This is a genomic window from Streptomyces sp. NPDC002793, assembly GCF_040295485.1.
GTDB lineage: Bacteria > Actinomycetota > Actinomycetes > Streptomycetales > Streptomycetaceae > Streptomyces.
Genome location: NZ_JBEOVL010000002.1, coordinates 113,713 through 338,008, shown reverse-complemented (window position 1 = coordinate 338,008; position 224,296 = coordinate 113,713). Strand labels below are relative to the sequence as shown.

The following is a 224,296-nucleotide window of genomic DNA, read 5'->3' as shown; positions in this document are numbered from 1 at the left end:
GCTCAGCCGAAGGCCGCCTGCGTGTACCGCAGTTACCAGCCCGAGTGATCAAGTACGACGGACCGTTCGGACCCCGAGGTTAAAGATCAAGCTAGTACGTCCCCACCTCGATATGCACGTGGTGGAGCCCGCTCTGCGAGCAAAACGCGTCCTCTGCTCATTCCCGAGGCGGCGTTGCGTAAGGAGGCAGTCCGCATGAAAGAAACGGTTCGGGCACCCGTAGCGGTAGTGGCAGCGGCTCTGGACGATGTGGCGGCCATCGGTAGCTTCTTCGCGCTGCGCGTCGGCGGCGCGAGCACCAGAATCCGAGGCGATCTGTGGTGTAGACCACAGTGGGTCGGGGGAACTAGTCTGCGCTCGCAGCCGACTTCTGGACCGGCTGGCCTTGGTCTGCCTGCACACCTTTACGCCCTTGAGGAGAGCAGCCTTGTCTGTCGAGCCAGCAGTCCGTGCCTCGGTCGAGGGGCGGGGAACCCCGGTAACTAGCGGATCCGGAGGGCCTGGTGCGTGGGCTTCCCTCCGGCCGCTGGTGATGAGGCTGCACTTCTACGCCGGTGTACTGATAGCCCCGTTCCTTCTGGTCGCGGCCGCAACGGGGTTCCTCTACGCCGCTTCGTACCAGGTCGAGAAGATCGTGTACGCGGACGAACTTCGGGTCCCCGTGGGGAAGAGCGAACTGCCGATCTCGCGGCAGGTGGCAGCAGCCCGACAGGCACATCCGGAAGGGAGCATCAGTGCGATCCGCCCGTCGCCCGAAGACGGTGCGACGACCCGTGTGCTTCTGTCAGGTGTGAAGGGCGTGGACGAAGGCCACACGCTCGCCGTGTTCGTGGATCCTTACACCGGAGAACTCGCCGGGGCACTGGAGCAGTACGGCTCGTCGGGCGCGCTGCCTCTGCGTACCTGGATCGACGAGTTCCACCGCGATCTGCATCTGGGCCAGACCGGCCGTCTCTACAGTGAGCTCGCCGCGAGCTGGCTGTGGGTGATAGCTGGCGGTGGCCTCGTCCTGTGGTTCGGACGGCGCAGGGCGCGCCGCAGGGTGCGCGGCGCGAGCGGGCGCAGGCGGACGCTCTCGCTGCACGGCACCGTGGGGGCTTGGGCGGCGGCCGGGCTCTTCTTCCTCTCCGCCACCGGTCTGACCTGGTCGACGTATGCCGGTGCGAGCGTCTCCGACTTGCGTGAGTCCCTCGGCCAGATCACGCCGACCGTCTCTGCCGGCCTCGCGTCCGGGGGCGCACACGCTGAGCACATGCCGTCGGGCGGATCCGCCGGCACGCCCGCCGAGGACGTCGGCTTGGACGCCGTACTGAACGCAGCCCGCAGCGAGCGTCTCTCGAACCCGGTGGAGATCGTCCCTCCGGCCGACGCATCGACCGCCTACGTCGTGCGCCAGATCCAGCGCAGTTGGCCCGAGAAGCAGGACGCGGCCGCCATCGACCCGGCCACGGGGGAGGTCACCGATGTGGTGCGGTTCGCCGATTTTCCGCTGCTCGCCAAGCTGTCCCGCTGGGGCATCGACGCACACACCGGCAGCCTGTTCGGTCTGGCCAATCAGCTCGTACTGGCCGCCCTCACCGCAGGTGTGATCGTGCTGATCCTGCTCGGCTACCGCATGTGGTGGCGACGTGGCCGCGGTTCGTCCTTCGGCCGTCCCATGCCGCGCGGTGCCTGGCAGAAGGTTCCGCCCCACGTACTCGTGCCGTTGATGGCGGGTGTCGCGGTTGTCGGGTACTTCGTGCCGCTCCTTGGCATACCGCTGGCAGTGTTCCTCGCCGTCGACATCCTCTGGGGGGAGATCGCTTACCGCCGTGGCAGGCGCTCGTACGCGCCGGTCGGCTGAGGGACAGGGTTTCTCATGCGGGCAACGGGGCAAGGGCGCTTCGACCAGTCGGTAGCCGTGCCGGTTCGAGCGGGGCGACCAGGTACTTTCTCTGCCGACTTCTCCTCAGCGGGCGCATGGACATGAGCGCGGGCCGGGAGGCGTCCGCCGCGCATGGGACGACCCCGGGAATGACGACTGCGCACGCGCTCGCAACGATGGGACCAGCTCTCTGTGTCGTCCGCGGGGAACGGCTCCTATGGCGACTGGCTGTCCTGATCCGTCCGGTACTGCAGTGGATTCGCAGTGGATTTCACCGCCTGCTCAACCGCATGCGCCGCCCCACACGCGAAGGCAGTGCAGCGCGCCTCGGAAGGGCACCCGAGCGGAGCGCCTGGCGACGCGTTCCGCCGCCGGTGCTCGTTCTGGGCATACTTCTCACGGTCCTACTGGGTCGGGCTCTTCCGCTGCTGGGCATCACGCTGCTTGCCCTCCTCGTCGGTGGCTTGGTCGCCGGTCTCGTGCGGCGGGGCCGAGCGAGGTAGTGGCTGGAGGGGAAGGAGTACGGAATGTGTTGCGGGTCCAGCCGATGAACGACCGCTCGGTGCGCGGTCCGCGCACCGAGCGGTCGTAGACCCGGCAGGTCCGGGCTCGGTCAGCAGGCCAGAGCAGGCTCCGCCTTGTCGTCGAGCATGGCGCACAGTGACGTACGCGCTCGCGAGACCCGGGATCTGATGGTTCCCACCGGGCACGCGACGGCACGAGCCGCGTCGTCGTACGGCATGTACAGGACCTGGGTCAGTACGAACGCCTCGCGGCGGGCATCCGGGAGCGAGTCGATGAGGGCCATGAGAGCGATGCCTTCATCGAATCCGGGCAGGTCACGCGGTTGGCTGCACTCCGCTACGTGCTGCCAGTCAGACGTGTCAGTCAGACGGGGCCGGGAAGCGGCACGCCGCAAGCTGTCGACGACAGTTCGGCGGGCGATGGTCAGTATCCAGGCTCGAGCCGAGCCCCGTCCTTGGAAGAGATGGACGGTGCTCACTGCGCGCAGGAAGGTCTCCTGCACCAGGTCGTCGGCCATCTGAAAGTCGTCGGCCAGAGCGGTGACATATCGACGTACGTCGTGGTGGAGGGCACGGAAGACGTGCTCGAAGGCATCGGCGTCGCCGGCCGCGGCACCGAGAGCCCAGGCGGTGACTTCGTCCTCCGTCACCGCGGGTTGTCTTTGGGCAGGAAGCATGGGAACTGCGGTTCCTTCCGGGTGTCCGGACAGGGCGCGGCCCACGGGCATGCGCCAATCCGGAAATTGGGAGAGCGCGTCCGTGCATCACCTGCACGGACGCACGTCGGCGGTGATGCAGCCGACGTGATCCAGCTGTCAGTGGACAGCGATCTCCCCCGGAGGTCCCCGGGTGACGAGCGTGTGGACGAGCAGTCGCGGGCGTGGAAGCGTGACGGAGCGGTCGACCGCGGACGCGGGGGGAGCGGGCGAGTGGGGCCGGAGGGCGTTGAGAAGTGCGAGGGGAAGGTGGAACCGGTCCGCCAGGGCTCGCAGAATCTGGAAGGCGGCCCGCTCACCGCGGGCAAGCCACACGCCGCACAGCAGCGCCGCCACCACGTGCGCCGCGAGCATCCCCCAGGAAGCGTCGCCGGTCATCGCTCCCATGTCGTGTATGGGCGGGGTCGCGTGGGCACCGTGAGCGGCGGTGTGCCCGAGCGCCGCTATGGCGGAGGAACCGCCTTCGAGCCGGGGCAGCGGCATGCTGTCGGTGAGACCGGCCTGCGCCGCGACGTCGTAGGCGCGCGCCGCTGCGCCCATGTCGCTGTGCGGGCCGCAGAGCAAGGCGTCCGCCCATCTCTCGGCGAGCCCGGAATCTCCTCCGGCTCCCGTGGCCGCCAGCGGCGCGGTCTGCACGAACGTGAACGCGCCGTGGAGCGCTGCCTGTACGGCGGCGGTGAGAGCGACGACAGTCACCTGGCCCCGTTCCCGTCCAGTGACGAGCCAGGCCAGTGTGCCGACTCCTCCTACGCACAGGAGCAGAAACCACCAGGGCAGTGCATCGTCCGACATGAGGACGTGGCCGCAGGCAGCGAGAGCCACGCACACGACCGCGAAGAACGCGGACCGTGCGGCGCGAAACCGCCATCCCACCGACATGGCATCCAATCCTGGCATTGTTCCCGCAGCGGCTCGCTGCCGGGTCCCGTGCGGCCTGTTGCGGACGACGCAGGACGCTTCGACGGCATGGCCGTCCACACGGTCGACACGTGAAAGGGGTCGTACAGCGGTACCTTCTGGTTCCCGCCACCTCGGGAGTTCCGGGAGCATCGGGTGCGCGCGGGCGGGGCCACTGTGCTTCCCCGCAGGACGACGGCCGAGCTTGCGGCCCGGCAGCCGGGGGCATTACCTCCGTATTCGTCTCCGGCTGTAGCCGGAGGCCATGAATGGAGGAGAGAGCGCGATGACCGGATCCCCGAGCCCCTGGCCACCTTCTGCGGGAACTGCAACTGCGGCTGCCCGCAGTTGTTCGTGGACGACAGTGCTCCCGCCGAACGCCGGATCGTGATCACCGACGACTTCGGACAGCGCGTGGAGATGAGTGCCGACCAGTTCGGGTCCCTGGTCGAGGAGGCCAAGGCCGGTCACCTCGACGCAGCTGTGACCGCATGACGGCCGTGCGGTTCCTGGAAACCTCGAGACCTGATCACTGACCATCTCCTTCGGTCAGCACCGTGGTGGTTCTTACGCCTTCCTGCCACACCTCACCTCACCCGGACGGGTGCTGTGACGCTGCTCACCCGTGCGGCGGGGAACTCCGGCCGGAGCGCCTTCGACTTCTGGACCGTCACGAGCCGTCGCAGCACGGCTCTCATCCAGAACGAGGAGCACTCCGTGGAGCAGACGGCAGGTCCCGAACCCGAAGCCAAATCCGGCCGAGGCGTCCCGCCACCGGCGCTGTGGGTGTTCCTGTTGCTGCTCGGGGTCCTGTTCGCGGGCGCCTACACGGTGGGGAATGCAGTGGGGCCCGTCGCGCCGGGGATGCACGGTCCGGGAGCGGCCGGCGACACGCCCGCCGACGACGGGGACATGCCCATGGAGCACGGGGGCGGTCACTGATGGCGGCTGAGGCGACGCCAACGGCGGCGATGACGGACATCAACGTCGGCGGTATGACCTGCGCGGCCTGTGTGCGACGAGTCGAGCGCAAGCTGGGCAAGCTGGACGGGGTCACGGCGGAGGTGAATCTCGCCACCGGCCGGGCCCGCGTGAGCCATCCAGCCGCAGTGACCGTCGACGAGCTGATGTCCGCCGTCGAGGCCGCGGGATACACGGCCCACGTCATTTTTCCCCCGGTCGAGGGGCAACCACAGCGGCGGGCGGAGGACACGGCCGAGGACGACGTCCGGCGGGAGCGCGAGCGGCTGACCATCACCGCGGCGCTTTCGCTGCCCGTCCTCGTCCTGTCGATGGCGCCGCCCTTGCAGTTCGACAACTGGCAGTGGCTGTGTTTCGTGCTCGCCGCTCCGGTCGCCGCCTGGGGAGCCTGGCCCTTCCACCACCGTGCCCTGAGCGGACTGCGCCACGCCGCCGCCACCATGGACACGCTGGTGTCGCTCGGCGTGCTCGCGTCGTTCCTCTGGTCGGCGTACGCGCTGTTCCTCGGGGGAGCGGGCATGCCCGGCATGCGGATGCCGTTCAGCCTGGTGCCCTCCGCCACCGCCGGAGTGGCGCACGTCTATCTCGAAGCGGTCGTGGGCGTACCGCTGTTCGTCCTGCTGGGTCGGTTCCTGGAAGGCAGGGCGAGGCGCGGGACCGGGGCGGCTTTGCGGTCGCTCGCCCAGCTCGCCGCGAAGGAGGTCACGGTACGCCGTAGCGGCGCGGACGTACGCCTGCCGATCGAACGGCTGCGAGTCGGTGAGGTGTTCGTGGTCCGTCCCGGTGAACGGGTGGCCACCGACGGGGAGGTTTCCGAGGGAAGCTCCGCCGTCGACCTGTCCCTGGTCACCGGCGAGTCCGAGCCCATCGAGGTCGGCCCGGGATGCTCCGTGACCGGAGGGTCGGTCAACGTGGGCGGCCTGTTGCTGGTGCGCGCGACCGCAGTAGGAGCGGACACGCAGCTCGCCCGCATCACCAAGCTCGTAACGGACGCCCAGGCGGGCAAGGCACGGGCCCAGCGGCTGGCTGACACGATTGCCGGCATCTTCGTCCCGGTCGTCCTGGCCCTCGCGGCCACGACGCTCGGATTCTGGCTCGGCGCCGGCGCCGACCCTGAGGCCGCGATCACCGCCGCTGTGGCGGTTCTCGTCGTGGCCTGCCCGTGCGCCCTGGGCCTCGCGACACCTACGGCGCTGATGGCTGCCACCGGGCGCGGAGCGCGGCTGGGCGTCCTGGTGAGCGGGCCGCAGGCACTGGAGGGGCTCAAACACGTCGACACGGTGGTGCTCGACAAGACCGGCACCCTGACCTCCGGGCACATGAGCGTCGGGCGGATCACCGCGACACCTGACGGACCGGACGCGGACGAGGTCGTCCGGCTCGCTGGTGCGGTCGAGGAAGGCTCGGAGCACCCGCTGGGCCGAGCGATCACAGCCCAGGCGCGCCGTGCGGGCGGAGACGAGCCGCTGCCTGCCGTGTCCGCATTCCGGGCCACCGCCGGGCACGGTGTGAGCGGACACGTGGACGGGCGGGCCGTGGAGGTGGCTGCACCTGACGGAGCGGAGCTGCCCGCCGCTCTGTCGGCGGCCCGCGAACGAGCGGACGAAGCGGCCCGTACGGCGGTACTGGTACGGGTGGACGGCGCTCCCGTCGCGATCATCGAGGTGGCCGACCTCGTGCGGCCCGGCAGCTACCGCGCCGTCGACCGGTTGCGCAGGCTCGGGGTCCGCCCCGTGCTGGCCACCGGCGACCGGGCCGCCGTCGCACGGGCGGTCGCGGAGGACCTCGGCATCGCGGAGGTCCACGCCCGCTGCACACCGCAGGACAAGGCTGAAGTGGTACGCAGACTGCGTGCCGAAGGCCGGCGGGTCGCTGTCGTCGGGGACGGCGTCAACGACGCCGCAGCGCTCGCCGGCGCGGACCTGGGCATCGCCATGGGCACCGGAACCGACGTGGCGATCGGCGCCGCCGACGTCACGCTCGTACGCAGCGACATCGAGGCGCTCGCAGACGCCGTCCGGCTGGCCCGGCACACCCTGGGCACCATCCGCACCAACCTGGCGTGGGCCTTTGGCTACAACGCCGTGACGATGCCGCTGGCCATGGTCGGGCTGCTGAATCCCATGGTCGCCGCAGTCGCGATGTCGCTCAGCTCCGTCCTCGTCGTGGCCAACAGCCTGCGTCTGCGCACCTGGCAGCCGTCCCGGGCCCGGCAGCGCCGTGGCCGTACCGCGCCCAGGAGCCTGGCGTGACCTACCAACCCAGCCTCGCTGGGTTCGTCTCGGCGAACCTCATATCCCTCTCCTCTCCGTAAGGGAGCGCGCGTTCATGAAGAGCATCCGTCCGCCGAGGTCCGGCCGGCTTCGCCGTGCCCGCCAGGCGGCCGCGACGGGCACGGCAGTGGCCGTCGCCTCCCTCGCAGCTGTCGGAGGACTTTCCGCCTGGACCACCGCAGGCTACGCGGGCAGCCCCGCGAACATCGAGGTACGGGAGGCCCGCCTGCTGCTGCCGGTGATGCCTGGGCGGAACACCAACGCCTACTTCCACATCGTCAACACCGGCGGCGCGCCGGACCGGCTCCGCTCGGTCTCCTCTACGGCTGCATCGGCCCCGGAGTTGACCACGCATCGTATGAACGCGGCGAACGGGGCCTACCGTGAGCGGTCCGGGACCGTGGAGATTCCGGCGAACGGGGAGGTGGCAATGTCCCCCCAAGGCTCGGCGGTGACCCTCCGCTCCGATCCCTCGTGGCGTCCCGGGAGCCGGGTCACGTTCACTCTCGACTTTCAACGGTCCGGGACGGTCACCGTGCAAGCCTTGGTCAGACCGGTCACTCTTGGCTCCACCCCCTGAAGCCGAGGCGGGTCTCGCACCTCCCCCCAGGACTTCGCCATCCCATCGGTGAACTTCGCCGAGGGTGGGAACTCGGCATCGTTTCCATCCGACTTATGGGGTGGTCCGTTAGCTGCTTCCTTCGATGGCGGCAGCGAATTTCCGGCTGCGGAGCGCTCTCGGAATCTTCGGCTCCCGGGTGGCCGGGCGTTCACGGACTGGGCGGAGAACCACATCGGATTCTTCCACTCGTGCGAAATTTCCGCCTTCTTCGTGCGTGCGCTGGACCGATTCACCGAGGAGATTTACGTGCAGGTAGCGATCGTGCTCTATCCCGGATACACCGCACTGGACGTCATAGGCCCCTACGAGGTCCTGGGGCGCCTGCCGGGGGCCCAGACCGTCTTCGTGGCCGAGAATCCCGGCCTCGTGACCAACGACCTGGGCAGCCTGTCGATCAATGTCGTAAAGAACTTGGACGAGGTGCCCGCTCCCGATGTGGTCCTGGTCGGCGGAGGCGCCGGGCAGGCGGACCAGATGACTGACGGCGCTCTGCACGACTGGTTGCGAACGGTCGACCGTTCCGCGACCTGGATGACATCGGTCTGCACGGGATCGCTGGTGCTGGCCGCCTCCGGAGTCCTGTCCGGCCGCCGGGCGACGACCCACTGGGGAGCGTTGGACCAGCTCACCGAGTTCGGGGTGACGCCCACGCCGGAGCGCGTGGTCATCGACGGCAAGTACGCGACCGGCGCCGGCGTCTCGGCCGGTATCGACATGGCCCTCGCGCTGGCCGGCCGGATCTCGGGCGACGACGTGGCGCAGGCCGTGCAGCTTCTCATCGAATACGCGCCGCAGCCGCCCTACAACGCGGGAAGCAGGGAGACGGCCTCGGACGAGGTCGTCGACACCCTATTCGCCGTCTTCGGCCCCGATACGTCTCATGAAAGTGACTGAGCCTCGTTTCCCCGTGGGGGTGCGATTCCGATTGATTTCTCGGTTACGGCGGGAACTCGACCGGACCACCATTCGACTATTAACACGAAGCGGCCACCAGTCCTCGATGAGGCCGCTGCTGCGAAGGTCGCGACGCAAGGACGAGACCTTCGCGGCACGGGCAGGGAAGGAATGAGCGATGCAGCCGACGTACGAGCAGTTCGCCGCGATACGTGAGGAATTCGGCTCCGACTCGCTGGCCCGGGTGGAGGAGATGATGGCCCCGGGAGGAAGGCCGAGACATCCCCTTCAGGCGGGCGCCAAATGGATCCTGCCAGGAATTTCACAGCAGCCCTGGCACGATCCGCGGAGCGATCCGGCCATCGCCTCGCTGGTCGACGCCTTGGAGAACGCACACGGAGCGATCCGCTCCGAGCACGAGCGCGCCTGGCAGACACGCCGTACGGCGTTCTCGGACTACGAGCACTACCTGACCCGTCAAGACGACTGGCAGTCCCTCTACATCTACCAGGACGGTCAACTCAGGACAGAATCAGTGGATTTGGCCCCCACTGCCTACAGCGTCATCAGAGATTTCGCCGTCGCCGACGGACTCATCTGTTCGCTCCTGGAAAGCCACTTCTCCACGTTGCTCCCAGGGTCCCGTATCGCTCCGCACAGCGACCTGTGGAACTTCAGCATCAACCTCCACTTCGCCGTCGACATCCCGGACGACTGCGACATCACAGTCGCCGGTGAGACGCGTATGTGGGAGGAGGGCCATTGCCTGCTCTTCGACTACTCCTTCGAGCACCATGCCGAGAACCGCGGCGAGCGCCCCCGGACCTGTCTCCTGGTCGACCTCTGGCACCCCGAGACGACTGCGCCCGAACGCAGGGCGCTGACTGTCCTGGTGACCGAGGTACGCAAGCTGCTCGCGGACATGTGAGATCCCGCGAGGCGTCCCGCATCGTCCGCCCACCGGCGTGCGACACGACACGCTCCCGCGCCCCGTGTCCGACGACGGGGCGACTTCCCGCAGGCCCGCCCGCACCAACCGCTCCTGCTCGGCCTGGACGCCAGGCCCACACTCAGAAAGGGACGTTCGTGTCCGCGACCGCAGCCGAGCCGACGGCCGGGCGCCAGCGCCTCGGCCTCCCCGTGGTCGTTCTGGCGCTCGCCCAGCTCGTCATCTCCCTCGACTACAGCATCGTCTACGTAGCGCTGCCGGAGATCGGCCTCGGCCTCGGGTTCTCCGACCACGACCTCCAATGGGTGGTCAGCGCGTACGTCGTCACCACTGGTGGCTTCCTGCTGCTCGGCGGTCGCGCGGCTGATCTCCTGGGCCGGCGCCGGATGTTCGTCCTCGCCACGGCGATCTACGCGGTCTCCTCCCTGATCGGCGGTCTCGCCCAGTCGCCCGGTGTGCTGCTCGCAGTCCGCGCGGCCCAGGGGGTAGGCGGCTCCCTGCTGTTCCCCGCCACGCTTTCGCTCATCAACACCACGTACGCCGAAGGACCGGTGCGCAACCGGGCGCTCGCGATCTGGGGCGCTGCCGGTGCGGGTGGCCTGTGCTTCGGCTCGCTGCTCGGCGGCGTCCTGGTCCACGGGTACGGCTGGCCTTCGGTGTTCCTGGTCAATGTCCCCGTGGCCCTGGCCCTGGCCGTGCTGGGACGGTTGCTCTTCCCGGCCGACGTGCCCCGGGACCGTACGCATCGCTTCGATGCGGCCGGGGCGCTGGCCGCCACCGGCGGGCTCACCTTGGTGGTCTTCGTGTTGGTGTACGCGCCCGCCTGGGGTTGGACGCGCCTTGCATCCCTCGCTGCGGCAGCGGTAGGGATCGTCTGCCTGTTGCTCTTCGCCGCCATCGAGCGCCGAGCTCCGGATCCGCTGGTCCCCGTCCGCCTCTTCCGGCACAGAGGGTTGGTCCTGGCCACGGCGGTGGCGGCTCTGTTCAGTGCGACGTTCAGTTCGCTGCCGTACTTCCTCACCCTTTACTTCCAAGCCGTGCGGGGTTACGACGCTTTTGTCACAGGGCTCTGCTTCCTGCTCCCGGCCGTCGTCGTCGCTGCGGGCACCCAGGCGGGGCCGCCCGCCGTCGCCCGTTTCGGGACGCGGCGGCTGCTGGTCGGGGGGCTGGCCGCCGGTGCCGTCGGCGTACTCGCCCTGGTGCCCGTAGTAGCAGCGGAGGGTTCCTACCTGTCGCTGGTGCCGGGAATCGTCCTCATCAGTCTGGGGCAGGGCTCAGCGTGGACCGCCCTGTGGATCGCCGCTGCCTCGGAGGTACCTCCGGGCGACCAGGGCATTGCCTCCGGGATCGCGTCCACCTCCCTTCAGATCGGCGGCGCCGTGGGCCTCGCCCTGCTCGTCGCCGCCGCCTCCGGCATCGGCCAGCAGTCCTCCGCCCCGGCGCTGGTTGACGGCATACGGACCGCCCTGCTCGCGATGTCCGGGGCTTTGGCGCTCGGCGCACTGGTCGCCCTCGCGCCCCGGAGGACGACCTCCCCGTGAATGCCCCCCACGTCTGCGACCACCCCACCCACCAGGAGAACCATGTCCGTGACTTCCGCCGGGCGACCCGACCGCGCCGCCGTGCTGTGCGGCGTCGGAGGACACCTGGCCCCGGCACAAGGTGGGCAACGACGAATTGGCGGCCCGGCTCGACACCGACGACGTCTGGATACGGACCCGGACCGGCATCCGGTTCCGGCACCTCGCAGGCCTGCAGGAGGCCACGTCCGACCTGGCCGTCGCAGCGGGCCGCCGAGCCTGGCGAACTCCGGCACAGCCAGGGCCGATGCCGTCGTGGTGGCCACCACCCCCGACCGGCCCTGTCCCGCCACGGCTCCGCCGGTCGCCGCACGATTCGGGCTGTCCGGGGCGGTGGCCTTCGACATCGGTGCGGTGTGCACCGGCTTCGTCTACGCCTCGGCCGCCGGAACGGGGCTGATCACCTCCGGTGTGGCGGACCGCATCCTGGTGATCGGTGCCGACGTGTACTCCCGCATCGTGGACCCGGCAGAACGCCGTCGTCTTCGGGGACGGGGCGGGGGCGTGTCCTGCTCACGGCCTTCGGAGGCGGCCTCACCTGGGGCTCCTGCCTCCTCATCTGGCCGGAACTGCCCCCGGCCGCCGCACCTGCCCACCACGAACAGGAATCCTCCCCGTGACCGCCACCTACGAGCAGCTGGTGTCCATCCTGACCCCTCTGCACGACGCCCCTGCCGACCACTTCCGGCCCGAGGCGACGTACGCCGACCTCGACATCGACTCGCTGACGATGGTCGAGATCAGCATCCACATCGAACGTCACCTCGGCGTCACCGTCGAGGACAGCGAACTCGTCCCGGACCTCACGCTCGGCGCGACCGCAGAGCTGATCGACGCCCGCCTGGCCGCCTGACGCGATCACGGCCCAACACCCACGCCACCGCATCACAAGGAGCACCAGCGTGCGCATCACCGGTCACACCGGCGCCATCGGCGCCTCCGTCGAGGACTTCGACCACACGTCGGCCTCGGAGAACGACATCGCAGCTCTCAAGGAGGCCGTCTACCGCCGAAAGATCGCCGTACTCAAGGGACAGCACCTCTCCCCGCAGGAGTTCTTGGAGCTGGGCCGGCGGCTCGGCCGTCCGGAGACGTACTACGAGCCGATGTACCAGCACCCCGAGGTCCCCGAGGTGTTCGTCTCCTCCAACGTCCCCGAGAACGGCAAGCAGATCGGCGTCCCCAAGACCGGCAAGTTCTGGCACGCCGACTACCAGTTCATGCCCGACCCGTTCGGCGTCACCCTGATCTACCCGCAGGTCATACCCGCCAAGAACCGCGGCACGTACTTCATCGACATGGGCGCGGCCTACGAGAGGCTGCCCGATGACCTCAAGGGCGAGATCGAGGGCACACGCTGCCTGCACTCCGTACGCAAGTACTTCAAGGTCCGTCCCCACGACGTCTACCGGCCGCTCTCGGAGATCATCCAGGAGGTCGAGGAGAAGACGCCCCCCGTCCGCCAGCCCACCGTCTTCACCCACCCCATGACCGGCGAGAAGGTGCTCTACCTCAGCGAGGGCTTCACCGTCGGCATCGAGAACGAGGACGGAAAGCCGCTCGACGAGGAACTTCTCCAGCGGCTCTTCGAGGCGACCGGACAGCTCGACCGCGACTTCGCGCACGAGAACATCCACCTCCAGAGCTTCGAGCAGGGCGACCTCCTGGTCTGGGACAACCGCAGCCTCATCCACTGCGCCCGGCACACCACCACGCCCGAGCCGACGGTCTCCTTCCGCGTCACCGTCCACGACGCGCGCAAGCTGCACGCCGGACTGGAGGCGGCATGACCGCCACCGGCACTGCCCCGACGCGCACCTTCGCCACCGACCAGGAACTGCTGCCCCGGGTGCTCACCCCGTACAAACACCACTGCCGCTACCTGCTCACCGCCGAGGTGTCCGCCCTGCCCGACGGACTCTCCCGGGTGCGCGCGACGTTCGCGATCCCGGAGTCCTGCTACATCGACGACACCGGCCACCTGAACGCGGTCGAGGTGAACATCGCCTACAACCAGATGATGTATTACCTCGTCGCCAAGTCGGTGAAGGAAAGGCTGCTGACCAGCTTCGAGAGCTGGACGCTGGAGGACTTCTGGCGCCATCAGCTGCCGGACATCCTCATCGCCCGCTTCGCCTCCCGCTTCCAACGGCCCGTCGACCCGCGGGACTTTCACGGCGAGATGGAGTTCCGCTCCGTCGAACGGCGCTCGCCCGGCGGCAAGCCACTTCTCATGGCCACCACCGCCTACCGCTACGGCGACGCCCAGAACGGACGGTGCGACGGCGACGCCACCCTCGCCTTCGTCAACATCACCTGACCTCCCCGCCCGCCAGCGCGGGACGGCACCGGACGGACCTCACACATGGAATCCCCTGACGGCCCACGACCGGGCGCCCGGCTGCATCAAAGGCTCACCACACTCATCGACACCGCACGCTTTCACGCCGAACACCAGCCTGACACCCCGGCGGTCATCTGCGGCGACACCACCCTCACCTACGCCGCGCTGCACCGTGAGAGCAACCGCACCGCGCAGGCGCTGCGAGCGGCAGGTCTCACTGCCGGCGACCGGGTCGCCTACCTCGGCAAGGAGTCCGAGCGCTACTACGAGATCCTCTTCGCCTGCGCCAAGACCGGAACCGTCCTCGTCCCGGTCAACTGGCGGCTGACGTCACCAGAGGTCAGCCACATCCTCCACGACTCCGGCACCCGACTCCTCCTCGTCGAGGAGGAGTTCCGGCCCGTCGTCGACGGTATGCCCGCCACACCGCCCGAACACATCGTCGTCCTCGACGCGGCCGAAGGCTACGCCACCTGGAAAGCCGCCGGCACCGGAGCCGCCGAGGCGTACGCGGCCACCCGCGACACCCCGGTAGCTCAGCTCTACACCAGCGGCACCACCGGGCTGCCCAAGGGCGTCGTCCTGGCCCACCGGAGCTTCTTCACCATCGCGGACGCCATGGCCGAAGCCGACGTCGACTGGATCGACTGGCGGGCAGGAGACATCGCGCTGATCGGCATTCCCGGCTTCCACATCGGCGGCCTGTGGTGGGCGACGCAGAACCTCAACGCCGGGACCACCGTCGTGGCGATGCCCGCCTTCGACGCGGCCGGGGCGGTCGAGCTGATCCACCGGCTCGGGATCACCACCGCCTGCGTGGTCCCGGCCATGCTGCGGATGATGCTGACCCGGCCCGGCGTCACCCCGGCCGACTTCGCCACCATCCGCAAGATCGTCTACGGCGGGTCTCCGATCACCGAGACTCTGCTGGAGCAGAGCATGGCCGTGTTCCGCTGCGAGTTCGCCCAGATCTACGGGCTCACGGAGACCGGCAACACCGCCGTCTGCCTGCCGCCCGCCGTCCACGAACCCGGATCGCCCCTCATGCAGGCGGCGGGCCGCCCCTACCCGGGCGTGCGGGTCCAGGTGATCGACGACCACGGCACGGTGCTGCCGCCCGGGGCCGTCGGCGAGGTCTGCCTGGCCACACCGGCGCAGATGCTGGAGTACTGGAACCTCCCCGACAAGACCGCTGAGACGCTCGTCGACGGCTGGATACGTACCGGGGACGCCGGCTTCGTCGACGAGGACGGATACGTCTTCATCCGCGACCGGATCAAGGACGCCATCCTTGTGGCCGGGGAGAACGTCTACCCGGCAGAGATCGAAAACGTCCTGGAGCACCACCCCGGCGTCGCCGACGCCGTGGTCGTCGGCGCGCCGGACGACCGGTGGGGCGAGTACGTCCACGCCTTCATCGTCCCCGCCGACCGGGGCGGCGAGCCCATCCGCGCCCGCGACCTCCACACCTTCCTCACCCCCCGGCTGGCCGCGTTCAAGCTGCCCGCGAAGTACGAGTTCATCGACCACGTCCCCCGTAACCCCAGCGGCAAGATCCTCCGCCGCGAACTGCGGAACCGGTTCTGGGACGGCTCCGACCGCAAGGTCAACTGACCCCCGCCCACCCGGAAACGCCCGCCACGCACAGCGAGGGGATCATCATGCCCGCAATCCTCACCCTCCAGCAGTTCCGTGCCGATCTCGCCGAACTGCTCTACCAGGAGCCCGGAGAGGTCGACCTCGACGACAACCCCGTCGGCGCGGGACTCGACTCCCTGCGCCTCGTCACGCTCCTTGAGCGCTGGCAGGAGTACGGCATCGACGTCTCCTTCATCGACCTGGCCGAACTGCCCTCCTTCCAGCACTGGTGGCAACTGCTTGACGAGCGACAGCGAGCACGACAGGAAGCAGGACACCATGGCGACATCTGAGAACGACCTGCGCCGCCACCCACTGCTCGGCGCCCAGGAGGGCATCTGGGCCGGGCACCAGCTCGACACCTCCAGTCCCGCCTACAACACCGCCGAGTACGTGGTGATCGAGGGCCCCGTCGACGTGGACCGCTTCGAAGCTGCCCTGCGCCGGGCGGTCGAGGAGACCGAGGCGCTGCACTGCGGCTTCACAGCAGACGAGGAGGGGCACCCGTGGCAGGTCGACACGGCCGTTCCCGAGTGGCATGTCCACACCGCCGACCACTCAGAGGCACCTGACCCGCACGCTGCGGTGCTCCGCTGGATCGAAGAGGACATCGCCCGACCCGTCGACCTCACCCACGGCCCGCTGTTCGGCCACGCCCTGTTCCGTCTGGCCCCCGACCGGCACCTCTGGTACCACCGGGTCCACCACATCGCGCTCGACGGCTTCGGCCTCTCCCTGGTCGCCCGCCGCGTCGCCGACCTCTACACCGGCCTCGTGACCGAAACCGAGCCGGGACCCAGCGGCTTCGGCACCCTCGCCTCCGTACGCGAGGAGGAGGCCGCCTACCGTACGTCCGAGCGGTACACCCGCGACCGGGACCACTGGAACGGCAGGTACGCCGACCGACCGGAGGTAGCCACCCCGGCAGGCCGCTCGGCGCTTCCGGGCGCCTCCTTCCTCCGGGACGCGGCGGATCTCGACGCCGGCACCACAGCGGCGCTCCGGACCACCGCCCGTGCCCTGAAGGTGTCCTGGTCGGAGATCCTGCTCGCGGTCACCGCCGCCCACCTCCACCGCGCCACGGGGGCACCCGAGATCGTGCTGAGCGTCCCAGCGATGGGCCGCTTCGGCTCGGTTTCCCTGCGCGTGCCCGCCATGGTCCGCAACGTCCTGCCGCTCCGGGTGACCGTGGCCCCGGACGACAGCCTGCGCACCCTGACCGCCGCAGTCTCCCAAGAGGTGCGCGCCGCCCTCCCGCACCAGCGCTACCGCTACGAGCAGATCCGCCGCGACCTGCGACTGGTGGGCGGCGGACGGCGCCTCTCCGGACCCGGGGTCAACATCATGCCCTTCGCCTACGACCTGCGCTTCGCCGGACACCGCAGCACCGTGCACAACGTGTCGGCCGGTCCCGTCGACGACCTCGCGTTCAACGTGTACGACCGCTCCGAAGGCACCGCCCTGCGCTTCGCCGTTGACGCCAACCCAGACCTCTACACCGCCGCCGAGGTCGCGGATCATCGCAGGGCCCTGTTCAGCCTCCTGGCGGAATCGGTTGCCGAGCCCGGCCGGCCGTTCACCGCTCTGCGCTCCGTACGGAGCGCACGCGGCATACCGCCGATTGACGTAATCGAAGGGGATCCGCTCCCCGCACCGCCGCGCCCCGTACTCTCGCTCATCGCCGATCATGCGACCCGCCGCGGCGGCGCGGTGGCCGTCGAGGAGGGTGACCGGAGCATCTCGTACGCCGACCTCTTCGGAGAGACCCTCCGCGTCGCCCGGCGGATCGCCGGGCGCGGGGTGAGCCGCGGTGACCTGGTGGCCGTGGCCCTGACCCGAAGCATCGACGCCGTCACCGTCCTGCTCGGCATCATGGCCGCGAGCGCCGTCTACTGCCCCCTCGACCCCAGCGCCCCGACGGACCGCACCGCCGCCCTGCTCACCTCCGCCCCGCCGGCCCTCGTCGTCACCGAGCAGCGGTATGCCCACCTCTTCCCGAACCGCGAGATCATGCTGATCGACGCACCGTCGGGCACCGAGCCCCACCAGCGCTCGCTCTCCACCCCGGGGCCCGACGACCTCGCCTACGTGCTCCATACCTCCGGTTCCACGGGGGAGCCCAAGGGCGTCGAGGTCGGGCACGGCGCGCTGACTCACTTCGTCGCGGCGGCGGGCCTCCGCTACGGGCCGCAACGCGCCGACCGTCTACTTCAGTTCGCCCCCCTCCACTTCGACACCAGCATCGAGGAGATCTTCCTGACCCTGTGCTCCGGAGCCACCCTGGTGCTCCGTGAGCCGGACATGACGGACTCGGTCCCGCACTTCCTCTCCGTATGCGAGCGTCTGGCCGTCAACGTGCTTGACCTGCCGACCGCGTACTGGCACGAGCTTGCCTATGCCCTGTCCACCGGGGCGGGAAATCTGCCGAGCACGGTGCACACCGTGATCATCGGCGGCGAGGCGGCCCTGCCCGAGCGAACGGCCCGCTGGCGTAAGGCCGTCGGCACGGACGTCCGCCTGGTCAACACCTACGGCCCGACCGAAGGAACAGTGGTGGCCACCGCCGCCGACCTGAACGACCCCGCCCTCGCCCCCGACGACACCCCCGTGGGCCGCCCCCTGCCCGGCAGCCGGGTCGCCCTCCGTGGCAAAGAGCTGTATCTGCTGGGTCCCGCCCTCGCCCGCGGCTACCGCAACCTGCCCAAGGAGACCGCCGAGCGGTTCGTCCGGCTGGAAGACCTGCCCGACGCTCCGCGCGCCTACCGCACCGGTGACCGAGTGCAGCTCGGGAAGGACGGCCTCCTGCGCTACCTCGGTCGCGTCGACGACGAGTTCAAGATCAGCGGCCACCGCGTCCAGCCGGCCGAGGTGGAGAGCGTCCTGCTCTCCCACCCCGGCATCAAGGACGCCGCCGTGGTGGGCCACGTACTGCCCGACGGAGCCCGCAGGCTCACCGCCCACCTGGTCGCCGCCGAGGGTCAGCCCCCGCTCTCCGCGGTGCGCGACCACCTCAAGGCCCGGCTGCCCGCAGCGATGATCCCCACCTCGCTCAGCTTCCTGGCCCGCCTGCCCCTTACGCTGTCCGGCAAGACGGACCGCGCCGCCCTGCTCGCCCAGCTCCCGTCGCCGGGGGGCACTGCCGGAACCTTCCAGGACCGCACGCTCACGAAGGCCGTGACCGACGTCTGGCGTGAGGTGCTGGCGGCCGGAGACCTCACCGAGCACGACGATGTCTTCGACCGCGGGGCCCAGTCCCTCCAGGCCATCCAGGCAGCCAACCGCCTGGCGGCCGAACTGGGCAGGGAAGTGAAGGTGGCCTGGCTCTTCCAGCACGCCACTTCCGCCGCTCTCGCCGCGTACCTCGCCACCGAGTCCGACTCCGACAACCTGACAAACGGGACCGTACTGCCCTCTACCCTGACTGCCGACACGATCCTCACTCCCGTTGTCCAACCGGGTGCGGACACGGCCGTCTGGCCGCCCCGGAGAGTCCTGCTGACTGGAGTTACGGGCTTCGTCGGCACCCACCTGCTCGCCGAACTGCTGCGCCGCACCGATGCCGAGGTGGTCTGCGCCGTACGGGCCATGAGCCCCGACACAGCCCTGGAACGCGTCCACTCCGCGCTGGCTGCGGCCGACCTGCCGCTGCCACCGGACCAGCACCACCGCGTGACTGCCCTTCCGGCCGACCTCGACCGACCCCTGCTGGGCCTGGGCGACGAGCAATGGGACGAACTCAGGGCCACTGTCGACGCCATCGTCCACAACGGCGCGGTGGTCAGCGTCGTCCGTGACTACACCGCGCTTCGCCCGGCCAACACAGACTCCACCCACGATCTGCTGCGGCTGGCCGCTCCGCGACGCATCCCGCTCCACTACGTCTCCACCCTTTCCGTCGGCCCGCCCCGCTCCCTGAGCGCGGAGTTCACGGAGTCGTTCCTCCCTGCCCACGAAGGGCTGCGTCACGGATACCAGCAGACCAAGTGGGCCTCCGAACGCCTCCTGGAACAAGCGGTTGAGCGTGGTCTGCCCGTCACCATCCACCGGCTCGGCCGCGTCGTCGGACCGATCGCTACGGGCAAAGTCAACCGCCAGGACTTCCTGTGGACCGTCCTGCGTGCCGGAGTACCGGTGGGCCTCGTGCCCGACCTTTTCACAGAGGAGTCCTGGACCCCCGCCGACCGGGTCGCCGCCGAGATCGTGGCGACCGGCCCCGGCACGCGGCACCCGGCGGCGCTGGTACACCACCACGCGGGGACCTCGGTGCGCCAGGAGGATCTGTACCGCTGGCTGCGCGAGTACGGATACACGGTCGAGGCCCTGGCCCTGGACGCCTGGCGGGAGCGGATATCTCAGGACGACGAAGACGCCGCAGCGATCCTGGCGTTCTTCGACTCCCTGCCCGATGCCCCGATCGGAGCGTACGGAGACCTCACCCTGGCGACCGTTCAGGCCGACCACGTGCGCGCAAGCCTCCTGGCAGCCGGAAGCCCCGTCCCGCCAGCTCACCCGGTGATCGACCGGGCGGCCTTCTTCCGGCAACTGGACCACTGCGTGGCCCAAGGCGACCTCCCGGCCCCCACTGCCCCCAGCTCGCAAAAGCCGGGAACTGGCTCCGAATCCCGTCCGACTCTTGAAACGAACCCCGGCCGTGAGCCGGCCTCTCACTAGGAGCACCCATGCCCACCAAGCGGATCGCCGCCCTCGGAGTGATAGCCGTCGTCGGCCTCGCGACCGCCGGATGCGGGGACTCGTCGGACGGGAAGACCGCAGCAGCCGAGAAACCCGCCGCCTCGTCCCCGGCCGAAGGCTTCCCCGTGACGCTGGAGAACTGCGGGGTTGAGCAGACCTTCACCAAGGCCCCCAGCAGAGTGGTCGTCATGAACGGCGCCTCGGTCGCCGAGGTCTCCACGCTGCTGGCCCTCGGACTCAAGGACCGCATCGCCGTCAACCAGCAGACCTACGGCATGTCCGAGGTTCCGGGCCGAGCCGACGAGATCAAGGCCCTGCCGAAGGGGGACATCAAGCTCAACGACGCCTTCGACATCCCCCGCGAGGCGATGCTCGCCCAGCGCCCCGACCTCGTCCTGTCCACCACCGCCTACGGGTTCGACGCCAAGAACGGCTTCGCCACCCGCGACCAGCTCAAGCAGGTCGGCGCCAACAGCTACATCTCCCCGCAGGGCTGCGACCAGGACACCTCCGGAATGACCATGGAGGACAGCCGCACCCTGCTGCGCGACATGGGCAAGGTCTTCGGCGTCAGCGACCGAGCCGAGAAGCTGATCGCCGAGTCCGCCAAGCGCACCGCTGAGATCGCGGAGAAGGTCAAGGGCGAGAAGAAGCCCAAGGTCATGGTCCTCTTCTCCAACATGACCATGGGCGGCAACGACTTCAGCTCCGTCGTCGCCAAGGGCATCTACAACGACATCCTCGCAAACGCCGGGGGCACCAACGCCTTCGAGAACGCCGCCAAGGGCTCCTTCGCCGACCTCAGCAAGGAGAAGGTCGCCGCCGCCGACGTGGACGCCCTCGTCGTCATCAGTTACAACGACCCCGATCCGACGGCCTACGCCAAGAAAATGCTCAAGGAGTTCCCCCAGTGGACGGCTGCGAAGAACGAGGCGTACGTGGTGCTGTCCGACTCGATCTACCTCGGCCCCAGCAACGACGTGGCCGTGGAGAAGATCGCCAGGACGCTCCACCCCGACGCGCTCTGACCGGACTTCGGCTCTCTCTCGGCGTCGCCGTCCTGCTCGCGGCGCTGATCGCCGCCATGATCACAGCGATCAGCATCGGCGCGGTGACCATACCGGTCGCCGACGTCTGGACCATCGTGGCCCACCACATCACGGGGCAGGGGGCCACGGACGACCCAGCACTGGACCAGATCGTGTGGAACTTCCGCACACCCCGCGTCCTGCTCGCGGCCCTCGCAGGAGCCGGACTGGCGGTGGCCGGTGCAGTCCTGCAGACCCTCGTCACCAACCCGCTGGCCGACCCGACCGTGCTCGGCTTCTCCTACGGGGCCTCCTTCGGGGCGGTCCTGGTCATCACCCTGGGCGGGATCGGCATCGGGGGCGTGGGGGTGGCGGGGGCGGCCTTCTTGGGCGCTCTCGCCACCGGGGCGGTGGTCTTCGCCCTCGGCCGCCGCCGAGGACGACTGGCACCCACCCGCCTCGTCCTCGCGGGCGTGGCGGTCGGCTACGTCCTGCTCTCCGCGACCAGCTTCGTCCAGCTCTGGGCCACCCCCACCGAGCTGCGCACCGTCATGTTCTGGATGCTCGGCAGCGTTGCCGGAGCCCAGTGGAACCAACTGCCCGTCGTCGCGACCATCGTCCTGACCTGCACCGCCCTGCTCGGGCTCTTCGGCCGGCAGCTCAACGCCGTCCTCGCGGGCGACGAATCCGCCACCGCACTCGGCGTGGACGTAAACCGCCTGCGCGCCGTCCTGCTCGTCATCACCGCGCTGCTCACCGGCTCGGTCATCGCGGTGGCCGGCGGCATCGGCTTCGTCGGCCTGATGATCCCCCACCTCGTGCGCCTCACCGTCGGCGCCGACCACCGCCGGCTCCTCCCGCTGACCGCGCTCCTCGGAGCCGTCTACCTCGTCCTCGTCGACCTCCTCTCCCGCACTCTCATCCGCCCCAACGAGCTGCCGCTGGGCATTCTCACCGCCCTGCTCGGCGCCCCCTTCTTCCTGTGGCTGCTGCGCCGCAACAAGGGCCTGGACTGAGCATGAAACTCACCGTGGACCACATCCACGTCACCCTGGACCACAACCCGATCCTGCGAGACGTGAGCCTCGAGGTCCGAAAGGGCGACATCGTCGGCCTCGTCGGCCCCAACGGCAGTGGCAAATCGACCCTCTTGCGGACGGTCTACCGTTCACTGCGCCCGGCGGGCGGGGTGGTGCGGGTGGGAGGGGACGACGTGTGGGAACTGTCCCCGCGCGCTGCGGCGCGTCGTACCGCCGCCGTCCTCCAGGACGGCGGCGGCAACGCCACCGGCCTGAGCATCACCGAGATCGTCGCCCTCGGCCGCGCCCCGCACCACGGGCTGCTCGGCCGCGACGGGCCCCAAGACCACGACGCCGTCTCCGACGCGATCGACCGTTGCGGCGTACGCCCCTTCGTGGGCCGCGACTACGCCTCGCTGTCGGGCGGCGAACGCCAGCGCGTCCTGCTGGCCCGGGCACTGGCCCAAAAGCCCCAGCTGCTCGTGCTGGACGAGCTCACCAACCACCTCGACATCAGGGCCCGGTTCGAACTCCTCGACCTGATCCGCGCGACAGGGGTCACCACTCTCGCCGTCCTGCACGACCTCGACCTCGCCGCTCGACTCAGCGACTACCTGGTCATCCTGAGCGAGGGAGCCGTGGCGGCGGCCGGGTCTGTGTTGGAGGTACTCACTCCGGACGTTCTCGCCGAAGTCTTCGGTGTCCGTGCCATCACCGAACGCCACGCGGACGGTGTCATCCGCATCACCTACGCCGCCCGGCCCCTCATGGGCGGCGGCAGACCGGCACCGGCTGGCGAGAGCACGAAGGACGACGACGCGCGCCTGGCCAGGACGGCCGAATACTGAGGAGCGGGCGATTGCCCGCCAGACGGCGGGAAGACCGGCTGCGGCGAACACGGGCACTGGCCCCAGCCGGGTGGACGAGCCGAGCGGCAACTTCGGGTCCATGTCGAGATCAGCGACTACACCGGTCTGGGGGGGGCAAAGCTGGGGGCCAGTGCGCCGTGCACGTAGTTGCCTCGGGCTGTCGGTGTTGCCGGAGAGCACGGTCTATGACGGAGCGGTGTCCTTGACCGGTTTTACGCGTCTCCGTTTCGGTGTCCGGGAGGGGTAGCGGTGTCTCGTGGCTCAGTGCTTCAAGGAGCAGAAAGTGGGGGAGCCGAGCTCGCGACTTGGTGTGGGCCGCCACAAGACTACGAACTGGTCTGGGGTCACCCTGATTACTCCATGGGCGGTCGAAGGAGGCGAGATCTCGGAGCGGCCTGAGACGCTCGCGCAGGGTTCGGCCGGACGAAGGGAAAGGGCCGAGTGGGGACCAGTTGGGGACCACACCCTACGCGCGGCGGTGCACGGCACATATTTCAACGCACAACTTTCGAACGGAAGTCCGTAAATCCTGAAAATGCCCTTGCTCCCTGCTCCTGGGGGTCGAGGGGTCGCAGGTTCAAATCCTGTCGTCCCGACTGGAGACAGCCGCAGGTCAGGGCCGGTTTCGGAGAAATCCGAAACCGGCCCTGAGCCGTTCTCGGGGACCAGCTTCCTTGACCGGGGTCAGCAGGCCACGACGATCGGACACGGCATGGAATGTGGTGCGGGAGCGTGCAGTGCCGGCTGCCGTGATCTTGTGTACGTCCGGGTGCACGTGGCGCTGTGTGCTCATCGGCGATCCGTGGCGGTCGATCCTCCGAAGGACGTGGATCGGGACCCCGGCATCGGCGAACCAGGTCAGCCCCGTGTGCCGTGAGTCGCGTCGCGCAGGACAGCGGTGGAGACGCCTGACCAGGGGCGGATCTTCTCGACGACGGAACCTCGCGGGCCCGCTTGCCTTTGGTGCCTTTGTCGGTTGGTGCCTTTGTCGGACGAGCCACCGGTGCGGGTGCTGGTAGGACAAGCTGAGCGAGGTCGTCGGCGGTTGAGCGTTTCGCCGCCCGTCCTCATGGCCATTCATATTCTGTGCCCGTGGTCTCGGTGAACTCGGTTGTGCGGGCGCAAGCCACTTGATATCGGGAGCAGAAGTCAAATGGGGGAGTGTGAAGGGTTGTTCGATCGGTGCTTTGCGTTTCCGGATGAATTACGTGTGGCAGGGCTGGCCCACCCCGCGCGTGTGGGAATTATCGGCGGCGGGCTGGCCGGGCTGGTTGCGGCCTACGAACTCCAGCGACGTGGGGTGGATGCCGTGGTCCACGAACGAGCCGACCGCCCTGGAGGGCGGGTGCGCACACATCGATTCTGGGACGGTACCTACGCCGAGCTGGGTGCGATACGCATTCCAGGAAATCACGACTGCGTGCTCCACTACGTTCAGGAGTTCGGGCTGCGGACTCGCCCCTTCATCAACCTGAATGAAGATGGGTACTATCATCTGCGCGGGCGCCGCGTGCGATTGAGTCAAGCGCACCAGATGTATCCGGATTACGGTCTCGATGTCACCGAAAAGGACGGACCGAGATCGTGGTTGGACCGTGTACTGCGTACGGCGTGGGATTCCCTCGGTCCTGCGCAGCAGATGAGCGTTCTGGAAGGCAAGGGCAACTGGCAGGACGCGGACCTGGACCAGTTGATGTCGACCTCGTTGTGGCAGTTCGCACGGCGACAGATGTCCGAGGACGCCTGGGAGCTGCTCGGACATGCCAGCGGACTGGTGCACTACGAGCAGGCCTCTCTTCTTGAGGTGCGTGTCGACTACTTCGGTCTCTTCCACGCCGCACCCCTCGAAATCGTCGGCGGGATGGACACGCTGGTCCGTGAGTTCGTGCGGCGACTGCGGCCGGGAACGCTCCGCCTGGAGACCCGCATCGACGCCGTGCATCTGTTGTCCGACGCGGCACGGATCCGCGGCCGGTGTGTGGGCCGGCCCGTCGACGAGTCGTACGACGCCGTGCTGGCCTGCGTCCCGCTGACCACACTCGACCGGATCTCCATCACTCCGGAGCTGCCTCACCGGCAAGCGCAGGCTGTCCGCGGCCTCACCTACGCGAGCAGCACCAAGACCCTTGTGCACCTCCGTCGGCGAAGCTGGGAACTCGATGACGGAATCTACGGCGGAGGGAGTTTCACCGATCTCCCCATTCAGCAGTGCTGGTACCCGTCGGACAACGCCCGCGTCGCCCTCGGTCCCGGCACGACGTCACCACAGCGGCTGACGGCCCGGAGCACCGAGCTCTCACACGAGCCAGGGGTACTCACGGGCGCCTACCTCTGGGGCCCGCACGCACGGCGGTTCACCACACTGGCGCCTGCGGACCGCGACCGGGTCGTGATGCGAAGTCTGGAACAACTGCATCCGGGCATCTGCGACGACATCGACGACATCCTGCACTGGGATTGGGACAACCAGCCGGGAATGAGCGGAGGGTCCTTCGCCTACCTCGCTCCAGGGGAGCACACGAGATACCTCGACGGTCTTGCGACGCCGCACCCGGCGGGCAATCCGCGTCTCTTCTTCGCGGGCGAACACCTTTCGATCGCCCATGCGTGGATGCAAGGCGCCGCCCAGTCCGCACTCCAAGCGGTCGGCCACGTGCTCGATCGTCTGTCCGCGACGGCGGAAGGGCTGGGCAAGCAGCCCACGCAACACGAAGCCGATGACCTCATCGGACAAGGGACGGCGCCATGAGTGCACAAGACAACGAGAGCAGTCGCAGCCGTCCTCCTCTGCGCATGTCGGACCTGCACGAAGCGTTTCTCGCTCCTCACGGCACACGCGAACGCATCGGTCTCGAAGTCGAGGCAGGCGTGCTCGACGAGACGACAGGTCTCGCCGCTCCTTACGTCGGGCCACATGGCCTGGCCGCCCTCTTGCACCAGGTGTCACGGGAGTGGGGCGGTTCACCGCAGTGGGCCGGAGACGTGCTGACAGGAGTTCACCTACCGGACGGGACGAAGGTGACGCTGGAGCACGGCGGTCAGCTGGAGTACTCCTCTCCCCCGCTGACGACCTTGTCACCCTGGTGACGGCCATGCGCGCCACCATGGAGGGCCTGGCCGCTCTGGCACAACAACACGGGCTGGCCATCGTCCCCGGGGGGAACCTCCCCTTCAACCGAGTCGACACCGCCACCTGGGTGCCCACCGTGCGCGGTGGCGTCATGCGAACGTACTTCGCCGGCCTCGGACCGGAAGGCGAGGGCGCACCGCACATCATGAAGCTGTCGACCTCGACCCAGACCACGCTGGACCACCTTTCCGAGGACGACCTGGCCTCGAAGCTGCGTGTTCAAGTCGCCGCCTCGCCCGTCGTCGCGGCGCTGCTCGTCAACTCACCGCTGTATGCCGGACACCTCGACGGCGTTCTTTCGCACCGCTGCCGCGACTGGCTCCGCATGGACCCCAGGCGCGGCGGCTCCCCGCGTCCCGCTCTGCGGACCCCACTCACGGCGAAGGTCCTCACCGACTGGGCACTGGACATGCCCATGATCTACCGCCGGGGCCCCAGCGGCTACTGCCTTGCCGGACCGCGGACCTTCGCGGATCATCTCCGGGACGGCTTCGACGACGGTACCGCCGCTCATTGGGACGACTGGCTTTCCCACCTGGACCAGATCTACACCACCGTCCGCGTACGCCGGACTCTGGAGGCCCGTGCGCCCGACGGCCCACCGTACCCACACATTCCCGCCGTGCCGGCGCTGTGGACCGGCCTGACGTATCACGCGTCTTCGCGTGCTGCTGCCTGGGAAGTCCTCCGGCACTACACGCCTGAGGAGAGCAATGCTGCCCAACAGGCCTTGCCCACGTCCGGACTGGCCACCCGTCTGGGTGGGGACAGCATTCGTGACCTGGCTCGTCACCTGCTCGGGCTGGCACGCGCGGGCCTGCAGGCCCGCATCCACACCGGGCTCGAGCAACCCGAAGTGCTCGCCTTCCTCGACCCGCTCGACGAGATCCTGGACACGAACGAGACCTTCGCAGAGCAGACCGCCCGTCGCTGGCAGACGACCCACCGCAACGACCCCGCCCGCTACGTCATGGCTCATCGGATTCCACCCGCCATCTGACGCAGATCTCGCTCGAAGGCGGACGGTCCACCGCCGCGGCTGCCTCGCCGCACATGGGCCGTCCGCGGCTTCGGCGGTTCACAAGCCGTTCTCGACGACGGGGTTGATGTGGGGGAGCTGGACGATGCTCATGGCCAGGACATGGTGTGCGGTAGGGGGCGGGGTTGTTGGGGGTCGGGCTTCTCGTTGTGACGGGCTGTCGGCGCCCGGCTGGACTGTGCCCGCGCTCACGTCATGGAGACGACGACTTTCCCAGCCTTCGCGCGGCCCTTCTCGACGTACTCCAGGGCCTGGAGGGTCTCGTCGAACGGGAAGACGCGGTCGACTACGGGACGGACCTTTCCGGCGTCGACGAGGGGGGAGAGTTCGCGCAACTGGTCGCCGCTGGCCTTCATGAACAGGAACGAATAGGTCACGCCGTGGCGCTTCGCGTCGCGTCGGGTCTTGAAGCTGAGGGCGGTCATGGCCAGGCGGAGGAGCGGGTTCAGGCCGAGTTCACGGGCGAAGGCCGGGTCGGGCGGGCCCGCGACGCTGATGGCCGTGCCACCGAGCTTGAGTACGCGCAGCGACTTGGCGAGGTTCTTACCGCCGAGACTGTCGAGGACGACGTCGTAGCCGTCGAGGACCTCTTCGAAGTCCTGGGTGCGGTAGTCGACGACGATGTCCGCGCCGAGGTCCTTGGCCAGGTCGACCTTGGCGGTGCTCACGGTGGTGGCCACATGCGCGCCCAGCGACCTTGGCGAGCTGGACGGCGATGGAGCCCAGGCCGCCGGCGCCCGCGTGGACGAGGACCTTCATCCCCGGCTGTACGTGGGCCCGCTCGACCAGTGCCTGCCATGCGGTCAGCGCGGCCAGGGGAAGGGAGGCGGCCTCGGCCATGGTGAGCGTGGCCGGCTTGGGTGCCAGGTCGTCCTGATGCACGGCGATGAGCTCGGCGAAGGTGCCGATCCGATCCTTGTCGGGCCGGGAGTAGACCTCGTCGCCCACCGCGAAGCGGGTGACGGACGGGCCGACCCGGACGACCGTCCCGGCGAGGTCGTTGCCCAGCACGAGCGGGAGACGATAGGGCAGGAACGCTTTGAAGTCCCCGTTGCGGATCCTGAGGTCCAGCGGGTTGACGCCCGCCGCGTGGATCTTGATCAGGACGTCATCGGCGCCCACCCGCGGATCGGGATGTTCTGCGGCACGCATCCCGGCTCGGTCGCCGTACTTCTCGACAATGAAGGCCCTCATCGTCGTCTCCGTTCCGTGTCCCGCCCGTGTGGGCGAGGGTTCCGTTCGGTCCGGGTCTATCCCAGTGCGAACTAGTCTGTGTTGTCTTTCTGGGTGCGGCGCGGGCGCACTGTGTCCTTGGCCCGTGTCCGGTGCAGGCCACCACGATCTGGGCCGGTGCGCTGTCGAGCTTTGTCCGGCTCGGCGCCCCGGCCGGTGCCGATCAGTCCGCGGTCGGCTGGGGTGCCGCGGCGAGGTTCTGCTTGACGTACCGGCTGGTCTCGTCGGCGAGGATCTCGGGCAGGCCGGTCTCGATGCCGTGAAGGGCCTGGGCCGCGACGTCGGCGGCGGCGACCGCCTGATCGGCGGGGACGCCGGCGGCCATGTCGGTGTCCATGTAGCCGACGTGCAACGCAGAGACGGTGATCCCGCGCGGTGCCAGCTCCTCACGCGTCGCGTCGCTCAGCGCCCAGGCGGCGGCCTTGGAGGCCGCGTAGGAGCCGAGTCCTGCCGGGTGGAACCACGACAGGGCGGACAGGACGTTGAGTACGGCGCCGCCGCCGTTGCCCTCGATGACGGGGGCGAAGGCTCGTGTGGCGGCGAGTGGGCCGAAGAAGTTGGTCTCCATCTCGCGACGTACCTCGTCCAGGTCGCCGCCGATCAGTGTCGCGCCGGTGGATATGCCGGCGTTGTTGATCAGCAGTGTCGCGTCGGAGGCGATGCGAGCGGCCTCCCATATCGACTCCTGGTCCGTGACGTCGAGGCGCAGCGGGGTGACGCCGGGCAGGTCGACCGTCTCGGGACGGCGGGCCGCCGCGTAGACCTTCGCGCCGCGCTCGACGAGCTGGGCTGCGAGGTGTCGCCCCAGCCCTCGGTTGGCGCCGGTGACGACCGCCACCGTGTTCTTCAGTTCCATGCTCGCTCCTGGTCCTGGCGGGAACCGTCGGAACCCGCAGCGAATTAGATTATGCATCCAATCTAAACATGGGTCTACGATAGATGCCAGTCGACAGCCAAACGGGAGGTGGCCATGGGCCGCGTATCGCAGGCGCAGGCGGAGGAGAACCGCAGGCGGGTGGTGGACACCGCCTCCCGGCTGTTCCGGGAGCAGGGCACGCAGGTCAGCGTCGCCGACCTGATGAATGCGGCCGGCCTGACCCACGGCGCCTTCTACAAGCAGTTCGCCTCCAAGGAGGCACTCGTCGACGAGGCCACCGCCCACGCCTTCGCCGAGTTCACGCAGCGCTACAGTGCCGGGCTCGAGCGCCACGACGGGCAGCGCGCCGTCGCCCAGCAGGCGCTGGTCGACGCCTATCTCTCCGTCGAGCACCGCGACGACCCGGCGGACGGGTGCCCGGTCGCCGCGCTCGCCACCGACATCGCGCGCGAGGGCGAGGGGCGAGGGGCTCGGCGCGTCTACACCGAGGGAGTGGCCGACTTCGCCGATTTCCTCGCCACCGACGACCAGGACGGCATCGCCCGCCTCTGCACCCTGTTCGGTGCGCTGGTCCTGTCCCGGGCCACCAAAGGCTCCCCGCTCTCCGGGGAGATCCTCGCCGCCGCTCGCGCAGCCTTGACGGAAGCGGGCTGAACAAGGCACGGTACGGGCGCTCATTGACCGCACTCGTGGCCGGCGAGGAACCGGTGGCCGGACGGCGGCGGGGGATGAACCGGTCTGCGGAAGCGCCGGTCCCATCCGTGGACGTGCGTCGGGCTGACCTCGGAGTTGGTCGATGGATCCCCGAACGCTCGGCCGCCGCTTCCGAGTCGACGTGGAGCTCCGCAGGCCCGGTGAGGTGCCGATCGGCAGGAGTGGGAGGGCGGGGAGGTGCCGGTCAGCCGAGCGGGTTGGTGGTGTCGCGCAGGGTGGTGAGGGCCGGGGCGTACATGTGGGCCTTGATGGTGCCGAGGGTGTCGCCGGCCTTGCTCACCTGTGCTTGGGCGAGTTCGATCGCGGTGGAGCGCACGGCGTCCTCGGTGACGGCCTGGTCGACGATGCCGACGGCCGCGGCGTCGGTGCCGCCGTAGCGATGGGCGGTGAGCATGGCCTCGTGCGCGGTCCGCGGGGCCAGCCGGGACTGGACGAGAGCAGCCATGCCGGGAGTGAAGGGGATGTTGATGTCGGCTTCGGGCAGGCACCAGTAGCCGCGGTCTGCGCGCATGACGCGGAAGTCGTGGGCGAGGGAGAACATCGCACCAGCGGCGAAGGTGTGCCCCTGCAGCGCGGCGACGGTGATGACCGGCAGCGACAGCATCCGTGCGAACAGGTCGTGGACGGATACGACGTAGTCCTGGTGCTGGTCGGCGTGGGCGAACAGCCAGTCCAGATCGAGTCCGTTGGAGTAGAACTTGCCGGTGGCGGCGGTGACCAGGGCGCGGGGGCCTTCCGCCTTCTCCACCTCGTCGAGCGCGGCGTCGACGGCGGTGAGCCAGTCGGGGTGGAAACGGTTCTCTCCGTCCCCGAGGTCGAGGACGAAGACGTTGTCGTGGCGGTCGAGCGAGGGCATGGTGACTCCTTCAATTACTGATCGGACGTGGATCGGAGGCTACGGGCCACGCCTTGGGGCGGGGCGCGGATTCGGTGCCCGGGCGGTCGCGCAGGGCGTAGACGAGCAGGTGGTGGACCTCGGCGGCGGCTGCCTCGATGGGGGCGGTGCTCTGTTCGGCGCGGCACATGATCACCGCGCCTTCGACCGCGGCGATGATGAAGGCCCCGAGCCGGCGGCTACGCTCCTCGGCCAGTCCGTGCCGGATGAGGAGGGCCGCGAGGGCTTCCTGCCAACGGGCGAAGACGGCGGCGGCGGAGCGGGCGAGCCGGGGTGCGTCGTCGTTGGTCTCGACGGCCACCGCCACGATCGGGCAGCCGGCCCTGAACTCGCTCTCCACGAGCCGGTCGCGCCACGACACGAAGAACGCGTCGACGGCCTCCACCGGATCGTCCGCCTGCTCGGCGGCATCGATCAGGCCCGCGACGAAGTCCGCCGCCAGCGCCACCGCCTCATCGATGAGCTGGGCTCTGCCGCCGGGGAAGTGGTGGTACACGGAGCCGCGCGGGGCTCCACTGTGGGCGAGAACCCGGTCGATACTGGTCGCGCTCGCCCCGTACTCCCGTAGCAGCGCGGCGGCACTCAGGATCATCCGCTCACGGCTATCGCTCCCGCGCTGACTCATGTACCCACCACCATCCGCATGTCAGGATTCCCCACCGACTGATCTACTCGTCAGTAACTTATGAGGTATGACATAGAACATGCAAGGGAGCTACGGTCATGGTCTCCCTCGGGCTCAAGGGCCAGCCTCCGCTACACCAGCGCAGTGGCCGAATCGGAAGCGGAGCAGGAACCGATCACCCGCTGATCTCGAGATCTACTCCGCAGGGAGCCGTCGCTGGCCCTCCGGCGTGAAGGTGAAGGTCTGGCGGAAGGGCCCTGTTCCGAAGCGCACTGCAAGCAGGAGGGGTTCCTCGTGCTCAGGTGGCCATGATTGCTCGGCTCCCGGAGCGCTGCCGTCACAGAGATCGAAGGACACCATCGGTTCCTCCGGGTTCGCCGTCAGGTAGCCGAGGGTCTTGCCGTAATAGGGGTTGTTGCCGCCGAACAGCATGGACGGCGTACCGAACCTGTCGACGACGTCCGACCACGCACGGTCCTCACCCGCCCACTGGCGGACCGAAACCCTGCTGGCTCCGGAGGCAGCCGCAGAGGGCCCCCTATCATCAGTGCTGAAGCCAATACGGCCGCTATCACAGCAGCCGATGCGAATGGCGTGTGCGTAGCAGGCCTTAGCGCTGGCGCGTAAGAATTACCTGCTTCGCAGGCCGTGTCCACGAAACTCGAGATGTTGTTGACCTTGGGCCGGAACGATCGTATGCACTGTGCCTGACGGGTGTTTGGATCGGTGCCCCGGTGGTGGGCATGAAGAGAGCTCCTGGCAGACGGGTTGGTCACGACCAGGGTCACCAATTCGCCAGGAGCTTCACGGTGCTTCTGAACCCGTCCGGCATAGATCTGTCCGGCCGCACGGCGATTACGCTCCTCGGGCGGGTCCAGGCCGAACGCGAGCAGGCGCAAGAGGCCGCCGAGCGGTCGGTTACGACTGAAACTCGCAGGACACAGATGACCAGAATCACGCTCCTGAGGCGCGGATTCCTTCCCTAGCATCGCAGCGATTGCCGTTGGGCATCGCATCCGAGCTGCGACGTATCAGAGAGGGAAGCATGAGATCTGCACGAACGCTCACGCGTGCTGCCTGTGTCTCCATGGCGCTGGGCGCCATCGCCTCGCTGGGAGCCGGGACCGCTTCCGCCTCGCCCGCTACCGCTACCGGGCCCGCCACCGCCGCTACCTGCGCCTACCCGTACGTCTGCTTCCAACGGTTGTCCGACGGGGCCATCGTCGGCCGCTTCCAGGACGTCACCTCGACCTGGCAGTCGCTGCCGTCCCGGCCGAGCAACGTAAAGATCATCAATACCCGTAACGACGATGTCGCCTACATCCGCTACGCCAGTGGATCCCAGGCCTGCGTCACTCCGAACAGCACCTTCACCATCACGGGTTATGTGCTGACAGGCATTCGTATCTCCTCGTCCGCGACCTGCGCCTGAGCCGCGCCGTCATCGACCGGAAACCGACCAGGCACCGACCAAGGAGAAGACATGAAGACATCTCGGCGAACCGCCAAGCGAGTTGGGTGGGCTGCGGCATTGGCCACCGGACTCCTTGCCACCTCTGTGGGGACAGCAGTCGCCGCCCCCTCTTCCGTCCACACGGCAGCAACTGCCCCGGCGCAGACCGCTGTAAACTGTGCATACCCCTACGTATGCCTGTTCAAGAATGGCAGCAGGATCGGCCAGTTCCAGGACGTCACCTCGGGTTTCCAGAGCCTTCCGTCCAGGCCCGTCGGGACATCCAGCTCGCCCATCGTCGTCACCAATACCCGTCACGACGATGTCGCCTACATCCGCTACGCCAGCGGCACCACCGTGTGCCTCCCCCCGGAGTACACCACCAGCCTGACGGGAACACTGACGGGCATCCGCATCTCCTCCTCCGCGACCTGCTGAGGCGGCCCGCAGAGTGAGCCGGACCGCGGTGGTCCGGAGCGCTTGCCTGGGCTCGTTCTCGACCTGGGCGACAATCACCCGGCCATTCGGACGCCGGAGGCGAGTGCGTGGCCGGGGCTGCCCTACCCTGATGGCCCCGAAGCCAGTTGACCGGGGCGCCGGCGGCAAGCCCAGCAGCCGGGGACTCAGCAACTACCACGCACTGAACCTTGTCCATCTCGATCAGCTGGCGAGTTCGAGGGCGACGACGGCTCGGACGACAGCGGTGATCCGGTGGTGCTGCAGCGGAGCTTTCGCAGGAGACCAACACTTGAGGGTCGCCATGGCGCGTTCACCGAGGCCGCGGATCTTTGCGTGGTTTCGGTTGTGAGGCTGGCGCCAGCCGCGCAGGATCTTGCCTCGGAATGGGACGTGGAAGCGCGGGCGAGGCCCACAGCAGGCGACCGAACGGGGCAGTGAGGACCTGGACGTTCATGCCGTGAGGTTTGTGCTTGCCCGTGCGGGGTGTCGGCTGCGATCCGGTCGATCGGCAGCAGGGTGCCGTCCAGGATCACGAACACCTTGGTCCGTGCGACGCGCATCGCCTCTGCCAGGGTGGGCGCGAGCGCGGCCAGCAGGTCGACGGCTTCGCGTATGTAGCGGTACGCGGTCGCGATGCCGATCCCGGCGGCAAGCTGGACGTAGGTGTCACCGCACCGCAGATGGGCCAGGGCGAGGAGAGCCTGACGGCCGGCGGCCAGGCGTCGCCACCGGGTCCCGGTCTTCCCTCGCCGCACAGCGAGTCGCCCGGTCAGGTACTACAGGGTGCGTCTGGACAGGCCGATCGACGGCGGGTGGACAAGCACGCGAAGCTCCTGGCAGACGGCGGATCTTGGTCGTGAACCCGTCTACCAGGAGTTTCGTCGTACCGTAGATCCGTCCAACACGCGGCCAGCGCCGTCAGGTTGGAAACGGCTCGCTCTTGGAGCCGTTCTGATCTCCCTGAGCACGGGCTGTTACCGCTCGGTCGATCCCGCCGAAGAGACCGGCGATGGACCCCGATCCCAGGACGCAGAAACGAGCTGACCAGCAGGCAGCGCCTTCCGTCCGCTATCCCGTCAGGGGAAGCAGCCGGGCGGGCCAACGACCTCTCCGTGTCGGCTTCGAGATTGCGTCGTTACCGTGGGCTCGCATGGTTGAGGCGCAGGTCAGGGCCGGTTTCGGAGGAATCCGAAACCGGCCCTGGGCCATTTCCAAGGCGCCCGCCTCGGCGGTTGCCGGACTTCAGCGCGGCACTGGGTCGGTGGCAGCCCCCGTCAGGTGAGGTTCCAGCGCTGGTTGCTGCCGTTCGAGCAGGAGTAGAGCTGGATCAGGGTTCCGTTGGCGGTGCCGTTGCCGACGGCGTCGAGGCAGAGGCCGGACTGGACGCCGACGACTGATCCGTCGGAGTTGATGCGCCATTTCTGGTTGTCGCCGCCCCAGCAGCTGTAGATCTGGACTTTGGCTCCGTTGCCGGTCCCGGCGGCGTCCAGGCACTTGTTGCCGTAGACCCGGAGCTCACCCGAGTCGGTGGCCGCCCACTGCTGGTTCGTGCTGCCGTTGCAGTCGTACAGCTGTACCTGCGTGCCGTCGGTGGTGCCGGCGCTCGGCACGTCCAGGCACCGGCCTGAACCGATGCCCTTGATCTCTCCGGAACCGGTCGGGGGTGTGGACGAGCCGCCGTTGAGTGCGTTGAGGACGGAGGTGTAGGCGGCTTTCTTGCTGCCGTCGTTGTTGAACAGCAGCGGCGTCTGCTCCGCTCGCCAGGAGTCGCTGTCGCGCACACCCCAGACGGTGATGCCGAGGCAGCGCGGGACGGCCAGGCAGTCGTTGGTCACGCTGGCGTAGGTCGAGGCCGGGGCGCCCTGGATGTCGAGTTCGGTGACGGCCACGTCGACGCCGAGGGCGGCGAAGTTCTGCAGAGTGGTGCGGAAGTTGCTGTTGTACGGGCTGCCGCTGTTGAAGTGAGACTGGAAGCCGACGCAGTCGATCGGTACGCCCCGCTGCTTGAAGTCCCGGACCATGGAGTACATGGCCTGGGTCTTGGCCCAGGTCCAGTCCTCGACGTTGTAGTCGTTGTAACAGAGCTTGGCCGCGGGGTCGGCGGCGCGTGCGGTGCGGAAGGCGACCTCGATCCAGTCGTTGCCGCTGCGCTGCAGGTTGGAGTCGCGTCGGGCACCTGAACTTCCGTCGGCGAAGGCCTCGTTCACGACGTCCCACTGGGCGATCTTGCCCTTGTAGTGGGCCATCACACCCTTGATGTGGTCGTTCATCGCCTGGCGCAGTGTGCTGCCGCTGAGGCTCTGCATCCAGCCGGGCTGCTGGGAGTGCCAGGCCAGGGTGTGGCCGCGCACCTGCTTGCCGTTCTGTACCGCCCAGTTGTAGACACGGTCGGCGGAGGTGAAGTTGAACTGGCCACGCTGTGGTTCGGTGGCGTCGATCTTCATCTCGTTCTCGGCCGTCACCGAGTTGAACTCACGGCCGGCGATCGTCGTGTACGCCGAGTCGCCCAGCTTGCCCGAGGCGATGGCGGTGCCGAAGTAGCGGCCGCTCTGCGCCGCCGCGGCGCCGAGCGTGCTCTCGGCGGCGTCTGCGGTCGGCGGGGCGACCAGTGTGGCCGCCGCACCGAGGACGCCGACGACCAGCGCCAACAGCAGGCTGCGGATCTTCCGGCCGACAGCGGGTCTGGGAAGGGCATACGAGCCCATGGCTGTGCCTCCAAGCTAGAAATCACGGAAGGGCTGAAGCGCGGGGTCACGTCGTCCGCGCCAGGTCGCCGGACACCGCGGTGATGGGGCGGGACGATCTTCGACAGATGAAACGGGTGTGGCAGGCGTTGTGGTGCTGCTTCGGCGCGCGGATCTGCTGTGCGGCACGTTGTGCCCAAGGCTGACGGGGTGGGAGTGTGTCGATCTGCGGCCGGTTTCCCAGACAGGATGATTGAGGCATTGACGATGCATCGTCAATACTCACGGCAAGAAAAGTTTCTATCCTGTGTTCGAAAGTTTCGAAGAAGTCTGTTCGTCGATCACCTGAATCGGTGCCGATAGGGCACCTTTGGTGATCGAATTACGCTGTGTCGCCACGCTCCGGCGTCACGCGTGGTGCGACTCGGCTATCGGTCGGCATGAAGGCCGGTAAATGTTTCGGCACGTGTGGCGATACATGCGAGAGGTGTTGACGCCTTTAGGTGGCTCCCTATCATGAGGGTGCTCGACACTTCGACCCTCGTTCGATATGACGAACGCGTCGTGTTGGGTAGATGTCATGCCCTCGTCAAATTGCATGCCGTGGTGCTCATGGACCGCTGCACACCGCACCGCACCGCACCGACAGTCCGGGCGACCTCTGACGAGGTCGGCCGGAACCGTCCACTCAAGGGTGAGGAAGTCCCCATGCACGGAGAGAAATTCAGCCGCAGACATCCGTCCGCGGTGCTCGCCGCCGTGGTCGCGGCCCTCGCCGCGCTGGCGGCGATGCTCGTCGCCACCCCGGCTCAGGCGGCTGCCAGTGGCGCCTTGCGCGGTGACGGTTCGGGGCGCTGCCTCGATGTACCGGGTGCCGTCCAGACCGATGGCGCGTCCCTGCAGATCTACGACTGCTGGAACGGAACCAACCAGCAGTGGACATGGACGGACGCCAATCAGCTGACCGTGTACGGCAACAAGTGCCTGGACGTTCCGGGCCACGCCACCACGGCCGGTACCCGCGTGCAGATCTGGAGCTGTTCCGGCGGCGCGAACCAGCAGTGGCGGGTGAACTCCGACGGCACCGTCGTCGGGGTGGAGTCCGGGCTGTGCCTGAACGTCACGGGCTCCGGTACGGCCAACGGCACGGCCGTGCAGCTGTCGACGTGCGACGGCGGCAGCAGCCAGACGTGGACCGGTCTGACCGGGACGCCGCCGACAGGTGGCGCGTGTTCGCTTCCGTCGACGTACCGCTGGACGTCGACGGGTGTGCTGGCGCAGCCGGCGAACGGGTGGGCCGCGGTGAAGGACTTCACCACCGTGACGCACAACGGCAAACACCTGGTCTACGCGTCGAACGTGTCGGGGTCGTCGTACGGCTCGATGATGTTCGGTCCCTTCACGAACTGGTCGGACATGGCGACGGCCGGCCAGAGCGGGATGAACCAGGCCGCGGTGGCGCCCACGCTGTTCTACTTCGCGCCCAAGAACATCTGGGTGCTGGCGTACCAGTGGGGTTCGTGGCCCTTCATCTACCGCACGTCGAGCAACCCCGCCGACCCCAATGGCTGGTCCTCCCCGCAGCCGTTGTTCACCGGGAGCATCTCCGGCTCGGACACCGGACCGATCGACCAGACGCTGATCGCCGACGGCCAGAACATGTACCTGTTCTTCGCCGGTGACAACGGCAAGATCTACCGGGCGAGCATGCCGATCGGGAACTTCCCGGGCAGCTTCGGATCGTCGTACACGACGATCATGAGCGACACGAAGGCCAACCTCTTCGAGGGTGTGCAGGTCTACAAGGTCCAGGACCAGAACCAGTACCTCATGATCGTCGAGGCGATGGGCGCGAACGGGCGTTACTTCCGTTCCTTCACGGCCTCCAGCCTGAACGGGTCGTGGACCCCGCAGGCCGCGAGTGAGGGCAGCCCCTTCGCGGGCAAGGCCAACAGCGGTGCCACCTGGACCAACGACATCAGTCACGGTGATCTCGTCCGGGACAACCCCGACCAGACCATGACCATCGACCCCTGCGACCTGCAGTTCCTCTATCAGGGCAAGGATCCCGCCGCAGGCGGCGAATACAACCGACTGCCCTGGCGGCCGGGCGTCCTCACCCTGCGGCGCTGACCGCGGCGCGGTCGACCGCCAGGCTCACGACGGCGAGGACGGCTCAGTCCCTCGGGGCCGCCTCGCCCTCGGAGCCGTCGGGTTCCTGGCCGCGCAGTCGTGCCTCCACGCGACCGCCGATGATCCGGGTCTCGAAGGACGGCTGCGCGGCGGTGGCCGGTCCCCGGACGTTCCAGCCGTCGGAGAGGCGGAAGACGCTGCCGTGCCACGGGCAGCGCACGCAGCCGTCGGTGACCTCGCCCGAGGACAGCGGGCCGCCCAGGTGGCTGCACATGTCGGCGAGCACGTGCACCTGCTCGCCGCTCTCGCGTACGACGGCGACGGGCACGTCGTCGATGGAGCGGCGGACGGCCCGGCCGACGGGGAAGTCGACGACGGTGCCGATCCCGTGCCACCCGGGCTTCACCAGGTCCTGCACCGCTTCTGCGTGGTTGGCCCCGGAGGCCTGCCGGTACGCCAGGTGACCGCCGATCGCGCCGCCGATCCCCACGGTCGAGAGCCCCGCGAACCCCAGTGTCCTGCCGAGGCGGGCGCGCCCCCGCACGCGGGCCGTGAGCGACGCGGCGTACAGCGCCACGGCGGTGATGTTGGCCGCCGCGTGCACGAAGCCGACGCGGCGGTGGCGTTGCTGCAGTTCCGCCCAGTCGACCCAGCCCGCCACCGCGGCCGGGCCGGCGGTGCCGAGGCCCACGCCGATGAGGACGCAGGCCGCGCGGCGTTGCCCGGGCAGGAGGTCGAGGACCGCCGCCGAGAGCCAGCTGCCGAGCGGGACCTGCACCAGCAAGGGGTGTGCGGGGTGACCCAGCGGGCGTCCGTGCAGCACGTCGCGCAGAGATCCCAGCGGGGCTGCCCGGATCTTGTCCCGGATCAGGTCGATGACGCCGTCGAGCGCCGTGGTGTGTTCCAGACGGTCCATGGCGCGGAGGATCCTGCCGGGCCCGAGTGGCGACGGCAGCAGGCGCTTCGCCGCTCGTGAGGCCTTGCCGCCGTCAGGGGTGTGACTGCCGACTCCAGACATTTCGTTCATAGGGGGCGGGTATCCGCTGTGGGTGCCAGGAAACGGCTGCGCGCCCCGTATCAGTCGACTGCCCGCCCGATGCCCCCCGACCGCCGGTCCCGCCCGCCACGGCTCCGGTCAGTGCTGGGCTCCGAGGGCCTTGTCGATCTCCTGTACGAACGGTTCCAGGTCGCCGGGGTCTCGGGAGGTGATCAGCGTCCAGCCGCCGGAAGCGTCGGTCACGACCGGTTCGTCGGTCCACTCGCCTCCCGCGTTGCGGATGTCGGTCCGCAGTGACGCGTAGGAGGTCAGCCGCTTGCTCGCGACGACGCCCGCCTCGACCAGCGCCCAGGGGCCATGGCAGATGGCCGCGACGGGACGCCCGGAGTCCGTGAACGCACGCACGATTCTGGTGGCCGCCTCCTGCAGGCGGAGCGAGTCCGCGTTCAGGGTGCCGCCCGGGACGAGCAAGAGGTCGTAGCCCTCGGGGTCGGCGTCGTTCAGGGTGAGGTCGGGCCGGACCTTCTTCCCCGGATCCTTGTCACCGACCAGGGTCATGATGTCGTCCGTCGACACGGCCGCGACGTCTACCCGGGCGCCCGCACCGCGTAGGTGGTCGAGGGGCACCACGAGTTCGTCCTGTTCCACGCCGTAGTTCGTGACCACGGCCAGCACCTTCCGCTGCTTCACACCGTTGTCGGTCATCGGTTGCCGCCTTTCCTCGTGGGAGCCCTCCCGGCCGGGATCAGGGACCGCGGACGTTCAGGCTCCGTCGTCCTCCTGGATGTGAACCGCTGCCTCCTCGGCGGAGGCGGCGCCTCCGTCGATGCCGACATCGCGGCCCAGCACCCTGTTGTTGCGCTCCTGCCCGGCCTCCTCGTCGGCAGTCGCGACGCGGCCGGCGCGGTCGTGCCCGGCGTCGTCCTCCTCCGGGCCGTTGTCCTCGGGTCCGTCGCCGGCCCCGTCCGCCCTCAGCGGGTCCTCCTCGGGCACCTCCTGGGCGAGGCGCTGGTCGAGGGACTCGCCCTCCCGCTGTTCCTCGCCGGTCGTGCCGTACTTCGACACACCCAGGGGCTTCTCCGGTGGGGAGTACCCCGTGTCCAGTGTGTCGTCGAGATCGGGCTCGCCGATCACGTTCTCCGGATCGAGGTCGTCCGAGGGCTGGTTGCCCGCGTCCGCACCGTCCGGCTGGTAGACGTCGTCACCGCGTCCTTCGTCCGGCATCGGACCGCTCCTTACCTTGAGTTCTGCCAGGTGCGCCGCATCCGCCGTCATTCGTACGAGGGCCGTGCGGCGTCGCCGCTCTTCTGCCCGCACTCGTCCATCTCAGTGACGCACTGTCCCGGGTGCGGGTAATTCGACTGCCGGGTGGGTCGGACGTGCTGGTCAGGGCTTCGTGAACACACACTGTCGGCCCCGGCAGCTTATGACCGATGCCCGGGGGAGGCGACCGGAACCATCCTGTAATAGGAACAATTGTTCTAATGCCGAGGTAGGCTTGCCCCATGTCCGTTCATCTTCAGGGTTCGCTCTTCGACCAGGCCGACGGCCCGCGCCTCGGCCGCCTCGCCGGGCTGCGGCGGACGGTCCTCGGGGACGGGGCGTGGATCGACCTGCTCCCCGGCTGGCTGAGCGGCGGGGACGAGCTCTTCGCCGAGCTCGCGGCCGGCGTCCCCTGGCGGGCGGAGCGGCGGCAGATGTACGAGCGGACGGTCGACGTGCCCCGGCTGCTCGCCTTCTACCGCTCCGTCGACCCCCTCCCGAGCCCCGTGCTCGACGAGGCCCGCGCCGTACTGTCCTCGCATTACGCGGAGGAACTCGGCGAGCCCTTCACCACGGCCGGCCTCTGCTACTACCGCGACGGACGCGACAGTGTCGCCTGGCACGGGGACCTGAACGGCCGAAGCTCGCACGAGGACACGATGGTGGCGATCCTCTCGCTCGGCGCCCCGCGCGATCTGCTCCTGCGCCCCTGCCGGGGAGGCGACACCGTGCGCCGTCCGCTGGGCCACGGCGACCTCATCGTCATGGGCGGCTCCTGCCAGCGCACCTGGCAGCACGCGATCCCCAAGACGGCCCACGCCCGCGGACCGCGGATCAGCATTCAGTTCCGCCCCCGCGGAGTGCGCTGACGGGGTAGGCACCCCTTCGCCTTCGGCCTCGACGAGGAGAACCCGCCACTTCCACCACCTGCTTCTCACGCGCCGGCGAGGGGCGTACGGTCACCGGATCGGCGCCCCTGGTGACGTGGCCGACGAGCCCAGGTGGACGACCTCGCCCCGCTGCGTCCAGTACGCCAGGTCGCCGGTGCGGTACATGCGCTGCGACGGCCGGCCGAAGGGGTCGGCGACGAAGCGGGACGCGGTCAGCTCGGGGCGGTTGAATCCGTCGTCGGCGAGCTGACGCCCCGCCAGGTAGAGCTCACCGGGTATTCCCGGCGGACAGGGTCTCAGCGCCGCGTCGAGCACGTACAGACGGGTGTTCCAGATAGGGCGGCCGATCGGCACCGGGCCGGAGGCGCCGGCCTCGCACGCGTGCGAGGCGACATCTGCGGCCGCCTTCGTGGAGCTGTACAGATGGTGCAGTTCGACGCCGGGCAGGACGCGTCCGAAGGTTTCGGCGGTCTCGCGGGGCAAGGTCTCACCACCGCAGAAGACCCTCCGCAGGCTGCCGCACGCTTCCACCCCTCCCGCACCCAGCTCCGAGAGGAACACCTTCAGCATCGACGGGACGAAATGGCAGGTGGTGACGGACTGTTCGCGGATCAGCCGGGCCAGGTGGGCCGGATCCCCGTGGCCGGTGGGTTCCGCGAGCACCAGCACCGCGCCCTGGCGCAGCGGCCAGAAGAACTCCCATAGGGAGACGTGGCAGGACGACGACGCCTTCTGGAGCACCCGGTCGTCCGGGGTCAGTCCGTAGGCACTCTGCATCCAGCGCAGCCGGTTGTCGATCGCACCGTGCGGGACCACGACGCCCTCGGGGCGGCCCGCCGACCCGGAGGTGTACATGACGTAGGCCGGGTGAGCCGGGGTGAGGGGGCGTGACGGGTTCACCCAGAGGTACTGCGAGACGTCGAGGCCGTCCAGGACGACCAGCGGCGTCCCGGTGTCCTCGGGGAGCCGCCCCGCCCGGTCGGTCACCGCGCACACCGGCGCCGCGTCCCGCAGCGTGTACGCGAGCCGTTGGTCCGGAAGGTCCGGGTCCAGCGGCAGACAGGCGGCACCCGCCTTCAGCACGGCGAGCAGGGACACGACGAGCTCCACCGAGCGGGGCACCGACACCGCCACCACCGCACCCGGCCGGGCGCCGAGCGTCCGCAGATGCCGGGCCAGCCGGTTGGCGCGGATGTTCAGCTCCTCGTAGGTGAGCGAGGTGTCTCCGTACACCAGGGCGGTCGCGGCGGGGGTGCGCGCGGCACGTGACTCGATCGGACCGATCAGCGTCGTGGGCGGGAGAACACGGCCGGTGTCGTTGAACGTGGAGACGACCAGCTCGAGTTCGGCCGCCGTCGCCATCGTGTGCGTGGCCGTCGGAACATGCGGATCGGCCTGGCCGATCCGCTCCACCAGATCCAGGAAGCGCTCCTGGTGCGCTGCCAGCTCCTCGCCTTCGTACAGTGCGGGATTGCCGTCGTGGTCGATGCGCAGGCCACGGCCGTCGGACCGGTCGTAGATGTTCACCGACAGGTCGTCCACCGGGCCGGTGGACAGATTCATGGCCCGCACCGTGGCGCCCGCGAAGTCGATGTCGTAATCGAAGGGCATGACGTTGACGAGGGGGCCGGCCACCCCGCGGTTCCCCCCGAGGAGCCGCACCTCTCGGCGGACGTCCTCGTAGCGGAACCGCTGGTGCCGGCGGACCTCCCGGATGCCGAGCACCACCTGGCGCACCAGCTCGGCGAAGGTGGCGTCGGGGGACACGTCGAGCCGCAGCGGAAGGATGTTCCTGACCATGCCCGGCACCCGCAGTGAGACGGACCCCATGCGGCCCATCATGGGCAGTTCGAGCACGACCTCCTGGTGACCGGTCGTCCGTGAGGTGTAGAGGGCCTGGGCGGCGATCAGCACGTCCGGCCAGGTGGCACGGAGACGGTCGGCCAGCTCCCGCACGCTCTCGGTGACCCCGGGGCCCAGGTGGGCCGTGCGGCGGAGGAACGTCCGCGAGGGCGGGGCCCCGCGGCCCGCCTGCCGGGGTGCCTCGGGGCGGTCGGCGAACGCCTCCGTCCAGTGCGCGCGGTCGGCGGTGAAGGCTTCCGAGGACCGGTAGGCGGCGTCCTCGGCGACGAGGTCGGCCAGCGCGCCGAAGGTACGGGGGCGGGGCTCCGTCCCCCGGACCAGCGCGGTGTAGACCTCGGCGGTGCGGCGCACCAGGAGCGAGTATCCGTAGCCGTCGATGACCAGGTGATGGATGCACTGGTACCACAGCCACCGCTCCTCGCCCACACGGAACAACGCGTGCCGGAACAGTGGGCCTGCCGCCAGGTCGAAGGGCTCGGTCAGGTCCGCGCGCATCCACTCCCCGGCCTGCCGGACGGCGTCGGACGAGTCCCGCAGATCACGCTCCGTGAGGGGCAGCCCGACCGAGGGGAGGACACGCTGACGCGGGCCGTCCGGGGAGTCCTCGACGGACACGCGCAGGGCCTCGGCCTCGGCTGTCACGCGGCGCAGCGCCGAAGTGAACAGCTCCGGGTCGAGCGGGCCCTCGATCTCCAGGCACTCCGCAGTGTTCTGCGCCGGGCTGAGCGGATCGAGCGACTGCGCGAACCACATGCCGGACTGGGCGGCGGTCAACGGCAGTACGACCGGCGGGCCGTCGGGGCCGGGGCCCGGCCGGGCCCCGGCGGTGCCGGTGAGCTGGACGGTCACGGGGCCTCCAGCAGCGACACCCACGTGGTGATGGAGGGGTCCTCGGCGAGGTCCGCGAAGTCCGCCTCGACACCGTGCTCGCGGCGCCAGCGCTCCAGCAGCGACATGATGCGCACCGAGTCGAGCCCGTGGTCCATGAGGTTCTCGTCGAGAGGTACGTCCGCGGGCTCCTGGCCGAGTGCGTCGGCGACCTGGTGACGGATCAGTTCGAGGGTGAGCGCCACGGTGTTCAGATCTCCTTCAGAAGGGCGTCGGTCGAGGTGACGACCGCGCAGCGGCCCGCGGCCCAGCGCAGCGCCATGTCGTGGTCCTCACGTGAGAAGTCCGCCACGGCGTCGGCGACCACGAAGGCCTGGATGTCGCGCATCCACGCGTCGCAGGCGCTCATGAGCACCCCGATGTGCGCGTACACGCCGGTGATCACCAGCTGGTCGCGGCCGGACCCGCGGATCAGCGACTCGAGCTCGGTCCGTACGAACGCGCTGTACTTCCACTTGGTCAGCACGGTGTCGCCCTGGGCGGGAGCGACGGGTCCGGGGATCGCCAGCGACTCCGGGGTGTCGGCCGCACCCGGCCCCCAGAAGTCGAGCTGGAGCCCGCGTTCCTGGGCGGTCTGGCCGCCGCGCTGCACCGAGTAGACGACCGGTACACCGAGGCGGCGGTACTCCTCGATCACACGGGCCGTGTTGTCGAGCATGCCGGTGAGCGGCTGCTGGCCGGGCGGGAAGGCACCGAGGAAGTGGTTCTGCAGGTCGTGGACCAGAAGGACGGCCCGCGCGGGGTCGACGGTCCAGTCCACCCGGTTCGGGGGCAGTTCGGCCTCGGTCGGCAGGGCGTAGGAGGCGATGGCGGGAAGGGCCATGAGGTGGAACCTTTCGGTGCCGCTCGGGGCGGAACTCGGTGCTGGTCTCAGTGGAGCGGGGTCTCGGCCCGGTCGGGAACCGCGTCGGAGCGGAGGCCCTTCTTGCTGACCTTGCCGATTCCGGTCTGCGGGAAGGCCTCGACGAATTCGACGAGGTCGGGAATCTTGCAGGCGGCGACACCGCGTTCCCGCACGAGGCGTTTGATCGCCACCGGTTTCAGCGGCTCGGCGTCCTCGCGCAGGATGACGTAGGCGAGGGTGCGTTCCCCCAGGTACTCGTCGGCCACTCCCACGACGGACACGTCGTGCACCGACGGATGGCCGAGGATGATGTTCTCGATCTCCTCCGGAGCGACCTTCTCGCCGCCCCGGTTGATCTGGTCCTTGGCGCGCCCCTCGACGACCAGGTGGCCCGTCGGGGTGCGGCGCACGATGTCGCCGGTGCGGTAGAAGCCGTCCTCGGTGAAGGCCCTCGCGTTGTGCTCGGGCGCTCGCCAGTACCCGCGGATCGTGTACGGGCCACGGGTCAGCAGGTGCCCGAAGCCGCCCTCGGGCACGTCCTCGTCCGCGTCGTCGACGACCCGGATCTCGTCGTCCTCGGAGATCGGCAGGCCCTGGGTGGTCACCACGGTCTCGTGGTCGTCGTCCAGACGTGTGTAGTTGACGAGGCCCTCGGCCATGCCGAAGACCTGCATGAGCCGGCACCCCAGCGCGGGCTCCAGCCGTCGGGCCGCCACCTCGCTGTACTTGGCGCCGCCGACGAGGACCAGTTCCAGGCTCGACAGGTTGTGCTCGGTGCCGGGGGCGGCCTGTGTCCACACCAGTGCGAGCGGCGGCACCATCCCGGTCATGGTGACGCGCTCGCGCTCCACGAGGGGGAACGCCGTCGCCGGGTCGGGGGCGGGGCACAGGACCACGGTGCCGCCCGCGTAGAGGGCTCCGAGCCAACCCGGGGAACTCATGGGGAAGTTGTGCGCCGCGGGTAGCACGACGAGGTAGCGGGTGTCACCGTCGACCCCGCAGATCTCGTTGGATCCGCGCAGCGAGTAGATGTAGTCGTCGTGCGTACGGGGGATGAGTTTGGGGACCCCCGTCGTGCCACCCGAGAGCTGGAGGAACGCCAGATCGTGCGGCTCCGGTTCGTGACCGGTTCCCGTGGGGTCGCACGGCACCTCGGAAAGGGCTGTGTGCCCGCCCGGCGAACCGACCACGAAGACGTGCTTCAGGGTCGGGGTGCGCTCCTTGACCTTCGACGCGAGCGCGAGGTGGTCGAAGCCGGCGTGCCGGTCAGGGATCACGTAGGCGACGGCCTCGGTGAACGAGCAGAAGTACTCGATCTCCGTGTCCCGGTGTGCGGGCAGCGCGTAGACGGGCAGCGCGCCGATGCGGAAGAGCGCGAAGACGACTTCGACGAACTCGGCGATGTTGGGGAGCTGTACGACGACCCGGTCGCCGGGGGAGATCCCACGGGCCGTGAACCCCGCGGCCAGGCGGGACGCCCGCTCGTCCAGTTCGCCGTAGGTCCACTCACGGCGTCCGGGGGCGGGATCGACGACGGCGACGCGGTCGGGGTGCGCGGCGGCGCGCTCGCGCAGCACACCGCCGAACGTCTCCCCGCGCCAGTGGCCCGCCGCGCGGTAGCGTGCGGCGAACTCGACCGGCCAGGTGGGGGCGTCGGATACCTGATGGGCGGTCACAGGGTGGCTCCTACGGCGTTCAGGAAGGTACGGAACTTGGCTCCGGTCTCCGCGGTCTCGGCGGCAGGCGAGGACTCCGCGACCACGCCCGCTCCGGCGAACAGCCGCAGGGTGCGGCCCTCGGCCTCGGCGCAGCGGATGGTGACGACCCAGTCGCCGTCGCCGTCCGCGTCCTGCCAGCCGACCATGCCGGTGTACGCGCCGCGTTCGAAGGGTTCGGACTCCGCGATGACCCGTCGGGCCACATCGGTCGGTGTACCGCAGACCGCCGGAGTGGGGTGCAGGGCCGATGCCAGGTCCAGGGCGGTGGGCGAGGGGTCGCGGAGTGCCCCGGTGACCGTGGTCGACAGGTGCCACATGGTGGCGGTCCGTACGAGGGTGGGGCGTTCGGGTACGTCCAGGCGTACGCAGAACGGTGCGAGCGCCTCGCGGATGGCGTCGACCACGACGGCGTGCTCGTGGAGGTCCTTCGGTGAGTCCAGGAGCGCGGCGGCCCTGCGGACGTCCTCCGCCAGATCGCTGCTGCGCGGCGCTGAACCCGCCAGCGGATTGGCGACCAGCTCGGCTCCCCGGCGGGCCACGAGGAGTTCGGGGCTCGCTCCCACGAGGGTGCGGCCCGGGCCGCTGGGAACGGCGAAGGTGTAGCCGTCCGGGTCACGGCGTGCCAGCCGGCTCAGCATGGCCGGCAGATCGAGGTCACGAGCCGAGCTCAGTTCGAGTGTGCGGGCGAGGACGACCTTGTCGAACTCGCCGGCGCGCATCCGCTCGACGGCGGCGGCGACGGCCGCGGAGTACGTGTCCGCCGCGGGCACCTCACGTATCCGCCACTCCTCGCTCCGGCCGGCGTCCGGTCCGCGCAGTGCGATCAGCGGGTCCGCGCGCAGGGCGGTCGCCCACCGGACGGTCTCCGGGACGGCGAGGGCAGCCACGCCGTCGGGCGCGAACGGCACGGTGCCCATGACGACAGGGGCGGGGCCGTTCGCGGTCCGGGCGTCGTCCAGGACCTCCCGCACCCGTTCGGTCAGCGGCCGTGCGTCGTGCGGTACCTCGGCCGTGGTCCCGGAGCCGAGCAGGGTGTGCCGGGGTGTGGCGAGGAAGCGGTCCGTGCCGGGCCGGTACGCCTCCAGGAGCGCGGTCGCGGCACCGGGTGCGTCGAGTGGGGGAGGGATGGCGGGGACGCGCAGAGATGCAGACATGGGTGGTCTCCAGTGGGACGGCTCGAACGTCGGCGGAGTGGACGGCAGGGCGGGCGGCAGGCCGGCTCTCAGGCCCGCAGGGTGGCTCCGCCGTCGACGTACAGGTCGTGCATGGTGATGTGCCGGGCGCGGTCCGACACCAGGAAGGCGACCGCGTCGGCTATGTCGGAGGGGTCCGCTATCCGGCCGAGGGGGATGCCGGTGCGGTACGTCGCCGGGTCGCCGTCGATGACGCGGCGGGCGGCGGCCTCCTCGTCCCCCGGCGTCCACAGACCGCGCTGCATGTCGGTCAGGGTCGAACCCGGGGAGACGGTGTTGCACCGCACCCCCAGGGGTGCCACCTCGAGGCCGAGGCACTTGGTGAACATCACGGCCGCGGCCTTGGAAGCGGCGTACGCAGCCATGTTCGTACGGGGGATGCCCGCGGCGTTGGAGGCCACGGTGACGATGCTGCCCGAACCCCGCTCGGTCATCCGTCGGGAGACGGCCCGTGACACATGGAACACACCATGGGTGTTCACCGCGAACGTGGCCTGCCACTCCTCGTCCGACAGCTCCGCGACCGGCGAACCACGAAGGATTCCGGCGACGTTGACCGCGATGTCCAGCGGGCCGATCGTGACCTCCGCGCCGGAGACGAGGTCTTCGACGGCCGTGGGGTCGGTGACGTCGAGCGTGCGCGCGGTCACCTGACCGCCGTACGTCTTCTCCAGTACGGCGATGCCTTCCGCGGCCAGGTCGGTGGCGAGGACGCGGGCACCGCGGCCGGCGAGGGCGTGTACGACCGCCTCGCCTATGCCGCGGCCCGCGCCCGTCACGAGGGCGATCCGGCCGTCGAGGTCCTGTTCGGTGCTCACCCGGCCACCGCCTCCCGGACGCCGTCGAGCGCCGGGACGGCTGTCTGCGCGCCGCCGAGGCTCGCCCGCCCGGTCCCGTCGATGACGGTCGCGTGCCCGTCGTCGAACGGCGTCGAGTGGTCCTCGCCCTTGTCGTACGGGTTGCCCGGCCGACCACCGGGGGACGCCGACATGACGGGTCGTGCGATTCCGCGGGGTGAGGGGGGCGAATGCGGCGCCATGGACAGGGATCTCCGTTTGCGTTCGGACGAATCCTGTTCCGGCGGGCGCTCTTCGAAGCCGGCGTCGAAGAGAGGTGGCACACGGTGCGCCACTTCTGGGCATGTGGGTGCACAGGACCCGCCGGAACCGGACGGGCTCTCTTAGGTTAGGCTACCCTTATGTCGATCGCGCAAGGGGGTCGGTCAAGATCAGCCGGATCCGCCCCTCCGGAAACCCCCCGCCCCGGGACCGCTCAACCCTCCGGATGCGCACGGGACTTCTGGTTCCCCGTCGCTCAGGAGGCGGACGCGACGGCATTCGGCTTCCGCGCGGCCGGCCGGAAAGGCCGGGTCCGGGGGCCGAACACGGCCAGGGCGACGGCTCCGACCATCCAGACCCCGGCGATGAAGTAGAAGACGCTCTGGTAGCCGGTGCGGTTGTAGAGCGCCGCGATGATCAGCGGGCCCGCGGCGTTCGACAGGCGGCCGATGCCGTAGGTGATGCCCGTGCCCAGGGAGCGGCTCCGGGTGTCGTAGAGCTCGGGGGAGTAGGCGTACGCAAGGGCGGTGTAGCCGCGCTCGAAGAGGTTGACCAGGAAGCCGAAGACCACGATGAGGATCGGGTCGAAGGTCAGCCCGTACAGCAGACCGCACGCGGCGATGACCGTGCCGAAGGCGACGAGGCACCACTTGCGCTCGAACCGGTCGGTGACCAGGGAGGCCAGATAGGAGCCCAAGGGCGCACCGACGGTGGTGAGGGCGATGTAGAAGACGGACTTCTCCACGCTGAAGCCCTCCTTGGAGAGCAGGGTGGGTGCGAAGCTGGAGTAGCCGAAGAAGCCGATGGTCTGGGTGACCCACAGGACGGTGAGCAGGAGCGTCGGTGCGAGGTACTTCTTCTGCAGCAGCAGACGTACCGGGGCCTTGACGGCCGGGGGCTCCTCGACGGGTTCCGCCGGTTCGGGCAGCGGCCCCTTCTCGGCGGTCACCGAGGCCTCGATCTCCCGCAGGACCGCGTCGGCCGCCGTGTGGTCGCCCTTGCTCTCGTGCCAGCGGGGGGACTCCTTGAGGTGCTTGGAGAACAGCACGAGCAGGACGCCGAGCGCACCCCACAGGTACACCAGCCGCCAGGACCAGTCGCTGAGCGGGACGACGAGACTGGCGATCAGGTTGGTGGCCGGTGTGCCGCAGATGCCGATGACCATGGCGTACGCCTGGTACTTGCCGCGGACGGCGGCCGGATACATCTCGTTGACGTAGATGACCGCCACGACGGTCATCGCGGACAGACCCGCCGAGGTGAGCACCCGGAAGACGCCCAGGGAGAAGACGTCCCACGAGAACACCGAGACGAACGAGAAGAAGCCGAAGAACAGCGTGGTGCGCAGCAGGGTCTTCTTGCGGCCCCACCGGTCGGCGACGGCTCCCGCGACGATGGAGCCGATGAACATGCCGACGAACGACAGCGAGGTGACGTAGGCGACCTGATTGACCGTCACGCCCCAGAGGTCGATGAGCTTGGGGGCGGTCGTCGCGAAGCTGTTGATGTCCGCGAACTCGAAGAAGTAGGCGAACGCGACGGCCAGCAGGGTGGTCTTGTGGAAGCGGGAGATCGGCAGCCGGTCCAGCCGGTTCGCCGCATTGGCGTGCTGCATGGGGACGGTCCCTGTCGGAGTGCGGGTGGGGAGGGAGTCAGATGCCTTCGCCGGGCCAGTACAGGCGCATCGGGTTGTCGACGAGGAGGCGGTGCTGCTCCTCGGGGGTGACGGCGACCTGCGGTACCTGGTCGACCAGGAGGCCGTCGTCGGGCATGTGAGCGGTGAGGTTGGGGTGCGGCCAGTCCGTGCCCCACAGGACCCGGTCCCCGAACTCCTGGACCACGCGACGGCCGAAGGGCACGACATCGGCGTAGGGGTGCTCCTCGCCGTCGAGGGCGGCGGGGCCGGTCACGCTGAGGCGCTCGGGGCAGGTCACCTTCACCCAGACGTCGTGGGAGTCGGTGAAGCGGAGGAAGCGGCTGAACTGCGGGCCGTCCACCGGCAGGGTCACGTCCGGCCGCCCCATGTGATCCACCACGAGGGGGGCGGGCAGGGAGCCGAAGAAGCCCTCCAGTTCGGGAAGATCAGCGCTCTCGAAGTAGAGCACGATGTGCCAGCCCAGCGGGGCGATCTTCTCGGCGATCCTGGTCAGGTCCTCCTTCGGGGAGGTGCTGACCAGGCGGCGGAGGAAGTTGAAACGGACCCCGCGCACCCCCGCCGCGTCCAGCTCACGCAGTTCGGCCTCCGAGATGTCCGGACGTACGGTCGCGATGCCGCGCGCCCGGCCCTCGGCCGCGCGGACGGCGTCGAGCATCGCGGTGTTGTCCGCGCCGTGACAGGTGGCCTGGACGACGACGGCACGGTCCACGCCCAGATGGCTGTGCAGAGCGGACAGCTGGCTCTTCCCCGCGTCGCAGGGGGTGTACTTGCGCTCGGGGGCGAAGGGGAAGGCGTCCTGCGGTCCGAACACATGGCAGTGGGTGTCGACGGTGCCCGCCGGAAGCCGGAACACCGGTACGGACGGGTTCTGGTGCCAGTCCAGCCAGCCCGGGGTCTTGGGGGAACGCACACGCATGAGATCTCCTCGCGGTTCATGAGGGAGGCCCGGGGGTGCACCCGGGTGGGCAAGCGGGTTCAGCGGCCCTGACGCTTCAGCAGGGCGTCCAGGCGTGGGTACACGGAGCGCGCGTTGTGCTCCCGGATGTCGGCCCATCCTTCCGGGGACAGCCCGGCGGCCTCGGCGTAACGGCGCGTGTCGTCGAAGTGATGGCCGGTCCGGGGGTCGATGTCACGGACGGCGCCGATCATCTCCGAGGCGAAGAGGATGTTGCGGGTGGGGACGACGTCGAACAGCAGGTCGGAGCCGGGCTGGTGGTAGACACAGGTGTCGAAGAAGACGTTGCCCAGGACGTGCTCCTCCAGCGGCGGCTTCCCGAGCGCCATCGCCAGTCCGCGGAACCTGCCCCAGTGGTAGGGGACCGCGCCGCCGCCGTGGGGGATGACCAGCCGGAGGGTGGGGAAGTCCCTGAACAGGTCGCCCTGTACGAGCTGCATGAACGCGGTGGTGTCGGCGTTGAGGTAGTGCGCCCCCGTCGTGTGGAACGCGGGGTTCACGCTGGTGCTGACGTGGATCATCGCCGGTACGTCGTACTCGGCCATCTTCTCGTACAGCGGGTACCACGAGCGGTCGGTGAGGGGTGGAGCGGTCCAGTGCCCCCCGGACGGGTCCGGATTGAGGTTCAGCGCGACGGCGCCGTACTCCTCCACACACCTGGTGAGTTCCGGTATGCAGGTGGCGGGATCGACGCCGGGTGACTGCGGAAGCATGGCGGCGGGGACGAAACGCTCCGGAAAGAGCCGGCTGACACGGAAGCACAGCTCGTTGCAGAGTGCCGCCCACTCGGCGGAGGTGCGGAAATCGCCCACGTGGTGGGCCATGAAGGACGCCCTGGGTGAGAAGACCGTCATGTCGATGCCGCGCTCGTCCATCAGCCGCAGCTGGTTCGACTCGACGCTTTCGCGCAGCTCGTCGTCGCTGATCGTCGGATCCGCCGGCCGCGGGGAGGCGGACGGGTCCGTGAGCCCGGCGATCTGCCGGTTCCGCCAGGCCTCCAGGGCGGGTGGGGCCGTCGTGTAGTGGCCGTGGCAGTCGATGATCATCGCGGTTCCTCTGTGAAGTGCCTGCGGGTGGCGTCGGCGCGCGATACCCGCGTGAACGAGCCGGAAGGCTGCTCGCCGATCCGTCTCGTCCGGTCGGCTGTTCACGCCACCGTAACCGTCGATGAAATTGTTGACAATATGCCTGACGAGAAAGTTTCGGGCATTATCACTGGTGTCGCCGCGTGGATTCACACGGCGGAGGAATGTCCCCACGATGTACGGAAGGCGGAGGGGTGACGTCGAATCAGGTCACCGGTCGGACGGGCCGGAGCGCGGTCTCCAGTGGTATCCGGGAGGCGCTCGCGGCGGGCGACATGGTGCCGGGGCAGCGCCTGGTCGAGCAGGAGCTGTCCGAGGTCTTCCGGGCCACGCGGAGCTCGGTGCGCGAGGCGCTGCAGGATCTGGCCGCCGAGGGGCTGGTGGAGCTGATTCCCCGGCGCGGAGCACGGGTTCGGGTGATCTCCGTCGAGGAGGCGATCCAGATCACCGAGTGCCGGGCCCTGCTGGAGGGCCTGTGCGCCAGGCGGGCGGCGGAGTACGCCACGGACGAGGTGCGCCAGGACCTGCGGGACATCGGGGCGGCCATGAGCCGGGCCGTCGCGGACGGCGACCCGGACGCCTACTCGGTGCTGAACCGCAGACTGCACGAGTGCCTCGGCGAGGTCAGCGACCAGAAGGTGGCACAGGCCCTGCTCGAGCGGATGAACGGCCAGATGGTGCGCTACCAGTTCCGTCTGGCGCTGCGCCCGGGCCGTCCGGCGCAGTCGCTTCCGCAGCACCTGGCGATCATCGAGGCGGTGGTCGCGGGTGACCCCGATGCCGCGGAGGCCGCCGCGCGGGCGCACGTCGAAAGTGTCATCGCGGCGCTGAGGGACACGCCCGTGCCGGTCCGCCTCGGCTGACGGGGGCGGGCGGCGAGCCCCGCCCGGTCAGGCGGCGAGCAGATCCAGGAACGCGGAGAGCTTGCCCCTGGTCCGCTCGATCTGCTGCTCGACGGTCAACGACTCCTCGAAGCGCCCGCCGGGCGCGGGGTCCTTCTTGCCGCGTACGTACAGGGAGCAGGCCAGATCGGTGCACAGGTAGATGCCCACCGAATTGCCGTCCCTGCCGGCCTGTCCCCGCTTCCGGGCGGTCATCAGCGAGACCCCGCTGCCCGGGTGTGTGGTCAGGCAGACCGAGCACATGCTGCGGTGCAGGAAGCCGCGCTGGTGGGACGGGAAGCGGAGCGTGACGCCGATGAGTTCGCCGTGCAGTTCGGTGACGATGTAGCTCCGGTCCGGTGCCGAGAGATCACGCCAGCCCAGGAAGTCCAGATCGTCCCAGCGGCGCTCCTCCAGGTCGCGGGGCATGGGCAGACGCTTCGCCTCCCCCTTGGAACAGTTGACGAACGACGCGCGGATGTCCTGCTCACTCACGGCTCTCATGGAGTCGACGCTAACTCTGCCTATGAGGCCTAGGCAAATGTTTAATTGCTCTAGGCCCCACCCTGGGTGCAGGCGTTCCGGGGCGGGATGTACGAAGGGGTGATGGCGGTCCTCGCGCGGGGTCACGCCACCAGGTTCAAGGTGGTGTCCGAGACCCCGAGCCGGATCGACTGCCCCCACGTCAGCTCCAGCGCGTCGGACTCCATCCCGTCGCCGAACACCACCATCCGGTCCGACTCGACGGTGAGTCTGAGACCGTCCCGGCGTCCCAGCTCTCCGGCGACCATCGACGTTCCGGTGGCCGGGGACGGCCAGGCCTCGCGCACGAACCAGACCAGCCGGGGATCGGAGGGAGCCGGCAGCGGCAGCGTGCTGCCGCGCTCGGTCCACAGGGAGCGCAGCCAGCCGGTGGAGCCCGTCCCGGTGCCGACCAGGACCCCCGACGAGGCCTGGGACTCGGCGGCGGCCGGGGACCCGTCCGGGCCGATGCGGTAGCGGGCGGTCTGATGGCCGGGCGACCCGAGGTAGATCTCGTTGAGGGCGAGCAGCCGCTGTGTGTCGTCCGCGACGGCCTCGGTCATGGTGAGGGCGTCCAGCGGCCCGCCGGGCGACACGGCGGCCCGGCACAGCGCCGCCGTGTCACGGGCCCGGTGGCGTACGAGCACCCCCGGGTTGCGGCCCGGGTCGGTGTCGATGCCCACCACCAGCTGGCCGGACAGGTACTTCGCGGCGTTGGCGACCAGCCCGTCCTGACCGACCACCACGACCACGTCCTCGGGTCCGAACAGGAAACGGTCGAGGTCCGCCCGCTCCACCCGGGACCGCCGCCACCGCAACGGCACGGCGGCCGCCACCTCGGTGAGTGCCCGCTCGTTGCGCCGGTGGCGCTCGGCCACCTCCTCGATGGACCGGCCGCGGCCGGCGAGCACGAACGCCGCCTGCCCGTGCGTGCCGTGCCGCGCCAGGAGTTCCTCGTACTCGGTCGTGCGGTGCACCAGCACCGCGCGCGGGGCCAGGCTCACGCCCGGGCCTCAGGTTCCGGCCTGGCGAGCCGGCCGAGCAGCCCCGTCAGGACGTCGGGGGACAGGGTGAGGCTGTCGATGCGCGGCAGGTTCTCGGCCAGTCGCGTCGCGGCCAGGGCGTGCAGCGTGCCGGGATCGGCGTCCGCGTGCGCCCGCAGCCAGGCAGCCTGTGCCTCGGCGCGCGCCGCGCCGACGTCTCGGGCGGCCTCCGCCTCCGCGCGGGCCAGCCGCACGGTGCGGGCGGCCTCGGCGGCCGTACGCACTTCGTCGGCCGCGGACTTCTCCTCGGCCTCCCTGCGGGCGTTGGTACCGTGCTGGTCGACCAGCTGCTCCTCGCGGCGGGCCAGCTCGATCTTGCTGGCGAGCTCGTTCTCGGCGATGGTGCGCTCACGCTCGACCGCGACCGCCCGGCGCTCGTACACCGAGCGGTCGGCCTCCTGCTGGATCTGTTCCCGGGCCGGGGTGCGGAGGGCCCGCTCGACCTCCGCCTCGGGGCGGATGGCGACTACGCGTACGGCGACCACGTCGATACCGGTGTCGGGCAGCCGGGGTTCGGCCGCGAGCCCGGAGGCGACCCGTTCCCGCACGGTGGCGACCCCGTCCACCAGCGCGGCGGCGAGCGGAGTGCGGGCCAGGACGTCCAGGGTGTGCTGCTGCGCGGTCTCGGTGAGCAGGGTGGCGATCTGCTCCAGCGGTGCGCCGCGCCAGACCCCGGTGTCAGGGTCCACCGAGAAGTCGAGCCGCGCGGCGGCCCCGGCCGGGTCGCTGATCCGGTAGGTGACCGTGGCCTGCACGGTGACGTCCTGGAAGTCCGCGGTACGGGCGTGGAACGCCATGGCCAGCTCCCGGTCGTCGACCGGGACCTCCGAGAGCGCCGCCGAGAGCGAGCGGTACCAGAAGCTCAGTCCGGTGCCGTCGTGGGCGAGCCTGCCGCGCTTGTGGTGGCGGATGTGGGTGGTGGGCGCGGAGCGCAGGTGGCGCCAGCCGAAGCGCCGGGTGATGTCGGCCATGTCGGGACCCCCTCTTTCTCGTCATGGAGACGATAATGCGTCCCGATGTATATCGTCAAGGGGACGAGAAGGGGTGGTGTGGGACGAAAAGGGGTCGGCCGGTGGTCTCCGAGGAGACCACCGGCCGACCCGGTGTGCGCCGACCCCGTCCCCACGGTGCGGCGCGCGGGTGGGCCGTCGTCATCCGCTCGGGCGACGGCCCACGTTCATCGGGTCCCGCCGCCCCGGGTGGCGGGTGGGGGGGAGGGGAGTCCGAGTGCGGGGAGCACGGCGCACTCGATGAAGCGGGTGAGGAAGGTGTCGTCGGCGTACCGCGAGTCCAGGAGGGGCCGGGCGCGCATGATGCCGAGCACCTGCGCGGCCACATAGTCCGCCGCGGGGTTGGAGGCCGCGATCTCACCGCGCCGGACGGCCCGCTCGACCATCGCGTCGATCGCGCCGATGGCCGGTGTGATCAGGGTGGAGCGCAGTGCGCAGTGCAGGTCCGGATTCTGCAGTGCGGCATGGCTGAGCGCGTGCATCAGTGCGGTGTCCTGCCCGGACGCGGCCTCCACCACCTGCGCCACCTCGTGCAGATCGCCGCTCAGGCTGCCGGTGTCGATGTCCGAGAACAGGGTCCTGCGGGTGCCGTGCAGTGCGGCGACGACCAGTTCGGGTTTGGAGCCCCACTGGCGGTACAGGGTCGACTTCCCGCACCGGGTGCGGGAAGCGACGCCCTCCATGGTCAGTGCGTCGTAACCGCTCTCCCGCAGCAGATCCAGCACGGCGGCGTAGAGCTCCTGGGCCCGCTCCGGTGTGATTTTCGACCGGCGTGACGCGAGTGCTGGCTCCTGTGCTGAACCGGGCGACGGCATCTGCTTCCCTCTCTGCGACTCTGCGGCGGGACCCTCGGTACGCAGTGTACCGATACGCCAGTGTACCGATACGTCTACGTATCGGTACACTGGCGTATCGATGAGGCATGGACAGGCCATGCCCACGTCGTCACAGCGCATCGTCAGCAAAGGGGCACGGGTGATGTACACCCGCAGTGAGCCTGCGGAGCGGGAGCCGGACACCTCAGCCCGACCGCCCCTCGTCCGTGAACTGCTACTGGTAGCCGGACTCTTCCTCGTCTACAAACTCGGCCGGCAGGCCGCGAACGGCCATGTCGAGGAGGCCTTCCACAACGCCGGACACGTCTGGAGCGTCGAGCGAGCCCTCGGCCTCCCCGGCGAGGGAGCCGTGCAGAGCGTTCTGCTGCACAGCACCACGCTCGTCCACACGGCGAACACCTACTACGCGGCCGTACACTTCCCGGCCACCCTGGCCTTCCTGGTCTGGCTGTACTGGCGCCGCCCACGCCACTACGTCTGGTCACGCCGCGTCCTGGCCGCGCTCACCGGCGCGGCGCTCGCCCTGCACCTGCTCTTCCCGCTCGCCCCGCCGCGGATGCTGCGCGCCGCCGGCCTCGTCGACACCGGGCAGGTCTACGGACCCACGGTCTACGGGGACGCCCCCGCGACCGACTCCATGGCGAACCAGTTCGCGGCCATGCCCTCCCTGCACTTCGGCTGGGCCCTGGCGGTCGCCGTCGGGCTGATCGTCGCCACGCGCTCCCGCCTGCGCCTGCTGTGGCTGCTGCACCCGCTGTTCACGCTGCTCGTCATCGTGGGCACCGCCAACCACTACTGGCTCGACGCGATCGTGGTCACCGCCCTGCTCGCCGTCGCCTACGCCGCGCTCCGGCTGCCGCGCACACCGGTCCGTACGCATCCGGCCTGGCCCGTGGTCGTCCCGCAGCGCTACGCGTCGCCCGCGTACGCGCGGTCCGGGGTGCGACGATGAACGCCACGCTCATAGCCGTCGCGCTCTCCCTCGTCTCCGCCGGCGCCTACGCGGCCGCCGCGGTGGCGCAGGCCCGGCTCGCCGGCCGGACCGACCCCTCCGCCGGAGCGCTCAGCCTGCTGGGCAGAGGAGCCTGGTGGTCGGCGGTCGGGCTGAACGCGGGCGGGGCGCTGCTGCACGTCGCCGCACTGAAGTACGGACCGCTCACCCTGGTCCAGCCGCTCGGCGCGCTCACCCTCGTCGCCGCCGTCCCGCTGGGAGCCCGCTCCGCCGGTCGCCGGGTCAGCCGTACGGAATGGCGCGGCACGCTGTTCACCCTCGTCGGCCTCGCCGCTCTGCTCCTCGCCGCGGGCGGTGCCGCGCCCCACGACACGCTGAGCCTCCCTCAGGCACTGGGCGTCGGGGGAGTCACCATGGCACTCGTCGCCGCTCTCAGCCGCCCGGGCGCCCGCCCCGGCCTCCGGCACGCCGCGGCGTCGGGCATCACGTCCGGGGTGGCGTCCGCGCTCACCCAGACCCTGACCGTCGCCGCGACCGACCACTCGGGCCCGTTGCTGAGCCCGCGGCTGATCGTCGTGGCCGTGCTCGTCTCGTTCTTCGCGTTGGGCGGCCTGATGCTCTCCCAGACCGCCTACCGGGGCGGCCTCGGCGCGCCGCTCGCCGTGGTCACCCTCGCCAACCCCGTCGCCGCCGCCGCGATCGGCCTCGTGCTGCTCGGCGAACGCATCCAGGGCGGCCTGCTGGGCCTGGTCCCCGCGCTCATCGGCGCCGGGGCCGCCGTGCGGGGGGTCATCCTGCTCAGCCGGGCACAGACGCGGAGCGCGTCCGGGGCCGTGCCCGCGCCCGCCGGCCCCGGGCGCCCTTCGAGGGTCGTCATCACCGGCCCTTCCGTCACCGGCCCCCGTGCCACCGAACCGCTGACGCCGCGCCCGCAACCGGTCGGCACCTCGGGCGGCGGCCCGGGCTAGGAGGGCCGCAGGCCGGGGGCGGCGGGGCCGAGCGCTCACAGCTCCGAGGCGAGCTCCGTGCCCTGGCGGATGGCGCGCTTGGCGTCCAGCTCCGCGGCCACGTCGGCGCCGCCGATGAGGTGCACCGGACGCCCCGCGGCCCGCAGCTCCTCGTACAGCTCACGGCGCGGTTCCTGGCCCGCGCACAGCACCACGGTGTCGACCGGCAACAGGTGCTGCTCACCGTCCACGGTGAGGTGCAGGCCCTCGTCGTCGATCAGGTCGTAGGAGGCCCCCGCGATCATCGTCACGCCGCGGTGACGCAGTTCGGTGCGGTGGATCCATCCGGTCGTCCTCCCGAGTCCGGCGCCCACCTTGCTCGCCCTGCGCTGGATCAGATGCACGGCGCGTGGCGGCTTCGGACGCTCCGGGGCCCGCAGCCCGCCCCGGTCCGCGTAGGCCGTGTCCACGCCCCACTGCCGGAAGAACACCTCCGGGTCCAGGCTCGCCGCGTCGCCCCCGTCGGTCAGGAACTCGGCGACGTCGAAGCCGATCCCACCCGCCCCGACGACCGCCACCCGGTCGCCGACCGTCGCGCCGTCGCGCAGGACGTCCAGATAGCTGACCACGCTGGGGTGCCCGACGCCGGGGATCGCGGGGGTACGCGGCTCGACACCGGTGGCGAGGACGATCTCGTCGAAGCCGTCCAGTGCGGCGGAGGTGGCACGCGTACCCAGCCGGAGCTCGACCCCCTCCTCCGCGAGCCGGGTACGGAAGTAGCGCAGCGTCTCGTCGAACTCCTCCTTGCCGGGGACCCGGCGCGCGACGTTCAGCTGACCGCCGATCTCGTCGGCCGCGTCGAACAGCGTCACCGCGTGCCCGCGCTCCGAGGCGGTGACCGCGCACGCCAGCCCCGCGGGCCCGGCGCCGACCACGGCGACGCGCTTGCGCACACGGGTCGGCGCGAGCACCAGCTCGGTCTCGTGGCAGGCACGCGGATTCACCAGGCACGAGGTGATCTGCCGGCTGAACACGTGGTCCAGGCAGGCCTGGTTGCAGCCGATGCAGGTGTTGATCGCGTCGGCGCGGCCCTCGGCGGCCTTGGCCACGAAGTCCGGGTCGGCGAGGAAGGGCCTCGCCATCGACACCATGTCGGCACGGCCCGAGGCGAGGATCTCCTCGGCCAGCTCGGGGGTGTTGATGCGGTTGCTGGTCACCAGAGGCACGGAGACCGCGCCCCGCACCTTCTCCGTGACCCAGGTGAACGCGCCGCGCGGCACGGAGGTCGCGATGGTCGGGATGCGGGCCTCGTGCCAGCCGATGCCCGTGTTGATGATGGTCGCGCCGGCCGCCTCCACCTCGCGTGCGAGACGGATGACCTCCTCCAGCGTGGAACCGCCGGGCACCAGGTCCAGCATGGACAGCCGGTAGATCAGGATGAAGTCGGGGCCGACCCGCTCGCGGACCCGGCGCACGATCTCGACGGGGAAGCGGATGCGGTTCTCGTACGAGCCGCCCCAGCGGTCCTCGCGGTGATTGGTCGCGGCGACGATGAACTCGTTGATCAGATAGCCCTCGGAGCCCATGATCTCGACACCGTCGTAGCCCGCGTGCCGCGCCAGCTCGGCGGCCCGGACGAAGTCCTCGATAGTCTCCTCGACCTCGTCGTCGTCGAGCGCGTGCGGGGTGAACCCGCTGATGGGGGCCTTGAGCGCGCTCGGTGCCACCAGGTCCGGATGATGGGCGTAACGCCCGAAGTGCAGGATCTGCATCGCTATCCGGCCGCCTTCGGCGTGCACGGCCGCCGTGACCTCGGAATGCTGCTCCGCCTCCGCCTCGGTGGTCATCATGGCGCCGCCCGGGAAGGAACACGCACGCTCGCTCGGCGCGATCCCCCCGGTGACCATGAGGCCCACCCCACCGCGTGCGCGCGCCGCGTAGAAGGCGGCCATCCGCTCGAAACCGCGCTCGGCCTCCTCCAGACCGATGTGCATCGAGCCCATCAGCACCCGGTTCGGGAGGGTGGTGAATCCGAGGTCGAGCGGGCTCAGCAGGGTGGGGTACGGACTCATCCGGGGCTCCTCGCAGGTGTCGTCGAGCCAGTTGTAGACCACCCGAGCGGAGTTATGCAACTAGTTGCACAATGGCGTACGTCGCAGTCCAGGCACGGGCGGCCCACGAATGGCGTAACACCATCGAACCCCGCCGCACGGCCAGGACGACAGTGGATCCGTACGGCTCACCGCCGCTGCTCCTCCTCGTCGACAGGAGACACCCATGACCTGCATCAACCGACGTGACCTCGGACTCCTCGTCCTCAGGGTCGGTACGGGAGCCGTCCTGGCGGCTCACGGCAGCCAGAAGCTGGGCGGATGCCTCGGCGGCGGGGGGATCGAGGGGACCACCGCGGCCATGGAGGCCATGGGTTTCCACCCGCCGAAGCACAGCGCCATGGCCGCCGGACTCGGTGAGGCGGGCGGCGGAGTCCTGCTGGCCCTCGGCCTCGCCACCCCCGCGGCGGGTGCCGCCGCGGCGGGCACGATGGCGGGTGCCGTCGCCGTGCACGCTCCCGCCGGCTTCTTCGCCACCGGCGGCGGCTACGAGTACCCGGCGTTCCTCGGCTTCGCGGCCGCCGCGATCGGGGTGACGGGCGCCGGCCGGTACTCCCTGGACCATGCCACCGGGCACGTCCTCGACCGTCCGTGGGTCGTCGCCCTGGCGTTCGCGGGCAGCGCCCTGGCAGCGGCGTCCGTCGTCGGGCGCCGTGCCAAGGGGCAGACGCCGGCCGGGAACGAACAGGACGACGAGGGAGCGTAGCCCTGGCATCGTTCGCCGTTTCAGGGGCACTCGGGAGTGCATGAATGCGAATGCACTGTCGATGAACGCACGTGGTCAGGCCAGAAGAGCCGCGCGCAGCCGTGCCATGGACGTGGGTGCCCGCGCCGGGTTCGTGGCACGGGGGGTGATCTACCTGCTGGTGGGTCTGCTCGCACTGCGCATCGCCTTCTCCGACGGTGGCGGGAAGCAGGCCGACCGGGGCGGAGCACTCTCCGAAGTGGCCGAGCAGCCCTTCGGCCACATCCTGCTGTGGGCACTCGGTGCCGCGCTGGCCGGCATGGCCCTGTGGCGCCTGTCCGAGGCGTTCTTCGGCCAGGCGGGTCCCGACGGCGGCAAGCCGGGCAAGCGGGCCATGGCCGCGGGACGCTTCCTCTTCTACGCTTTCGTGGCGTACTCCGTGCTCTCCTACGCCGCCGGCGACGGGGGCAGCGGCAGCGGATCGAGCGACCGGCAGACCGAGGACGTCACGGCGCGCGCGCTGCAGTGGACGGGCGGTCCGTGGATCGTCGGTGTCGCGGGCGCCGCCGTCATCGGTGCGGGGCTCTGGATGGCGTACCGGGCCGCCGCACGCAAGTACCGCAAGCACCTCAAGACGGGCGAGATGACGAGGAGGACCCGTCAGGCCGTCGACATCACCGGTGTCTTCGGCGGCACCGTCCGGGGCGCGGTCTTCGTCACGGCGGGCGGATTCGCCATCGCGGCGGCGGTCCGGCACGAACCGGGCCGCGCCAAGGGCATGGACGACACCCTGCGTTCCTTCACCGAGACGCCCGCCGGTCCCTGGCTGCTCGCCTTCGTCGCGGTCGGGCTGGCAGCCTTCGGCCTCTTCTCCTGGGCCAACGCCCGCTACCGCAGGATCTGAGCTCTCAGTCCAGTCCGCGCGCCTCCTTGAAGCGGGCCAGGCCTTCCGCAAGGCCCACGACCGGCTCCGGGTAGCCGCGGCGTGAGCGTTCCGCCTCCGGCAGCTTCCACGGCTCGTGCACGGCCGGCCCGGGGATCTTTGCGAGCTCGGGCACCCAGCGGCGGACGTACGCACCGTCGGGGTCGTACCGCTTGGCCTGTGTCACCGGATTGAGCACCCGGTTGGGCCGGCTGTCCGTGCCTGTCCCGGCCACCCATTGCCAGTTGAGCTGGTTGTTGGCGATGTCCCCGTCCACGAGCAGCTCCAGGAAATGGCGCGCTCCGGTGCGCCAGTCCACGTACAGCGTCTTGGCGAGGAAACTCGCCGTCAGAAGCCGGCCCCTGTTGTGCATCCAGCCCTCGTGGAGCAGTTGCCGCATCGCCGCGTCCACCACCGGGTAACCGGTGCGGCCCTCCTTCCAGGCCGCCGTGTCGTCCGACGCCGCCCGCCCGGTGCGCCAGCCGTCCTGCCGGGGGCGGTAGTCGGCGTGGGAGGCCACCGGGCGTGCGGCCAGGACCTGGCGGTGGAAGTCCCGCCAGCACAGCTGCCGTACGAACGCTTCCGCGCCGGGGCCGCCCACGGCGCGGGACCGGTCGACCAGCTCGGTGGGGGAGAGTGTCCCGAAGTGCAGGTGCGGGGAGAGCCGTGAGGTCGCGTCGCCCGCGAGGTCGTCGTGGCGTTCCTCGTACGACGCGAGTCCCTGCCGCCGCCACGTGGTGAACAGCCTCCGTCCCTCGGCCTCCCCGCCCTCGGCGAGGCCGGGGGAGAGGCCTGTGCCCGGCCGGGAAGGCAGCGCGGCGGAAGCCGGGCCCTCCGGCACGCGTACGGCGCGCGGCGCACGGAACGGGGCGCGGACGCCCTCCTCGGACCAGCGGCGGAAGTACGGGGTGAAGACGGAGAAGTGATTCCTGCCCGCACCCGACGGCACCACCGCACCGGGCGCGACCGCCGTGACCACGGCGTCGTGCACGCGCAGTCGGCAGCCCGCGGAGACGAGGGCCTCGCGGAGGCGTTCCTCGCGGCGCTGCGCGAACGCGCTGGCGTCCGACGCCATGTGCACCGCGTCCGCACCGGTCTCGGTGACGATCCGGCCCACCTCGTCGGCGATGTCGCCCTGCCGCAGGACCAGGCGTCCGCCGCGCTCGCGGAGACCCGAGTCCAGGTCCCGGAGGCAGTCGGCCAGGAACGCGCGCCGGTTGGGCGCGCCGAATCCGGCGGCCTCGACGGCGTCGTCCAGGACGAACAGCGGGACCACCTCGTCGGCCGACGCGAGGGCCGCGTGCAGCGGCGGGTGGTCGTGCAGCCGGAGATCGGCGGTGAACAGGACGATCGCGACGCTCATGACCGCCCCCTGGCCGATTCCCTGCCGGCGGCGCGTGCGATGTTGCGGGCCATCCCGCCGAAGACCACCGCGTGGAAGGGGGACACACTCCACCAGTACGCGTGGCCGGGCAGCCCGTAGGGATGGAAGACGGCCCGCTGCCGGTAGTGGGACCGGCCGTCCACGCCCTGCTCGGCGTGCATCTCCAGCCAGGCCAGGCCGGGCAGCCGCATCTCCGCGCGGAGCCGGAGCAGTCGGCCGGGCTCGATCTCCTCGACCCGCCAGAAGTCCAGCGAGTCGCCGACCCTCAGCCGTTGGGCGTCCCGTCTGCCCCGGCGCAGCCCCACCCCGCCGATCAGCCGGTCCAGCCATCCCCTGACCGCCCACGCCAGCGGGAACGAGTACCAGCCGTTGTCACCGCCGATCCCCTCGATGACCCGCCACAGGGCATCGGGTGAGGCGTCCACGTCGAGCTCGCGGACATCGGTGTACAGACTGCCGCCCGCCCAGTCGGGGTCCGTGGGCAGCGGATCGCTCGGGATGCCGGGGGTGGAGGCGGAGGACCACCGTGTCGTCACCCGCGCCTCGCGGATCCTCTGCAGGGCGAGGGAGAGCGCGGTGGCGAAGGAGAAGGGCTGCCCCGGGCCGTCGGGGACGTGGTCGGAGATGTCGTGCTCGTGGCACACGACCTCGTAGCGCAAGGACTCCGCGAGCGGGCGGGCGATCGACGCGGGCACGGGGGTGACCAGTCCGACCCAGTGGCTGGACAGCCCCGGCGAGAGCATGGGCACCGCCAGGATCAGCCGGTGGCGGAGCTTGGCGACCTGCGCGTACTCCTGCATCATCGCGCGGTACGTCATGACGTCCGGACCGCCGATGTCGAACGCGCGGCTCACGTCGGCGGGCATGCGGGCACTGCCCACGAGGTAGCGCAGGACGTCCCGGACCGCGACCGGCTGGATCCGGGTCGACACCCAGCTGGGGGTGATCATGACCGGGAGCCGCTCGGTGAGGTAGCGCAGCATCTCGAAGGACGCCGACCCCGAGCCGATGATCATCGCGGCGCGCAGCGCGGTCGTCGGCACCCCCGAGGCGAGCAGGATGCGTCCGACCTCCGCGCGGGAGCGCAGGTGGGGGGAGAGGTCCCGTTCGGGGACATCGGCAGGGGTGAGTCCCCCGAGGTACACGATGCGCCGGATCCCCGCGGCCCGCGCCTGCTCGCCGAAGATCCGGGCCGCGTCGCGGTCGGTCTTCTCGAAACCGGATCCGGTGGTCAGCGCGTGCACCAGGTAGTACGCCACATCGATGCCCGCCATCGCCGTGCGCACGGACTCCGGGTTCGTCACATCGCCCTTGACGATCTCGGCATCGCCCGCCCACGGGTAGTCCCGGAGCTTCTCCGGCGTACGCGCCAGACAGCGAACCCGGTGGCCGGCGTCCAGCAGGGCGGGGACGAGGCGGCCCCCGATGTATCCCGTCGCGCCCGTCACGAGACACCGCAGTCCGTCGTCGTCCTTGCTGTCCATGGCCCCTCGCTCCGGCTCGTGTGTCTTCGGACACGGTGTCACCCGTGCGGAGGATTCCGCTCGCCGACGGGGCCCTGACACGCCGAAGCCCACCCCACCGGGTGGCGGGGCGGGCGGGGGATCAGCGCTGTTCGGTCCTCCCGGTGACGGTGCCCTTGATGACATGAGGGTCCGCCGTGCCGGTCGCCGGGCCCGCAGGGTCGCCCGGCGCGCTGCCGTCCGTCTTCAGGGCTCGCGCCTCGCTCTTCAGGATCCGGGCCGACTTGCCCAGGGACCGGGCGAGTTCGGGGAGCTTCCTGGCGCCGAAGACCAGGGTGGCGAGGATGATGAAGATGGCGATCTCGCTGATTCCGAACATGGCGGCTGTCTCTCCCTGACGGTGTGGGCCGCTCTCACGGCGACCGCGAAGATGCCCTGAGCACCCGGGCGGGCCAAATCTACAACACTGTAGAAGCCCGCGGCAGGGCATCTCGCCGGCCGGGCGTCAGCCCTCGTCGCCTCCCTCTTCCTCCTCGTCGCCCTCGAAGAAGTCGCCCACCTCGTCGATGACTTCGGCGGCGACCATCCCGCCCACGACGCCGACGGCGAGACCTGCCGCCCCGACGGCCACCGCGGTGCCCAGGCCGGGGCCCGAGTGGTGATGCGCGGAGCCGTCACCGTGTCCGTGGGTGTCCGGGGCGCCGTACGACGAACGGGCCTCGGCCAGCGCCCGGATCCACCCGTCGATCTCGGCGGCCAGGTCGCGGCTCCGGATCTCGTGCGCGCCGACGGTGAAGCGGCTGATGCTGTCGCCGCCGCCGTGGAGGCCGCCGCGCTTGTCCGCCTCCAGGACGACCTCCACCGCGTCCGCTCCCGCGAGGAACGTCACCTCGACCTCGTTGACCCGGTCCGCGTACCGAGGTGCGGGTGAGAGCTCGATCTCCTGGTAGAAGGGCAGTCGCTGTCCGCTGCCGCGGATGTGCCCGAGCTCCAGGTCGGCGGATCGGAAGCCGAACCCGAGCTTCCCGAACGCCTCCAGCACGGCCTCCTGGGCGGGCAGGGGGCGCACGGTGAGCCGGTCGAGGTCGCCCTTGTCCCTGGAGCCCGAGACCGAGAGCTCCGTGCGTACGCCGAGAGTGATCCCGAGGTCCTGTCCGTAGAGTTCGGTGACCGGGGTTTCCCACGGGAGGGACACGGTGAACGGAATACTGTGCTCCGAGTCCGCCGCCAGGACGAACCCGCCGCTGACGGTGAAGCGCTCGAAGGCGACAGTGCCCTCGGACTCGCCGTCGTCCTGCTCGGCCTCGACGCGTGCGACGAGCTCCAGCGTGATGTGCTCGATCGTGAAATCGGCACTGCCGCCCTTCAGATGGACCCGGCCGCCGAGGCTGCCGCCGGGAGTGACGGCACCGGGATCCAGTACCGTGTCGACGGTGGGGCCGCCGACGCCGAGTGAGCCGAGCAGTTTCTTGAACACCATCGTGGCGTCCGCTCCTTCTTCCGTACGCGGAGAACGCGTTCAGCAGAGTTCTACACAACTGTAGAAGTATAGGGGCGCCCTAGTATGGGGCGGTGAACAGTGCGGACGACCCTCGTGACGGAGCGGGCCCCGGCCCCACCGGGCTGCCGGAGCTCCAGGCGCTCGCCGTGGAGTTGCGCCGGATGAACGGCGAGATCAACCGGCTGGTTCACGCGTTCGCGCATGCGCAGGGCCTCCATGCCACCGACGTGCAGGCGCTGGGTGCGATCCTCGACGCGGACGTGCCGCTGACCCCCGGCAGGCTGCGGGAGCACCTCGGCCTGACATCCGGTGCGGTCACCGCGTGTCTGGACCGGCTGGAGCGCGCCGGTCACATCCGGCGCGCGCGTGAGAGTGCCGACCGGCGTGTCGTGCATCTGTACTACGAATCAGGGGCCAGGTCGGCCGCCCGCTCCTTCTTCATGCCTCTCGCCGAGGCGGCGGCAGGGGCGCGCTCGGCGTCCGGGCCGCAGGAGCTGGAAGCCGCACTCCGTTTCCTCGGCCGGATGAACGGCGAACTCGCCCGAATGCAGATTCCCCGGCGCTGAACGGCCCCGTCGTCGCGGAGGTGTGCTTCGGGGCATGTAATCTCAATCATTGAGATACATCATGATCGAGAGATCATGGCCGACCCGGGAGCCCCATGTCCACCGCATCGAAGCCGGTCCGCCGGCTCTTCCTCGTCCCTGTATTCCTCGTCCTCGCCTGGCTCGCCGTCGGCGGCGCGTTCGGCTCGTACGCCGGGAAACTCGGTGAAGTAGCCACCAACGACCAGGCCTCGTTCCTGCCGCAGAGCGCCGAGTCCACCCAGGTCGTCGAGGCCCAGAAGGCGTTCAGCAAGCAGCAGACCGTCCCCGCCGTCGTGGTCTGGACGTCCGAGACGGAGGGCGCGAAGCTCGACGCGGAGCAGCAGGAGGCCGCGACGGCCGCGCTCGCCTCCGTCAAGGACGGACCGGGTGTCACCGGGCAGGTGAGCCCCGCGCTGCCGTCGAAGGACCGTCAGGCGCTCGAAGGGGTCGTCCAGTTGAGGCCCGACCTCGACGACGGCCTGCCCGACGTGCTCGCCGACATCCGCACCGCGGCGGAACGGGTGCCCGGAACGGTGGTCGGACTGGCCGGCCCCGCGGCCTCACAGGCCGATCTGTCCGACGCCTTCGCCGGCATCGACGGACTGCTTCTCGGTGTCGCCCTGGTGACCGTGCTCGTCATCCTGCTCCTGGTGTACCGGAGCGTGCTGCTGCCCCTGATCATCATCATCGGCGCGGTCCTCGCTCTCGGCGTCTCCTGTGCGATCGTCTACGTTCTGGCGGACCACGACATCGTCCGGGTCGACGGACAGGTGCAGGGCATCCTGTCGATCCTGGTGATCGGGGCCGCCACCGACTACGCCCTGCTGCTCACCGCGCGGTTCCGCGAGGAACTGGGCCGGCACGCCGACCGGTGGGCGGCGATGCGAGCCGCGCTCCGTGAGTCCGCGGGGCCGATCACGGCCAGCGCGGCCACCGTCGCGCTGGGGCTCCTCGCCCTCCTGCTCAGCGATCTGACCAACAACCGCGCCCTCGGGCCCGTGGGTGCCATCGGCATCGTGTGCTCCGTCCTCAGCACGCTCACCTTCCTGCCGGCCGTGCTGGTCCTGCTGGGCAGGGCCGCGTACTGGCCGGCCAAGCCGAAGAAGGGCGGCGTCGAGCCCGCGTCCGGTTCGACGGGAATCTGGTCGCGGATCGCCGGTTTGGTCGACCGCTCCCCGCGCAAGGTGTGGGCCGTCACGCTGATCGGCCTCCTCGCGTGCGCCGCCTTCATGCCGACGCTGAACTCCAAGGGCGTACCCCTGAAGGAAATCTTCGTCAACGACGCGCCGTCGGTCAGCGCGCAGGAGACCCTGGGGCGGCACTTCCCCGGCGGATCGGGCAACCCCGCCGTCGTGATCGCCGACGCGGACCGCACCCAGCAGGTGGTCACCGCGGCCCAGGACGTGTCCGGCGTCGCGAGCGTGTCCGTGGTGACGGCCTCCGGACGTCCGGGCGGCGGCGGGGAACCGCTCGTCGTGGACGGCCGGGTCCGCATCGACGCCACGCTGTCGGACACGGCCGACAGCGACGCCGCCAAGGAGACCGTCACGCGGCTCCGCGACGCGGTCCACGAGGTGTCCGGTGCCGAAGCGCTCGTCGGCGGCTACACCGCGCAGCAGTACGACACGCAGAAGACCGCCGAACACGACCGCAACATCATCGTCCCGGTGGTGCTGGTCATCATCCTCGTGATCCTGATCGGCCTGCTCCGTTCCCTGCTGATGCCGCTGCTGCTCGTGGCGACGGTGGCGCTGAACTTCCTCGCCACGCTGGGAATCGCCTCGCTCGTCTTCGAGCACGTCCTCGGTTTCAGCGGTACCGACTCCTCCGTCCCGCTGTACGGATTCGTCTTCCTGGTCGCGCTCGGGGTCGACTACAACATCTTCCTGATGTCCCGGGTCCGCGAGGAGTCCCTGGTCCACGGCACCCGGCAGGGCGTGCTCCGCGGGCTGACCACCACGGGCGGGGTCATCACCTCGGCCGGGGTCGTGCTGGCGGCCACCTTCGCGGCCCTGGGGGTCATCCCGCTGGCCTTCCTGGTCCAGATCGCGTTCATCGTGGCGTTCGGCGTCCTGCTGGACACCCTCGTCGTGCGGTCGCTCCTGGTGCCCGCCCTCGTCCGCGACATCGGGCCCACCGCCTGGTGGCCGGGCGTCCTCAGCCGGCGCGGAAAGGACACGCCGGAGGGCGGCACCTCCCTGCCGTAACCGGGCTCATGTCACAGGCGTGGTCTGCCGCACCATCCGGTGCGGCAGACCGCGCCTGTGACGGGGGTGCTCAGGAACGGCCGGGATGCCGTCCCGGGGGAGTCCGGGCCCGCAGGGCGGTGACCTCGTCCCGCAGCTCGGCCAGTTCCCGGTACAGGGCCTGGATGGCGACGACGGCCACCCCGTTGGCATCGGTGCAGCAGATCGTTCTGTCGTTCTCGCCGACTCCGAACGCCTTCCACCAATCCTGAGCCATGGGCCCCAAGTGACGTACGTGCGGCGGGTCCCAGTGGTACCGCCAGGTGGATACCGGAAGCCGCACCACTTGTTCGAGAACGCGGTAACCGTTGACCGGCTCACTCCCGCACACGGCTCCCGACACGGCCCCCGATGTCAGACCCGCCGGCCATGTGTCCTCCTGGCGGCGCTTCCGGAGCGCCGCCGGTCTCCAGACCCGTGTGAGGAGCCCCCGCCATCGTCGGCCCCTCATCGTTCCCAGACCACCGGGGAGACTCCGGTCTTCAGCGAACGGTCGGAGAAGAGCATGCTTCCGCCACCGCCGCGGTTCTGGGGGGTGTCCACGGGCAACTGGACGAAGCCGTTGCCCAGCCCGCTGCCGTGCGTGGTCCTGCCGGCCGCCGTGACCGCGTGGTTCATGTTGATCATCGTGGTATCGAAGCCGGGGTTGCCGACAGCCAGGACGTTCGTGCTTGCCACGGCTGGAGTGTTCAGGGTGCCGGTGCAGGCAGCCGCCGTGGCCGACAGGACCAGGAGACGGCGGGTAAGGGGTTTCTCGGGCATCAGGCGTCCTTCCGGCAGGGGTGCGGGGTACGTCCGCGGTACCCCTAACGGCCCTACGTGCCGAAAGGTGCGCAGGGAGCCTCGTGACCGGCCGGCCGTTGTTCCGAAGGCGGGAGTCCGTGACCGAATGTCCCGATGAGACAAAAGTCCCATCGGGACATTTCAAGGTGTACGATGCACCTATGAGCTCGACAGGGAACGACCCGGACAGGCGAGGCCGCAAGGCGCGCAGGACCCGGGACACGCTGGCTCAGCACGCGTTCGAGCTGGTGCTCGAGCGCGGTCTGCGGAGTGTGACGGTCGAGGAGATCGCGCAGGCGGCCGACGTCGACCGGCGCACCTTCAGCCGGTACTTCCCGAGCAAGGAGGCCGCCGTCCTCGACACAGTGCGGGGCGACGGCGACAGAATCAACCGGGCGCTCCGCGAGCGTCCCGCGGCCGAGCCACCGCTCACCGCCTATCGTCTGGCCGTCCTCGACTGGCTGGACGACACGGAGGCGAAGCCCTGGCACCTGCGGCCGCGCATCTTCGACCTGCTGGTCATGGCCGAGGAGGAGCCGACCCTGTACGCGGCGTACCACCACATCCGTGTGGACGCCCAGGAGGAGTCGGTCAGGATCATCGCGGAACGGATCGGTGCCGATCCACGACGGGATCTCCGTCCCGCCGTGGCCGTCGCCGCAGGGGCCGGAGCGCTCCTCGCGGCCCAGGCGGCGTGGGTACGGGGCGGCCGACCGGCAGCCCTGCCCGAGTTCGTCGTACAAGCCTTCGACGCCCTCTCCACGAACCTGCTGGACTCCCGGCAGGGCGGGCCGGCGCCCCACAGCAACACGCAAGGAAGCACAGCATGAGCACCAACCTCCCCACCGCCTACGAGACGGAATTCGCGGGCAAGGTCGCCCTCGTCACCGGTGGCGCGTCCGGCATCGGCCTGGCCCTCTCCCGGCGGCTCGCCGCGAGCGGCGCGGCCGTCGTGGTCGCCGACTACGACGAGGAGAGCGCCCGCAAGGCCGCCGACGAGCTGACGGCCACCGGCGCCCGCGCGGCGGCGGTGGCACTCGACGTCACCGACCCCGCCTCGGTCGAGGCAGGTGTCCAGTTCGCCGTCGACACGTTCGGCGCACTGCACCTCGCCGTGAACAACGCCGGCATCGGCGGTCCCGCGCAGCCCACCGGCGAGTACGGGATCGAGGCCTGGGACAAGGTCGTCGCCACCAACCTCAGCGGCGTCTTCTACTCGATGCGCTACGAGCTCCCGGCCATTCTCGCCGCGGGCGGCGGCGCCGTCGTCAACATGGCGTCGATCCTCGGCACCAACGGCTTCGCCGGCTCCCCGGCCTACGTGGCGGCCAAGCACGGCGTCGTCGGCCTCACCAAGACCGCCGCACTCGAGTACGCCGCCCGGAACGTACGCATCAACGCGGTCGGACCCGGCTTCATCGACACCCCGCTGCTCCGCGACACCGACTCCCCGGCCCGTGAACACCTGATCTCCCTGCACCCGGCCGGCCGCCTCGGCACGTCGGAAGAGGTCGCCGAGCTCACCGCCTTCCTGCTGTCCGACCGAGCCTCCTTCATCCACGGCAGCTACCACCTGGTGGACGGCGGCTACTCCGCCTCCTGACCCCCCGGGTGGCGCATCGCCACCACCAGGGTCACAAAGGACGTACGGAGAATCGAAGGAGAGACATGAAAGCCGTCCAGTACCGCACCGTCGGCGCCGCGCCCGAGGTCGTCGAGATACCCGAGCCCGTGGCAGGGCCCGGCCAGATCCTGCTGAAGGTCACCGCCGCGGGCGTCTGCCACTCGGACATCGCCGTGATGAGCTGGCCCGCGGAGGGATTCCCCTACGAGCTGCCGCTCACCCTCGGACACGAGGGCGTCGGCACGGTCGCCGCGCTGGGTGACGGTGCCGAGGGCTTCTCGGTGGGCGACTCGGTCGCCGTCTACGGCCCCTGGGGCTGCGGCACCTGCGTGAACTGCGCGGAGGGCCGGGAGAACTACTGCCTGCGCGCAGCCGACCTCGGCATCAACCCGCCCGGACTGGGCAACCCCGGTGCCATGGCCGAGTACATGATCGTCGACGACGCCCGTCACCTGACGCCCATCGGCGACCTGGACCCGGTCAAGACGGTCTCGCTGACCGATGCCGGCCTCACGCCCTACCACGCGATCAAGCGCTCGCTGCCGAAGCTGCTGCCCGGCGCCACTGCCGTGGTCATCGGCACCGGCGGCCTCGGCCACGTCGCCATCCAGCTGCTGCGCGCCATGACCGCCGTGCGGGTCATCGCGCTCGACGTCACCGAGGAGAAGCTCGCGCTGGCCCGGACCGTCGGCGCCCACGAGACGGTGCTCTCCGACGAGAACGCGGCAGCCAAGGTCCGCGAGCTCACCGGCGGCATCGGCGCCAAGGTCGTCTTCGACTTCGTCGGGGCCGAGCCGACGGTGAAGACGGCCGGGGCGATGGCCTCCGTCGACAGCGACGTCACCATCGTCGGCATCGGCGGCGGGCTGCTGCCCGTAGGATTCGGCGTCCTGCCGTTCTCCACGTCGGTCACCGCGCCGTACTGGGGCTCGCGCAAGGAACTGGCCGAAGTCATCGAGCTCGCCCATGCCGGCGCCGTCGACGTGCATGTCGAGACGTACTCCATCGACGAGGCCCCGCTCGCCTACGAGCGGCTGCACGCCGGCAAGGTCAACGGCCGCGCCGTGATCCTGCCCAACGGCTGACCACCGCGGACGGCTCGCCGGAACGCCCGCTGAAGGCGCCCGGCGAGCCCTCCGTCTTCTCAGGGGGCAGCCTCCACCACGTCCGTCCGGGTCAGCCGCACAGGCTCGGTCCCGGACGCGCTGTGCCGCTCCGCCCAGGTCTCCAGCGCCGTGCGGCAGGCGTGGTCCAGGTGGTGCAGGCCGGACAGGTCCAGCGAGACCGGACGGTCCCTGGGCAGTGCCTCCAGGCTGTCGAGTATCTTCGGCAGCCGCAGAAACGTCGCGTTGCCGGACAGGCGGGCCCGGACTCCGTCGGGACCGCTGCCGACGACCTCCAGCTTGATGTGCGACGCGTCCCAGGCGGCCTTGGCCACCGACAGGGCCAGCCCCGTCAGCACACCCTCGAACATGTTCACCGTCACGATCGCCACGGCGGTGACGACCAGGATCAGCGCCTCACCGCGGTGCTCACGCCACAGCTCCACGAGCGGGCGCAGCGGGATCAGCTTCCATCCCGCGTGGATGAGGATGCCCGCGAGGGCCGGCAGGGGGATGAGCCCCAGCGCGGACGGCAGCAGTGCCGCGAACAGCAGCAGCCACACGCCGTGCAGCACCCGGGAGGCCCGGGTGCGAGCCCCCGCCTGTACGTTGGCGGAGCTGCGCACGATGACCGCGGTCATCGGCAGCGCGCCGAGGAATCCGCACACGGTGTTGCCCGTGCCCTGGGCCATCAGCTCCTTGTCGTAATGCGTACGCGGGCCGTCGTGCAGCCGGTCGACCGCGGCGGCGCTGAACAGGCTCTCCGCGGAGGCGATCAGGGTGAAGGCGGCGATCGTCCCGAGCAGACTGAGGCTTGCGAGCCCGCCGAACTCGGACAGGGCGGGGAGCTGGACGGCGTCGAGCAGGCCCTCTACCCGCACCGTCTCGACCGGCAGGCCGAACGCCAGGGTCGCGAGAGTGGCAAACACGACCGCGGCGAGCGCGCCGGGAACGGCCCGTACCCGCTTCGGCATCCTGTTCCACCCCACCACGAGGGCGATGGTCGCGGCGCAGACCGCGACCGAGGCGAGCGCCGTGGTGCTCGTCACGACGTCGGCGGGCAGCCCCGGGATGCCGGCCATCTTCCCCGTACCGGAGAGCGGTGCCTCGACACCGGCGGCCGCGTAGAGCTGCCCCGCGATGAGGACGAGCCCGATTCCCGCGAGCATGCCCTCGACGACCGAGATCGAGATGGCCCGGAACCAGCGGCCCAGTCGGAGTGCGCCCATGGCGAGCTGCAACAGCCCGGAGGCGAGCACGATCACCCCGAGCGCGGGGAGCCCGAAGGCCTGGACGGCCTCGAGGACGAGCACGGTGAGACCTGCGGCAGGGCCCGACACCTGGAGACTGCTGCCGCGCATCAGACCGGTGACGAGACCGCCCACGATGCCGGTGATCAGGCCCAGTTCCGCCGGGACGCCGGACGCGACGGCGACGCCCACACACAGCGGCAGGGCGACGAGGAAGACGACGAGTGACGCGGCGAAATCCTGCCGCAGGTGGGGGAAGGTACCGAGACGGTCCATGGCGGCCCTCATCCCGTGCGGAAGGGGGCCGGGCGCACGTCGCCGGGCGGAGGCGCCCAGACGGGGTCGTCGCTGATCCATGGGAACTGTCCGGTGGGGCGGTCGTCGAGGGATGACACAGCAGTGGTACCTCCTGGCGCGCCTGAGGCCGGCGCGTCGCCATGCGTACGAGCGGTGGGGGGCGCGGGTGGGCGGCTCGGCACGGCCCCGGGCCGATGGGGTCCCGCAGGACCGCGGCAGGGGCAGGTGTCCGAGCGCCTCGGGTCAGCTCAGCAGCGGAACACCTGGAGCACGGGGGAGGAGTGGGCGTTCGACGCCCTGGAGGCGTGGTGCGCGTGGCCCGTCGCGACGACGGCCGCCGGAGCGAGTATGCCGACGACGTCACTCGCCATCACGGACCGCGACGGCGGTTCGGGAGCGTGAACGGTCGCGGAGCGATGCCGGTCACGAGGGCGCAGGAGGCCGTTCGACTCGCTTCCGCGTTCGGATGTCCCACAGGTGCCGTACCCGCCGTGTGCCGACGTGGCATTCCCCTCCGGAGAGTGTTCCGACTGAATGGCCCGGGCGTACGCGTGCGCGTCAGCCGACGGCGTGCCGGAGTGCGGGGCCAGGAGGAAGCCCATCAGGAACGCGAGCACGCACCGGACCGCCGTCGTTCGCACGCGTCACCTCCCGCTCGACTTCGCCGCTCCTCTTTCGGGACGCTAACAGGCCGGAGGACTTGTGGAGTTCGCCCTTCGCGAAGAGTCCGAAAGTCGATGCCCGTCGAGTCGAACAGTACGAGGAAGCCCTGTGGCCTGGGGATGTGCCTCATTATGGGTTCTCGGCATTCGAGATTCGTGACGCCTGTACGGCTCATGCATGTGCGAGCGGAATGGCGTCGGCCATATTCGTACATCGGTTCGGCATAAGCGGGTGTATCGAACTGCCGGAATACCGGTCGGTGTTTTATGCCGGAGCGTCAGATACCCGTCGGAGAGGAGTGGTCCGCCGAAAGTTGTTCCGCGGTGCGGGGGCCGGGCGCCGCGGGGTCCAGGAGACCGTGCGCCCGCAGAATCCGGGCGGCGGCTATGCCCCACGGCAGCCGCAGCCCCGCCTCCCGCAGAAGATCCGTGCGGGCCAGCATCGACGGCGCGGGGCCGGCGCGCACGCCGGAGGGGGTCAGGAGCGCGGCGTCGTCGGCCCAGCGCAGGGCGAGGTCGACGTCATGGGTGGCCATCATGACGGTGGTGCCGCCCTCACGCAGGGAACCGAGCGTGGCGAGCAGCCGTTCCTGGCCGTCCGGATCGAGCCCGGCGGTCGGCTCGTCGAGGATCAGCACGCGGGGCCGCATCGCGACCGCGCCCGCGATGGCCGTCCGCTTGCGCTGGCCGTAGGAGAGGAGGTGGGTGGGCCGGTCCGCCAGGGCCGTGATGTCGAGGGCGGTCAGCGCCTCGTCCACCCGTCCCCGCACCTCGGTGTCGGACAGTCCGAGGTTCAGCGGCCCGAACGACACGTCCTGGGAGACGGACGCGGCGAACAACTGGTCGTCCGGGTCCTGCACCACCAGCTGGACGGTGGTACGCAGCCGGGTCAGCCCCTTGCGGTCGTACGTGACCGGGCGCCCATCGACCGTCAACTGCCCGTCACGCGGGCGCAGTCCGCCGCTGAGGAGCCGCATCAGGGTGGTCTTCCCGCTGCCGTTCCGGCCGAGCAGGGCGAGCGCACGTCCCTCGTGCGCCTCGAAGTCGAGGCCGCTGAGCACGGCGGGGCCGTCCTCGTACGCGAAGGACGCGCCCCGCAGGGCGAGCAGCGCGGATCCGGTCATGACAGGGGCCTTTCCAGGGCGAGGGTCAGGACGGTGAGGGCGGCGAGCAGGGTGACGCTCGCGGCCACGAACCGGACGGATACGCGGACCTCGGGCACCAGGACGCGCAGGGTGCCGTCGTAGCCGCGCCCGGCAAGCCCCGCCTGGAGCCGGGCGGCGCGGTCGAAGGCCCTGACGAACGCGGTGGCCCCGAGTCCCGCCAGGGACCGCCAGGCCGCCGCCCGGGTGGTGTGTCCGAGCCGGGCCGCCTGGGCCTCCCTGATGCGGTGTACCGAGTCGAGGAGCAGGAAGCTCATGCGGTACGTCACCAGCGCGACATCCACCACCGGCGCGGGCACCCCCGCCCCTACCAGGCGGGGCAGCAGGTCGGACATCGGGGTGGTGAAGGCGAACAGCAGCACCCCGAGCGAGGCGGCCGAGGTGCGCAGCAGCAGCTCCCCGGCGCGGACCGGCCCTCCGCCGGCCAGGCCGACGGGTCCGTCCGGCCCGCCGACCTGCACGAGGAGCGTGGCGGCCCCGGTGACACAGAAACCCAGAGGCACCCGGTACGCCCGCCACAGATGACGGGCGGTCACCCCTGCGGGCCCCAGCAGCAACGCGAGGGAGACGGCGAGGACCAGGACCGCGCCAGGCCAGGGCGGCAGCGAGATCGCCAGGAGCGTGAGCCCCAGGCCGAGCACGGCTTTGTCCACGGGATGGCGGCGGCGCCAGCGGCTGCTGTGCGCCGCCGCGTCGATCGGCAGCACGGGTGCTCAGTTCCTCCGGCCCTCGGAGTCCCCGGCGGGGCTCCCTGTGCCACCGCTGTCCCGCTGGGCCGTCGCGCGCAGCTCGCCCTGACGGCGCCCGCGCCGCACCCCGAAGTAGTAGGCGAGGACGCCCGCTCCGAGTGCGGCCTGCAGGGCGAACAGCGCCGACTCGATCTCGCCGGACGCCGGTTCGTACAGCGGGGAGAACCAGGGTTCGTAGTCGGGATCGATCTCGGTGATCGCCGTCTCGGCCTGGGCGTCGGCGCCCGCGAACGGCTCCTTCTCGCCTTCACCGAGGCCGAGGACCAGGGGAAGGACGGCCAGCGCGGCCACGACGAGCAGCAGAAGGGCGTTGATCCGGGTGTTCCTGTTCATCGCGCCACCGCCTCGGTCCCGGCTGTGCCGGTCCTGGCCCGCCTGCCGGTGACGAACACGCCGAGCCGGGTCAGGTCCCCCCTGCTGGACTGCACGAGGAGACGCATCACCAGTACGGTCAGCAGCCCCTCGCTCACGGCGAGAGGGATCTGGGTGACCGCGAAGATCGAACCGAACGTGCCCAGCGCGCCCGCGAATCCGCTGCTCGGGTCGGGGAAGGCGAGTGCCAGCTGCACGCTGGTGACGCAGTAGGTGGACAGGTCTGCGGCGAACGCGCCGCAGAACACCGCCACCATCAGTGCCGCGCCGTACCTGCGCAGCAGCCTGTAGACGGCGTACCCCGCCCAGGGGCCGACGACCGCCATCGAGAAGACGTTGGCGCCGAGCGTGGTCAGGCCGCCGTGGGCGAGCAGCAGGGCCTGGAACAGCAGAGTGATGGTGCCCAGCACGGCCATGACCGGTGGGCGGAACAGGATGGCCCCCAGCCCCGTGCCGGTGGGATGCGAACAACTCCCCGTCACAGACGGGATCTTCAGGGCGGAGAGAACGAACGTGAAGGCCCCGGACGCCCCCAGGAGCAGCGTGCTCTCAGGGTGTTCCCTGACCTCACGCGTGAGCGACCGGACTCCGTGGACGACGAACGGCGCGGACGCGACACCCCAGGCGATCGCGTGCGCCGGAGGCAGAAAACCCTCGGCTATATGCATGACTCGGCAGACCCTCTCCAGCACCTCGTGGATGGTTGAAGTGCCTTGGCCGGTCTCCTGGCTTACGGGTACCACCGCCCGAGCTCCGCCTTCCCGGGTCACGAGGACCCAGTGGCTGCCCGTGAGGGCCGGAGCCGGACTTCCCGATCACAGTGGCGAGGGCCGCACCGGCATCACACCGGATTTCCCGTTCACCAAGGCGTGGCGACAGTAGTGCCGGGCGGGGGGTGAGGACAAGCGGGCAGGTGCGCCGTACGCCACGTCAGGAGAACCGTTCGACCTGCCGGGTGGGCGGGCCGTCGGCGATCGCTCCGGCCGTGACAGGAGGCGCCGACCAGTGTTGAATATGAATATCGTTATCAACTACTGTGTGCGTGGTGGCGGCACCGACGTCACCCGAAGAACGCAGGGGAGGAGTCCGCGTGAGCGCGACAGACCGGCCGTCCGAGCCGGAGCGGGTCCGTGCGGTACGGCACCTCTGCGTGGGGGCGGGGCAATGCGTGCTCGCCGCACCGGCCGTGTTCGACCAAGCGGTCGACGACGGGCTGGTGCTCGTGCTGGACGACTCGCCGCCGGCTTCCGAACTGGCCGCCGTAGGACAGGCCGTGTGGGCGTGCCCGTCGGGCGCCGTCACCCTGCGCCGGGGCACGGTCCGCTGAGCCGTCCGCCTCCCTCTCATCTCTGATCAGCACCTCGTCAAGGAGACGCATGTCCAGACCGTTCGACCGCCGTGCCTTCCTGCGCCGCAGCGCCACGGGAGCCGCGGCCCTGGCAGTGGGCCCCGGCCTGCTGGCGGCATGCTCGACCGACGACCCCGCCACCTCCGGGAAGCCGGGCGGTGGATCCTCACCCCGTACGGGCGGCACGCTGCGGGCGGCCTTCGTCGGGGGCGGTGCCTCCGAGACGCTCGACTTCTTCAACGGCCCCTCGTCGCTGGACCTGGTCCGGGCCCGTGCCTGGCACGGCACCCTCGGGAACCTCGACCCCTCCGCCCCCGACGGCGTCCGCTACGGCGTGCTCAAGGGGATCGACATATCCGCCGACCTGTCCACGTACACCCTGCACGTCCGGCCCGGTGTCCGCTTCACCGACGGATCGAAGCTGACCTCCGCCGACATCCTGCACTCCCTGTCCGCGCTCGCGGGCAGGAGCATGCTGCCCGTGTACAAGCTGGCCGCCATGAACTTCGACCTCGCCGCCGCCCGCGCGGACGGCGACCTCAAGGTCGTACTGCCCACGCTCCGGCCCATAGCCGACGGCCGCATGATCCTGTGCCAGGGCAACTTCCTGGTCGTCAAGGACGGCACACGGCGCTTCGCCCAGGGCATGCCCAGCTGCGGACCCTTCCGGCTCGGCGAGTTCACCCCCGGCCAGGGCTCCGCCTTCACGCGCTACGACGAGCACTACGGTCACGTGCCCCACCTCGACGGGCTGGAACTCCGGTCCATCGCGGACTCGACGGCCCGCGCCGGTGCGCTCACCAGCGGTGAGATCGACTTCGCCCATGACCTCGCGCCGGTCACCGCGCGCACCCTCGCGGACAACGGGAACATCGAGATCGCGCCCACGAGGAGTCCGTACCTGGTGGGGCTGTCGTTCCAGATGAACATGAGCGCCGCGCCCTTCGACGACCCGCGGGTGCGGGAGGCGTTCAAGCTGGCCGTGGACCGTGAGGCGATGGTGAGGACGGTGTTCCACGGGGACGCGGTGGTGGGGAACGACCTGCCGTCCATCGGATTCCCTGACTACGCGGAGAACGTGCCCCAGCGCGCCTACGACCCGGACAGGGCCCGGAAACTGCTCAAGGCGGCCGGGGCCGAAGGGGTGGAGGTCGTGCTGACCACGGGCCCCGAGACACCCGGGATGGTGGAGATGGCCACCCTGTACGTCGAGGACCTGAAGAAGGCGGGAGTCCGGGCGTCGGTCCGTGAACTGCCCGCCGGCCAGCTCTACGCGGACTTCGCGGCGTACAGCAAGCTGCCGCTCGCGGCCTCCTACCAGATGCCGATCCCCGCGCTGTCGACCTATCAGATGAGCACGGCGGGCGGGTCGCCGTCCGCCTTCGGCTGGAAGCAGGCCGAGGTCGACGCCCTGGTGTCGACGGCCCGCGCCCAGCCCGACGGGACCGAGGCCCGGAAGCTGGGCACCCGGGCGCAGCGCGAGCGCTGGGAGGAGGGGAACCAGGTGCTGCCCGTCTTCAAGCCGAACCTCAACGCACAGGCCAAGGGCGTCAGCGGGATCAGGGACGACCTCTTCGAGCAGTTCCCGGGCTTCTCCCAGGCGTCCTTGGCGTGAGTCTGCTCCTCTTCGCCGGCCGCCGGCTCGCGGGCGGGGCCGTCCTGCTGGTGCTGCTGTCGGCCGTGATCTTCGCGATCACGGCGGTGCTGCCGGGGGACGCGGTCAGCGCGGTGGCAGGGGTGGACGCCTCACCGGCGGAACGCGCCGAGGTCCGCGCGGCCCTCGGCCTGGACCGGTCCGTGGCCGAGCGGTACGCGTCTTGGGCGGTCGGCGCCCTCGGGGGAGACCTGGGGACCGGATTCGTCGGACACCGGCCGGTCGTCGACGTGCTCGCCACACGGCTGCCCAACAGCCTGCTGCTGGCCGGGCTGACCCTCGCCTGCACCGCGCCTCTCGCCGCGCTGCTCGGTCTCTGGACCGGGTTGCGGGGCGGGGTCGCGGACCGCTGGACCTCGAAGGCCATGCACGCGGTCGCGGGGATACCCGAGTTCGTGCTGGCGTCGCTGCTGATCGCGGTCCTCGCCGTCCAGCTCCAGATCCTGCCGCGGGTCTCCCTCATTCCCCTGGGCGGTACACCGCTCGATGTGCCACGCGCACTCGTCCTGCCCGTGCTGACCCTCGGTGCGGTCGGTCTGGCCGTCGCCACCAGGCTGTTCCGGGTGTCCGTCGCGGAGGTGGCGGCGACGCCCTACGGGGAGTCGGCCAGGCTGAACGGCGTCCGAGGGGCCAGGCTCGCGGTGCGCCACATCCTCCCCAACGCGGCCGGCCCCGCCGTGCAGGCACTCACCCTCACCACCGGGGCGCTGGTCGGTTCCGGTGTGGTCGTGGAGAGCGTCTTCGACTACCCGGGGATCGGACGGGAACTGCAACTGGCGGTGGCCGCACGGGACATACCGATGGTCCAGGGAATCGCCACCGCGCTCGCCGCGGTCATGCTGGTGATCCTCCTGCTGGGTGACATCTGCGCGCGGCTGCTCGGCGCACAAGGAAGGCGCGACGCATGACCTCAGTCACGGCACCGGGCCGACGAACGCCTGCCGGCCTCCGGGCTCGGAGGCGCCGGCCGCCCTACCTCACCGGTGGAGTGGCGCTGCTCGTCCTCGCGCTCGCGCTGCTGGGCCCACTGACGGCACCGTACGGACCGAACGAGCCCGTGGGTGCGCCCTTCCAACAGCCCGGAGGGGGATTCCTGCTCGGCACCGATCTGCTGGGCCGGGACGTCACCAGCCGGGTACTGAGCGGCGGGCGGACGATCGTGGTGGTCGCCGTGGCCGGAACCGTGCTCGCGGGTGCCGTCGGAGTGGCCGCGGGCGTCCTGGCCGCCATGGTCTCCCCCCGCTTCGGCGCCTTCGTGCTCCGTGCCGTCGACGCCCTGGCCGTGCTGCCGGCCCTCCTGCTGATCCTGGTGCTGGCCGCGGGCTTCCCCGGCAGCGACACCGCCGTGGTCGCGGCCGTCGCGCTCGCTACCGCGCCGTTCTCCGTCAGAGTCCTGCGCGCCGCGGCCGACTCCATCCTCACCAGCGGTTACGTGGAGGTCGCGCTGGCGCGCGGTGACAGCAAGGCGGCCGTACTGCGCCACGACGTACTGCCCAACATCGCCGGACCGGCCCTCCTGGACGCGGCCCTGCGGCTGATCGCCTCGCTGCACCTCACCGCCACCGCGGGGTTCCTCGGCCTCGGGCGGGGCGGGGCGGAGCCCAACTGGGGGCGCATGGTGAGCGAGAACCTTCCGGGAGCGACCCTCGCACTCGCCCCCTTCCTCGTACCCGCCCTGCTGCTCGTCCTGTTGTCCGTGTGCGTCGGCCTGCTGGCCGGCCGACTGGCCGACGCCGTGGGAAGGGGCGCCGCATGACGGGCTCCGGCGCGCTCGCCGAGATCGAGGGGCTGACCATCGGCCCGACGGCCGGGGGACCGCCCGTCCTGCTCGACGCCCGTCTGTCCGTCGAGCGTGGGCAGGTGCTCGGGGTGGTGGGCCGGTCGGGGTCAGGCAAGAGCAGCCTCGCCTACGGGCTGCTCGGCCATGTCCGCCCCGGCCTGGAGAAGCGCGGTGGCCAGGTCCGGGTGGCAGGTCTCGACCCGTTCACCCGGCAGGGCGCACGCCGCCTCCGGGGGCGCGTCGTCTCCTTCCTGGGCCAGGACCCCGCCTCCTCCCTCAACCCCGCCCTGCGCATCGGGAAGCAGATCACCGAGGCCGTGCGGCTGCGTGCCGGTGCCTCGGGAGCGGAGGAGGCCGCGGAGGAGACCGGGGCGCTGCTCCGGTCCGTACGGCTGCCCGACGACCGGGCGTTCCGGCGGCGGCTGCCGCACCAGCTCTCGGGCGGGCAGGCCCAGCGAGTGGCCCTGGCCCTCGCACTGGCGGGTTCTCCGGACCTGCTGGTGCTGGACGAACCCACCAGCAGCCTGGACACGGTGCTGGCCGCCCGGATGCGCCGTCTGCTGGCCGAGGTGCTGAGCGGGGGCGAGCGAGCCGCGGTGCTGGTCAGCCACGACCCGGCCTGGATCGCCTCCGTCGCGGACGACGTGATCCGGCTGGAGGGCGGCCTGATCGCCGCTCCCCGGACCGCACCGATCCCGGCGGCCACCCCCGTCCCGCTGGCCCGGACGGCCGGTGCTCCCTCCGGCCCTCCGGCCGGCGGTCTGCTCTCCGTCGAAGGGCTGTCGGCCGCCCACGGACGGGAGAGCGTGCTGCACGGCGTGTCCCTCACCGTCGAGGGCGGTGGTTGCACGGCCGTGGTCGGTCCCTCCGGCTCGGGGAAGACGACCCTGGCCCGCTGCCTCGTGGGTCTGCACCGCTACACGACGGGGAGCGTCGACTGGCGGGAGGACACCCGGCCGGAGGGCGGGGGCGCCGCCGTCCAACTGGTCGCCCAGGACGCGCGCGGCGCGCTCAACCCACGCGAATCCGTGCGCACGGCGATGACGCGACCGCTGACGAGGCACCGGGGGATACCGGCCGGGGACGCGGCGGCCGAGGCCGTCAGGCTGCTCGACCTGGTCGGCCTCGACCCCGGGACGCTGACGCGCCGGCCGGGCGAGCTGTCGGGTGGCCAACGCCAGCGGGTCGCTCTGGCCAGGGCGTTGGCCGCAGGACCGCGCGTCCTGGTGTGTGACGAGATCACCTCGGCACTCGATCCGGAGACGGGAGCCGGAGTGCTGGCCCTGCTCGGCACACTGCGGCGGACGCTCGGACTGACCGTCGTCCTGGTGACGCACGACCTGACGGCCGCCGCCCGCTTCGCCGACCGGGTCGTCGTCCTGGCCGGAGGCCGGGTGGTCGAGTCCGGGCCGGCGGACCGCGTCCTCGGGCGGCCGGAGCACGCCGTGACCCGCGAACTGGTCGGCTGCGGCGGGGAGCCGTACGACACGTAGGGCCACAGGAGCCGAGGAGGAGGGGGAGGGTGCGGGAGCCTCCCCCCCCACCCGTCACGCCCGGGTCAACCGCAGGGCCAGCGCCGCCTTGTCGATCTTCCCCACGGCGGTCAGGGGCATGTGCGGGACCTCGACCACCTCGTCCGGGGCCTTGTGGTCCGCCAGCCCGCGCTCCTTCAGGAAGGCGGCCAGCTCCCGGGCGCCCGGTGCGCTCCCCGAGCACACGACGAAGGCGACCGAGCGCTCACCCCAGCGCTCGTCGGGCACCCCGACCAGGGCGGCGGAGGTGACGGCGGGATGGATCAGCAACTGCTCCTCCACCTCCGTCGCCCCGATCTTCTCGCCCCCGCGGTTGATCTGGTCCTTGATCCGGCCTACGACGACGAGGTGCCCGGAGGGCAGGCGCCGCACGAGATCCCCGGTGCGGTAGAAGCCGTCCCCGGTGAACGCCGTCCGGTTGTGCTCCTCGGCCCGGTGGTAGCCGCGCAGTGTGTACGGGCCCCGGGTCAGCAGCTCGCCGGGGGAGCCGTCGGGCACCGGCTCGCCGGCCGGGTCCACGACGCGTACCTCGTCGTCGGGTGAGAGCGGGCGGCCCTGGGTGGAGCAGACGAGCTCCACGGGATCGTCGAGCCGCGTGAGGTTGATCAGACCTTCCGCCATGCCGAAGACCTGCTGCACCGTCACGCCGAGCGCGGGTCCCAGCCGGCGGGCGAGGTCGTCGGGCAGTCGCGCCCCGCCGACCTGGACCACGGCGAGGCTGCTGATGTCCGACAGACCCGTGGCCGCCTCGTCCATCCAGTACGGGACGAGCGGCGGGCTCAGCGAGGTGACGGTCACCCCCTCGCGCTCGATGAGCGCGAACGACGTCTGCGGACTCGGATCGGGCGAGATCACCACGGTCCCGCCGCCGAAGAGGGCCCCGAGTACGCCGGGACAGGCCAGCGTGAAGTTGAAGGCGACCGGCAGGACCGCCAGATACACCGTGCCGGGGCCGAACGCGCAGACCTCGGCGGCGGCGCGGGCGTTGTAGCCGTAGTCGTCGTGCGTCCGCGGAATGAGCTTGGGCAGCCCCGTGGTACCTCCGGAGAGCAGGAGCAGGGCGAGGTCACCGGGACCGGCGCCGCCGTCGTCGGGCAGGGGGTCCGTCCCGTCGCCGCTGCGCAAATCCTCGAACCGGACGAACTCCTCGTGCGGTCCCGGATCCCCGACCACGACGACATGGCGCAGGGAGCCCCCGCCCTCCTCGTCGGCGAGCACCTCCCGCATCAGCTCGCGATGGTCGAAGCGCGCGTGCCGGTCGGGTACGACGCAGGCCGCGGCCCGGGAGGCGCGCACGAGGTGGCCGATCTCCGTACGCCGGTGCCCGGGCATGGCGTGCACGGGGACCGCCCCCAGACGCTGGAGGCCGAACCAGATCAGCACGAACTCGGCGCAATTGGGCAGTTGGACCACCACCTTGTCCCCTCTGCCCAGGCCCAGTCCGCGCAGTCCGCGCGCGACACGGTCCGCTTCGGCGTCCAGCGCCGCGTAGGTCCAGCGCCGGTCCCCGTCGACCAGCGCGACGCTCTCGGGACGGGTGGCGGCCCAGTCGCGCAGGGCTGCGCCGAAGGTCACTCCCGCCCAGTACCCGGCGCTCCGGTAACGCTCCGATTCGGCTGCTGACCAGCCCGGTCGTGCCTCGGTCATGACTTCTGCCTCTCGTCACTGGGCGTCAGGTGCTGGCGCACAGAGGTTCGGATGGTTAAGATACGCGTTAGAAATGATAATCATTTCCATCTGGGTTGTCGGCCCTGGCCAGGAGATCGCCAGGAAGACCGGAACCACCTCTCCGTCTGGAAGGACCCCCATCAGTGAGCGACGAACCCGCCGAGGTGCGCGAGGCGGTGGCACGCGCGCTGCAGCTGGCTCCCCAGGAGCTGGACGGCGACCGTGACCTCTACGAACTCGGCCTGGACTCGCTGACGTTGATGGCCCTCGCCGGCGAGTGGCGCCGGGGAGGCAGCACCGTCACGTTCCAGGACCTCGCGAACGAGCCCACGCTGCGCGCCTGGGCCCGCCTGGTCGGGGAGAAGAACGGGAGCGGCGCACGGCCCGTGCCGGTCACGTCGCCCGCCGGCCCGCCCGCTGAGGAAGCGGGGCCGTTCCCGCTGGCGACGATGCAGCACGCCTACTGGATCGGCCGACAGGACGGTCAGCCGCTCGGCGGCGTCGCCGCCCACTTCTACGTCGAACTCGACGGCGGCGACGTCGATCCCGCCCGCCTGGACACCGCGCTGAAGGCGCTCGTACGCCGGCACGGGATGCTGCGGGCCGTTTTCGACGAGGAGGGCCACCAGAGCTACGGCGAGACGCACGCGGGGCTCACGGTCCACGATCTGCGGGCGCTGACCGCCGACGAGGCCGGAACCGAGCTGGAGCGGATGCGTGAACACAACACCCACGCCCGCGCGGACCTCGCCGAGGGCGACGTCTTCCGGGTCGCCCTGTGTCTGCTTCCGGGCGGGGAGACACGTCTGCAACTCGACCTCGACATGATGGCCGGGGACGCGCTGAGCCTGCGGGTCCTGCTGTCCGATCTCAGGGACCTCTACGAGTCCCCCGGGAGCCCGCCCGCCGAACTCGGCCTCGACTACCGCCACTACCTCACCGAGCGCGAACGCGGACGCGGAACCGAACGCGAGCAGGACGCGGCCTGGTGGCGGGAACGGCTGGGCGAACTGCCGGGCGCACCACGGCTGCCGACCACCGTCGATCCCCTCACTCCCGTACACACCGGTGACGACGCCCTCACCCACTCCCGGCGACTGCACCACCTGCTCGGCCCGGAGGCCAAGGCCGCCCTGGTCGGCCGTGCCCGCCACCACGGAGTGACCCCCGCCGCCGCCCTCGCCACCGCCTTCGCCGAAGTCATCGCCGCCTGGAGCGGCAGCCAGAGGTTCCTGCTGAACCTTCCGCTCTTCGACCGCGAGATGTACACGCCCGAGGTGGCCGGGCTGGTGGGCGACTTCAGCAGCTCGGTCCTGCTCGACGCGGACATGAGCGCCCCGCTGCCCTTCGTCCGTCAGGCGAGGCAACTCCAGGACGGACTCCGGGCCGGCATAGCCCACGGCTCCTACAGCGGTGTGGAGGTCCTGCGCGACCTCGCGCGCCTCCAAGGGGCCCCGGTGCTCGCGCCCGTCGTCTACACCAGCGCCATCGGACTCGGCGAGATCTTCGAGCAGGACGTCCAGAAGTCCTTCGGCCGGCCCGTCTGGATCATCTCCCAGGGTCCGCAGGTCTTCCTGGACGCCCAGGTCACCGAGCTCGACGGCGGCTTCCTCCTCAACTGGGACGTCCGCGACGGCCTGTTCGAACCCGGGGTCCCCGAAGCGGCCTTCGACGCCTACCGGCGACTGGTCACCGACCTCGTCACGGACCCCACCACCTGGACCCGGCCCGTGGGCGCCCTCCTCGGCCCCGACGTCCTGCCCCGGCGCGCGGTGGCGTCGCTGCCGCCGACCGCCCGGCCGGACCGCGCCCTGCACACCCGCTTCTTCCGCCACGCCGAGGACGCTCCGTCGCGGACCGCCGTCGTCCGCGAGGACGGCGACCGTGTGACGTACGGCCGACTCGCCCACCACGCACGCCAGGTGGCCGCTCTGCTGCGCCGCCACGGCGTGGGCGAGGGCGACACCGTCACGGTGACCCTGCCCAAGGGCGCCGACCAGATCACCGCCGTGCTCGGAGTGCTGGCCGCCGGTGCCGCGTACGCGCCCGTGGGAGTGGAACAGCCCGCAGTGCGGCGTGCACGCATCCACGCCGTCGCCGCCCCGGCCGCCGTACTCACCGACCGGGCCCACCGCCACCTGTGCGCGGACGTCCCGTCCGCACCCGTCCTCCTCATCGAGGACGCCCTGGCGGAGGCCCCCGGACAGGTCGCCCACCCGGATGCCGAGCTGCCCGCCTACGTACTCTTCACCTCCGGCTCGACGGGGCTGCCCAAGGGCGTCGAGGTCCCGCACCGTGCCGTCGTCAACACCGTCGAGGCGATGGAGGACCAGTTCGGGTTCGGGCCCGACGACCGCACACTCGCGATCTCCGCCCTGGACTTCGACCTCGCCACCTGGGACATCTTCACCCCCCTCTCCGTCGGCGGCCAGGTCGTCGCGGTCGGACAGGAGCACCGCAGGGACGCCCACCACTGGGCCCGGCTCGTACGCGACCACCGGGTGACCCTGGTGCAGTGCGTACCCGCCCTGCTGGACCTGCTGATGACGGCGGGGGAGGACACGGGCCTCGGGGACTCACCGCGCATGGTCCTGCTCGGCGGTGACTGGGTCGGCCTCGACCAGCCGGAGCGCCTGCGCTCCCTCGTCCCCGGCTGCCGCTTCGTGGCGCTCGGAGGCATGACGGAAGCGGCGGTGCACTCGACCGTCTTCGAGGTGGACACCCCCGAACCGGCGTGGAAGTCGGTTCCCTACGGTCTGCCGCTGCGCAACACGAAGGCCCGCGTGGTCGACGGCCGCGGACGTGACCGCCCAGACTTCGTGGCCGGGGAACTGTGGGTCGGCGGGCGGGGCGTGGCGGCCGGCTACCGGTCGGACCCCGAGCGCACCGCCGAACGCTTCGTCGAACACGACGGCGAGCGCTGGTATTGCAGCGGCGACCTCGCACGCTACCGGCCGGACGGCATCCTGGAGTTCCTCGGACGCGCCGACCACCAGGTCAAGATCGGCGGCCACCGCATCGAGCTGGGCGAGGTCGAGTCGGCCCTCGAGGACGACCCCACCGTCCGGCACGCGGTCGCCACGGTCCTGGAGACCCCCGTCCGGCGGCTCGCCGCCGCCGTCTCCGCGCGGACCACGGAACAGCCCACCGCCGACGCGGTCCGGGCACGGGCCGCCGAACGGCTGCCGGCCCACATGGTCCCGGACCCGGTCCTGGTCCTCCCCGACCTGCCGCTGACCGCCAACGGCAAGCTCGACCGCACCGCGGTGCGCCGGCTCCTGACCGACGCCGTGGGTGAGGACACCGTACGCACCCGCGCACCGCTCGGACCGGTGGAGACCACCGTCGCGGCCGAGTGGTCCACGCTCCTCGGCGTCGACGGCATCGGCCGGGACAGCAGCTTCTTCCGGCTGGGCGGTGACTCGCTCGTCGCCACCCGCATGATCGGCCGGCTGCGCGCCGCGGGACTCACCGGCGCGCGCGTCGCCGCCCTCTTCACCCACCCGGTGCTCCGCGACTTCTGCGCGACCCTGCGCCCCGCGACGGCGACCGACGAGCACGGCACGGCCGGCCAGGTCCTCCTGCCCGACCCCGCCCACGCCCACGAACCCTTCCCGCTGACCGACGTACAGGCCGCCTACCACACCGGCCGCGATCCGGGCTTCACCCTCGGCGGCGTCGGTACCTGGCACTACAGCGAGTTCGACGGCACGGACGTCGACCTCGACCGGATGGAACGGGCCTGGCGGACGCTCGTCGAACGGCACGGCATGCTGCGCGCCGTCGTCACCGACGGAACCCAGCGCGTCCTCCCCGACGTCCCGGCCCCGCGCATCCCCGCCGAGGACGTGGACCTCGAAGGAGCCCCCGAGGCCCTGGCCCGCCTGCGTGAACGTCTGGCGCAGCAGGTGCGTGACCCCGCGCGGTGGCCGCTGTTCGCGCTCGGGGCGGTCCGCTACCCGGACGCCACGGGCACGACCAGGACCCGTCTCGGCATCGGCCTCGACTACCTCGTCCTCGACGCGCTGTCCATCACCACGCTCTACGCCGAACTCAACGCGCTCTACGCCGACCCCGACACCCAACTCCCCCCGGTCGACGTGTCGTTCCGCGACTACCTCACCCAGCTCCCCGCCGACCCCGGTGCGGCCGGGCGGGCCCGCGCCCACTGGGAGGGCCGCCTCGCCGGACTGCCCCCGAGTCCCGCACTGCCCCTGGTGCGCGATCCGGCGACGCTCGGAGCCCCCTCCTTCACGCGGCGACGGCTGCGGCTGGATCCTGCGGACTGGCAGGCACTCAAGGCGGGCGCCGCCCGTCACGGCCTGACGCCCTCCACCGTCCTCCTCGCCCTGTACTGCGAGGTGCTGGCGGCCTGGAGCGGGACCGACGCCGTCACCGTCACACTCACCCTCTTCAACCGGCGAGACGTACACCCTCATATCCACCGGGTGCTGGGCGACTTCACCTCGCTCTCCCTGGCGGGGTACACCCGTGAGGAGCAGGGCTGGCCGGCTTCCGCACTCGCCCTCCAGCGACGCCAGGCCGAGGACCTCGACCACAGGGACGTGCCGGTCGACTGGCTGCTGCGGGAGTTCGGCCGACGCTCCGGGACCGTGGAATCCGCCGCACCCGTGGTGTTCACCAGCGCCGTGGGCGTGGGCGACGCGTCCCTCGCCGACCCCGGCAGCGGCTTCCCCGCGAAGATCTGGGGCATCTCCCAGTCCCCGCAGGTCTGCCTGGACAACCAGGTCACCGAGGAGTCCGGAGCGCTCGTCGTCACCTGGGACGCCGTCGAGGAACTGTTCACCGAAGGCACCCTCGACGCCATGTTCGCCGCCCACACCCGACTGCTGCGCCACCTGGTGACGCAGGACTGGGCGGACCCCCTGCCCGATCCGCTGCCCGCCGCGCAGCGGGAGCGGCGCGCGGCCGCCGCGCTGGAGGCACGCCGGGTCCAGCCGGCCCCCGCCCTCCTGCACGAAGCCTTCTTCGCACACGCCCGGACAGGCCCCGGCCGGACGGCCCTGGTCACCGTGGACGGCACGGCCACCGGCTACGGTCCGCTGGCCGAGCAGGCCCTGCGTACGGCTGCCGCCCTGGTGGCCGCCGGCGTGGGCGAGGGCGACCTGGTCGCCGTCACCCTGCCCAAGGGCCCGGAACAGACAGCCGCCGTCCTGGGGGTGGTCGCGGCCGGTGCCGCCTACGTGCCGCTCGGTCTCGAACAGCCCTCCGCCCGGCTGGAACGGGTACGCGCCACGGCCGGCTTCCGGCTCGTGCTCGGGGACTGGCCGGCCCCGCCCGGTCCCGGGGACCCGGCGGCCCCCCGTGTGCTGTCCTTCCAGGACACACAGGCGTACCCGCCGCTGCCGGCCCACCGGGACGTCGGCCCCGACGCACTCGCCTACGTCATCTTCACGTCGGGGTCGACCGGTGAGCCCAAGGGCGTCGAGATCACCCACGCCGCCGCCTGGAACACCGTCGCCGACATCGGGGCCCGCCACGGCATCGGCCCCGACGACCGGGTGTTCGCCCTCTCGGCACTCGACTTCGACCTGTCCGTCTACGACGTCTTCGGGCTGCTGTCGGTCGGCGGTTCCCTGCTCCTGCCCACCGAGGAACTGCGCCGCGAACCGGGGCGCTGGCCCGCCCTGGTGGCCCGCCACGACGTGACGGTGTGGAACACCGTGCCGGCCCTGCTCGACCTGCTGCTCGACGCCGACGAGCGGGCAGCGCCCGGCAGCGGGGGCATCCGGGGCCTGCGTACCGCACTGGTCTCCGGGGACTGGATCGGACTCGACCTCCCCGGCCGGCTGAAGGACCGGACCGCGCGCCCCTGCGAGTTCGTCGCCATGGGCGGTGCCACGGAGGCCTCCATCTGGTCGAACACCCTGACCGTCGACGAGGTCGACCCCGCCTGGGCCTCCATCCCGTACGGGAGGCCCCTGACCGGGCAGGACTACCGGGTCGTCGACCCGACGGGGCGGGACTGCCCCGACTGGACCCCCGGAGAGCTGTGGATCGGCGGCCTGGGACTGGCCCGCGGCTACCTGTCGGACCCGGACCGCACGGCGGAGAAGTTCGTCGTGCGCGACGGCCGGCGCTGGTACCGCACGGGTGACCTCGGGCGGTACCGGGACGACGGGACGCTGGAGTTCCTCGGCCGCATCGACAGCCAGCTGAAGATAGCGGGCCACCGCATCGAGGCAGGTGAGATCGAGGCCGCCCTCGAAGCGCACCCCGACGTGGCGCGCGCCGCGGTGGTCGCGGCCGGGAAGCGCACCGCCCGACGCCTGGTCGCCTTCGTCGTACCGCGCGGGGCCGAGGCCGCCGACGCCGTCACCGACTCCCTCCCCGCCTGGCTCGCCGAGCGTCTGGCCGCCTACGCCGTGCCCTCCCGGGTGCTGCCGCTGCCGGCCCTGCCGCTCACCGGCAACGGCAAGGTGGACCGGAACGCCCTGGCCCGCACGGCCGGGCAGGAGACCACCGTCACCGGCGCCGAACCGCCCCGGGGCGAGGTCGAGACGGTACTCGCGGAGCTGTGGCAGGAACACCTGCCCGGCCACGTACCGGACCGCGACGCCAACTTCTTCACGATCGGCGGGGACAGCCTCTCCGCACTCCGCCTGGTCGGCGCGGTCGAACGCCGGCTCGGGGTCGCCGTGCCGGCCCGGCGCCTGTACGCCGCCCCGACCATCGCCGCCCTCGGCGCGGACATCACCCGCACGCTCGCCGCCGACACGACCGTCTACGAAACAGGAGAACTGTGAATCCCGCTGAACTGCTGGCCCGCTGCGCCGACGAGGGCGTGCACCTGTGGGCTCAGGACGGACAACTCCGCTTCCGCGCACCGCAGGGCCGCCTCACGGACGGACTCCGGACCGCCCTGCGCACCCACAAGGAAGCGATCCTGCACCACCTGGAGGCGGATGACGCCGTCCTGCGGAGCGACGAGGCCGGCCGCCACGAACCCTTTCCGCTGACGGACATCCAGGCGGCCTACCTCATCGGCCGCACCGACGCCTACGCCTACGGAGGCATCGGCTGTCACGCCTACGTCGAGCTGGAGTACAGCGAACTCGACGTGGAACGCGTCGCCGCCGTATGGCACGGACTGGTCCAGCGGCACGACATGTTGCGCGCCGTCATCCACAGCGACGGCTACCAGCAGGTGCTGCCCGACGCTCCCGCACCGGACGTGACCGTCGATGACCTGCTCCACCTCCCCGACGGGGAGGCCGAAGCGGCCGTGGCGCGCACCAGGGCGCGGATGTCCGTACGCCGGAAGCCCACCGACCGCCTGCCGCTGTTCGACGTGCACGCGAGCCTGACCGGTACGCGCGCCGTGCTCCACCTGTCCTTCGACATGCTCGTCGTCGACCACGCCAGCCTGCGGATCCTCCTCGCCGAGTTCCAGACCTCCTACAGCGGCTCCGCACTGTCCGAGGCACCCCGCATCTCCTTCCGCGACTACGTCCTGGCGCGACGCGCCCTCACCGACGGCGCCGCGTACTCACGGGACCGCGCGTACTGGACGGACCGGCTCGACGCGCTCCCGCCCGCTCCCGAACTGCCCCTCGCGGAAGCCTGGGAACCGAAGGCGGAGCACACCCCGACCGGTGACGCCGTCAGCTTCACCAGGCTGGAGCACCTCCTCCCCTCCTCCGCCCGGGAACGCTTCACCGAACGGGCGGCACGACGCGGGCTCACCGTGTCGGCCGCCCTGCTCACCGCGTACGCCGAGACCGTCGGCCGCTGGTCGCGCACCACCCGGTTCACCCTCAACGTGCCGACGGTGGACCGTCCCGCCCTGCACGAGGACATCGGCCGGCTCGTCGGCGACTTCACCTCGCTCGAACTCCTGGCCGTGGACCTCGACGCACCGGCGTCCTTCGGTGACCGGGCCGCAACCCTCGGGGCCCAGCTCCTGGAAGACCTGAGCCACCCCCTCTACACCGGGTCCGAGGTGCTGGCCGAGCTCTCCCGCAGGGCCGGGGCGCCGGTCCTCATGCCGGTCGTCTTCACCAGCGCCCTCGGCTCCGGCGCCACCGCCGACGGTGTGCCCCCGGAAGTGACGTACGCCGCGACCCAGACGCCGCAGGTGTGGCTCGACTGCCAGGTCATGCGGCGGGGCGACGCCCTGAGCCTCTCCTGGGACGTACGTGACGGGGCGCTCAGCGGCGCGGTCGCCGAGGACATGTTCGCCGCCTACGCCGGCCTGGTGCGCCTGCTGTCGGGCGAAGGAGCCGCCGGTGAGGCGGCCTGGGACGAACCGGCCCGCGTCGAGCTCCCCGCGGTCCAGACCGCACGCAGGGCCGAGGTGAACGCCACCGCGGGGCCGCTGCCGGACACCCTGCTCCACGCACCCGTGCTCGCCCAGGCCGAGGCCACCCCGGACGCCATCGCGGTCCGGACACCGGAACTGGCCCTCTCCTACCGGCAGCTCGTCGCCCGGGCGAACGCCCTGGCCGGCGCGCTGGAGGAGTCCGGGCTGCGGCCGGGCGAGCCGGTGGCCATCTGGATGGACAAGGGGTGGGAACAGGCGGTCGCCGTGCTCGGCGTCCTCATCGCGGGCGGCGCGTACCTCCCCGTCGACACGGCCCAGCCGCCGGCCCGCCGGGACACGATCCTGGCGGACGCCGCCGTACGCACGGTCCTGACACAGTCCTGGCTCGCCGAGGCCGACGACCTCCCGCCGGACGTGTCCGCCCTCACCCTCGACCTGCTGCCGGAGGACGCCCCGGCCAGGACGCCCCACGCGACCCGCCACCCCGACGAACTCGCCTACGTCATCTACACGTCGGGCTCCACAGGCACGCCCAAGGGCGTGATGATCAGTCACCGCGCCGCCCTCAACACCGTCCAGGACATCAACCGCAGGTACGCCGTCACCGCCCAGGACCGCGTCCTCGGCATCGCGGGGCTGAGCTTCGACCTCTCCGTCTACGACCTGTTCGGCCCGCTGTCGGTGGGCGCCACACTCGTCCTGCCCCTGGCCGAGCGGCGCGGCGACCCCTCGCACTGGGCGGAACTCGTCCGGGACTTCGGCGTCACCGTGTGGAACTCCGTGCCCGGCCAGCTGCACATGCTGTGCGACTGGCTCCGCGCCGAACCCCCCTCCGACGAGGACAGCACACCCAGGCTGGCCCTCGTCTCCGGCGACTGGGTCCCGGTCACCCTCCCCGCCGAGGCCCGTGCCGTCCTCCCGGGCCTCCAGGTCATCTCCCTCGGCGGCGCGACCGAGGGGTCCATCTGGTCCATCGCGCACCCCGTCGGCGAGGTGGACACCGCCCGCCCGAGCATCCCCTACGGCAAGCCCCTGACGAACCAGGGATTCGCCGTGCTCGACCAGCAGTCGCGCCCACGGCCCGAATGGGTCCCGGGCGAGCTCTACATCTCCGGAGCGGGAGTGGCCATGGGCTACCTCGGCGACGAGGCACGCACCGCCGAGCGGTTCATCGAACACCCCGTCAGCGGTGAGCGGATCTACCGCACCGGCGACCTCGGGCGTTACCTCCCCGACGGAACCATCGAGTTCCTCGGCCGCGAGGACGCCCAGGTGAAGATCCGTGGCTACCGGGTCGAACTCGCCGAGGTCGAAGCGGCCGTGCAGGCCCACCCGGCCGTGGCCGCAGGCGCAGTCGTCGTCGACGACTCGGCCTCCGGCGGCCGACGCCTCGCCGCCTTCGTCGAGACGGCCCGCCGCGACGACGGCCGGCAGGCGCGGTCGGGCAGCACCGACGGCATCCACAAGGCGGCCGCCGAAGCCGTACGCGAAGCGTCCCGGGCCGTGGACCCCGCACAGCTGAAGGCCTTCCTCGACGCCCTGGACGACGTCGCGCTCGCGGAGATGACACGCGTGCTCCTGACGGCCGGGCTCTTCGGGAACGGCGCCGCGCACACGGCGGACGACGTCGGCACCGCCCTGCGTTCCACCCCCCGCCACCGCCACATCGTGCGGCGCTGGCTGCGCGCCCTGGCCGGACGCGGGCTGCTGACGCACCACGACGCCGACGACACCTACAGCGGACTCGCCGGCATCCCCGGGTCCGAGCTGGAACGGAGATGGCGGCGCGCCGGGGAACTGGAACAAGAGGTCGGGTGGAGCACCGAGCTGCTCACCGTCATGCGCACCTGCACCGGCCGCCTGCCCGAGCTGATCGCAGGGGACACCGGCATCAGGGAACTCCTCTTCCCCGGCGCCGCGTTGGACGCGGCGGACGCCGCCTACCGCGACAACCTCGCCATCCGGCACCTCAACCGCGCCGTCGTCGCCGCGCTCCGCGAGACCGCCGCCGCGCACACCGGTGAGGAACGGCTGCGGGTGCTGGAGGTGGGCGGAGGCGTCGGCGGCACCACGGGCGAACTGGTGCCCGTACTCGCCGAGTACGGGGTGGACTACCTCTTCACGGACGCCTCGGCCTTCTTCCTCAACGAGGCACGCGAACGCTTCGCGGACCACGGCTGGGTGCGCTACAGGCGCTTCGACGTGGACGAGGACCCACGCGAACAGGGCTTCCTCCCCAACACCTTCGACGTCGTGGTGTGCGCCAACACCCTGCACGCCGCCGCCGACGCGGACGCGGCGGTGGGACGGCTGCGTGAACTGCTGGTTCCCGGTGGGCAGCTGGTGTTCGTCGAGAACACCCGCGACGAGAACTGTCCGCTGCTGGTCTCCATGGAGTTCCTCGAGGTCGCCGGACACACCTGGACCGACGTACGCGCGCACACCGGCCAGTCCTTCCTCACCCACACGCAGTGGCGGGAACTCCTGGACCGGCACGGGGCGACGGACGTGGTGTCACTGCCGGATCCGGAGGACCCGCTGACCGCCACCGGACAGGAGGTGTTCCTCGCGACGATGAAGGACGACCGGCACCACGTGCCCGTGGGCGAGCTGGCACGCGGCGCGGCCACCCGCCTGCCCGACTACATGCTCCCCACCGTCTGGCAGGTCGTCGACACGCTGCCCCGCACCGCCAACGGCAAGACCGACCGGTCGCTGCTGCGGAGCTGGCTGCCCCGTGAGACGGAGAAGCCGGTGGTGGACGAGCGGCCGATGGACGGCCTGGAGAACAGCCTGGCCGGACTCTGGGCGGAGCTCCTGGCGGTCGAACACGTCACCAGGAACGACGACTTCTTCGCCCTGGGCGGGGACTCCCTGCTGGTCGCCCGCATGGTGGCCCAGCTGCGCGACCGCGTACCGCAGGCCGCGGAACTCGAATGGGAGGTCGTCCTGCGCCACATGCTCCGCCGCCCCACCGTGGCAGGTCTCGCCGGATTCCTGCGCGGACTGACCGGCGAGGAGGAGACACCCGGGGACGGGACCGCGATACGCACCGATCCCGTCATCCACCTGCACGGTGCCCGGGCCTCCGACGAACCGACGACCGTGCTCGTGCACGCCGGAACCGCCACGATCATGCCGTACCGGGCGCTGATCACCGAGATCAGGCGGCGCTCCCCGGGGCTCGCAGAGGTGGTCGGCGTGGAGGTCCCCGATCTGAACGGCTTCCTCGCCGCCCCGCCCGAGGGACTCATCGAGCAGCTCGCCGCCGACTACGCACGCGCCCTGACAGCGGGCGGCCGACGCCGCTTCCACGTCGTGGGCTACTGCCTGGGCGGACTGATCGCCACCGAAGTGGCCCGCAACCTCGCCGAGTCCGGGGCCGAGGTGGAGAGCCTCACCGTCATCAGCAGCCACAGCCCGCGCTTCCGCCTGGACGACGAGCTGCTCTCCGAGTACTCCTTCGCCGTCATGATGGGCATCGACCCCGCCGCGCTGGGCTTCCCCGGTGACCAGTACCGGGTGGCCGCGGCGGCCGACGCCGTCCTGGCCGGCAGTCCCGGGATCCTGCCCGACGGGGGCCTCGCCGCCCTCCCCGCCGAGTTCGCCGACGTGGCGGACCGCTTCCGGGCCCTGGCCGAGGTGCCCCGTGCCACCCGCATCGCGCGGATGTGCGAGGCGGTCCCCGCATCCGCGGGCACGTACGAACCCGAGCACATGACACGGCTGTTCCTCGCCTTCCGGCAGAGCGTCTTCGCCATCACCCGGTACGACGCCGAGCCGTACGCGGGCGACATCACCTTCCTTCGGCACGACGGGGCCTACCCGTTCCCCGGCAGCAAGGACGCAGTCACGGCCTACTGGCACGAACTGGCCCTGGGCGACCTGGACATCGTCGACATCGGGGGCGACCACTACAGCTGCCTCTCCGTCGAACACGCCCCCACCATCCTCAAGACGCTCGGTGAGCTGACCCAGGGAGCGATCACCCGATGACGAAGAGACCCCTCATCGGCGTCCTGGGCGCATCCGGAGCGGTGGGCCGGGCAGCGGTCCACGAGCTGCGGGCCCTCGGCCACACGGGGCTGCGGCTGGGCGGCCGTACCCCGTCGGCGCTCCGCGCGATCGCGGAGCAGAACCCCCACGGCCTCGACGAGATCGTGCGGGCGGACGCCGAGGCACCGGACGGCCTGCGTGCCTTCGCCGACGGATGCGACGTCGTCCTGAACTGCGTCGGCCCCACCTACCGGCTCCGGGCCACCGTCGCGTCGGCCGCGCTCGCCGCCGGAGCGCACTGCGTGGACGTCGCCGGGGACGACCCGGCCGCCGAGGACCTCCGTGAGGACGGCGATCCCGCCCGCGACGGACGGACCGTGGTCCTGTCGGCAGGGGCGCTGCCGGGCCTGTCCAGCCTGCTTCCGCGCTGGCTGTCCCGGCAGGGACTCGACCGGCCCACCGCCCTCACCGCGCACTGCGGCGGCCTGGAGACCTGCTCGCCCACCGTGGCGCAGGACCTCATGCTCTCGCTCACCTCCGGGGGCGCCGACGGCGCCGCCTACGGCGAGCCGCTCGCAGCCGTCCGGGACGGCCGGCGGGTGTCCCGCGCACTCCGTGCCGACGAGGACACCGAACGGCCCGGATTCCCCGGCCGGGTGGCCACGCAGCCCTACCTCAGCGGTGAGAGCGAACGCCTCGCCGACGACCTGGGTCTCGACCGGCTCGACTGGTACAACGTCCACCCGGGCGCCCAGGTGCGCTCCCTGCTCGGCCTCCTGCCCGGCCACCTCGCAGAGGGCGCCGACCCGGCGGACCTGGCCCGCCGGCTGATCCTCGCGGCCGAGCTCGACCTGGCCGGGCGCACGCCCTACTACGTCATGGACTTCGAGCTGGCCGGGACCGCTTCAGGACGGCCGGCGACGGCCGGAATGACCCTGCGCGCGGCGAGCAGCTACCGGCTCACGGCCGCCGTCGGGGCGCTCGCAGTGGACGCGGTCCTGGACGCCACGGTGCCTCCGGGCATCCACTTCGCGTGCGACGTGCTCGACCCCGGCACCGTGGTCCGCCACCTCCGCGCGGGCGGCGCAGGTGAGCTGCGGCTCACCGGCACCGCCGCACCGGCGGACACCGAGCCGGTCGAGGAGGGCGTCCTGTGACCGCCGCAGCCCCCTTCCGCGTCCTCGTCTGTGGCACCAACTTCGGGCGCTTCTACGCCGAATCCGTCCGGAGGCGGCCCGGATACGTCCTGGCCGGAATCCTCAGCCGTGGCTCCGCCGCCTCACGGGCGTACGCGGAGGAAGCCGGTGTGCCCCACCACACGGACCTCGACCGGCTGCCGGACGGCATCGACGCCGCGTGCGTGGCGGTCAGCTCCTCGATCTCCGGGGGAGAGGGCACGGCGCTGGCCAGGGCGCTCATGGACCGTGGCATCCACGTACTCCAGGAACACCCGGTACACCTGACGGAACTGACGGACAGCCTGAAACACGCGCGCCGCCGTGGAGTGCAGTACCGCCTCAACACCCACTATCCGCACGTCGCCCCCGTCCGTTCCTTCATCGAGGCGGCCCGCAGGCTCACCACCCTGCAGAAGCCGCTCTTCGTGGACGCGGCGACCCCCGTCCACCTGATGCACCCGATGGTGGACATCCTCGGCCAGGCCCTGGGGACGCTGCGTCCCTGGCGCTTCGCCGACCCGGCCGCGGTGCCCGCGGACATCGGGCCGCAGCCGTTCCGTACCCTCCAGGGTGTGATCGGCGGGGTCCCGGTCACCCTGCGGGTGCATCACGAGCTCGATCCGTCCGACCGGGACAACCACGCACTGCACTGGCACCGCGTCTCCATCGGCACCGAGGGCGGCGTCCTCACCCTGGCCGACACCCACGGGCCCGTCCTGTGGAGTCCCCGGCTGCACATCACCAGGGACCCAGGCCACCGGTTCGTCCTGGACGGTCCGGGCACCGGCGGCCTCGACCTCGGCACCACCGCGGTCGTCGGGACCACCGGGACGTTCCGGAACGTGTTCACCGACCTGTGGCCGCAGGCTATCGGCAGCGCGCTCGACGGCCTGCGCGACGCGGCGGCCCTGGGCGGCGACGCCCTCCGGGCGGGCCAGTACGACCTCGCCGTGTGCCGCATCTGGTCCGACCTCGCGGCCCGGCTGGGACCGCCCGAGATCGTCCGGCCGGCGACTCCGCGCCCCCTGTCGGCCGGCGACCTCTTCCCGGCCCCCGAGCCGGCAGCGGTCCCCGCCCGACGGGCCGCGCCGGCCGGTGACCCCGGGGAAGCGGCGCCCTACACCCCCTCGGCGGAGTTCTTCGACCTCGTCGCCGCACGGCACACCGCGACCGCGAGCGCCTCCGCCGTCGCCGGCCTCCTCGCCGACGCCGAACTGGGTGGCGGTCCGGTGCTCGACATCGGCGCCGGTACGGGGCTGGTGACGGAAGCCGTCGCACGCGCACGGCCCGACGTGGAGATCATCGCCGCCGAACCGGCCGTCGGGATGCGCGCCGTGCTGACCAGCCGCGTCTTCAGCGACCCGGACCTGCGCTCCCGGGTCACCGTCACCGCGGACTCCGCGCCCGACCTGGAACTCCCCGACCGCATCGGCGCCGTCCTCCTGTGCGGGGTGCTCGGACACCTCGACGCCGCCGAGCGCCACAGGCTCTGGGAGAGACTGCGACAGCGGCTGGTCCCCGGCGGTCTCGTCGTCGTCGAACTCATGGGCTTCGACGCGCCGCTGACCCTCCCGGAGACCAGGCTCGCCACGGCCCGCGCCGGACACCACCGCTACGAATGGTCGTTCTCCGGGGCGCCGGACGAGGAGGACGCATCGGTGATGCGCCTGCACACGACCTGGCGCGTCCACCGGGACGACGAACCCGTCGTGGTGCGCGAGGTGCGTGACTCCTACCGCTGGACCCCCTTCGGCCTCCGCGAGGTCGCCGCCGAGTCCGGGATGACCGTACGCACGCTGCCCACCCGGGCCGGCGCGCCGCCCCTGGCCGTCCTCACCCATGATCCCGCCCCGGCGTCCGCGGCCGGCACCCCGTCACCCGTCTCCCGCACCAACGACTGAGGACCACCGATGAACAGTTCCACCACCCCCGGCGCGAGTGTGCCGCCCGAAGGCGGGCCCCGTGACTTCCCGATCCGGCGAGGCTGTCCGTTCGCCGCACCCGAGGAGTACGACGCCCTGCGCACCGAGGACCCCGTGGCCCGCGTGACGCTGCCCACCCGCCGAGAGGCCTGGGTGGTGTCCCGCTACGACGACGTGCGCGCCCTGCTCTCCGACCCGCGTGTCAGCGCCGACATCCGCCGCCCGAACTTCCCCGCGCTCGGCGAGGGAGAGCAGGAGGCCGGGGCAAGGTTCCGCCCCTTCATCCGCACCGACGCCCCCGAGCACACCCGCTACCGCCGCATGCTCCTCCCGGAGTTCACCGTCCGGCGGGTACGCGCGATGCGGCCCGCCGTACAGGCCCGCGTCGACGAACTCGTGGACGACATGCTCGCCGCCGGGCAGCCGGTCGACTTCGTCTCCACGTACGCCAACGCCGTGTCCACCTCGGTCATCTGCGAACTGCTCGGCATCCCGCGCGAGAACCTCGAGTTCTTCCGGGACGTCACCCGGATCTCCGGATCCCGTACCAGCACCGCCGAGCAGGTGTCCGAAGCCCTCCAAGGCCTCTTCGGCCTCATCGCCGGCCTGGTGGCCGAACGGCAGAAGGAACCCGGTGACGACCTGCTCTCCAAACTCGTTACCGACCACCTGAACACCGGGAACGTCACCCTGAACGAGCTGCTCTCCGCCGTCGGCATCACCATCAACGCCGGCCGTGAGACCAGCACCAACATGATCACCCTGAGCACGCTGTTGCTCCTGGACCGGCCGGACCTCAAGGACGAACTGCTGGCCGACCCCGCACTCATGCCACGCGCCGTCGACGAACTCCTGCGCGTCATGTCGATCGCCGACTCCATTCCCCTGCGGGTGGCCGCCGAGGACATCGAGCTCTCCGGCCGGCTGATACCGGCGGACGACGGCGTCATCGGCCTCCTGGCCGGGGCCAACCACGACCCCGAGCGGTTCGAACACCCGGAGCAGGTCGACTTCCACCGGCCGGAGAACCACCACATCGCGTTCGGCTACGGCGTCCACCAGTGCATCGGGCAGCATCTCGCCCGGCTGGAACTGGAGATCGCCCTGGAGACCCTCCTCCGCCGGGTGCCGACCCTGCGCCTCGCGGGTGACCGCGAGGACGTCGCCTTCAAGCACGACTCGGCCACCTTCGGGCTCGAAGAGCTGATGGTGACCTGGTGAACCCGGTCCACAGCCCGTGGATCCGGCGCTGGAGCGGCGCGGCCGCTCCCCGGCTCCGCCTCGTCTGCCTCCCGCACGCCGGCGGCAGCGCGAGCTTCTACCGGCCCTGGGCCGCACTGCTGCCCCCCGAGGTCGAACTGCTCGGCGTCCAGTACCCCGGCCGCGAGGACCGCTTCGAGGACCCCGCCACCGACAGCATGGACGAGCTGGTCACCGCCCTCGCGGACGTCCTGCCGCCCCTGCTCGACCGGCCGTACGCCCTCTTCGGGCACAGCATGGGATCGGCCGTGGCCTGGGAACTCGCCCACGAGCTCGGCCGCCGGGGAGCGCCGGCGCCCCGCCGTCTCTTCGTCTCGGGCCGCGCCGCCCCCGGCACCGCCGTGGTCGGCGACGTGCACCGCCAGGACGACGACGTGCTCTGCGCCGAACTGCGACGGCTGGGCGGGACCAGCGGCGACGTGCTCGAAGACCCGGGCCTCCGCGCCCTGATCCTCGGCACCGTACGCAACGACTACCGGCTCATCGAGACGTACCGGCCCTCCGCCCGCCCCCCGCTGGACTGCCCGGTCCACGTACTGACCGGCAGCGAGGACCCGGAGCTCGACCAGGAGCGTCTCGGCGAGCGGGCCGGAGGCTGGGCGGATCTCACGACCGCCCGCACCGAGGTGCGGACCTTCCCCGGCGACCACTTCTACCTCACCCCCCGGCGCCGCGAGGTCGTCGCCACCGTCCTGCGGCGGATGGACCCCTCGCTGACCACGGGCGGGCACGTGTGGCCGAGCACCCCCTGAGCCGGCCGCCGCACCCCCGTCCGCCCTCCTGGAGAATCCCTTGATCGACTACTACTCGACCTCGGCCGAGTTCTACGAACTGGTCGCCACCCGGCACACAGCCAGCAGCGGGCCCCCGCTCAGCAGTGTGCTCCGGGGTGTCGACACCTCGCACGGTCCCGTGCTGGAGATCGGCGGCGGCACCGGACGCGTGACCGAGGTCATCGCGTCCGCACTGCCGCAGGCGGAGATCATCGTGGCGGAACCCTCCGCCACGATGCGCGCCATGCTCACCTCACGGGTCGCCCGCGATCCCGACCTGCGCCGCCGTGTCACCGTGACCGACGGCGCCGCCCAGGACCTGCCGCTGCCGGACACCCTCTCGGCCGTGGTCATGTTCGGCGTCGCCGGTCACCTCACCGCACCCGAGCGGGTGGCCCTCTGGAAGCGGCTCGCCGCCCGCCTGCCCGACGGGGCACCCATCGTCGTCGAACTGATGGGGGTCTCCTCACCACGCGTCATCCCGCCGGTGATGTCCCTCAGGGAGACCATCGGGCGCCAGACGTACGAGTGGTGGATCGGCGGCGAGCCCACCGAGGGCGACGCCATGCGCTTCACCACCACCTGGAAGGTCCTGCGGGAGGACGGCCGCACCGTCCGCGAAGTCAGCGACAGCTACGTCTGGCACACCTTCGACGTCGCCCGGCTCGCCGCGGAAGCGGGCATGACCAGCCGCCGCATCACCGAGGCGGGCGGCCGGGCCGTCCCCGAGATCGGAGTCCTCGTCAAGTGAAGCCGCACCCGTCCGGCCCTGGTCCGGACCCCGCACCCTCCGCCGCCCCACCGCCCGCGCTGCGCACCCTGCTGGGCGATGTCCGGGGACGCCTCGTCCTCGCTGTCGGCCTCCAGACGGTCGCCTCCCTCGCCGGGGTCGTCCCGTTCGTCGCCGTCTCCCTCATCGCCGGCCGTCTCACCGACGGCACCCGGGCCGGCGGCTCCCAGGCCGGCGGAGACGACCTCTGGCCGCTGGTCGTCCTCGCCTGCGCGTCGGGCCTGCTCGCCCTGGTGTGCGGTTCGGCGGCCGGCGCCGTCAGCCACCTGGCGGACAACGACCTCCAGCTCTCGCTCCGCCGGCGGCTCGCCCGGCACATCGGGCGACTGCCCCTGGGCCGGCTCACGGCCGAGGGATCCGGCCAGGTCAAGCAGGCGGTCCAGGACGACGTACGCGCCCTGCACACCCTGGTCGCCCACACCCTGCTCGACGTCGTCGGCGTCCTCACCGCCCCGGTGCTCGCTCTGGCCTACCTGTTCACCGTCGACCTGCCTCTGGCCCTGATCAGCGTCCTGCCGCTGGCGCTCGGCGTGTTCCTGTTCAGCCGGGCCATGTCCGGCGCGGGCGCGCAGATGGCCGAGTACGGAGCCGCGCTGAGCCGCATCTCCTCCGCGGCCGTCGAATTCGCCGGCGGCATCGCCGTCCTCAAGACCTTCGGGCGCGGACGCACGGCGTACGAGCGCTTCCTGGGCGCCACCGACGGATTCGCCGACTTCTTCTCCCGCTGGGTCCGCGCGACGCTCGCCACCTCCACCGCCGCGCTGCTCGTCGTCTCCCCGGCGGTGGTGCTCCTCCTGCTGGCCGTGGCGGGAGCGGTAGGCGTGACCAGCGGCTGGACGACCGGAGCCGAGATCGTCCCCTTCCTGCTGCTCGGCCCGGCCGTCGCCGCCCCCATGGGCGTGGTCGGCCCCCGGATCCAGCAGATCCGGGCCGGCCAGGCGGCGGCCGTCCGCATCTCCGCGCTGCTGGACACGCCTGCCCTGCCCGAACCCCGGACACCGACCGTGCCCCGGGGCCACGACGTCTCCCTGCGCGGCGTGACCTTCTCCTACGACGGCCGCACCGACGTGCTCGGCGACATCGACCTCGACCTCGCCCCAGGCACCGTCACCGCACTCGTCGGCCCCTCCGGATCCGGCAAGTCGACCCTGGCCGCACTGCTGCCCCGGTTCTACGACGTCACGGCGGGCACGGTCTCCATCGGCGGAGCCGACATCCGGGACATCCCCGCCGACGAGCTCTACCGCCGTGTCGGCTTCGTCCTCCAGGACGTACGGCTGCTCCGGGCGAGCGTCGCCGACAACATCCGCCTCGGCCGGCCCGACGCCTCCGACGAGGACGTCGAGCGGTGTGCCCGCGCCGCACACATCCACGACCGGATCATGGCCCTGCCCGACGGGTACGCCACCGAGGCCGGCACGGACGTCACCTTCTCCGGCGGAGAGGCCCAACGCCTGTCCATCGCACGGGCGCTGCTCGCCGACGCCCCGGTACTCGTCCTGGACGAGGCCACCGCCTACGCCGATCCGCACTCCGAGGCGCTGATCCAGGACGCGCTGTCCGAACTGGCCCGGGGCCGCACCCTGCTGGTCATCGCGCACCGCCTGGCGACGATCCGCACCGCCGACCGGATCGTGGTCCTGGCCGGCGGACGCATCACCGAGCAGGGCCGCCACGAGGACCTGCTGGCCCGGGGCGGCCGGTACGCCCGGCTGTGGGAAGCCCAGCGTGAGGAACCGCGGCCAGGCCCGGCATCCGCCCTCCCGTACGCGGACGACGCCCGGGACGACCTCCGAGAGGGAAGCTCACGATGATCCGTCAGCTGTACAAGGTCCTGGGGCGCGAGGGGGCCCGCCCGCTGAACGCGCTGCTCGCCCTCCTGGCCACCGCGGCCGTCCTCCAGGGCGTCGCCTTCGCCCTGCTGGTGCCCACACTGCGCGCCCTGCTCGGTGACCGACCGGGCGATGTGTGGCCCTGGCTGACCGCCCTCGTCGTCACCTCCCTCGGTTACGCGGTCCTGCAGGGCGCGGCCCTCCGCGGCGGGTTCACCGTCGGCTCGCAGCTCTCCCGGGTCCTGCACCGCAGGCTCGCGACGCGGGCGCTGGACCTGCCCCTCGGCTGGTTCACAGCGGGCCGGGCGGCCGAGTTCAGCCGGCTCGCCGGGCAGAACGTCATCCAGGTGATGAACATGCCCGCCCACCTGCTGCGGCCCTTCGTCGGTTCGGTGCTGACCCCGGTCACCCTGGTGACCGCGGCCTTCTTCCTCGACCGGCGGACGGCGCTCGTGCTCCTCGTCTGCGCCCCCGTGCTGCTGGCCGTGCACGCGGCGAGTACGGCCGTGATGCGCCGCCTCGACGCGGGCCGGGACGGCGCGATCGGTGAAGCCTCCGACCGCGTCCTGGAGTTCGCGCGGAACCAGCCCGTCCTGCGGGCCTTCGGCCGGACCGCCGAGGGCTACGGAGCGTTGGACGACGCCCTGGCGGCCGAGTCACGAGCCGACCGCCGGCTCATCGTCCGGGGTCTGCCCGGACTGGTCTCCTTCGCCTTCACCGCCCGGCTGGTGTTCGCCCTGCTGCTGGCACTGGGCGTGTCCTGGCACCTGGACGGCTCGATGACGGTCCCCACCCTGCTGGGCCTCCTCGTGCTGACGGTCCGACTGATCGACAGCCTCTCCGGGGCGGCCGACGTCGGCGCCGGGATGCGCATCGCCCGTAACAGCCTGGAAAGGCTCGGCGCCGTCCTCGACGAGGAGCCGTTCCCCCGGCCCGCCGAACCGCAGGTGCCCCGAAGCGCCGAAGTCGAGTTCGATGGGGTCGAGTTCCGTTACGCGGCGAAGGAGAAGCCGGGGGCGGACGGCCCGCGCCCCGTACTCGGCGACGTGAGCTTCCGCCTTCCGGAACGCAGCATGACGGCCCTCGTCGGACCCTCCGGGGCGGGCAAGACCACCGTCGCCAGGCTGCTCGCCCGCTTCTGGGACACCACGGGCGGCACCGTCCGTGTCGGGGGCGTCGACGTGCGCCACATCGCCCCCGAGGAGCTCGCAGCCCATGTCTCCCTGGTCTTCCAGGACGTCTATCTGTTCGAGGGCACGATCGAGGAGAACGTCCGGATCGGCTCCCCGGACGCCGGCCACGATCAACTGGCCAGGGCCTCCGCGCTCGCCGGACTCGACCGGGTGATCGAGGAACTGCCCGACGGATGGGCGACCCGGGTGGGCGAGGGCGGTGTCGCGCTCTCCGGCGGTCAGCGCCAGCGTGTGTCCATCGCCCGCGCGCTGCTCCGGGACACCCCGATCCTCGTCCTCGACGAGGCGACCGCCGCGCTGGACCAGGAGAACGAGGCCCTGCTCGCCGGGACGGTCCGCGCCCTGGCCGCCGAGAAGACCCTGCTGGTCATCGCGCACCGGCTCAGCACCGTCGTCGGAGCCGATCAGATCCTCGTCCTGGAGGACGGCGGGATCACCGAGCGCGGCACCCACGACGAGCTGGTCACGGCGGGTGGCACCTACGCCTCCTTCTGGGAACAGCGCGCCCGGGCCCACGGCTGGCGTCTGGAGACGACGGCATGACCACCACCCCCGTCCTGCGTAAGGACGCGGAACACCAGAGGAAAGGCACACCGGCATGACGACGGACTCCCCGCACGACTGGAAGGACTGGGGGAGGTCGGTCCCCGCGCTCCGGGCGGCCGACACCATGGACACCCCCTACGACGACCCGGCGGCCGCCGCCGTGCACCTCTCGAAGGCAGGGGTGGCCGACCAGTACGCCGTGTACGAGCAGGACGGCTGCTGGTACTTCGCGGCCGGCTCCTCGGTGACGCTCACCGCGGATGCCGCCCGTGTCACCGCCCGGGCGGACGGACGGACCTGGACCGCCCCGTCGGGAACCCGGCCGCTGGAGGTGTTCGCCGCGGCGCTCGACGCCCTGGCCGGAGCGGGCCACCCGGACCGCCGCTTCTACGGCTGGTCCGCCTTCGAACTGGCGCACCTCCTGCACGGTGACCCGGCCGCGGCGGGCACCGCGCCCCTGCTGTACGCGCTCGTTCCCTGCGTGGAGGTGTCCCTCACACCCGGCCGGGCCCGGATACGGGCCGTCGACGAGGCATGGGCCCGGAAGACCGGAGCGCTGCTGACCGAGGCCCCCGCCAGGGGCACCTCCGCCGCGGCCGTCCCGGACCGGGCCGAACAGCTCGTCACCGACGGCACCGCGGCGTACGGCGAGGCGGTCGCCCGGACGGTCGCGGACATCCGGGCGGGCCTGCTGGAGAAGGCCGTCGTCTCGCGCGCCGTCGAGCTGCCGGCGGGCCCGGCCGTCGACTTCGCCGCGACCTATCTCGCGGGCCGGAGGGCCAACACCCCCGCGCGCTCATTCCTCATCGACCTCGGTGGACGCAGGGCGGCGGGATTCAGCCCGGAAACGGTCCTGGAGGTCGGGCAGGACGGCCGGGTCAGCACGCAGCCGCTCGCGGGCACCCGAGCCCTCGGGACCGATCCGGTGGCGAACGGCCGCAGGCGGGAGGAACTGCTCACGGACCCGAAGGAGATCCACGAGCACGCCGTCTCCGTACGCCTCGCCTGCGACGAGATGGAGGCCGTCTGCGGTCAGGGAAGCGTGGTCGTCGAGGAGTTCATGGCGGTCAAGCCACGCGGTTCGGTTCAGCACCTCGCCTCGCGGGTCACGGGACGGCTCAGGCCCGGTGCCGGCCCGTGGGCGGCCTTCGCCTCGCTCTTCCCCGCGATCACCGCCACGGGCTCGCCGAAGAGGGCTTCCCTGAAGGCGCTGACGCGGTACGAGGAGGGGCCCAGGGGCCTCTACGGCGGAGCGGTGTTCCGGGGGAGCACCGACGGTTCGCTGGACGCGGCCCTGGTCCTGCGCACCCTGCTGGGCGAGGGGCAGAGGACCTGGCTCCGCGCGGGCGCCGGCGTCACCGGCCAGTCCGAACCCGCCCGGGAGACCGAGGAGACGTGCGAGAAGCTGCGCAGCGTCGCACCCCATCTCAGGTATCACCGGAGCTGACGGCCGTGAGGGCAGGGGCCGCGTGACCCCTGCCCTCCGCGGCCCTACTGCCGGATGGCGACGAGGACGTAGCTGTTGCCCACCTGCCAGACCGGGCTGGCATGGCCGAAACCGGCCTCGGCCAGCAGCTCGACGTGCCGGCCGAGTGTGACGGCACAGTCGGTGTGGACGGAGCCCGGCTTACGCCGCTCGGCGCACAGGTCCGTCAGCTCGGGCTCGTTCTCGACGGCGGACCACCACGCCTCCCAGTCCTCGTGGTCGAAGGCGTGCCGTCGCTCGGCCCTGCGCACCCCGACGAACTCGGCGATCTCGGCGAACCCGGCGCCGTCCTGCGACAGATGGTCCGCGTTGATCAGTACGCCTCCGGGCCGCAGCAGCGCGGTCAGCTCCGCGTAGGTGCTCCGCAGCACCCCTTCGGGGAGGTAGTGGAGCGCCGTGGTGGAGACGACCGCGTCGACCGGCCCCCGGAGACCCAGGGAGCCCGTCCAGCCCTCCTCACCGATCACCGCCTGGACGTACCGGGCGGCGTCCGGATGGCGCGCGCGGGCGAGCGCCAGCAGCAGCGGGTCCATGTCGACGGCGACGATCTCGGCCCGCGGCAGGCGCTCGATCAGCCGTGCGGGCAGCGAACCGGGCCCGCACCCCAGATCCAGCACGCGAGGGGTCGCGTGACCGGCCGTCACGTGCTCCACCACATCCGCCACGACGGTGAAACGTTCTTCCCGGTCGATCGCGTACCGCTGCTGCTGCTGCTCCCAGCGGTCCACCCACAACTGGGCCGTCGACATGCTCACGCTCATCTTGCTGTACCACCTCTACGTAATCGGTTCCGCTGTGTGACCCCGAATCTACAGGTGAAAACGATTGTCATCGGCACTAGCTCAGCTCGGCGAGGACCTCCAGCAACCGGTCTACCTCGTGCCGGCTGTTGTAGGCGTGCAGACTGACCCGTACGGAGCTGCGGTTCTCGCCCGCCCGGCCCTGGCAGAGGCCGTCCGCCCGCACCATGAAACCGTGGCTGAAGAGGATGAATCCCAGGTCGGCCGCATCGATGTCCCGATGCCTGAACGTCACGATGCCGTGCCGCTGCTGCACCGGGGAGCCCTCTGCCAGGCTCAGTTGGCACCCCACCACCTCGTACGGCGCCAGCGTGCGCAGCCCGTCCGTCAGCCGGGCGGCCAGCTCCACGGTCCATCGGCCGATCCGCGCCGGACCGGCCCGGTCGAGCCAGTCCAGAGCGGCGCCCAGACTGGCGATGCCCACGGTGTTCGGCGTGCCGCTCCAGCCGCGCGGCGCGAACGGAGCCCCGCGCACGCCACGGGACCAGACCGCCCCCGAGCCGGGCAGCGCCAGTGCCTTGTGCCCGGAGAAGACGGCGAAGTCGACGTCCAGCGCCTCCAGGGACACCGGCAGATGACCGACGCTCTGGGCGGCGTCCATGCAGATCACCGCGTCGGGCCCCACCGCCCTCCGGATCCGGTGCACGTTCATGTCGCCGCCGTAGACGTGGTGGACATGAGTGACCGCGACGAACCGCGTACGGGCCGAGACGAGGCCGGCGAGGCGGTCGGCGTCGTAGTCGCCGGAGGAGAGCTGGTACGGCATCTCCCGGACCGTGACACGGGTGCCCCGCCGGTCCAGCGCGGCGACCGCCTCCAGCCAGGGGGAGACGTTCGCCTCGTGATCCGCGAACGGGACGACGATCTCGTCCCCGTCGCGGAGTTCATGGGTGAGCCAGTCCAGGGCCACCAGGCGCAGCCCTTCCGTCGTGCCGCTGACGAAGTGCACGGACGAGGCGTCCGGATCCGGGTCGCCGAGGAACGCCTTGACCCGCCCCCTCGTCTCCTCGATCAGATTCGTCGTCCTGTTGGCCCACGGGTAGGTACCGCGCCCCGCGTTCGCGTTGGAGGTCGTCAGGTACTCCTGCACCGCTTCCAGGACCGCCCGCGGCTTCTGCGCGGTCGCGGCGCTGTCCAGGTACGCCAGACCGGGGTGACCGGTCACGATCGGGAACTCCGCGCGCAGGGCGCTGCTCCAGGCGGCCAGGTCCTCCTCCGCCACGGGCCCCGCGTCCGCCGGCCCGCTCGGCACGGGGATCACTCCCGCACCAGCGGTGCGCCCGCATCACGCCAGGCGATGATGCCTCCGGTGAGGCTACGCACGTCCGGATGGCCCATCCGGGTCAGGAGGGCCGCGTACCGCAGGGACTTCTCGCCGACGGGACACGCGAGCAGCACCGGCCGGGACTTGCTGAACGGCAGTCCGCCGCGGACCAGATCCTCGAACAGTTCGTCCACGATGTTGATCGACCCCTCGATGTGCAGGGCCGCGTAGGCGTACGGGCTGCGCATGTCCACGACGAGGGGCCCCTCCTCGGCCATCCACTTCCGCGCCTCCGTGACACCCACGGCGGCGGTTCCGCTCAGCTCCTCGGCGGTCACGGACGCGGGCGAGTCGTTCCGCGGCCGCTGCCCCAGGAGTTCGGGGCGGCGCTTCCTGATGTAACTCAGATAGCTCTCGACGCGGTCGCACACGATGAAGACGGCTGTCGCGCGCTCGGTGAGCTGGGGCCCGATGTCCCGCAGGTGCCGGACCGCTCCGAAGTACGCGGCTCCGCCCGTCGGCCCGGCGAGGATCCCGCACCGCCGGACGAGTGTCACCATTCCGTCGATCGCCTCGGAGGAGGTGACCTTCTCGATGGTGTCGTAGGTGAGGGGATCGAAGATCCCGACCTCCTGCACCTCGTCGATGTTCCTGATCCCGGGGATGAAGTCCGACTTGTCCGCGACGAGTCCGACCACGCCGACCTTCGGATTGCGGTCCCGCAACGCGCGCGCCACACCGGTGGAGGAACCGGCGGTGCCGACACCGGAGATGAACCAGTCCGGTGCCCGGCCGTCGAGGTCCGCCACGATCTCCGGCCCGGTGCCGGACTCGTGGGCCTCCGGGTTGCGTGCGTTGTAGTACTGGTCGGTGTGGAGGTACGTGCTTCCGGGTTCGTTGAGGCTGCGGTGGAACTGGGTCAGGGGGTCTTCCGCGTTCGTGGGATCGAGGCACTCGGTCTGCCCCGGCAGTTCCTCGATCTCCGCGCCCAGCAGCAGGAGCATCTCCTTGATCTCCGGAATCTTCATCCGGTTGGTGACGCTCTTGAAGCCGATCCCGTGCATCCCCGCTATGGCGGCGAGCGCCTTGGCGGTGTTACCGCTGGACAACTCGACTATCTGGCTGCCCTGTTCGACTGCCGAGGAGAGGCCGGGCCGGACCATGTTCCACGCCGCCCGGTCCTTCAACGAACCGAAGGGATTGCAGAACTCGAGCTTCGCGTAGAGGTCGATGTTCTGCAGGCCGTGGACGCTCGGGTCGATACGCACCAAGGGGGTGTCGCCGACTGTCTCGATGATGCTGTCATACCGCATGTGCGTCCCCTGTGGAATGTATGGGCCAGTACTGATCGTCGAGACGCCACCGCCAGCCGTCGGATCCCCGGAATGCCGCGACCTTGTGGGCGAGTGGGCGTTGCTGCGCGTGATGGGCGTTGAAATCCATGCAGTATCCGGCTGTGTTGGGAAACGCCAGGAGGTCACCCCGGGCCGGCAGAGCGCGGAGGTGGACCAGTCTGCGCGTGATGAGATCGGACTCGAGGCACAGGTTTCCGTGGAGATGGACCCCGAAGGACTCCGAGCCCTCCGCAGCCTCCCGCGGTCCGTCGCGGTGGAGGACGATCGGATCCATGAGGATGCCGTGCTCCTCGAGCGCGCAGTCGTCGGCGTTCATCGCCAGCCGTATCGAGTGCGTACCGTCCGCCTCGGGACGTGTCTCCAGCACCCGGGCCAAGGTCAGCCCGCACTGGTCCAGCAGGGCTCTGCCCGGCTCGACGCACAGGTCGTACAGGTTTTCCAGCAGCAGGGTGGCCAGCGGCCGGCCGAGGGTGGGGGCGGGACTGCGCAGCAGCTCGTCCAGGTACGCGGCCCCGGCGACCGGCCGGTGAGAGGGGTAGAGCTCCAGGCTTCCGCGGAGGGTGCCCCCGTCGCTGCTCAGCCCGTACGTGTGGTTGCGCCAGGCCAGGGCTTCGCGACGGCCCATCGCCGCCAGGGTCAGCTGGCTGGTGTACTGCTCCCACTGCGCCCCGTCGGCGAGGTAGCTCACACCGAATCCGCCGCCGATGTCGATCACCCGGGGACGCATTCCCCGGGCCCGGCACTCGTCCATGGCCCGTACGCAGCCCTCCAGTGCGAGGGCCTTCTCGTCGAGGCTGGTGGTGTCGAGGTGGTAGGAGACGCCGATGACCTCCACCGCCTCGCGGTGCCGCTCGCAGGCGTCCAGCAGGCCGGTCAACTCCGATGTGGGCAGGCCGAATCGGCTGCGGCGGCTCAGGACCTTCACCGCGGTGCCGGAGAAGTCCGACAGCCTCAGCAGGATCCGCACCCGTGGCAGCTCGTGGCGGCGCACCAGCGCGGCGAGTGATTCCAGCTCGGCGTGGCCCTCTATGTTCACCGTCACACCGGTGCGGGCGGCCAGCCACAGGAACTCCGGTTCCTTCGGTCCTGTCGCCCCGATGCGCGCGGGGGTGAAGCCGCACGCCAGTGCGTGTTGCAGTTCGCCGAGCGAGGCCACGTCCATGGCCGCGTCGGTGGTCGCCAGTCGGCGTACCAGCGCACTCGACCTGTTGGCCTTGTGGGCGAAGGAGATCTCCCCCTCCAGATGGTGGCGGCGGTACACGGACCGGAACCGCGAGACGTTCTCGGCGATCCGTTCCGGAAGCACCACGTTGAGCGGCGACCCCAGCCCGTCCACGAGGCCGTGGAGGAAGTGGGAGGACGCCAGTAAGGAGGTGAGGGGTGGTTCGAGCTTCGGGTCCAGGAACAAGGGGGCGGGCAACAGTGGCACTCGATTCTCAGTGGGGCAGCGACAGCTCGACTGCCGTAGGCACCGGTCGGCGCGCCGCCACAGGATGGGTCAGCTCAGTGGGATGATTGTCGTATCCATGATGTCCAGGCCGGACGGCCTCTATGCCTGCTCCACACGTGAACGTGGACGCCGACAGGCGCCGGTGCGGAGTCCGCACCGGCGCCTGTCATATGCGCGCATGTCGCCCGGCCGTCCAGCGGACGGGCGTCCCCTGCCCGAGACCGATCAGTGGTCGTCCCAGTGCCCGTCGTGCGAGGCGTGCCGATGGCCGTCATGGACGTAGTCGACATGGTCGTCGTGCGGCACGGCGACATGACCACAGTCCTGTCCGTGCCGGTGTTCGTGCCCGTCGTGCACCGAGTGCGCCGGGTTCTCGCACTCGTCCACATGGTCCTCGTGGGCGCGGTGCAGGTGCTTGTCGTGCGCGTAGTCGATGTGGTCGTTGTGCGGGATCGCCACGTGGCCGCACCCCGGGGCGTGCTGGTGCGCGTGCGAGGGGTGGGGGTGGTGCGCCGTGGTCGTGGACATCTCGCTGACTCCTTCGTGGGGTGGCCGTCCGGGGGAGGCCGGGTCCGTCCGCCGGAGAGGAATGGCGGACGAGTCCGGCATATCTCGCAGCGTAGGCGTGTCCGGGCGCGGACACCTCCGGAGGCCTTGCCGGAGTCCTGCGGATCACCTGCTGGAGCTGGTGTACGGCAGCAGCGCCATCTCGCGTGCGTTCTTGATCGCTGCGGCCACCTGCCGCTGCTGCTGGGCGCTGATCCGGGTGACCCTGCGGCTGCGGATCTTGCCCCGGTCGGAGATGAACTTCCGCAGCAGGTCGGTGTCCTTGTAGTCGATGAAGGTGATCTTCGCCGCGTCGAGCGGGTTCGGGCGGTCCTTGGCGGGCTTACGGGGTTCCTGGCGTCGGGCCATGGTGTCTCTTCCTTCCGGGCTGGGGCGAGCAGGTGTGCGTGGTGGTCAGTGCACCGGGTCGAGGAGTGCGTCGAAGGCGGCCGGAAGGTTCTTCCAGGCCTCACGGCCCGCCGTGTACTCGGCGTCGGTCAGCAGGCAGGAGTCGAGGAGCGCGGTCAGTCCCTCCCTGTCGAGGCCGGGGGAGATGAAGACCAGGTGCTGGCAGCAGTCGCCGTGCTCGGGGTGCCAGTCGAGGGCGGCGGCCGCCCGCCGGACCGGCGGGACCATGTCCCAGGCGGCGTCCGGCAGGGACGCGAGCCAGGGGCCGTTGTCCTCGACGCAGAGCGCGCCGCCCGCCGCGTCCCAGGACAGCAGGGTGTCCGGGCGGTCGGCCAGCCAGAACCGGCCCCGGCTGCGGGCCGCCGCGCAGCTCAGCTCCTCCAGCGCCTCATACAGCCGCTCCGGATGGAACGGGCGGTGCTTGCGCCACACCAGTGTGCTGACACCGGCCTCCTCCGCCTCCTGGGGCAGCAGGGCGCAGGCCGGATGCTGACCGGCGCCGGCCGCTTCGACGTCGAACCCCGCGAGGGCCAGCCTCGTCAGCTCCGGCGAGCCGGCCGCCCCCTGAGGGGCCGTCGGGTGCAACTGGCCGATCAGGGCCCGGTCCTCCTCGTCCGCCCCGCCCTCGTCGACGAGGGCGATCGCCGACGCGTACTCCAGCTGCCGGGCCCAGGTGTCGCCCACGGTCCGCTGATCGGTGGCGGCTGCTGCCAGACCCGCCTCGGCGAGGTCGTCGCCGTTGGCGAGGTACGGCAGCACGAGGGCGGGGTCGACTGCGGTGATCACGCCGGTCACCACGACCCGGCCTTCGCCGTGCGCGGCGATGACCTCGGCCATCGCCCTGGGCTCGACGGAGTCCCACAGTTCGACGACGGCGGTCCTGGTCACCCCGTCGGCCGCCAGGCGCTCCAGCTCCGGCATCAGGTCCTCGCGCAGGGCGCAGCAGGCGCAGTCGTTCACCAGGGGGGCCTCGCCGCTGGAGAGCATTCCGGAGGCGTCGCGAACGGTCCGGTACACCGTGCCCTTCGCGGCCGTGGCCAGGTCGTGGTGCAGGGCGACGCTGTGGGGGACCTCCCTCAGCAGCCCTTCCACGGCCTCGTGCCGTGCGTCCGAGTGCAGCCCGCAGACGATGACGACGGGGAGGGTGTGCCTGTTCTCCATCACCGGTCCTCACGGCGGCCGTAGCGGCGCTCGAAGCGCTCGACGCGTCCCGCGGTGTCCAGGACGCGTGCGGTCCCGGTGTAGAAGGGGTGGCTCGCGGAGGAGATCTCCACGTCGACGACCGGGTAGGTGTGGCCGTCCTCCCATTCGACGGTCCGGTCGCTGGTCAGGGTGGAACGGGTCAGGAAGGCGAAGTCGGCTGCCTTGTCACGGAAGACGACGGGTCGGTAGGCGGGGTGGATTCCGGGCTTCATGGCGGTTTCCTCGGTGTCGGTGGGTGACGGGCGGGGAGCGGTGGTCGTCAGCGCTCTTCGCGGAAGTCGACGTGGCGGCGGACGAGCGGGTCGAACTTCCGCAGCACCATTCGGTCGGGGTCGTTCCGTCGGTTCTTGCGGGTGACGTAGGTGTAGCCCGTTCCCGCGGTGGAGCGGAGCTTGATGATCGGGCGTACTTCGTTGCGAGCCATGCCGCTACTATATGGCAATGGTTTCCATTTTCAATATGGGACCACTTCGATGAGAGGCAGGTAACTCCATGTCCGCCCATTGCCAACTGACCGGCGCCCAGCCGGGCTTCGGCAACACGATCTCCCACTCGCACCGGCGCACGTCGCGCCGGTTCGACCCCAACATCCAGCGCAAGCGCTACTGGCTCCCCAGCGAGGGGCGGTATGTGCGCCTGGTGCTGAGCGCCAGGGCGATCAAGGCGATCGACACCATCGGCATCGAGGCCGCGGTGGCCCGCATCCGGGCGAGGGGAGTGAAGGTCTGATGGCCAAGCAGAGCAAGATCGCGCAGAACGAGAAGCGCAAGGCGACCGTCGAGCGGTACGCCGCACGGCGTGCGGAGCTGAAGCAGATCATCCGCAGGCCCGGCACCACGGAGGTCGAGCGGGTCGCGGCCGTCGAGGAGCTGCGCCGACAGCCGCGCGACGCCAGCGCGACCCGGGTGCGTAACCGGGACAGCGTGGACGGCCGTCCCCGTGGTCACCTGCGGAAGTTCGGGCTGTCCCGGGTCCGGATGCGTGAACAGGCGCACGCCGGCTTCCTCCCCGGAGTGACCAAGTCCTCCTGGTGACGCATGACATGACGTGACGGCACGGTGCAGATGGCGGGTGGTGGTGCGGCCGGCGGGCCGTGGCACCACCCGTCGCCGTTTCCCCGCGGGTGGGCCGGGGAGAACGCGAGGAGCGCGCTCCCGCCCGGCGGGAACGCGCTCCTCGTGCTGTGGGAAGAGTGGTCAGTGCTGTCCGACGACACCGCTCAGCTCGTTGGGGGTCTCCGGCAGCTCCGTCGAGGCCAGCTGCTTGCCCGACTCGATGTCGATGGCGAGCAGCTTCTTGTTCGACGGGTCGGAGACGTAGGCCGTGTGGTCGCGGACGAACAGTGCCGGCCGGGGCTGCTGCCAGTCCAGCGGCTCTTGCCACGAACCGAGGGCGGAGATCTTCCTGGTCACCTTGCCCGTGGCGGGATCGATGACATGGATGCTGCCGTCGGTGCCGAGGACGAGTGCCTCACCGTGCGGTCCGCGTGCCAGCGAACGGAAGGTGTAGCTCGTGCCGAGGTCGACGAGCCGGATCGTGCCCTTCTCCGTGTCGATGAGCGAGACCTGTTCCGGGCGTTCCAGCTCGGCGTCCTTGTCCTTCTTGTAGTCGCCGAGCACGACGGGCGACTGCTCGGAACCGGCCTGGTTTCCGATCCGGCCGTACTCCGTGGGGCTCTTCAGCTTCTTGATGGCACCGTCCTTGTAGACCAGGACGCCGTCCTGGCAGCCGATGACGACGGCCTCACCCTGCGCCGCCGCCTCCCCGTGGACGCCGGGGCACTCCTCGCTGCGGGTGATCTCCTTGCGGTTCTTGTCCAGTACGGCGATGCCGACACCCGCCTCCTCCGTGCCGAGGGTGGTCACCAGCGTGCCGTCGGCGAGCTGGATGGCGACCCCGTGGTGCGGGGCGGCGGAGGTGTACGTCTCGTTCTTCGGCTTGGTGTCACCGAGGTCCTTCGGGTCGAAGACCGTGACGACTCCGGTGCCGTCGGCGAAGAGGATGGTCTTCCCCGCGTGACGCACGACGTGGCCCGGCTTGCTGCCCTCGAACTCGACACCGGTGAGCTCGCGCCCCGCCGCGTCGAGCACCTGGAAACCGGTCGAGGTGGAGACCATCACATGACGGTCGCTGCCCGCGGGGTTGACCCGGTTGAACCCGGCCAGCGGTATGTCCTCGGCCAGCTTCAGCGTCTTCCCGTCCAGTACGTACAGGCCTCCGTCATAGGTGGTGACGATCGGGTCGGCGACCTCGGCGGCCGGTGAGCCGGACGCCTTCTCCGCCGGCTTGGCGGCGGACGACTCGTTGTCGCCCCCGCACGCGGTGAGCGCGACGGATGCCGCGAGCAGGGCGGCGACGGCGGCCGCGGTCCTCGGACGTGCTACATGCTTCATTGCGGTGTGTGTTCCTTTCCAAGGCTGTCGCCCATGACCGGCGACAACGTGGTCATTCGGTGCCCAGCCCCGTGGATATGGACCGGGTGTTGGCGCGCATCATTTCCAGGTAGGTGGCCGCTCCCTCTCCCTTCGCGGTGAGGGATTCGGAGAACAGCGGCACGACGGCGACCTCGATGTCGCTCTCGCGTTTCAGTACCTGGGCCAGCCGGTCGGGCTGCGAGGAGTCCGCGAAGATCGCCTTCACACCAGCCGTCTCGATCGCGGAGGCCAGGGACGTGAGGTCCGAGGCGCTCGGCGAGGCGAGGGTGGTACCGCTCGGGATCACGGCGCCCACGATCCGGAACCCGAAGCGCTGGGCGAGATACCCGAAGACGTGATGGTTGGTCACCAGCCGGCGCTGCTCGGCGGGAATGCCGTCGAACTGCTGCCGCATCCACGTGGCCAGTTCGGTGATCTGCGCTTCGTAGGCGGACGCGTTCTTCCCGATGACGGCCTCGTCGACGTCCGGAACCTGCTCGGTGACCTGCTCCGCGATGATCCCGACGGCTGTGCGGACCCGCTCGGGATCGGTCCAGAAGTGGGGGTCGGGTTCGTCGGCGGAATCGCCCGTGGTGTAGGTGATCGGATCGACCGCGTCCCCGACCGCAAGGGTGGACACCCCGGCCTCCTCGGCGGCCTCCACATGACGCAGGACGTTCTCCTCCAGACCGAGGCCGTTGTAGACGACCAGATCGGCCTGTTCGATGGAGGCCGCCTGCGGTGCCGAGATGCCGAAGGAGTGCGGGTCGGCGCCGGCCTGCATCAGCACGGTCACCTCGGCCTCGTCGCCGACGATGTTGCGGGTGATGTCGCCGAGGACGTTGGTGGTGACGACGACCGAGGGACGGTCCTCCTCATCATCACTTCCCGCGCACCCGCTCGCTCCGAGGAGCACCACGCCTGCGAGGGAGGCGAGGAGGAGGCGCGTGGAGGTCCGACGGCTGCGGCCGGGCATGGGAACGGTGGTCATCGGCCGGTCTCCACCATGTGCGTCGGTGCGAAGTCGAGCGGGAAGGTCCTGGCGAGCCGGAGTCGGTCGTTGTAGTCGATCTCGTAGACCTTCCGCCCCGCGGCGTCGTTGACGTACGCGCGAGTGGTGTCCACCTCGATGGCCGCGGACCCGGCGTCCTTCGTGAGGAGCTCCTTGCGGGCGACGCTCTTCCCGGTGGTGATGTCGTAGGCGGTGAGCGCACCGTCCTTGCCGAGCGCGAGCAGCGGGGAACCCTCCCCGGCCGTGTTGGCGGACACGACCGGGCCGGTGTCGACGCGCGTCCAGGCACGTTCGGTGACGTCGAGGACCCAGACGCCGTCGTCGCCGGACCTGGCCGCGAGCGTCGTGCTGCCCGCCCGGTGGCGGAAGTCGACGGCCCGCTCCGAGGCCTTCACCGCGGAGCCGTACGGGATCTTCTCGGCGACGAACGTGCCCTTGTCCTCGCTGACGAGCAGCGCGCCGTCGGCGCATCCGAGGACCACGCCACGACGGGTGACGGCCTCGCCGCGCACCTGGGCGCACGGCTCCGCCAGCGTACTGACCAGCTCACCCTCGCGGTCCCGGACCTCGACGGTGTCCTTCCCGTCTCCCGTCCCCGGGGCCAGCAGATGTTCCGCGTAGGGGACGACGGGCCCGCTTCCGGCGCCGGTCAGCGCGCTGCCCCGGGGGACGGTGCCGTCCTCCAGTTCCTTGCGGTCGAGCAGGCGGGTGCCGCCCTTCGCGGAGGACACGGCGGTGACGGCCTGGTCGCTGTGCACGCGGGCGGCGTCCGTACCCGTGAGGGGCCCCACGTCGCGTATGGCGGCGCGGTAGTAGTGGACGTGGTCGCCGTGTTCCACCGTCCAGGCGCCGGCGTCGACGACATGCGCGCCCCCGGCGGTCCTCAGGTAGGCGAACCGCCCGTCGGTGCTCAGGTCCTGTACGCCGTCGACGGCCTTGAGGGGGGTGATGTCCTCGGTGATCAGGTCGAGGACCTTGACCGTCCCCGTGTCCGCGTCGGCGAGCACGAGCCGGGACTGCTGCTCGGCGGCCTCCTCGGCTCCTTCGACGTACCCGTGGGGTTTCGCCGCCGAGGCCGAGGTCTTCGAGGGCGCCTTCGCGTCGCCGCCGCTCTGGCAGCCGGTGAGCAGCCCGGCGGTGGCGAGGGCGGCGCAGGAGAGGCCTGTGGCGGTTCGGATCTTTCTGAGTGTCATGACGGATGTCCGTATTCCATGTGCGGGCTGTCGGGCGCGGAAGTGTGGAGGGTGGGTGTGGGGGGAACGGCCCGTGCCCATCGGTTGCGGAGGCCGGACACGGCGGTGGAGAGCAGGAACTGGACGACAGCCGTCGCCGCGATGCTCGCCCCGGCCGCGGTGTGGAGGTGCCACGAGAGCAGCAGGCCGATGAACGTCGCGCTCGCTCCCAGACCGGCGGCGCCGATCATGATCACGGGGATGCGCCGGGCCCACGGCAGCACGGCCGCGGGCGGTGCGATCAGCAGGCCGAAGACCAGCAGGGTCCCCACCACGTGGAACGACGCGACGATGGCCAGGGTCAGCAGGGCGAGCAGAGCCGCGTGTGCGAGGCGCGGCCGGAGGCCGAGGGTGTGTGCCTTGCGCTCGTCGAAGGCCAGAGCGACGAACGGCCGGTAGCCGAGTACGGAGATCGCCAGCGCGATGACCAGCGCGCCCCCGAGGTAGGCGAGGTCGGCCGAACGCACGGCGAGCACATCACCGAAGAGGAAGCCGGTCAGGTCGACCGCGAACGACTGCGAACGCGAAACGATGATCACGCCGAGCGAGAGCATCCCCACGAAGAGCAGACCGATGCTGGTGTCCTGGGACAGCCGGGGTGACCTGCCGACGACGCTGACGCCGAGTGCCATGACGGCCGCGCTCACCGCGGCGCCGATCAGCAGATTGCCTCCCAGCAGCGAGGCGAGCGCGATCCCGGGGAGCATGCCGTGCGACATCGCGTCCCCGAAGAACGCCATGCCGCGCAGAACGACCCAGGTGCCGGCCAGGGCGCAGATCAGCGACACGAGCACTCCGCCCCACAGGGCCCGTTGGACAAAGGTCACCTCGAAGGGGCCCATCAACCATTCCATGAGGCAGGACACTACAATGAAAATGATTATCACTACAACGAGGTACAGCGGGAAGAGGTCCGGAGATGCAGCGGCAGGTAGGGCTCGACGGCGTGTCGGCCGGTTATGCGAACCGTGCGGTTCTGAATCAACTCACTCTGCGGATACCGGCGTTCACCACCACTGCCGTGGTCGGGCCGAACGGCTCGGGCAAGTCCACGCTGCTCGGGGTGATCGCCGGTGTGATCCGGGTGACGGCGGGGGAGGTGGAGCACCGGACCGGCAGGCGTGCGGCGTTCGTGACGCAGCGCAGCAGGGCGGCCGACGTGCTGCCGCTGACGGTGCGGGACACCGTCGCGATGGGGAGGTGGGGGCATCGCGGGCTGTGGCGCCGTCTGTCGGCGCGGGACCGCGACGTCGTGGAGGCGAGCATGAGCCGGCTCGGTATCGCTTCCCTCGCCGACCGCCAGCTGGGGGAGCTGTCGGGTGGCCAGCGCCAGCGTGCCCTCGTCGCGCAGGGGCTGGCGCAGGAGGCGGATCTGCTCGTGCTCGACGAGCCCACCACCGGCCTCGACGCGACGGCTCAGCGGATCGTCGCCGACGTGCTGGCCGAGGTGACGAAGGAGGGGGTGACCGTCGTGCAGGCGACTCATGACCTCGGGGTGGCCAGGGCCGCTGGGCACCTCCTGCTGCTCCAGGAGGGGCGGCTGCGGGGGGAGGGCGATCCTCGGGAGGTGCTGACCGACGATGCGATCGACGAGATCTGGCAACTGCCCCGGCGGGTGTGAGTCCCCGCTGTCGCGTCACCGCCGACTGGGGATCCGGACCGCATTTGATGCTGACTATCATTTTCATATAGCGTGCGTCATCAACGCCGACCCAGGAGGTCTCCATGGCAGTCCCGAAGCGGAAGATGTCCCGCAGCAACACCCGCCACCGCCGTGCCCAGTGGAAGGCCACCACCGCCCAGCTCGTACCCGTCACGGTCGACGGCACCGTCCATCAGGTGCCGCAGCGCCTGGTGAAGGCCTACGAGCGCGGCCTCCTGCACCCCGAGAACTGATCACACGCAGGGGCGTTGACGCCCCGCCCCGAGCTCCGGGCCGGACGGTGGTCGCAGCCACGGCATCGTCCGGTCCGGCCCTTTCGGTGAGTGGAGGTTCCCGGGAATCCGGTGAAGTCAGCCGAGAGGGGCGAAAGGCCCCGGGACCGCACCCGTCCAGCGGTGCAGACGAATCTCGCCTTCCTGCACCACGGCGCTGTCCCTCTCCACGGCCCGGCCCTCCGCCACGTAGTACCGTCCGTCGCCCAACGCGTCGAAACCGTAGCTGCCGTGGAACTCCCAGCCGCGGATGCCGGTCGCCCCGTCGCGCAGGCCGGCCTCGCGGAGACTGAGGAGTTCACCGGTCTCCGGCGAGGGCTGCCCCGAGATCTCCCCGCGCACCGGGCGGGCGGAGCCGTCGACGGTGAAGAAGGAGTAGTTGGGGAAGCCCTCCTTCCTGCCCTTGTAGACCGCCATGATCCAGTTCCTGGTGTACGGGTCGTACTGGAGGTTCTGCACGCCGAAGGTGGTGTTGCCGGTGCGCACGAAGAACTTGCCGTCGTGGTGTTCGGGGCCGCTGTGGTGCGGGGCGTCCTGGGAGAGCGGTCGCGCGTACCTGTCCCAGGCCCTGATGTCGTACTCCAGGATCACCTGGTGGTCGTTGTCGGTCCGGCCGGTGTGCGAGTAGATGCCGTACGCGACCTTCAGCGTCCGCTTGCCGCCCCGCTCGCCGAACGCCGGGCCGAACGACACGCCGTCGATGCCGCTGCATCCGTAGCGGTGGTCGAGGGTGTCCGCGGTGTCACCGTCGAAGACGCCGTTGCCGTCCATGTCCGCGGTGAAGTCCTCGGCGACCTCGTCGAGATGGACCGCGGTCATCACCCCGTCCCGCTCGGCGTCCATCCCGGCACGGTCGATCCCGGGACCGTCGAGGACGGCGACGTAGAACGATGCGGCCGCCTTGTACTCGAGCGATCCGTAGACCCTGCCGTCGCGTTCGTCGACGTCGATGTCACCGAGGTGGCCGGTGAGGCCCTCGACGGTCCCGACGACCTTGCCGCCGAGGTCGGTCTTGACCAGCCTCTGGGTGAACGACCAGTAGACGAACCCGCGTGTGCGGTCCACGGTCACCCCCTGCAGATGGCTGGTCGGCCAGGCGCCGCCGTAGACGTAGGAGGGCGGCTCCGACCACCGGCCGCCGGGGTCGCTCTCGGCGGCGACGCCGGGAGGAGGGGCGGCGAGGAGGAGGGCCGGGGCGCTGAGCCCGGCGACGAGAACGGTTCGCAACGTCCGGAGCTTGCCGCGCACGCGGATTTCCTTCCATGAGATCGGGTGTCGGTTCAGGGCCGGGACCGCAGCACCTCCGGGTTCGCGCAGTGGGCCGGGTCGCGGCCGGCCAGGAACCGGGCGACCTCGTCGGCCACGAGACCGGCCGCGTTGTGTGCGGTCCTCCTACCGGCCCCCGCCAGATGTGGGGTCATGACGATGCCGGGGGTACGCCGCAACCGGGAGGCGTCCGGGAGCGGTTCCTCGGGGAAGACGTCGAAGGCGGCACCGAAGAGCCGGCCCTCGTCCAGGGCGTCGCAGACGGCGTCGTAGTCGAGCAGTGAACCCCGCGCGCAGTTGACCAGTACTCCGCCGGGAGGCATGAGCCCGATCAGCTCGCGGGAGAGCAGCCCCTCGGTCTGCGCAGTGGCTCGGGCGTGCACGGTGACGAACGAGGAACGGCGCATCAGTTCGGGTAGCTCGACCCGTTCCACCGGGGCCGGGCCCGACTCGTCGACGTAGGGGTCGGCGACCAGGACGTGGGCGCCGAATCCGCGGACGATGCGGGCCACCCTGGAGCCGATGGCGCCGTATCCCACGATGCCGACCGTGCTGCCCTCCAGTTCGGGGCCCACGCTGTCGTAGCGGTAGTAGTCGCCCCGCCAGATGCCCGCGGCGAGGTCCTGGTGGGTGGCGGGGACGCGGCGGGTGGCCGCCAGCAACAGGGCGACCGTGTGCTCGGCGGTGGCGGTGGCGTTACGGCCGGGTGCGAAGGTGACCGCGACACCGTGCCGGGTGGCCGCCGCGAGATTGGCGTTGACCGGGCCGCCCCGGCCGACGCAGAAGAGGCGGAGCCCGGGGCTGGCGTCGAGGATCCGTTCCGTCAGCGGTGCCATCTGGGTGACGCAGATGTCCGCGCCGTCGAGGGCCTCGATGAGCTGCTCCTCGGTACCGGAGGCCTCTTTCACCTCCGCCACCGCGCCGAAGGGCTCGACGGGCCAGGGCAGGGTGAGTTCCCGGAACGTGGCTTCGGGCGCGATCGGCCGGAGGAGTTCGGTGAACAGGGAGTTGCGGACGAAGTGGTCGCCGGCCGCGAGGATGGTGGTCACTCAGGAACTCCTGGGGTCGCGTACTGGTTCAGTGACAGCAGCGAGGGCGTGCCGTCACGGAGGACGATCTCGTTCAACGCGCAGTTGGCCAGATAGGGAAAGACCCGGCGGTAGTCCCGCAGCGGCACCCCGAGCAGCCGGCAGAGGGTGAGCCGGATCGCGGTGGAGTGGGCCACGACGAGAAAGCGCCCCTCCCGGTGACCGGACCGCAGGCCGGCGAGGAAGTCGGCACAGCGTTCGCCGACTGTGACGGGGTCCTCCCCCTCCGGGAAGTGGCTGCCGACCGGGTCGGCCTCGAACGCCTTGAGCGCGTCGGGCAGGCGCTCCCGGATCTCGGCTCGGGTCATGCCCTCGGCGATGCCGAAGTCCAGTTCACGCAACCGTGGTTCGACAAGCAGCGGCAGACCGGCGCGGGCCGCGCTCTCCTCCGCGGTCTGCCGGCAGCGTCTCATCGGGGAGGACCACACCGCCGTGAGGTCCGCGTCCGCCGCCCAGTCGGCGAGCCGGGCGGCCTGCGCGCGGCCGTGCTCGGTGAGATCGATGTCGGAGACCCCGGCATAGCGGTTCTCGGCGTGCCAGACGCTCTCGCCGTGCCGGACGAGGAAGACATGGAGGCTCAAGGCGCGGTCCTTTCTCGTGCGTGGGCCGCCACGGTCCCGGGCAGCCAGCCACGTCGGACCAGGAGATCGAGCAGCCGGACGTAGCCCTCGTCATGGGCGGATCGGTGCGTGGCCCGTGGCTCCAGGACCCGGTCCGGCCGCACCATCGCGGCGGCGGCACGGTCGAGACCGCCCGGACCCCCACAGGAGGAGGCGGCGAGTACGGCCATACCGAGCGCGGGCTGGGCATGCCGGGGCAGCGCAACCGGCCGCCGCAGCACATCGGCGCGCAACTGGTTCCACACCGGGTTGCGGGTCGCGCCGCCGGTGAGGACGACGGCACCGTCGGTGGGGGCGCCGAGCATGTTTAGGTAGTCGAAGCAGAGGCGTTCGACGTATGCGACGCCCTGCATGAGGGCGGCGAAGTCCTCGGCGCGGTCCGACGGTCCCCGGCTGCGGAACGCGACGGCGTCCGGGGCGACGAAGGGGAAGCGCTCCCCGGACGAGACCAGTGGGTAGCGCAGCAGTCCGGTCGGCAGCAGGGGCGCCGCCTCCTCGGTCAGCCGGTCCAGGCCGGCCTCGGCGAACTCCCGGGCCACCAGTCCCGCACCGGTGCTGGAGGCTCCGCCGGGCAGCCAGTGACCGGACGGCGAACGGTGGGAGTAGACGACTCCGTTCGGGTCGTGCAGCAGGTCCTCGGTGACGCCCTTCAGGACGAGCGTGGTGCCCAGGGCCGAATTCCAGCTGCCGACCGAGGTCGCCCCGGAGCCCAGCTGCGCAGCACAGCCGTCGGTCATCCCGGCGACCACGGGAATGCCCGGGACGAGCCCGCACTCCGCCGCAGCACCGGTACACACCTCGCCGATGACGGTGCCGGGCAGCACCAGGCCCGGCAGCACGGAGGCGGGGACGTCCAGCGCCGCGAAGACCTGTTCGGGCCAGGTGACCGTCGCGGCATCGGCCCCGGACTTGAGGGCGTTGCTGGTGTCGGTGGGTACGTCGTGCCCGACGAGCCTGCGGTTGATCACGTCGTTCTGGTGGGCGAGGCGCCAGCCTTCCGCCACCGCGTGCGGATACCGGTCGAGCAGCCAGCGCAGCTTGGGCAGCCCCCAGGAACGCTGCATCCGCCGGTAGCCGGCCTCGGCCCACCGCTGTTCGCCGAGCGCGTTGACCTGCTCCGCCTCCACGCCGGCCCTTCCGTCGTCGTACATCAGGCCAGGAGCCACGCACCGGCCGTACCGGTCGGTCAGGGTGACGGTGCCCGATGTCGCGTCGACGGCCACGGCCCGGACACGACGGGGATCGGCGCCCGACGCGCAGGCCTGCCCCACGGCCGAGCAGACCGCACGCCACCATTGGTCCGGGTCCTGCTCGTGGCGTTCGCCCCTCCGGTTGCTGGTCAGCGGCGCCGCCCCCGAGCCCAGCAACAGACCGTCCGAAGTCACGGCGACCGCGCGGACCCCCTGCGTGCCCAGGTCGACGCCCAGCCACACGTCCGGGCCGTCGCCGGTCACGAGTCGGCTCCGCCGACGAGGCCGGCGCCCTCACGGCCGAGCGCCCAGATCGGCCGGTGCAGCTCCCGCAGCCGGAGGAACTCCGCGTAACGGTCGCTCACGGCCCGGCCCTTGGCCGGGTCGGGCTCGCAGGTCGCGGAGATCCGCACGTGCCGCGCCGCCGCTGTGGCGAAGTCCGGCTCCCGTCCGGTCGCGACCATGCCGGTCAGCCAGGCGCCGCGGGCCCCCGTCTCCGTATCGGCGGGGATCGCCACCGGCAGGCCGACGACATCCGCGATCAGCCGTGTCCAGTACGCGCTCCGGGCGCCGCCTCCGCTGAGGGTCAGCAGCTCCGGGGCGGCCGTGGACGCGGCGAGGCAGTCACGGATGGCCATGGTGACACCCTCCACCACCGCGCGCGCCACGTCCTCCCGGCCGCTGTCCAGGGACAGACCGGACAGGGAACCGCGGGCCCCCGGATCGAAGAACGGGGCGCGCTCCCCGGCCGAGGAGACGTAGGGCAGGAAGCGGACTCCCGCCGTGTTCTCGGCGCCCCGCTCGGCCAGGGCCATCAGGTCGGTGGCCGAGGCCAGCCCGAGGAGCCGGGCGCCCCAGTGCAGCATGTCTCCGCCGCTCATGGTGGGAAAGGCGCGCAGATAGTGCCCGGGGACGCCCAGGGTGACAGTGATGCCCACCGGTGCGTCGGTGAGCACGCAGTCGGCGGAATCGGTGACGATCTCGGTGGACAGCGTGGTACCGAGCACGGTGCAGGCCCGCCCGGTGCTGACCGCCCCGGAACCGATGGCGGTGGCGCAGATGTCGTAGGGCGCCAGCACCACCGGGATGCCCGCGGGCAGGCCCGTCCCGGCGGTGGCGGTGGCGCTGAGCGCGGTCACCCGGTGGTCGTCGTCCCGGAGCGGGGGCAGCAGGTCACGCGCCCACTCCACTCCGTACAGCTCGAAGAGCCGCTCGGACCACGTACGTCGGCCGAGGTCCAGGAAGGGCGCCGACGCCTCGGACTCGTCCACGGCCGCTTCACCGGTGAGCTTCAGGAAGAGCCAGCCCCCGCAGGTGAGCAGGTGGCGGGCGTCGCGCGTCCGGTCCGGGGCGTGCTCCCGCATCCAGGCCAGGACGGCGTTGGGCATGCCGGTGGACAGCCGGGAACCGCAGATCCTGAAGGCCTCCTCCAGGGTGCCGTCGCGCTCCCAGCCGGTGACCAGGCCGGCGGCCCGGCCGTCGTTCCACAGCACGGCCGGCCCGGTCGGGCGGCCCCGGCCGTCGACGAGCCACGCACCGTCGCCCTGCCCCGTCACGGCGACCAGTTCGGGCGGCTCGGGCAGAGCGGCCACGACCTCGCGCGTGGCGGAGGCGACCGCCTCCCAGACGTGGTCCATGTCCTGTTCCGCATGGCCCGGGCGGGGCCGCAGCACCCGCGTCGGACGGTGACTGACCGTCAGTTCCGCTCCGTCCGAGTCGTATCCGACGACCTTGACCGTGGTGGTGCCGGCGTCGATGGCCAGCGATGTCATGCGCTCAGCCCCTTCCGTGTGCCTGTCGGGAACGGCGGGCGGCGGAGTCCAGGGCCACGGCGACCAGCAGCACGCAGCCCGTGATGATGAAGCGGTACGAGGAATCGAGATCGAGCAGGGTGAGCCCGCTGGAGATCGACTGGATCACGACGACGCCGAGGAGGGCGGCGAAGGCGGAACCGCGACCGCCGAAGAGGCTCGTCCCACCGATCACCGCGGCGGCGATGGCGTTGAGGTTCACGTCCGCGGTGCCGGTGCTCTGATTCGCCGCCGCGAGCCGGGCGGCGGCCAGCACCCCACCGGTGGCGGCGAGGGTGGAACACATGACGAACGCCGCGGTGTACACGGCGCGTACGTCGATACCGGCCCTGCGCGCCGCCTCGGCGTTGCCGCCCACCGCGTACAGGGACCGGCCGAAGCCGGTCCTGGTGAGGACGTAGTGCAGGATCAGGACCAGGGCGACGAAGAGCATGAACATCCACGGCACACCGCGGGTGCGGTTCAGGTAGTACACCGCGAACAGCAGCGCCGCCGCCAGAGCGAGGGACTGCGCCGCCAGCCACCGTGGCGAGGCGGACGACAGCCCGGCGCGGCGGCGGCCGCGGCTGCGGACCAGGCCGACGGCGAGGTAACCCCCGGCCGCCAGGAGCATGAACGCGTAGGCGAGTGCCTCGGGGACGAACCACACCTGGGCGAACTTCACCAGGCCGGAGTCGTACGGCAGGTTGATGGCGTTCTGGCCGCGCAGGAGCCAGAGCTGGGTGCCCAGGAACGCCAGAAGCCCGCCCAGGGTGACGACGAAGCTGGGCACTCCGAACCGGTTGAGCGCCTGTCCGTAGACCCAGCCGATCAGCGCGCCGACACCGGCCGCGAGCAGGATCGCCAGCCACACCGACTGTTCGTGGCGGACCATCACCACGCCCGTCGTCGCGGCGGCGACACCGCTCACGGATCCGACCGACAGGTCGATCTGACCGACCAGCAGGACGCACACGATGCCGAGCGCGATCACGCCCAGGGCCACCATGTCGAAGGCGAGGTTCACCAGGTTGGTGCTGGAGAGGAAGGTCCGGTTCAGCGACTGGAAGATCGTCCAGATCACCACGACACCGGCGACGACCGGCAGCATGCCCAGGTCGCCTCCTCGGGCCCGGCGGACCGTGCCGCGGACACCGTCGCGGAAACCGTGTCGTGCCGCCGGAGGTTCGTCCTTGCGGTCCGTGGCCGACGCCACCTCAGAGTCAGGAGAGGTCATGACCGTCCCTCCTCTTCCCGGGGAGGTGCCGCGCGGCGCGCGGCACGTTGCGAAACGGCGTTGTCGGTGGCGCCGGTGATCGCGGCGACGACCTCCTCGGAGGAGACCTTCCGCGCGTCGAACACACCGTTGTTGCGGCCGAGCCGGAGCACGGCCACCCGGTCGGCTACCGCCCGGACGTCCTCCATGTTGTGGCTGATCATGACGACGCCGAGCCCGCTGCCCTTCAACCGTTCGATGAGGTTGAGCACCTCGGCGGTCTGCGCCACCCCGAGTGCCGCCGTCGGTTCGTCGAGCAGGACGATCTCCGGGCGGCCGAGCAGGGCCCGGGCGATGGCCACCGTCTGGCGCTGGCCGCCGGAGAGAGCGGCCACCGGGACGTCGAGCGTGGGAATCCTGGCCCGCAGTTCACGCAGCAGTTCCCAGGACCGCTTCTCCATGGCGATGTCGTCCAGCATCCAGGGCCGGAGCTCCTGGCCCAGGAACAGGTTCGCCTTGACGTCGAGGTTCTCGCACAGCGCCAGGTCCTGGTAGACCGTCGCTATGCCAAGCGCGTGCGCGGCACCGGGGGAGTCGAACGAGACCTCCTCGCCGTGGAAGGCGACCGTTCCCGCGTCGGGTGCGTACACCCCCGAGAGGATCTTCACGAGGGTGGACTTCCCGGCGCCGTTGTCCCCGACCACGGCGACCACCTCACCGGCCGCGACATCGAGATCGATCCCGCTGAGCGCGGCGACGGCGCCGAACTGTTTGCTCACGCCCCTCAGCGACAGCACACCGGTTGCCGGACCCGTGCCCGGAGGCGCACCGACGGCCGTCCCGGGGATCGGAGAGTTCTTCATGGGCACCCTCTCTCGCTCTGGCACAGGACGCCGTCACTCGATGCCCAGGCGCCTGCAGTCGTCGGCGTAGACGCGTGTGCAGACGTCCTCGGCCTCGAGCACCCCGTCCGGGCCGAAGATGACATCCTTGAGGTTCTCCCGCGTCACCACGGTTGGTTCGAACAGCTGTGAAGGCGTGTCGAAGAGCGTCGAGTCGGCCTCCGGCGTCCTGCCCTCCATCAGCTGATGAGCGGCCTCCGCGGCCGCTTCGGCGACCGTCTTGATGGGCTTGGAGATGGTGTTGTACTGGTCGTCAGAGATGATGCGCTGGACCGCGGCGAGCTCGGCGTCGTTGCCGGTGACCGGCGGTACCTTCACCTCGGCACCCTTGAAGGCCGCGATCGTCCCGCCGCCGGTCCCGTCGTTGGCGGCCACCACACCGGCGATCCGGCCCGGATACTGCGCGATCTGCCCGCTCACCCACTGCTGGGCCTTCTCCGGTGACCAGTCCGGGGTGTCGTACTCGGCGAGCAGTTCGAAATCGCTGTCGTCGATCGCCTTGTGGATTCCCTTCTTGATCAGTCCGGCGGCGGCGTCGGTCGGAGAACCGTTGACCTGGAGAAGACCGCCCTTCGCGCCCGACTTCTCGAGATGGCCGATCAGCGAGGCGCCGATGGATTCACCGATCGCCTCGTTGTCGAACGAGACGTAGAAATCCGCAGGCTTCTTCGTCACCGGTCGGTCGTAGGCGATCACCTTGACGCCCTGGGAATGTGCTGTCTGCACAATGGTGGACGCCGAGTCGGAGTCGACCGGGTCCAGCACGATGACCTCGGCGCCCTGCGCCATGGCGGAGTTGGCCTGCTGCTGCTGCAACGACGCGTCGCTGTCGGCGTTCCGGTAGATGACCTCGCACTCCTCGCAGAGCGCGCCCATGCGCTTCTCGAAGAGCGGGGCGTCGTACCTCTCGTACCGGGTGGAGGCGAGGTCAGGCATCAGGAACGCGACCTTGCCCGCACCGTCGCCGCCGGAACCGTTCGCTCCGGGTTCCTCCGCGCACGATACGAGAGCGCCCATGGCCAGGACGGCGGTGAGAGCGAGACGTGCCGGTCTTCTCATGTTCCACTCCCTGCTCATGGGCGCTGAGGGCAAGTTCAGGAAACTCAGATGTTTCATTTGTGTCAACGGACCGCAGTAATTGAACAATTGCCGTGCCGCTTTCCCGGCATTCGATGTTCGCTCGGCGTGCGCGACACCGGATGCCGGGAGGCGGAGTCCGGCCGGCATCGATCGTTCCGGTGCACAGCCGGCCTCTCCGGAGGGAGCGGCGAACGAGGCGAGCGAGGGCAGGACCGGAAATGTTCACTTCACAGAAATTGAACAGGAGCTTTTGTGGGAGCAGAGGACCGGCAGCCGGCCGACATGAGCAGCAGGAAACCCCGTGAACGGCGGGAGCGGATCAAGGGCCGCGTCGTGGAGAGGGGCTTCGTCCGGATCGAGCAGTTGGCCGACGAGCTGGGCGTGACCGCCATGACCATCCGCCGGGACCTCGACTTCCTGCAGGACCGGGGCTGGCTGCGGAAGGTCCGCGGCGGCGCGACCGCTCAGCCGTCGCCCGCCTTCCACGGTGACGTCCGCCACCGTGCCCGCGCCATGACGACGGCGAAGGACGCCATCGCCCGCGCCGCCCTGCCCCTGGTCAAGCCCGGGCAGGCGGTCGTCATCGACGACAGCACGACGGCTCTGGCGCTCACCCGTCTCCTGGACCGGCACGCACCTCTGACCGTCATCACCAACTTCGGCCCGGTCACCCAGACCCTGGCCGGCAGTCCGGGCATCGAGCTCATCTCCCTGGGCGGCACCTACTACCCCGCCTACGACGCCTATCTGGGCCTGCGCACCGTGGACGCGGTGACCAGTCTCAGCGCCGACACGCTCTTCGCCTCCACGACAGCCATCACCCGTGGCCACTGCTACCACCAGTCGCAGGAGACGGTGGCGGTCAAGCGAGCCCTGATGGACGCCTGCGCGCGGAAGGTCCTTCTGGTCGACCACACGAAGTTCCGCCGCCGCGGCCTCTACCAGCTGGCCCCGGTGACCGCCTTCGATCTCGTCGTCGTCGACTCCGGCATCCCGGCCTTCGACCTGGAAGCCCTTCAGGCCGACGGCGTCGAGGTCCTCGTGGCCCGCCCGGAACAGCCACGTCCGTAGGTAGGTGGCCCGAAGTCGACCAGCCGATCCACTGCACGGCCCTCATCGCCCCTGCGAGGGGCCGCGACAACCCGCACCCCACCTCCACGGTCGCCGGGGAACCCGCGCCCGAGGGGCCGTGTCCACTGGTAGCCACCTGGGCGGCAACGCGTATCCGCGCCGGGGTTCACCAACTGCCACGGGGGCGGTCGGCACCGAGCTGGACCTCGCGCCGGGGCCCTGGACAGTCCGGGGCGCCCGGACCTCCCGAAAAAGCTACGCCGACCGCCCTTCGGGCTACGTCAGCCCTCCGAGGTGCCCATCATCTCGAAGGTTTCGCACATCAACCGGTCGATGGTTCCTGGTCTGTCGGCCAGTGAATCGAAGAGGTCCGCCAGCAGCCACAGCACGAAGCCGTGGACCATGGCCTCCTTCGGTTCGATCGTCCCGAACCGGTCGCGCCAGGCAACAGTGTCCATGCCCATGGCGGCGGCCATAAGGACTCCGGTCACCATCGGCACCTGCTCCGGGTCGGCCATCTCGAAGGAGGGCAGCCGGCGGATCACGGCAGGGATGAGGTCGTTGAGCGGATCAAGCTGCTCACCACTCCCGGGCGGCTCAGCGATCAGATACCCGGTCAGCACCCCCACCAGGAACACTGTGCCCCGCGAGACCTCCTCACGCCCGACGGAGCCCACCACGTCCTTCACCCGCTGCTGCGCCTCCTGCCGCTCCTTGGCGGGCGTCCGCTTCTCCAGGACCCGGTAGGTGTCCCATGCCGCACGGACCGCCTCATCCACCACTACGCCGTCGCTGCTCATGAAGCGACCGTAGACGAGAGGACTTGATCCGCGAAGACATCACGGTGGCCGAGATCCCTCCACCTGCGAGACCTGCAAGACGTCTCTGGCCGGGCCCCGGCGTGTTGACGCCAACACGCTCGACAGCCTCGACGACAACACGCGTCAGGTACTTCGCCCCGCCCTGCCCATCGTTGTCGCGCAGACTGCAGATACGCCTCCCCCTGACACGCGGCCCGGAAGTCGCTCCGTGGTGCTCCTCGTCGGTGCCACCGTCCGCCCGTCCGCATCCGGGGCCACGGCGCACGCCGTAACCGGCTCGACACCGACAGCGCCGGTCGGCACGTGCTCGTCCTCTGGGTATCCGCGTCACCGCCGGGCAGGCTGGTGCTCCATCCTGCTCTGGGCCCGGTGCTGAGCAGGTCGCAGGACCCTGACCTCGGATCGTCAGTTGCTGAGTGCCAGCCTGATACCGAAGACGCCGATGACGGTGCCGGTGATGCGGTCGAGCAGGCGGCGAGCCTGGGGCTTGCGGAGCCATCCCTGCAGGACGCGAGCGAAGCCGATGAGGACGGCGGACCAGAGCAGACCGATCAAGATGTGCACCGTGGTGAGCAGGAGGCCCATGGTGAAGTGGCCGGTCCCTAGGGGGATGAACTGAGGCAGGACGGCGACGTAGAAGGCGCCCATCTTCGGGTTCAGGAGGTTGGTGAGCGTCCCCTGCCGCCAACCTCCGCCGGCCGAGTCCGCGCCGGCAGCCGGAACAGAGTCGTCCGTGTCTGCCGAAGGCAGCCCCCGGAAGGTGTCCCGGAGCATGCGGAACCCCATCCAGATCAGGTAAGTGGCGCCGATCCAGCGCAACGCGGTGTAAGCGAGATGGGAGGCCGTGAGAAGCGCGGTCACTCCGATGGAGGTGAACACACCCCATACCAGGGTGCCGGTCTGGATTCCGAGGACGACGCCCCAGGCTCTTCTGCGCCGGCCGAGGGCCGACGTGCGCAAGATCAGCGCCGTGTCGAGTCCGGGAGTCAGAGTGAGGAGCCCCACAACCAGGGCGAAGGACCACAGAGCAGAACTTATTGCCATGGGATGCCAGCTTACCCCGCCAGCTCGCCTGCCTTTTCAGTAGGATCGGTGGATCTTGAGCTGGTCTGCGTCTACTCCCAAAACACGCTTCACCCCGGCCCCTCAAGGGAGGTCCAACTCGTGGGGTGCCTGTGGCCACCGGTCCGCGCCCAACCGAGGAGCCCGCTTTCGCGAGTTGACCGGAGCCGAATGCCGGCGCAGATTCCGGGAGTCGCGCACACGTGGGAAACATGGGCAGAGCGCAGAGGCTGGCCCGATCAGTTGGCGGACATGTTCCGTGTCATCTCGGCTGCCTCGGTGATGGCGCGTTGTCTGAGATCGCCGAACAACTGCATCGTGACGGCGGCCAGGACGTCGTCCCCACTGACAGTCCGCCCGTCCCCGCGACGGGTGGACAGGGCGAGGAGGGGGGCCTCGAGCATCGGGGCCGGGGCTGACTCGCCCGGCACCACCAGACTGACCCTCCCGAACCGCTTGACCCCGCCCTCGCGGACGACCGTGGCCGCGTCCCGGGCCAGGGACGTCAGGAACACGCTCGCGATTCCGTCAAGGTCGCGGACCATCGCCGGGACCGCCCTCACCCCCCGGCTCCCCAACAGCCTTCTCACCCCGGCCTCGAACCGGTGGGCGCCAGCCACACCACTCGGTGTACGCATCCCGCGGCGCTCACGAAGAGACACGAGCGCACCATCGGCGTTGCGTACCTCGCCGATCAGGCCATGGAAGGTCGGGCTGTGCACATACCATGCCGATCCCACTTGCACCTCGACGTTCCGATCGATCGCCGAGATGAGGTCCTTGGGGATCAGCCTCTTCCTGGCCTCCTCGGCCCCCGCGCTTCTCGCGCCCTCGATGATCTCCGTCAGCACGGTCCGCGTCACGGACGCGGCGGCCCGCGCGGCCGACCGAGAGATGTGCAACGAGGTCACGTCCCTGAACACCGCTTTGACGAGCTGAGGCTTGAACGGTAGGTCGGCCACGACGGAAGCGGTCTGCGGACCGTTGCGCTCGGTGGGTGGGAGTTGTGTGTTCATCGGAGAAGGCGCTTTCTGCTGTCGGGGGTGTCAGTGGCCCATGCCGCACCGAGCGGGCTCTCTGCGGAGAGCGCCGTGTCGAACACAGGGCATACCGGGCGGGGCCACCGGCACACAGAGCTGCAGGGGGCCCCGCCCGAATGGTCGGCGTTCCGGCGACCGGGGGGGGTGAGGCAGGGGATGCCACCCGGACGTCGCGCTGTGGTGCGGCGCCGTGTCGGTCAGGCGACCTGGTACCTGCCGACTTCCAGGAAGTGGCGCAGTGCCTCGGGTGTGTTGTCGTCCAGGGCGGCGTTGGCTGCCGCGCGCAGGGCCGGGCTGATGGACGAATCGGCGAGGATGCGGGCGATGGCGACGCGGTCGTCCTCGGCCTGGGCGATGCGGTATCCGGTCTCCAGCCAGGCGCGCATCGCGTCGGGGTCGTTGGCGTCCAGGAGGGCGTTGACCTCGGCGATGACGCGCCGGCCGCTGTCGGGGTCGGCGAGCAGACGAGTGATGGCGACGCGGTCGTCCTCGGCCTGGGCGATGCGGTAGCCGGTCTCCAGCCAGGCGCGCATCGCCTCGGGGTCGTTGGCGTCCAGGAGGGCGTTGGCTTCTCGTGTCACACGCCGGCCGCTGTCAGGGTCGGCGAGGATCCGGACTATGGCCACCCTCAGGTCGTCGGCGTCCAGCTCGCCCGCGGACGAGGGTATCGAGGGCACCGCCAACGCGGTCGGTGCCGCCGTGGCGGCGAAGGAGGGGGTGGCGAGCAGGAGGGCCGGGGCAAGGATGCCCGCGGCGATGCCGGGCGCTACGCGATGCAGTCGCAAGGGGAATGCTCCTCTTCGTTCGGACGGAGGTGGGTCGAGGACGCCTCACGGCGTGCACTTCGGTGATGCTGTCACCTGGGTCTGACACTGATACACGTAGCGCATTCCGGGGGCGTGGCTCGGGGTCTGACTGACGCTCTGCTGGGCAGTCCTACTGCTGTTCCGCCCGGCCTCTGGGACCCGTTCTCGGGCCAGGACGGCAGCGCACAGGATGACGGTGACGATCACGCCCGCCAGCGAGCTGGACGCAGTGATCGGCGAAGCGGACTCTCACGCGGGCACGACCCACGTTGCTGTCATCACCGATCGGGGCCTCCACACCGCAGGCCGACCCCTGGTCACCATCGGAAGGAACCTCGACCGACTGCGCACCGAGGCATCCTTCGCGGCCCTCTGCGGCGTCGCACCCGTCCCAGTCTCCGGTGGCCGGTACTGGCTCACGCCGCTTCACATGCGTCGTCCATAGCGCTTCCGGCGCCCTCGCTGCCCGATGTCGCCGTGCCCTGGAGTCGTCGCATGCGACGAAGGACAGGACTGGCGATAGCTGGGGCTGTGGCCCTGACCTGGGGCGAGTGGCTGAACTGGCGCTGGTCCCGAACCCTCGTGGGGAGCAGCGGAGGCGCGTCCGAAGCTGTGGTCGTGTTGGGCTACCGGAACCCCCAACCGACGGCGAACTTCATCAACCGCCGGCGAGTCCGTGCTGGAGTTCGCTCTGCTGCCGCTGACAAGGCGCGAGACACACGTGTGATCTTTAGTGGTGGTGCGACCAGCGGCAACGCTGCGGAAGCCCAGCTGTTGGCTGACTACGCGAAGTCGGTACGGGAGTTCGACGGCACCGTTCTCCTCGAGGATCAAAGTGCAACGACGTGGGAGAACATCACGTACGTGATCCCATTGCTCGAGGACGTCGAGCGCATCAAGATCGTCTCCCAGCCGGCTCACGCGCTCAAGGCCCGCGCCTACTTGCGGCGGCAGCGCCCTGATCTGGCCGAGAGGCTCGTGCGGGCGGATGACTACCGACCTGGCGAGTGGATGGTCGCCAAACCCCTGCTGGCTCTGTACGGACTCTGGACACTCCGCGGGCTCAAGACCGATGAACGGAAAATCTCGCTGTGAACAGCCACTGGCGCACCGGTGTCACAATCGCTGGTTCTTGAGCGGGCGCCAGCAGATGAGTGGGCGTCCGAGGGTAAGGAAGGCTTGGTGGATGTCGTCGCGGGTCTCCCAGGGGATCCGTGAGCGGCGGAGCCGGTGCAGGTGCGCGAACGCACGCTCCACGGCGCGGCGTTGGGTGCCGAGCTCGGAGCCATGTTCGGTGCCGCGGCGGAGCGATCAGCGGCTTCGTGCGGTGACTGCGTGCCCGCGCTCGTCGAGTAGCTCCTGAGCAGCTCGGCCGGTCTTTCGCCGGACACCGTCACCCGCCCCACTGCCCAGTGGCAGGCCGACCACAAGGCCTTCGGCGAGCGCGACCCGGCCGGCAGCGACTGCAGAATGCCCGGGCCGCGATCGAGACGGCGGGCGGGTTCGAGGCCCAGCCGGCGGAGCAGGAGTGCGGGAGGAGGACTACTTTTGCGTCTTCTGCGAGGTGGTGGCAGGAGAGGTAGTGCCGGATGACCACCTCATGGGTGAAGCCGGACGGACGAGCAATCCCGGCTCGGTCCAGGGCGTCCGCGACAGCAGACCACGACCGTACGTCCGGGCAACAGCCGGTCGATTGATCGCAGGCTCCTTCCGCACCCACCGTCCGGACTGCACGCGGGAGCTCATCTCGCCGGCCCCGAGCGCCGACTCGCCGGTAAGTGGAGGCGCCTTGGGATCAGACAGGAGGGCGAACGAGCGGAAGCATGCCCGTCAGTGACGTCAGCCGCGCCTCACGTCACGGGTGGCGACCCTGGCCTCAGCAGTCCCGGCTCGGTCTGCTCTCCAGAGGTCCGCCAGATACCCGGGACGGGATGGAACGCTCTTCGGACACGTGTTTCCGAGCTGTGCCCGTCAGATCTGCTCTTCGTGGCATGCAAAGTCGATGTCGCACTGCTCCGGAGTCGTGTCAGACTTCCGCGCATGTCGGTTCGATATCCGCGCCCCCTGCGTCCTGGTAGCCGCATCGGCGTCACCTCTCCTTCGAGTGGGGTCCCGAAAGAGCTACGCAGACGCCTTGACGTGGCGATCCGCGATGTAGAGGCCCGGGGGTACGAGGTAGTTGTTGGCCGCTGCATGGACGGTGCAGGCCATCTCAGCGCCCCTGCGGCCGATCGCGCTAGTGAGCTGATGTCGATGCTGACAGATCCCGACATCAGAGCGGTGGTGCCGCCGTGGGGCGGGGAGACGGCGATCGACCTGCTGCCGCTGCTGGACTGGGACCGGCTGCGTGATGCCGAGCCGACCTGGCTCGTCGGATTCTCCGACATGTCGACCATCATCACGCCGCTGACCCTCCTCACCGGGATGGCGACAGTGCACGGCTACAACCTCATGGACACGCCTTACCGGGCGCCGGAAGGGCTGTTGTCATGGCTCGATATTGTCGCTGCCCCGCAGGGGCATCGGTACACGCAGACCCCGCCGAACCGCTACCGAGCCACGGGCTGGGACGACTACCGTGCCCACCCGGAGGTGCGGGAGTACACGCTTGACACGCCCGGCAGGTGGACCCGGCTGGACGGCGAGGGGGACGTGGAAGTCGAGGGGCGTCTGATCGGGGGCTGTATCGAGATGCTGTGCAACCTCACGGGAACGACCTACCTCGATGTCTCAGCCTTTGCACGGGCCGAGTGTCCGGAAGGTCTCCTCGTGTACGTCGAGGCAGGAGGCGACGACGCCTTCGCCATCTGCAGGAACTTGCACGGGATGAGGCTGGCCGGCTTCTTCGACACGGCGAACGCGATCCTCGTCGCCCGGACGTCGGCACCCGGCGCCGACTCGCTCACCCAGCACCAAGCCGTGCTCGACGTACTCGGCCCCTTGCGCGTTCCGATCATCGCTGATGTCGAATGCGGCCATGTCCCGCCGTACCTGCCCATCGTCAACGGAGCACGCGGCCGGGTTGTACACACCTCAACGCGCAGCGAGTTGACCCAGACACTGGACTGATGTCTCATGCCGGCCCGTAGACGACAGGGCTGACTCACGCTCCCGTTGAGGGCATGCACGACGTCGCCTTGGAGCTGCGCGGCTTCCTGGAGGTGGATCCGCCGGAATGGTCCGAGTGACCGACCGCTCGCTCAACCGTGTACAGCCCTGCTCACCAATACCTCGATGACACAGCCAGGTTGGGCATAGTTTATCTTTTCGGGCATGGATCATCAGGGTAGGTTTCGTCGGGCAGCGCTTGAGTTGGGCATCCCGGATGACGAGATCAGCAGATTTGGGCAGCACCTTCGTCTGTCGATCGGATTGTCAGTGGGCGGTGGTTCTGCGGTCGGGCGGTTAGGCGGGTCGCCCCGGCTGCCGGTGGGCATGGAGTGGCCGTCCGCAGGGGACGTACCGTTGCCGTTGCTCCTTTCCGTCGATTGCGGGGCGCTGCCGAGAGTCGACGGATTCGACCTGCCGGCGGACGGGACGCTGTTCTTCTTCGTGCACCAGGAGATGGACCATGCGGACAGTTCCGGGAGGTACGCGCGAGTCGTGTATGTGCCGGACGGTACGGAAACCGCGGCCGCGGAAGCCCCCAGCTCCGAGTGTGTCCGCGAGCAGTTCGACGTCAGCGCCCAGCTCAGGGCCGAACTGCCCCTCTGGCTCCAGGAAGGCGAGGACGAGGACTGGCACGAGTTCTGGGAGGACCTTGACTGGGATGACATGTCGCCCTTCCAGCAGGAGCTGGCCCGGTACATGGAGTCCGACCTGCCGCACCTGGACGAGCTTCGGGCTCTGGCTCACCGTCTCTGGCCGTCTGGAGCCTACGTCGTCATCGGCGGGTATGCCGATGACGAGGTGATCAGCAGCATTGCGGAGCAGACCCTCGCGGGACGCGAGAAGACAGGCGAGATCCCAGTTGTCCCGATCGCGAAATGGTATTCCCACCTGGAAAAGGAAAAGCACCGGCTGGCGGGTGAATGGATATCGCTCGCCAGTGAAGCCCGGGTTTATGAGGAGTACTGCACGAGCTTTGTGATCCGTCACGACGACTTGGCCGCCGCTCGGGTGGACAAGGCGCTAGCCGTGACCAGTTTCGAAACCCCGTGACCGTGTGCAATGCACCTCTTGCCCTGGAGAGCCGGCGGAAGGCTGCTCACAGAGACTGTCCAGGTGTCCGCGCCGATGGCCACGATCGGCCCGGCGAGGTTCTTGCTGTCGCGGACGGGAACGGTGGGACAGCGTCGCTCTGGGCCACCTCGGCTCCAGGGACCTGCGTCAAGGCCCCCGTGGGTCGCCCATGTTCCTGACCGCCGTCCGGATTGCCGGAGTGACGGTGATCACGGGCAGTCTTCGGTGGGAGCTGCGTAGGCTTGTGCGGTCGCCGCGGTGGGGTCGGGAGGGTGAGCCAAGCTCTCTTGTGGCTGCCTGACGAGCCGTCAGGGAAATGGGCAAAGTGATGAGCATGAGTCCTGAAAGGCATGGGGAACGCTGCCCGAGCGCGCGACTGGTTGTAAAGTAGGGAAACAGCACTTGACCTGCAAAAACGCAGGCAGGGAGCCTAGCCCGGGAGTATTTCCATGATGCGTACCATGTTCAAGTCCAAGATTCACCGAGCCACCGTCACCCAAGCCGACCTGCACTATGTCGGCTCGGTGACGGTCGACGCCGACCTGATGGACGCCGCGGATCTGCTGCCCGGTGAGCTCGTGCACATAGTCGACATCGACAACGGCGCCAGGCTCGAGACGTACGTCATCGAGGGGGAGCGCGGCTCCGGTGTCATCGGGATCAACGGCGCCGCCGCCCACCTGGTCCACCCCGGCGACCTGGTCATTCTCATCAGCTACGCACAGGTCGACGACGCGGAGGCGCGTGCGCTCGTGCCCAGTGTGGTGCACGTCGACGCCGGGAACCGCATCGTGGAGCTGGGCACCGACCCCTCGGCGCCCGTGCCGGGTACGCGCACCGAGCGCAGCCCGCAGGCGGTGTCTGCCCGGAGCTGATCCGACCACGCCGTCCACCGTACGAGGAGCACCCGCCATGGCGCCGGAGAACACCGCAGTGGAGATCCAGGACGACCGTGAGAGCGGCAGGCTGGTGGCGTACGAGGACGGCGCCGCGGTGGGGTACATCGCGTACTTCGCGATGTACCCCGAGCCCGGCGCGCTCGTCGCCGTGCACACCGTCGTCGAGCCGCAGCACGAGGGCAGGGGCGTCGCCGGCGCCCTCGCACGGGCCCTCTACGCCATGGCGGCCCGCCAAGGGGTCCCCGTCGTTCCTCTCTGCCCGTACGTCGTCAGGTGGGCCCGGCGCCATCCGGAGGAGGCGCCGGAGGCCCCTGAGGAGCTGGTACGCGGGGCCGAGCGGCAGCTCGGGTCACACCCCGAGCTGTTCTGAGGGCGGTCGGGGAGTGCCCGAGGGGCCCGGGACCGGAGTCCCGGCGCGTACGTGTGGACTCGGCAGGCGCGGGCAGCCGCTCGGGGAGACGGTGGAGATGAGATCCACTCGTTCTGTCCGTCTTCGTTGGAGGACCGAGATGACCCACCCGAATCCCACCCCCGTGCCGCCCGCGCCGACGCCCCCGCCCGTGCCGGGGCCGCCGACGCCGGTACCCTCCCCGCCGCCGGTGCCGCCGGTGCCGCCGGGCCCGGTGCCGCCCGGCCCCGCGCCCGACCCGATCCCGCAGCCGCCGAACCCGAACCCCGAACCGGTACCCGAGCCGGAGCCCGCGCCCCAGCCGGCGGGGTGATCCGGAAGTGTCAGGGGGTCCCGTGGAGCCCTGTCAGCGCATCGGCGTGGTGCAGCCCGCTCTCCGCCGCCACCGAGTCCAGTGACTGCGCCTCGCGCACCGGGGCGAAGCGCAGTCCGCCGGCCGCCCCCGCGAAGCCGTACACCGGGGGCCTGGGCAGACTGTTGTAGGCCCACGGCGTGGAGAAGTAGTACGCCCCTGTGTCGTAGAGCGCCACGAAGTCTCCCTCCCGCAGTTCGGGCAGTTCCCGGGCATGGGCCACGATGTCCCCGGCGAAGCAGCATGGCCCGGCGATGTCCTGCACCATCAGCGGGCCGCTCCGGGGATTTCCCTGGCCGTCGAACGCGCCGACCCGGAGCGGCCAGGCATCGGGCATGAGGACGGTTCGCGTCGCGATCTGTGCACCCGCGTGGGTGAGCGCGATACGGCGCCCGCCCGCATCCTTCGTGTATTCGACCCGCGCCCCGATGAAGCCGTTCTTGGCGAGCAGTGATCTGCCGAATTCGGTGACCAGTTCGTAGCGCCCGTCGAAGATCCCGGGAGCGGCCTCCATGAGCGCCGCGACGTATGCCGCGAAGGTGGGCCGGGTCTCGTCGTCGGCGAAGTTGACCGGCAGCCCGCCCCCGATGTCGAGCCCAACGACCCGGCGCGTCCCGAGCGAATCGTTGATCTTTTCGGCGAGCCGGTACGTCTCCGCGATGCCCGCGGCGATCAGTTCCAGGGAACAGCCCTGCGAGCCGACGTGGGCGTGCAGCCGGGTCAGCCAGGGGCGCTCGGTGAAGGCCTGGACGACCCGCTCACGGGCACCGGGGTCACGCAGGGCCACACCGAATTTCGAGGTGGCCGTCGCCGTGCTCATGGCCGCGATGGAACCTCCCCCCACCTGCGGGTTCACCCGCAGACCCAGGACGGACGCCGAGCCGGGGGAGCGGAGCTCCTCGATGCGGCGGAGCTCTCCGAAACTGTCCGCGTTCACCGCGACACCGAGCGCCAGTGCCAGCCGGAGTTCGTCGCGGGTCTTGGCCGGTGAGTCCAGGACGATCCGTGCGGGCGGGAAGCCGGCCTCGACCGCGAGCCTCAGTTCGCCTGGCCCGGCCACCTCGCACCCCATGCCGCAATCGGCGAGCAGCCGCAGCACCGGGATCAGCGAGGCCGCCTTCGCGGCGAAGGTGTGCAACACCCGTACACCCGGCTCAGCGGCGAAGGCGTCCCGCAGAGCGTCGACGGAGTCGCGTATCCCGTCCGCGTCCAGGAACCCTGCGAGGGGGCGTTCCTCGCCGAGCAGCCCTCCCGCCACCGCGAGGCGGAGCGCCTCGGCGAAGCGGTCCGAGCGCGAAGCGGGTGGAGGGCCCCCGGCTGCGGCGGAGTTCGACGTCGGCATGGAACGGTTGTCGTCGATGGGAGCCTCCCGGATCTGCGCGTTCAGGCGATGAGTGGGACCACGGCCTCGGGCGTCAGCATCCGGAAGGTGAACGCCTGGTGGAAGTAGAGCCGGATGCTCGTCGCGTCGTGGTCCAGATATCCGATGGACAGATCCTGGCCCAGGCACAGCTCGAAGTCACCCCCACGGGTCGACAGCAGGACACCTCCGGCGACGGCGGGCGCCCACAGGATGGGGTCGTCGAGCTGCCGGGCCAGATGGGTGGCCACCGGATAGCCGTGGTCGGAGGTCTCGGTGGCCTCGGTGAACGCGTCGGCGCCGAGCAGCAGCCGGTACGGACCGTCGACCCCCGCCAGCCGCAGCCGCGTCAGGGCTTGCCCCACCGCCGCCGGATAGTCGCGGGCATCGGCGGGCAGCGGAACCGGGGCGTGCGAGGAACCGTCGCGCAGGCCCGTGATGCCGGCGGCCGTGTACCCGTCGATGACGGCCATGTCCTCGGCGAACGCACAGGTGCGGGCCGCGTCCTTGACCGGCTGCCAGTCGCTGTCCGCCGAACCGCGTTCCACGTCGTCGACGGCCGCTCTGGTCACGGTGAACGGCACCCGCCACTCGATGACCGGTACCGCCGTGCGGGCACGGGCGATCACATCCGGGGTCGGCGGGTCGATGTCACGCAGGTGCCCGTCGCCGACCGCCGACAGCTCCGGTCCCTGCGGGGCACTGACGTCCACCACCCGGCGGCCGGCCACATGACGGGCGAAGGTGCGTCTGGCCTCCTCCTCGATCTGCTCCCAGGCTGAACCGGTGACGGGGGCGAGCTCGCGGTGCAGATTGTTCATCGTGGGGCGCTTTCTCGCAGGCTGCCGATGTGCAGCGAACCGTCGCGGTCCATCGCCGGGTCCGGGGCGAGCCGTTCCGGGGGCTGCGGCTCCGGGGCGGCGACGGATCCGGTGGGGGAGGGCGACGGGGGAGGGGCGTCGAGGAAGTCGGCGCTCGGGGCGTGGAACAGCGTGCCGGTGACCGCCGTGGAGAAGTCGAGAATGCGGTCATGGGTTCCGGGCGGGCTGCCCAGGAACATGTTGCGGAGCATCTGCTCGGTGACCCCGGGGTCGGCCGCGTACCCGATGAAGTACGTGCCGAACTCGCCCCGCTCGAAGCTGCCGAAGGGCATGTTGGCGCGCAGGATGTCGCGTTCTGTTCCGTCGTCCTCGGTGACGGTGTTCAGGGCGACGTGCGAGTCCGGCGGCTTGACGTCGTCGGAGAGCTCGATGTCGGAGAACTTCGTACGCCCGATGATCCGTTCCTGCGCCTCGGTGCTGAGCCCGTTCCAGCCGGCCAGGTCGTGCAGGTACTTCTGTACGACGACGTAACTGCCACCCTGGAACACCGGGTCCTCCGGACCGACGACGGCCGCCGCCCTGGCGTCGTCCCCCACCGGGTTCTCCGTGCCGTCGACGAAGCCGAGCAGATCCCGGTGGTCGAAGTAGCGGAAGCCGTGTGCCTCGTCGACGACCTTCACGGCGCCGCCGAGCCGTCCCAGGAGCTGGGAGACCCACTCGTAGCAGACGTCCATCTGTTCGGCGCGTACGTGGAACAGCAGATCGCCCGGTGTGGCCGGGGCGCGGTGAAGCGGTCCCCGAAGCTCCTGGAACGGGTGGAGGCGGGCCGGTCTGGGGCCGGCGAACAGACGGTCCCAGGCGTCCGACCCGAAGCCCGTCACGCACGCGAGTCCGGCGCTCGGTACCCGGAAACCGATCGATCGCGCGTACGCGGAGAGATCGGGCAGCACGTCGTGCACGGCGGATTCGCCGCCCGGCTCGATCGTCGCGACCAGGACCACCGCGGCGCTGGTCAGCGGCGACACGACGGGCTGGACCACAACGGGTTCCGGTACGGCGTCGGCCATGCGCGCACTCCGTGGATGGTGGACAGGATTCCCCTGCCACTTATCCACACCGGGCCCCCGGCCGCACCCCGGCCCGGCCCGGCCGGGGTACGCGCGCCGGCCCGGCCGGCCGTGGTCTCCGATCATGGCGATGCCGTCCAGCGGTGCGCCGCCCGAACACACCCCCACACCAGGGTGCCGGTCCGGATTCCGAGGACGACGGCCCAGGCACTTCTGCGCCGGCCGAGAGCCGACGTGCGCAAGATCAGCGCCGTGTCGAGTCCGAGAGCCGGGGGGCAGACGAGGCGGCGGCCCGGGTCGAGGGCCTGCTCAACGCTCCGGATCTGATCGTGGAACGGTTCGGGCCTCCTTCATGCTCAGGATCAAGGGGACCGCGTCCTCCGAGCGGGTTCCGGGTGTCAGGACTTCCTGCAGGAGGAGGCCGCGGATCGCGGCAACGGTGACGCCGGCCACAGCCCGCGCTTCCTCGGCGCCGAGCCCTTCGCGTTCCGCGAGTGAGGACAGCGTCACGGTCAGGTCGCCGATCGACTCCACGAACTCGCGGAAGTCCCCGGGGTCGTGCGCGGCCAGTCCGACGACGTAGAAGAAGCCGCGGGTACGCGACAGCTGCTCCGGTCGGGTGTAGGCGCGCCAGATCGCGGCAACGAAATCGTTGAAGCTGCCCTGCTGAGCGGCCTCCAGAAGTGCCTCGTTGTCTCGGGACCGCTGCGCCGTGAGCATTGCGGCCAGGACGCCCGGGAGCGACCCGAAGTGGTAGCGCAGCAACGCGTGACTGGTCTCGATCCGGGCGGCGATCTCACGGAGCGACATCTCCGGCGGTGGGAGGGCCTCGCCGAAGGCGTCGAGAAGCCGTGCCAGGAGTCGCTCGCGCGCGCTGCCCTTGCGTTCCGAGGTTGACAGGATCATTCCCACAGTTTATCCATTGGAAAAGACAGTTCGGTGGTTCCGTGTTGCTCCGCACATGGTCGCAGCCGGCTCGCGACGACGGAGGATCGATCATGGGACCGCTCATGTGGTCGGCTCGGCGGTCATCGACGGATCGGGGCGCGACCCCAGCGACCTCGACGTCACCATCGGGAACGACCGCATCACCCGACTCGGCTCCTCCGGCGTGCACGGTGAGCGAGTCGACGCCGAGGGACCGGCGATGACGCCCGGCCCGATCGACGCTCACGTCTCCGACCCCAACAACGCCGGCCTCGTCATCCTGGCCGGCCACATCGCGAAGGACCTCAGATGAGCACCATATGGCAAGGCTGCCTGCCCCACACCGAGTACTTCGAGATGCGCTCCAGCGGTGGGCACGACTACGGCATCTGGGTCACCACGCCACCGGCCTACGACCCCGCCGTGGCCCAGGCGCCTGTCGTGTACGTCCTCGACGGCAACTGGGCCGTGGGCATGACTGCCCCCCTCACCGTCACGCAACTCGACCCCATGCAGCCGATCCAGCCCTACGTCCAAGTCAGCGTGGGCTACGCGGGCGACGAAGCGGAGCAGTGGGAGCGGCTCCGCAACCGCGACCTCGTGCCCCCCGGCGAACCCATCGCGAAGGAGTACGTCGATGCGGTGGAGATGGGCGTCGAGACAGGCACGATGACTCGCGAGCAAGCCGACTCCTACCTCGCCGAACTGAGCGACAGCCGCGGGGACATGTTCCTGGACTTCATCACCGACGACCTGCACCCGCGGATCGAACGCGACTACGGCACAGCCCCGAGCGGTCACGGCCTCTTCGGATACTCCTACGGCGGACTCTTCAGCCTCTACGCCTGGCTCACCAGGAGCGACTTCTTCGAGAGCATCGGCGCGGGCAGCCCCGGCATCGTCGGTGCGGACAGCCAGATATTCGCTCGTCTGCAAGCGATGGGTGACACCCTGCCCGCTACCAAACTTCACGTGACCTTCAACGACCGAGAGATCCTCGGTGACCTGCCGGTCTACCAGAATCTCGCGAAGAACGCGGCCACGTTCCTTCACCACCTCACCTCACGCGGCGGATCCGTCACCAGCGCACTCATGCACGAAACGCACGTGACGGGGCTGCAGGCATCGTTCCTCAGCTACCTCAGGACCTGCCGCGCCCAGTGAGCCCGGACGCCGCGGCACCGCCGCGCTGGGCGGCGGTGCTCCTGGCCCGCGCCGCCGCCCCGTGAGCCCGGCACCGATCGCCGTACCCGACCGGCCTGTCGAGCCCTAGCCGTTCACGCCGGGAAGCGGCGCCACCAGGGGAGAAACGGAACGGAGCAAGAGGCGCGCCGATGACTTCCACCGGTCTCTCGGAGGCACCGCGATCACGGTGTCCGGCGGATACCTGGCGTGTACCCACTGCCCCCATGACTGGGCCGACCTCAAGAGCGCCGGATCGGTCCTGCGTCCGGCCTGCCCCAACTGTGATCAGCGAAGGCTCCCGGGGTGACATCCTGGGGACTCTCACGTCTGTCGCAGACGCTTTTCGGGGTCGTTCAACCAGGTACGCAGGTAAGGGCCCTGGCAGTGCCGAAAAAGGCCTCCGAGGAGATTCCCTTCCGGTGCTGGAGCTTTCGCCGGGCGTCGGTCAGCTCTGGACTTCGGTCCTGTCACCGCCCCAGAGGGTGTGGAAGGTGCCCTTGCGGTCGGTGCGGTGGTAGGTGTGTGCGCCGAAGTAGTCGCGTTGGCCCTGGGTGAGGGCAGCGGGGAGGCGTTCGGCGCGCAAGGAGTCGTAGTAGGCGAGGGCGGCGGCGAAGGCGGGGGTGGGGACGCCCTGGGTGACGGCGGTGGCGATCACGGTGCGCCAGTCGTCCTGGGCGGCGGCGATCTCCTCTGCGAAGCTCTTGTCGGAGAGGAGGCTGGGCATGTGGGGCTGGGATTCGTAGGCGTTGGTGATCCTGTCGAGGAACGCGGCCCGGATGATGCATCCGCCGCGCCAGATGGAGGCGACCTTGCCGAGGTCGATGTTCCAGTCGTACTGCTTGCTGCCGGCGGAGATCTCGTGGAAGCCCTGGGTGTAGGCAACAATCTTCGAGGCGTACAGGGCCTGCTCGACCTGGTCGGCGAAGGCCGCCGCCTCGTCCGTGCCGAGTGTGCGGGCGGTCGGTCCTGCGAGGTCGCGTGAGGCGTCGCGGAGGTCGGCGTGGCCGGAGACGGAGCGGGCGAAGACGGCCTCGGCGATGCCGGAGACGGGAACGCCCAGGTCGAGGGCGATCTGTACGGTCCAGCGGCCGGTGCCCTTCTGCTCCGCCTGGTCGAGCACGACATCCACGAAGGGGTTGCCGGTCGCCACATCGACATGCGAGAGCACCTCTGCGGTGATCTCGATGAGGTAGGAGTCCAGACGCCCGGTGTTCCAGGTACGGAAGATGTCCGCGATCTGCGCGGGGGAGTAGCCGGCCACGTCCCGGAGCAGGTGGTACGCCTCGGCGATGAGCTGCATGTCCGCGTACTCGATGCCGTTATGGGTCATCTTCACGAAGTGCCCGGCGCCGTCCGCCCCGATGTGTGTGACGCACGGGGCGCCGTCCTTGGCCTTTGCGGAGATCTTCTCCAGCATCGGCCCGAGCGAGTCGTACGACTCCTTGCTGCCGCCCGGCATGATGCTCGGTCCGTCGAGCGCGCCCTCCTCGCCGCCCGAGATGCCGGTGCCGACGAAGTGGATGCTCTGCGCGCGCAACTCGTGCTCCCGGCGGCGCGTGTCGGCGAAGTGTGCGTTGCCTCCGTCGATGATCACGTCGCCGGGTTCGAGGAGAGGCGCGAACTCCGCGATCACCGCGTCCGTGGGATCTCCGGCCTTCACCATGATGACCAGGCGCCGTGGCCTTTCCAGGGCCGCCACGAACTCCTCGGCACTCTCGGTCGCGATGAAGTCACCTTCGTCGCCGAACTGTTCGACGAGCTCCTGGGTGCGGGCGGCCGTGCGGTTGTGGAGGGCGACGGTGTACCCGTTGCGTGCGAAGTTCCGGGCCAGGTTGCGCCCCATGACGGCAAGCCCCGTGACACCGATCTGCGCTGTGCTGCTCATTGTGGCTCTTGCCTGCTTCCGGTCTCGTGGTCTTCGGCAGTTCGGCCGACCGCCGGGATGGAACGCGCTGCGCTTCCGAGCTTACGAGGTGCGGACGACCACGGACGGGGAGGCGGCTGTGGTGTCGCCGATGTTCCCCGGATGGTTGTCGACGAACTGTTGCATCGCCGCTCGGTCCCTTGCGGAGCGCGGTCTGTGGGCGGCGTCACGACTGGGCCTGGTTCGGATGCACTCGGTGCCTCTCGCCGGTGGCGGTGTCGACGAGGAAGCCACCGGACTGGTGGTGCCAGAGCTTGGCGTAGGCGCCGTCGGTGTGCAGGAGCTCGTGATGCGTACCCTGCTCCGCGATGCGGCCGTGGTCGAGCACGATGAGCCGGTCCATGGCCGCGACCGTACTCAGGCGGTGCGCGACGACCAGCGCGGTCCGACCCTCCATCAACCGCCACAGCGCCTGTTGGACGAGGGTCTCGCTCTCGGAGTCCAGCGCGCTGGTGGCCTCGTCGAGCAGCAGGACCGGCGCGTCGCGCAGGATCGCCCGGGCGAGGGCGACCCGCTGGCGCTGCCCGCCGGAGAGCTTGACGCCGCGCTCCCCGACCATCGTGTCGAAGCCGGACGGCAGTTGGTCCGCGAACTCCGTGACATGGGCCGCTTCGGCGGCGGCGCGGATCTCCGCGTCCGTGGCGTCCGGGCGGGCGAACCGGATGTTCTCGCGCAGGGTGCGGTGGAACATGGCCGGTTCCTGCGGGACGTACGCGATCAGGCTCCGCAGGTCGGACTGGCGTAACCGGCTGATGTCCTGACCGCCGATCAGGATGCGGCCGGATCGGACGTCGGCCATCCGCAGGAGCAGCCGGGTGAGCGTGGTCTTGCCGCCGCCCGACCGCCCGACGAGACCGATCCTGGCCCCGCTCGGTACGTCGAGCTCCAGCCCCTCGAAGATGGGGTCGCCCCCGTCGTGGGCGAAGGTGACCTGCTCGAAGCGGACGCCCGCGGCCTGCGGGTTCAGTGGCTCCGGAGCTACGGGGTCGAGCACGCCGGGTTCGACGAGGAGCAGCTCGGTGAACTGGGCGGCCTCGGTCATCGAGCTCTCGAGGCGACGGTAGATCTGATTGAACTCGAACATGATGCGGGTCGAACCGGTGTAGTAGGTGAAGGCGACCACGATCGCCTCGACGCTGCCGCCGCCTGCGCCGATCCCGACGGCGAGGAGCAGGCCCATGGCGTTGGTGAGCACCGACATCGGTGCGACGAGCGTGTCGATGCGCAGATTGCCGTAGTCCCACGAGCGCATCGTCAGCCGTCGGGACTCCGCGACCCGCGCCCGGTGCTCGGCGGCCTCGCGTTCCTCGGCGGCGAAGGCGCGCACGGTGTCCATGTTCATCAGTACGTCGGACACATGGCCCGACACCCGGGCGATCGCCTCCTCGCGCCGGTCGACCAGTTTCTGCCGGCGTCGGATGAGAGGCGCGGCGCACACCGCGGTCACGGCGATCATCGTCAGCAGGCCGGCCACCAGCAGGGGGTCGTAGGTCCACAGGATCACCGTGCCGAACAGCAGCGGGGCCAGACTCCCGACGACGTTGAACGTGAGGGTGTCGATGAAATCCTCGAAGCGTGAGGCGAAACTCAGCACCCTCTTGGTCAGTGATCCGGCGAAGTTGTCCTGGTAGAACGAGGCGTCCTTGGCGAACAGCTCGTCCATACCGGTGACATACAGGTTCTCGATGCCTCGGGCGTCGACGCGGTTGAGGCAGTGCAGTCCCAGCCGCCACATGGTTTCCGCCAGGAGCAGCACTCCGGCGAACACACCGACGTAGGGCAGTGCCTCACGGAGGCCCAGGGTTCCGTCCTCGGCGATCCGGCCGACGAGTTTGGCGACGACCAGCGGCGCGATGTAGGTGATTCCGATGTTGCCGAGCGCCGGGAGTATGAGCCCGGGGACGGAAAGTCTGCGTTGGCGGGAGAGTTCCCGCAGGTAGTGACGGAGTGCGAGCCGGACCGGGCCCTTGCCCGGTCCGTTGCCGTGAGACTGCTGCGATCCCATGCCGACCTCATGTCGTTTCGCGGGCAGTTGCTCCGGGCTCCGCCGTGGGGGAGGCCAGTGTGCCGAGAAGGCACCGAGCCGCGGCCTGCGGAAGGCCGCGCGTCCATGGCAGGAGGTCCGGGGAGAGGGAGTCTTGCGCGGCCGGGTGGTCGGCGTCCAAGCGTTTTCATCGGCGCGGGCACCGCACCAGTGCGTTTCGGCCGGGTAGGTCCGTGCTCCCTGGCCCCGGGGGCCCCGTGGGCCGCGTCCGACGGCGCTGCCTCAGAGCACCGGCTCGTCCCCGAAGAGGTCCCGCTCCTCGGGGATCAGGTGCATCGCCGCTTCCTCGGCGGACGCCGCCGCGCCGTCGATGCCGACGTCCTGCGCGGTGAGGGTGGAGGGCACATGCCCGTCGCCCTCCTGCGTGAGCCTGCCCGCGAGCTCCGGCCCCGCTCCCTCCACGTCGTAGAGCTCCCCGTCGCCGTCCACCGGATCGCCGGGGACGTCGGGGACAGGATCGGCGCTCTCGGGGACCTCCCTGGTGAGACGGCTGTCGAGGGACTCGCCCGTGTGCTGCTCCGAGGCGGTGGTGCCCTCGTCGTCGACCGCCCAGGGCCGGTCGGGCGGGGAGTAGCCCTCGTCCAGGGCGTCGGTGATCCCGGACGTGTCCAGGGTGTCCTCCGGATCCAGCAGGTCAGCGGGGTCGGAGGCCTCCGGCTCCTGCGGCTGGTAGACGTCGTCCCCCCGGTCGCTGTCGCTCATGGCGTGTCCCTTTCTCCGGGTCCCCCTGTACGCAATTCCACTCCGGTCCGGCGAGCGGCGCAACGGAAGCGGGTTCCGGGGCTTCGCGGCACCGCCACGATCGCCACCGCCGTCGGGGCCGACCGTCGAGCTCGGCGACCGGCATGACCGAGTCCAGGCACGCGTCGACGCGCTTCGCGCTCGACGCGTCACGAGGGTGGGGAGCAGCCGTACACCGATGAAGCGGAATCCGGGGCACCCGTCCGGCGTACACTCGGCACATGGGTCGCGCCGTGGTCATAGGGAAGTGCCTGCACCAGGCCGCCCTCGGTGTGCCCCCGAGCTGCCGTAACGCCCTGCACGGGCACGGCTAGCGACCTTCAGGCGGTCACCGCCCCCCGGGCGACGCCCCGCCCCGCTCCTCCGCGTCACCTCCGCGCCCGATCCGAGCGCGCGGCACGGGCTCCACTTCACCACCGCTGCTTCGGCGCACCGCCGTCGCGGCATTCCGGCAACGGCCGCACCAGGCTCTAGCCACCCCTCGAAGGGACCATCTTGAAGCTGAGCGAGCTGCTGGCCGGACAGGCCCACCACGTCCTGCAGGGCGACCCGGAGAGGACGTACATCACCGCCGGGACGGCCTTCGACGCGGACCGGGTGGCGCCGGGATCGCTGTTCATCGCCGTGCCCGGACACGTGGAAGGCGGCCCCGGCGCGGTCGCCCCGGCCCTCGCCCGGGGCGCGGCGGCGGTCGTCGTGGAGGACGGCTTCGAGCTGCCCGCGTCCATGGTGGACGTGTGTGTCGTACAGGTGCCGGAGACCCGGAGCATGGCCGCAGTCGCGGCCTCCCGCTACTACGGCGAACCCGGCCGCCGGATGGACATGGTGGCGATCACCGGCACCAACGGGAAGACCTCCGTGTCGTACATGGTCGAGTCCGTGCTGCGGATCTCCGAGGGCGCGAAAGCCGGAGTCATCGGCACGGCGGGCAGCCGCATCGGCGACGAGCTGATCCCGATGCCCCGGTCGGTGCTGACCACCCCGGAATCCCCCGACCTGCAGTACCTGCTCGGCTGCATGCGCGATCGCGGGGTGGGGACCGTGGTGCTGGAGGCCACGTCCATGGGCCTGCTCACGCACCGCGTCGACCGCACGTTCGTCGACGTGGGGGTCTTCACCAACCTGAGCCAGGACCACCTGGACGACCACGGCACCATGGAGAACTACCGGGACGCCAAACTCCGGCTCTTCCAAGGGCTGTGCAAGCACGCCGTGGTCAATGCCGACGACCCGGTGGGCGCCCTCGTCGCTGCGATGATGCCCGGTGCGGTGACCACGTACGCCCTGGACACCGAGGCCGACTACCGGGCCACCGACCTGGTCGTCGACGCCTCGGGCACCCGCTTCACGCTGCACCACGACGGCCGCAAGTATCCCGCCGCGATCCCCGCGCCCGGCAGGTTCTCCGTGTCCAACGCGCTGGCCACGGTGGCGGCCTGCCACACCCTGGGCCACGCCCTGCCGGGCCTGGTCGCCGCGCTGGAACGGATGCCGCAGATCCCGGGCCGGTTCGAACGTTTCACCACCACGGACGACATCTCGGTGATCGTGGACTACGCGCACTCCCCGGACTCCCTGAACAAGGTGCTGAGCACCATCCGGGGCTTCGCCCGGTCCAAGGTCATCACCGTGTTCGGCTGCGGCGGGGACAGGGACACCACCAAGCGCGCCGAGATGGGGGAGATCGCGGGCACCCACTCCGATCTCTGCGTGCTCACCTCGGACAACCCGCGCGGCGAGGACCCCGAGAGGATCCTGGACCAGGTCGCACCCGGCATCGAGTCCACCGGAACCCGCTACGAACGCTTCGCGGACCGGCGCAGGGCCATCGATTTCGCCCTGGCGGAAGCCGGTCCGGGGGACGTCGTCCTGATCGCGGGCAAGGGCAGCGAGCCCTACCAGATCGTCGGTGACGAGTTGCTGCCCTTCAGTGACATGGCCACCGTGCGGGAACTCGTCGGGAGCTGACCCCGGCGGACGTCAGGACGTACGCACCTGTGACCGGGACCGCGGCCGGGACTGTCACCGCGTCCACGTGGGGCGGGCGCCGCGGAGCGGTGTCACTCGGGCCACGGCGAGTCCAGAACCGTACGGACGAAGTCCCCGCGTTCGAAGCCGGGGACATAGTGCTGGAGCACATCGGCCTTCACGTTGCCGAAGGCCGTCTCGGGCTTCGAGCGGATCCCGTCGGTGAACGCGGCAAGGATCCGCCGCTTGAAGTCCGGCCGTGGATGGAGTGCGACGATCGAGGCCCGGTCCGCGTCGGACACGTCCTCGTAGCCGATGCCGAGCACGTCGTACTCCACACCGGCCGTCACCAGTGCCACCTCGGGTTCCATGAAGGCGGGGATGCCCGGTGTGGTGTGCAGGGCGATGGCCGTCCACACCCGACGGACGCTGTCCTCCGGCACTCCGTGCGACCGCAGGAACCGGCGTGCCTCGTCCGCACCGTCCACCTCGAAGCGCCGGCCGCCGGAGCGGAAGCGCTCGCCGAGCCCGAGGTCGTGGAACATGGCCCCGACGTAGAGCAGTTCCGGGTCCCAGGAGAGATCGCGCCCACGGCCGCACGCGGCGCCGAAGAAGAAGACCCGGCGTGAGTGGTGGTAGATGAGATCGTCGGTCACGTCACGTACCAGTGCGGTCGCCTCTGCCGCGAGCCTCGTGTCCGGTACCCGCACACCCGCCGTCGGTGAGGAGTCGGTCGTCATGGTGGTCACCTCGCTTGCCAGGTCGGGCCCGACGCGTCACCGGTCCCTGTCGCTCCAGGATCCGTGCCGAGCGGGCATGCCGCCACGGGCATAGGGCCGTGCATCCCACATGCGGGGACAGGAGCCGCTCAGCAGCGGACGAGCGTGGTCCGGGCACGATTCACATCGCAACCGCGTCAATCGACGCGATTCCGGTGTTGGCCCGGGACGCCCGCCCACTGCCAGGCTGATCGCCGTGCCCGTCCGGCAGACGGCGGGGCGACGACGGCAGGGGAGCGCGGATGAGGGTGTTCAGGACACGGAGCGGGCCGGTCGCGGGATCCACGTCCCCGCACGCGCCCGAAGTGACCGTGCTGCGCGGGATCCCGTACGCCGCACCGCCGTTCGGAGCCGGCCGGTTCCGGGCCCCGCGCCCGGCCGCGTCCTGGGACGGGATCAGGGACTGTGCCGCCTTCGGGCCCGTGGCACCGCAGTCGGCGCGGTTGCCGGGAGCACCCGCATGGTCTCCCGGCGACGAGGACGTCCTCAGCCTCAACATCTGGACGCCGGGGAACGACGGCGACGCGCTGCCCGTGCTCGTCTGGATCCACGGCGGTGCCTACGTCTTCGGCTCCTCGGCGCAGCCTGACTTCGACGGCACCGTCCTGGCCGGCCACGGGCTCGTGGTCGTCACGTGCAACTACCGGCTGGGCTTCGAGGGGTTCGGTCATGTCCCACCTGCCGCCGGGACGGACCCCTGCCCGGACAACCGGGGGCTGCTCGACCAGATCGCCGCGCTCGAGTGGGTCCGGGACGACATCGCCGCGTTCGGCGGCGACCCCGGCCGCGTCACCGTGGCGGGGCAGTCCTCCGGGGCGTCCTCGGTCGCCTGCCTGATGGCGATGGACGGCGCGCGTGGACTGTTCGGGCGCGCCGTCGCCCACAGTGCCGTGAACGCCTGCGCCTCGCTCAGGTCCGCCGCCCGGACCACGACCGAGGTGGCCGCGGCGGCCGGAGTGTCCGCCACGTACGAGGGGCTGGTGTCCGCCTCCCCGAAGGCGCTGGTCGATGCCTCCGACCGGGTGACTGACGGATACCGACGCGACCCGGGCTCCGGAGCACGCCATTACGACCCGGCGATCTACGGTCCGGTGGCAGGGGGTGACGGCCTGCCCCGCGATCCACTCACGGCGTTCGCCGACGGCGCCGGCCGCGAGGTCGACCTGCTGGTGTGTCACACCGCCGAGGAGTACCGGCTGCTGGACGAGGTGGGCAGCTGTGCGAAGGTCACCGGGGAGGACCGACTCGCCTCCTTCGCGGCGGACTTCCGGATTCCGGAAGCCGTGATGGACGCCTATCGCGGACTCGCGCCGGGGGCCTCCGTGCACGACCTTTACCTGGCCGTGTACGGGGACATGATGTTCGGCGAGTACAGCTCCCGACTGGCCGAGGCGCATACCCGGGGAGGTGGCCGGACCCGCCTCTCGCGGTTCGTCCGGCAGCGTGACGGCCGGGGGAGGCCGGTCAGGGCCTGGCACTGCGCGGACATCCCGTTCGCCTTCGGCACCGTGGACGACGCGAACGTCCACTTCCTCATCGGAGGACCCCCGGGCCCCGCCGACCACGCCCTCGCCGCGCGCATGACGGGCGCGTGGGCGGAGTTCGCGGCCACCGGCGACCCCGGCTGGCCACCGCTCACCGCAACGGGCGGGCCTGTGCGGATCTGGGACACCCTCCCGAACCCCGTCGGCCGGTGGGACGCGTTCCGTGCGCCATGGCGGGCCGCCGGGCTGCCGCTCCTCACGCCCTGATCTCCGGCGGCGGAAGGCGGATCCGTACGACGTCATTGGCATGGACCTGCCCGGCGAACTGGACTACAGTCCGTGGCGACACCTCTGAGAGCGCTCTCAGAAGGCTCTCGGATGCTTCCTGTTCCACCCCCACGATGCTGGAACAACAGAAGGGGCACTCCCTTGAGACATACGACGATGGTGCGGACCGGACTCTCCGCACTGCTCATCATCGGCACCTGGGCGACCGCCGGACTGACCCAGGCCTCCGCATCCTCCGGCTCCCCCTCCTCGGCCGAACCCCAGGCTTCGGCGGGGATCGTCACGGCCATGCAGCGTGACCTCGGGCTGACGAAAAGCCAGGCGGAAGCGCGGCTCACCGCGGAGAAGGCGGCCACAGCACTCCAGGGAAAGGCGCGTAGTGCTGCCGGGGCGTCGTTCGGCGGTACCTGGTTCGACGCGGCCACCGGCAAGCTGACGGTGGCCGTCACGGACAGGGCCAAGGCCGGCGCCGTCCGCGCGACCGGCGCGGAGACCCGTGTGGTCGCTCACACGGCGCGTGAGCTCGACGCAGTCAAGGCCGAGCTGGACGCGCTCTCCGCCCCCGGTGGGGTCAGCAGCTGGCACGTCGATCCCCGGGCGAACACCGTGGTGGTGAACGTCGTCGCATCCGAGCGAGGTGACAACGATGTCCGTGCCTTCGTCGCGAAGGCACGCAAGGCCGGCCCCGTCACAGTGAAGCAGACCGCCGAGGCCCCGCAGACCTTCGCAGCCGGAACGGTGGGCGGCGACCCGTACTACACCGGAAACGTCCGGTGCTCCATAGGCTTCTCGGTGCACGGCGGCTTCGTGACCGCGGGTCACTGCGGCCAGGCCGGCGGAGCGGTCAGGGGCTGGGACGGCTCGGCCATCGGCACCTTCCAGGGTTCGTCCTTCCCCGAGAACGACTACGCCTGGGTGAACGTGGGCAGCGGCTGGTGGACCGTCCCGGTCGTCCTGGGCTGGGGCGCCGTGTCCGACCAACTGGTCCGCGGTTCCAACGAGGCCCCGATCGGCGCCTCGGTCTGCCGTTCCGGTTCCACCACTCACTGGCACTGCGGCAATGTCCTGGCCAAGAACGAGACGGTGAACTACCAGCAGGGCGCCGTCCGGCAGATGACCAAGACCAGCGTCTGTGCCGAACCGGGTGACTCCGGCGGCTCGTTCATCAGCGGCGACCAGGCGCAAGGCGTCACGTCGGGCGGCTGGGGCAACTGCAGCGGTGGCGGGGAGACCTGGCACCAGCCCATCAACGAGATCCTCAACCGCTACGGACTGACGCTCCACACGGCCTGACCGGCGGTTCCGCGGGCCCCGGTGGCCCCGCACCCGTGAGCGGGTCGGCCGCGACAGGGGGGTGGCCCCCTGTCGCGGCAGACCTCGGCCCTGATCCCACCAAGGCTCTCGGCCGCGCGCCGTCCGTTCGGCGGTTCCCCGCCCGTCGCGGCGCAACTGTTCTTCCCGCACCCGGAACGTGCCGGGGGGCTTCGTGCCCCCTGGGTCCACGCAGGTGCGGATGCCCGACCCGGTGCGTCCTGGGTCTGCCCGCCACGATGGCGGAAGGGGCGCCGGCCCCGGCCTCGCGTGGCCGACCGTGCGGGCGGCGCCGGCCCGGTTCCCGTAAAGGCTCATCGCTCAACACCCGTTATGCCGGACCGCGTTCACCCAGCCTTGACATGTTCTCGGCGGCGGCGCAACACTGACAGCGCTCGGGAGAGCGCTCTCCCACAGTTGCCGCGCTTCCCGTGCGACGAGGCACCGCCCAGCTCAACTCCCCCCACCGCGCACCGGATGTGCGCGGTCGCAGAGCGGCATGGAGGTCCGCATGACCGAAAGATCCAGCAGAGGCACCCTGGTGTCCGCCCTCGTCGTCGCCACCGCCCTGGCCCTGGTGATCATGGGGCTCACAGCGATCACCCGCGCCGGTGTCCCGTCGGCAGGGGCGGCGGTCCCGCAGCCCGCAGACGGGCCGGCCGCGGCGTCACACGTCATGCGGGGGCACACCGCCCCCGCGGGCGACCCCGTCCCGTCGGGCGACGATCCCGACGGTGACGGCTACATACCTGCGAACCCGCCGATCACCGGGGTGGAGCCGTCCGCCGAGATTCCGCCCCACCGGTACTTCCACGAGTTCCAGGCGAACTGCTCGGTCAGCCACACCGGATCCGTCGACCCGATCGTCTATCCCGGCCAGGCCGGTAAATCCCACAACCACACGTTCATGGGCAACGACACCACGGACGAGAACAGCACCACGGCCTCGCTCGGCGCGGGCCGCACCACCTGCAAGGCGCCCGGCGACCTGTCCGCCTACTGGATGCCCACCCTCTACGACGGCGACCAGGAGGTGCGTCCGGTCGGTCCGCAGACGATCTACTACAAGGCGGGTGTCACGGACTACCGGACCGTACGGCCGTTCCCCGCAGGGCTGCGCTTCGTCGTCGGCAGCCCGACTCAGACGGCTGAGCAGTTCCGTGACCATGCCGGCACGGTCGAGGGGTACGAATGCGGCGAGAGCTACCACAACCACGAGTTCCCGGCCGTGTGCCCGACCAGCCGGGACACGCAGCTCAACCTCCGTATGCAGGCGCCCAGCTGCTGGGACGGCAAGCACCTGGACACCCCGGATCACCAGGCCCACATGGCCTATCCGATCGTCACGGGCGCGAACCAGGACGTCTGCCCGACCGGTCACCCCGTCGCCCTGCCGATGATCGAGTTCAAGATGGCCTGGCCGGTCAACGGTGACATGTCGCGGGTGAGGCTGGCCAGCGGCACGGGCCATTCCTTCCACTACGACTTCTTCAACGCCTGGGACGAGGCCACGCTGGATGCCATGGTCGCCCACTGCATCGTGGGCGGTCTCCAGTGCGACGCCCGGGGGTACGACCAGAACAACCCCGGTGAAGGCGCCGCTCTGGACGAGAACTACGAACTTCCCTGACCGCCTCCGGCTCTTCCTCGAGGGCGCACCGCGGCCATGAGGGAGAGCGCTCTCCTGGTGCGAGTCCCACGCGGAGTCATGTTCCCCGCGAGGGCTCGGACGGCAGGGCGGCGGGCCCGCGGCCAGGCGCGCCGAGCAACACGTGCTGCGGCCCGCTCGCCCTGCGGGCGCGGGTCAGGCGCCCTCGGGCCCCTCGTCCCCCGAGCTCAGCTCCTCGGCCCGCAGTGCCAGGTCCTGCAGCACGTCGGCGGAGGTCACGTCCCCCTGCCCGGAGTCGTGGATCTGCGCGAGCGCGATGAAGGCCAGGGTGAACGCTCCCACGAGCTGTTCCACGGCGCCGCCGACCTCGCGCCCCACCAGGGCGGCCATCTCCTCGACGGTGGCGTCCGAAGGGATGGCGATGTGCGGCATCGTCTCGTTGAGGAGGGTCGTCACCATGCTGCCGCCGGCGTCCGGGTCGCCGTCCATGTCCTCCTCGGCGTGGCGCTGCATCTCTCCCGCTTCCGTGAGGATGCCGATCACTCGCTTGAGGACTTCGCTCTGCTCCATACGGCGAGCATAAGCGCCGGACCTCCCCCGTTCGATCGGCCTCCCGAGGTGTGCCGAACAGGGGATGCCCCTCGGCCACCCGCCGCTGTGGACCAGGCCGTGGCACCGGTCATGGCCGTATGCCCGACTGCCCCTGCCTGTGCGCCGCTTGACGGATCCCGCTGTGAGGCAGCCCGGCGGGATCGCCCGGCGGCACCTGGCCCGAGCCGAAGTCCTGTCGCGCCCGTCTCCCGTCCTACGCGGAGTCCCTGACGACCAGCACAGGCTCGAAGATCACCGAGGTCGCCGGGGTGTCCGGCGCGGAGAGCCGGGCCAGCAGCAGACCGGTCATCTCCGCGGCCATGTCCTCCACCGGTTGTCGCACCGTGGTGAGCGGCGGCCGACAGGCCGAGGCGGCGCCGCTGTCGTCGAAGCCGACCACGGCCACGTCCTCGGGCACCCGTCTGCCGTGTTCACGCAGCACATGGCACGCGCCCGTCGCCATGAGGTCGTTCCCGGCGAACACCCCGTCCAGGCCGGGGTGTTCGGCCAGCAGAAGCTCCATCGCCCGCTCCCCGCTCTCCTGGGTGAACCGCCCCTCGGCGACCGGGACGTCACCACGGCCGTGCCGTGCCATCGTCTCCTGGAATCCCGCGAGCCTCTCCTGCGCCGCCGGTATGTCCAGCGGTCCGCTGATGGTGGCGATCCGACGGGATCCGCGCGCCAGCAGATGCTCGGCGGCCAGCCGGGCACCGTCCCGGTGGGCCAGATCGACGTAGCTGATCCCTGCGGGCCCAGCGGGGCGCGCGTACAGGACCGCGGGCAGTCCGGCGGCCGTGATCAGGTCCGGCAGGGGGTCCAGTGCGTGGGTCGAGACGATCAGGGCGCCGTCGGCGCTGCCCTGTCGCAGATACGCCACCACGTCGTCCCTGTCCCGTGAGGTCTCGGCGAACATCAGCACCGGATGCATTCCTCGCGGCCGCAGGTGGTTGACGACACCCGTCACCACCCTGCCGAAGAAGGGATCGGCGGAGACCCGGGCGGTGAAGGAGCTCTCCCCGGCGGACCCTGCACCGTCCGGCTCGGCACCCGCGCCCGACACCACCAACGCGATGGCGTCCGCGCGCCGGGTGACCAGGGAGCGCGCCGCGCGGTTGGGTCTGTAGCCGGTGACCGAAACCGCCTGCCTGACCGCTTCCTGGATCGCCGGGTCGACGTTGCGCACTCCGTTGACGACCCTGGAGACCGTCGCGCGCGAGACGCCGGCGGCCCGTGCCACGTCTTCCAGTGTGGGCGCCGCACCGGGCGGCCGCAGAGCATCCGTCATGGGCGCATTTATACAGGAGGGAAGAGGCGGGATAGAGCGCTCTCCCACCTGCTTCCCGGGGCGGCCCCAGAGGCCCTCAGCAGGGCGTGCGCTCGGTTCTCGAGGTGGTGCGCAGGGGCGCACGGGAGGCAAGCGACAAGTGTTCACTTGTCACCACGCTTCGTATGACTATAAGTTGGCCGCTTGCGACGTGTCCTACAGCCAGTGGGGGGAACCTGATCATGGCCGCGACCGGACGGCACCGCAGATATCAGCCCAGTCGGATCAACCGTGTCTCGCTCACGGTGACGGCGGGAGGTGCGGGCATCGCGCTTCCGCTCCTCACCGCTGCCTCGGCAGGCGCTGCCACGACAGATGTGTGGGAGAAGGTCGCCGCTTGCGAGTCGACCGGAAACTGGCACATCAACACGGGCAACGGCCATTACGGGGGCCTGCAGTTCACCGGATCGACCTGGGCCGCCTACGGTGGCACGGCCTACGCCGCACGGGCCGACCTGGCGACCAAGGACCAGCAGATAGCCGTTGCCGAGAAGGTCCTCGACGGGCAGGGGCCCGGAGCCTGGCCCACGTGTTCCGTACGGGCCGGCCTGGAGAAGGGCGGCGACGCGCCCGACGCCGTCCCGCAGTCGGAACGCCGGGCGACCGCCGAGACGGGCCGGGACAAGGCTTCGGAGTCCGGCCCCGAGACGAAGCGGACCGCGCGTGACACCGAGGAAACCAAGGCGTCACCGGCCTCGGTGCCCGGACAGCAGGAGTCGTACACCGTCGCGCGGGGCGACTCCCTCTCCGGCATCGCGTCCGCCGAGCGGGTCCAGGGCGGCTGGCAGCGGCTGTACGCGGCCAACCGCACCGTGGTGGGCACCGACCCCGACCTCATAATCCCGGGACAGCGGCTGACGCTCGACGTGGCCGCGGCACCGCCGACGGCTCCGAAGCAGAAGGCCGTTCCGAAGCCCGCCACTCCGAGGACCGCGGAGAAGGCAGCACCCAAGGCCACCGAGAAGGCCACGGAGAAGGCCGCGGCCAAGCCCGCCGCTCCCAAGGCCACGGAGAAGCCCAGGGCCACGGAGAAGCCCAGGACCGCCGCGGCCCCCAAGAAGACATCGAAACCGCCCCAGCCCCAGAAGCAGGTCTCCAAGCAGCGGTCCGGCCTCACCGCCCCGGTGTCGGCCCGTACCGGCACGCCGTACCACCAGGCCGGGTCATGGTCGAGCGGCTACCACACGGGCGTCGACTTCCCGGTCCCCACCGGCACCTCGGTCAAGGCGGTGGCGTCCGGAAAGGTCGTCTCGGCCGGCTGGGCGGGCGCGTACGGCTACGAGATCGTCATCCGCCACAGCGACGGCAAGTACAGCCAGTACGCCCACCTCTCCTCGCTCCACGTGCGCGAGGGGCAGCAGGTCGGCAGCGGCCAGCGGATCGCACGCTCGGGATCCACCGGCAACAGCACCGGCCCGCACCTGCACTTCGAGATCCGCACAGGCCCCGGCTACGGGTCCGACATCGACCCGGTGGCCTACCTCAGGGCCGGTGGCGCCAGCGTCTGAACGGCCCCTTCCCGGGACTCCGAGTCACCCCGACGGCCTTTGACGGCGGCAGGCCGGCCATCGCCGAACTCCAGGCGACCGCCGCCGTGGTCCGACGGCAGGGTCAACGGGAGGGAGAGCGCCGTGGGTGCCGGGAAAGGGTCCGGCAGCACCGCCGTCCCCTGGGGTACGGCGGGCTTCGACTGCTCGGGCAACACCACCGCGTGCGGGCCGCCCGTCCCCGCGGCCGGGGCGTCGGCATCCGCGGCCGGCGTCCGCTCCGGTGCACGCCGCTCCGCCCCCACCCGTTCCGTGGTCAGCAGCACCAGACCGGCCGCCGCGAGCGCACCGCAGCCCAGGGCGAGCAGGGTGCCCGCCATGCCGTGGCGGAACTGCTCCCCGAACATCGTGAGGCCCACGGCGGCCGCCACGACCGGGTTGACCACGGTGACCGTCGCCAGCGGCGCCGTGAGCCCGGCGCCCCGGTACGCGGCCTGGGAGAGCAGCAGCCCCGCGGCGGCGAGCCCCGCGATCACCAGGAGCGTCGGCAGCCCGGAGGTCACCGATCCGGAGGTCCACTCCATCGCCACGGTCTTCGTGAAGACCGACGCCATACCGAAGGCGACACCGGCACCGGTGGCCAGCACCACACTGCGCAGCATCGGCCGGTGGAGCCCCTTGGCGAGCACCATCAGGACCACCACGGCACAGAACGTCCCCGCCGCCAGCGTCAACTGCTCAGGGCCGGCCAGTGTGTGGGACCCGGCGCTCCCCGTGAGCGCCAGCAGTCCGGCCAGGCCGACCGTGGCCATCAGGGCACCGCGCCAGGCGGTCCGCCCCGCCCGGCGCCGGACGAAGAGCGCCGCCATGGGGAGCGCGAAGACGATCGTGAGGGCTCCGAGCGGCTGTACGAGACTGAGCGGCCCGTACGCCAGCGCCACGACGTGCAGCACCGCTCCCACACCGTTGAGCGCCACCGCGACCCACCAGGTGCCGTTGCGCAGCGGTGCGTACGGGCGGCTGTCGCCGGCCGCGGCCACGCGCTCCTGGACTATCGCACCGGCCGCGTAGGCGACCGCGGAGACCAGGGACAGCAGCACGGAAAGCGCGAGGGAACTCATGTACACCACGATGTCCCGTCGGAGCCGCCGAGTCGTCAGCCCTGAGGCGGCGATTCGACGTACTGCTCCAGTAGTACGTCCATCACTCCAGGGTCCTCCTCCCGACGGTAGTCCTCCTCGCCCGAAGGCTCAGAACTTCACCGTGGAGGCTGACGCGTTGCCACCGCGCGATCGCTCCCCGTGCGTGCTGGACGCGACACCGTGCCGGGCCGGGACGTCCCTCAGGTGCTGAGCGTGAACTCGGCGCGGATGCGCTTGCCGACGGGCACCCGCTCGGCCGTGAGCCGGTCGCAGAGCGCGACCACGATCTCCATGCCGTGCCCCCCGAGCCGGGCCGGGTCGGGGGAGTAGAGCACCGGAAGCGCGGTGCTGCTGTCGTACACCGTGACGCTGATGCGACGGGCGTCGCCCTCCAGCTCCAGCAGGTAGGGGCCGTGGCTGTAGCGATCGGCATTCGTGACGAGCTCGCTGACGGCCAGCATCAGATCGCTGCGGGTGTGCTCACCGAGGACGGCGAGCCACTCCGCCACGAGCCGTGCCAGGAAACGGTCGGCGAGCGCACGGGCCTGCGCTATGCATCCGGGCTCGCCGTCGAACACCTCAGCGGTGAGCAGAACCTCCGTGGACGGGGACCCGTGGAAGGGGTCGTCCGACCGTGAGGTGGCCTGTTCGTTCATGTGCTCCAGCCAAGGCGCCGCAGGGGAGGTCTCGGACCTCTTCTCGCCGTTCGTCTACCCGCGTCGAGAGATCCCACTCCGGGGGATCCCTGCAGATCTTACGCACGCGGAGGCAGCCGGACCACGCTCACGAAGAAGTCGTCGATCTGTCGTACCGCCCCGATGAACTGCTCCAGGTCGACCGGCTTGGTGACGTACGCGTTGGCGTGCAGTTTGTAGCTGCGGAGGATGTCCTCCTCGGCCGACGACGTCGTGAGGACCACGACCGGGATCAGGGCCAGTTCCGGGTCGGTCTTGATCCGCTCCAGCACCTGCCGGCCGTCGTACTTGGGCAGGTTCAGGTCGAGCAGTACCAGGTCCGGGCGCGGAGCGTCGCCGTACTCACCCTGGCGGTAGAGGAAGTCCAGTGCCTCCTGCCCGTCGCGCACCACGTGCAGGGTGTTGCGGATCTTGTTGTCCTCGAACGCCTCACGGGTCATCAGTTCGTCGCCGGGATCGTCCTCGACGAGCAGGACCTCGATGGGTTTGACGGCGTCGTTCACGGAGTGTCTCCCGACCGGGGGGTGAGCGGGGCGGGCGCGAGCAGCTCCGCCGTGGTGTGCGTGGGTGCCTCAGGGAGGACGGGCAGGGTGAAGTGGACCAGTGTGCCCTCGGCCGGTTCCGGGTCCAGCCAGATCCGGCCACCGTGGAATTCGATGATCTTGCGGCAGAGGGAGAGGCCGATCCCGGTCCCCTCGTACTCGTCACGGGCGTGCAGGCGCTGGAAGATCACGAACACCTTGTCGGCGAACTCCGGCGCGATACCGATGCCGTTGTCGGCGACCGTCAGATGCCAGTCCTCGCCCTCCCGGACACATCCGACGGTGATCCGGCACGGCACATCGGGCCGGCGGAACTTGACCGCGTTCCCGACGAGGTTCTGCCACACCATGGTGAGCGACGTCGATTCACCGAGCAGTTCCGGCAGCGGATCCTCGCGCACGAGGACGGCTCCGGACTCCTCCACGGCCAGGGTGAGATTGGACAGGGCCCGGTCCAGGGCCACATCCAGATCGACGGGCTTCCAGCTCTGCCGTACCCGGCCCACCCGGGAGAAGGTCAGCAGGTCGTTGATGAGGACCTGCATCCGCTTGGCGCCGTCGACCGCGAAGTCGATGTACTGCCGACCGCGTTCGTCCAGCTCCGAGCCGTACCGCTTGTCCAGCAACTGGCAGAACGAGGCGACCTTCCGCAGCGGCTCCTGGAGGTCGTGGGAGGCCACGTAGGCGAACTGCTCCAGTTCGGAATTGGACCGGCGAAGCTCCGTGGTCTGCTCGGACAGCAGCGTCTCCCGCTCCTGGGACTCGGCCAGCTCCGCGACCAGACGCCGGCGCATGTCCTCGGCGGCCGCTGCCACGGCCCTGACGTCCGACGGGCCCCGGACCACGATCCTGCTGGTGAAGGCGCCCGCTCTCACCTTGTCCGACGCCACGGTCAGCGCATACAGCGGCCGGCCCACCATGCGCCGCAGCAGCAGGCTGAGCGACACGACGGCCAGCACGAAACCGATCAGCAGGGCGACCAGCACCCGGTCACGCGTGGTGCGCGCGTCATCGAGTTCGGCGCGGGCGTGGTCCCGGGCGTCGTCCAGGTGGCTCTGCTGGAGGCCGTACAGCACGCGCAGCGCGTCGAACTCCTCCTTGCTCCGCAGGATCGGGGCCGATGAGGCACCGGTGGGCCCGTTCGCCCGCACCGTGGCGATCAGCGGCTCGGCCCGCAGGGTCCGCCAGCGCTGGGACGCCTTCTCGATCCGCCGCAGATCGTCGACGTACGGCTGCTCGGCGCCGATCAGTGAGCGCACCTGGGCCAGCCGCTCCCGTTCGGTCCGCATGCCCGACTCGTAGGGCTCCAGGAACGAGGTGTCGCCGGTCAGCGCGAAACCGCGCACCCCGGTCTCCTGGTCGACGAGCGAGTTCTGCAGCTGGAACGAGGTGGAGCGGGCGGGCTGGATGCGGTCCACCAGGTCCGTGGTCCGGTCGGAGATCCGGGAGAGGACGACCCCGCCCACGACGAGGCATCCGCAGACCACCAGCACGAAGCCGGCCAGGATCAGATGGACCCAGTTCTGCACCGTCAGCCGGGATATCCGGCCCGTCCGTCCGTCCGCGGGCTGCTCCGTGCTCACGAGCCTGCCTTCCAGCCCAGATGGAGGACGGCGACGTCATCGGCCAGTCCGCCGTACGGAGAGGCGCTCTCGGTGGCCTCGGCGACCAGTGCGTCGACGAACGCGCGGGGTGCGAGCGCGCCGAACCTGCCGGCCATGGCCAGGAGACCGTCCTCGCCGAGGCGGGAACGTGGACCCGTGCGTCCCTCGAACAGTCCGTCGGTGAACAGGACGAGTTCGCTGTCGGAGAAGAGCTCCAGCTCCGTGAGCGTCCAGCGACCCGCGCCGGGCAGGAGCCCGAGGGCCATACCCGCGTCCGGTTCCACCCAGTCGACACCCGTGCCCCGCCGCAGCAGCAGCCCGGGGTGACCGGCCCGCGCGACGAGCACCTTGTCCCTGCTCGGCGGGAATACGAGCGTGGTCACCGTCGCGAACACATGGGGATCCGAACGCTCGGCGACGAGTATCGCCTCCAGGAGACCGATCTTCTCGAGCTGCGAGACACCGGTCAGTACGGCCGTACGCCAGGCGACCCGCAGGCAGACACCCAGGGCGGCCTCGGCGGCACCGTGCCCCGACACGTCGCCGATCACCGCGTGCACCGCGCCGTCGGCGGTCTGCACCACATCGTAGAAGTCGCCGCTCAGCAGCCCGTGGGCGCGCCCGGCCTCATACCGCGCGGCCACCTGGAAGCTGTCGTCGAGCAGCAGCGGGATCGGCAGCAGGGCGCGTTCCAGACGGGCGTTCTCCTGGGCGATCAGACGGCTGGTCCGCATCGCGGACGCCGATCGCTCGGCGTGCTTGCGCTGGAGGGCGTAGCGGACCGCACGGCCCAGCACCTCGGGATCGATCCGGCCCTTGACGAGGTAGTCCTGGGCGCCCTGAGCCACCGCGGACAGTCCGGTCTCCGACTCGTCCAGGCCCGTCAGCACGATGACCGCCGCGTCAGGGGCGGACTCGACGAGCTGACGGACCGCGTCGAGGCCGTTCACGTCCGGCAGGTGCAGATCCAGCAGGACACAGACGGATGTGTCGCAGTCCAGCAGGAACCGCCGTGCCTCGGCCAGCGTCTTGCACCAGGTGAGCGGGGCGTCCAGTTCGCTGTCGGTGAGCAGCTCCTCGACCAGGAGCGCGTCCCCGGAATCGTCCTCGACCAGGAGCAGCACCGCGTCGACGTCCCAGACGGACGCGTCAGCGGCGGGCAGCACCCTCTGCTGTTCCGGAATCAGGCTGAGCCGGCGCACACGCGCAGAGGTGTCCAACGGCGACTCGGTCACACTCCACCCCCTCCGACGGACGGCACGGGACACCCACGGCCGTATCGGCGTGAAGCATATGTGACTGAGGCCCGGCACCCCGGCCGGGCCTCACTCGTCGACCGTGCGAGCCGTCGATCAGGCCTCGACGCTCATACCCGCGCGCAGACGCTGGACGATCCTGCCGAGCAGACGCGACACGTGCATCTGGGAGACGCCCAGCTCCGCACCGATCTGTGCCTGGGTCATCTCCTGGCCGAAGCGCATGCGGACGATCTTCCGTTCCCGCTCGTCCAGCTGCCGCAGCAGCGGAGCCAGGGTGTGGAGATTCTCGACACTCGCCATCCCCGGGTCGTCCTCGCCCAGGAGATCGGCGTACGCACGCTGTTCGCTGCCGGACTCACTGTCGGCACTCGGGCTGTCCAACGAGCCGGCCGAGTAGCCGTTGGCTGCGACGAGCCCCTCGATGATCTCCTCCTCGGAGAGATCGAGATGCGTCGCGAGCTCCGCGACCGTCGGATCGCGGTCGAGCTTCGCCGACAGCTGCTCCTTGGCCTTGGCCAGCTCGACCCGCAGCTCCTGGAGCCGTCGCGGCACGTGCACGGACCAGGTCGTGTCACGGAAGAAACGCTTGATCTCACCGACGATGTACGGCACCGCGAACGTCGCGAACTCGACCTCACGCGACAGGTCGAACCGGTCGATGGCCTTGATCAGACCGATCGTCCCGACCTGGATGATGTCCTCGACATCGTCACCGCCCCGGTTGCGGAACCGGGAGGCGGCGAAGCGCACCAGCGAGAGATTCATCTCGATCAGCGTGTTGCGCGCGTACTGGTACTCGTGGGTCCCCTCCTCGAGGACCTGAAGACGGTCGAAGAAGAGCTTCGACATGGCCCGGGCATCCTGCGGGGCCACCTTGCCCGCGTCCTCGATCCATGGCAGCACCGCCGCGTCGGAAACCGACCCCGCCTCGTCGCGCAGCGTCGCCGCTGCGCCGATCGCCTCGGTGGTTCGCACTGACATGGCCGTCATGGTGTCGCCCTCCCTGGATTCCGCTGCAGTGACGGGCGCATGCCCGGTCGCGCGGAAGTAATGCCTCCGGCGCCCAAGATTGTTGCGAAAAGGTGCGTCCGGGCCGGCCGGACCGAGCGGATGTGTCCGTGAGTGACCGAGTGGACGGTTTCCGCTACCTCTTTCGCCGAGGTGTCGGCCTCCCTTCGTCCAAGGCGCCTGGGACGCCGCCGGACGCGGAGGAGGGCGATCCGGAGGGTGGCCCCGGGTGTGCGGTGACGGACGACGACGGCCGAGCGGAGCAACGTCCGACTCGTGGCAAACTTGACCGGGGCATCCGGCCCGTGCGCGCCTGCCCTCGCCGGCTCCCGGCCGGATCACTCCCCACCGAAGCCCGGACAGCGGCATGAGTGACGAGTGACAGAGGAACGGCAATGACGGTGACAGAGGACAGCCAGGAGCTCGCTCCCGGTATCGACGAGTTCGGTCCCGGTATCGACCCGGAGCGGCTGGCCGTCTGCCTGAGCGTGCTCGACGAGCTCGACACGATCGAGGTCGACCACCCGGACGCCGTCGCCGTACGCCGGGCCACCGCCGGTGTCTACCGCACCGTGAAGCAGCGCCGCCGCCAGGAGCGCCGCGCCGCCAAGACCGCGCACGACAAGGCAGTGACCGAGGCCACGGCGACCGGCTCCGCCGAACGCATCGACGACGAGACGCAGGGCGTCCTCCCGTCCTCCACGGCCGGTTCCGAGATCGCCGGGATACTCCAGCGCCCCAGGTCCTGTTACATCTGCAAGACCCGGTACGTCGAGGTGGACGCCTTCTACCACCAGCTCTGCCAGGAGTGCGCCAAGGAGAACCGGGGCCGGCGCGACGCCCGCACCGATCTCACCGGGCGCCGGGCCCTGCTCACCGGGGGCCGCGCCAAGATCGGCATGTACATCGCGCTGCGACTGCTGCGCGACGGCGCGCACACCACCATCACCACCCGCTTCCCCAACGACGCCATCCGCCGCTTCAAGGCGATGCCGGACAGCGACGAGTGGATCCACCGTCTCAAGATCGTCGGCATCGACCTGCGTGACCCCGCCCAGGTCGTCGCCCTCGCCGACTCGGTCGCCGCCGAGGGGCCGCTGGACATCCTGATCAACAACGCCGCGCAGACGGTCCGTCGTTCCCCGCAGGCCTACAGCGAGCTGCTCGGTGCCGAGTCCGCGCCGCTGCCCGCGGGCGAGCTGCCCGCCGCCCAGGTGATCGGCACGTTCGGCAGCGGTGCGGTCGACCGCGTCGCCGCGCTGCCCGGTGCCCGTCAGGGGGGCCAGGGTCTGAGCGCCCAGGACGTCACCGATCTCGCCCTGGTGACCGGGTCCGCCTCGCCGGCCCGCATCGCCGCGGGTACCGCGATCGACGCCGGGGGACTGGTCCCCGACCTCCACGACACGAACAGCTGGATCCAGACCGTCGAGGAGGTCGAGCCGATCGAGCTTCTCGAGGTCCAGCTCTGCAACTCCACGGCCCCCTTCATCCTGATCAGCCGGCTCCGCCCGGCGATGGCCAGGACGGCGTCGAAGCGTGCCTATGTCGTGAACGTCTCCGCGATGGAGGGCGTCTTCAGCCGTGGCTACAAGGGCGCGGGGCACCCTCACACGAACATGGCCAAGGCCGCGCTGAACATGCTGACCCGCACCAGCGCCCAGGAGATGTTCGAGAAGGACCGCATCCTCATGACGGCGGTCGACACCGGTTGGATCACGGACGAGCGGCCGCATCCCGACAAGATCCGCCTCGCGGAGGAGGGTTTTCACGCCCCGCTCGACCTCGTCGACGGGGCCGCCCGTGTCTACGACCCGATCGTGCGCGGTGAACAGGGTGAGGAGCTGTACGGCTGCTTCCTGAAGGATTACGCCCCTGCGGGCTGGTGAGTACGGGCGGCTCCGCGCTGCCACTCCTCCGTCCGTAACCCTTGTCCCACCCGCCACCTGAGACGTCAGGCGGCACGTCGGCGGCCCCGTGTTGTGCGGGGCCGCCGTCCTGTTGCTGGCTGAAAGTGACCCAGGCCACACGTTCCGTCGAGCGGGGCGGCGCTCATTTGGTTAGTCTGGGGTGAACGGACGCCACCAAGGGATCCACGAAACTTCCTCGGCCGTCCTGGGACAGGTCTGTAAGCAGTCCGCCGTCCCACCCCGTACCGGCGCCACCGCGACCGAACTGTTTCTGCCCCTGCCCCGCAGAGGGCGGTCGACACGGTTCCCACAGCCGCAGCGTCGCCACCGCCCCGGGGTTACGCGACACAAAGGAGTCCGCGGTGACACCTGACATGACGAAGACCGAGGCGAGCCCGGCCGAGCCGGCCGCAACACAGGCCCGTCGGCCCGAGAAGCTCCGGAACATCGAGGTCTGGGCCAGGTCGGCACCGATCAGGCTGGCCGGCTACGAGGACGATCTGGCCGAGCCGCACATCCTGCCCGGGATCGACTGAGCACCTCGCGCCTCTTCGAGCGGCGCCTCAGCTCCCTGCCCCCGTCCCGGACGGGGGCAGGGAGCGTTTCGTGGGCCGCATGAAGTCGCGTACGTACGTCCGGTCCCACCAGCGTCCGGTGGCCCGCAGCTCACTCCACTCCGTGAACCGGTAGTGGAAGACCCTGGCCCGGACATGGGTGGGCGGGCCGCCCGGGAACGGGTTGTGGCCGAGCAGCCGCAGGGTGTCCCGGTCGCCCCGCAGGAGCCGCTCCGCGAACGGTCCGAACCAGGACCGGGCGTACGCGGGGGAGAGCGCCGCGAACCACATCATCCAGTCCAGCCGCAGGTGGTACGGCGCGAACTGGCGCGGCATCCGGCGCGGATCACCCGGTTTCCCGCGGAAGCCGTACTCCAGCCAGCGCGTCCCCTCGTGGATCACGGTCTCCTCGGTGCCCTCCACCACCACCTCCAGACGCATCCTGCTGATACTCCCGAAGGCGCCGTAGGTGTTCACCAGGTGCAGCGGGTCGAAGGACCGGTTCATGACCTGGCGACGGGAGAGCAGATTGCGCGCCGGGCGGTAGCTGAGGGCCAGGACGAGGGCGGTGACCGAGAGGACGACCATCTCGTACCAGAGGGGTGAGGCCGGTTGCGCCGGCGGCGGCCCGGCGATCGGTGACCAGTCGACCGCTGTCAGGGCGATGGCGACGGTCAGCCAGTTCAGCCAGGCGAAATTCCCCGACAGCACAAGCCAGAGCTGGGTGACGACCACCAGCCCGGCCGCGACGCTCGCCACCGGCTGAGGGGTGAACAGCAGGAACGGCACCACGAGTTGGGTGACATGGTTGGCAGCGGCCTCCACCCGGTGCGCGCGCCTCGGGAGCCGGTGGAAGAACCAGCTCAGTGGTCCCGGCATCGGCTGCGTCTCGTGGTGGAACTCCAGACAGGTCAGCCGCCGCCAGCACTCGTCCCCCCGGATCTTGATGAGGCCGGCGCCGAATTCCACCCGGAAGAGCAGCCAGCGCAGCAGCCACAACACCGGCACGGGTGCCGCCGTTTCGTGGTTTCCGAGGAACACGGCGAGGAAGCCCGTCTCCAGCAGGAGCGACTCCCAGCCGAAGCCGTACCAGACCTGGCCGACCTGGACGATCGACAGGTAGAGCACCCACGGCACCGCCCACAGAGCCATCGCCGCCCCCAGCGGCAGGTACCCGTCGAGTCCGGCCAGGAGGGCGAGTGACACCGCCGCGCCAGTCCAGGAGACGAGCGCGAAGGAGCGGTCGGAGTAGTGCAGCCTGAACAGCCCGGGCGCGGCCCTCCATGAGGTGTGCCGCAGGAGGTCGGGCACGGGAAGCATGCCCCGTGAGCCGATCAGCGCCCGGAACTGGAGTGCCGCGCCGACGAACGCGACCAGGTAGACGACGGCGAGCGCCCGCTGGAAGATCAGCCTGCTCAGCCAGTAGCCATCTGCGGTGAACCACTCCATCCCCCTCAGTATCCGGCGTGTCCCGCCCGTCGGACAGCCGGCACGATCCGGCGCAGCGAGGCGCCGAGCCGACGGGCGTACCAGTGCTGGACCACCGGGACGAGGGGCCCGGCCAGGCGGGTGTACCAGGAGGCGGGCCGTGAGAACGCCATGACGGTGAACCACACCCTTCCGTCGTCCGCCAGTTCCACCACGAAGCTCTCCTCCCCGCGCTCCGGATGCCCCGGCAGGGTGCCGTAAGCGAAGCCGGTGCGGTCCTTCTCGTACGCGGTCCAGACGATCTCGCAGGGGGCGGAGAGGCGGAGCGGCCCGAGACCGATCGACACCTCGACAGTGGTCCCGGTGTCGGCCCGTGCGGCGGAGGCGTTCACCCGGGCCCCCGAGGCGCGGTGCATGCGCCACTCCGTGACCGCGGTGCCCGCGGCCTCGAAGTCCGCCCTGCCCCTGCCGACCACGGCGCGGTGGTGCAGGTGGTGGTAGCCGTCCGGGAGCGGTCCGAGCCGGGTGGTGCCGACCTCGGGGTACGTCAGGGTGCTCATGCGGTTCTGCCTTCCGGGTGGTGGTGGTCCTGGAGTCCGCGCCGGGCGAGCAGCGCGCAGAGCGCGAAGCCCAGCGCGTTGCCGAGCCCGTGTGTGGCAGCCATCCAGGTCAGCGTGGGATGCGGTAGTCCGGTCGCCTCTCCGAGCGCCCAGCTCAGTGCGAGCACCATGGTCACCGCGAGCACGCCGGCCGATACGGTGAGAAGTGCGCGGGTGACACGGTCCGGCCCGTTGGCGCCGGCGGTGCGCCAGGTCAGGAGGGCGACCGTCCACATTCCCGCGGTGAGCACGACCGCCCCGGCCAGTTCCGTCCAGTCCCCGGTGAAGTAACCGATGAGGACGAGCAGGGTGCCGAGCGGCACGCTCAGGGCCGCGAACCGGCTCCCCGGGCCGTCCTCGGCCCGGCAGACGAGACCGGCGACGAGGGCCGCGGCGAAGCCGGCGTAGTGGAAGTGGGGCACGGTCAGCGCCAGGATGCCGAGCCCGAAGCCGAACAGTTCGTGGCCGGAGCGCTCGGCGACGAGGGCGAGTGCGGCGACCGCCGGAGCGATCAGCGCGGTGAGCAGTGCGGTTTCCGACGGGCGGGCGCTGCGTGTGCGGGCGAGGCGTCGCGGCGCGTGGGCGGCGAGAAGCAGGGTGCCCAGCGCGTAACAGAGGGCGAGGGCGGTGGCGACGCCTCCGCGCGGCAGCCACAGGGACACGGCGCCGGGCAACGCGAACAGCGGCCACAGGTGCCGTATCCGGTCGAGCGCGGGGTCGCCGACGAGGCCCAGTCCCAACGGGACGATCACCAGCATGCCCAGCACCACGATCAGCCCGACCAGTACGGACATCGTGCCCACCCCTTGTCCACACGTACGAGCAACGTCGAATTGAACATGTTCAATTTGCGAGACCGAGCATAGAGGCTGCCTTGAATGCGTTCAAGGTGTCGATTCGATGGAGGAATCGGACAAATGATGGCAGAGTGGCCCACATGGATGATCGGGTAGCGGGTGCCCTGTCACTCCCGGACGACTGGCCCGCCCACCCGGACCTCAGTCTCGCCCTGAACCGAATGGGCAGCTTCGACTGGGATCTGGACAGCGGTCTCATGCACATGGACGAGCCCGCCCTCGAGGTGTTCGATCTGCGTCCCGGGGAGTACGACGGCCATCCCGCGGCCCTCGCGCAGCGCGTACCCGCCGACGAGGCGAACCGGCTCGACGACATGGTCACGCGAGCCATCAAGGGCGGAAGCAGCAATTACGGCGCGTACTTCCGCCGGAGACAGCGCGACGGCTCGTTGTGCTGGACCCACACGCAGGGGTTCATCCGCCGCGACGGCACCGGGCGGCCCCGACGCATCATCGGGATCATCCGCGACGCCACCCAGGAACTGGCCGAATCCACCGCCCGGAGGACCGTCGACGACGAACGGCGCCGACGTACCAGCCTGGTCGAGGGAACCACCGCGGCGCTGGCGCACGCCCGGACCGTCGAGGACGTCACCGACGTGCTGAGGAGTTCCCAGGTCCTGGCCAACCTCGGTGCCGCCAGCCTCGTCATGGGTCTGCTCGAGTCCGGGCGCATCCACCTGGTGGCGGACGGTCCCGAAGGGGCGTACGTGCAGGGCACCCGCTACACCCGGACCGACGAGCCGTACCCGATGAGTGAAGTGATCCGCACGCTCACGCCCCGTTTCATCGAGACGCCCGAGGACTTCGCCGCCTCGTACCCCGTCCTGTGGCCGCACATCAGCCATCTCGGCATCACCGCCGCCGCCTATCTGCCCCTCGTCGCCCAGGCCCGCCCGATCGGTGCGCTCGGGCTCCTCTACGGCAACAAGGCCGGCTTCGCCGGTGACGAGAGAAACCTGCTGGTGGCCCTCGGGAGTTCGATCGCCCAGAGCCTCCAGCGGGCGATGCTGTACGAGCAGGAGCACGATCTCGCCGAAGGGCTCCAGCAGGCGATGCTGCCGCGGCGGATCCCCGACGTGCCAGGCGCCCGGGTCGCCGTCCGCTACCGATCGGCGCGGCTCGGCAGGGACATCGGGGGCGACTGGTACGACATCATCGCGCTGCCCGGCGGCCGGGTCGGCGCCGTCATCGGAGACGTCCAGGGGCACGACACGCACGCGGCCGCCGTCATGGGGCAGCTCCGCATCGTGCTGCGCGCCTACGCGGCCGAGGGGCACAGCCCGGCCACGGTCATGGCGCGGGCGTCCGTCTTCCTCCACGAACTCGACACCGACCGCTTCGCGACCTGCACCTACGCCGAGGCCGACCTGACCACCGGAGTGGTGCAGATGGTCAGGGCGGGGCACGTCGATCCGGCTCTGCGACACGTCGACGGGAGCTGCCGCAGGCTGCCGGTCGACGGAGGGCTGCCGCTGGGACTCTCCGCGGAATTCGGGCAGCTCGAATACCCCGTCAGCACCATCGACCTGGACCCGGGGCAGACGATGATCCTGTACACCGACGGCATGGTGGAGCTGCCCGGAACCGACCTCGACGAAGGCATGGCGCTGTTGGTCTCGACGGTGCGCGACGGTCCGCAGGACGTCCAGGAGCTCGCCGACCGGCTCTGCGCAGTCGTCGACGAGCGGGGCGGCGGCGACGACATGGCGTTGCTGCTGCTGCGTCGTGACGCGGCCCACGCCCCCCACCCGGGTGCCCGGCTCCAGCAGCACGTCGCGCAGAACGACCCGGAGGCTCTGACCTCGGCCCGTCACATGATCCGGGCGGCGGTGCGCGCCTGGGGGGCGAAGGGCCGGACGGACGAGGTCGAGCTCGCGGCGGACGAGCTCATCACCAACGCGCTGATGCACACCGACAGCGGTGCCATCGTCACCATCCGGGTGCTCACCGGACCCGAACGCCGGCTCCGGGTCGACGTCGAGGACCGCTCCAGCGCCCGGCCCCGCCGCAGGGACGCGGGGGAGTCCGGAGTCTCGGGCCGCGGGCTCATGCTCGTCGACCGGCTTGCCGACATGTGGGGAGTGGAGTCCCGGGGCAACGGCAAGAGCGTGTGGTGCGAGTTCCTCATTCCGGAGCAGCGGTAGCGCCGCCGCCTCGACTCGTAGAGGCTGCAACGGTACGTAACATTTCAGTACTTGTACGTAATTGACCCGGAAGGATCGACCGCGATCGTCGTTCCGTCGTCCCGTCGAAGACGCGAGGCCCCGTTGAGTACCGAGCTCCTGGCACCTCTTGACCTGGCTTTCTGGCACCTCGAATCCGACGCCCATCCGATGCACCTCGGCGCCCTCGCCGTCTTCGACCCGGTGCCGGGAGTGGCCCCGCGGGGCCTGCTGGAGCTGCTCGGCGCCCGCGCGGCCGCCATCCCCCGGCTGCGGATGCGGGTGCGGGACGTCCTGCTGCCCGTCGGCGGCGCCGCCTGGTTCACCGACCGGGACTTCGACGTGCACCGCCACGTCCGGCGGGTCGTGCTTCCCGCCGGCGACTTCATGGCGGAGACGACCCGGCTCGCCGGTGAGCTCATGGAGGGGCCGCTCGGGCGGGGCCTGCCGCCCTGGGAGATGTACCTCCTCGACAGCCCGGGTGACGGCCCCTTCGCCGTACTCGTCAAGCTGCACCACGCGCTCGCCGACGGGATGCGCGCAGTCGCCATCGGAGCGGGAATCTTCGACCAGATCGCCCCCGCCGGTGCCCGCCGGCGCGCGCCCGGCCGCCGGACACCCGTACCGCCCCGCTCCTGGCTGCCCGGCCCGTCCGAGGCGGCCGGCCTGGCGATCGGCCGCATCGGGGACGTCGGCCGGGCGCTGGGGGTCGGCGCGTCCGTCGTACGTGCCAGCCGCCTCGACCTGCGCGCCACCTCGGCCCTGACCGCGCGCTCCAGCGGCACACGCCGCCTGGCCACCACCGAACTCGACGCCGAAACGGTACAGCGCGTCCGGCGCACCGAGGGTGGTACGGCCAACGACGTCCTGATCGCCGTGGTCGCCGGTGCGCTGCGCCGCTGGATGGTCGAGCGCGGCGAGCCGCTGCCGGGCGCGGACCCCCGCGCCCTGGTCCCCGTCTCCCGGCGCCGGCCCGGCGGAGCGGCCACCGGCAACAGGCTCTCCGCCTACCTCCTCGCGCTGCCCGTCGGCGAACCCGACGCGCGGGAACGGCTGCGCCTCGTGCGCACGGGCATGGACCGCAACAAGGCCGCCGGGCCGTCGCGCGGCGCGGGCGCCGTCGCCGTACTGGCCGACCAGTTGCCCGCGCTGGCCCACAGGTTCGGAGCACCGCTGGCCGGGAACGCGGCCCGGATGCTCTTCGACATCCTGGTCACCAGCGTGCCCCTGCCCCGCTCGGCCCTCTCGTTCGGCGGTTGTCCGCTGCGCGCCGTCTATCCCATGGCGCCGCTGGCCCGCGGCCAGTCGCTGGCCGTCGCCCTGTCGACGTACGGCGGACGGGTCCAGGTCGGACTGGTCGCCGACGGGAAGGCGCTGCCCGATCTGCACCGGCTGGCCGCCGCGGTGCACGAGGAGCTGCACGACCTGCACGCACTCGTGCCCACGGTGCCCGCTCCGGCTTGAGGGCCCGATCCGCCGGATCCTGTTGACGAGGCCGATTGATCCGATGAATAGTCCCTGTACGGACCATCAGGGATCACCGGCGGGGGCGGCAGAAGCATGCGGCGCATCAGGCTCGGACACAGCGCGGTCGAGATCACCGAACTCGCCTTCGGGGCGGCAGCCATCGGCAACCTCTTCACCGAGGTCGATCCGGCGCAGGCAGCCGCCGCCGTCGACGCGGCGTGGGACGAGGGCATCCGCTACTTCGACACCGCACCGCACTACGGCCTCGGTCTCTCCGAACGCCGCCTCGGCGAGGCGCTGCGTGACCGGCCGCGGGACGCCTACGCGGTGTCCACGAAGGCAGGCCGCCTGCTCGACCCGGTGACCCCCGCCGAGGCCGCGGCACGCCACGGCCTCTCCGACGGGTACGCCGTACCGCACACCCACCGGCGCCGCTGGGACTTCAGCGCCGACGGCATCAGGCGCAGCATCGAGGAGAGCCTCGGACGCCTCGGTCTCGACCGCGTCGACATCGTCTATCTGCACGACCCCGACGACCACGGCGAGCAAGCCTTCCGCGAGGGCTACCCCGCTCTGGAGCGACTGCGGGCCGAGGGCGTGGTCGGTGCCATCGGCGCCGGCATGAACCAGACCGCGATGCTCACCCGCTTCCTGCGGGAGACGGACGTCGACGCCGTCCTCTGCGCCGGCCGTCTCACCCTCCTCGACCGGAGCGCCCTCGACGCACTGCTGCCGGAGGCGGCCGCCCGGGGCCGCAGCGTCGTCATCGGAGGTGTGTTCAACTCCGGGCTGCTCGCCGACCCGCGGCCCGGCGCGACGTACGACTACGCGGTGGCCCCCGCGTCCCTCCTGCAACGGGCCCTGCATCTCCGAGCCGTCGCCGAACGGCACGGCGTTCCGCTGCGCGCCGCGGCCCTGAACTACCCCCTGGGCCACCCGGCCGTCGCCGGGGTGCTCGTCGGCACCCGCTCCCCGGACGAGGTGCGGGACGCGGCGGCCCAGCTCCGCACACCGGTCCCGGACGCGCTCTGGGACGACCTGCGTGCGGAAGGGCTGCTGTGATGACGCCCTCGCCGGTCATCGACGCCCACCACCACGTGTGGGACCTCGCGGTGCGCGACCAGGACTGGATCACCGGCGAGGAACTCGCCCCCATCCGACGGACCTTCACCCTCGCCGACCTGGAGCCCGACGCCCGCGCCGCCGGAGTGGTCGCGACCGTCCTCGTCCAGACGGTAACCGTCGCCGAGGAGACCCCCGAATTCCTCGCGCTCGCCGAAGGCCACGCACTCGTCGCAGGCGTCGTCGGCTGGACCGACCTCACCGCGCCGGACATCGCCGACACCCTCGCGGCGCTCCGCTCCCTGCCGGGCGGCAGCCGGCTCGTCGGGATACGCCACCAGGTCCAGGGCGAACCCGACCCGGAGTGGCTGCTGCGCCCCGACGTCCTGCGCGGGCTGCGAGCCGTCGCGGCCGCAGGACTCGTCTACGACCTGATCGTCCAGCCCCATCAACTGCCCGCCGCCGCCCGTGCCGTCGCCCTGCTGCCACAGCTCACCTTCGTACTCGATCACGCCGGCAAACCGCCGGTGGCGCTGCGGGCCACGCACCCCTGGGCCGGCCACCTGCGCATGCTCGCCGCACTGCCCAACACCTTCTGCAAACTCTCGGGCCTCGTCACCCAGGCGGACCCCCGGACCTGGACGATCCAGGACCTGCGCCCCTACGCGGACACCGTCATCGAGGCGTTCGGCCCCGACCGGATGATGTTCGGCTCCGACTGGCCCGTGTGCCGGCTCGCCACCGGATACACCGATGTCCTCGACGCGGCCCGCGAGCTGACCTGCGGACTGGGGGAGGACGGACGCCGGGCGGTCTTCGCAGGCACCGCGCAGCGCGTCTACGGGCTGCGGGAACCCGCCGTCTGAGCGGGAACCGTACGTCCGGCGGGCACCTGCCGGGCCGGTGCGGCAGGCTGGAGCCATGCCCGAACTGCCGGAAGTCGAAGCCCTGCGGGACTTCCTCGACGACCATCTGGTCGGCAAGGAGATCGCCCGTGTCCAACCGCTCGCGATCAGCGTCCTCAAGACGTACGACCCACCGCCCACCGACCTGCACGGCGCCACCGTGACCTCCGTGGCCCGGCGCGGCAAGTTCCTCGACATCACGGCCGGACCGCTCCATCTGCTCATCCACCTCGCACGGGCCGGCTGGCTCCAGTGGAAGGACAGCTTCCCCGCCACCCCGCCGCGGCCGGGCAAGGGACCCCTCGCCCTGCGGACGGTCCTCACCGGCGGCGACGGCTTCGACCTGACGGAGATGGGGACCACCAAGCGCCTCGCCGTCCACCTGGTGCGTGATCCGGCGGACGTGCCGGGAGTGGCGCGCCTCGGACCCGACCCGCTCGCCGACTCCTTCGACCGGGACGCGTTCGCGACGGTCCTCGGCGGAGCGCGCCGACAGGTCAAAGGAGCGCTGCGCGACCAGTCGCTGATCGCGGGCATCGGCAACGCCTACAGCGACGAGATCCTGCACGTCGCGAAGATGTCACCCTTCAAGCTCACCACCGGCCTCGGTGACGACGACATCACCCATCTGTACAACGCGATGCGTACGACGCTCCTGGACGCGGTCGAACGCTCCCGGGGCGTCGCGGCAGGCCGGCTCAAGGCCGAGAAGAAGAGCAGCATGCGGGTCCACGGCCGCGCCGGACAGCCCTGCCCCGTCTGCGGCGACACCGTGCTGGAGGTCTCGTTCAGCGACTCGTCGCTGCAGTACTGTCCCACCTGCCAGACCGGTGGCAAGCCTCTCGCCGACCGGCGGCTGTCCCGCCTGCTCAAGTAGCGGCAGCCGCCACGCCGGGCGGTCTAAACTCCGGCCTCATGCTGCGCGTACTCGCCGTCGACGACGAAGAACCCGCCCTGGAGGAACTCCTCTACCTCCTGCGCGCCGATCCCCGCATCCGGAGCGCCGAGGGCGCCTCCGGAGCCACCGAGGCGCTGCGCCGCATCGGGAGTGCCGTCGACGCCGGACCCGACGACCCCTCGGCGATCGACGTCGTGTTCCTCGACATCCACATGGCAGGGCTGACGGGACTCGACGTCGCCCAGCTCCTGGCCGGGTTCGCCGCACCGCCGCTCATCGTGTTCGTCACCGCCCACGAAGGCTTCGCCGTGCACGCCTTCGACCTCAAGGCCGTCGACTACGTGCTCAAGCCCGTCCGCCGCGAGCGGCTGGCCGAGGCCGTCCGCCGGGTCGCCGAGCAGGTCGGTGAACGCTCCGCGCCCGTCCACGACGCGGCTGCCGACCAGGTCGCGGTCGAGCTGGGCGGGGTCATCCGTTTCGTACCGGTCGACGACATCGCCTACGCCGAGGCGCAGGGCGACTACGCCCGGCTGCACACCGCGACCGGCAGCCATCTGGTGCGGATCGCGCTCACCACCCTGGAGGAGCGCTGGCGCTCCCGGGGCTTCGTCCGCATCCACCGCCGCCATCTCGTGGCGCTGAACCGGATCGACGAGCTCCGGCTCGACGCCGGCAGCATGAGCGTCCGCATAGGGGAGGCGGAACTCGCGGTCAGCCGCAGGCACACCCGTGCCCTGCGCGATCTCCTGATGCGGCAGACCGGCCGCTGACCTGGCCCTACCGGGACGTCCCCCTTCCCAGGCGGGCCCCGCGCGCCTAAACTCCGGCCCCATGTCCGCAGAGAGCACGCCCCGGCGCGAAGTGGTCATGGGTGAGCCCCGGCGGGTACGTCCGCTGCCCCGTTACCGCGCCCAGTCGGAGATCGACGAGCAGACCGCCCTCGGCGGCGCCTACGTCCGCTCGCTGATGCGCAGCCAGCTCCGGGCCGGCCTCACCGTCTTCGCCGTGCTCGCCCTCGTCGCCGGCACCCTGCCCCTGGTCTTCGAGGCGCTGCACAGCAACGCCCTCGTCTGGGCGGTGCTCGGCTTCGCCACCTGCCCGCCGCTCACCCTCGCCGCCTGGTGGTACGTCCGCCGGGCCGAGCGCAACGAGCGCGACTTCGCCCGGCTCGTGGAAGGCCGCCCCGCACCGTGAGTGTCCCCGGCCACCCGGCAGCGGTCGTGGCGATCGCCCTGGTCTTCCTGGCCACCGTCCTCGTCGGCGGTTTCGGGCTGCGGATCTCCCGTACCACCTCCGACTTCTACGTCGCGTCGCGCACCGTGCGGCCGAGGCTCAACGCCGCCGCGATCAGCGGCGAGTACCTGTCCGCCGCCTCGTTCCTCGGCATAGCGGGCCTGGTGCTGGTGCACGGCCCCGACATGCTCTGGTACCCGGTCGGCTACACCGCCGGATTCCTCGTGCTGCTGGTGTTCGTCGCCGCGCCGCTGCGCCGCTCGGGGGCGTACACCCTTCCCGACTTCGCCGAGGGACGGCTCGAGTCACGGCAGGTGCGCCGACTGGTCAGCGTGTTCGTCGTCGGCGCCGGCTGGGTGTACCTCGTCCCGCAGCTCCAGGGCGCCGGACTCACCCTGAAGATCCTCACCGGTGCTCCGGGCTGGCTCGGCGATGTGCTCGTCGCCTCCGTCGTGGTCGTCGCCGTCGCGGCGGGAGGCATGCGCTCGATCACCTTCGTGCAGGTGTTCCAGTACTGGCTGAAGCTCACCGCACTGCTGGTGCCCGCCCTCTTCCTCGTGCTGGCCTGGCAGGGCGACGGAAGCCCTCGGGTCAGCTTCGACGACCAGATCTCCGTCTTCCGCGCCGATCATCCGCTCTACGCGACGTACGGACTGATCATGGCGACCTTCCTCGGGACCATGGGCCTGCCGCACGTGGTGGTCCGCTTCTACACCAGTCCCAACGGCCGGGACGCCCGCCGCACGACGGTCGCCGTCCTCGCCCTGGTCGGCGTGTTCTACCTGCTGCCCCCGGTGTACGGGGCCCTGGGCCGCCTGTACGCGCCCGAACTCATGCGTGGCGGGGACGCCGACGCCGCCGTGCTGCTGCTGCCCGCGCGGGTGATCGGCGGTCTCGGCGGGGATCTGCTCGGGGCCCTCCTCGCCGGCGGTGCGTTCGCCGCGTTCCTGTCCACCGCGTCCGGACTCACCATGGCCGTGGCCGGAGTGATCACCCAGGACGTCCTGCCCTCGCGGGGCGTACGGCACTTCCGGCTGGCCACCGTCCTGGCCATCGCCGTACCGCTGGGCGGCTCGCTGCTCGTCAGCCGGGTGCCGGTGGCCGACGCCGTCGGGATGGCCTTCGCGGTCTCCGCCTCGTCCTTCTGCCCGCTCCTCGTCCTCGGCATCTGGTGGCGCCGGCTCACCCCGCCGGGCGCGATCGCCGGGCTGCTGCTCGGCGGCGGCTCCGCGCTGCTGTCCGTCGCCATCACCGTCAGCGGCGCGGTGCGCCCGCCGGGCTGGCCGCACGCCCTGCTGGCCTGGCCGGCCGTCTGGTCCGTACCGGTCGGCTTCCTCGCGATGATCCTGGTCTCCCTGGCCACCCCGGGACGGATTCCCCCGGGCACCAACGCCGCCATGACCCGCTTCCACCTGCCGGAGTCGCTGACCTCGGGACGCCTGCGGTGACCGGGGCCGGGGTCGCGGTCATCGCCGTGCTCGTCCTGCTGCTGTTCGGCACGGGCTTCCTCCTGGGCCGCACCGCCCGCCCCGTACGCACCAGCGATGTGGGCACACCCGTCGAACACGCCACCTTCGAGACCCTGCACACGGCCTCACTCGCGGCGCCCCCGCTGCGCGCGGGACTCACCGAGGAGAGCGCGCGCAGATCGGCGCGCCGGCTGCGCTCGCTGCTCGGCACCGACGCCCTGTGCCTCACCGACCGCGACCGGGTTCTGGTATGGGACGGCGAGGGCGAGCACCACAGCACGGACGTGATGCACCAGGTGCGAGGGCTCCTCGCCAGCGGCAGGGACACCGCGTTCGACAGTGGCTGCGACGACCTCGACTGCCCGCTGCGCTGGGCCGTCGCCGTGCCGCTGACGGTCGACCACCGGGTGCTCGGCACACTCGTCGCCTACGCCCCCCGCGAATCGGCGGTGCTGGCCAGGGCGGCGGGGGAGGTGGCCCGCTGGGTCTGCGTCCAGCTGGAACTCGCCGAGCTCGACCGTTCCCGTACGCAGCTCATCGAGGCCGAGATCAAGGCGCTGCGGGCCCAGATCAGCCCCCACTTCATCTTCAACTCGCTGGCCGCCATCGCCTCGTTCGTCAGGACCGACCCCGAGCGTGCGCGTGAGCTGCTGCTGGAATTCGCCGACTTCACGCGCTACTCGTTCCGCAGGCACGGGGAGTTCACCACCCTCGCCGACGAACTGCACTCCATCGACCAGTATCTGGCCCTCGTGCGGGCCCGTTTCGGCGACCGGCTCTCGGTGACGCTCCAGGTCGCCCCGGAGGTGCTTCCCGTCTCGCTCCCGTTCCTCTGCCTCCAGCCCCTGGTCGAGAACGCCGTCAAGCACGGACTGGAAGGCGCCGCCACCCTGTCCCGTCCGGGCGGCAACGTCCGGGCGGCCGACGCCCCGATCCACATCACGATCAGCGCGCTGGACGCGGGCGCGGAGGCCGAGGTCGTCATCGAGGACGACGGCGCGGGGATGGAGCCCGAGCGCCTCCGGCAGATCCTGCGCGGCGAGGGCGGCAGCTCGTCCGGCATCGGTCTCCTCAATGTGGACGAGCGGCTCCGCCAGGTGTACGGGGACGACTACGGGCTCGTCATCGAGACGGGAGCGGGAGCCGGTATGAAGATCACCCTGAGACTGCCCAAGTACCGTGCGGGCGTGCACGGCTCGTAGTCTCCCTCTGCGGCCCCGCCCGGTTCTCCGGCTCAGTACAGATGGACGGCCAGATGGCCCAGAGGCAGTCCCAGCTGCCACGCCGGAGTCCACACCTGCGTCTCGGCTTCCTCGTCCTCCTCGCCGTCGGTGTCCACCCCGTCCCACGGCGGCGGGCCGATCGCGTCGAGGTCCGCGGCCGGCAGTTCGGTCTCCTCCAGCCACCGCCAGGCGGCCCGCGCCAGGCCGAGGTCGGGGTCCGCAGGCCCGGCCGGCCGCTCCAGGGCTTTCAGCCGCGAACAGACCCAGCGCCTCCATCCGGCGCCGTAGGCCGTGAGCAGCCGCAGCTCGTCCACGCGCGCCACGCAGAGCTCATCGGCGACCGCCCGGTCGGAGAGGAAGATGGTCAGGGCGAGCGCGTCGCGTCCCGCCCGGTACTCCAGGGTCGTCGGCTCCATCAGTTCGCCGGTCGCCAGTACTTCGTCGGCGATGTACTCGGAGTACATCCACGCCATCGGGACCAGCGGCCCGCCCCCACCGGTTCCCTCGTGTTCTTCGGGACGCATCCCGTCTCGCCTCTTTCGTTCGACTCGGCACCGGGCCACACAGCATTGAACCGGGGGCACGTGCCCCGCGTGGGCAGAAGGGCAGGATCCGTCGGGAGATTCGAGGTGCGATGACCGCCGAGCGTGGCGACGGCCCGCATGTACGGCAGATGCTGGGCGCCTATGTGCTCGATGCTCTGGAAGAGGACGAGACCGCCTCGGTCGCCCGGCATCTCCAGCGGTGCGGGGCATGCGCCGCGGCCTATGTGGAGGTCGTGGACGCCGTCTCCCTCCTCGCGATGCTCAGCGCGGAGGACCTGCTGGAGTAGCCGGGCAGATTGCGGCTCAGCAGCCGCAGCGCGTAGTAGGACCGGGACTTGACGGTGCCAGCGGGTATGCCGAGGGCCTCCGCGGTCTCGCCCACGCTGAGCCCCCGGAAGTAGATCTCCACGAGCACCGCCCGGTGCTCGGGGCTCAGGGTCCGTACGGCCTCGCGCACATCGAGGGCGTGGACGGCCGAGTCAGCGGTGTCCTCCCGGGCGGGGGCGCCCTCCAGAACCACGTCGCTGACCTCCGTCGGCCTGGCCTGCCGGGACCTGCGGGCGTCGATGGCCAGCCGGCGGGCGACGGTGAAGAGCCAGGGCCGCATCGAGTCGTACTCGGTGTCGAACGCCTCCGGGTGCAGCCAGGCCCGTACCAGCGTCTCCTGCAGCAGGTCCTCCGCCCGCTGCCGGTCGCCGAAGGTCAGCCCCAGCAGGAAGTGGAACAACGCGGGCCCGTGGTCCCGTTGCAGCTCCGCGAGGGCCCGCTCATCGGTTGTCGCAGTGGTCATCGTGAACGTCCTTTCCCGAAGAGGCCCTGACGCCTCGGTCCCGCCTGGCGTATACGAACGCATCGGGGCGCGGGGGGACAGGCGACGCACCGAGGCGTGCGCCGAGCGGTCGCACGGAGCGGCGAGTGGTGCGGTGAACGGTCGTCGCGCGGGGATACGGCCGATTCAGGTACTTGGTCGTCTTTGTCCTTGACTCACCAGTATGGATATATGTGTATTCAGGTGGCCGGAATCATCCGAACTGGGAGTCGTGCAGATGACGAAGCGCATCCGACAGGGCGCGGCGATCGCCGTCGCCGGACTGCTCGCCACTACGGCCTGTACCGGCCAGTCGTCCTCGCCCCCCGGCTTCGCCGGGCGGCACCTCTCCGCCGAACGCGGTGCGAACGGGTCGGGCTCCGGGGGAGCGGAGGGCGCGCGCGCCTTCACGCTGCTGGCCTCGGGCGACATCCTGCCGCACTCCGCGATCATCGACCGGGCCGCCGCCGACGCGGGTGGTGGCGGATACGACTTCCGTCCGATGCTCAAGGGTGCCTCCTCGGCGGTCTCGGGCGCGGATCTGGCCATCTGCCACATGGAGACGGTGTACGGCCAGGCCGGTGGCCCCTACACCGGCTATCCGTCCTTCAAGTCGCCGCCCGAGGTGGCGACGGCCCTGCGCGCCACCGGCTTCGACTCCTGCTCCACCGCCTCCAACCACACCCTGGACGACGGCGCCCAGGGAATCGGGCGCACACTCGACGCACTGGACCGTGCGGGCGTCGCCCACGCGGGATCCGCGCGTTCGGCGAAGGAGGCGTCGCGGCCCACCCTCCTCAGGGCGGGCAAGGGCGGGAACGCCGCGAAGGTCGCACACCTCGCGTACACCTACGGAACCAACGACATCCCCCTGCCCGCCGGGCAGCCCTGGGCCGTCGACCTGATCGACAAGGACAGGATCGTCTCGGACGCGAAGGCGGCACGCAAGGCCGGCGCCGACGTGGTCGTCGTCTCGCTGCACTGGGGCACCGAGTGGCAGGACGCCCCCGACGACGTACAGCTCGGACTCGGCCGCGAACTCACGGCCTCCGGGGCCGGTGACCGCCCCGACATCGACCTGATCCTCGGTACCCACGCCCATGTCCCGCAGGCCTACGAGAAGGTCAACGGAACCTGGATCGTGTACGGAATGGGCAACCAGGTCGCCGGGCCCATGGTCAACCACGAAGGCGTCCAGGACCGGCGCGCCCACGAGAGCTCGATGGGCCGCTTCACCTTCGAGCCGCCCGTGAAACCCGGGCAGCGATGGGCTGTCAAGAAGGCTGAGTTCATTCCGCAGTGGTTCGATTCCGAGGCCGGGCGCGTCATGGACCTCGGTTCCGAGGCCCCGGCAGGCGGATCCGGCGACCGGCTGCGCGAGATCCGCGACCGGATCCAGGGAATCGTCCTCAGCCGCGGAGGGGCCCAGGACGGCCTCGTCATGGGGAAGTGACGCCCGGGACCCGCCGGTACGTCACGGGACGACCGTGACCGGCCAGCGCCCGGCCTTCACGAGCCGCACCGCCACCGAACCGATGAAACGGTGCCCGGCGGACTCCGACGCGCCCACGACCACGGCGTCCGCCTTCAGGTCGTCGGCCGCCGTCACCAGCCCGTTGTACGGATCCCCGTGGAACGTGTGGAACTCCCAGCGGACGTTCCATATGTCCTTGAGCCGTTCGGTCGAGTCCCTGATCTCGTTCACCAGACCCTCGGCGACCTCTCCGGTCGTCTCGGCGACCGGGGCTCCCAAGGCTGCGCCGGCCGACATCACCGGCTGGACGTAGACGAGGGCGAGCATCGCGTTCTGCCGTCGGGCGAGACCCGCCGCATACGCCGCGGCCCGCATCGAGGAATCGGACCCGTCGATGCCCGCGACGATCACCTTGGGGCCGTCCGTGCCACGCTCGAACCGGTGCTGTTGCTGGTCAGTCACGGCCCCGAGGGTAGTCGCTCCCGATCGCCGTCCCCCGGGCGCCTCCGCAGAGCCCGGATTCTCCCCGCCGGACAGTGAGAGGACACTCCATCCATCGGGTGCAAATCACCACATAATCGGTGTCGGCTGCGGAGGCCGGCGGCACTCCGTGCGAGCAGTTGGTCATGAAGCATGATCAGATTTCAGCGGAACGCCGCACCGTGCTGCGCCTCGCACTCGCGCTGGGTGCCGCCACCGCCGTGCACATGGTCGCCGCGGATCCGGCGGGGACGCCCGCACGCCCCGGCGGTGAGCCGCCTGCCCCGGCCGCCGGGCCTCCGGCGAGAGCACAGGCAGGCCCCGGGGCCTACCGGCTCCGGCCCATGACCTCGAACGCGCCACCCCGCTTCCGGCCCGTCGCGCCGCCCGTCCGTACCCGGCCGTTCGAGGAACTGCCCGAGCTGGGGAGCGATGCCATGGTGCTGAGCTTCGACGACGGCCCCGACCCGCGGTACACCCCGGACATCCTGGCCACGCTGCGCAGGTACGGCGCCCGGGCGATGTTCTTCGTCTGCGGCGAGATGGTGGCCGACAACAGGGACCTGCTCCGTGAGATGGCCGACGACGGGCACGTGGTCGGCAATCACTCCTGGTCGCACCCACTGATCCCGAAACTCTCCCGAGGCGGTATCCGTGACGAACTGGGCAGCACCAGCGAGGTGATCGAGAAGACGCTCGGCGCTCCGCCGCTCTGGTACCGGGCCCCGTACGGTGCCTGGAACCGCAACTCCTTCGAGATCGGTGCCGCGATGGGCATGGAACCGATGGCCTGGACCGTCGACACGCTGGACTGGACGACGCCGGGCACCGGCACCATCGTGCGCCGGGTGGAGAAGGGTGCGGCACCCGGTGCGGTGGTCCTGTCGCACGACGCGGGGGGTGACCGGTCCCAGAGCGTGGCCGCCCTCGGGCGGTACCTGCCCGCGCTCATCGAGAGAGGCTTCCGCCCTACCGTGCCGCACCGAGGCTGACGGTCGCGCGAACGAAGCGTCCCGGCTAGCGAGTCTCGACCAGCCGGGCGAAGACGACCACGTTCGCCTCGTAGCCGTCGGCCTTCGAGTAGGCCCCACCGCAGGTGATGACCCGCAGTTCGGCGTGTCCGGTGTCGCCGTACACCCGGGGGCCGGGGAAGTCGTACTTGGAGTAGACCTCGACGCCGTAGATCTCGAACACCGCGACCCGGCCGTCGTAGCGGGAGACCTCGACCTGCCGGCCCTTGCTGAGGGAGCCCAGTCCGTAGAAGACCGCCGGACCGGCGAGGTTGTCGACGTGACCGACCATGACGGCGGTCCCGCGCTGGCCCGGGGCGATGCCGTTCTGGTACCAGCCCGCGAGGTTCGCGTCCTGGGCGGGTGGAGCCTCGATCCAGCCGGCCGGGTCGAGGTTCACATCGACGACGGGCGCGTCGACCTGGATCGACGGAATCTGGATGCGTGCCGCGGGGGCGTAGGCGAGCGGCGGCACCGGCTCGACTTCGGCCGGTGCGGACACCCCGGTTTCCCGGGAGCCCGCCACCGAGGCCGCGGCGGCGGGCTGAGGCGGACCGGGGGACGTCTCCACGCCGTTGCGCATGAGAGCGAGCCCGGTGAGCATCACCAGGGCGATCGCGCCCCACGGTGTGCGTCTGCTCCGCTCGGCGACCCACTGGTCCCGGCCCATGGTTCTCCCTTCGTCGCGACATCGCCACGCTAGGAGGGGGGCGGTGCCGCGGCGATCAGGGAAGGGCGAACGGGTGGTGGCCGACCGGGCATGATCCGAGGCGTCTTCTCTTCGGAGTAATGAGCCGATAAAAGTTCTGACGGTCCGTGACCTGCGACTCCGTCAGATCGCTGACTCCCCCTGCGGCGTGTCGGATCACCGGGGTGGAGCAGTTCCGAAGTGCGACATGCGCGGTATCTGGTGAGGGTTCGTCATGGGATGCGTTCTCGTCGACCGAACCCGGAGAACAAGACTCCGGGGCGCTTCCCGCTGGAGGTTCAGAAGATGCGTGCTTCACGCGCTCTCGCGGTGACCGCGACCGCATTCGCGGCGGTCGGGCTGGCTGCCCCACTGGCCGCCGCCGGCGGCGGCCCGGGCAGCAACCCGAGCAACTTCCCCACCAACGTCACCGTCAACCCGTCCTCGGTTCACCAGGGCGCCACGATGCAGGTCAGCGCAGAGGGCTGCGGTCGCTCCGGCGGCAAGGTGTGGTCGAACGCGTTCCCGACGGTGAACCTCTCGCCGGGCCGGGTCGGCTACGCCACGGCGCACATCCGGAACAACGCGACGCCCGGTCAGTACAGCCTGTCCGTGAAGTGCAACGACAGCGGGAACAACTTCGGCGGCAAGGGAGGCGACGGCGGCCAGGGCGGAGGCAACGGCGGCCAGGGTGGCAACGAAGGTGAGCGCGGCCAGGGTGGCAACGGTGGTCAGGGCGGAGGCGACGGCGGTCAGGGCGGCAACGGTGGCGATCCGGTCGCCACGGCCCGCTTCACCGTGCTTCCCTCGCGGGGTGCGCAGGGCGGCCTCGGCGGCTCGATGGGACCGAGCTCCGTCGAGATGCAGGTCGGTGGCGGGCTGGTCGCGGCGGCAGCCGTCGGCGGAGCCGTCTTCCTCGTGCGTCGCCGGATGAGCGATGCGGCGATCTGACGCGTCGAACCTACCGCCCGGCCCGATACGTCCGTCGCCCCGAGTCCTGGATCAGGACCCGGGGCGACTGTCGTGTATCCGTATGCGATGCCCGGCCGTCAGTGCTGACGGCCGGTGCGGCGCTTGCGCAGGACGTAGAGGGCGCCGGCCGAGGCCACCGCCACCAGTGCGGAACCGGCGGCGATCTCCGCGGGGTCCATCGTGTCGACGCTGCCGCCGAGGCCACCCAGCACGCCGCTGGGTGAGGCGGTGGAGCTGGTCGTGGGGGCCGTGGTCGGCCTGGTCGTCGGGGAGCTCGTGGCGCCGCTCGTGATGGTCAGGTCGGCCGACCGTGTGGTGGTGCCGCAGCGGAAGGTCACCTCGTAGACCGCGCCCCGCTTGGCGTCCCAGTCGACCGTGGCGGTGGCCGACCTCCCACTAGGGATGGTGGTCGTGTCGAACACGCCCGAGAACGCGGTCGCGTTGGTGGTGCACCCCATGGCGCCGAGGGTGACCCTGCCTCCCGGCGCGACCGTCGACGGCGTGATGGTCGGCGTGAACGAGGTGGACGTGCCGCCGTTGAGCACATCGGCCGAAGCGGCCGGTGCCGTCAGAAGGAAGGCGGCGGCGCCCAGCAGGGCGACGGGTGCGACACGTATCGCGCGCATGGTGAATCCTCCGGGTCCCGAGGAGCAGCCGCGGAACGGATTTCCGCGAGGCATGAGAAATGCACCTCGATCACCGAAACGGTAGAAGTGCCGCATACCACCCGCGATCGGGGTCAGGCGAATGGGGCAGCGGTGTCCCCCGGCCGGCGGACCGGTCTGCGGCCGGAGCGGGGGACATGGCGGCGCGGGCGCGCTCCTATCTGCCTGCGGCGTTCGGGAAGAGATCGACGAAGGGGGCGGTGGTCGCCGAGATGCCGCGGCCGAAGGGGGCGTCGAAGTCCCAGATCAGGAACAGCAGGAACGCGATCAGGACGCTGAAGAGGCCCGCCAGCAGCAGTTCGCGGAAGGTTCTCCGGATCTGGAGCGTGAAGATCAGGCCGACCGTGACCACGGCCCCGGTGATCAGGCCGAACCAGACGACTCCCGGCATCGTCGCGCCGGCGTTCTGACCCCGGGCCCCCCGTGCGTCGTCCGCGGCTGCCACCTGGTCCACCAGGGGCTGGTACGCCTGCCCCTCGTGGTCCGTCCTCGGTTCGTACTCCGTCACGTCGGCGCGCACCCGGTCGAGGAGCCTGGTGCCCTCGTCGGTGAGGCTGCCGTGGTCCGTCATCGACCTCCACTCGTCCCCGATGACGTGAGCCACGTACGCGTCGACGTCGGCGCGGATGCGTTCGCGGACCTCGACGGGGTAGACGACCGACCGCGCGCTCACCTCATGCAGCGCCTGTGCCTCCAGGCGTACCGACTCCTGGGCGGCGCTGCGGCCCTCCCAGACGCCCGCGATGGCCAGGCCGAGAACGATCGCGTACACCACGCCGATCATCATCGTCATGTACTCGATGACGTCGGGCGTCTCGGACGGATCGTCGTCGTCCGCGAGGCGACGGTTGCTGAGGATCGCGATGGTCAGGACGACAGCGCATGCCGACGCCATCGCGATGGTCAGAACAAGCCATTCCGACATGAGTTCCCTTCTTCGGTCAGCGGGACGAGCGGGGCCGCAGCACTGCTACGGCGAATACGGCGGGTGCGGTGATCAGAAGGGTGAGCGAGACCAGTGACGGCCCCGTCCGTGGTGTCTTGCGCGGCGGCTTCCTGTAGGCGGGGAGTGCGACGGGTGACGGGGCCACCGGCTGGGGGCGCACGGTGGGCCGCGATGGCGAGGGCTCCGGATCCGGGGGTGCGGGGTCGGTCGGAGGGGGTGGCGGAGGTGAGGGCTGGGGCGGCGGGGGCGGCGGGGGAGAGGAGGGAGACGGTGACGGAGATGGCGGAGGTGACGGAGGTGGTGCGGGTGGTGCGGGTTCGGGTTCCGGTTCCGGTTCGGGTTCCGGTTCGGTGATGACCGCGCCGCACCGCCCCTCGCCCGCCACCGCCACGGATGAACTGCCGTCCTCCTGGCCGATGGAGGCGACCGCGCAGCTGTCACCGGCCGCCGGCATCGGGACGGCGAGCACCAGGAGCAGGGTGGCGGCTGTCAGCCGCCATATGCGTGATCCGTACACGCGGGGGAGCATGTTCTCCCTGGTCGCGGGACACGCCGAGTACGGGGTTGATTCGCCTGATGGAGGGGATATCGGGCCATTCGGGTTTGAGTACGTCGAGGGGATTTCGGGCCCGTATCGAACACCAGGACGCCTGCCGTCCGGCCACGCCCACGCGGCCCGTGGCGTCGATCCGGAACCGTGAACGCGGACGCACCTGCCGGCCGTGGGCAGAGCGGCCGCCGGACTTTCGCCCGAGAGGATCCGGAACGGGGAGACATCGCGGCGAGAGGTGCGGCATGGCGGTTTATCACTTCAAGAAGGACTCGGCGTGGTCCATGAAGTCCGTGTGCACGGCGAGCGCCTCAAGAAATGCCTGATCGTCGGTTCCGTGGCGGAAATGACGTCACAGGCGTCGCCTCGATGGCAAGGGAATCGTTACCTCCGGCCGCCCGGACGGCATCCGGCGGTAGTCGCTCAGCCGCGGGCGCCTTCTCCGGGGCGGTGGAGCAGGGAGGTGCCAACGACCGCCGTGTCGGGGGAACATGGTGTGCGGCCGGTCCGACGCGTGGTTGCCGGCGCCCTCGAACGGCTTCGAGACGCGCCCGATCGGTGCTCAAGTGACGCCCGGAAAAAGCTTCTTGCCTCCGGTCCGTCGTCGAATGCGCACACGCAGCGACGGGGCGGCGCACATGCCTCCGGTGTGTGACCAATAACGGATCTCTAATTTCCGTTTCCACTCGCTCTCTTGGCGGGCGATCAGTAGCCTCTGGTCAACACTGACCATGAACATGGCCGGACCGCCGTGGCGACTTGTTGGAGACATCGATGGAGCGTCCCGCCTGGGCACCGCAAGGCATTGACATCTCAGTGCCGAGCGTGTCTCGTATGTACGACTTCTACCTGGGCGGTTCGCACAATTTCGAGGTGGACAGGGAAGCGGCCCGCAGGGCCATGGAGTTCATGCCTGGCCTGCCCAAGGTCATGCAGGCGAATCGTGCCTTCATGCGGCGGGCCGTGCACTACGCCACCGGGTCGGGCGTCAACCAGTTCCTGGACATAGGCTCCGGCATACCGACCTTCGGCAACGTGCACGAAGTCGCCCAGGCGGCCGACCCCGAGGCCCGGATCGCCTACGTCGACCACGACTCGGTCGCGGTCGCGCACAGTCGGGCGGTACTCGATGGCAACGAGCGGGCCGTCATCGCCGCGGCGGATCTGCGCAAGCCCCAGGAGATCCTGGCGCACCCGGAGATCAGCGGACTCCTCGACCTGGACCGGCCGGTGGCACTCCTCCTGGTGGCGGTGCTGCACTTCGTCGAGGACGCCGACGACCCGTACGTGGCGGTCGCCGAACTGCGCGACGCACTGGTCCCCGGCAGCCTCCTGATCCTGACGCACGCCTCGTACGAGCGGATTCCGCTCAGCCAGGAGGAGGCGGGCCGGACGGTCGGTGTCTACCGCGACATCCGCAATCCCCTGATCATGCGTTCGAAAACGGAGATCAGCCGCTTCTTCGAGGGATACGAGATGGTCGAGCCCGGGCTCGTAGCCATGCCCGAGTGGCGTCCCGAGTCCCCGGGCACGCTCGCGCAGGAAGATCCGTTCGCCTTCTCGGGCTTCGCCGGGGTCGGGCGCAAGGCGTGAGCATTCCCGCCCAGTCGTCCGGCACGCCGGACGCCGAACCCGACGGCCCCGAGGGCCGGCTCCGGAGATTCGCCACCATCTGGAGCCGGGCCATCTTCCCGTCCACGGCCACCTCCCTGACCCGCCCGGAGTTCGAGGAGCATCTGCTGCCGCTGGCCCGGGAGCTCAGCGCCATCCTGCACACCCGGGTGTTCGACGCGACGCCCGCGCACGGCGTCGGAGCCGCGCTGGTCGCGGCCCACTGCACCGATCCCGACGCCCTGAGCTCCACCCTGGGTGTCGTCGACTCCTATCTGGTGCTCTACTGCGGCGGCAACGGGCCCGTGGAGCTGTCGACGGAGGACAGCCGGGCCCGCTGCGCCCGCATCCAGCACGCGCTCGCCGGAGGGTTCACCCAGGCACTGCGTGAGCGGACCCTCGCCGAGCAGGAGGCGATCGCCCGCTCGACGCTCACCGCACGCTCGGACGCCGAGCAGGCGCTGCACGCCACCGAGGCACGCTTCCGTGCCGTGTTCAGGGACGCGGCCATCGGGATCGGCATCGCCGACCTCGAGGGCAACATCCTGGAGATCAACGACACCCTGACCCGGATGTTCGGCGGCCTGGAGAACCACGTCCGCAGTCACAAGGTGCACGAGTGGGTGCACCCCGAGGACTCTCCGTACGTGTGGAAGTACTACGACGAGCTGGTGCGCGGCGAGCGCGAGCACTACAGCGTCGAGAAGCCCTACTACCGCAACGACGGCACCGTCCTGTGGACCAACCTCACCGTCTCGCTGCTGCGGGACTCGGAGGGGCGTCCGGAGTACCAGCTGGCCCTCATGGAGGACACCACCGAGCGGCGGCTGCTCAATCTGCGGCTGCGCTACGAGGCGACCCATGACGCGCTGACCGGGCTGCCCAACCGGACGCTGTTCTTCGAACGTCTGGAGAAGGCCCTCGCGCCCAGGGAAGGCATGCGTTTCGGGCTCTGCTACCTCGACCTGGACGGCTTCAAGGCGATCAACGACAGCCTGGGGCACGCCGCGGGGGACCGGCTCCTGGTCGAGGTCGCCGATCGCCTGCAGAGCTGTGCGACCGCCCCCGGCGAAATGGTCGCGCGGCTCGGCGGCGACGAGTTCGTGGCCCTCACGACCGGGCCACGCACCCAGGACGAGGTCCACGAGCTGGCCGGGCGCATCCTCCTGGCGCTCGCCACACCGGTCCGTCTCGACGGCCGGGAGCTGACCGTACGCGGGTCCGTCGGGGTCGTCGAAGGTCCGTCGGGCGAGCGCACCGCCGCGGAGGTGCTGCGCAGTGCCGACATCACGATGTACCGGGCCAAGGCGGCGGGCGGGAACCGTTTCGCGCTCGCCGACGCCGAGGCGGACGCCCGCGCCATCACCCGCCACGGGCTGACGACGGCGCTGCCCACGGCGCTGGACCGCGGTGAGTTCTTCATCGAGTACCAGCCGCTGGTGCACCTCGGGGACGGCAGCGTCCATGGCGCGGAGGCGCTGGTGCGCTGGTGTCATCCGCAGCACGGAGTGCTCGGCCCCGACCGGTTCATCCCGCTCGCCGAGCACACCGGACTGATCGTGCCGCTCGGCCGCTGGGTCCTGGAGGAGTCCGTCCGCCAGGCGAACTTCTGGCAGGAACGTCACACCGACGGCGGCCCCCTGCGGATCAACGTCAACCTCTCGCCGACCCAGTTGCACCATCCGGGGCTGGTCGCCGAGACGGTCGACGTGCTGGAGCGCTCCGGCCTCGAGCCCGGCGCGCTCTGTCTGGAGGTCACCGAGTCCGCGCTGATCGGCGCGGACGACGGCCTTCTCAAGCCGCTCCGCCAGTTGGCGGAGATGGGCGTCGACATCGCGCTGGACGACTTCGGCACCGGCTACTCGAACCTGGCGAACCTGCGCCGGCTGCCGGTGAGCGTGCTCAAACTGGACCGTTCCTTCACCCAGGGCATGCAGCACCACCCTGCCGACCCGGTCGACCTGAAGATAGTCGAGGGCATCGTCTCGCTCGCCCACAGCCTGGACCTCGCGGTCACGGTGGAAGGTGTGGAGACCGGAGCCCAGGCCGAGCAGCTGCGCCGGATCGGCTGCGACACCGCGCAGGGCTGGTACTACGCGCGTCCGGGCGCCCCGGACCGGATCCATTCGCTGCTTCTGGCGGACGCGGTCTGAACGAGTCCCCCTCAGCCGTCGGCCGGTCCCGGCCGGCCGACGGCCGGGGGCACGTCGGCCGGGCCCGCCCCCAGAAGCATCCGCTGCAGCTCCCGGGCCGCACGCGGCGGCTCGACGTCGCTGCGGTGCGCCAGCGCGATCGTGCGCCGCAGGCCCGGGGAGGCCAGCGCCGTCGTCCGCAGGTCCTGGCCGGCCCGCACGGCGACCATGCGGGGCACGACCGCGATCCCGAGCCCCGCCCGTACGAAGCCGAGCACCGCGTCCATCTCGCCGCCCTCCACCGTGAACGACGGCTCGAACCCCTCCGCCCGGCAGGCGGCGACGGTCAGCTCCCGCAGGTCGTAACCGTGCCGGAACATCACCAGCGGTTCGTTCTCCAGATCGGCGATGCGCACGGAGCCCTTCCGCCCGGGGGCCGGCCGGGAGGCCGACGACACCACCACGAGGTCCTCGTGCAGCAGCTCCACCGTCGTGAGCGCCGGCGACGCGGCGGGCAGCGGCAGCACGAGCAGCGCGAGATCCAGCGCGCCCCGGGCCAGCTGCCGTACGAGGTCGTGGGAGCCGCCCTCCTCGATGAGGAGCTGGATCCCGGGGTGCGCGCCGTGGAAGGCGCGCAGCACATCGGGCAGCAGACCGGTGCAGACGCTCGGGGTGGCGCCGAGCCGGATCCGCCCTCGGCGCAGCTGTACCAGCTCCTGCACCTCGTGCCGCGCGGTGTCGGCGTCCGCCAGGATCCTCCGGGCGAGCGGCAGCAGCGCCTCACCCGCGTCGGTCAGTGCGATGTTGCCGCGTGCCCGGCTGAACAGCTCGGCGCCCAGTTCGTTCTCCAGCGCCTTGATCTGCTGGGAGAGCGAGGGCTGTGACACATGGACCGCTTCGGCGGCGCGGGTGAAGTGCCTGGCCTCGGCCACAGCCACGAAATAGGCGAGCTGCTGGAAGTGCATGCGGCCGACCTTAACGGACCGCATAGTCCCTGCCTATGGACATGAGTCACTTCATGTCTTGGACTGATGATGCCCTCCGCCTCTAGCGTCGTGTCCATGGCATTGGCAACGCGGGCGGACCGACGGCCGTCCATGACGCGTACGCTCTGGGACTCGTCCGTCGGCAAGAAGACGATCATGGCTGTGAGCGGCCTGATCATGCTCGGTTATCTGGTGGTCCACATGCTGGGCAACCTGAAGATCTTCTTCGGATCCGACGAGTTCAATCACTACGCGCACTGGCTCCGGACCCTCGGCGAGCCCTTCCTGCACTACGAGTGGGCGTTGTGGATCGTCCGCGTGGTGCTCGTGGCCGCGGTCGTCCTGCACGCCGTGTCGGCGTACCAGCTGAGCCGCCGTGACCTCCGGGCGCGTCCGACCGCGTACGTCCACAAGAAGGCGCGCTCGAGCTACGCGACGCGCACCATGCGCTACGGCGGCATCATCCTCGCGCTGTTCATCGTGTGGCACATCCTGGATCTGACGACCGGCACCGTGCACACCGGTGGATTCCAGTCCGGGCGTCCCTACCAGAACGTGCTCGACACCTTCTCGACCTGGTACGGCAACGCCATCTACATCGTCGCGGTGCTCGCGCTGGGACTGCACGTCCAGCACGGATTCTGGAGCGCGGCGCAGACCCTCGGCGTGGGCAGCGCGGCCCGGGACCGCGTCCTGAAGACCCTCGCAACCGTCCTCGCAGTGGTGCTGACGGCCGGCTTCGTGTCCGTGCCCGTCGCCGTGATGACCGGAGTGGTGAGCTGACATGAGCGACTACACGACCTACCGCACGGGCGAGCCCGTCGTCGACACCAAGGCGCCCACGGGCCCCGTCGCCGAGCGGTGGGACACCCGCCGCTTCGAGGCGAAGCTCGTCAACCCGGCCAACCGCCGCAAGCACACCGTCATCGTCGTCGGAACCGGCCTGGCCGGCGGTTCGGCCGGCGCGACGCTCGCCGAACAGGGCTACCACGTCGTTCAGTTCTGCTTCCAGGACTCGCCCAGGCGTGCCCACTCCGTCGCAGCACAGGGTGGGATCAACGCGGCCAAGAACTACCGCAACGACGGCGACTCGGTCCACCGCCTCTTCTACGACACCGTCAAGGGCGGCGACTTCCGCGCCCGCGAGTCCAACGTCCACCGCCTGGCCCAGATCTCGGTGGAGATCATCGACCAGTGCGTCGCCCAGGGCGTCCCCTTCGCCCGCGAGTACGGGGGTCTCCTCGACAACCGCTCCTTCGGCGGCGTCCAGGTCTCCCGTACGTTCTACGCCCGCGGTCAGACGGGACAGCAACTCCTCCTCGGCGCCTACCAGGCACTCTCCCGCCAGATCGCCGCGGGCAACATCGAACTGCACTCCCGCACCGAGATGCTCGACCTGATCGTCGTCGACGGCAAGGCCCGTGGCATCGTGGCCCGCGACCTGGTCACCGGGAAGATCGACACGTACTTCGCCGACGCGGTCGTCCTGGCCAGCGGCGGCTACGGCAACGTCTTCTACCTGTCGACGAACGCCATGAACTCCAACGCCACCGCGATCTGGCGCGCCCACCGCCGCGGCGCCTGGTTCGCCAACCCCTGCTTCACCCAGATCCACCCCACCTGCATCCCGCGCACCGGAGAACACCAGTCGAAGCTCACGCTGATGAGCGAATCGCTGCGCAACGACGGACGCATCTGGGTCCCGAAGGCCAAGGGCGACGACCGTCCCGCGAACCGGATCCCCGAGGACGAGCGGGACTACTACCTGGAGCGTGTCTACCCGGCCTTCGGCAACCTCGTGCCCCGTGACATCGCCTCCCGCGCCGCGAAGAACGTCTGCGACGAGGGCCGAGGCGTCGGCCCCGGCGGGCAGGGCGTCTACCTCGACTTCGCCGAGGCCATCGCGCGCATGGGCAGGAAGAAGGTCGAGGAGAAGTACGGCAACCTCTTCGACATGTACGCGCGGATCACCGCGGAGGACCCGTACGAGACACCGATGCGCATCTACCCGGCCGTGCACTACACGATGGGCGGACTCTGGGTCGACTACGACCTGCAGACCACGATCCCCGGCCTCTTCGCCATCGGGGAGGCCAACTTCTCCGACCACGGCGCCAACCGGCTCGGCGCCTCCGCGCTGATGCAGGGCCTGGCCGACGGCTACTTCGTCCTGCCGTCCACCATCAACGACTACCTGGCCCGCAACCCGCACACCGAGGAGATCGACGCCGGCCACCCGGCCGTCACGGAGGCCGTCGCCGAGACCGAGGACCGGCTCAACCTGCTCCTCGCGGTGGACGGGGACCGCACGCCGGACTCCTTCCACCGGGAGATCGGCGAGCTCATGTGGGAGTTCTGCGGGATGGCCCGCACCGAGGAAGGGCTCCGCAAGGCACTGGACCGGATCCCGCAGATCCGCGAGGAGTTCTGGCGCCGCATCAAGGTGCCCGGAACCGGCGAACAGTTCAACCAGTCACTGGAGAAGGCCAACCGCGTCGTCGACTACCTGGAGCTCGCCGAGCTCATGTGCCTCGACGCCCTGCACCGCGCCGAATCCTGCGGAGGCCACTTCCGCGAGGAGTCACAGACCCCGGACGGAGAGGCCGCCCGCCGCGACGAGGAGTACTCCTACGCCGCGGCCTGGGAGTTCAGCGCCACCGGCGACGCTCCCGTCCTGCACAAAGAAGACCTCGTCTTCGAGTACGTCCACCCCACTCAGCGGAGCTACGCATGAAGCTCACCCTGCGCGTCTGGCGCCAGCAGAACGCCGAGGCGCCCGGCGCCATGGCCACCTACGAAGTCGACGGCATCTCGCAGGACATGTCGTTCCTGGAGATGCTCGACACCCTCAACGAGGAGCTCATCCTCGGCGGGGACGAGCCCGTCGCCTTCGACCACGACTGCCGCGAAGGCATCTGCGGGGCATGCAGCCTCGTCATCAACGGCGACGCCCACGGCCCGGAGCGGACCACCACCTGCCAGCTCCACATGCGGTCCTTCGACGACGGCGACACGATCGACATCGAGCCGTGGCGCGCCTCGGCCTTCCCGGTCGTCAAGGACCTCGTCGTCGACCGTTCCTCCTTCGACCGGATCATCCAGGCAGGCGGGTACATCTCGGCGCCCACCGGCACGGCGCCCGACGCGCACGCCACCCCGGTACCCAAGCCGGACGCCGACTCGGCCTTCGAACACGCCGAGTGCATCGGCTGCGGAGCCTGCGTCGCCGCCTGCCCGAACGGTTCGGCGATGCTCTTCACCTCCGCCAAGGTCAACCACCTCAACGTGCTCCCGCAGGGGGCACCCGAGCGGGAGACCCGGGTGCTCGACATGGTCTCCACCATGGACGACGAGCGCTTCGGCGGGTGCACCCTCACCGGGGAGTGCGCCACGGCCTGCCCCAAGGGCATCCCGCTGCCGTCGATCACGGCGATGAACAAGGAGTGGCTGCGCGCCAACCGCAAGGTGCGCCGCTGACCGCTTCCCCTCCGGCGGGGAGTCAGCCCGTCCGCAGTGCCTTGGCCAGGTACGCGGCCGTGCGGCTCCCCGCCGCCCGGGCGACCTCCCGCGGTGTGCCGGTGGCGACGATCCGGCCACCCCGGTCGCCGCCTCCGGGGCCCAGGTCGATCACCCGGTCCGCACCGGCCACCACCGCCATGTCGTGCTCCACGACCACCACCGTGTTGCCCGCGTCCACCAGGCCGTGCAACTGCCGCATCAGCACCTCCACATCGGCCGGATGCAGCCCCGTCGTCGGCTCGTCCAGCAGATAGAGCGTGTGCCCCCGACGGGCACGCTGCAGCTCGGTCGCCAGCTTGATGCGCTGTGCCTCACCGCCCGACAGCTCGGTCGCAGGCTGGCCCAGGCGCAGATAGCCGAGCCCCACGTCCGACAGGGCCCGCAGACTGCGCTCGGCCGCGGGGGTCCCGGCGAGGAACCCGGTCGCCGCCTCCACCGTCAGGTCCAGCACCTCGGCGATCGTGAGCCCGCGCAGGGTCACCTCCAGCGTCCTCGGGTTGTAGCGGGCGCCGTGACAGTCCGGGCAGGGGGCGTACGTACTGGGCAGGAAGAGCAGCTCGACCGAGACGAAGCCCTCGCCCTGACACGTCTCGCACCGCCCGCCCGCCACATTGAACGAGAAGCGGCCCGCCCGGTACTTCCGGGCCCGTGCCGTCTCCGTCTCCGCGAACAGCTTCCTGACGACGTCGAACAGTCCCGTGTACGTGGCCAGGTTGGACCGGGGTGTACGGCCGATGGGCTTCTGGTCGACCTGCACGAGCCGGCCCACCGCCTCCAGTCCCTCCACCGACGCGCAGCCGCGCGCCACCGGCACGGCAGGGTCCTCCGCCGTCCGCGTCGACCGCCGGTCGGCGAGCACACCCGCCAGGACCTGGCCCACGAGGGTCGACTTGCCCGACCCCGACACACCGGTGACCGCTGTCAGCGCACCGAGCGGGAAGGCGGCGTCGACGCCGCGCACATTGTGCAGCTCAACCCCGCGCAGGGTGATCCAGCCGGTCGGAGTGCGCGGCTCCCGGGTCTCAGCCGGGCCCTCGTCGAAGAGGAACCGCCTGGTCGCGGAGTCGGCGACGTCGGCGAGGCCCGCCGGAGGGCCGCTGTGCAGGACCCGGCCCCCGTGCTCGCCGGCCAGCGGTCCCACGTCCACCAACCAGTCGGCCTGCCGCACCACGTCCATCTGGTGCTCCACCACGAACACCGAGTTCCCCGCCTGCTTGAGCCTGCCGAGCACGCCGAGCAGTGACTCCGTGTCGGCCGGATGGAGGCCGGCCGACGGCTCGTCCAGGACGTAGACGACGCCGAACAGCCCCGACCGCAACTGCGTGGCGAGCCTCAGCCGTTGCAGCTCGCCCGAGGACAGGGTCGGGGCCGTACGGTCGAGGCTGAGGTAGCCCAGACCCAGCTCGGTGACCGGCTCGATCCTCGCCAGCAGGTCGGCCGTCAGCAGCCGCGCCGTGTCGCTCCCGCCGCCGGCCTCCAGCAGCACCTCCCTGAGGGCGGTGAGGGGAAGTGCGAAGAAGTCGGCGATCGTGCGGCCGGCGAAGGTGACCGCCATGGCCTCCGGACGCAGCCGCCCGCCGCCGCACACCGGGCACGGAGCGCTCGTCAGGAAACGCTCCGCCCTTTCCCGCAGTGCCCGGCTCCTGGAATCCGCGAACGTGTGCATCACATGGCGTCGTGCGCTCATGTACGTGCCCTGGTAGGGGCGTTGGATGCGGCCCGCGTCACGCACCGGATGGACCGTCACCACCGGCTGCTCGTCGGTGAACAGGATCCATTCACGGTCCGCCGCTCCCAGCTCCCGCCACGGACGCCCGATGTCATAGCCGAGGGCGTCCAGCACATCGCGCAGATTCTTGCCCTGCCACGCTCCCGGCCAGGCTGCGATCGCGCCTTCCCGGATCGACAACGAGGGATCCGGTACGAGGAGTTCCTCGGTGGTTCGATGGACCAGCCCGAGGCCATGACAGCCGGGGCACGCCCCGGCCGCCGTGTTCGGTGAGAAGGCGTCGGAGTCGAGCCGCTCGGCCCCCGGCGGATAGTCACCGGCCCGCGAGAAGAGCATGCGCAGGGAGTTGGACAGCGTGGTGACCGTACCCACGGAGGAACGTGACCCGGGCGCCGACCGGCGCTGTTCCAAGGACACGGCGGGAGGCAGGCCGGTGATCTCACCGACATCGGGTGCTCCGATCTGATGGATCAGCCGGCGGGCGTACGGCGCGACGGACTCGAAGTAGCGGCGTTGGGCCTCCGCGTAGATCGTCCCGAAGGCCAGGGAGGACTTTCCCGAGCCCGAGACCCCGGTGAACACCGTGAGGGTGTCGCGCGGGATGTCGACGTCCACGTCGCGGAGGTTGTGCTCGCGGGCTCCGCGCACCCGGACGTAAGGATCATGGGGGGTGGACATCGGCGGTACGGCTCCGTGGGAGATCGGCGGGTGTGGACATGCTTCCGCCGGTGATCCTCCCGCACGCGTGAGGACCACCGGCGGTGAGAGGCCCTACACCATCGGGTCCATGCCGCGGTCCTTCATGGAGCTTTCCTGCTCGCCCTGCTCGCGCAGACGGCGGGCCTTGTCCTGGAGCCGCTGCCGCTGCTCCGGATCGGTGGCGCGTTCCGCGGCCTCGTTCAGTTCCTGTGCCTTGGCACGCAGCTGCTGCGCGCGGCCGCCGGACTCACCTGAAACACTCATGATCACTCCTGGATCTGTGGGGGAGCGGACACCGTCCAGCGAATCAGCGCCCGGGCCCGCCTGCATCTCGGACATCCGTGCCCCGCGGGGCACGGCTCGGCCCGGTGCCCCGTTCGGACCTCCCGCCCGGCAGGTGTGAGGACGAGGGTGTGGGGTAGTGGGTGCGGCGGTGCGCCACCGTCGTTCCGGCAGTGAGGAGAGGTGCCATGCCCGCAGGATCAAGTCCCAAGCGTGAACGTCAGTACGAGCACATCAAGGAAGGTGCCGAGAAGCGCGGGACCTCCACGAAGCGTGCCGAGGAGATCGCGGCACGCACCGTCAACAAGGAGCGCGCCCGTTCCGGGGAGTCCAGGTCGGCGAGCAGGACATCCCTCCGGGACCCCAAGTCGTCCTCCGAGCGGGGCGGGCAGCGCTCCCACAGCGGAGCGCAGGGGCCGACCAGGGACCAGCTGTACGAGGAGGCCAGGAAGCGCAACGTCGAGGGCTGCTCCTCGATGAACAAGGAGCAGCTGCGCAAGGCACTCGGGCGCTGAGGATCGGGGCCGCCACCGGGAGCTCCTGTCGTCGGCCGGCCGGCCTTCCTCCGACTCCCGGTGCGGACCTAGGGTGGGCGCCGTGAGAGACGACACCCGGCCGCTGGCCGTATTCGACCTCGACGGGACGCTCGCCGACAGCGGCCACCGGCAGCACTTCCTGGAGGGCTCGCGGCGCGACTGGGAAGGGTTCTTCTCGGCGGCACCCCACGATCCACCGCTGGAGGCGGGGGTGGACCTGGTGCTGGTGAGCGCCGAGGAGTGCGAGATCGTGTATCTGACCGGTCGGCCCGAGAGGTGCCGCAGGGACACCCTCGCCTGGCTGGAACGTCATGGGCTGCCGGACGGCAGCGTCCACATGCGGCGCGACAACGACCGGCGGCCGGCCCGCCACACGAAGCTGGAGGTCCTGCGGCGGCTGGGCCGGGGCCGCGTGGTGCGTGTGCTCGTCGACGACGACGAGCTGGTGTGTGATGCGGCCGAACGGGCCGGTTTCACGGTCGTCCGCGCCCGGTGGGCCGTCGCCCCGCCGTCGCTGAAGGACGCTCAGGAGCGCGAGGGGCGTACCTGAGAGGACCGGGCGCGGCCGCCGTCCTGGGCTGCGTGGCAGGTCAGGTGTTCTCGTCGAGCCGGAATCCGACTTTGAGTCCCACCTGGTAGTGGGCGATGCGACCGTCCTCGATATGGCCTCGGACCTGCGTCATCTCGAACCAGTCGAGATTGTGCAACGTTTCGGAGGCTCTTGCGACGCCGTTCCGGATCGCCGCGTCAAGGCCCTCCTCGGAGGTTCCTACGATCTCGGTGACCCGATAGGTGTGATTAGACATCTAATGTCTCCTTTCGTGGTTCCACGGTGCCTCACTCCGTGGCGGAGCGCGAGGTGTCCGTCCCGCGCGCGACGTGCGGGGCGGGACTTGACCCGTCCATTGGTCCATACCAAACTCCGGTCCATACGCCCGTGCGAGCGCCGCCCGCAGCCCCCCACCCGGGTCCTGCTATGCCGTCGTGCCGTTTCGCAGAAGGTGACCCCGTGAAGATCCGCATACTGGCCGGAGCCGTCGCGCTCGCATCCTCCTTCGTGCTGTGCGGCTGCGGCCAACTCTCCGGTACGGGCGCCGACGGCAGGACGGTGACGGTCTGGCTGATGAAGGGCAGTGCCTCCCAGGGTTTCCTGGACCGCTTCAAGGAGTCGTACGAGGCGGAACGCCCTTCTGTCGAACTGGAGTTCGTCCTACAGGAGTGGGGCGGCATCGGCCCCAAGGTGCTGAAGGCGCTGGAAGGCGACGACGCCCCGGACGTCATCGAGGTCGGCAACACCCAGGTCGCCCAGTACGCGGAGACCGGAGAGCTGCGCGATCTCACCCTGGAGTCGGTACGCGACCTGGGCGGCGAGGACTGGCTGCCGGGACTCGCGGAGCCGGGCAAGGTCAACGGCGCACAGTACGGAATTCCCTGGTACGCGGCCAATCGCGTCGTGATCTACAACAAGGACATCTTCGCGCGGGCGGGCATCACGGCACTCCCGACGACCCGTGAGGAGTGGGTGGACGTCACGGAGCGGCTGAACACCTCCGGCCGGCAGGGCATCTATCTCGCCGGGCAGAACTGGTACGTGCTCGCCGGGTTCGTCTGGGACGAAGGAGGCGAACTGGCCGAGGACGGCGGCGGCGACTGGAAGGGTGCCCTCGACTCGCCCGCCGCTCTGCGGGGCATGGATTTCTACCGGACACTCCAGGCCCTCGGCGAAGGCCCCAAGGACGCCGACGAGCAGTCACCCCCGGAGACCGACGTGTTCGCCGGGGGAGAGATCGCCCAGATCATCTCCGTGCCCGGCAGCGCCGCGCTCATCGAACAGCGGAACCCCGCGCTCAAGGGCAAGCTCGGCTACTTTCCCATTCCCGGGAAGAGCGCGAAGAAGCCGGGCGCGGTCTTCACCGGCGGGTCCGACCTGATCGTGCCGGAAGGTGCCGACCAGCGGGGCGAAGGCATCGAGGTCGTCAAGGCGCTCGCGGGGGAGCGGTGGCAGACGGAGCTCGCCCGGGCCATGAGCTACGTACCCAACAAACCCGCCCTCGCGAAGGTCGTCGAGGGCCAGCCAGGGACCTCCGCGATGGCCGAAGGCGCCACCGAGGGGCGCGCCACCCCCAATTCGCACTACTGGCCGGCCGTCGAGGCGGACAACCCGATCAAGACGTACATGACGGCGGTGCTGGAAGGCGGAGACCCAGCGGAAGAGGCGAGGAAGGCATCCGACCGGATCACCTCGACACTGATCACCGGCTGACCCGTACACGGAGGACCTGCGGTCCGCGCGACCCGGGGATTCAGCCGTCGCACATCCCCGCGCTTCGCGGCGGTCACGTCGAATCCAGCCGGTCACGGAAGAAGTAGGGGGCCGGGCCGTCGTACTCCCGCGGCGGCCCGGCAGCCGCACCCGCTGATCCGTCCCCGGAGACTGCCATGACCGTGCTGCCCGCTTCCCCCGCCCTCACGCCCGTCGGCGTTCCCGCGCCGCGTCCGGCCGCTCCCGCCGCCGTTCCCTCGGGATACCGCGTCTCCCTGGCCACCTGCCAGGACGACGTACGCGCCGCCCAGCGCCTGCGCCACCTGGTCTTCGCCGGAGAACTCGGCGCCCGGCTCGACAGCGCCGAACCCGGCCTGGACAGCGACGCCTTCGACGCGTACTGCGACCACCTGCTGGTGCGCGAGGTGGCCACCGGAGAAGTGGTCGCCACCTACCGGCTGCTGCCCCCCGAGGGCGCCAGGCTCGCGGGCGGACTCTACGCAGAGGGCGAGTTCGACCTGACGCGGCTCAGCCCGATACGCGGCGACCTCGTGGAGGTGGGCAGGTCCTGCGTCCACCCCGCCCACCGCGACGGTGCCGTGATCGCCCTGATCTGGGCCGGACTCGCCCGCTACATGGAACGCACCGGCCACACCTGGCTGGCCGGCTGCTGCTCCGTACCACTGGCCGACGGAGGGGCACTGGCCGCCCGCAGCTGGGACACCGTACGGACCCACAACCTGGCGCCCGAGGAGTACTGGGTCACCCCCCACCGCCTCTGGGACACCACCGGACACCCCGGCGGCGGCGCGGGCGGCCGCGCCGGACTGCCGCCGCTGCTGCGCGGCTACCTGCGCCTCGGCGCCTGGGTCTGCGGAGCCCCCGCCCACGACCCGGACTTCGACGTCGCGGACCTGTACGTGCTGCTCTCGATGCGGCGCACCGACCCGCGCTACCTGCGTCACTTCCTCTCGCTGGCTCCGCTGCGATGAGTGCCTGGCTGCCCGTCGCCCCCTGCACCCCGCGCGACTGCGCCCACCACGAGGGCGCCACCCGGGCGCCCCTGCCCGCCGCGGCCCTGCTGCTCGCCGGGTGCGCCCTCACCTTCCTCGGGGCGCTGTGCGTGCCCGTGGTACTGCTCCTGGCGCCCTCGCACCGCGACCGGCTGATCCGCCGTTGGGCGTACGGGGTGGTGCGGGCCTTCGGCGTACGCGTACAGATCACGGGGTGCCCCGTCGAACGGATCCGGCCGCCGGCGGGTGAGCTCGTGGTCGCCCATCACGTCTCGTGGCTGGACATCCCGCTCGTGGCCGCTGTGCTCCCCGCCCGGATGGTCGCCAAGAGCGAGATACGGAACTGGCCGCTGCTCGGGCCGCTCGCCGCGCTCGGCGGCACGCTGTTCATCGAGCGGGACCGGCTGCGGGCCCTGCCGCAGGCGGTCCGGACCCTCGCCGGAGCGCTTGCCTCCGGATCGCGGGTCGCGGTTTTCCCCCAGGGCAGCACCTGGTGCGGCCGGAGCGGCGGCGGCACGTACCGGCCCGCCGCCTTCCAGGCGGCGATCGACGCCGGAGCCACCGTCCGTCCGGTCCGCATCAGCTACCGGACGACGCACACGGACACGGCGGGAGCCGCCGCGTTCGTCGGGGACGACCCGCTCGCCGCCTCACTGTGGCGGGTGGTGACCGCCGCCGGGCTCACCGCCGAGATCCGGATCCTGCCGCCGGTCCTCGTGGGAGGTGAACCCGACCGGCGGGCACTGGCCCGCGCGGCTCAGTCCGCCGTCGCCAGTGACAGGGCGAACCTGCCCGCAGCATCCGTCCACCACTGATCCAGCCGGAGGCCGGCCGCGGCCAACTCGTCGCGCACCCTGTCCTCACGGAACTTCGCGGAGATCTCGGTGCGCAGTTCCTCGCCCTCCTCGAACTGCACGACGAGGTCCAGCTCGCGGATCTTGACCGTCAGCGCCCGTCGGGCGCGCAACCGCATCTCGATCCACTCGTGGCCCGGATCCCAGAGAGCCACATGACGGAAACCGTCGAGCGGGAAATCCGCCCCCAGCTCGCGGTTCACCACCGACAGCACGTTCTTGTTGAAGGCGGCCGTCACCCCGGCCGCGTCGTCGTACGCGGCCACCAGGGTGGCCTCGTCCTTGACCAGGTCCGTACCGAGCAGCAGCCCGTCGCCGGGCGCGAGCCGGGCCCGCACGGACCGCAGGAACTCCGCGCGCTCCTCCGGGAGCAGATTGCCCAGCGTTCCGCCGAGGAACGCCACCAGCCGTGGCCCGGGGCTCTCGGGCAGTTCCAGCGCACGGGTGAAATCGGCGACGAGCGCGTGCACGGAGAGCCCCGGACGTTCGGCCAGCAGCGCTTCGGCCGCACCGGCGAGAGCGCTCTCGCTGACATCGACCGGCACATAGGTGTGCAGCGCGGGCAGCGCGTCCAGCAGGTGCCGGGTCTTCTCGGAGGAGCCCGACCCCAGCTCGATCAGGGTCCGAGCCCCGGAGGCCGCGGCGATGTCCCCGGCACGCGCGACCAGGATCTCCCGCTCGGCACGTGTCGGATAGTACTCCGCCAGCCGGGTGATCTCCTCGAAGAGGTCACTTCCGCGCGCGTCGTAGAACCATTTGGGCGGCAGCGTCTTCGGGTGCCGCGTCAGACCGCTCAGCACATCGGCGCGCAGCGCCGCGTCCGTCGCGTCCGCGGGCAGGGTGCGGGTCAGCTGGAAGGGACTCACGCGGTGGGCTCCTTGAGCGGGGTCAGCAGGACATCGGTGCGCGTCGCGACCAGCAGGGTGCGGTCCGGGACCTCGCGCCAGTACGGATCGTCGTCGTACGGCTCCGAGGCCACCACCGTGCGGCGGCCCGGTGCGTGGAGACACCAGAGGGAGTCCCCCCACGTGGTGGCCACGATGGTGGTGCCGTCGGTCAGCAACAGGTTGAGACGTGAACCGGGGGCGGCGGCGCCGACGTCGAGGACCGTGTCGGCGACCGCCCGCGCTATTCCGTCACCCCGGGCGGTCCGGTGGAGCACCAGAGCCCAGAGCAGTGCCGAATCGCTCCGGGCCGCAAGGGCGAGCAGCTTCTCCGGCGGCAGGCCTCCGGCCAGCGGTGCGAGGGAGGCGGGCCAGCCGCTGACCGCCCCGTTGTGGCTGAAGAGCAGGTTTCCGTCGGAGAAGGGAGCGGCGGCGGCCTCCCCGTCCGCCCCGGCGAACGTCGCGTCGCGGACCGCGGCGAGCAGGGCCGTGCTGCGTACCACACGGGCCAGATCGGCGAAGGTCTCGTCGCCCCAGACGGGCCCGCCGCGGCGGTAGCGGCCGGGCACCGGGTCCCCGTCCGCGTACCAGCCGACGCCGAACCCGTCGGCGTTGACGGTGCCGTACCGCTGGCGCCGGGGCTCCCAGGACTGGCGGACCAGCCCGTGAGCGGGCGAGACCAGCACGTCTCCCAGTGTCACCGGCAGCCCCACGTATGCGATGTGACGGCACATCAGGCGTCCCTCGCCGTACGGAATCCGGAGAAGATCTGGCGCCGGACCGGGAGGTCCCAGTTGCGGAAGGTGCCGCGGCACGCCACCGGATCGACGGCGAACGAACCCCCGCGCAGCACCTTGTGCCCGGGGCCGAAGAACACCTCCGAGTACTCGCGGTAAGGGAACGCCACGAAGCCGGGATAGGGCAGGAAGTCGCTCGACGTCCACTCCCACACATCGCCGATCAGCTGACCGGCGCCCGCCGGGGACCGGCCGGCCGGGTACGCGCCCGCCGCGGCGGGCCGCAGATGCCGCTGGCCCAGATTGGCCCGCTCGGGTGTCGGGTCCTCATCACCCCAGGGATAGCGCGACGACCGTCCCGAGACGGGGTCGTGGCGGGCGGCCTTCTCCCATTCCGGCTCGGTCGGCAGGCGCCGGCCCGCCCAGCGGGCGTAGGCGTCCGCCTCGTACCAGCTGACGTGGAGCACCGGTTCGTCCGCCCGCACGGGTTCGGTCACCCCGAAGCGCTGCCGCAGCCACTGTCCGGCGTCCCGGTGCCAGAACAGGGGTGCGGTCAGGCCGTGTTCGCGGACCATCGCCCAGCCCTCGGGCGCCCACCAGCGTTCCTCGGTATAGCCGCCGTCCTCGATGAAGTGCTGGTACGCACCGCACGTGACCGGAGAGGTGTCGATGTGGAACGCGGCCACGTCGCGCCGGTGAGCGGGCCGCTCGTTGTCCAGCGCCCAGGGCTCGGTGGAGGTCCCCATGGTGAAGGGCCCGCCGGGGACGAGGACTTCGTGCGGCGGTGCGACCGTACCGTCGGGTCCCGGCGGCTCCGGCGCGCCGAGCACCGCCGGTCCCGAGCGCAGCTGGTGGGTGATCAGCATCGTCTCGTCGTGCTGCTGTTCGTGCTGGGCGACCATGCCGAAGGCGAAACCCGCCCTCTCCAGTGGCCGCCCCTCGCCGTGCAACGGGGTGTCACCGAGGACGTCCAGAGCCCTGCCGCGTACGTCGGCGGCGTACGTCCGGGCCTCCGCGGGCGCGAGCAGCGGCAGCGAGGGCCGGCTCGCCCGGGGGTGCTCGAAGGCGTCGTACAGCCCGTCGATCTCGGGGCGGACGGCCTCACGGCCGCCCACGGCCCGCAGCAGCCACAGCTCCTCCTGGTTCCCGATGTGTGCCAGGTCCCAGACCAGGGGGGACATCAGGGGGGAGTGCTGCGCCGTGAGCTCGTGGTCGTCGACGCTGTCGGTGAGCAGGGCGGTGCGCTCGCGGGCGGCGAGGAGCGCGGCCAGGGCACGCCCGCGCAGCGCCTCCGCGTCGAGTTCCGGGCCGGAGTGAGGAGCGGGGGTGTCGGTCATCGGGCCAAGCCCTTTCCGTACGGCGCCTGTGCCGGGTCGGGAAGATCGTCGGCGGGACATCGGCCTCTGGCCACATAGCGCTCCTCGAAGGCCGCCACCGTCGCGAGGACGTGGTCGCTCGCCCCCATCCGGGGGAGCGCCTCCAGCGCCGCCCTGAAACAGACCGCCGCCGCTGCCGCCAGCTCCGGATCGCTCAGCCCGTCCCGGGCGGCGGCCGTCCAGAGAGGGTTTCGGGGGGCGGAGGCCAGGCCCGCGGTCTCGGCCAGCGGTTTCACGGTGCGGTACACGGTCTCTGCCGCCTCCGGATCGTCGAACATGGCGGTGGTGACGGCCAGTGGCACCAGCCAGCCGTCGGTGCCCGACTGGGCGTCGATCATGCGCAGTTCCAGGTGCCCACGCGGGCGGACCGGGGGGAACAGCGTGGTGAGGTGGTAGTCGAGGTCGGCCCGCACCGGCGGCCTCGGACCCCCGCCACGGATCCAGTCACGGAACGTCAGACCTTCCGGTACGGCCCAGGGGCCGTCCTCGCTCCGCACGCACATCACCGACGTGGCGAGCACATGGGAGGCCCAGGCGTCCCGGGGCGCGAGGCGGCCCTCCGGCGCCAGCGACCTGGCCGGATCGAGATCGGCCCACAGCGCCTGCCGCGACGACCGCCAGCCGGTGCGCCGCCCATGCCGGTACGGCGAGTTGGCGAACACCGCCACCAGCACCGCGCCGAGCAGATGCCCGAGCTGCCAGCGTCGCCCGTACCCCAGTGGGCCCGGCTCCTCCTCACCGGCGTCCAGACAGACCTGGACGGAGGCGGAGGTGCACATCATGGCGCGTCCGGCGGGTCCCGTCCGGTCGAGCGCGGCTTCCATGGCGTCGTAGCGCGGCTCCCGGAGCAGGCGACGGGGCGGATGCCACGGGTCCACACCGATGCCGGCCAGGGCCAGTCCGGCCCGGCCGAGGGTGTCGCGTACGGAGACCAGGTCGGCGGCAGTGGTGTCGACGCACGCCATCAGGGAACCTGCCGGCCGGGAGCTCAGCTCCAGCTGACCGCCCGGTTCGAACGTCAGGGAGGCGTCCAACGCCGTCGCCCGCACGGCGTCGGCCGCGGCGCGCAGACGTTCGGGCGGGACGACCACCTCGGGCTGGTCACGGTCGTGCACGAGCCATTCCAACTCCACACCGACCGTCCGGGGCGGTCCCGTCTTGAAACATATGCCGCGCAGCAGATCCTCCGCCTCGCCCTCGCCGAGGGGCGTCACGTCTAGGGGCGGGCCGTGTTGGCCGAGAGTGTCCGGGGGCATGCTGGGCCTCCTCTTCGGATACGTGCTTCCCACCAAAACGCTTACCGGGAGTTCGCGCAAGGGTGCCCCTACGTGACGGAAAAGCGGTTGCGCCCGTGCCGCCGGGCCGTCCAGCATGCCCCGTATGCACCACACGGGGGAGCGCTCATGAGCGCACGGCTGCGCGGCATCGCGCGGGAGACCGAGTCCATCGTCCTGGCCGGGCGGTACCGCACGCCGGAGGGGCGAGAGGTGACCATCGAGCGCGCCCTGGCCACCGCGCTCTCCGGTACCCGGCTGTACGGCCCCGAGGCCGTACCCGTGGCCGTCCTGGACACCGACCGCAGTCCGGTCACCGAGGTGACGGACGAGACGAGCCTGCGGGCGGCACGCCGGATGACGGGCGAATCGGCGGGCAAGGTGGCCGTGCTGAACTACGCCTCCGCCCGCAACCCCGGCGGCGGCTATCTGAACGGCGCGCAGGCCCAGGAGGAGTCCCTGTGCCGTGCGTCCGCGCTCCACGCCACGCTGTTGCGCGCGCACGGGTTCTACGCGCACCACCGTGCCGAACGCAGCGCCTTCTACACCGACCGGGTCATCCACTCACCCGGCGTGCCGGTCTTCCGTGACGACCGGGGAAGGCTGCTGGAAGCCCCGTACGCCGCCGGTTTCCTCACGTCACCCGCACCCAATGCCGGAGTCATCCGCAGCCGCGACCCGGAGCAGGTCCCTCGCATTCCCGCCGCGCTGGCGAGCCGCGCCGAACGGGTGCTCGAGGTGGCCGCAGTCCGCGGCTACCGACGGCTGGTGCTGGGGGCATGGGGCTGCGGCGTCTTCATGAACGATCCGGCCGACGTGGCCGGCGCGTTCCGCGGCCTGCTGACCGGAGGCGGCCGGTTCGCGGGTCACTTCGAGCAGATCGTCTTCGGCGTCCCGGACCGTGACCCCGACTCCGCCGTCCGCGCGGCCTTCACCCGCGCCTTCCAGGATCAGTTCCAGCCGTAGCGCTCGCGCAGCCGCTCCACTACCCGGTCGAACCTGTCCCGGTCCAGTGCACAGGCCTCGCGCCGCATCCCGTCCTCGTGCACCCGCAGCACCCGGTCGAGATCCGCCCAGGACGGCCGTCCGGAGCTGTCCCACGGACCCGCCCCCAGAGCGACCCACTCGTGGTCCCCGTCGTGATGCCTGCTGGACAGCTGCACGGCGAGCAGGGTGCCCCTCTCCTCACGCGCCACGACGAGAACCGGCCGGTCCTTGCCACGCCCGTCGTTCTCCTCGAACGGCACCCAGGTCCACACGATCTCGCCGGGGACCGGGTCACCGTCCCGGTCAGGGGCGTACGAAGTGCTGACGGGCCCGACCTCGCCGGGCTCGGCCTGCGAGGTGGCGGCCGGACCGCTGCGGCCGGGGAAGTCCGTCGTGCTGTCGCTGCTGTGGTTGTGCTGGAACGTCATCGGAACACCGTAGGACGTGTGAGGGCCGGTGTGGGGAGCGGGTCGGTGAAACGGGCCGTGGCCTCGCCCACATGATCACCTCCGTCCGACGGACGGCAGCCGAGGACGCGTGGGCCGACCGGGTGACGCGACATGCGGGGCGGGCGGCGGATGTCTAGCGTCGTCGGCATGAGCCATCCGCAGAACTACGAGATCCTGCTGTTCCCGGAGCCGGAGGAGTCCGCCGCCGGCACTCCCGGGCCGGGCACGGCCATCCGCTCCGCGGTCGTGGCAGCCACCGGCGACACCGGGACCTCGGGCTACCCACGCTACGTGGGCGACGGCATGGAGGCGGACATCGACCCGGCCTCGCACACCGTGGAGGCCCTGCTGGTGGACGGCTCGGAGCTGGACTACGGCCTCACGGTCAGGATCGCCGAGCGCATCGGCGGTTCGGGGCCCGTGGACACGGACAACGGCAGGACGGCGGACGCGGGGGAGGACGACGCCCCGGACACCCCCGCCCGGTGACAGGGGCGCACGGACAGGCGCACCCATGACGAAGGCCCGGCCGACACGGCCGGGCCTTCGTCATGGGTGCCGCACACGGCAGGTCCTACTGCTGCTCCTGCTGGGTCTGCTTCTGCTCCTCGACGGACTTGCGTACCTCGTCCATGTCCAGGTTGCGCGCCTGGCCGATGACATCCTCGAGCGCGGCCTCGGGAAGGGCACCGGGCTGGGAGAAGACCGCCACGTTGTCGCGGACGATCATCAGCGTGGGAATGGACCGGATCTCGAAGGCGGCCGCCAGCTCCTGCTGCGCCTCCGTGTCGACCTTGGCGAAGACCAGGTCGGGGTGACGCTCGGACGCCGAGTCGTAGACCGGGGCGAACTGCCGGCACGGGCCGCACCAGGAAGCCCAGAAGTCGATCAGCAGGAATTCGTTGTCGCTCACGACCTGATCGAAGTTTTCCTTGGTGAGCTCTACGGTGCTCATACTCTGCTACCTCTCCTGGGACCGTTCGGACGTGTCCGGCACAACGGTGATGTCACTTGCGGTATTCCGCCTGCCCATGTGGCCGTTCCGCACACCCACGAGGACACTGTTTCCATGACTGAAGCTGAGGGTGCGCGGAGCAGTGAGTACGACGTCGTCGTCATCGGGGCGGGCCCCGTGGGGGAGAACGTGGCGGACCGCGCCAGAGCCGCCGGACTGAGCACCGCGGTGATCGAGTCCGAACTCGTCGGCGGCGAGTGTTCGTACTGGGCGTGCATGCCCAGCAAGGCGCTGTTGCGCCCGGTTGTCGCACGTGCCGACGCGCGCCGGGTGCCCGGGCTGAGCGGCGCGGTCCAGGGGCCGCTCGACGCCGACGCGGTGTTCGCCCACCGGGACGGGCAGACCTCCCACTGGAAGGACGACGGCCAGGTCCGCTGGCTGGAGGACATCGGCGCGGACGTCCACCGCGGAACGGGCCGGCTGACGGGGGACCGTCAGGTGTCCGTGACCGCGGCCGACGGGTCGGTTCGGCACCTCACGGCGCGGCATGCCGTCGCCGTCTGCACCGGGAGCCGTGCCGTCGTCCCCGCCCTGCCCGGTATCGCGGACGTCAAGCCGTGGACCAGCCGCGAGGCGACCAGCGCCAAGGAGGTACCGGGCCGGCTCGTGGTCGTGGGCGGGGGAGTGGTCGGGGTGGAGATGGCCACCGTCTGGCAGGGGCTCGGCGCCGAGGTGACGATGCTGATCCGTGGCGAGCGTCTGCTCCCCAGGATGGAGCCCTTCGCGGGGGAACTGATCAGGGAGGCCCTGACCGGGAGCGGCGCGCGGATCCTCACCGGAGTGTCGGCCCAAGAGGTGCGCAGGGCTGGGCAGGACGGTCCGGTCACCGTCGAACTTGACAACGGGGAGCGGCTGGAGACCGACGAGATCCTCTTCGCCACCGGCCGGGCCCCGCGCACCGACGACCTCGGTCTCGACACCGTGGGGCTGGAGCCCGGCTCATGGCTCGCCGTCGACGACAGCTGTCGCGTCGAGGGAAGTGACTGGCTGTACGCGGTCGGTGATGTGAACCACCGTGCGCTCCTGACCCATCAGGGCAAGTACCAGGCCCGCATCGCGGGAGCCGCGATCGCGGCCCGTGCGCAGGAGACGCCCCTGCTGGAGACGGACCGCTGGGGCGCGCACGCGGCCACGGCCGACCACGCGGCCGTTCCCCAGGTCGTGTTCACCGATCCGGAGGCGGCCTCGGTCGGCCTCACCCTCGCGGAGGCGGAAGCGGCGGGCCACCGGGTCCGCGCCGTCGACCACGACCTGGCCGCGGTCGCCGGATCCGGTCTGTACGCGAAGGGCTACCAGGGCCGGGCCAGGATGGTCGTCGATCTGGACCGCGAGATCCTACTCGGCGTCACCTTCGTCGGACCGGGCATCGGAGAGCTGCTGCACTCGGCGACGATCGCTGTGGCCGGCGAGGTGCCGATCGAACGGCTGTGGCACGCTGTTCCGGCCTACCCGACCATCAGTGAGGTCTGGCTGCGGCTGCTGGAGACCTACCGCCGTTAAGGCTAGACGGCGGAGGCATGCATGTGTGGTATGGCGGAGAGAGTGATCGAACGGGCCTATGACGGTTGCGGACGCTGCTACATCGGCGTCCGCCGTCTCTCTCAGATGTCAGCTTCAACCTCCTCCCCGGAGCGTCAGCGCGAGGACGTGCTCGCCGCAGTCAAGGCTGCGGGCGGGCACGTCATCGCGTGGGCGGATGACTGGGAGGTGTCGGGCGCTACCGACCCTATGACGCGGCCGAGGCTGGGGCCGTGGCTGCGAGGGGAGCGCGGCCCGTACAACGGCATCGCCGCTTGGGACGCAACCTTGTGGACTGCCTGAACACGGGCTACATGATGCGTGACTCAGGGCTGGCACTTCTGACCTACGGGGGCGACGCCCGGTCCGGTGGCGTGAGCGGCTCGCGGCACCTGCAGGGGCCCGGGGCGGCAGTGCGGCTGTCGTCGCCGTGCCGGGTGTCCGTGTGATCCGGCAGCGCCGCGCGGTGGATGATGGGGGTCGCATACGGAACACGAGGTCAGGAGCCTCCATGGTGAAGCGGGTCCACCAGCCCCGTGAGGACGCGGAGTTCGACTTCGTCCTCGGGATGAGCGGAGTGCCGGTCCTCGCGTACTTCATCGGGACATGGCCCAAGGCGATCGAGCCCTGCCGGGCGACGGACCTCGTCGTGGGCGGCATCGCCGAGGAGTACGCGGGCCGCCTGACCGCTGTCAGGACCGACATCGCACGCTGCCCGGAGGCGACCGCGAGGTACGGGATCACCGGGGCCCCGTCCTGTGTCCTGCTGAAGGAGGGGGAGGCGGTGGCGCTGGGCGCCGGGCCGTGGTCCACCGTCGAGATCCGTGCGTTCATGGAACGCCACCTCTGAGACGCGACGGACCGAGGCTGGAGGCCCTTCTGCTTCGAGGCCGCCCATCGGTGTCAGCTCGCCACGCGAAAGCCGACGTTCTCCGCCGTGTCGGAGCTCCGTTCCGCAACGCGATAGCGGTTGCGGTACGAGTCGTGGCACAGGTGGGAGCCACATGCGCAGTACGCCTGGCCGTCGTTCCACGAGACGTGTACAGCGAGCCATCCTTCTGCTCCCGTGCCCGGAGCCTGGAGGGAGCAGAGCGTGCCGTTCCATGCGCGGCATGTGTCAGGCCGGCGGGTAGGGGCGGTCGGCCAGCAGGCGGGCCAGGTGGACGGCGTTCGCCGCGAGTGTCTTGGTGGTCGAGTCGACGGCGTCAGGCGTTTCGTCCAGATCCTGGTAATCGGTGCCGTGCATGGCTTCGCCGACCCAGTACGTGACGGCTCCGGGCGTCAGTGAGAAGCCGACGTCGTTCAGACCCTGGAAGACGTCGGCGCTCACCTTGTGTGCGCCGTCCTCGTTGCCGACGACGGCCACTGCGGCGACCTTGCCGTAGGTGTGCGGACGGCCTTGGTCGTCGGTTTCGGAGGACTCGGCGTTCAGGCGCTCCAACACCTTCTGACAGACGCTGGAGGGGTGGCCGAGCCAGATGGGTGTGGCGATCAGGAGGATGTCGGCGGCCAGGACCTTCTCCCGGATGGCGGGCCAGGCGTCGCCGTCGCCCATGTCCGTCCCGATCCCCGGGCGGACGTCGTGATCGACGATGCGAACGATCTCGCCCTTTACCTCATGGCGGGCGAACTGGGACATGACCTGCTGGGCGAGATGATGGCTGCTGGAACGTGCGGGCGAGGCGCTCAGGGTGCAGACGAGGGCGAGTGCGCGCATGTGTGGATCTCCTTCGGAACGGGACGTTGTGCAGGGTGGGCGGCGTCGCACGGACCGGCGGGGTCCGGGAATGCGGACCAGGGCCTTAGGGGAGAGGCGTGCCGCCGGTGGCGTTCATGATTTCTCCGGTGATGAACGAGGCGTTCGCGGAGGCGAGGAATACGTAGGCGGGTGCCATCTCCGCCGGCTGCGCGGGGCGGCCCAGCGGGCTCTGCTTTCCGAACTCGGCCGTGTCGGGCAGCGTCGCCGGGATGAGAGGTGTCCAGACGGGACCCGGAGCAACGGCGTTGACGCGGATGCCCTCAAGGGCCAACATCTGTGCCAGCCCTTGGGTGAAGGTGACGATCGCCCCCTTGGTCATCGCGTAGTCGAGCAGGTGAGGGCTCGGCTTGTACGCTTGCACCGACGTGGTGTTGATGATCGAGCCGCCTGCCGGGATGTGCGGCAGAGACGCCTGGCACAGCCAGAACATCCCGTACAGGTTGGTGTGCACGACGCGGTCGAACTGCTCGGTCGAGATGGCGGAGATGCCCTCGGGCTGGGACATCTGATACGCAGCGTTGTTGACCAGGATGTCGATGCGTCCGAACTCGGACACGGCCCGTTCGACGAGCGAGCGGCACTGCTGTTCGTCCCGGATGTCGCAGGGGGTGGGCACCGCCCTGCGGCCCGCGTCCTCCACCAGGCGGACGGTCTCCTGGGCCTCCTCTTCCTCCTCGGGGAGATGGGTGAACATCACGTCCGCGCCCTCCCGGGCGAAGGCCAGCGCGACCGCGCGGCCGATGCCCGAATCGCCGCCGGTGATCACCGCCTTGCGGTCGGCGAGCAGTCCGGACCCCCGGTAGGTACGTTCACCGTGATCCGGTGGCGGGTCCATGGGGCCGGTCCAGCCGGGATGTGTCTGGTCCTGCTGGGGGAAGTCGGGGCGGGGGTGGAGCCGGTTCGGGTCCTGCGGTCCTTCACTGTTCACCATGGGTGTGCCTTCCTTCGTCGTGGAACAGATATGGAGCGACTCGTCGCACTGCTCCCGGGCGGTGGGAGTGGTTCCGAGCCGCTGCACTCTCGTCCGCCGGCATGGGCGGCGTGGCCCTCACCGGTCAGCCGATCTTTCTGCCGGCCAGCGGCGCGGTGTCTTCACCCGCGCCCTTGCGTACGCCTCGCAGGAAGGCTCTCAGTGCGTCTTCCGACGTGTGGACGGGTTGCCAGTCCAGCAGGTCGCGGGCCCGGCCCGAGTCGAGTACGGGCAGCCTCAGCACAGCGTCGAACAGGTGCGGGGAGGCCGGCACCGCACGCGCCCGCCAGGCACCTGCGAGCACCGTCCGTACCAGTGTCCTGGGCACCCGGACGATCCGTGCGTCGAGCAGGCCGGCCAGGGTGTGGGCGTCGATGACCGGGCTCGCCGTCAGGTTGAACGGACCTCGTACGTCGCGCAGTACGGCCAGCCGGTAGGCCTCGGCGGCGTCGTCCGTGTGCAGCACCTGGAAACGCAGCCCGTCGAGGTCAGGTACGAAGGGCAGCAGGTCGGGGCGGAGGAGGTTGCCCGGGACATGGCGGCCGGCGAAGATCCGTCGTTGTTCGGGCGCGGCCGTCTCCTTGAAGAGGAAGCCCGGTCGCATCCGGACCACCCGGATCTGTGGGTGTCGCAGTTCGAAGGTGTCGAGTACCCGTTCCAGGTAGGCCTTCTCCCGGCAGTACGCCGCGTCCGGCCAGCCGTCCGTGGGCCAGTCCTCGTCGACACCGGGTTCGTCCTTGGGGCCGGGGGAGTAGGCACCCACGGACGAGGCGTGCACGAGCGCCGGTACCGCGGTGCGTGCCACGGCGTCGAAGACCCGCCGGGAGCCCAGGACATTGCTCTGCCATGTCACCACGGGGTCGTGGGTGGGCTGGAAGCGCCACGCCAGATGCACCACGGCATCGGCGCCGCGCACGAAATCGGTGAGCTGGTCCTCGCTCTCGGCCCGTGACAGGTCGACGGTGTCCCACTCCACCTTCGGGATCTCCAGTGCGGGCCTTCTGCGCGCCAGTGCCAGGACCGAGGTGATCTCGGGGTCCCGTGCCAGGGCGCGGACCACGCTGGTCCCCACGTTGCCGGTGGCCCCGGTGACCACCACCCGCCTGCCCTGGCGTCGGCTGTTGCTCTCCATGCGAGTCACCATTCCCTTCCGGCTTCTGCCCGGTGTGACGTCAGCCCTTGCCGCGGCCGGTGAGCAGGTCGCGTGCCCGGTCCACGAGCCCTGCTCCAGGGCCCAGCAGCCTGTTGCCGGGCGGAGTGTCCGGCGCGGAGGGGTGGGGGCGGGTCGGTGCCGTCTTCTTGGCCGTGCGGATCTTGTCGCCCAACGCGTCCAGGACCTGAGGTGTGCAGGCCAGCTTGCGGCGCTGCTGGCCGCCGACCGGCTGTACCTCGAACTTCCAGAAGAGCTCTTCGACCTCTCGATGGTCGGTGGTGCGTTCCTCGATCACAGTCCCGCCATGTCCCATGAGCGTTATACCTTCTCTTTGTGTAGTTCGTCCCAGACGGATCACCGTTCCACAGCGCGTGCCCCGACGGCCCTGCAACACGCACGGCAGGGCGCGCGAGGCCTAGGCACTGCTTCTCCGGTCACCTCCGGAGCCAGATGACGAGGGCTGCGAGGGTGCCGGTGGCGAGGTAGATGGAGGCGCGTTTCTCGTAGCGGGTGGCGACGGCGCGGAAGCTTTTCAGGCGGTTGATCGCGCGTTCGACGGTGTTGCGCTTCTTGGAGGTGCCGAGCCCGGCCGGGCTCCGCATACCGGGAGGCGCGGAGCAGCAGTGAGGGCCCGGAGTAGGCGGTCTCGCGAAAGACTCGTGAACGATGATGCCCCGAGGCAGTCTCCGGTGCTGATGGCCCACCCCGCGGTGCTGCGGAACCTGATCGAGCAGTACGGCACCCTGCGCATCCTGCAGGCGCAGAACGGCGACACAGAGGTGCAGCAGCGGATGGACGACATCGCCTGCGCCCACTGTGTGGCCACCGGTACCCGGGACGAGGGCGTCGACGCCCTCGCGGCCCTCATCCAGTTGTTCTGCACCCTCAACATGCTGCAACGGCGTCTGGACCCGGGCTCTTAGTGCGTCCAGGGCGCTTGTGGTGGTCGCCCGGCCTCCATCAGTGATGATGCCTTGGATGAGTCACGGACGTCGTGCGGTGCGCGGAAGGCACTGCTGCCGCCACGGGCACGACAGTGGAGACGTCGCGCGCGTCACCACGGAGTACCACCATTTTCGCGACAACGACGTACTGTCCGACCGGTTCGCCTCCCACCTCCGAACAGGCGGGCCCACCCTGGGGCAACCGACGCGAGGCGTGTTCTTGGGTTCGTCCGACAATCGGTGACGTCAGCGCGGCTGTGAAGCAGGACTCACCGAACGAGTTTGGGAGCGACAGCGGGAGAAGGCCGCCGCACACATCTGACCGGCGTCGCCCATCGGAACGTCCGCAGCGCTCGGCCGACTCTACGCGTGCAAGGCCGAACGCGTGTTCCGCTGGACTGGAGAGCCGACGCCCTCATGGGCGAGAGACGGTGAAGCGCCTGGAGCGTTGGCTCGGCCGGGTGCGACCCCGCCGACGGTGATCCGTCGGCTCAAGGATGGTCAGGCTGCTGATCCGGGGGAGTGGCCCCGCCTTCGCCGCCGCCCTTCTGCCCCTTGTCCGTTCCGTGCGGCCGCTTACCGCCGGACACACGATCTGGTTGTCGTGCCTTCGTCTCGGCACTGTCCTGCGGCGTGGAACCGCCCTTGTCGCTTCTGCGCTGTTCAGGCTGCTGCGGATTCGACATGTTGACTCCCGGGGTAACCGGTGGCCTCGACCCTGCCTCTACGAGGTCACCACTATTGTCCTCCCATCCGCAGAGGGCTGCCCGGCAAGCAGGTCAGGACCCCTGCCCACTTCCCGCAGCAGTGACACCGGAGCGGTCGAGGCGGCGAGGGGCCCCCGGCCCCCGCGTCTGCCGCGAGCGCGGTGGCCGAGCGCGCCGACCGCGATCCCGCCGGATATGAGCAGCCCGCCCGCGACCAGGGCTCCGCGGGCTCCCGCGTACTCCAGCATGAGACCCAACAGAGGCGGCCCCGCCAGGCCCCATCCGGTGCTCGCGCTCCGCCAGACCCCGAGCACCCGGCCTCGCATCTCCGGGAGCGGATCGGTCTGCAGTACCGTGGCGCCCGCGGTGTCCGACACGGACTCCACCACGGCCATGGGTATCACCAGAAGCGCCAGCACGATCAGCTCAGGGGCGAATCCGGCCGCGACCTGAAGGAGTGCACCGGCGACAGCCAGCGCGCCGACCAGCCGCACCGAGGGGTTCCGCATCCGCCCGGCGATCACCGCGCCGATGATGCCGCCGACCGCGAGCACGGTCGAAATGGTGCCGAAGTCACTCTCGCTCGCGTGAAGCGGCCCGGTCACCAGGACGGCGAGCGTCAACTGGTAGTTGCGCCCGAAGATCGAGCTCAGGCCTGTGATCATGGCGAGTGCCATGAGCCGGGGACGCCCCAGAAAATAGGTGATTCCGTCCCTGCTTCCAGCCCCCGGGACTCTGGCGAGCTCTTTCCGGCCTACCCTCTTTGGGCTTTCAACCTTTCTGGCCACCTCGCGGGCGGCGTCCGGGGCCGGGCGCAAGAAGGGGATAACGGCCGCGACGAAAAGGAAGGACACGCCGTTGGCCGCGTAAGCGGCTGTGGAGCCGAACGCGCCGACAGCAACGGCAGCGAGCGCGGTACCGATGAGTCGGCCGGCGCTGTGCACCACCGATCCCAGAGCGATCGCCGAGGGCAGGTCCTTGGCCGGTACCAGGTCATTGCCGAGAAGCGCGGTCGCGGGGCCGTCGATGGTGCTCACCATGCCCGTCACTGCAGCCAACGCCAACAGAAGCGGCATGTTCAGCATGTCGAGGGCCAGGAGAGCGGCTGTGGAGAAGGCCACCGCACCCAGTACGGTCTGGCTCACTGCCGCAGTGACCTTCCGAGGCCAGCGGTCGACCGCCGCTCCTCCCGCCACCCCGAGCAGCAGCCCCGGACCGGCCTGTACGGCAAGGGACAGCCCGGTCGCCGCCGCGGAGCCGGTGATCTGGAGGACCAGGAGGTTCTGCACGGTGAGCTGCATCCAGGTGCCGGCATTGGACACCAGATTGGCCAGGGACCACAACCGCATGCTCGGGGTCCGCAGACACCGCCAGGTACCGCGACTCCTGCTGCCGGCCCGGCGGCGCTTGGATGTGGAAGAGGTGCGATCGCTGCGGAACGGGGGTACTCCGTCGGCTGAGTCGGCCGCCTCGGAGGGGAGGTTTGCAGAAGGCATGGAGAAGGACAAGGCAGAGGCTCTTCAGGAGGGGACAAAGGACGGGA

The 224,296-nt window shown here is 70.6% G+C and carries 199 protein-coding genes, 6 pseudogenes and 1 riboswitch; of the genes and pseudogenes, 99 read left to right on the top strand and 106 right to left on the bottom strand.

Annotated elements, in window-relative coordinates; translation table 11 throughout:
• The first annotated feature begins 532 nt into the window (after positions 1-532).
• Positions 533-1,843 carry a PepSY-associated TM helix domain-containing protein gene (locus ABT001_RS03280; protein WP_502967409.1) on the top strand — a complete coding sequence of 437 codons (1,311 nt, stop codon included), beginning with the start codon at positions 533-535 and terminating at the stop codon, positions 1,841-1,843.
• Positions 1,844-2,477: 634 nt separating this feature from the next.
• Here the strand turns inward: ABT001_RS03280 and ABT001_RS03275 are convergent.
• Positions 2,478-3,065 (bottom strand): sigma-70 family RNA polymerase sigma factor, encoded by a 588-nt coding sequence (locus tag ABT001_RS03275; RefSeq protein WP_351271518.1) that lies wholly within the window; start codon positions 3,063-3,065, stop codon positions 2,478-2,480.
• A 138-nt stretch (positions 3,066-3,203) separates the two neighbouring features.
• Complete coding sequence (locus ABT001_RS03270) at positions 3,204-3,800, bottom strand: hypothetical protein (protein ID WP_351271517.1); 597 nt, start codon at positions 3,798-3,800, stop codon at positions 3,204-3,206.
• A gap of 495 nt (positions 3,801-4,295) precedes the next feature.
• On the opposite strand from ABT001_RS03270, the gene ABT001_RS03265 reads away from it, so the two are divergent.
• From ABT001_RS03265 to ABT001_RS03170, 20 genes and pseudogenes are all read left to right on the top strand, one after another.
• Positions 4,296-4,496: a hypothetical protein gene (locus ABT001_RS03265; RefSeq protein WP_351271566.1), complete on the top strand. Its 201-nt coding sequence runs from the start codon at positions 4,296-4,298 to the stop codon at positions 4,494-4,496.
• A gap of 114 nt (positions 4,497-4,610) precedes the next feature.
• Entirely contained in the window at positions 4,611-4,943 is a 333-nt protein-coding gene (locus ABT001_RS03260) for a hypothetical protein (protein ID WP_351271515.1), read from the top strand.
• On the top strand, positions 4,943-7,234 hold the full coding sequence (locus ABT001_RS03255) for a heavy metal translocating P-type ATPase (RefSeq protein ID WP_351271512.1): 2,292 nt from the start codon (positions 4,943-4,945) through the stop codon (positions 7,232-7,234). The genes ABT001_RS03260 and ABT001_RS03255 overlap by 1 nt, the downstream gene beginning before the upstream one ends.
• Before the next feature lie 76 nt (positions 7,235-7,310).
• Positions 7,311-7,835, top strand: a complete 525-nt coding sequence (locus ABT001_RS03250; RefSeq protein ID WP_351271509.1) for a copper chaperone PCu(A)C — start codon at positions 7,311-7,313, stop codon at positions 7,833-7,835.
• A gap of 288 nt (positions 7,836-8,123) precedes the next feature.
• Positions 8,124-8,771: a DJ-1/PfpI family protein gene (locus ABT001_RS03245; RefSeq protein ID WP_351271506.1), complete on the top strand. Its 648-nt coding sequence runs from the start codon at positions 8,124-8,126 to the stop codon at positions 8,769-8,771.
• 178 nt (positions 8,772-8,949) lie between these two features.
• Positions 8,950-9,699, top strand: a complete 750-nt coding sequence (locus ABT001_RS03240; RefSeq protein WP_351271503.1) for an aspartyl/asparaginyl beta-hydroxylase domain-containing protein — start codon at positions 8,950-8,952, stop codon at positions 9,697-9,699.
• A gap of 158 nt (positions 9,700-9,857) precedes the next feature.
• Positions 9,858-11,261: an MFS transporter gene (locus ABT001_RS03235; protein WP_351271500.1), complete on the top strand. Its 1,404-nt coding sequence runs from the start codon at positions 9,858-9,860 to the stop codon at positions 11,259-11,261.
• Positions 11,262-11,720, top strand: a pseudogene (locus ABT001_RS03230) (hypothetical protein); the annotation flags it as partial. It abuts the gene before it with no gap.
• Between the two features lie 196 nt (positions 11,721-11,916).
• Entirely contained in the window at positions 11,917-12,153 is a 237-nt protein-coding gene (locus ABT001_RS03225) for an acyl carrier protein (RefSeq protein WP_351271497.1), read from the top strand.
• Positions 12,154-12,202: 49 nt separating this feature from the next.
• Positions 12,203-13,090 carry a (3R)-3-[(carboxymethyl)amino]fatty acid oxygenase/decarboxylase gene (gene scoE, locus ABT001_RS03220; RefSeq protein WP_351271494.1) on the top strand — a complete coding sequence of 296 codons (888 nt, stop codon included), beginning with the start codon at positions 12,203-12,205 and terminating at the stop codon, positions 13,088-13,090.
• A complete protein-coding gene (gene scoD / locus ABT001_RS03215; RefSeq protein ID WP_351271491.1) occupies positions 13,087-13,620 on the top strand; it encodes a (2E)-enoyl-ACP glycyltransferase in 534 nt (177 codons plus the stop codon). Before scoE ends, scoD begins: the two co-directional genes overlap by 4 nt.
• Before the next feature lie 45 nt (positions 13,621-13,665).
• On the top strand, positions 13,666-15,258 hold the full coding sequence (scoC, locus tag ABT001_RS03210) for a fatty acid-ACP ligase ScoC (RefSeq protein ID WP_351271488.1): 1,593 nt from the start codon (positions 13,666-13,668) through the stop codon (positions 15,256-15,258).
• Between the two features lie 47 nt (positions 15,259-15,305).
• On the top strand, positions 15,306-15,575 hold the full coding sequence (locus ABT001_RS03205) for a phosphopantetheine-binding protein (protein WP_351271486.1): 270 nt from the start codon (positions 15,306-15,308) through the stop codon (positions 15,573-15,575).
• The gene (locus ABT001_RS03200) at positions 15,562-19,953 is read left to right on the top strand and encodes a non-ribosomal peptide synthetase (protein ID WP_351271483.1); all 4,392 of its coding nucleotides are present in this window, start codon (positions 15,562-15,564) and stop codon (positions 19,951-19,953) included. The genes ABT001_RS03205 and ABT001_RS03200 overlap by 14 nt, the downstream gene beginning before the upstream one ends.
• An 8-nt stretch (positions 19,954-19,961) precedes the next feature.
• A complete protein-coding gene (locus ABT001_RS03195; RefSeq protein WP_351271482.1) occupies positions 19,962-21,002 on the top strand; it encodes an ABC transporter substrate-binding protein in 1,041 nt (346 codons plus the stop codon).
• 56 nt (positions 21,003-21,058) lie between these two features.
• Positions 21,059-22,018: a FecCD family ABC transporter permease gene (locus ABT001_RS03190; protein WP_124283461.1), complete on the top strand. Its 960-nt coding sequence runs from the start codon at positions 21,059-21,061 to the stop codon at positions 22,016-22,018.
• Positions 22,019-22,020: 2 nt separating this feature from the next.
• Complete coding sequence (locus ABT001_RS03185; protein ID WP_351271478.1) at positions 22,021-22,869, top strand: ABC transporter ATP-binding protein; 849 nt, start codon at positions 22,021-22,023, stop codon at positions 22,867-22,869.
• Positions 22,870-24,043: 1,174 nt separating this feature from the next.
• Entirely contained in the window at positions 24,044-25,639 is a 1,596-nt protein-coding gene (locus tag ABT001_RS03180; RefSeq protein WP_351271475.1) for a flavin monoamine oxidase family protein, read from the top strand.
• Positions 25,636-25,977, top strand: a complete 342-nt coding sequence (locus ABT001_RS03175) for a hypothetical protein (protein WP_351271474.1) — start codon at positions 25,636-25,638, stop codon at positions 25,975-25,977. Before ABT001_RS03180 ends, ABT001_RS03175 begins: the two co-directional genes overlap by 4 nt.
• 5 nt (positions 25,978-25,982) lie before the next feature.
• Positions 25,983-27,020 carry a glutamate-cysteine ligase family protein gene (locus ABT001_RS03170; RefSeq protein WP_351271472.1) on the top strand — a complete coding sequence of 346 codons (1,038 nt, stop codon included), beginning with the start codon at positions 25,983-25,985 and terminating at the stop codon, positions 27,018-27,020.
• Between the two features lie 227 nt (positions 27,021-27,247).
• On the opposite strand, the pseudogene ABT001_RS03165 reads toward ABT001_RS03170, so the two are convergent.
• Positions 27,248-28,253, bottom strand: a pseudogene (locus ABT001_RS03165) (NADP-dependent oxidoreductase).
• 202 nt (positions 28,254-28,455) lie between these two features.
• Positions 28,456-29,148: an SDR family oxidoreductase gene (locus ABT001_RS03160; RefSeq protein ID WP_351271469.1), complete on the bottom strand. Its 693-nt coding sequence runs from the start codon at positions 29,146-29,148 to the stop codon at positions 28,456-28,458.
• A gap of 114 nt (positions 29,149-29,262) precedes the next feature.
• On the opposite strand from ABT001_RS03160, the gene ABT001_RS03155 reads away from it, so the two are divergent.
• A complete protein-coding gene (locus tag ABT001_RS03155) occupies positions 29,263-29,823 on the top strand; it encodes a TetR/AcrR family transcriptional regulator (protein ID WP_351271466.1) in 561 nt (186 codons plus the stop codon).
• Between the two features lie 244 nt (positions 29,824-30,067).
• On the opposite strand, the gene ABT001_RS03150 is transcribed toward ABT001_RS03155, so the two are convergent.
• The 3 genes from ABT001_RS03150 to ABT001_RS03140 all read right to left on the bottom strand — a co-directional run bounded on the left by ABT001_RS03150 (position 30,068) and on the right by ABT001_RS03140 (position 31,835).
• Positions 30,068-30,739 (bottom strand): enoyl-CoA hydratase-related protein, encoded by a 672-nt coding sequence (locus tag ABT001_RS03150; protein ID WP_351271464.1) that lies wholly within the window; start codon positions 30,737-30,739, stop codon positions 30,068-30,070.
• Between the two features lie 10 nt (positions 30,740-30,749).
• Positions 30,750-31,403: a TetR/AcrR family transcriptional regulator gene (locus ABT001_RS03145; RefSeq protein WP_351271461.1), complete on the bottom strand. Its 654-nt coding sequence runs from the start codon at positions 31,401-31,403 to the stop codon at positions 30,750-30,752.
• A gap of 195 nt (positions 31,404-31,598) precedes the next feature.
• Complete coding sequence (locus ABT001_RS03140; protein WP_351271458.1) at positions 31,599-31,835, bottom strand: hypothetical protein; 237 nt, start codon at positions 31,833-31,835, stop codon at positions 31,599-31,601.
• A gap of 655 nt (positions 31,836-32,490) precedes the next feature.
• On the opposite strand from ABT001_RS03140, the gene ABT001_RS03135 reads away from it, so the two are divergent.
• Together ABT001_RS03135 and ABT001_RS03130 are read left to right on the top strand one after the other, a co-directional pair.
• The gene (locus tag ABT001_RS03135) at positions 32,491-32,835 is read left to right on the top strand and encodes a hypothetical protein (RefSeq protein ID WP_351271563.1); all 345 of its coding nucleotides are present in this window, start codon (positions 32,491-32,493) and stop codon (positions 32,833-32,835) included.
• 51 nt (positions 32,836-32,886) lie between these two features.
• Complete coding sequence (locus ABT001_RS03130; RefSeq protein ID WP_351271455.1) at positions 32,887-33,294, top strand: hypothetical protein; 408 nt, start codon at positions 32,887-32,889, stop codon at positions 33,292-33,294.
• Positions 33,295-33,516: 222 nt separating this feature from the next.
• Here the strand turns inward: ABT001_RS03130 and ABT001_RS03125 are convergent.
• Positions 33,517-34,088: pseudogene (locus tag ABT001_RS03125) on the bottom strand (transposase family protein).
• Between the two features lie 501 nt (positions 34,089-34,589).
• A complete protein-coding gene (locus tag ABT001_RS03120) occupies positions 34,590-36,020 on the bottom strand; it encodes an endo-1,4-beta-xylanase (protein WP_351271452.1) in 1,431 nt (476 codons plus the stop codon).
• A gap of 687 nt (positions 36,021-36,707) precedes the next feature.
• Here ABT001_RS03120 and ABT001_RS03115 point away from each other — a divergent pair.
• A complete protein-coding gene (locus ABT001_RS03115; RefSeq protein ID WP_351271449.1) occupies positions 36,708-38,132 on the top strand; it encodes a non-reducing end alpha-L-arabinofuranosidase family hydrolase in 1,425 nt (474 codons plus the stop codon).
• 43 nt (positions 38,133-38,175) lie between these two features.
• On the opposite strand, the gene ABT001_RS03110 is transcribed toward ABT001_RS03115, so the two are convergent.
• The 3 genes from ABT001_RS03110 to ABT001_RS03100 form a co-directional block, all read right to left on the bottom strand.
• A complete protein-coding gene (locus ABT001_RS03110; protein WP_351271446.1) occupies positions 38,176-39,159 on the bottom strand; it encodes a Rieske (2Fe-2S) protein in 984 nt (327 codons plus the stop codon).
• Between the two features lie 108 nt (positions 39,160-39,267).
• Entirely contained in the window at positions 39,268-39,834 is a 567-nt protein-coding gene (locus tag ABT001_RS03105; RefSeq protein ID WP_351271443.1) for a DJ-1/PfpI/YhbO family deglycase/protease, read from the bottom strand.
• Positions 39,835-39,891: 57 nt separating this feature from the next.
• On the bottom strand, positions 39,892-40,353 hold the full coding sequence (locus ABT001_RS03100) for a DUF5709 domain-containing protein (protein ID WP_351271440.1): 462 nt from the start codon (positions 40,351-40,353) through the stop codon (positions 39,892-39,894).
• A 281-nt stretch (positions 40,354-40,634) separates the two neighbouring features.
• On the opposite strand from ABT001_RS03100, the gene ABT001_RS03095 reads away from it, so the two are divergent.
• Positions 40,635-41,261, top strand: coding sequence for an alpha-ketoglutarate-dependent dioxygenase AlkB (locus tag ABT001_RS03095; protein WP_351271437.1), 627 nt, complete (start codon positions 40,635-40,637; stop codon positions 41,259-41,261).
• A 126-nt stretch (positions 41,262-41,387) separates the two neighbouring features.
• On the opposite strand, the pseudogene ABT001_RS03090 reads toward ABT001_RS03095, so the two are convergent.
• From ABT001_RS03090 to ABT001_RS03045, 10 genes and pseudogenes are all read right to left on the bottom strand, one after another.
• Positions 41,388-43,994, bottom strand: a pseudogene (locus tag ABT001_RS03090) (amino acid adenylation domain-containing protein); the annotation flags it as partial.
• The gene (locus ABT001_RS03085; protein ID WP_351271434.1) at positions 43,991-44,218 is read right to left on the bottom strand and encodes a phosphopantetheine-binding protein; all 228 of its coding nucleotides are present in this window, start codon (positions 44,216-44,218) and stop codon (positions 43,991-43,993) included. The pseudogene ABT001_RS03090 and the gene ABT001_RS03085, both read right to left, overlap by 4 nt.
• Before the next feature lie 5 nt (positions 44,219-44,223).
• Positions 44,224-44,856 (bottom strand): isochorismatase family protein, encoded by a 633-nt coding sequence (locus ABT001_RS03080; RefSeq protein WP_351271432.1) that lies wholly within the window; start codon positions 44,854-44,856, stop codon positions 44,224-44,226.
• Between the two features lie 47 nt (positions 44,857-44,903).
• Positions 44,904-46,553: a (2,3-dihydroxybenzoyl)adenylate synthase gene (locus ABT001_RS03075; RefSeq protein WP_351271429.1), complete on the bottom strand. Its 1,650-nt coding sequence runs from the start codon at positions 46,551-46,553 to the stop codon at positions 44,904-44,906.
• Complete coding sequence (locus tag ABT001_RS03070) at positions 46,550-47,749, bottom strand: isochorismate synthase (RefSeq protein WP_351271426.1); 1,200 nt, start codon at positions 47,747-47,749, stop codon at positions 46,550-46,552. Before ABT001_RS03070 ends, ABT001_RS03075 begins: the two co-directional genes overlap by 4 nt.
• Before the next feature lie 68 nt (positions 47,750-47,817).
• Positions 47,818-48,606 (bottom strand): 2,3-dihydro-2,3-dihydroxybenzoate dehydrogenase, encoded by a 789-nt coding sequence (locus ABT001_RS03065; protein ID WP_351271424.1) that lies wholly within the window; start codon positions 48,604-48,606, stop codon positions 47,818-47,820.
• Positions 48,603-48,779: a hypothetical protein gene (locus tag ABT001_RS03060; RefSeq protein ID WP_351271421.1), complete on the bottom strand. Its 177-nt coding sequence runs from the start codon at positions 48,777-48,779 to the stop codon at positions 48,603-48,605. The genes ABT001_RS03065 and ABT001_RS03060 overlap by 4 nt, the downstream gene beginning before the upstream one ends.
• A gap of 323 nt (positions 48,780-49,102) precedes the next feature.
• Complete coding sequence (locus ABT001_RS03055; RefSeq protein WP_351271418.1) at positions 49,103-50,461, bottom strand: MFS transporter; 1,359 nt, start codon at positions 50,459-50,461, stop codon at positions 49,103-49,105.
• A 37-nt stretch (positions 50,462-50,498) separates the two neighbouring features.
• The gene (locus tag ABT001_RS03050) at positions 50,499-51,419 is read right to left on the bottom strand and encodes an amidohydrolase family protein (RefSeq protein WP_351271415.1); all 921 of its coding nucleotides are present in this window, start codon (positions 51,417-51,419) and stop codon (positions 50,499-50,501) included.
• Positions 51,420-51,478: 59 nt separating this feature from the next.
• The gene (locus ABT001_RS03045) at positions 51,479-52,504 is read right to left on the bottom strand and encodes an amidohydrolase family protein (RefSeq protein WP_351271412.1); all 1,026 of its coding nucleotides are present in this window, start codon (positions 52,502-52,504) and stop codon (positions 51,479-51,481) included.
• 233 nt (positions 52,505-52,737) lie between these two features.
• On the opposite strand from ABT001_RS03045, the gene ABT001_RS03040 reads away from it, so the two are divergent.
• Entirely contained in the window at positions 52,738-53,406 is a 669-nt protein-coding gene (locus ABT001_RS03040; protein WP_351271409.1) for a GntR family transcriptional regulator, read from the top strand.
• A 27-nt stretch (positions 53,407-53,433) separates the two neighbouring features.
• Here the strand turns inward: ABT001_RS03040 and ABT001_RS03035 are convergent, their stop codons facing one another.
• From ABT001_RS03035 to ABT001_RS03020, 4 genes are all read right to left on the bottom strand, one after another.
• Positions 53,434-53,928 (bottom strand): FBP domain-containing protein, encoded by a 495-nt coding sequence (locus ABT001_RS03035; RefSeq protein ID WP_351271406.1) that lies wholly within the window; start codon positions 53,926-53,928, stop codon positions 53,434-53,436.
• Between the two features lie 122 nt (positions 53,929-54,050).
• Complete coding sequence (locus ABT001_RS03030; protein ID WP_351271403.1) at positions 54,051-54,950, bottom strand: diacylglycerol kinase catalytic domain-containing protein; 900 nt, start codon at positions 54,948-54,950, stop codon at positions 54,051-54,053.
• A complete protein-coding gene (locus ABT001_RS03025; protein ID WP_351271400.1) occupies positions 54,947-55,960 on the bottom strand; it encodes an SPFH domain-containing protein in 1,014 nt (337 codons plus the stop codon). The genes ABT001_RS03030 and ABT001_RS03025 overlap by 4 nt, the downstream gene beginning before the upstream one ends.
• Before the next feature lie 206 nt (positions 55,961-56,166).
• Positions 56,167-56,814: a TetR/AcrR family transcriptional regulator gene (locus tag ABT001_RS03020; protein ID WP_351271397.1), complete on the bottom strand. Its 648-nt coding sequence runs from the start codon at positions 56,812-56,814 to the stop codon at positions 56,167-56,169.
• Between the two features lie 163 nt (positions 56,815-56,977).
• Between ABT001_RS03020 and ABT001_RS03015 the strand changes: the two genes are divergently transcribed.
• Positions 56,978-57,787: a phosphatase PAP2 family protein gene (locus tag ABT001_RS03015; RefSeq protein ID WP_502967408.1), complete on the top strand. Its 810-nt coding sequence runs from the start codon at positions 56,978-56,980 to the stop codon at positions 57,785-57,787.
• On the top strand, positions 57,784-58,755 hold the full coding sequence (locus ABT001_RS03010) for a DMT family protein (RefSeq protein ID WP_351271395.1): 972 nt from the start codon (positions 57,784-57,786) through the stop codon (positions 58,753-58,755). The genes ABT001_RS03015 and ABT001_RS03010 overlap by 4 nt, the downstream gene beginning before the upstream one ends.
• A 35-nt stretch (positions 58,756-58,790) precedes the next feature.
• Here the strand turns inward: ABT001_RS03010 and ABT001_RS03005 are convergent, their stop codons facing one another.
• On the bottom strand, positions 58,791-60,806 hold the full coding sequence (locus ABT001_RS03005; RefSeq protein WP_351271558.1) for an oxidoreductase: 2,016 nt from the start codon (positions 60,804-60,806) through the stop codon (positions 58,791-58,793).
• A 205-nt stretch (positions 60,807-61,011) separates the two neighbouring features.
• Between ABT001_RS03005 and ABT001_RS03000 the strand changes: the two genes are divergently transcribed.
• Positions 61,012-61,551 carry a DoxX family protein gene (locus ABT001_RS03000; RefSeq protein ID WP_351271392.1) on the top strand — a complete coding sequence of 180 codons (540 nt, stop codon included), beginning with the start codon at positions 61,012-61,014 and terminating at the stop codon, positions 61,549-61,551.
• Positions 61,552-61,612: 61 nt separating this feature from the next.
• A complete protein-coding gene (locus tag ABT001_RS02995) occupies positions 61,613-62,434 on the top strand; it encodes a DUF1206 domain-containing protein (protein ID WP_502967407.1) in 822 nt (273 codons plus the stop codon).
• A gap of 4 nt (positions 62,435-62,438) precedes the next feature.
• On the opposite strand, the gene ABT001_RS02990 is transcribed toward ABT001_RS02995, so the two are convergent.
• From ABT001_RS02990 to ABT001_RS02975, 4 genes are all read right to left on the bottom strand, one after another.
• Positions 62,439-63,815 carry a cryptochrome/photolyase family protein gene (locus tag ABT001_RS02990; RefSeq protein WP_351271387.1) on the bottom strand — a complete coding sequence of 459 codons (1,377 nt, stop codon included), beginning with the start codon at positions 63,813-63,815 and terminating at the stop codon, positions 62,439-62,441.
• Positions 63,812-65,320 (bottom strand): SDR family oxidoreductase, encoded by a 1,509-nt coding sequence (locus ABT001_RS02985; RefSeq protein ID WP_351271384.1) that lies wholly within the window; start codon positions 65,318-65,320, stop codon positions 63,812-63,814. Before ABT001_RS02985 ends, ABT001_RS02990 begins: the two co-directional genes overlap by 4 nt.
• 121 nt (positions 65,321-65,441) lie before the next feature.
• A complete protein-coding gene (locus ABT001_RS02980; protein WP_351271381.1) occupies positions 65,442-65,678 on the bottom strand; it encodes a twin-arginine translocase TatA/TatE family subunit in 237 nt (78 codons plus the stop codon).
• 126 nt (positions 65,679-65,804) lie between these two features.
• A complete protein-coding gene (locus tag ABT001_RS02975) occupies positions 65,805-66,779 on the bottom strand; it encodes a sporulation protein (protein ID WP_351271378.1) in 975 nt (324 codons plus the stop codon).
• A gap of 92 nt (positions 66,780-66,871) precedes the next feature.
• Between ABT001_RS02975 and ABT001_RS02970 the strand changes: the two genes are divergently transcribed.
• Entirely contained in the window at positions 66,872-67,366 is a 495-nt protein-coding gene (locus ABT001_RS02970) for a MarR family winged helix-turn-helix transcriptional regulator (RefSeq protein ID WP_351271375.1), read from the top strand.
• 95 nt (positions 67,367-67,461) lie between these two features.
• Complete coding sequence (locus ABT001_RS02965; RefSeq protein WP_351271372.1) at positions 67,462-69,594, top strand: MMPL family transporter; 2,133 nt, start codon at positions 67,462-67,464, stop codon at positions 69,592-69,594.
• 70 nt (positions 69,595-69,664) lie between these two features.
• Here ABT001_RS02965 and ABT001_RS36035 read toward each other — a convergent pair whose 3' ends face one another.
• Positions 69,665-69,850 carry a hypothetical protein gene (locus ABT001_RS36035; protein ID WP_502967406.1) on the bottom strand — a complete coding sequence of 62 codons (186 nt, stop codon included), beginning with the start codon at positions 69,848-69,850 and terminating at the stop codon, positions 69,665-69,667.
• Positions 69,851-70,080: 230 nt separating this feature from the next.
• Positions 70,081-70,395, bottom strand: coding sequence for a hypothetical protein (locus ABT001_RS02955; protein WP_351271366.1), 315 nt, complete (start codon positions 70,393-70,395; stop codon positions 70,081-70,083).
• A gap of 182 nt (positions 70,396-70,577) precedes the next feature.
• Between ABT001_RS02955 and ABT001_RS02950 the strand changes: the two genes are divergently transcribed.
• The 3 genes from ABT001_RS02950 (at position 70,578) to ABT001_RS02940 (ending at position 73,125) form a co-directional block, all read left to right on the top strand.
• Positions 70,578-71,246: a TetR family transcriptional regulator gene (locus tag ABT001_RS02950; RefSeq protein WP_351271363.1), complete on the top strand. Its 669-nt coding sequence runs from the start codon at positions 70,578-70,580 to the stop codon at positions 71,244-71,246.
• A complete protein-coding gene (locus ABT001_RS02945) occupies positions 71,243-72,019 on the top strand; it encodes an SDR family NAD(P)-dependent oxidoreductase (RefSeq protein ID WP_351271361.1) in 777 nt (258 codons plus the stop codon). Before ABT001_RS02950 ends, ABT001_RS02945 begins: the two co-directional genes overlap by 4 nt.
• A gap of 65 nt (positions 72,020-72,084) precedes the next feature.
• Entirely contained in the window at positions 72,085-73,125 is a 1,041-nt protein-coding gene (locus ABT001_RS02940) for an NAD(P)-dependent alcohol dehydrogenase (RefSeq protein ID WP_351271358.1), read from the top strand.
• Positions 73,126-73,184: 59 nt separating this feature from the next.
• Here the strand turns inward: ABT001_RS02940 and ABT001_RS02935 are convergent, their stop codons facing one another.
• Complete coding sequence (locus ABT001_RS02935; RefSeq protein WP_351271356.1) at positions 73,185-74,669, bottom strand: SulP family inorganic anion transporter; 1,485 nt, start codon at positions 74,667-74,669, stop codon at positions 73,185-73,187.
• Positions 74,670-74,915: 246 nt separating this feature from the next.
• On the opposite strand from ABT001_RS02935, the gene ABT001_RS02930 reads away from it, so the two are divergent.
• On the top strand, positions 74,916-75,092 hold the full coding sequence (locus ABT001_RS02930; protein WP_351271353.1) for a hypothetical protein: 177 nt from the start codon (positions 74,916-74,918) through the stop codon (positions 75,090-75,092).
• Between the two features lie 538 nt (positions 75,093-75,630).
• Here the strand turns inward: ABT001_RS02930 and ABT001_RS02925 are convergent.
• From ABT001_RS02925 to ABT001_RS02910, 4 genes are read right to left on the bottom strand one after another with little or no spacing between them, the layout of a single operon-like run.
• Positions 75,631-76,476, bottom strand: a complete 846-nt coding sequence (locus tag ABT001_RS02925; protein ID WP_351271350.1) for an ATP-binding cassette domain-containing protein — start codon at positions 76,474-76,476, stop codon at positions 75,631-75,633.
• Positions 76,473-77,222 carry a cobalt ECF transporter T component CbiQ gene (gene cbiQ / locus ABT001_RS02920; RefSeq protein ID WP_351271347.1) on the bottom strand — a complete coding sequence of 250 codons (750 nt, stop codon included), beginning with the start codon at positions 77,220-77,222 and terminating at the stop codon, positions 76,473-76,475. The genes ABT001_RS02925 and cbiQ overlap by 4 nt, the downstream gene beginning before the upstream one ends.
• A 6-nt stretch (positions 77,223-77,228) precedes the next feature.
• Positions 77,229-77,597, bottom strand: coding sequence for an energy-coupling factor ABC transporter substrate-binding protein (locus ABT001_RS02915; protein ID WP_351271344.1), 369 nt, complete (start codon positions 77,595-77,597; stop codon positions 77,229-77,231).
• A complete protein-coding gene (locus ABT001_RS02910) occupies positions 77,594-78,304 on the bottom strand; it encodes an energy-coupling factor ABC transporter permease (protein ID WP_351271341.1) in 711 nt (236 codons plus the stop codon). Before ABT001_RS02910 ends, ABT001_RS02915 begins: the two co-directional genes overlap by 4 nt.
• Positions 78,305-78,334: 30 nt before the next feature.
• Positions 78,335-78,518: riboswitch (cobalamin riboswitch) on the bottom strand.
• 208 nt (positions 78,519-78,726) lie between these two features.
• Between ABT001_RS02910 and ABT001_RS02905 the strand changes: the two genes are divergently transcribed.
• Genes ABT001_RS02905 through ABT001_RS02885 form a run of 5 tightly spaced genes read left to right on the top strand, consistent with a single transcriptional unit; the run spans position 78,727 to position 83,911 of the window.
• Positions 78,727-78,963: a ferredoxin gene (locus ABT001_RS02905; protein ID WP_351271338.1), complete on the top strand. Its 237-nt coding sequence runs from the start codon at positions 78,727-78,729 to the stop codon at positions 78,961-78,963.
• 49 nt (positions 78,964-79,012) lie between these two features.
• Positions 79,013-80,599: an ABC transporter substrate-binding protein gene (locus ABT001_RS02900; protein ID WP_351271335.1), complete on the top strand. Its 1,587-nt coding sequence runs from the start codon at positions 79,013-79,015 to the stop codon at positions 80,597-80,599.
• Entirely contained in the window at positions 80,596-81,546 is a 951-nt protein-coding gene (locus tag ABT001_RS02895; protein ID WP_351271332.1) for an ABC transporter permease, read from the top strand. Before ABT001_RS02900 ends, ABT001_RS02895 begins: the two co-directional genes overlap by 4 nt.
• Positions 81,543-82,394 carry an ABC transporter permease subunit gene (locus ABT001_RS02890; protein ID WP_351271329.1) on the top strand — a complete coding sequence of 284 codons (852 nt, stop codon included), beginning with the start codon at positions 81,543-81,545 and terminating at the stop codon, positions 82,392-82,394. Before ABT001_RS02895 ends, ABT001_RS02890 begins: the two co-directional genes overlap by 4 nt.
• Positions 82,391-83,911 (top strand): ABC transporter ATP-binding protein, encoded by a 1,521-nt coding sequence (locus tag ABT001_RS02885; RefSeq protein ID WP_351271327.1) that lies wholly within the window; start codon positions 82,391-82,393, stop codon positions 83,909-83,911. The genes ABT001_RS02890 and ABT001_RS02885 overlap by 4 nt, the downstream gene beginning before the upstream one ends.
• A 54-nt stretch (positions 83,912-83,965) precedes the next feature.
• On the opposite strand, the gene ABT001_RS02880 is transcribed toward ABT001_RS02885, so the two are convergent.
• A complete protein-coding gene (locus ABT001_RS02880) occupies positions 83,966-85,597 on the bottom strand; it encodes a (2,3-dihydroxybenzoyl)adenylate synthase (RefSeq protein ID WP_351271324.1) in 1,632 nt (543 codons plus the stop codon).
• A gap of 164 nt (positions 85,598-85,761) precedes the next feature.
• On the opposite strand from ABT001_RS02880, the gene ABT001_RS02875 reads away from it, so the two are divergent.
• From ABT001_RS02875 to ABT001_RS02830, 10 genes are read left to right on the top strand one after another with little or no spacing between them, the layout of a single operon-like run.
• On the top strand, positions 85,762-92,385 hold the full coding sequence (locus tag ABT001_RS02875; protein ID WP_351271321.1) for a non-ribosomal peptide synthetase: 6,624 nt from the start codon (positions 85,762-85,764) through the stop codon (positions 92,383-92,385).
• On the top strand, positions 92,382-97,898 hold the full coding sequence (locus ABT001_RS02870; RefSeq protein ID WP_351271318.1) for a non-ribosomal peptide synthetase: 5,517 nt from the start codon (positions 92,382-92,384) through the stop codon (positions 97,896-97,898). The genes ABT001_RS02875 and ABT001_RS02870 overlap by 4 nt, the downstream gene beginning before the upstream one ends.
• Positions 97,895-99,055 carry a saccharopine dehydrogenase NADP-binding domain-containing protein gene (locus tag ABT001_RS02865; RefSeq protein ID WP_351271316.1) on the top strand — a complete coding sequence of 387 codons (1,161 nt, stop codon included), beginning with the start codon at positions 97,895-97,897 and terminating at the stop codon, positions 99,053-99,055. Before ABT001_RS02870 ends, ABT001_RS02865 begins: the two co-directional genes overlap by 4 nt.
• Positions 99,052-100,977, top strand: coding sequence for a Gfo/Idh/MocA family oxidoreductase (locus ABT001_RS02860; RefSeq protein ID WP_351271313.1), 1,926 nt, complete (start codon positions 99,052-99,054; stop codon positions 100,975-100,977). The genes ABT001_RS02865 and ABT001_RS02860 overlap by 4 nt, the downstream gene beginning before the upstream one ends.
• 9 nt (positions 100,978-100,986) lie before the next feature.
• Complete coding sequence (locus tag ABT001_RS02855) at positions 100,987-102,219, top strand: cytochrome P450 (RefSeq protein WP_351271310.1); 1,233 nt, start codon at positions 100,987-100,989, stop codon at positions 102,217-102,219.
• Positions 102,216-103,010, top strand: a complete 795-nt coding sequence (locus tag ABT001_RS02850; RefSeq protein ID WP_351271307.1) for a thioesterase II family protein — start codon at positions 102,216-102,218, stop codon at positions 103,008-103,010. The genes ABT001_RS02855 and ABT001_RS02850 overlap by 4 nt, the downstream gene beginning before the upstream one ends.
• A gap of 40 nt (positions 103,011-103,050) precedes the next feature.
• Positions 103,051-103,782, top strand: a complete 732-nt coding sequence (locus ABT001_RS02845; RefSeq protein ID WP_351271305.1) for a class I SAM-dependent methyltransferase — start codon at positions 103,051-103,053, stop codon at positions 103,780-103,782.
• Positions 103,779-105,635 carry an ABC transporter ATP-binding protein gene (locus ABT001_RS02840; RefSeq protein ID WP_351271302.1) on the top strand — a complete coding sequence of 619 codons (1,857 nt, stop codon included), beginning with the start codon at positions 103,779-103,781 and terminating at the stop codon, positions 105,633-105,635. The genes ABT001_RS02845 and ABT001_RS02840 overlap by 4 nt, the downstream gene beginning before the upstream one ends.
• The gene (locus tag ABT001_RS02835; RefSeq protein ID WP_351271300.1) at positions 105,632-107,389 is read left to right on the top strand and encodes an ABC transporter ATP-binding protein; all 1,758 of its coding nucleotides are present in this window, start codon (positions 105,632-105,634) and stop codon (positions 107,387-107,389) included. The genes ABT001_RS02840 and ABT001_RS02835 overlap by 4 nt, the downstream gene beginning before the upstream one ends.
• 55 nt (positions 107,390-107,444) lie before the next feature.
• Positions 107,445-108,839 (top strand): salicylate synthase, encoded by a 1,395-nt coding sequence (locus ABT001_RS02830; protein WP_351271297.1) that lies wholly within the window; start codon positions 107,445-107,447, stop codon positions 108,837-108,839.
• Positions 108,840-108,883: 44 nt separating this feature from the next.
• On the opposite strand, the gene ABT001_RS02825 is transcribed toward ABT001_RS02830, so the two are convergent.
• The 9 genes from ABT001_RS02825 to rpmG all read right to left on the bottom strand — a co-directional run bounded on the left by ABT001_RS02825 (position 108,884) and on the right by rpmG (position 116,328).
• A complete protein-coding gene (locus ABT001_RS02825; protein WP_351271294.1) occupies positions 108,884-109,639 on the bottom strand; it encodes a class I SAM-dependent methyltransferase in 756 nt (251 codons plus the stop codon).
• Between the two features lie 76 nt (positions 109,640-109,715).
• Positions 109,716-110,930, bottom strand: a complete 1,215-nt coding sequence (locus ABT001_RS02820; protein WP_502967405.1) for an aminotransferase class V-fold PLP-dependent enzyme — start codon at positions 110,928-110,930, stop codon at positions 109,716-109,718.
• Positions 110,931-110,935: 5 nt separating this feature from the next.
• Positions 110,936-112,255, bottom strand: a complete 1,320-nt coding sequence (locus tag ABT001_RS02815) for a pyridoxal-phosphate dependent enzyme (protein WP_351271291.1) — start codon at positions 112,253-112,255, stop codon at positions 110,936-110,938.
• Positions 112,245-113,717, bottom strand: coding sequence for a Y4yA family PLP-dependent enzyme (locus ABT001_RS02810; RefSeq protein ID WP_502967404.1), 1,473 nt, complete (start codon positions 113,715-113,717; stop codon positions 112,245-112,247). The genes ABT001_RS02815 and ABT001_RS02810 overlap by 11 nt, the downstream gene beginning before the upstream one ends.
• A gap of 255 nt (positions 113,718-113,972) precedes the next feature.
• A complete protein-coding gene (locus ABT001_RS02805) occupies positions 113,973-114,275 on the bottom strand; it encodes a hypothetical protein (protein ID WP_351271289.1) in 303 nt (100 codons plus the stop codon).
• A 144-nt stretch (positions 114,276-114,419) separates the two neighbouring features.
• Positions 114,420-114,662, bottom strand: a complete 243-nt coding sequence (rpsR, locus tag ABT001_RS02800; RefSeq protein ID WP_351271287.1) for a 30S ribosomal protein S18 — start codon at positions 114,660-114,662, stop codon at positions 114,420-114,422.
• A 45-nt stretch (positions 114,663-114,707) separates the two neighbouring features.
• Positions 114,708-115,862 (bottom strand): CobW family GTP-binding protein, encoded by a 1,155-nt coding sequence (locus ABT001_RS02795; protein WP_351271284.1) that lies wholly within the window; start codon positions 115,860-115,862, stop codon positions 114,708-114,710.
• Positions 115,862-116,116, bottom strand: coding sequence for a type B 50S ribosomal protein L31 (locus ABT001_RS02790; protein ID WP_351271281.1), 255 nt, complete (start codon positions 116,114-116,116; stop codon positions 115,862-115,864). Before ABT001_RS02790 ends, ABT001_RS02795 begins: the two co-directional genes overlap by 1 nt.
• A gap of 47 nt (positions 116,117-116,163) precedes the next feature.
• A complete protein-coding gene (gene rpmG, locus ABT001_RS02785) occupies positions 116,164-116,328 on the bottom strand; it encodes a 50S ribosomal protein L33 (RefSeq protein WP_351271278.1) in 165 nt (54 codons plus the stop codon).
• 68 nt (positions 116,329-116,396) lie between these two features.
• Between rpmG and rpmB the strand changes: the two genes are divergently transcribed.
• Together rpmB and rpsN are read left to right on the top strand one after the other, a co-directional pair.
• Positions 116,397-116,633 carry a 50S ribosomal protein L28 gene (rpmB, locus tag ABT001_RS02780; RefSeq protein WP_351271275.1) on the top strand — a complete coding sequence of 79 codons (237 nt, stop codon included), beginning with the start codon at positions 116,397-116,399 and terminating at the stop codon, positions 116,631-116,633.
• A complete protein-coding gene (rpsN, locus tag ABT001_RS02775) occupies positions 116,633-116,938 on the top strand; it encodes a 30S ribosomal protein S14 (protein WP_351271272.1) in 306 nt (101 codons plus the stop codon). The genes rpmB and rpsN overlap by 1 nt, the downstream gene beginning before the upstream one ends.
• Positions 116,939-117,100: 162 nt before the next feature.
• Here rpsN and aztD read toward each other — a convergent pair whose 3' ends face one another.
• Genes aztD through aztB form a run of 4 tightly spaced genes read right to left on the bottom strand, consistent with a single transcriptional unit; the run spans position 117,101 to position 121,416 of the window.
• Complete coding sequence (gene aztD, locus ABT001_RS02770; protein ID WP_351271270.1) at positions 117,101-118,297, bottom strand: zinc metallochaperone AztD; 1,197 nt, start codon at positions 118,295-118,297, stop codon at positions 117,101-117,103.
• Positions 118,298-118,349: 52 nt separating this feature from the next.
• Complete coding sequence (gene aztC / locus ABT001_RS02765) at positions 118,350-119,309, bottom strand: zinc ABC transporter substrate-binding protein AztC (RefSeq protein ID WP_502967403.1); 960 nt, start codon at positions 119,307-119,309, stop codon at positions 118,350-118,352.
• Positions 119,306-120,523, bottom strand: a complete 1,218-nt coding sequence (locus tag ABT001_RS02760) for a hypothetical protein (RefSeq protein WP_351271267.1) — start codon at positions 120,521-120,523, stop codon at positions 119,306-119,308. The genes aztC and ABT001_RS02760 overlap by 4 nt, the downstream gene beginning before the upstream one ends.
• The gene (gene aztB, locus ABT001_RS02755; RefSeq protein WP_351271266.1) at positions 120,520-121,416 is read right to left on the bottom strand and encodes a zinc ABC transporter permease AztB; all 897 of its coding nucleotides are present in this window, start codon (positions 121,414-121,416) and stop codon (positions 120,520-120,522) included. The genes ABT001_RS02760 and aztB overlap by 4 nt, the downstream gene beginning before the upstream one ends.
• A 65-nt stretch (positions 121,417-121,481) precedes the next feature.
• On the opposite strand from aztB, the gene aztA reads away from it, so the two are divergent.
• Both aztA and rpmF read left to right on the top strand, forming a co-directional pair.
• A complete protein-coding gene (aztA, locus tag ABT001_RS02750) occupies positions 121,482-122,183 on the top strand; it encodes a zinc ABC transporter ATP-binding protein AztA (protein WP_351271263.1) in 702 nt (233 codons plus the stop codon).
• Between the two features lie 104 nt (positions 122,184-122,287).
• A complete protein-coding gene (gene rpmF, locus ABT001_RS02745) occupies positions 122,288-122,458 on the top strand; it encodes a 50S ribosomal protein L32 (protein WP_351271260.1) in 171 nt (56 codons plus the stop codon).
• Between the two features lie 117 nt (positions 122,459-122,575).
• On the opposite strand, the gene ABT001_RS02740 is transcribed toward rpmF, so the two are convergent.
• Genes ABT001_RS02740 through ABT001_RS02705 form a run of 8 tightly spaced genes read right to left on the bottom strand, consistent with a single transcriptional unit; the run spans position 122,576 to position 131,628 of the window.
• On the bottom strand, positions 122,576-123,745 hold the full coding sequence (locus tag ABT001_RS02740) for a hypothetical protein (RefSeq protein ID WP_351271258.1): 1,170 nt from the start codon (positions 123,743-123,745) through the stop codon (positions 122,576-122,578).
• Between the two features lie 32 nt (positions 123,746-123,777).
• Complete coding sequence (locus tag ABT001_RS02735) at positions 123,778-124,812, bottom strand: 2-hydroxyacid dehydrogenase (protein WP_351271255.1); 1,035 nt, start codon at positions 124,810-124,812, stop codon at positions 123,778-123,780.
• On the bottom strand, positions 124,809-125,432 hold the full coding sequence (locus ABT001_RS02730) for a histidine phosphatase family protein (RefSeq protein WP_351271252.1): 624 nt from the start codon (positions 125,430-125,432) through the stop codon (positions 124,809-124,811). The genes ABT001_RS02735 and ABT001_RS02730 overlap by 4 nt, the downstream gene beginning before the upstream one ends.
• Positions 125,429-126,925: an FGGY-family carbohydrate kinase gene (locus ABT001_RS02725; RefSeq protein WP_351271249.1), complete on the bottom strand. Its 1,497-nt coding sequence runs from the start codon at positions 126,923-126,925 to the stop codon at positions 125,429-125,431. Before ABT001_RS02725 ends, ABT001_RS02730 begins: the two co-directional genes overlap by 4 nt.
• Positions 126,922-128,433, bottom strand: coding sequence for an FGGY family carbohydrate kinase (locus ABT001_RS02720; protein ID WP_351271246.1), 1,512 nt, complete (start codon positions 128,431-128,433; stop codon positions 126,922-126,924). Before ABT001_RS02720 ends, ABT001_RS02725 begins: the two co-directional genes overlap by 4 nt.
• 4 nt (positions 128,434-128,437) lie before the next feature.
• Positions 128,438-129,688, bottom strand: a complete 1,251-nt coding sequence (locus ABT001_RS02715; RefSeq protein ID WP_351271244.1) for a sugar ABC transporter permease — start codon at positions 129,686-129,688, stop codon at positions 128,438-128,440.
• Positions 129,685-130,530 carry an ATP-binding cassette domain-containing protein gene (locus tag ABT001_RS02710; RefSeq protein WP_351271241.1) on the bottom strand — a complete coding sequence of 282 codons (846 nt, stop codon included), beginning with the start codon at positions 130,528-130,530 and terminating at the stop codon, positions 129,685-129,687. Before ABT001_RS02710 ends, ABT001_RS02715 begins: the two co-directional genes overlap by 4 nt.
• 33 nt (positions 130,531-130,563) lie before the next feature.
• Positions 130,564-131,628, bottom strand: a complete 1,065-nt coding sequence (locus ABT001_RS02705; RefSeq protein ID WP_351271238.1) for an ABC transporter substrate-binding protein — start codon at positions 131,626-131,628, stop codon at positions 130,564-130,566.
• A 303-nt stretch (positions 131,629-131,931) separates the two neighbouring features.
• On the opposite strand from ABT001_RS02705, the gene ABT001_RS02700 reads away from it, so the two are divergent.
• Complete coding sequence (locus tag ABT001_RS02700; RefSeq protein ID WP_502967413.1) at positions 131,932-132,720, top strand: DeoR/GlpR family DNA-binding transcription regulator; 789 nt, start codon at positions 131,932-131,934, stop codon at positions 132,718-132,720.
• Between the two features lie 281 nt (positions 132,721-133,001).
• Here the strand turns inward: ABT001_RS02700 and ABT001_RS02695 are convergent, their stop codons facing one another.
• The 4 genes from ABT001_RS02695 to ABT001_RS02680 all read right to left on the bottom strand — a co-directional run bounded on the left by ABT001_RS02695 (position 133,002) and on the right by ABT001_RS02680 (position 136,428).
• Positions 133,002-133,520, bottom strand: coding sequence for a hypothetical protein (locus tag ABT001_RS02695; protein ID WP_351271235.1), 519 nt, complete (start codon positions 133,518-133,520; stop codon positions 133,002-133,004).
• 426 nt (positions 133,521-133,946) lie between these two features.
• Positions 133,947-134,585 (bottom strand): LysE family translocator, encoded by a 639-nt coding sequence (locus tag ABT001_RS02690; RefSeq protein WP_351271234.1) that lies wholly within the window; start codon positions 134,583-134,585, stop codon positions 133,947-133,949.
• A gap of 257 nt (positions 134,586-134,842) precedes the next feature.
• Positions 134,843-135,619 carry a hypothetical protein gene (locus ABT001_RS02685; RefSeq protein WP_351271231.1) on the bottom strand — a complete coding sequence of 259 codons (777 nt, stop codon included), beginning with the start codon at positions 135,617-135,619 and terminating at the stop codon, positions 134,843-134,845.
• Positions 135,620-135,840: 221 nt separating this feature from the next.
• Positions 135,841-136,428: an ALF repeat-containing protein gene (locus tag ABT001_RS02680; protein ID WP_351271228.1), complete on the bottom strand. Its 588-nt coding sequence runs from the start codon at positions 136,426-136,428 to the stop codon at positions 135,841-135,843.
• Between the two features lie 516 nt (positions 136,429-136,944).
• Between ABT001_RS02680 and ABT001_RS02670 the strand changes: the two genes are divergently transcribed.
• The 5 genes from ABT001_RS02670 to ABT001_RS02640 all read left to right on the top strand — a co-directional run bounded on the left by ABT001_RS02670 (position 136,945) and on the right by ABT001_RS02640 (position 141,900).
• Positions 136,945-137,544, top strand: coding sequence for a YdcF family protein (locus ABT001_RS02670; RefSeq protein ID WP_351271225.1), 600 nt, complete (start codon positions 136,945-136,947; stop codon positions 137,542-137,544).
• A gap of 945 nt (positions 137,545-138,489) precedes the next feature.
• Positions 138,490-139,518, top strand: coding sequence for a S66 family peptidase (locus tag ABT001_RS02655; RefSeq protein WP_351271222.1), 1,029 nt, complete (start codon positions 138,490-138,492; stop codon positions 139,516-139,518).
• 204 nt (positions 139,519-139,722) lie between these two features.
• Positions 139,723-140,610: a DUF1963 domain-containing protein gene (locus tag ABT001_RS02650; protein WP_351271219.1), complete on the top strand. Its 888-nt coding sequence runs from the start codon at positions 139,723-139,725 to the stop codon at positions 140,608-140,610.
• A gap of 470 nt (positions 140,611-141,080) precedes the next feature.
• Entirely contained in the window at positions 141,081-141,506 is a 426-nt protein-coding gene (gene panD, locus ABT001_RS02645) for an aspartate 1-decarboxylase (protein ID WP_351271216.1), read from the top strand.
• Between the two features lie 37 nt (positions 141,507-141,543).
• Positions 141,544-141,900 carry a GNAT family N-acetyltransferase gene (locus ABT001_RS02640; RefSeq protein WP_351271213.1) on the top strand — a complete coding sequence of 119 codons (357 nt, stop codon included), beginning with the start codon at positions 141,544-141,546 and terminating at the stop codon, positions 141,898-141,900.
• Positions 141,901-142,262: 362 nt separating this feature from the next.
• Here ABT001_RS02640 and ABT001_RS02635 read toward each other — a convergent pair whose 3' ends face one another.
• The 4 genes from ABT001_RS02635 to ABT001_RS02620 all read right to left on the bottom strand — a co-directional run bounded on the left by ABT001_RS02635 (position 142,263) and on the right by ABT001_RS02620 (position 146,445).
• Positions 142,263-143,633, bottom strand: a complete 1,371-nt coding sequence (locus ABT001_RS02635) for a type III PLP-dependent enzyme domain-containing protein (RefSeq protein WP_351271210.1) — start codon at positions 143,631-143,633, stop codon at positions 142,263-142,265.
• Positions 143,634-143,674: 41 nt separating this feature from the next.
• Complete coding sequence (locus ABT001_RS02630) at positions 143,675-144,472, bottom strand: family 1 encapsulin nanocompartment shell protein (protein ID WP_351271207.1); 798 nt, start codon at positions 144,470-144,472, stop codon at positions 143,675-143,677.
• The gene (locus ABT001_RS02625; RefSeq protein ID WP_351271205.1) at positions 144,469-145,539 is read right to left on the bottom strand and encodes a Dyp-type peroxidase; all 1,071 of its coding nucleotides are present in this window, start codon (positions 145,537-145,539) and stop codon (positions 144,469-144,471) included. Before ABT001_RS02625 ends, ABT001_RS02630 begins: the two co-directional genes overlap by 4 nt.
• A gap of 309 nt (positions 145,540-145,848) precedes the next feature.
• A complete protein-coding gene (locus ABT001_RS02620; RefSeq protein ID WP_502967402.1) occupies positions 145,849-146,445 on the bottom strand; it encodes a TetR/AcrR family transcriptional regulator in 597 nt (198 codons plus the stop codon).
• 55 nt (positions 146,446-146,500) lie between these two features.
• Here ABT001_RS02620 and ABT001_RS02615 point away from each other — a divergent pair, with 55 nt between their 5' ends.
• The gene (locus ABT001_RS02615; RefSeq protein WP_351271199.1) at positions 146,501-146,779 is read left to right on the top strand and encodes a hypothetical protein; all 279 of its coding nucleotides are present in this window, start codon (positions 146,501-146,503) and stop codon (positions 146,777-146,779) included.
• Entirely contained in the window at positions 146,776-147,630 is an 855-nt protein-coding gene (locus ABT001_RS02610) for an alpha/beta hydrolase (RefSeq protein WP_351271197.1), read from the top strand. Before ABT001_RS02615 ends, ABT001_RS02610 begins: the two co-directional genes overlap by 4 nt.
• Positions 147,631-148,096: 466 nt before the next feature.
• Here the strand turns inward: ABT001_RS02610 and gnd are convergent, their stop codons facing one another.
• The 3 genes from gnd to ABT001_RS02595 form a co-directional block, all read right to left on the bottom strand.
• Positions 148,097-149,536, bottom strand: a complete 1,440-nt coding sequence (gene gnd, locus ABT001_RS02605; protein ID WP_351271194.1) for an NADP-dependent phosphogluconate dehydrogenase — start codon at positions 149,534-149,536, stop codon at positions 148,097-148,099.
• A gap of 205 nt (positions 149,537-149,741) precedes the next feature.
• On the bottom strand, positions 149,742-151,580 hold the full coding sequence (locus tag ABT001_RS02600; protein ID WP_351271192.1) for an ABC transporter ATP-binding protein: 1,839 nt from the start codon (positions 151,578-151,580) through the stop codon (positions 149,742-149,744).
• A gap of 261 nt (positions 151,581-151,841) precedes the next feature.
• On the bottom strand, positions 151,842-152,321 hold the full coding sequence (locus ABT001_RS02595) for a DUF5709 domain-containing protein (RefSeq protein WP_351271190.1): 480 nt from the start codon (positions 152,319-152,321) through the stop codon (positions 151,842-151,844).
• A gap of 534 nt (positions 152,322-152,855) precedes the next feature.
• On the opposite strand from ABT001_RS02595, the gene ABT001_RS02590 reads away from it, so the two are divergent.
• Positions 152,856-154,328: a UDP-N-acetylmuramoyl-L-alanyl-D-glutamate--2,6-diaminopimelate ligase gene (locus ABT001_RS02590; RefSeq protein ID WP_351271187.1), complete on the top strand. Its 1,473-nt coding sequence runs from the start codon at positions 152,856-152,858 to the stop codon at positions 154,326-154,328.
• Between the two features lie 92 nt (positions 154,329-154,420).
• Here the strand turns inward: ABT001_RS02590 and ABT001_RS02585 are convergent, their stop codons facing one another.
• Positions 154,421-155,068, bottom strand: a complete 648-nt coding sequence (locus ABT001_RS02585; RefSeq protein WP_351271184.1) for an HD domain-containing protein — start codon at positions 155,066-155,068, stop codon at positions 154,421-154,423.
• A gap of 281 nt (positions 155,069-155,349) precedes the next feature.
• Here ABT001_RS02585 and ABT001_RS02580 point away from each other — a divergent pair, with 281 nt between their 5' ends.
• The 3 genes from ABT001_RS02580 to ABT001_RS02570 all read left to right on the top strand — a co-directional run bounded on the left by ABT001_RS02580 (position 155,350) and on the right by ABT001_RS02570 (position 159,820).
• Positions 155,350-156,858 (top strand): carboxylesterase/lipase family protein, encoded by a 1,509-nt coding sequence (locus ABT001_RS02580; RefSeq protein WP_351271181.1) that lies wholly within the window; start codon positions 155,350-155,352, stop codon positions 156,856-156,858.
• Between the two features lie 177 nt (positions 156,859-157,035).
• On the top strand, positions 157,036-158,172 hold the full coding sequence (locus ABT001_RS02575) for a S1 family peptidase (RefSeq protein ID WP_351271544.1): 1,137 nt from the start codon (positions 157,036-157,038) through the stop codon (positions 158,170-158,172).
• A 529-nt stretch (positions 158,173-158,701) separates the two neighbouring features.
• Positions 158,702-159,820 carry a DUF1996 domain-containing protein gene (locus ABT001_RS02570; RefSeq protein ID WP_351271178.1) on the top strand — a complete coding sequence of 373 codons (1,119 nt, stop codon included), beginning with the start codon at positions 158,702-158,704 and terminating at the stop codon, positions 159,818-159,820.
• Positions 159,821-159,994: 174 nt separating this feature from the next.
• Here the strand turns inward: ABT001_RS02570 and ABT001_RS02565 are convergent, their stop codons facing one another.
• Together ABT001_RS02565 and ABT001_RS02560 are read right to left on the bottom strand one after the other, a co-directional pair.
• Positions 159,995-160,369 carry a hypothetical protein gene (locus ABT001_RS02565; RefSeq protein ID WP_351271176.1) on the bottom strand — a complete coding sequence of 125 codons (375 nt, stop codon included), beginning with the start codon at positions 160,367-160,369 and terminating at the stop codon, positions 159,995-159,997.
• 235 nt (positions 160,370-160,604) lie between these two features.
• On the bottom strand, positions 160,605-161,675 hold the full coding sequence (locus tag ABT001_RS02560) for a LacI family DNA-binding transcriptional regulator (RefSeq protein WP_351271174.1): 1,071 nt from the start codon (positions 161,673-161,675) through the stop codon (positions 160,605-160,607).
• A gap of 221 nt (positions 161,676-161,896) precedes the next feature.
• Between ABT001_RS02560 and ABT001_RS02555 the strand changes: the two genes are divergently transcribed.
• Positions 161,897-163,222 carry a transglycosylase family protein gene (locus ABT001_RS02555; protein WP_351271171.1) on the top strand — a complete coding sequence of 442 codons (1,326 nt, stop codon included), beginning with the start codon at positions 161,897-161,899 and terminating at the stop codon, positions 163,220-163,222.
• Here ABT001_RS02555 and ABT001_RS02550 read toward each other — a convergent pair.
• From ABT001_RS02550 to ABT001_RS02525, 6 genes are all read right to left on the bottom strand, one after another.
• Positions 163,192-164,322, bottom strand: a complete 1,131-nt coding sequence (locus tag ABT001_RS02550; protein ID WP_351271169.1) for a DMT family transporter — start codon at positions 164,320-164,322, stop codon at positions 163,192-163,194. The genes ABT001_RS02555 and ABT001_RS02550 overlap by 31 nt on opposite strands.
• A gap of 221 nt (positions 164,323-164,543) precedes the next feature.
• Positions 164,544-164,999: an ATP-binding protein gene (locus ABT001_RS02545; protein ID WP_351271166.1), complete on the bottom strand. Its 456-nt coding sequence runs from the start codon at positions 164,997-164,999 to the stop codon at positions 164,544-164,546.
• Positions 165,000-165,097: 98 nt separating this feature from the next.
• Positions 165,098-165,541: a response regulator gene (locus ABT001_RS02540; protein WP_351271164.1), complete on the bottom strand. Its 444-nt coding sequence runs from the start codon at positions 165,539-165,541 to the stop codon at positions 165,098-165,100.
• The gene (locus tag ABT001_RS02535) at positions 165,538-167,163 is read right to left on the bottom strand and encodes a sensor histidine kinase (protein ID WP_351271162.1); all 1,626 of its coding nucleotides are present in this window, start codon (positions 167,161-167,163) and stop codon (positions 165,538-165,540) included. The genes ABT001_RS02540 and ABT001_RS02535 overlap by 4 nt, the downstream gene beginning before the upstream one ends.
• Positions 167,160-168,419, bottom strand: a complete 1,260-nt coding sequence (locus tag ABT001_RS02530) for a PP2C family protein-serine/threonine phosphatase (RefSeq protein WP_502967401.1) — start codon at positions 168,417-168,419, stop codon at positions 167,160-167,162. The genes ABT001_RS02535 and ABT001_RS02530 overlap by 4 nt, the downstream gene beginning before the upstream one ends.
• Positions 168,420-168,536: 117 nt before the next feature.
• Positions 168,537-169,433, bottom strand: coding sequence for an RNA polymerase sigma factor SigF (locus tag ABT001_RS02525; protein ID WP_351271159.1), 897 nt, complete (start codon positions 169,431-169,433; stop codon positions 168,537-168,539).
• A 413-nt stretch (positions 169,434-169,846) separates the two neighbouring features.
• Here ABT001_RS02525 and ABT001_RS02520 point away from each other — a divergent pair, with 413 nt between their 5' ends.
• Together ABT001_RS02520 and ABT001_RS02515 are read left to right on the top strand one after the other, a co-directional pair.
• Entirely contained in the window at positions 169,847-171,337 is a 1,491-nt protein-coding gene (locus tag ABT001_RS02520) for an SDR family NAD(P)-dependent oxidoreductase (RefSeq protein WP_351271157.1), read from the top strand.
• Between the two features lie 383 nt (positions 171,338-171,720).
• Positions 171,721-171,894 (top strand): hypothetical protein, encoded by a 174-nt coding sequence (locus tag ABT001_RS02515; RefSeq protein WP_351271574.1) that lies wholly within the window; start codon positions 171,721-171,723, stop codon positions 171,892-171,894.
• Between the two features lie 27 nt (positions 171,895-171,921).
• On the opposite strand, the gene ABT001_RS02510 is transcribed toward ABT001_RS02515, so the two are convergent.
• The 3 genes from ABT001_RS02510 to ABT001_RS02500 are packed head-to-tail and all read right to left on the bottom strand — an operon-like array spanning position 171,922 to position 174,733.
• Positions 171,922-173,361, bottom strand: a complete 1,440-nt coding sequence (locus ABT001_RS02510) for a lipase maturation factor family protein (protein WP_351271154.1) — start codon at positions 173,359-173,361, stop codon at positions 171,922-171,924.
• Positions 173,362-173,366: 5 nt separating this feature from the next.
• Complete coding sequence (locus ABT001_RS02505; RefSeq protein ID WP_351271151.1) at positions 173,367-173,900, bottom strand: DUF1990 domain-containing protein; 534 nt, start codon at positions 173,898-173,900, stop codon at positions 173,367-173,369.
• Positions 173,897-174,733, bottom strand: coding sequence for a YndJ family protein (locus ABT001_RS02500; RefSeq protein ID WP_351271149.1), 837 nt, complete (start codon positions 174,731-174,733; stop codon positions 173,897-173,899). Before ABT001_RS02500 ends, ABT001_RS02505 begins: the two co-directional genes overlap by 4 nt.
• Positions 174,734-174,876: 143 nt before the next feature.
• Here ABT001_RS02500 and ABT001_RS02495 point away from each other — a divergent pair, with 143 nt between their 5' ends.
• The 9 genes from ABT001_RS02495 (at position 174,877) to ABT001_RS02455 (ending at position 185,197) form a co-directional block, all read left to right on the top strand.
• Entirely contained in the window at positions 174,877-176,943 is a 2,067-nt protein-coding gene (locus ABT001_RS02495) for a SpoIIE family protein phosphatase (RefSeq protein ID WP_351271147.1), read from the top strand.
• 123 nt (positions 176,944-177,066) lie between these two features.
• The gene (locus ABT001_RS02490) at positions 177,067-178,425 is read left to right on the top strand and encodes a wax ester/triacylglycerol synthase family O-acyltransferase (RefSeq protein ID WP_351271145.1); all 1,359 of its coding nucleotides are present in this window, start codon (positions 177,067-177,069) and stop codon (positions 178,423-178,425) included.
• Between the two features lie 96 nt (positions 178,426-178,521).
• On the top strand, positions 178,522-179,490 hold the full coding sequence (locus ABT001_RS02485; protein WP_351271142.1) for an aldo/keto reductase: 969 nt from the start codon (positions 178,522-178,524) through the stop codon (positions 179,488-179,490).
• A complete protein-coding gene (locus ABT001_RS02480; protein ID WP_351271139.1) occupies positions 179,490-180,356 on the top strand; it encodes an amidohydrolase family protein in 867 nt (288 codons plus the stop codon). Before ABT001_RS02485 ends, ABT001_RS02480 begins: the two co-directional genes overlap by 1 nt.
• 55 nt (positions 180,357-180,411) lie before the next feature.
• Positions 180,412-181,272 (top strand): Fpg/Nei family DNA glycosylase, encoded by an 861-nt coding sequence (locus ABT001_RS02475; RefSeq protein WP_351271137.1) that lies wholly within the window; start codon positions 180,412-180,414, stop codon positions 181,270-181,272.
• Between the two features lie 38 nt (positions 181,273-181,310).
• Positions 181,311-182,063, top strand: a complete 753-nt coding sequence (locus ABT001_RS02470) for a LytR/AlgR family response regulator transcription factor (protein WP_351271134.1) — start codon at positions 181,311-181,313, stop codon at positions 182,061-182,063.
• A 61-nt stretch (positions 182,064-182,124) separates the two neighbouring features.
• Positions 182,125-182,487, top strand: coding sequence for a hypothetical protein (locus ABT001_RS02465; RefSeq protein WP_351271132.1), 363 nt, complete (start codon positions 182,125-182,127; stop codon positions 182,485-182,487).
• Positions 182,484-183,974, top strand: a complete 1,491-nt coding sequence (locus ABT001_RS02460) for a sodium/solute symporter (RefSeq protein ID WP_351271129.1) — start codon at positions 182,484-182,486, stop codon at positions 183,972-183,974. Before ABT001_RS02465 ends, ABT001_RS02460 begins: the two co-directional genes overlap by 4 nt.
• On the top strand, positions 183,971-185,197 hold the full coding sequence (locus ABT001_RS02455; RefSeq protein ID WP_351271126.1) for a sensor histidine kinase: 1,227 nt from the start codon (positions 183,971-183,973) through the stop codon (positions 185,195-185,197). The genes ABT001_RS02460 and ABT001_RS02455 overlap by 4 nt, the downstream gene beginning before the upstream one ends.
• A gap of 32 nt (positions 185,198-185,229) precedes the next feature.
• Here ABT001_RS02455 and ABT001_RS02450 read toward each other — a convergent pair whose 3' ends face one another.
• Positions 185,230-185,742, bottom strand: coding sequence for a hypothetical protein (locus tag ABT001_RS02450; protein ID WP_351271124.1), 513 nt, complete (start codon positions 185,740-185,742; stop codon positions 185,230-185,232).
• A 110-nt stretch (positions 185,743-185,852) separates the two neighbouring features.
• Between ABT001_RS02450 and ABT001_RS02445 the strand changes: the two genes are divergently transcribed.
• A complete protein-coding gene (locus ABT001_RS02445; RefSeq protein WP_351271121.1) occupies positions 185,853-186,050 on the top strand; it encodes a zf-HC2 domain-containing protein in 198 nt (65 codons plus the stop codon).
• On the opposite strand, the gene ABT001_RS02440 is transcribed toward ABT001_RS02445, so the two are convergent.
• Complete coding sequence (locus ABT001_RS02440) at positions 185,984-186,553, bottom strand: sigma-70 family RNA polymerase sigma factor (protein WP_351271119.1); 570 nt, start codon at positions 186,551-186,553, stop codon at positions 185,984-185,986. The genes ABT001_RS02445 and ABT001_RS02440 overlap by 67 nt on opposite strands.
• Before the next feature lie 256 nt (positions 186,554-186,809).
• On the opposite strand from ABT001_RS02440, the gene ABT001_RS02435 reads away from it, so the two are divergent.
• Positions 186,810-188,024 (top strand): CapA family protein, encoded by a 1,215-nt coding sequence (locus ABT001_RS02435; RefSeq protein WP_351271117.1) that lies wholly within the window; start codon positions 186,810-186,812, stop codon positions 188,022-188,024.
• Between the two features lie 21 nt (positions 188,025-188,045).
• Here the strand turns inward: ABT001_RS02435 and ABT001_RS02430 are convergent, their stop codons facing one another.
• Positions 188,046-188,507 carry a universal stress protein gene (locus ABT001_RS02430; RefSeq protein ID WP_351271115.1) on the bottom strand — a complete coding sequence of 154 codons (462 nt, stop codon included), beginning with the start codon at positions 188,505-188,507 and terminating at the stop codon, positions 188,046-188,048.
• Between the two features lie 164 nt (positions 188,508-188,671).
• Here ABT001_RS02430 and ABT001_RS02425 point away from each other — a divergent pair, with 164 nt between their 5' ends.
• Positions 188,672-189,517, top strand: coding sequence for a polysaccharide deacetylase family protein (locus ABT001_RS02425; RefSeq protein WP_351271112.1), 846 nt, complete (start codon positions 188,672-188,674; stop codon positions 189,515-189,517).
• Between the two features lie 25 nt (positions 189,518-189,542).
• Here the strand turns inward: ABT001_RS02425 and ABT001_RS02420 are convergent, their stop codons facing one another.
• Positions 189,543-190,205 carry a class F sortase gene (locus ABT001_RS02420; protein ID WP_351271109.1) on the bottom strand — a complete coding sequence of 221 codons (663 nt, stop codon included), beginning with the start codon at positions 190,203-190,205 and terminating at the stop codon, positions 189,543-189,545.
• Positions 190,206-190,529: 324 nt separating this feature from the next.
• Here ABT001_RS02420 and ABT001_RS02415 point away from each other — a divergent pair, with 324 nt between their 5' ends.
• Positions 190,530-191,174 carry a hypothetical protein gene (locus ABT001_RS02415; protein ID WP_351271106.1) on the top strand — a complete coding sequence of 215 codons (645 nt, stop codon included), beginning with the start codon at positions 190,530-190,532 and terminating at the stop codon, positions 191,172-191,174.
• Between the two features lie 98 nt (positions 191,175-191,272).
• Here ABT001_RS02415 and ABT001_RS02410 read toward each other — a convergent pair whose 3' ends face one another.
• Positions 191,273-191,821: a hypothetical protein gene (locus ABT001_RS02410; RefSeq protein WP_351271104.1), complete on the bottom strand. Its 549-nt coding sequence runs from the start codon at positions 191,819-191,821 to the stop codon at positions 191,273-191,275.
• Between the two features lie 196 nt (positions 191,822-192,017).
• Positions 192,018-192,785 carry a bestrophin-like domain gene (locus tag ABT001_RS02405; protein ID WP_351271101.1) on the bottom strand — a complete coding sequence of 256 codons (768 nt, stop codon included), beginning with the start codon at positions 192,783-192,785 and terminating at the stop codon, positions 192,018-192,020.
• Between the two features lie 1,345 nt (positions 192,786-194,130).
• Here ABT001_RS02405 and ABT001_RS02400 point away from each other — a divergent pair.
• Both ABT001_RS02400 and ABT001_RS02395 read left to right on the top strand, forming a co-directional pair.
• Positions 194,131-194,949, top strand: a complete 819-nt coding sequence (locus ABT001_RS02400; protein ID WP_351271099.1) for an SAM-dependent methyltransferase — start codon at positions 194,131-194,133, stop codon at positions 194,947-194,949.
• Entirely contained in the window at positions 194,946-197,120 is a 2,175-nt protein-coding gene (locus ABT001_RS02395) for a putative bifunctional diguanylate cyclase/phosphodiesterase (RefSeq protein ID WP_351271097.1), read from the top strand. The genes ABT001_RS02400 and ABT001_RS02395 overlap by 4 nt, the downstream gene beginning before the upstream one ends.
• Positions 197,121-197,131: 11 nt before the next feature.
• On the opposite strand, the gene ABT001_RS02390 is transcribed toward ABT001_RS02395, so the two are convergent.
• Positions 197,132-198,064, bottom strand: coding sequence for a LysR family transcriptional regulator (locus ABT001_RS02390; RefSeq protein ID WP_351271095.1), 933 nt, complete (start codon positions 198,062-198,064; stop codon positions 197,132-197,134).
• 96 nt (positions 198,065-198,160) lie between these two features.
• On the opposite strand from ABT001_RS02390, the gene ABT001_RS02385 reads away from it, so the two are divergent.
• Genes ABT001_RS02385 through ABT001_RS02375 form a run of 3 tightly spaced genes read left to right on the top strand, consistent with a single transcriptional unit; the run spans position 198,161 to position 201,562 of the window.
• Positions 198,161-198,868: a succinate dehydrogenase gene (locus ABT001_RS02385; protein ID WP_351271093.1), complete on the top strand. Its 708-nt coding sequence runs from the start codon at positions 198,161-198,163 to the stop codon at positions 198,866-198,868.
• 1 nt (position 198,869) lies between these two features.
• A complete protein-coding gene (locus ABT001_RS02380; RefSeq protein ID WP_351271091.1) occupies positions 198,870-200,819 on the top strand; it encodes a fumarate reductase/succinate dehydrogenase flavoprotein subunit in 1,950 nt (649 codons plus the stop codon).
• Positions 200,816-201,562: a succinate dehydrogenase/fumarate reductase iron-sulfur subunit gene (locus ABT001_RS02375; protein ID WP_351271088.1), complete on the top strand. Its 747-nt coding sequence runs from the start codon at positions 200,816-200,818 to the stop codon at positions 201,560-201,562. The genes ABT001_RS02380 and ABT001_RS02375 overlap by 4 nt, the downstream gene beginning before the upstream one ends.
• 22 nt (positions 201,563-201,584) lie before the next feature.
• On the opposite strand, the gene ABT001_RS02370 is transcribed toward ABT001_RS02375, so the two are convergent.
• Both ABT001_RS02370 and ABT001_RS02365 read right to left on the bottom strand, forming a co-directional pair.
• Positions 201,585-204,011, bottom strand: a complete 2,427-nt coding sequence (locus ABT001_RS02370) for an excinuclease ABC subunit UvrA (protein ID WP_351271086.1) — start codon at positions 204,009-204,011, stop codon at positions 201,585-201,587.
• Between the two features lie 93 nt (positions 204,012-204,104).
• Positions 204,105-204,296 carry a DUF6381 family protein gene (locus tag ABT001_RS02365; RefSeq protein WP_351271083.1) on the bottom strand — a complete coding sequence of 64 codons (192 nt, stop codon included), beginning with the start codon at positions 204,294-204,296 and terminating at the stop codon, positions 204,105-204,107.
• A gap of 206 nt (positions 204,297-204,502) precedes the next feature.
• Here ABT001_RS02365 and ABT001_RS02360 point away from each other — a divergent pair, with 206 nt between their 5' ends.
• Complete coding sequence (locus ABT001_RS02360) at positions 204,503-204,829, top strand: plasmid stabilization protein (RefSeq protein ID WP_351271080.1); 327 nt, start codon at positions 204,503-204,505, stop codon at positions 204,827-204,829.
• Positions 204,830-204,911: 82 nt separating this feature from the next.
• On the top strand, positions 204,912-205,400 hold the full coding sequence (locus ABT001_RS02355) for a phosphatase domain-containing protein (RefSeq protein WP_351271077.1): 489 nt from the start codon (positions 204,912-204,914) through the stop codon (positions 205,398-205,400).
• 40 nt (positions 205,401-205,440) lie between these two features.
• Here ABT001_RS02355 and ABT001_RS02350 read toward each other — a convergent pair whose 3' ends face one another.
• Complete coding sequence (locus ABT001_RS02350; protein WP_351271074.1) at positions 205,441-205,656, bottom strand: dodecin; 216 nt, start codon at positions 205,654-205,656, stop codon at positions 205,441-205,443.
• A 203-nt stretch (positions 205,657-205,859) separates the two neighbouring features.
• Here ABT001_RS02350 and ABT001_RS02345 point away from each other — a divergent pair, with 203 nt between their 5' ends.
• The 3 genes from ABT001_RS02345 (at position 205,860) to ABT001_RS02335 (ending at position 208,941) form a co-directional block, all read left to right on the top strand.
• Entirely contained in the window at positions 205,860-207,113 is a 1,254-nt protein-coding gene (locus tag ABT001_RS02345) for an extracellular solute-binding protein (RefSeq protein WP_351271071.1), read from the top strand.
• Between the two features lie 176 nt (positions 207,114-207,289).
• Complete coding sequence (locus ABT001_RS02340) at positions 207,290-208,105, top strand: GNAT family N-acetyltransferase (protein ID WP_351271068.1); 816 nt, start codon at positions 207,290-207,292, stop codon at positions 208,103-208,105.
• Positions 208,102-208,941 (top strand): lysophospholipid acyltransferase family protein, encoded by an 840-nt coding sequence (locus ABT001_RS02335; protein WP_351271065.1) that lies wholly within the window; start codon positions 208,102-208,104, stop codon positions 208,939-208,941. The genes ABT001_RS02340 and ABT001_RS02335 overlap by 4 nt, the downstream gene beginning before the upstream one ends.
• Here the strand turns inward: ABT001_RS02335 and egtD are convergent.
• From egtD to egtA, 4 genes are read right to left on the bottom strand one after another with little or no spacing between them, the layout of a single operon-like run.
• Positions 208,884-209,846 carry an L-histidine N(alpha)-methyltransferase gene (egtD, locus tag ABT001_RS02330; protein WP_351271063.1) on the bottom strand — a complete coding sequence of 321 codons (963 nt, stop codon included), beginning with the start codon at positions 209,844-209,846 and terminating at the stop codon, positions 208,884-208,886. The genes ABT001_RS02335 and egtD overlap by 58 nt on opposite strands.
• Entirely contained in the window at positions 209,843-210,598 is a 756-nt protein-coding gene (gene egtC / locus ABT001_RS02325) for an ergothioneine biosynthesis protein EgtC (protein ID WP_351271061.1), read from the bottom strand. The genes egtD and egtC overlap by 4 nt, the downstream gene beginning before the upstream one ends.
• A complete protein-coding gene (gene egtB, locus ABT001_RS02320; protein ID WP_351271058.1) occupies positions 210,598-211,938 on the bottom strand; it encodes an ergothioneine biosynthesis protein EgtB in 1,341 nt (446 codons plus the stop codon). Before egtB ends, egtC begins: the two co-directional genes overlap by 1 nt.
• A complete protein-coding gene (egtA, locus tag ABT001_RS02315; RefSeq protein ID WP_351271055.1) occupies positions 211,935-213,233 on the bottom strand; it encodes an ergothioneine biosynthesis glutamate--cysteine ligase EgtA in 1,299 nt (432 codons plus the stop codon). The genes egtB and egtA overlap by 4 nt, the downstream gene beginning before the upstream one ends.
• Positions 213,234-213,380: 147 nt before the next feature.
• On the opposite strand from egtA, the gene ABT001_RS02310 reads away from it, so the two are divergent.
• Entirely contained in the window at positions 213,381-214,217 is an 837-nt protein-coding gene (locus ABT001_RS02310) for a TIGR02452 family protein (protein ID WP_351271053.1), read from the top strand.
• Here the strand turns inward: ABT001_RS02310 and ABT001_RS02305 are convergent.
• A complete protein-coding gene (locus tag ABT001_RS02305) occupies positions 214,202-214,666 on the bottom strand; it encodes a type II toxin-antitoxin system PemK/MazF family toxin (RefSeq protein ID WP_351271050.1) in 465 nt (154 codons plus the stop codon). The genes ABT001_RS02310 and ABT001_RS02305 overlap by 16 nt on opposite strands.
• Positions 214,667-214,834: 168 nt before the next feature.
• Between ABT001_RS02305 and ABT001_RS02300 the strand changes: the two genes are divergently transcribed.
• Positions 214,835-215,176, top strand: a complete 342-nt coding sequence (locus tag ABT001_RS02300) for a hypothetical protein (RefSeq protein ID WP_351271047.1) — start codon at positions 214,835-214,837, stop codon at positions 215,174-215,176.
• Between the two features lie 85 nt (positions 215,177-215,261).
• Here ABT001_RS02300 and trxA read toward each other — a convergent pair whose 3' ends face one another.
• Positions 215,262-215,642, bottom strand: coding sequence for a thioredoxin (trxA, locus tag ABT001_RS02295; RefSeq protein WP_351271045.1), 381 nt, complete (start codon positions 215,640-215,642; stop codon positions 215,262-215,264).
• A 114-nt stretch (positions 215,643-215,756) separates the two neighbouring features.
• On the opposite strand from trxA, the gene ABT001_RS02290 reads away from it, so the two are divergent.
• Positions 215,757-217,202: a dihydrolipoyl dehydrogenase family protein gene (locus ABT001_RS02290; RefSeq protein ID WP_351271042.1), complete on the top strand. Its 1,446-nt coding sequence runs from the start codon at positions 215,757-215,759 to the stop codon at positions 217,200-217,202.
• Between the two features lie 529 nt (positions 217,203-217,731).
• Positions 217,732-218,070: a thioredoxin family protein gene (locus ABT001_RS02285; protein ID WP_351271039.1), complete on the top strand. Its 339-nt coding sequence runs from the start codon at positions 217,732-217,734 to the stop codon at positions 218,068-218,070.
• A 53-nt stretch (positions 218,071-218,123) separates the two neighbouring features.
• Here the strand turns inward: ABT001_RS02285 and ABT001_RS02280 are convergent.
• The 6 genes and pseudogenes from ABT001_RS02280 to ABT001_RS02255 all read right to left on the bottom strand — a co-directional run.
• A pseudogene (locus ABT001_RS02280) lies at positions 218,124-218,222 on the bottom strand (formylglycine-generating enzyme family protein); the annotation flags it as partial.
• A gap of 115 nt (positions 218,223-218,337) precedes the next feature.
• The gene (locus ABT001_RS02275; protein WP_351271036.1) at positions 218,338-218,937 is read right to left on the bottom strand and encodes a flavodoxin family protein; all 600 of its coding nucleotides are present in this window, start codon (positions 218,935-218,937) and stop codon (positions 218,338-218,340) included.
• An 85-nt stretch (positions 218,938-219,022) separates the two neighbouring features.
• Positions 219,023-219,910, bottom strand: coding sequence for an SDR family oxidoreductase (locus ABT001_RS02270; protein ID WP_351271033.1), 888 nt, complete (start codon positions 219,908-219,910; stop codon positions 219,023-219,025).
• Positions 219,911-220,034: 124 nt separating this feature from the next.
• Complete coding sequence (locus tag ABT001_RS02265; protein ID WP_351271030.1) at positions 220,035-221,081, bottom strand: NAD-dependent epimerase/dehydratase family protein; 1,047 nt, start codon at positions 221,079-221,081, stop codon at positions 220,035-220,037.
• 40 nt (positions 221,082-221,121) lie between these two features.
• On the bottom strand, positions 221,122-221,415 hold the full coding sequence (locus tag ABT001_RS02260) for a hypothetical protein (RefSeq protein ID WP_351271027.1): 294 nt from the start codon (positions 221,413-221,415) through the stop codon (positions 221,122-221,124).
• Between the two features lie 121 nt (positions 221,416-221,536).
• Positions 221,537-221,674 (bottom strand): annotated as a pseudogene (locus tag ABT001_RS02255) (IS5/IS1182 family transposase); the annotation flags it as partial.
• 117 nt (positions 221,675-221,791) lie between these two features.
• On the opposite strand from ABT001_RS02255, the gene ABT001_RS02250 reads away from it, so the two are divergent.
• Positions 221,792-222,025 carry a DUF5133 domain-containing protein gene (locus ABT001_RS02250; RefSeq protein WP_351271539.1) on the top strand — a complete coding sequence of 78 codons (234 nt, stop codon included), beginning with the start codon at positions 221,792-221,794 and terminating at the stop codon, positions 222,023-222,025.
• A gap of 745 nt (positions 222,026-222,770) precedes the next feature.
• Here ABT001_RS02250 and ABT001_RS02245 read toward each other — a convergent pair.
• Complete coding sequence (locus ABT001_RS02245; protein ID WP_502967400.1) at positions 222,771-224,102, bottom strand: MFS transporter; 1,332 nt, start codon at positions 224,100-224,102, stop codon at positions 222,771-222,773.
• Between the last annotated feature and the right edge of the window lie 194 nt (positions 224,103-224,296).

Bases quoted from the DNA above. Each gene is read 5' to 3' on its own strand.
- ABT001_RS02405 (WP_351271101.1), bottom strand. From the start codon at position 192,785: ATGTCGGAATGGCTTGTTCTGACCATCGCGATGGCGTCGGCATGCGCT.
- ABT001_RS03115 (WP_351271449.1), top strand. From the start codon at position 36,708: ATGCACGGAGAGAAATTCAGCCGCAGACATCCGTCCGCGGTGCTCGCC.
- ABT001_RS02760 (WP_351271267.1), bottom strand. From the start codon at position 120,523: ATGACACTCAGAAAGATCCGAACCGCCACAGGCCTCTCCTGCGCCGCC.
- ABT001_RS02935 (WP_351271356.1), bottom strand. From the start codon at position 74,669: ATGGACCGTCTCGGTACCTTCCCCCACCTGCGGCAGGATTTCGCCGCG.
- ABT001_RS02990 (WP_351271387.1), bottom strand. From the start codon at position 63,815: ATGAGCGTCGCGATCGTCCTGTTCACCGCCGATCTCCGGCTGCACGAC.
- egtC (WP_351271061.1), bottom strand. From the start codon at position 210,598: ATGTGCCGTCACATCGCATACGTGGGGCTGCCGGTGACACTGGGAGAC.
- ABT001_RS03025 (WP_351271400.1), bottom strand. From the start codon at position 55,960: ATGGCCGACATCACCCGGCGCTTCGGCTGGCGCCACCTGCGCTCCGCG.
- ABT001_RS02790 (WP_351271281.1), bottom strand. From the start codon at position 116,116: ATGAAGCCCGGAATCCACCCCGCCTACCGACCCGTCGTCTTCCGTGAC.
- ABT001_RS03020 (WP_351271397.1), bottom strand. From the start codon at position 56,814: ATGCCGTCGCCCGGTTCAGCACAGGAGCCAGCACTCGCGTCACGCCGG.
- ABT001_RS02390 (WP_351271095.1), bottom strand. From the start codon at position 198,064: ATGCACTTCCAGCAGCTCGCCTATTTCGTGGCTGTGGCCGAGGCCAGG.
- ABT001_RS02585 (WP_351271184.1), bottom strand. From the start codon at position 155,068: ATGACGACCGACTCCTCACCGACGGCGGGTGTGCGGGTACCGGACACG.
- ABT001_RS03050 (WP_351271415.1), bottom strand. From the start codon at position 51,419: ATGCGTGTGCGTTCCCCCAAGACCCCGGGCTGGCTGGACTGGCACCAG.
- ABT001_RS03275 (WP_351271518.1), bottom strand. From the start codon at position 3,065: ATGCTTCCTGCCCAAAGACAACCCGCGGTGACGGAGGACGAAGTCACC.
- ABT001_RS02495 (WP_351271147.1), top strand. From the start codon at position 174,877: ATGGATGATCGGGTAGCGGGTGCCCTGTCACTCCCGGACGACTGGCCC.
- ABT001_RS03130 (WP_351271455.1), top strand. From the start codon at position 32,887: ATGAAGACATCTCGGCGAACCGCCAAGCGAGTTGGGTGGGCTGCGGCA.
- ABT001_RS02670 (WP_351271225.1), top strand. From the start codon at position 136,945: ATGCGACGAAGGACAGGACTGGCGATAGCTGGGGCTGTGGCCCTGACC.
- ABT001_RS03100 (WP_351271440.1), bottom strand. From the start codon at position 40,353: ATGCCGGACGAAGGACGCGGTGACGACGTCTACCAGCCGGACGGTGCG.
- ABT001_RS02485 (WP_351271142.1), top strand. From the start codon at position 178,522: ATGCGGCGCATCAGGCTCGGACACAGCGCGGTCGAGATCACCGAACTC.
- ABT001_RS02300 (WP_351271047.1), top strand. From the start codon at position 214,835: ATGAGCCATCCGCAGAACTACGAGATCCTGCTGTTCCCGGAGCCGGAG.
- ABT001_RS03185 (WP_351271478.1), top strand. From the start codon at position 22,021: ATGAAACTCACCGTGGACCACATCCACGTCACCCTGGACCACAACCCG.
- ABT001_RS02865 (WP_351271316.1), top strand. From the start codon at position 97,895: ATGACGAAGAGACCCCTCATCGGCGTCCTGGGCGCATCCGGAGCGGTG.
- ABT001_RS03055 (WP_351271418.1), bottom strand. From the start codon at position 50,461: ATGCAGCACGCCAATGCGGCGAACCGGCTGGACCGGCTGCCGATCTCC.
- ABT001_RS03060 (WP_351271421.1), bottom strand. From the start codon at position 48,779: ATGTCGGCGTCCCCCGGTGGTCGGCCGGGCAACCCGTACGACAAGGGC.
- aztD (WP_351271270.1), bottom strand. From the start codon at position 118,297: ATGAAGCATGTAGCACGTCCGAGGACCGCGGCCGCCGTCGCCGCCCTG.
- ABT001_RS02550 (WP_351271169.1), bottom strand. From the start codon at position 164,322: ATGAGTTCCCTCGCGCTTTCCGTGCTGCTGTCCCTGGTCTCCGCGGTC.
- ABT001_RS02335 (WP_351271065.1), top strand. From the start codon at position 208,102: ATGAGTGCCTGGCTGCCCGTCGCCCCCTGCACCCCGCGCGACTGCGCC.
- ABT001_RS36035 (WP_502967406.1), bottom strand. From the start codon at position 69,850: ATGGCTCAGGATTGGTGGAAGGCGTTCGGAGTCGGCGAGAACGACAGA.
- aztA (WP_351271263.1), top strand. From the start codon at position 121,482: ATGCAGCGGCAGGTAGGGCTCGACGGCGTGTCGGCCGGTTATGCGAAC.
- ABT001_RS02685 (WP_351271231.1), bottom strand. From the start codon at position 135,619: ATGAACACACAACTCCCACCCACCGAGCGCAACGGTCCGCAGACCGCT.
- rpmG (WP_351271278.1), bottom strand. From the start codon at position 116,328: ATGGCTCGCAACGAAGTACGCCCGATCATCAAGCTCCGCTCCACCGCG.
- ABT001_RS02620 (WP_502967402.1), bottom strand. From the start codon at position 146,445: ATGATCCTGTCAACCTCGGAACGCAAGGGCAGCGCGCGCGAGCGACTC.
- ABT001_RS02600 (WP_351271192.1), bottom strand. From the start codon at position 151,580: ATGGGATCGCAGCAGTCTCACGGCAACGGACCGGGCAAGGGCCCGGTC.
- ABT001_RS02710 (WP_351271241.1), bottom strand. From the start codon at position 130,530: ATGAAGAACTCTCCGATCCCCGGGACGGCCGTCGGTGCGCCTCCGGGC.
- ABT001_RS02305 (WP_351271050.1), bottom strand. From the start codon at position 214,666: ATGACGTTCCAGCACAACCACAGCAGCGACAGCACGACGGACTTCCCC.
- ABT001_RS02505 (WP_351271151.1), bottom strand. From the start codon at position 173,900: ATGAGCACCCTGACGTACCCCGAGGTCGGCACCACCCGGCTCGGACCG.
- ABT001_RS02595 (WP_351271190.1), bottom strand. From the start codon at position 152,321: ATGAGCGACAGCGACCGGGGGGACGACGTCTACCAGCCGCAGGAGCCG.
- ABT001_RS03070 (WP_351271426.1), bottom strand. From the start codon at position 47,749: ATGTCTGCATCTCTGCGCGTCCCCGCCATCCCTCCCCCACTCGACGCA.
- ABT001_RS03280 (WP_502967409.1), top strand. From the start codon at position 533: ATGAGGCTGCACTTCTACGCCGGTGTACTGATAGCCCCGTTCCTTCTG.
- ABT001_RS03240 (WP_351271503.1), top strand. From the start codon at position 8,950: ATGCAGCCGACGTACGAGCAGTTCGCCGCGATACGTGAGGAATTCGGC.
- ABT001_RS02565 (WP_351271176.1), bottom strand. From the start codon at position 160,369: ATGGAGCAGAGCGAAGTCCTCAAGCGAGTGATCGGCATCCTCACGGAA.
- ABT001_RS02610 (WP_351271197.1), top strand. From the start codon at position 146,776: ATGAGCACCATATGGCAAGGCTGCCTGCCCCACACCGAGTACTTCGAG.
- ABT001_RS02715 (WP_351271244.1), bottom strand. From the start codon at position 129,688: ATGACCTCTCCTGACTCTGAGGTGGCGTCGGCCACGGACCGCAAGGAC.
- ABT001_RS03095 (WP_351271437.1), top strand. From the start codon at position 40,635: ATGTCCGTTCATCTTCAGGGTTCGCTCTTCGACCAGGCCGACGGCCCG.
- ABT001_RS03000 (WP_351271392.1), top strand. From the start codon at position 61,012: ATGACCTGCATCAACCGACGTGACCTCGGACTCCTCGTCCTCAGGGTC.
- ABT001_RS02910 (WP_351271341.1), bottom strand. From the start codon at position 78,304: ATGCATATAGCCGAGGGTTTTCTGCCTCCGGCGCACGCGATCGCCTGG.
- ABT001_RS03035 (WP_351271406.1), bottom strand. From the start codon at position 53,928: ATGAGAGCCGTGAGTGAGCAGGACATCCGCGCGTCGTTCGTCAACTGT.
- ABT001_RS03110 (WP_351271446.1), bottom strand. From the start codon at position 39,159: ATGAACGAAATGTCTGGAGTCGGCAGTCACACCCCTGACGGCGGCAAG.
- ABT001_RS02690 (WP_351271234.1), bottom strand. From the start codon at position 134,585: ATGGCAATAAGTTCTGCTCTGTGGTCCTTCGCCCTGGTTGTGGGGCTC.
- ABT001_RS02925 (WP_351271350.1), bottom strand. From the start codon at position 76,476: ATGACCGGATCCGCGCTGCTCGCCCTGCGGGGCGCGTCCTTCGCGTAC.
- ABT001_RS03195 (WP_351271482.1), top strand. From the start codon at position 19,962: ATGCCCACCAAGCGGATCGCCGCCCTCGGAGTGATAGCCGTCGTCGGC.
- ABT001_RS02975 (WP_351271378.1), bottom strand. From the start codon at position 66,779: ATGGTGTTCAAGAAACTGCTCGGCTCACTCGGCGTCGGCGGCCCCACC.
- ABT001_RS02375 (WP_351271088.1), top strand. From the start codon at position 200,816: ATGAAGCTCACCCTGCGCGTCTGGCGCCAGCAGAACGCCGAGGCGCCC.
- ABT001_RS02635 (WP_351271210.1), bottom strand. From the start codon at position 143,633: ATGCCGACGTCGAACTCCGCCGCAGCCGGGGGCCCTCCACCCGCTTCG.
- ABT001_RS03200 (WP_351271483.1), top strand. From the start codon at position 15,562: ATGGCGACATCTGAGAACGACCTGCGCCGCCACCCACTGCTCGGCGCC.
- ABT001_RS02940 (WP_351271358.1), top strand. From the start codon at position 72,085: ATGAAAGCCGTCCAGTACCGCACCGTCGGCGCCGCGCCCGAGGTCGTC.
- ABT001_RS02835 (WP_351271300.1), top strand. From the start codon at position 105,632: ATGATCCGTCAGCTGTACAAGGTCCTGGGGCGCGAGGGGGCCCGCCCG.
- ABT001_RS02270 (WP_351271033.1), bottom strand. From the start codon at position 219,910: ATGGTGAACAGTGAAGGACCGCAGGACCCGAACCGGCTCCACCCCCGC.
- ABT001_RS02815 (WP_351271291.1), bottom strand. From the start codon at position 112,255: ATGCGGTATGACAGCATCATCGAGACAGTCGGCGACACCCCCTTGGTG.
- ABT001_RS02695 (WP_351271235.1), bottom strand. From the start codon at position 133,520: ATGAGCAGCGACGGCGTAGTGGTGGATGAGGCGGTCCGTGCGGCATGG.
- ABT001_RS02995 (WP_502967407.1), top strand. From the start codon at position 61,613: ATGAACGCACGTGGTCAGGCCAGAAGAGCCGCGCGCAGCCGTGCCATG.
- ABT001_RS02615 (WP_351271199.1), top strand. From the start codon at position 146,501: ATGGTCGCAGCCGGCTCGCGACGACGGAGGATCGATCATGGGACCGCT.
- ABT001_RS02385 (WP_351271093.1), top strand. From the start codon at position 198,161: ATGGCATTGGCAACGCGGGCGGACCGACGGCCGTCCATGACGCGTACG.
- ABT001_RS02655 (WP_351271222.1), top strand. From the start codon at position 138,490: ATGTCGGTTCGATATCCGCGCCCCCTGCGTCCTGGTAGCCGCATCGGC.
- ABT001_RS02340 (WP_351271068.1), top strand. From the start codon at position 207,290: ATGACCGTGCTGCCCGCTTCCCCCGCCCTCACGCCCGTCGGCGTTCCC.
- ABT001_RS02560 (WP_351271174.1), bottom strand. From the start codon at position 161,675: ATGACGGATGCTCTGCGGCCGCCCGGTGCGGCGCCCACACTGGAAGAC.
- ABT001_RS02425 (WP_351271112.1), top strand. From the start codon at position 188,672: ATGAAGCATGATCAGATTTCAGCGGAACGCCGCACCGTGCTGCGCCTC.
- ABT001_RS02275 (WP_351271036.1), bottom strand. From the start codon at position 218,937: ATGCGCGCACTCGCCCTCGTCTGCACCCTGAGCGCCTCGCCCGCACGT.
- ABT001_RS02350 (WP_351271074.1), bottom strand. From the start codon at position 205,656: ATGTCTAATCACACCTATCGGGTCACCGAGATCGTAGGAACCTCCGAG.
- ABT001_RS03015 (WP_502967408.1), top strand. From the start codon at position 56,978: ATGTACACCCGCAGTGAGCCTGCGGAGCGGGAGCCGGACACCTCAGCC.
- ABT001_RS02245 (WP_502967400.1), bottom strand. From the start codon at position 224,102: ATGCGGTTGTGGTCCCTGGCCAATCTGGTGTCCAATGCCGGCACCTGG.
- ABT001_RS02360 (WP_351271080.1), top strand. From the start codon at position 204,503: ATGCCCGCAGGATCAAGTCCCAAGCGTGAACGTCAGTACGAGCACATC.
- ABT001_RS02855 (WP_351271310.1), top strand. From the start codon at position 100,987: ATGAACAGTTCCACCACCCCCGGCGCGAGTGTGCCGCCCGAAGGCGGG.
- ABT001_RS02465 (WP_351271132.1), top strand. From the start codon at position 182,125: ATGTCCGCAGAGAGCACGCCCCGGCGCGAAGTGGTCATGGGTGAGCCC.
- ABT001_RS03120 (WP_351271452.1), bottom strand. From the start codon at position 36,020: ATGGGCTCGTATGCCCTTCCCAGACCCGCTGTCGGCCGGAAGATCCGC.
- ABT001_RS03010 (WP_351271395.1), top strand. From the start codon at position 57,784: ATGAACGCCACGCTCATAGCCGTCGCGCTCTCCCTCGTCTCCGCCGGC.
- scoC (WP_351271488.1), top strand. From the start codon at position 13,666: ATGGAATCCCCTGACGGCCCACGACCGGGCGCCCGGCTGCATCAAAGG.
- ABT001_RS03190 (WP_124283461.1), top strand. From the start codon at position 21,059: ATGATCACAGCGATCAGCATCGGCGCGGTGACCATACCGGTCGCCGAC.
- ABT001_RS02720 (WP_351271246.1), bottom strand. From the start codon at position 128,433: ATGACATCGCTGGCCATCGACGCCGGCACCACCACGGTCAAGGTCGTC.
- rpmB (WP_351271275.1), top strand. From the start codon at position 116,397: ATGTCCGCCCATTGCCAACTGACCGGCGCCCAGCCGGGCTTCGGCAAC.
- ABT001_RS02440 (WP_351271119.1), bottom strand. From the start codon at position 186,553: ATGACCACTGCGACAACCGATGAGCGGGCCCTCGCGGAGCTGCAACGG.
- ABT001_RS03145 (WP_351271461.1), bottom strand. From the start codon at position 31,403: ATGAGTCAGCGCGGGAGCGATAGCCGTGAGCGGATGATCCTGAGTGCC.
- ABT001_RS03180 (WP_351271475.1), top strand. From the start codon at position 24,044: ATGGGGGAGTGTGAAGGGTTGTTCGATCGGTGCTTTGCGTTTCCGGAT.
- ABT001_RS02570 (WP_351271178.1), top strand. From the start codon at position 158,702: ATGACCGAAAGATCCAGCAGAGGCACCCTGGTGTCCGCCCTCGTCGTC.
- ABT001_RS02445 (WP_351271121.1), top strand. From the start codon at position 185,853: ATGACCGCCGAGCGTGGCGACGGCCCGCATGTACGGCAGATGCTGGGC.
- aztC (WP_502967403.1), bottom strand. From the start codon at position 119,309: ATGACCACCGTTCCCATGCCCGGCCGCAGCCGTCGGACCTCCACGCGC.
- trxA (WP_351271045.1), bottom strand. From the start codon at position 215,642: ATGAGCACCGTAGAGCTCACCAAGGAAAACTTCGATCAGGTCGTGAGC.
- ABT001_RS02525 (WP_351271159.1), bottom strand. From the start codon at position 169,433: ATGACGGCCATGTCAGTGCGAACCACCGAGGCGATCGGCGCAGCGGCG.
- egtB (WP_351271058.1), bottom strand. From the start codon at position 211,938: ATGACCGACACCCCCGCTCCTCACTCCGGCCCGGAACTCGACGCGGAG.
- ABT001_RS02640 (WP_351271213.1), top strand. From the start codon at position 141,544: ATGGCGCCGGAGAACACCGCAGTGGAGATCCAGGACGACCGTGAGAGC.
- ABT001_RS02310 (WP_351271053.1), top strand. From the start codon at position 213,381: ATGAGCGCACGGCTGCGCGGCATCGCGCGGGAGACCGAGTCCATCGTC.
- ABT001_RS03175 (WP_351271474.1), top strand. From the start codon at position 25,636: ATGAGTGCACAAGACAACGAGAGCAGTCGCAGCCGTCCTCCTCTGCGC.
- rpmF (WP_351271260.1), top strand. From the start codon at position 122,288: ATGGCAGTCCCGAAGCGGAAGATGTCCCGCAGCAACACCCGCCACCGC.
- ABT001_RS03150 (WP_351271464.1), bottom strand. From the start codon at position 30,739: ATGCCCTCGCTCGACCGCCACGACAACGTCTTCGTCCTCGACCTCGGG.
- ABT001_RS03080 (WP_351271432.1), bottom strand. From the start codon at position 44,856: ATGGCCCTTCCCGCCATCGCCTCCTACGCCCTGCCGACCGAGGCCGAA.
- ABT001_RS02575 (WP_351271544.1), top strand. From the start codon at position 157,036: ATGGTGCGGACCGGACTCTCCGCACTGCTCATCATCGGCACCTGGGCG.
- aztB (WP_351271266.1), bottom strand. From the start codon at position 121,416: ATGGAATGGTTGATGGGCCCCTTCGAGGTGACCTTTGTCCAACGGGCC.
- ABT001_RS02650 (WP_351271219.1), top strand. From the start codon at position 139,723: ATGGATCATCAGGGTAGGTTTCGTCGGGCAGCGCTTGAGTTGGGCATC.
- ABT001_RS02625 (WP_351271205.1), bottom strand. From the start codon at position 145,539: ATGGCCGACGCCGTACCGGAACCCGTTGTGGTCCAGCCCGTCGTGTCG.
- ABT001_RS03255 (WP_351271512.1), top strand. From the start codon at position 4,943: ATGGCGGCTGAGGCGACGCCAACGGCGGCGATGACGGACATCAACGTC.
- ABT001_RS02285 (WP_351271039.1), top strand. From the start codon at position 217,732: ATGGTGAAGCGGGTCCACCAGCCCCGTGAGGACGCGGAGTTCGACTTC.
- ABT001_RS03160 (WP_351271469.1), bottom strand. From the start codon at position 29,148: ATGGAACTGAAGAACACGGTGGCGGTCGTCACCGGCGCCAACCGAGGG.
- ABT001_RS02475 (WP_351271137.1), top strand. From the start codon at position 180,412: ATGCCCGAACTGCCGGAAGTCGAAGCCCTGCGGGACTTCCTCGACGAC.
- ABT001_RS02555 (WP_351271171.1), top strand. From the start codon at position 161,897: ATGGCCGCGACCGGACGGCACCGCAGATATCAGCCCAGTCGGATCAAC.
- ABT001_RS02915 (WP_351271344.1), bottom strand. From the start codon at position 77,597: ATGAACAGGAACACCCGGATCAACGCCCTTCTGCTGCTCGTCGTGGCC.
- ABT001_RS02705 (WP_351271238.1), bottom strand. From the start codon at position 131,628: ATGAGAAGACCGGCACGTCTCGCTCTCACCGCCGTCCTGGCCATGGGC.
- ABT001_RS02880 (WP_351271324.1), bottom strand. From the start codon at position 85,597: ATGACCGAGGCACGACCGGGCTGGTCAGCAGCCGAATCGGAGCGTTAC.
- ABT001_RS02380 (WP_351271091.1), top strand. From the start codon at position 198,870: ATGAGCGACTACACGACCTACCGCACGGGCGAGCCCGTCGTCGACACC.
- ABT001_RS02950 (WP_351271363.1), top strand. From the start codon at position 70,578: ATGAGCTCGACAGGGAACGACCCGGACAGGCGAGGCCGCAAGGCGCGC.
- ABT001_RS02415 (WP_351271106.1), top strand. From the start codon at position 190,530: ATGCGTGCTTCACGCGCTCTCGCGGTGACCGCGACCGCATTCGCGGCG.
- ABT001_RS03105 (WP_351271443.1), bottom strand. From the start codon at position 39,834: ATGACCGACAACGGTGTGAAGCAGCGGAAGGTGCTGGCCGTGGTCACG.
- ABT001_RS02500 (WP_351271149.1), bottom strand. From the start codon at position 174,733: ATGTCCGTACTGGTCGGGCTGATCGTGGTGCTGGGCATGCTGGTGATC.
- ABT001_RS03140 (WP_351271458.1), bottom strand. From the start codon at position 31,835: ATGCTGTTCGGCGGCAACAACCCCTATTACGGCAAGACCCTCGGCTAC.
- rpsR (WP_351271287.1), bottom strand. From the start codon at position 114,662: ATGGCCCGACGCCAGGAACCCCGTAAGCCCGCCAAGGACCGCCCGAAC.
- ABT001_RS02260 (WP_351271027.1), bottom strand. From the start codon at position 221,415: ATGGGACATGGCGGGACTGTGATCGAGGAACGCACCACCGACCATCGA.
- ABT001_RS02825 (WP_351271294.1), bottom strand. From the start codon at position 109,639: ATGAGCGTGAGCATGTCGACGGCCCAGTTGTGGGTGGACCGCTGGGAG.
- ABT001_RS02470 (WP_351271134.1), top strand. From the start codon at position 181,311: ATGCTGCGCGTACTCGCCGTCGACGACGAAGAACCCGCCCTGGAGGAA.
- ABT001_RS02410 (WP_351271104.1), bottom strand. From the start codon at position 191,821: ATGCGCGCGATACGTGTCGCACCCGTCGCCCTGCTGGGCGCCGCCGCC.
- ABT001_RS02450 (WP_351271124.1), bottom strand. From the start codon at position 185,742: ATGCGTCCCGAAGAACACGAGGGAACCGGTGGGGGCGGGCCGCTGGTC.
- ABT001_RS02420 (WP_351271109.1), bottom strand. From the start codon at position 190,205: ATGGGCCGGGACCAGTGGGTCGCCGAGCGGAGCAGACGCACACCGTGG.
- ABT001_RS02580 (WP_351271181.1), top strand. From the start codon at position 155,350: ATGAGGGTGTTCAGGACACGGAGCGGGCCGGTCGCGGGATCCACGTCC.
- ABT001_RS02885 (WP_351271327.1), top strand. From the start codon at position 82,391: ATGACGGGCTCCGGCGCGCTCGCCGAGATCGAGGGGCTGACCATCGGC.
- panD (WP_351271216.1), top strand. From the start codon at position 141,081: ATGATGCGTACCATGTTCAAGTCCAAGATTCACCGAGCCACCGTCACC.
- gnd (WP_351271194.1), bottom strand. From the start codon at position 149,536: ATGAGCAGCACAGCGCAGATCGGTGTCACGGGGCTTGCCGTCATGGGG.
- ABT001_RS02900 (WP_351271335.1), top strand. From the start codon at position 79,013: ATGTCCAGACCGTTCGACCGCCGTGCCTTCCTGCGCCGCAGCGCCACG.
- ABT001_RS02795 (WP_351271284.1), bottom strand. From the start codon at position 115,862: ATGGAGAACAGGCACACCCTCCCCGTCGTCATCGTCTGCGGGCTGCAC.
- ABT001_RS02365 (WP_351271083.1), bottom strand. From the start codon at position 204,296: ATGAGTGTTTCAGGTGAGTCCGGCGGCCGCGCGCAGCAGCTGCGTGCC.
- ABT001_RS02805 (WP_351271289.1), bottom strand. From the start codon at position 114,275: ATGTCCACGACCACGGCGCACCACCCCCACCCCTCGCACGCGCACCAG.
- ABT001_RS02630 (WP_351271207.1), bottom strand. From the start codon at position 144,472: ATGAACAATCTGCACCGCGAGCTCGCCCCCGTCACCGGTTCAGCCTGG.
- ABT001_RS02890 (WP_351271329.1), top strand. From the start codon at position 81,543: ATGACCTCAGTCACGGCACCGGGCCGACGAACGCCTGCCGGCCTCCGG.
- ABT001_RS02700 (WP_502967413.1), top strand. From the start codon at position 131,932: ATGAGCAGCAGGAAACCCCGTGAACGGCGGGAGCGGATCAAGGGCCGC.
- ABT001_RS02435 (WP_351271117.1), top strand. From the start codon at position 186,810: ATGACGAAGCGCATCCGACAGGGCGCGGCGATCGCCGTCGCCGGACTG.
- rpsN (WP_351271272.1), top strand. From the start codon at position 116,633: ATGGCCAAGCAGAGCAAGATCGCGCAGAACGAGAAGCGCAAGGCGACC.
- scoD (WP_351271491.1), top strand. From the start codon at position 13,087: ATGACCGCCACCGGCACTGCCCCGACGCGCACCTTCGCCACCGACCAG.
- ABT001_RS02265 (WP_351271030.1), bottom strand. From the start codon at position 221,081: ATGGAGAGCAACAGCCGACGCCAGGGCAGGCGGGTGGTGGTCACCGGG.
- ABT001_RS03250 (WP_351271509.1), top strand. From the start codon at position 7,311: ATGAAGAGCATCCGTCCGCCGAGGTCCGGCCGGCTTCGCCGTGCCCGC.
- ABT001_RS02545 (WP_351271166.1), bottom strand. From the start codon at position 164,999: ATGAACGAACAGGCCACCTCACGGTCGGACGACCCCTTCCACGGGTCC.
- ABT001_RS03155 (WP_351271466.1), top strand. From the start codon at position 29,263: ATGGGCCGCGTATCGCAGGCGCAGGCGGAGGAGAACCGCAGGCGGGTG.
- ABT001_RS03045 (WP_351271412.1), bottom strand. From the start codon at position 52,504: ATGATCATCGACTGCCACGGCCACTACACGACGGCCCCACCCGCCCTG.
- ABT001_RS02510 (WP_351271154.1), bottom strand. From the start codon at position 173,361: ATGGAGTGGTTCACCGCAGATGGCTACTGGCTGAGCAGGCTGATCTTC.
- ABT001_RS02400 (WP_351271099.1), top strand. From the start codon at position 194,131: ATGGAGCGTCCCGCCTGGGCACCGCAAGGCATTGACATCTCAGTGCCG.
- ABT001_RS03170 (WP_351271472.1), top strand. From the start codon at position 25,983: ATGCGCGCCACCATGGAGGGCCTGGCCGCTCTGGCACAACAACACGGG.
- ABT001_RS02520 (WP_351271157.1), top strand. From the start codon at position 169,847: ATGACGGTGACAGAGGACAGCCAGGAGCTCGCTCCCGGTATCGACGAG.
- ABT001_RS03205 (WP_351271486.1), top strand. From the start codon at position 15,306: ATGCCCGCAATCCTCACCCTCCAGCAGTTCCGTGCCGATCTCGCCGAA.
- ABT001_RS02955 (WP_351271366.1), bottom strand. From the start codon at position 70,395: ATGCCCGAGAAACCCCTTACCCGCCGTCTCCTGGTCCTGTCGGCCACG.
- ABT001_RS02980 (WP_351271381.1), bottom strand. From the start codon at position 65,678: ATGTTCGGAATCAGCGAGATCGCCATCTTCATCATCCTCGCCACCCTG.
- ABT001_RS02830 (WP_351271297.1), top strand. From the start codon at position 107,445: ATGACGACGGACTCCCCGCACGACTGGAAGGACTGGGGGAGGTCGGTC.
- ABT001_RS02965 (WP_351271372.1), top strand. From the start codon at position 67,462: ATGTCCACCGCATCGAAGCCGGTCCGCCGGCTCTTCCTCGTCCCTGTA.
- ABT001_RS03135 (WP_351271563.1), top strand. From the start codon at position 32,491: ATGGCGCTGGGCGCCATCGCCTCGCTGGGAGCCGGGACCGCTTCCGCC.
- ABT001_RS03005 (WP_351271558.1), bottom strand. From the start codon at position 60,806: ATGAGTCCGTACCCCACCCTGCTGAGCCCGCTCGACCTCGGATTCACC.
- ABT001_RS02480 (WP_351271139.1), top strand. From the start codon at position 179,490: ATGACGCCCTCGCCGGTCATCGACGCCCACCACCACGTGTGGGACCTC.
- ABT001_RS02985 (WP_351271384.1), bottom strand. From the start codon at position 65,320: ATGGACAGCAAGGACGACGACGGACTGCGGTGTCTCGTGACGGGCGCG.
- ABT001_RS02290 (WP_351271042.1), top strand. From the start codon at position 215,757: ATGACTGAAGCTGAGGGTGCGCGGAGCAGTGAGTACGACGTCGTCGTC.
- ABT001_RS02945 (WP_351271361.1), top strand. From the start codon at position 71,243: ATGAGCACCAACCTCCCCACCGCCTACGAGACGGAATTCGCGGGCAAG.
- ABT001_RS02370 (WP_351271086.1), bottom strand. From the start codon at position 204,011: ATGTCCACCCCCCATGATCCTTACGTCCGGGTGCGCGGAGCCCGCGAG.
- egtA (WP_351271055.1), bottom strand. From the start codon at position 213,233: ATGCCCCCGGACACTCTCGGCCAACACGGCCCGCCCCTAGACGTGACG.